The 222,635-nt window shown below is 68.9% G+C and carries 224 protein-coding genes, 1 tRNA gene and 1 pseudogene (1 of these 226 running past the window's edge); 89 read left to right on the forward strand and 137 right to left on the reverse strand.

The genetic code is table 11. The features are described 5' to 3' along the window. A partial coding sequence (gene groEL / locus MKK75_RS32400) for a chaperonin GroEL (protein ID WP_244046579.1) occupies positions 1-819 on the forward strand: 819 nt, incomplete at its 5' end. Between the two features lie 442 nt (positions 820-1,261). Beyond that, complete coding sequence (locus MKK75_RS32405; protein ID WP_244046580.1) at positions 1,262-1,915, forward strand: S1C family serine protease; 654 nt, start codon at positions 1,262-1,264, stop codon at positions 1,913-1,915. Positions 1,916-2,638: 723 nt separating this feature from the next. Here the strand turns inward: MKK75_RS32405 and fae are convergent. The 7 genes from fae to MKK75_RS32440 form a co-directional block, all read right to left on the reverse strand. After that, positions 2,639-3,151, reverse strand: a complete 513-nt coding sequence (fae, locus tag MKK75_RS32410; RefSeq protein WP_091713492.1) for a 5,6,7,8-tetrahydromethanopterin hydro-lyase — start codon at positions 3,149-3,151, stop codon at positions 2,639-2,641. 237 nt (positions 3,152-3,388) lie between these two features. Then, entirely contained in the window at positions 3,389-4,222 is an 834-nt protein-coding gene (locus MKK75_RS32415) for a triphosphoribosyl-dephospho-CoA synthase (RefSeq protein WP_244046581.1), read from the reverse strand. After that, positions 4,219-5,127, reverse strand: a complete 909-nt coding sequence (locus MKK75_RS32420; protein WP_244046582.1) for a RimK family alpha-L-glutamate ligase — start codon at positions 5,125-5,127, stop codon at positions 4,219-4,221. Before MKK75_RS32420 ends, MKK75_RS32415 begins: the two co-directional genes overlap by 4 nt. 34 nt (positions 5,128-5,161) lie before the next feature. Continuing rightward, a complete protein-coding gene (gene mch / locus MKK75_RS32425; protein ID WP_244046583.1) occupies positions 5,162-6,136 on the reverse strand; it encodes a methenyltetrahydromethanopterin cyclohydrolase in 975 nt (324 codons plus the stop codon). Beyond that, positions 6,133-7,284, reverse strand: coding sequence for an ATP-grasp domain-containing protein (locus tag MKK75_RS32430; RefSeq protein ID WP_244046584.1), 1,152 nt, complete (start codon positions 7,282-7,284; stop codon positions 6,133-6,135). The genes mch and MKK75_RS32430 overlap by 4 nt, the downstream gene beginning before the upstream one ends. A gap of 21 nt (positions 7,285-7,305) precedes the next feature. After that, complete coding sequence (locus tag MKK75_RS32435; protein ID WP_244046585.1) at positions 7,306-8,199, reverse strand: NAD(P)-dependent methylenetetrahydromethanopterin dehydrogenase; 894 nt, start codon at positions 8,197-8,199, stop codon at positions 7,306-7,308. Between the two features lie 86 nt (positions 8,200-8,285). After that, complete coding sequence (locus MKK75_RS32440) at positions 8,286-9,263, reverse strand: beta-ribofuranosylaminobenzene 5'-phosphate synthase family protein (RefSeq protein WP_244046586.1); 978 nt, start codon at positions 9,261-9,263, stop codon at positions 8,286-8,288. 544 nt (positions 9,264-9,807) lie between these two features. On the opposite strand from MKK75_RS32440, the gene MKK75_RS32445 reads away from it, so the two are divergent. The 16 genes from MKK75_RS32445 to folK all read left to right on the forward strand — a co-directional run bounded on the left by MKK75_RS32445 (position 9,808) and on the right by folK (position 23,720). Then, complete coding sequence (locus tag MKK75_RS32445) at positions 9,808-10,878, forward strand: formyltransferase (protein ID WP_244046587.1); 1,071 nt, start codon at positions 9,808-9,810, stop codon at positions 10,876-10,878. Further along, complete coding sequence (locus MKK75_RS32450; protein ID WP_244046588.1) at positions 10,872-12,518, forward strand: formylmethanofuran dehydrogenase subunit A; 1,647 nt, start codon at positions 10,872-10,874, stop codon at positions 12,516-12,518. Before MKK75_RS32445 ends, MKK75_RS32450 begins: the two co-directional genes overlap by 7 nt. 204 nt (positions 12,519-12,722) lie before the next feature. Continuing rightward, complete coding sequence (gene fhcD, locus MKK75_RS32455) at positions 12,723-13,670, forward strand: formylmethanofuran--tetrahydromethanopterin N-formyltransferase (RefSeq protein WP_244046589.1); 948 nt, start codon at positions 12,723-12,725, stop codon at positions 13,668-13,670. Positions 13,671-13,673: 3 nt separating this feature from the next. Then, the gene (locus tag MKK75_RS32460) at positions 13,674-14,468 is read left to right on the forward strand and encodes a formylmethanofuran dehydrogenase subunit C (protein WP_244046590.1); all 795 of its coding nucleotides are present in this window, start codon (positions 13,674-13,676) and stop codon (positions 14,466-14,468) included. 84 nt (positions 14,469-14,552) lie between these two features. Then, a complete protein-coding gene (locus tag MKK75_RS32465) occupies positions 14,553-14,759 on the forward strand; it encodes a hypothetical protein (protein ID WP_244046591.1) in 207 nt (68 codons plus the stop codon). Between the two features lie 60 nt (positions 14,760-14,819). Beyond that, complete coding sequence (locus MKK75_RS32470) at positions 14,820-16,448, forward strand: sensor histidine kinase (RefSeq protein WP_244046592.1); 1,629 nt, start codon at positions 14,820-14,822, stop codon at positions 16,446-16,448. Next, positions 16,445-17,149, forward strand: a complete 705-nt coding sequence (locus tag MKK75_RS32475) for a response regulator transcription factor (RefSeq protein ID WP_244046593.1) — start codon at positions 16,445-16,447, stop codon at positions 17,147-17,149. The genes MKK75_RS32470 and MKK75_RS32475 overlap by 4 nt, the downstream gene beginning before the upstream one ends. 223 nt (positions 17,150-17,372) lie before the next feature. After that, positions 17,373-17,462, forward strand: coding sequence for a pyrroloquinoline quinone precursor peptide PqqA (gene pqqA, locus MKK75_RS32480; RefSeq protein ID WP_012317526.1), 90 nt, complete (start codon positions 17,373-17,375; stop codon positions 17,460-17,462). Positions 17,463-17,495: 33 nt separating this feature from the next. Further along, positions 17,496-18,395, forward strand: a complete 900-nt coding sequence (gene pqqB, locus MKK75_RS32485) for a pyrroloquinoline quinone biosynthesis protein PqqB (RefSeq protein WP_244046594.1) — start codon at positions 17,496-17,498, stop codon at positions 18,393-18,395. Between the two features lie 282 nt (positions 18,396-18,677). Then, positions 18,678-19,763: a pyrroloquinoline-quinone synthase PqqC gene (gene pqqC, locus MKK75_RS32490; protein ID WP_244046595.1), complete on the forward strand. Its 1,086-nt coding sequence runs from the start codon at positions 18,678-18,680 to the stop codon at positions 19,761-19,763. Next, a complete protein-coding gene (gene pqqE, locus MKK75_RS32495; protein WP_244046596.1) occupies positions 19,760-20,905 on the forward strand; it encodes a pyrroloquinoline quinone biosynthesis protein PqqE in 1,146 nt (381 codons plus the stop codon). Before pqqC ends, pqqE begins: the two co-directional genes overlap by 4 nt. Continuing rightward, positions 20,902-21,612, forward strand: a complete 711-nt coding sequence (locus MKK75_RS32500) for a hypothetical protein (RefSeq protein WP_244046597.1) — start codon at positions 20,902-20,904, stop codon at positions 21,610-21,612. The genes pqqE and MKK75_RS32500 overlap by 4 nt, the downstream gene beginning before the upstream one ends. Further along, positions 21,593-21,955 (forward strand): hypothetical protein, encoded by a 363-nt coding sequence (locus MKK75_RS32505; RefSeq protein ID WP_244046598.1) that lies wholly within the window; start codon positions 21,593-21,595, stop codon positions 21,953-21,955. Before MKK75_RS32500 ends, MKK75_RS32505 begins: the two co-directional genes overlap by 20 nt. Before the next feature lie 81 nt (positions 21,956-22,036). Next, entirely contained in the window at positions 22,037-22,873 is an 837-nt protein-coding gene (gene folP / locus MKK75_RS32510) for a dihydropteroate synthase (protein ID WP_244046599.1), read from the forward strand. A 2-nt stretch (positions 22,874-22,875) separates the two neighbouring features. After that, positions 22,876-23,253, forward strand: a complete 378-nt coding sequence (folB, locus tag MKK75_RS32515; protein WP_244046600.1) for a dihydroneopterin aldolase — start codon at positions 22,876-22,878, stop codon at positions 23,251-23,253. Then, positions 23,250-23,720, forward strand: a complete 471-nt coding sequence (gene folK / locus MKK75_RS32520) for a 2-amino-4-hydroxy-6-hydroxymethyldihydropteridine diphosphokinase (RefSeq protein ID WP_244046601.1) — start codon at positions 23,250-23,252, stop codon at positions 23,718-23,720. Before folB ends, folK begins: the two co-directional genes overlap by 4 nt. Before the next feature lie 6 nt (positions 23,721-23,726). On the opposite strand, the gene xoxJ is transcribed toward folK, so the two are convergent. The 6 genes from xoxJ to MKK75_RS32550 form a co-directional block, all read right to left on the reverse strand. Then, positions 23,727-24,572, reverse strand: a complete 846-nt coding sequence (gene xoxJ / locus MKK75_RS32525; RefSeq protein ID WP_244046602.1) for a rare earth element methanol dehydrogenase accessory protein XoxJ — start codon at positions 24,570-24,572, stop codon at positions 23,727-23,729. Beyond that, positions 24,572-25,186 (reverse strand): c-type cytochrome, methanol metabolism-related, encoded by a 615-nt coding sequence (locus MKK75_RS32530; RefSeq protein WP_244046603.1) that lies wholly within the window; start codon positions 25,184-25,186, stop codon positions 24,572-24,574. The genes xoxJ and MKK75_RS32530 overlap by 1 nt, the downstream gene beginning before the upstream one ends. A 132-nt stretch (positions 25,187-25,318) precedes the next feature. After that, a complete protein-coding gene (gene xoxF1 / locus MKK75_RS32535) occupies positions 25,319-27,124 on the reverse strand; it encodes a lanthanide-dependent methanol dehydrogenase XoxF1 (protein ID WP_244046604.1) in 1,806 nt (601 codons plus the stop codon). Between the two features lie 703 nt (positions 27,125-27,827). Next, positions 27,828-28,115: a hypothetical protein gene (locus MKK75_RS32540; RefSeq protein WP_244046605.1), complete on the reverse strand. Its 288-nt coding sequence runs from the start codon at positions 28,113-28,115 to the stop codon at positions 27,828-27,830. A 114-nt stretch (positions 28,116-28,229) separates the two neighbouring features. After that, on the reverse strand, positions 28,230-29,417 hold the full coding sequence (rnd, locus tag MKK75_RS32545; RefSeq protein ID WP_244046606.1) for a ribonuclease D: 1,188 nt from the start codon (positions 29,415-29,417) through the stop codon (positions 28,230-28,232). A 76-nt stretch (positions 29,418-29,493) separates the two neighbouring features. Continuing rightward, positions 29,494-29,901, reverse strand: a complete 408-nt coding sequence (locus MKK75_RS32550; protein WP_244046607.1) for a hypothetical protein — start codon at positions 29,899-29,901, stop codon at positions 29,494-29,496. A gap of 144 nt (positions 29,902-30,045) precedes the next feature. Here MKK75_RS32550 and aspS point away from each other — a divergent pair, with 144 nt between their 5' ends. The 4 genes from aspS to MKK75_RS32570 are packed head-to-tail and all read left to right on the forward strand — an operon-like array spanning position 30,046 to position 34,178. After that, on the forward strand, positions 30,046-31,890 hold the full coding sequence (gene aspS, locus MKK75_RS32555) for an aspartate--tRNA ligase (RefSeq protein WP_244046608.1): 1,845 nt from the start codon (positions 30,046-30,048) through the stop codon (positions 31,888-31,890). Positions 31,891-31,903: 13 nt separating this feature from the next. Then, positions 31,904-32,776 (forward strand): glycosyltransferase family 2 protein, encoded by an 873-nt coding sequence (locus MKK75_RS32560; RefSeq protein WP_244046609.1) that lies wholly within the window; start codon positions 31,904-31,906, stop codon positions 32,774-32,776. After that, complete coding sequence (locus tag MKK75_RS32565) at positions 32,773-33,849, forward strand: acyltransferase family protein (RefSeq protein ID WP_244046610.1); 1,077 nt, start codon at positions 32,773-32,775, stop codon at positions 33,847-33,849. Before MKK75_RS32560 ends, MKK75_RS32565 begins: the two co-directional genes overlap by 4 nt. After that, positions 33,846-34,178, forward strand: coding sequence for a hypothetical protein (locus MKK75_RS32570; RefSeq protein WP_244046611.1), 333 nt, complete (start codon positions 33,846-33,848; stop codon positions 34,176-34,178). The genes MKK75_RS32565 and MKK75_RS32570 overlap by 4 nt, the downstream gene beginning before the upstream one ends. On the opposite strand, the gene MKK75_RS32575 is transcribed toward MKK75_RS32570, so the two are convergent. Both MKK75_RS32575 and MKK75_RS32580 read right to left on the reverse strand, forming a co-directional pair. After that, complete coding sequence (locus MKK75_RS32575; RefSeq protein WP_244046612.1) at positions 34,148-34,402, reverse strand: DUF3297 family protein; 255 nt, start codon at positions 34,400-34,402, stop codon at positions 34,148-34,150. The two genes, MKK75_RS32570 and MKK75_RS32575, sit on opposite strands and share 31 nt — an antisense overlap. 45 nt (positions 34,403-34,447) lie before the next feature. After that, on the reverse strand, positions 34,448-35,065 hold the full coding sequence (locus MKK75_RS32580) for a CatB-related O-acetyltransferase (protein WP_279594289.1): 618 nt from the start codon (positions 35,063-35,065) through the stop codon (positions 34,448-34,450). 78 nt (positions 35,066-35,143) lie between these two features. Between MKK75_RS32580 and MKK75_RS32585 the strand changes: the two genes are divergently transcribed. Together MKK75_RS32585 and MKK75_RS32590 are read left to right on the forward strand one after the other, a co-directional pair. Continuing rightward, positions 35,144-37,474, forward strand: a complete 2,331-nt coding sequence (locus MKK75_RS32585) for an NADP-dependent malic enzyme (RefSeq protein WP_279594274.1) — start codon at positions 35,144-35,146, stop codon at positions 37,472-37,474. Positions 37,475-37,556: 82 nt separating this feature from the next. Beyond that, positions 37,557-39,002, forward strand: coding sequence for an acetamidase/formamidase family protein (locus MKK75_RS32590; RefSeq protein ID WP_244046613.1), 1,446 nt, complete (start codon positions 37,557-37,559; stop codon positions 39,000-39,002). Positions 39,003-39,011: 9 nt separating this feature from the next. Here MKK75_RS32590 and ppx read toward each other — a convergent pair whose 3' ends face one another. The 3 genes from ppx to MKK75_RS32605 form a co-directional block, all read right to left on the reverse strand. After that, positions 39,012-40,553 (reverse strand): exopolyphosphatase, encoded by a 1,542-nt coding sequence (gene ppx / locus MKK75_RS32595; RefSeq protein WP_244046614.1) that lies wholly within the window; start codon positions 40,551-40,553, stop codon positions 39,012-39,014. 269 nt (positions 40,554-40,822) lie between these two features. Continuing rightward, positions 40,823-43,318, reverse strand: a complete 2,496-nt coding sequence (locus MKK75_RS32600) for an RNA degradosome polyphosphate kinase (RefSeq protein WP_244046615.1) — start codon at positions 43,316-43,318, stop codon at positions 40,823-40,825. Positions 43,319-43,419: 101 nt separating this feature from the next. Beyond that, the gene (locus MKK75_RS32605; RefSeq protein ID WP_244046616.1) at positions 43,420-44,130 is read right to left on the reverse strand and encodes a hypothetical protein; all 711 of its coding nucleotides are present in this window, start codon (positions 44,128-44,130) and stop codon (positions 43,420-43,422) included. Between the two features lie 151 nt (positions 44,131-44,281). On the opposite strand from MKK75_RS32605, the gene purM reads away from it, so the two are divergent. Together purM and purN are read left to right on the forward strand one after the other, a co-directional pair. Beyond that, entirely contained in the window at positions 44,282-45,361 is a 1,080-nt protein-coding gene (gene purM / locus MKK75_RS32610; protein ID WP_244046617.1) for a phosphoribosylformylglycinamidine cyclo-ligase, read from the forward strand. Then, positions 45,361-46,011 (forward strand): phosphoribosylglycinamide formyltransferase, encoded by a 651-nt coding sequence (purN, locus tag MKK75_RS32615; protein ID WP_244046618.1) that lies wholly within the window; start codon positions 45,361-45,363, stop codon positions 46,009-46,011. Before purM ends, purN begins: the two co-directional genes overlap by 1 nt. A 59-nt stretch (positions 46,012-46,070) precedes the next feature. Here purN and MKK75_RS32620 read toward each other — a convergent pair whose 3' ends face one another. Both MKK75_RS32620 and ndk read right to left on the reverse strand, forming a co-directional pair. Further along, positions 46,071-46,436, reverse strand: a complete 366-nt coding sequence (locus MKK75_RS32620) for a hypothetical protein (RefSeq protein WP_244046619.1) — start codon at positions 46,434-46,436, stop codon at positions 46,071-46,073. A gap of 165 nt (positions 46,437-46,601) precedes the next feature. Next, positions 46,602-47,024 (reverse strand): nucleoside-diphosphate kinase, encoded by a 423-nt coding sequence (gene ndk, locus MKK75_RS32625; protein ID WP_244046620.1) that lies wholly within the window; start codon positions 47,022-47,024, stop codon positions 46,602-46,604. A 268-nt stretch (positions 47,025-47,292) separates the two neighbouring features. Between ndk and MKK75_RS32630 the strand changes: the two genes are divergently transcribed. Further along, complete coding sequence (locus MKK75_RS32630) at positions 47,293-47,757, forward strand: DUF2147 domain-containing protein (RefSeq protein WP_244046621.1); 465 nt, start codon at positions 47,293-47,295, stop codon at positions 47,755-47,757. A gap of 40 nt (positions 47,758-47,797) precedes the next feature. On the opposite strand, the gene MKK75_RS32635 is transcribed toward MKK75_RS32630, so the two are convergent. Continuing rightward, entirely contained in the window at positions 47,798-48,433 is a 636-nt protein-coding gene (locus MKK75_RS32635; protein WP_244046622.1) for a glutathione S-transferase N-terminal domain-containing protein, read from the reverse strand. Positions 48,434-48,682: 249 nt separating this feature from the next. On the opposite strand from MKK75_RS32635, the gene MKK75_RS32640 reads away from it, so the two are divergent. The 5 genes from MKK75_RS32640 (at position 48,683) to MKK75_RS32660 (ending at position 52,828) form a co-directional block, all read left to right on the forward strand. Then, positions 48,683-48,982 carry a hypothetical protein gene (locus tag MKK75_RS32640; protein WP_244046623.1) on the forward strand — a complete coding sequence of 100 codons (300 nt, stop codon included), beginning with the start codon at positions 48,683-48,685 and terminating at the stop codon, positions 48,980-48,982. A gap of 128 nt (positions 48,983-49,110) precedes the next feature. Beyond that, entirely contained in the window at positions 49,111-51,147 is a 2,037-nt protein-coding gene (locus tag MKK75_RS32645) for an FUSC family protein (RefSeq protein WP_244046624.1), read from the forward strand. Between the two features lie 32 nt (positions 51,148-51,179). Next, positions 51,180-51,374 carry a DUF1656 domain-containing protein gene (locus MKK75_RS32650; RefSeq protein WP_244046625.1) on the forward strand — a complete coding sequence of 65 codons (195 nt, stop codon included), beginning with the start codon at positions 51,180-51,182 and terminating at the stop codon, positions 51,372-51,374. Continuing rightward, a complete protein-coding gene (locus MKK75_RS32655; protein ID WP_244046626.1) occupies positions 51,374-52,420 on the forward strand; it encodes an HlyD family secretion protein in 1,047 nt (348 codons plus the stop codon). The genes MKK75_RS32650 and MKK75_RS32655 overlap by 1 nt, the downstream gene beginning before the upstream one ends. 267 nt (positions 52,421-52,687) lie before the next feature. Beyond that, positions 52,688-52,828, forward strand: a complete 141-nt coding sequence (locus MKK75_RS32660; protein WP_244046627.1) for a hypothetical protein — start codon at positions 52,688-52,690, stop codon at positions 52,826-52,828. A gap of 681 nt (positions 52,829-53,509) precedes the next feature. On the opposite strand, the gene gatB is transcribed toward MKK75_RS32660, so the two are convergent. From gatB to MKK75_RS32685, 5 genes are all read right to left on the reverse strand, one after another. Then, positions 53,510-54,982 carry an Asp-tRNA(Asn)/Glu-tRNA(Gln) amidotransferase subunit GatB gene (gatB, locus tag MKK75_RS32665; protein ID WP_244046628.1) on the reverse strand — a complete coding sequence of 491 codons (1,473 nt, stop codon included), beginning with the start codon at positions 54,980-54,982 and terminating at the stop codon, positions 53,510-53,512. 214 nt (positions 54,983-55,196) lie between these two features. Then, a complete protein-coding gene (locus MKK75_RS32670; protein ID WP_244046629.1) occupies positions 55,197-55,496 on the reverse strand; it encodes a hypothetical protein in 300 nt (99 codons plus the stop codon). Continuing rightward, complete coding sequence (gene gatA, locus MKK75_RS32675; protein WP_244046630.1) at positions 55,493-56,971, reverse strand: Asp-tRNA(Asn)/Glu-tRNA(Gln) amidotransferase subunit GatA; 1,479 nt, start codon at positions 56,969-56,971, stop codon at positions 55,493-55,495. The genes MKK75_RS32670 and gatA overlap by 4 nt, the downstream gene beginning before the upstream one ends. A gap of 72 nt (positions 56,972-57,043) precedes the next feature. Continuing rightward, the gene (gatC, locus tag MKK75_RS32680) at positions 57,044-57,331 is read right to left on the reverse strand and encodes an Asp-tRNA(Asn)/Glu-tRNA(Gln) amidotransferase subunit GatC (RefSeq protein ID WP_244046631.1); all 288 of its coding nucleotides are present in this window, start codon (positions 57,329-57,331) and stop codon (positions 57,044-57,046) included. 102 nt (positions 57,332-57,433) lie between these two features. Beyond that, positions 57,434-57,613 carry a hypothetical protein gene (locus MKK75_RS32685; protein ID WP_244046632.1) on the reverse strand — a complete coding sequence of 60 codons (180 nt, stop codon included), beginning with the start codon at positions 57,611-57,613 and terminating at the stop codon, positions 57,434-57,436. Positions 57,614-57,731: 118 nt separating this feature from the next. Between MKK75_RS32685 and MKK75_RS32690 the strand changes: the two genes are divergently transcribed. Together MKK75_RS32690 and ruvX are read left to right on the forward strand one after the other, a co-directional pair. After that, on the forward strand, positions 57,732-58,301 hold the full coding sequence (locus tag MKK75_RS32690; protein ID WP_244046859.1) for an SMI1/KNR4 family protein: 570 nt from the start codon (positions 57,732-57,734) through the stop codon (positions 58,299-58,301). Further along, positions 58,298-58,801, forward strand: coding sequence for a Holliday junction resolvase RuvX (ruvX, locus tag MKK75_RS32695; protein ID WP_244046633.1), 504 nt, complete (start codon positions 58,298-58,300; stop codon positions 58,799-58,801). The genes MKK75_RS32690 and ruvX overlap by 4 nt, the downstream gene beginning before the upstream one ends. On the opposite strand, the gene dprA is transcribed toward ruvX, so the two are convergent. The 23 genes from dprA to MKK75_RS32810 form a co-directional block, all read right to left on the reverse strand. Continuing rightward, positions 58,791-60,002, reverse strand: a complete 1,212-nt coding sequence (dprA, locus tag MKK75_RS32700) for a DNA-processing protein DprA (RefSeq protein ID WP_244046634.1) — start codon at positions 60,000-60,002, stop codon at positions 58,791-58,793. The genes ruvX and dprA overlap by 11 nt on opposite strands. Positions 60,003-60,039: 37 nt before the next feature. Continuing rightward, a complete protein-coding gene (gene plsY / locus MKK75_RS32705) occupies positions 60,040-60,642 on the reverse strand; it encodes a glycerol-3-phosphate 1-O-acyltransferase PlsY (protein ID WP_244046635.1) in 603 nt (200 codons plus the stop codon). Next, positions 60,642-61,946 carry a dihydroorotase gene (locus tag MKK75_RS32710; RefSeq protein ID WP_244046636.1) on the reverse strand — a complete coding sequence of 435 codons (1,305 nt, stop codon included), beginning with the start codon at positions 61,944-61,946 and terminating at the stop codon, positions 60,642-60,644. Before MKK75_RS32710 ends, plsY begins: the two co-directional genes overlap by 1 nt. Next, a complete protein-coding gene (gene hisF / locus MKK75_RS32715) occupies positions 61,943-62,746 on the reverse strand; it encodes an imidazole glycerol phosphate synthase subunit HisF (protein ID WP_244046637.1) in 804 nt (267 codons plus the stop codon). The genes MKK75_RS32710 and hisF overlap by 4 nt, the downstream gene beginning before the upstream one ends. A gap of 10 nt (positions 62,747-62,756) precedes the next feature. Then, complete coding sequence (locus MKK75_RS32720) at positions 62,757-63,236, reverse strand: DUF29 domain-containing protein (RefSeq protein ID WP_244046638.1); 480 nt, start codon at positions 63,234-63,236, stop codon at positions 62,757-62,759. Between the two features lie 40 nt (positions 63,237-63,276). Continuing rightward, positions 63,277-64,020 (reverse strand): 1-(5-phosphoribosyl)-5-[(5-phosphoribosylamino)methylideneamino]imidazole-4-carboxamide isomerase, encoded by a 744-nt coding sequence (gene hisA, locus MKK75_RS32725; protein ID WP_244046639.1) that lies wholly within the window; start codon positions 64,018-64,020, stop codon positions 63,277-63,279. Between the two features lie 31 nt (positions 64,021-64,051). Beyond that, positions 64,052-64,711 (reverse strand): imidazole glycerol phosphate synthase subunit HisH, encoded by a 660-nt coding sequence (gene hisH / locus MKK75_RS32730; protein ID WP_244046640.1) that lies wholly within the window; start codon positions 64,709-64,711, stop codon positions 64,052-64,054. Positions 64,712-64,730: 19 nt separating this feature from the next. Further along, positions 64,731-65,216, reverse strand: a complete 486-nt coding sequence (locus MKK75_RS32735) for a DUF2628 domain-containing protein (RefSeq protein WP_244046641.1) — start codon at positions 65,214-65,216, stop codon at positions 64,731-64,733. A gap of 68 nt (positions 65,217-65,284) precedes the next feature. Further along, entirely contained in the window at positions 65,285-65,872 is a 588-nt protein-coding gene (gene hisB, locus MKK75_RS32740; protein WP_244046642.1) for an imidazoleglycerol-phosphate dehydratase HisB, read from the reverse strand. Between the two features lie 82 nt (positions 65,873-65,954). Beyond that, positions 65,955-66,830: an S-methyl-5'-thioadenosine phosphorylase gene (locus MKK75_RS32745; RefSeq protein ID WP_244046643.1), complete on the reverse strand. Its 876-nt coding sequence runs from the start codon at positions 66,828-66,830 to the stop codon at positions 65,955-65,957. A 293-nt stretch (positions 66,831-67,123) separates the two neighbouring features. Next, a complete protein-coding gene (locus MKK75_RS32750) occupies positions 67,124-68,026 on the reverse strand; it encodes a cytochrome c1 (RefSeq protein ID WP_244046644.1) in 903 nt (300 codons plus the stop codon). A gap of 18 nt (positions 68,027-68,044) precedes the next feature. Further along, a complete protein-coding gene (locus MKK75_RS32755) occupies positions 68,045-69,331 on the reverse strand; it encodes a cytochrome b (RefSeq protein WP_244046645.1) in 1,287 nt (428 codons plus the stop codon). A 13-nt stretch (positions 69,332-69,344) separates the two neighbouring features. Then, the gene (gene petA / locus MKK75_RS32760) at positions 69,345-69,929 is read right to left on the reverse strand and encodes a ubiquinol-cytochrome c reductase iron-sulfur subunit (RefSeq protein WP_244046646.1); all 585 of its coding nucleotides are present in this window, start codon (positions 69,927-69,929) and stop codon (positions 69,345-69,347) included. 283 nt (positions 69,930-70,212) lie between these two features. Beyond that, positions 70,213-71,607 (reverse strand): MATE family efflux transporter, encoded by a 1,395-nt coding sequence (locus MKK75_RS32765; RefSeq protein WP_244046647.1) that lies wholly within the window; start codon positions 71,605-71,607, stop codon positions 70,213-70,215. A gap of 78 nt (positions 71,608-71,685) precedes the next feature. After that, entirely contained in the window at positions 71,686-73,599 is a 1,914-nt protein-coding gene (locus tag MKK75_RS32770; RefSeq protein WP_244046648.1) for an ABC transporter ATP-binding protein, read from the reverse strand. An 87-nt stretch (positions 73,600-73,686) separates the two neighbouring features. Continuing rightward, positions 73,687-74,268, reverse strand: a complete 582-nt coding sequence (locus MKK75_RS32775) for an AprI/Inh family metalloprotease inhibitor (RefSeq protein ID WP_244046860.1) — start codon at positions 74,266-74,268, stop codon at positions 73,687-73,689. A gap of 255 nt (positions 74,269-74,523) precedes the next feature. Then, positions 74,524-75,348: a succinate dehydrogenase iron-sulfur subunit gene (locus tag MKK75_RS32780; RefSeq protein ID WP_244046649.1), complete on the reverse strand. Its 825-nt coding sequence runs from the start codon at positions 75,346-75,348 to the stop codon at positions 74,524-74,526. An 83-nt stretch (positions 75,349-75,431) separates the two neighbouring features. Further along, entirely contained in the window at positions 75,432-77,249 is a 1,818-nt protein-coding gene (gene sdhA / locus MKK75_RS32785) for a succinate dehydrogenase flavoprotein subunit (protein ID WP_244046650.1), read from the reverse strand. Positions 77,250-77,281: 32 nt separating this feature from the next. Continuing rightward, positions 77,282-77,701, reverse strand: a complete 420-nt coding sequence (gene sdhD, locus MKK75_RS32790; RefSeq protein WP_244046651.1) for a succinate dehydrogenase, hydrophobic membrane anchor protein — start codon at positions 77,699-77,701, stop codon at positions 77,282-77,284. Between the two features lie 10 nt (positions 77,702-77,711). After that, on the reverse strand, positions 77,712-78,113 hold the full coding sequence (sdhC, locus tag MKK75_RS32795) for a succinate dehydrogenase, cytochrome b556 subunit (protein WP_244046652.1): 402 nt from the start codon (positions 78,111-78,113) through the stop codon (positions 77,712-77,714). 129 nt (positions 78,114-78,242) lie between these two features. Then, complete coding sequence (locus MKK75_RS32800; RefSeq protein WP_244046653.1) at positions 78,243-79,544, reverse strand: SLC13 family permease; 1,302 nt, start codon at positions 79,542-79,544, stop codon at positions 78,243-78,245. A 214-nt stretch (positions 79,545-79,758) separates the two neighbouring features. Further along, the gene (locus tag MKK75_RS32805; protein ID WP_244046654.1) at positions 79,759-80,274 is read right to left on the reverse strand and encodes a hypothetical protein; all 516 of its coding nucleotides are present in this window, start codon (positions 80,272-80,274) and stop codon (positions 79,759-79,761) included. 159 nt (positions 80,275-80,433) lie between these two features. Then, positions 80,434-81,927 (reverse strand): AMP nucleosidase, encoded by a 1,494-nt coding sequence (locus MKK75_RS32810; protein ID WP_244046655.1) that lies wholly within the window; start codon positions 81,925-81,927, stop codon positions 80,434-80,436. A 124-nt stretch (positions 81,928-82,051) separates the two neighbouring features. Between MKK75_RS32810 and tsaA the strand changes: the two genes are divergently transcribed. Beyond that, positions 82,052-82,549, forward strand: a complete 498-nt coding sequence (tsaA, locus tag MKK75_RS32815) for a tRNA (N6-threonylcarbamoyladenosine(37)-N6)-methyltransferase TrmO (protein WP_244046656.1) — start codon at positions 82,052-82,054, stop codon at positions 82,547-82,549. Further along, a complete protein-coding gene (locus tag MKK75_RS32820; protein WP_244046657.1) occupies positions 82,546-83,238 on the forward strand; it encodes an SGNH/GDSL hydrolase family protein in 693 nt (230 codons plus the stop codon). Before tsaA ends, MKK75_RS32820 begins: the two co-directional genes overlap by 4 nt. Positions 83,239-83,242: 4 nt before the next feature. Here MKK75_RS32820 and guaA read toward each other — a convergent pair whose 3' ends face one another. Then, positions 83,243-84,799, reverse strand: coding sequence for a glutamine-hydrolyzing GMP synthase (guaA, locus tag MKK75_RS32825; protein ID WP_244046658.1), 1,557 nt, complete (start codon positions 84,797-84,799; stop codon positions 83,243-83,245). Between guaA and MKK75_RS32830 the strand changes: the two genes are divergently transcribed. Further along, entirely contained in the window at positions 84,792-85,022 is a 231-nt protein-coding gene (locus tag MKK75_RS32830; protein ID WP_244046659.1) for a hypothetical protein, read from the forward strand. The genes guaA and MKK75_RS32830 overlap by 8 nt on opposite strands. 319 nt (positions 85,023-85,341) lie before the next feature. Here MKK75_RS32830 and MKK75_RS32835 read toward each other — a convergent pair whose 3' ends face one another. From MKK75_RS32835 to MKK75_RS32860, 6 genes are all read right to left on the reverse strand, one after another. Beyond that, the gene (locus MKK75_RS32835) at positions 85,342-85,761 is read right to left on the reverse strand and encodes a hypothetical protein (protein ID WP_244046660.1); all 420 of its coding nucleotides are present in this window, start codon (positions 85,759-85,761) and stop codon (positions 85,342-85,344) included. Between the two features lie 658 nt (positions 85,762-86,419). Then, entirely contained in the window at positions 86,420-87,787 is a 1,368-nt protein-coding gene (locus MKK75_RS32840) for an NTP/NDP exchange transporter (RefSeq protein WP_244046661.1), read from the reverse strand. A 42-nt stretch (positions 87,788-87,829) separates the two neighbouring features. After that, positions 87,830-88,573: an NADPH-dependent F420 reductase gene (locus MKK75_RS32845; protein WP_244046662.1), complete on the reverse strand. Its 744-nt coding sequence runs from the start codon at positions 88,571-88,573 to the stop codon at positions 87,830-87,832. Next, positions 88,563-89,468, reverse strand: a complete 906-nt coding sequence (locus tag MKK75_RS32850) for an aldo/keto reductase (protein WP_244046663.1) — start codon at positions 89,466-89,468, stop codon at positions 88,563-88,565. The genes MKK75_RS32845 and MKK75_RS32850 overlap by 11 nt, the downstream gene beginning before the upstream one ends. Before the next feature lie 112 nt (positions 89,469-89,580). Beyond that, the gene (locus MKK75_RS32855) at positions 89,581-89,919 is read right to left on the reverse strand and encodes a hypothetical protein (RefSeq protein WP_244046664.1); all 339 of its coding nucleotides are present in this window, start codon (positions 89,917-89,919) and stop codon (positions 89,581-89,583) included. Between the two features lie 72 nt (positions 89,920-89,991). Further along, entirely contained in the window at positions 89,992-90,426 is a 435-nt protein-coding gene (locus tag MKK75_RS32860; protein WP_409567646.1) for a CHRD domain-containing protein, read from the reverse strand. 251 nt (positions 90,427-90,677) lie between these two features. Between MKK75_RS32860 and MKK75_RS32865 the strand changes: the two genes are divergently transcribed. After that, positions 90,678-90,754 (forward strand) — tRNA-Met (locus MKK75_RS32865). 239 nt (positions 90,755-90,993) lie between these two features. Beyond that, entirely contained in the window at positions 90,994-91,251 is a 258-nt protein-coding gene (locus MKK75_RS32870; protein WP_244046665.1) for a hypothetical protein, read from the forward strand. Positions 91,252-91,474: 223 nt separating this feature from the next. Here MKK75_RS32870 and MKK75_RS32875 read toward each other — a convergent pair whose 3' ends face one another. After that, a complete protein-coding gene (locus MKK75_RS32875) occupies positions 91,475-92,149 on the reverse strand; it encodes a Crp/Fnr family transcriptional regulator (RefSeq protein ID WP_244046666.1) in 675 nt (224 codons plus the stop codon). A gap of 239 nt (positions 92,150-92,388) precedes the next feature. Here MKK75_RS32875 and MKK75_RS32880 point away from each other — a divergent pair, with 239 nt between their 5' ends. Continuing rightward, complete coding sequence (locus tag MKK75_RS32880; protein WP_244046667.1) at positions 92,389-92,820, forward strand: pentapeptide repeat-containing protein; 432 nt, start codon at positions 92,389-92,391, stop codon at positions 92,818-92,820. A gap of 262 nt (positions 92,821-93,082) precedes the next feature. Here MKK75_RS32880 and MKK75_RS32885 read toward each other — a convergent pair whose 3' ends face one another. Then, positions 93,083-93,457, reverse strand: a complete 375-nt coding sequence (locus MKK75_RS32885) for a hypothetical protein (protein ID WP_244046668.1) — start codon at positions 93,455-93,457, stop codon at positions 93,083-93,085. Between the two features lie 389 nt (positions 93,458-93,846). Between MKK75_RS32885 and MKK75_RS32890 the strand changes: the two genes are divergently transcribed. The 3 genes from MKK75_RS32890 (at position 93,847) to MKK75_RS32900 (ending at position 97,597) form a co-directional block, all read left to right on the forward strand. Then, the gene (locus tag MKK75_RS32890) at positions 93,847-95,829 is read left to right on the forward strand and encodes an acyl CoA:acetate/3-ketoacid CoA transferase (RefSeq protein WP_244046669.1); all 1,983 of its coding nucleotides are present in this window, start codon (positions 93,847-93,849) and stop codon (positions 95,827-95,829) included. Between the two features lie 114 nt (positions 95,830-95,943). Continuing rightward, positions 95,944-96,771 carry a triphosphoribosyl-dephospho-CoA synthase MdcB gene (gene mdcB, locus MKK75_RS32895; protein ID WP_313901915.1) on the forward strand — a complete coding sequence of 276 codons (828 nt, stop codon included), beginning with the start codon at positions 95,944-95,946 and terminating at the stop codon, positions 96,769-96,771. A gap of 91 nt (positions 96,772-96,862) precedes the next feature. Further along, complete coding sequence (locus tag MKK75_RS32900; protein ID WP_244046670.1) at positions 96,863-97,597, forward strand: DUF3750 domain-containing protein; 735 nt, start codon at positions 96,863-96,865, stop codon at positions 97,595-97,597. A 164-nt stretch (positions 97,598-97,761) separates the two neighbouring features. Here MKK75_RS32900 and MKK75_RS32905 read toward each other — a convergent pair whose 3' ends face one another. Together MKK75_RS32905 and MKK75_RS32910 are read right to left on the reverse strand one after the other, a co-directional pair. Beyond that, complete coding sequence (locus MKK75_RS32905; protein WP_244046671.1) at positions 97,762-98,886, reverse strand: DUF2778 domain-containing protein; 1,125 nt, start codon at positions 98,884-98,886, stop codon at positions 97,762-97,764. 739 nt (positions 98,887-99,625) lie between these two features. Further along, entirely contained in the window at positions 99,626-100,411 is a 786-nt protein-coding gene (locus MKK75_RS32910) for a lytic transglycosylase domain-containing protein (RefSeq protein WP_244046672.1), read from the reverse strand. 898 nt (positions 100,412-101,309) lie between these two features. Between MKK75_RS32910 and MKK75_RS32915 the strand changes: the two genes are divergently transcribed. Then, entirely contained in the window at positions 101,310-101,882 is a 573-nt protein-coding gene (locus MKK75_RS32915) for a class I SAM-dependent methyltransferase (protein WP_244046673.1), read from the forward strand. Positions 101,883-101,932: 50 nt separating this feature from the next. After that, the gene (locus tag MKK75_RS32920) at positions 101,933-102,544 is read left to right on the forward strand and encodes a hypothetical protein (protein WP_244046674.1); all 612 of its coding nucleotides are present in this window, start codon (positions 101,933-101,935) and stop codon (positions 102,542-102,544) included. A gap of 212 nt (positions 102,545-102,756) precedes the next feature. Here MKK75_RS32920 and MKK75_RS32925 read toward each other — a convergent pair whose 3' ends face one another. Then, positions 102,757-104,442, reverse strand: a complete 1,686-nt coding sequence (locus MKK75_RS32925; protein ID WP_244046675.1) for an aminotransferase class III-fold pyridoxal phosphate-dependent enzyme — start codon at positions 104,440-104,442, stop codon at positions 102,757-102,759. Positions 104,443-104,474: 32 nt separating this feature from the next. On the opposite strand from MKK75_RS32925, the gene asd reads away from it, so the two are divergent. Next, complete coding sequence (gene asd / locus MKK75_RS32930) at positions 104,475-105,386, forward strand: archaetidylserine decarboxylase (protein WP_244046676.1); 912 nt, start codon at positions 104,475-104,477, stop codon at positions 105,384-105,386. Between the two features lie 7 nt (positions 105,387-105,393). Here the strand turns inward: asd and MKK75_RS32935 are convergent, their stop codons facing one another. From MKK75_RS32935 to MKK75_RS32975, 9 genes are all read right to left on the reverse strand, one after another. Further along, positions 105,394-105,636, reverse strand: coding sequence for a hypothetical protein (locus MKK75_RS32935; protein WP_244046677.1), 243 nt, complete (start codon positions 105,634-105,636; stop codon positions 105,394-105,396). 39 nt (positions 105,637-105,675) lie between these two features. Then, on the reverse strand, positions 105,676-107,061 hold the full coding sequence (locus MKK75_RS32940; protein WP_313901912.1) for a methyl-accepting chemotaxis protein: 1,386 nt from the start codon (positions 107,059-107,061) through the stop codon (positions 105,676-105,678). 374 nt (positions 107,062-107,435) lie between these two features. Then, positions 107,436-109,880, reverse strand: coding sequence for a DNA topoisomerase (ATP-hydrolyzing) subunit B (gene gyrB, locus MKK75_RS32945; RefSeq protein ID WP_244046678.1), 2,445 nt, complete (start codon positions 109,878-109,880; stop codon positions 107,436-107,438). A gap of 178 nt (positions 109,881-110,058) precedes the next feature. Beyond that, the gene (locus tag MKK75_RS32950) at positions 110,059-111,021 is read right to left on the reverse strand and encodes an aldo/keto reductase (protein ID WP_244046679.1); all 963 of its coding nucleotides are present in this window, start codon (positions 111,019-111,021) and stop codon (positions 110,059-110,061) included. Between the two features lie 5 nt (positions 111,022-111,026). Further along, positions 111,027-111,671 (reverse strand): MBL fold metallo-hydrolase, encoded by a 645-nt coding sequence (locus tag MKK75_RS32955; RefSeq protein ID WP_244046680.1) that lies wholly within the window; start codon positions 111,669-111,671, stop codon positions 111,027-111,029. A gap of 89 nt (positions 111,672-111,760) precedes the next feature. Beyond that, positions 111,761-112,144 carry a hypothetical protein gene (locus MKK75_RS32960; protein WP_244046681.1) on the reverse strand — a complete coding sequence of 128 codons (384 nt, stop codon included), beginning with the start codon at positions 112,142-112,144 and terminating at the stop codon, positions 111,761-111,763. A gap of 67 nt (positions 112,145-112,211) precedes the next feature. After that, positions 112,212-113,879 (reverse strand): alpha-amylase family protein, encoded by a 1,668-nt coding sequence (locus tag MKK75_RS32965; RefSeq protein WP_244046682.1) that lies wholly within the window; start codon positions 113,877-113,879, stop codon positions 112,212-112,214. 107 nt (positions 113,880-113,986) lie between these two features. Continuing rightward, on the reverse strand, positions 113,987-114,256 hold the full coding sequence (locus MKK75_RS32970) for a BrnA antitoxin family protein (RefSeq protein WP_244046683.1): 270 nt from the start codon (positions 114,254-114,256) through the stop codon (positions 113,987-113,989). After that, positions 114,249-114,536, reverse strand: coding sequence for a BrnT family toxin (locus MKK75_RS32975; RefSeq protein ID WP_244046684.1), 288 nt, complete (start codon positions 114,534-114,536; stop codon positions 114,249-114,251). The genes MKK75_RS32970 and MKK75_RS32975 overlap by 8 nt, the downstream gene beginning before the upstream one ends. 172 nt (positions 114,537-114,708) lie before the next feature. On the opposite strand from MKK75_RS32975, the gene MKK75_RS32980 reads away from it, so the two are divergent. Beyond that, a complete protein-coding gene (locus MKK75_RS32980; protein ID WP_244046685.1) occupies positions 114,709-117,741 on the forward strand; it encodes a penicillin-binding protein 1A in 3,033 nt (1,010 codons plus the stop codon). Positions 117,742-117,769: 28 nt separating this feature from the next. Beyond that, entirely contained in the window at positions 117,770-118,822 is a 1,053-nt protein-coding gene (locus MKK75_RS32985; RefSeq protein ID WP_244046686.1) for a hypothetical protein, read from the forward strand. A gap of 10 nt (positions 118,823-118,832) precedes the next feature. Here MKK75_RS32985 and MKK75_RS32990 read toward each other — a convergent pair whose 3' ends face one another. Next, positions 118,833-119,048 (reverse strand): hypothetical protein, encoded by a 216-nt coding sequence (locus tag MKK75_RS32990; RefSeq protein WP_244046687.1) that lies wholly within the window; start codon positions 119,046-119,048, stop codon positions 118,833-118,835. A 229-nt stretch (positions 119,049-119,277) separates the two neighbouring features. Here MKK75_RS32990 and MKK75_RS32995 point away from each other — a divergent pair, with 229 nt between their 5' ends. Next, entirely contained in the window at positions 119,278-119,526 is a 249-nt protein-coding gene (locus MKK75_RS32995) for a hypothetical protein (RefSeq protein ID WP_244046688.1), read from the forward strand. A 202-nt stretch (positions 119,527-119,728) separates the two neighbouring features. Further along, a complete protein-coding gene (locus MKK75_RS33000) occupies positions 119,729-120,334 on the forward strand; it encodes a hypothetical protein (RefSeq protein ID WP_244046689.1) in 606 nt (201 codons plus the stop codon). Between the two features lie 360 nt (positions 120,335-120,694). Here MKK75_RS33000 and MKK75_RS33005 read toward each other — a convergent pair whose 3' ends face one another. Beyond that, entirely contained in the window at positions 120,695-121,276 is a 582-nt protein-coding gene (locus tag MKK75_RS33005) for a polysaccharide biosynthesis/export family protein (RefSeq protein ID WP_244046864.1), read from the reverse strand. Positions 121,277-121,461: 185 nt separating this feature from the next. On the opposite strand from MKK75_RS33005, the gene MKK75_RS33010 reads away from it, so the two are divergent. Then, the gene (locus MKK75_RS33010) at positions 121,462-123,660 is read left to right on the forward strand and encodes a GumC family protein (protein WP_244046690.1); all 2,199 of its coding nucleotides are present in this window, start codon (positions 121,462-121,464) and stop codon (positions 123,658-123,660) included. Here MKK75_RS33010 and MKK75_RS33015 read toward each other — a convergent pair whose 3' ends face one another. Beyond that, a complete protein-coding gene (locus MKK75_RS33015; protein WP_244046691.1) occupies positions 123,661-124,848 on the reverse strand; it encodes a GNAT family N-acetyltransferase in 1,188 nt (395 codons plus the stop codon). It abuts the gene before it with no gap. A gap of 248 nt (positions 124,849-125,096) precedes the next feature. On the opposite strand from MKK75_RS33015, the gene MKK75_RS33020 reads away from it, so the two are divergent. Continuing rightward, complete coding sequence (locus MKK75_RS33020) at positions 125,097-126,158, forward strand: polysaccharide deacetylase family protein (RefSeq protein ID WP_244046692.1); 1,062 nt, start codon at positions 125,097-125,099, stop codon at positions 126,156-126,158. Between the two features lie 6 nt (positions 126,159-126,164). Here the strand turns inward: MKK75_RS33020 and MKK75_RS33025 are convergent, their stop codons facing one another. Both MKK75_RS33025 and MKK75_RS33030 read right to left on the reverse strand, forming a co-directional pair. Further along, positions 126,165-126,503: a hypothetical protein gene (locus tag MKK75_RS33025; protein WP_244046693.1), complete on the reverse strand. Its 339-nt coding sequence runs from the start codon at positions 126,501-126,503 to the stop codon at positions 126,165-126,167. An 83-nt stretch (positions 126,504-126,586) separates the two neighbouring features. Next, a complete protein-coding gene (locus tag MKK75_RS33030; protein WP_244046694.1) occupies positions 126,587-126,793 on the reverse strand; it encodes a DUF2842 domain-containing protein in 207 nt (68 codons plus the stop codon). 177 nt (positions 126,794-126,970) lie between these two features. Here MKK75_RS33030 and MKK75_RS33035 point away from each other — a divergent pair, with 177 nt between their 5' ends. From MKK75_RS33035 to MKK75_RS33050, 4 genes are all read left to right on the forward strand, one after another. Further along, positions 126,971-128,086, forward strand: coding sequence for a COX15/CtaA family protein (locus tag MKK75_RS33035; protein WP_244046695.1), 1,116 nt, complete (start codon positions 126,971-126,973; stop codon positions 128,084-128,086). 149 nt (positions 128,087-128,235) lie between these two features. Next, complete coding sequence (gene trhA / locus MKK75_RS33040; RefSeq protein ID WP_244046696.1) at positions 128,236-128,919, forward strand: PAQR family membrane homeostasis protein TrhA; 684 nt, start codon at positions 128,236-128,238, stop codon at positions 128,917-128,919. 131 nt (positions 128,920-129,050) lie between these two features. Beyond that, a complete protein-coding gene (locus MKK75_RS33045; RefSeq protein ID WP_244046697.1) occupies positions 129,051-130,250 on the forward strand; it encodes a glycosyltransferase family 4 protein in 1,200 nt (399 codons plus the stop codon). 145 nt (positions 130,251-130,395) lie between these two features. After that, positions 130,396-131,916: an undecaprenyl-phosphate glucose phosphotransferase gene (locus MKK75_RS33050; protein ID WP_244046698.1), complete on the forward strand. Its 1,521-nt coding sequence runs from the start codon at positions 130,396-130,398 to the stop codon at positions 131,914-131,916. Between the two features lie 51 nt (positions 131,917-131,967). Here the strand turns inward: MKK75_RS33050 and MKK75_RS33055 are convergent, their stop codons facing one another. The 9 genes from MKK75_RS33055 to MKK75_RS33095 form a co-directional block, all read right to left on the reverse strand. Then, positions 131,968-132,321, reverse strand: a complete 354-nt coding sequence (locus MKK75_RS33055) for a hypothetical protein (RefSeq protein ID WP_244046699.1) — start codon at positions 132,319-132,321, stop codon at positions 131,968-131,970. Between the two features lie 197 nt (positions 132,322-132,518). Next, positions 132,519-135,089 carry a TonB-dependent receptor gene (locus MKK75_RS33060; protein WP_244046700.1) on the reverse strand — a complete coding sequence of 857 codons (2,571 nt, stop codon included), beginning with the start codon at positions 135,087-135,089 and terminating at the stop codon, positions 132,519-132,521. Positions 135,090-135,346: 257 nt separating this feature from the next. Next, entirely contained in the window at positions 135,347-135,985 is a 639-nt protein-coding gene (locus tag MKK75_RS33065) for a hypothetical protein (RefSeq protein ID WP_244046701.1), read from the reverse strand. Between the two features lie 14 nt (positions 135,986-135,999). Beyond that, complete coding sequence (locus MKK75_RS33070; protein ID WP_244046702.1) at positions 136,000-136,893, reverse strand: ABC transporter permease; 894 nt, start codon at positions 136,891-136,893, stop codon at positions 136,000-136,002. Between the two features lie 43 nt (positions 136,894-136,936). Then, complete coding sequence (locus MKK75_RS33075; RefSeq protein WP_244046703.1) at positions 136,937-137,680, reverse strand: ABC transporter ATP-binding protein; 744 nt, start codon at positions 137,678-137,680, stop codon at positions 136,937-136,939. Next, positions 137,677-137,919, reverse strand: a complete 243-nt coding sequence (locus MKK75_RS33080; RefSeq protein ID WP_244046704.1) for a hypothetical protein — start codon at positions 137,917-137,919, stop codon at positions 137,677-137,679. Before MKK75_RS33080 ends, MKK75_RS33075 begins: the two co-directional genes overlap by 4 nt. Beyond that, the gene (locus tag MKK75_RS33085) at positions 137,919-138,344 is read right to left on the reverse strand and encodes a hypothetical protein (RefSeq protein WP_244046865.1); all 426 of its coding nucleotides are present in this window, start codon (positions 138,342-138,344) and stop codon (positions 137,919-137,921) included. The genes MKK75_RS33080 and MKK75_RS33085 overlap by 1 nt, the downstream gene beginning before the upstream one ends. A gap of 64 nt (positions 138,345-138,408) precedes the next feature. Next, complete coding sequence (locus MKK75_RS33090; RefSeq protein WP_244046705.1) at positions 138,409-139,392, reverse strand: YVTN family beta-propeller repeat protein; 984 nt, start codon at positions 139,390-139,392, stop codon at positions 138,409-138,411. Positions 139,393-139,527: 135 nt separating this feature from the next. Beyond that, positions 139,528-140,679, reverse strand: a complete 1,152-nt coding sequence (locus MKK75_RS33095) for an ABC transporter substrate-binding protein (protein ID WP_409567648.1) — start codon at positions 140,677-140,679, stop codon at positions 139,528-139,530. Positions 140,680-140,972: 293 nt separating this feature from the next. Between MKK75_RS33095 and MKK75_RS33100 the strand changes: the two genes are divergently transcribed. The 7 genes from MKK75_RS33100 to MKK75_RS33130 are packed head-to-tail and all read left to right on the forward strand — an operon-like array spanning position 140,973 to position 146,458. Continuing rightward, on the forward strand, positions 140,973-141,500 hold the full coding sequence (locus tag MKK75_RS33100; RefSeq protein WP_244046707.1) for a DUF3280 domain-containing protein: 528 nt from the start codon (positions 140,973-140,975) through the stop codon (positions 141,498-141,500). Positions 141,501-141,528: 28 nt separating this feature from the next. Continuing rightward, positions 141,529-142,230 (forward strand): (5-formylfuran-3-yl)methyl phosphate synthase, encoded by a 702-nt coding sequence (locus MKK75_RS33105; RefSeq protein ID WP_244046708.1) that lies wholly within the window; start codon positions 141,529-141,531, stop codon positions 142,228-142,230. Then, a complete protein-coding gene (locus tag MKK75_RS33110; RefSeq protein WP_244046709.1) occupies positions 142,227-142,802 on the forward strand; it encodes a uridylate kinase in 576 nt (191 codons plus the stop codon). The genes MKK75_RS33105 and MKK75_RS33110 overlap by 4 nt, the downstream gene beginning before the upstream one ends. Continuing rightward, positions 142,799-144,361, forward strand: a complete 1,563-nt coding sequence (locus MKK75_RS33115) for a DUF6513 domain-containing protein (RefSeq protein WP_244046710.1) — start codon at positions 142,799-142,801, stop codon at positions 144,359-144,361. Before MKK75_RS33110 ends, MKK75_RS33115 begins: the two co-directional genes overlap by 4 nt. A gap of 4 nt (positions 144,362-144,365) precedes the next feature. Further along, positions 144,366-144,956, forward strand: a complete 591-nt coding sequence (locus tag MKK75_RS33120; RefSeq protein WP_244046711.1) for a DUF447 domain-containing protein — start codon at positions 144,366-144,368, stop codon at positions 144,954-144,956. Positions 144,957-144,977: 21 nt separating this feature from the next. Next, positions 144,978-145,511 carry an SRPBCC family protein gene (locus MKK75_RS33125; RefSeq protein WP_244046712.1) on the forward strand — a complete coding sequence of 178 codons (534 nt, stop codon included), beginning with the start codon at positions 144,978-144,980 and terminating at the stop codon, positions 145,509-145,511. Further along, the gene (locus tag MKK75_RS33130) at positions 145,508-146,458 is read left to right on the forward strand and encodes a YncE family protein (RefSeq protein WP_244046713.1); all 951 of its coding nucleotides are present in this window, start codon (positions 145,508-145,510) and stop codon (positions 146,456-146,458) included. Before MKK75_RS33125 ends, MKK75_RS33130 begins: the two co-directional genes overlap by 4 nt. A 21-nt stretch (positions 146,459-146,479) precedes the next feature. Here MKK75_RS33130 and MKK75_RS33135 read toward each other — a convergent pair whose 3' ends face one another. The 8 genes from MKK75_RS33135 to MKK75_RS33170 form a co-directional block, all read right to left on the reverse strand. Continuing rightward, positions 146,480-146,680 carry a hypothetical protein gene (locus MKK75_RS33135; protein ID WP_244046714.1) on the reverse strand — a complete coding sequence of 67 codons (201 nt, stop codon included), beginning with the start codon at positions 146,678-146,680 and terminating at the stop codon, positions 146,480-146,482. Between the two features lie 68 nt (positions 146,681-146,748). After that, positions 146,749-147,933, reverse strand: coding sequence for a chlorophyllase/cutinase-like alpha/beta fold protein (locus tag MKK75_RS33140; RefSeq protein WP_244046715.1), 1,185 nt, complete (start codon positions 147,931-147,933; stop codon positions 146,749-146,751). A gap of 316 nt (positions 147,934-148,249) precedes the next feature. Next, complete coding sequence (locus tag MKK75_RS33145; protein WP_244046716.1) at positions 148,250-148,453, reverse strand: hypothetical protein; 204 nt, start codon at positions 148,451-148,453, stop codon at positions 148,250-148,252. Between the two features lie 76 nt (positions 148,454-148,529). After that, positions 148,530-148,985, reverse strand: a complete 456-nt coding sequence (locus MKK75_RS33150; protein ID WP_244046717.1) for a response regulator — start codon at positions 148,983-148,985, stop codon at positions 148,530-148,532. A 282-nt stretch (positions 148,986-149,267) separates the two neighbouring features. Then, positions 149,268-150,152, reverse strand: coding sequence for a dienelactone hydrolase family protein (locus MKK75_RS33155; protein ID WP_244046718.1), 885 nt, complete (start codon positions 150,150-150,152; stop codon positions 149,268-149,270). 98 nt (positions 150,153-150,250) lie between these two features. Beyond that, the gene (locus MKK75_RS33160) at positions 150,251-150,655 is read right to left on the reverse strand and encodes a hypothetical protein (RefSeq protein ID WP_244046719.1); all 405 of its coding nucleotides are present in this window, start codon (positions 150,653-150,655) and stop codon (positions 150,251-150,253) included. Positions 150,656-150,771: 116 nt separating this feature from the next. Then, on the reverse strand, positions 150,772-151,260 hold the full coding sequence (locus MKK75_RS33165; protein ID WP_409567647.1) for a DUF192 domain-containing protein: 489 nt from the start codon (positions 151,258-151,260) through the stop codon (positions 150,772-150,774). 156 nt (positions 151,261-151,416) lie between these two features. Beyond that, positions 151,417-152,019: a cold-shock protein gene (locus MKK75_RS33170; protein ID WP_244046720.1), complete on the reverse strand. Its 603-nt coding sequence runs from the start codon at positions 152,017-152,019 to the stop codon at positions 151,417-151,419. Between MKK75_RS33170 and MKK75_RS33175 the strand changes: the two genes are divergently transcribed. Further along, positions 152,018-152,368: a hypothetical protein gene (locus MKK75_RS33175; protein WP_244046721.1), complete on the forward strand. Its 351-nt coding sequence runs from the start codon at positions 152,018-152,020 to the stop codon at positions 152,366-152,368. The genes MKK75_RS33170 and MKK75_RS33175 overlap by 2 nt on opposite strands. A gap of 10 nt (positions 152,369-152,378) precedes the next feature. After that, positions 152,379-153,392, forward strand: coding sequence for a heparan-alpha-glucosaminide N-acetyltransferase (locus MKK75_RS33180; RefSeq protein WP_244046867.1), 1,014 nt, complete (start codon positions 152,379-152,381; stop codon positions 153,390-153,392). A 36-nt stretch (positions 153,393-153,428) separates the two neighbouring features. Here the strand turns inward: MKK75_RS33180 and efp are convergent, their stop codons facing one another. Then, positions 153,429-154,052 (reverse strand): elongation factor P, encoded by a 624-nt coding sequence (gene efp, locus MKK75_RS33185; protein WP_244046722.1) that lies wholly within the window; start codon positions 154,050-154,052, stop codon positions 153,429-153,431. Positions 154,053-154,177: 125 nt separating this feature from the next. Between efp and epmA the strand changes: the two genes are divergently transcribed. The 5 genes from epmA (at position 154,178) to MKK75_RS33210 (ending at position 158,476) form a co-directional block, all read left to right on the forward strand. Continuing rightward, complete coding sequence (epmA, locus tag MKK75_RS33190) at positions 154,178-155,236, forward strand: EF-P lysine aminoacylase EpmA (protein ID WP_244046868.1); 1,059 nt, start codon at positions 154,178-154,180, stop codon at positions 155,234-155,236. Beyond that, positions 155,233-156,288, forward strand: a complete 1,056-nt coding sequence (locus tag MKK75_RS33195; RefSeq protein WP_244046723.1) for a lysine-2,3-aminomutase-like protein — start codon at positions 155,233-155,235, stop codon at positions 156,286-156,288. Before epmA ends, MKK75_RS33195 begins: the two co-directional genes overlap by 4 nt. 2 nt (positions 156,289-156,290) lie before the next feature. Then, a complete protein-coding gene (locus tag MKK75_RS33200; RefSeq protein ID WP_244046869.1) occupies positions 156,291-156,902 on the forward strand; it encodes a glutathione S-transferase family protein in 612 nt (203 codons plus the stop codon). 99 nt (positions 156,903-157,001) lie between these two features. Further along, positions 157,002-157,649, forward strand: coding sequence for a dimethylmenaquinone methyltransferase (locus MKK75_RS33205; RefSeq protein WP_244046724.1), 648 nt, complete (start codon positions 157,002-157,004; stop codon positions 157,647-157,649). A 5-nt stretch (positions 157,650-157,654) separates the two neighbouring features. After that, a complete protein-coding gene (locus tag MKK75_RS33210; protein ID WP_244046870.1) occupies positions 157,655-158,476 on the forward strand; it encodes a YdcF family protein in 822 nt (273 codons plus the stop codon). Here the strand turns inward: MKK75_RS33210 and MKK75_RS33215 are convergent. The 9 genes from MKK75_RS33215 to MKK75_RS33250 form a co-directional block, all read right to left on the reverse strand. After that, positions 158,419-158,721: a DUF3253 domain-containing protein gene (locus MKK75_RS33215; protein ID WP_244046725.1), complete on the reverse strand. Its 303-nt coding sequence runs from the start codon at positions 158,719-158,721 to the stop codon at positions 158,419-158,421. The two genes, MKK75_RS33210 and MKK75_RS33215, sit on opposite strands and share 58 nt — an antisense overlap. Further along, on the reverse strand, positions 158,718-159,479 hold the full coding sequence (locus MKK75_RS33220; protein WP_244046726.1) for a DUF599 domain-containing protein: 762 nt from the start codon (positions 159,477-159,479) through the stop codon (positions 158,718-158,720). The genes MKK75_RS33215 and MKK75_RS33220 overlap by 4 nt, the downstream gene beginning before the upstream one ends. 94 nt (positions 159,480-159,573) lie before the next feature. Next, positions 159,574-159,858: an acylphosphatase gene (locus MKK75_RS33225; RefSeq protein ID WP_244046727.1), complete on the reverse strand. Its 285-nt coding sequence runs from the start codon at positions 159,856-159,858 to the stop codon at positions 159,574-159,576. 54 nt (positions 159,859-159,912) lie between these two features. Next, a complete protein-coding gene (locus tag MKK75_RS33230) occupies positions 159,913-160,761 on the reverse strand; it encodes a formate/nitrite transporter family protein (RefSeq protein ID WP_244046728.1) in 849 nt (282 codons plus the stop codon). Positions 160,762-160,907: 146 nt separating this feature from the next. Further along, positions 160,908-161,339 carry a gamma-glutamylcyclotransferase family protein gene (locus tag MKK75_RS33235; protein ID WP_244046729.1) on the reverse strand — a complete coding sequence of 144 codons (432 nt, stop codon included), beginning with the start codon at positions 161,337-161,339 and terminating at the stop codon, positions 160,908-160,910. Between the two features lie 19 nt (positions 161,340-161,358). After that, the gene (locus MKK75_RS35970; RefSeq protein ID WP_279594275.1) at positions 161,359-161,481 is read right to left on the reverse strand and encodes a hypothetical protein; all 123 of its coding nucleotides are present in this window, start codon (positions 161,479-161,481) and stop codon (positions 161,359-161,361) included. 244 nt (positions 161,482-161,725) lie between these two features. Beyond that, complete coding sequence (locus MKK75_RS33240) at positions 161,726-163,729, reverse strand: acetyl/propionyl/methylcrotonyl-CoA carboxylase subunit alpha (RefSeq protein WP_244046730.1); 2,004 nt, start codon at positions 163,727-163,729, stop codon at positions 161,726-161,728. Between the two features lie 100 nt (positions 163,730-163,829). Further along, on the reverse strand, positions 163,830-164,270 hold the full coding sequence (locus MKK75_RS33245) for a hypothetical protein (protein ID WP_244046731.1): 441 nt from the start codon (positions 164,268-164,270) through the stop codon (positions 163,830-163,832). Between the two features lie 162 nt (positions 164,271-164,432). Beyond that, positions 164,433-165,011 carry a L,D-transpeptidase gene (locus MKK75_RS33250; protein ID WP_244046732.1) on the reverse strand — a complete coding sequence of 193 codons (579 nt, stop codon included), beginning with the start codon at positions 165,009-165,011 and terminating at the stop codon, positions 164,433-164,435. Between the two features lie 181 nt (positions 165,012-165,192). Between MKK75_RS33250 and MKK75_RS33255 the strand changes: the two genes are divergently transcribed. Together MKK75_RS33255 and MKK75_RS33260 are read left to right on the forward strand one after the other, a co-directional pair. Continuing rightward, positions 165,193-166,122, forward strand: coding sequence for a histone deacetylase family protein (locus tag MKK75_RS33255; RefSeq protein WP_244046733.1), 930 nt, complete (start codon positions 165,193-165,195; stop codon positions 166,120-166,122). A gap of 130 nt (positions 166,123-166,252) precedes the next feature. Next, on the forward strand, positions 166,253-166,870 hold the full coding sequence (locus MKK75_RS33260; RefSeq protein ID WP_244046734.1) for a LysE family translocator: 618 nt from the start codon (positions 166,253-166,255) through the stop codon (positions 166,868-166,870). 8 nt (positions 166,871-166,878) lie between these two features. Here MKK75_RS33260 and ribB read toward each other — a convergent pair whose 3' ends face one another. From ribB to MKK75_RS33290, 6 genes are read right to left on the reverse strand one after another with little or no spacing between them, the layout of a single operon-like run. Beyond that, positions 166,879-167,955, reverse strand: a complete 1,077-nt coding sequence (ribB, locus tag MKK75_RS33265) for a 3,4-dihydroxy-2-butanone-4-phosphate synthase (RefSeq protein ID WP_244046735.1) — start codon at positions 167,953-167,955, stop codon at positions 166,879-166,881. Between the two features lie 34 nt (positions 167,956-167,989). Continuing rightward, entirely contained in the window at positions 167,990-169,090 is a 1,101-nt protein-coding gene (gene aroC, locus MKK75_RS33270) for a chorismate synthase (RefSeq protein ID WP_244046736.1), read from the reverse strand. Between the two features lie 60 nt (positions 169,091-169,150). After that, on the reverse strand, positions 169,151-169,453 hold the full coding sequence (locus MKK75_RS33275) for an addiction module antidote protein (RefSeq protein ID WP_244046737.1): 303 nt from the start codon (positions 169,451-169,453) through the stop codon (positions 169,151-169,153). Beyond that, a complete protein-coding gene (locus MKK75_RS33280) occupies positions 169,450-169,749 on the reverse strand; it encodes a type II toxin-antitoxin system RelE/ParE family toxin (protein WP_244046738.1) in 300 nt (99 codons plus the stop codon). Before MKK75_RS33280 ends, MKK75_RS33275 begins: the two co-directional genes overlap by 4 nt. A 30-nt stretch (positions 169,750-169,779) precedes the next feature. Next, on the reverse strand, positions 169,780-170,388 hold the full coding sequence (locus MKK75_RS33285; RefSeq protein WP_244046739.1) for a DUF3578 domain-containing protein: 609 nt from the start codon (positions 170,386-170,388) through the stop codon (positions 169,780-169,782). After that, on the reverse strand, positions 170,385-171,518 hold the full coding sequence (locus tag MKK75_RS33290) for an anhydro-N-acetylmuramic acid kinase (protein WP_244046740.1): 1,134 nt from the start codon (positions 171,516-171,518) through the stop codon (positions 170,385-170,387). The genes MKK75_RS33285 and MKK75_RS33290 overlap by 4 nt, the downstream gene beginning before the upstream one ends. Before the next feature lie 123 nt (positions 171,519-171,641). Here MKK75_RS33290 and tyrS point away from each other — a divergent pair, with 123 nt between their 5' ends. Further along, entirely contained in the window at positions 171,642-172,913 is a 1,272-nt protein-coding gene (gene tyrS / locus MKK75_RS33295) for a tyrosine--tRNA ligase (protein ID WP_244046741.1), read from the forward strand. Further along, positions 172,910-173,596 (forward strand): response regulator, encoded by a 687-nt coding sequence (locus MKK75_RS33300; RefSeq protein ID WP_244046742.1) that lies wholly within the window; start codon positions 172,910-172,912, stop codon positions 173,594-173,596. The genes tyrS and MKK75_RS33300 overlap by 4 nt, the downstream gene beginning before the upstream one ends. A gap of 12 nt (positions 173,597-173,608) precedes the next feature. Here MKK75_RS33300 and tatC read toward each other — a convergent pair whose 3' ends face one another. From tatC to argS, 6 genes are all read right to left on the reverse strand, one after another. After that, positions 173,609-174,409 (reverse strand): twin-arginine translocase subunit TatC, encoded by an 801-nt coding sequence (gene tatC / locus MKK75_RS33305; protein WP_244046743.1) that lies wholly within the window; start codon positions 174,407-174,409, stop codon positions 173,609-173,611. Next, a complete protein-coding gene (gene tatB, locus MKK75_RS33310; protein WP_244046744.1) occupies positions 174,406-174,969 on the reverse strand; it encodes a Sec-independent protein translocase protein TatB in 564 nt (187 codons plus the stop codon). Before tatB ends, tatC begins: the two co-directional genes overlap by 4 nt. A gap of 87 nt (positions 174,970-175,056) precedes the next feature. Then, entirely contained in the window at positions 175,057-175,329 is a 273-nt protein-coding gene (locus tag MKK75_RS33315) for a twin-arginine translocase TatA/TatE family subunit (RefSeq protein ID WP_244046745.1), read from the reverse strand. A gap of 122 nt (positions 175,330-175,451) precedes the next feature. Further along, on the reverse strand, positions 175,452-176,456 hold the full coding sequence (gene nagZ / locus MKK75_RS33320) for a beta-N-acetylhexosaminidase (RefSeq protein ID WP_244046746.1): 1,005 nt from the start codon (positions 176,454-176,456) through the stop codon (positions 175,452-175,454). A gap of 312 nt (positions 176,457-176,768) precedes the next feature. Beyond that, positions 176,769-178,139: an SPOR domain-containing protein gene (locus MKK75_RS33325; RefSeq protein ID WP_244046747.1), complete on the reverse strand. Its 1,371-nt coding sequence runs from the start codon at positions 178,137-178,139 to the stop codon at positions 176,769-176,771. A gap of 49 nt (positions 178,140-178,188) precedes the next feature. Further along, positions 178,189-179,940 (reverse strand): arginine--tRNA ligase, encoded by a 1,752-nt coding sequence (gene argS / locus MKK75_RS33330; RefSeq protein WP_244046748.1) that lies wholly within the window; start codon positions 179,938-179,940, stop codon positions 178,189-178,191. Positions 179,941-180,206: 266 nt separating this feature from the next. Between argS and MKK75_RS33335 the strand changes: the two genes are divergently transcribed. Beyond that, complete coding sequence (locus MKK75_RS33335; protein ID WP_244046749.1) at positions 180,207-180,638, forward strand: hypothetical protein; 432 nt, start codon at positions 180,207-180,209, stop codon at positions 180,636-180,638. Between the two features lie 86 nt (positions 180,639-180,724). Here MKK75_RS33335 and MKK75_RS33340 read toward each other — a convergent pair whose 3' ends face one another. Beyond that, positions 180,725-181,972, reverse strand: coding sequence for a deoxyguanosinetriphosphate triphosphohydrolase (locus tag MKK75_RS33340; protein ID WP_244046750.1), 1,248 nt, complete (start codon positions 181,970-181,972; stop codon positions 180,725-180,727). 154 nt (positions 181,973-182,126) lie between these two features. Between MKK75_RS33340 and MKK75_RS33345 the strand changes: the two genes are divergently transcribed. Both MKK75_RS33345 and MKK75_RS33350 read left to right on the forward strand, forming a co-directional pair. Beyond that, positions 182,127-182,453 carry a HesB/IscA family protein gene (locus MKK75_RS33345; RefSeq protein WP_244046751.1) on the forward strand — a complete coding sequence of 109 codons (327 nt, stop codon included), beginning with the start codon at positions 182,127-182,129 and terminating at the stop codon, positions 182,451-182,453. A 148-nt stretch (positions 182,454-182,601) separates the two neighbouring features. After that, positions 182,602-184,521: a hypothetical protein gene (locus tag MKK75_RS33350; protein WP_244046752.1), complete on the forward strand. Its 1,920-nt coding sequence runs from the start codon at positions 182,602-182,604 to the stop codon at positions 184,519-184,521. 11 nt (positions 184,522-184,532) lie between these two features. On the opposite strand, the gene MKK75_RS33355 is transcribed toward MKK75_RS33350, so the two are convergent. The 3 genes from MKK75_RS33355 to MKK75_RS33365 are packed head-to-tail and all read right to left on the reverse strand — an operon-like array spanning position 184,533 to position 187,020. Beyond that, the gene (locus MKK75_RS33355) at positions 184,533-185,267 is read right to left on the reverse strand and encodes an ABC transporter ATP-binding protein (protein WP_244046753.1); all 735 of its coding nucleotides are present in this window, start codon (positions 185,265-185,267) and stop codon (positions 184,533-184,535) included. Further along, the gene (locus MKK75_RS33360; protein ID WP_244046754.1) at positions 185,248-185,985 is read right to left on the reverse strand and encodes an ABC transporter permease; all 738 of its coding nucleotides are present in this window, start codon (positions 185,983-185,985) and stop codon (positions 185,248-185,250) included. The genes MKK75_RS33355 and MKK75_RS33360 overlap by 20 nt, the downstream gene beginning before the upstream one ends. A 51-nt stretch (positions 185,986-186,036) precedes the next feature. Next, positions 186,037-187,020, reverse strand: coding sequence for an ABC transporter substrate-binding protein (locus tag MKK75_RS33365; RefSeq protein ID WP_244046755.1), 984 nt, complete (start codon positions 187,018-187,020; stop codon positions 186,037-186,039). A gap of 183 nt (positions 187,021-187,203) precedes the next feature. Between MKK75_RS33365 and MKK75_RS33370 the strand changes: the two genes are divergently transcribed. Next, positions 187,204-187,581 (forward strand): 4a-hydroxytetrahydrobiopterin dehydratase, encoded by a 378-nt coding sequence (locus MKK75_RS33370; RefSeq protein ID WP_244046756.1) that lies wholly within the window; start codon positions 187,204-187,206, stop codon positions 187,579-187,581. A 7-nt stretch (positions 187,582-187,588) separates the two neighbouring features. Here the strand turns inward: MKK75_RS33370 and MKK75_RS33375 are convergent, their stop codons facing one another. The 4 genes from MKK75_RS33375 to MKK75_RS33390 all read right to left on the reverse strand — a co-directional run bounded on the left by MKK75_RS33375 (position 187,589) and on the right by MKK75_RS33390 (position 193,278). Then, on the reverse strand, positions 187,589-187,810 hold the full coding sequence (locus tag MKK75_RS33375; RefSeq protein ID WP_244046757.1) for a hypothetical protein: 222 nt from the start codon (positions 187,808-187,810) through the stop codon (positions 187,589-187,591). Between the two features lie 94 nt (positions 187,811-187,904). After that, on the reverse strand, positions 187,905-190,964 hold the full coding sequence (locus tag MKK75_RS33380; RefSeq protein ID WP_313901913.1) for an efflux RND transporter permease subunit: 3,060 nt from the start codon (positions 190,962-190,964) through the stop codon (positions 187,905-187,907). Positions 190,965-191,086: 122 nt separating this feature from the next. Further along, positions 191,087-192,178 (reverse strand): efflux RND transporter periplasmic adaptor subunit, encoded by a 1,092-nt coding sequence (locus tag MKK75_RS33385; protein WP_244046872.1) that lies wholly within the window; start codon positions 192,176-192,178, stop codon positions 191,087-191,089. Beyond that, positions 192,178-193,278 carry an efflux RND transporter periplasmic adaptor subunit gene (locus MKK75_RS33390; RefSeq protein WP_244046758.1) on the reverse strand — a complete coding sequence of 367 codons (1,101 nt, stop codon included), beginning with the start codon at positions 193,276-193,278 and terminating at the stop codon, positions 192,178-192,180. Before MKK75_RS33390 ends, MKK75_RS33385 begins: the two co-directional genes overlap by 1 nt. A 98-nt stretch (positions 193,279-193,376) precedes the next feature. Between MKK75_RS33390 and MKK75_RS33395 the strand changes: the two genes are divergently transcribed. Beyond that, positions 193,377-193,940, forward strand: a complete 564-nt coding sequence (locus MKK75_RS33395; protein WP_244046759.1) for a TetR/AcrR family transcriptional regulator — start codon at positions 193,377-193,379, stop codon at positions 193,938-193,940. A gap of 8 nt (positions 193,941-193,948) precedes the next feature. Here MKK75_RS33395 and MKK75_RS33400 read toward each other — a convergent pair whose 3' ends face one another. Genes MKK75_RS33400 through MKK75_RS33410 form a run of 3 tightly spaced genes read right to left on the reverse strand, consistent with a single transcriptional unit; the run spans position 193,949 to position 197,342 of the window. Beyond that, positions 193,949-195,013: a sensor histidine kinase gene (locus MKK75_RS33400; protein ID WP_244046760.1), complete on the reverse strand. Its 1,065-nt coding sequence runs from the start codon at positions 195,011-195,013 to the stop codon at positions 193,949-193,951. Next, positions 195,010-195,462: a response regulator gene (locus MKK75_RS33405; protein ID WP_244046761.1), complete on the reverse strand. Its 453-nt coding sequence runs from the start codon at positions 195,460-195,462 to the stop codon at positions 195,010-195,012. Before MKK75_RS33405 ends, MKK75_RS33400 begins: the two co-directional genes overlap by 4 nt. After that, entirely contained in the window at positions 195,459-197,342 is a 1,884-nt protein-coding gene (locus tag MKK75_RS33410) for an MHYT domain-containing protein (RefSeq protein WP_244046762.1), read from the reverse strand. The genes MKK75_RS33405 and MKK75_RS33410 overlap by 4 nt, the downstream gene beginning before the upstream one ends. A gap of 441 nt (positions 197,343-197,783) precedes the next feature. Between MKK75_RS33410 and MKK75_RS33415 the strand changes: the two genes are divergently transcribed. Continuing rightward, positions 197,784-198,485, forward strand: coding sequence for a hypothetical protein (locus MKK75_RS33415; RefSeq protein ID WP_244046763.1), 702 nt, complete (start codon positions 197,784-197,786; stop codon positions 198,483-198,485). Between the two features lie 273 nt (positions 198,486-198,758). Here MKK75_RS33415 and MKK75_RS33420 read toward each other — a convergent pair whose 3' ends face one another. Next, positions 198,759-199,043 carry a hypothetical protein gene (locus MKK75_RS33420; protein ID WP_244046764.1) on the reverse strand — a complete coding sequence of 95 codons (285 nt, stop codon included), beginning with the start codon at positions 199,041-199,043 and terminating at the stop codon, positions 198,759-198,761. A gap of 447 nt (positions 199,044-199,490) precedes the next feature. Here MKK75_RS33420 and frc point away from each other — a divergent pair, with 447 nt between their 5' ends. After that, positions 199,491-200,768 carry a formyl-CoA transferase gene (gene frc / locus MKK75_RS33425; protein ID WP_244046765.1) on the forward strand — a complete coding sequence of 426 codons (1,278 nt, stop codon included), beginning with the start codon at positions 199,491-199,493 and terminating at the stop codon, positions 200,766-200,768. A 122-nt stretch (positions 200,769-200,890) separates the two neighbouring features. Next, positions 200,891-201,823 carry a methionyl-tRNA formyltransferase gene (locus MKK75_RS33430; RefSeq protein WP_244046766.1) on the forward strand — a complete coding sequence of 311 codons (933 nt, stop codon included), beginning with the start codon at positions 200,891-200,893 and terminating at the stop codon, positions 201,821-201,823. Between the two features lie 16 nt (positions 201,824-201,839). On the opposite strand, the gene MKK75_RS33435 is transcribed toward MKK75_RS33430, so the two are convergent. Together MKK75_RS33435 and oxlT are read right to left on the reverse strand one after the other, a co-directional pair. Then, complete coding sequence (locus MKK75_RS33435) at positions 201,840-202,508, reverse strand: class II aldolase/adducin family protein (RefSeq protein ID WP_244046767.1); 669 nt, start codon at positions 202,506-202,508, stop codon at positions 201,840-201,842. 86 nt (positions 202,509-202,594) lie between these two features. Next, entirely contained in the window at positions 202,595-203,872 is a 1,278-nt protein-coding gene (oxlT, locus tag MKK75_RS33440) for an oxalate/formate MFS antiporter (protein WP_244046768.1), read from the reverse strand. Positions 203,873-204,327: 455 nt separating this feature from the next. Between oxlT and MKK75_RS33445 the strand changes: the two genes are divergently transcribed. From MKK75_RS33445 to MKK75_RS33460, 4 genes are all read left to right on the forward strand, one after another. Then, on the forward strand, positions 204,328-205,020 hold the full coding sequence (locus MKK75_RS33445; RefSeq protein ID WP_244046769.1) for a GntR family transcriptional regulator: 693 nt from the start codon (positions 204,328-204,330) through the stop codon (positions 205,018-205,020). Between the two features lie 187 nt (positions 205,021-205,207). Continuing rightward, the gene (locus tag MKK75_RS33450; RefSeq protein WP_244046770.1) at positions 205,208-205,741 is read left to right on the forward strand and encodes a hypothetical protein; all 534 of its coding nucleotides are present in this window, start codon (positions 205,208-205,210) and stop codon (positions 205,739-205,741) included. A gap of 103 nt (positions 205,742-205,844) precedes the next feature. Then, a complete protein-coding gene (locus tag MKK75_RS33455; RefSeq protein WP_244046771.1) occupies positions 205,845-206,924 on the forward strand; it encodes an HD-GYP domain-containing protein in 1,080 nt (359 codons plus the stop codon). A 120-nt stretch (positions 206,925-207,044) separates the two neighbouring features. Next, a complete protein-coding gene (locus tag MKK75_RS33460) occupies positions 207,045-207,539 on the forward strand; it encodes a CAP domain-containing protein (protein ID WP_244046772.1) in 495 nt (164 codons plus the stop codon). Between the two features lie 10 nt (positions 207,540-207,549). Here the strand turns inward: MKK75_RS33460 and recJ are convergent, their stop codons facing one another. The 9 genes and pseudogenes from recJ to MKK75_RS33505 all read right to left on the reverse strand — a co-directional run bounded on the left by recJ (position 207,550) and on the right by MKK75_RS33505 (position 217,450). Beyond that, complete coding sequence (gene recJ, locus MKK75_RS33465) at positions 207,550-209,367, reverse strand: single-stranded-DNA-specific exonuclease RecJ (RefSeq protein ID WP_244046773.1); 1,818 nt, start codon at positions 209,365-209,367, stop codon at positions 207,550-207,552. 130 nt (positions 209,368-209,497) lie between these two features. After that, the gene (locus MKK75_RS33470; RefSeq protein WP_244046774.1) at positions 209,498-210,898 is read right to left on the reverse strand and encodes an NAD(P)(+) transhydrogenase (Re/Si-specific) subunit beta; all 1,401 of its coding nucleotides are present in this window, start codon (positions 210,896-210,898) and stop codon (positions 209,498-209,500) included. Between the two features lie 4 nt (positions 210,899-210,902). After that, a complete protein-coding gene (locus MKK75_RS33475; protein ID WP_244046775.1) occupies positions 210,903-211,358 on the reverse strand; it encodes an NAD(P) transhydrogenase subunit alpha in 456 nt (151 codons plus the stop codon). A gap of 24 nt (positions 211,359-211,382) precedes the next feature. After that, positions 211,383-212,606 carry a Re/Si-specific NAD(P)(+) transhydrogenase subunit alpha gene (locus MKK75_RS33480; RefSeq protein WP_244046776.1) on the reverse strand — a complete coding sequence of 408 codons (1,224 nt, stop codon included), beginning with the start codon at positions 212,604-212,606 and terminating at the stop codon, positions 211,383-211,385. Positions 212,607-212,813: 207 nt separating this feature from the next. Then, positions 212,814-213,107, reverse strand: coding sequence for an aa3-type cytochrome c oxidase subunit IV (locus MKK75_RS33485; RefSeq protein WP_244046777.1), 294 nt, complete (start codon positions 213,105-213,107; stop codon positions 212,814-212,816). A 122-nt stretch (positions 213,108-213,229) separates the two neighbouring features. Further along, the gene (locus MKK75_RS33490; protein WP_244046778.1) at positions 213,230-214,591 is read right to left on the reverse strand and encodes an ABC1 kinase family protein; all 1,362 of its coding nucleotides are present in this window, start codon (positions 214,589-214,591) and stop codon (positions 213,230-213,232) included. Positions 214,592-214,676: 85 nt separating this feature from the next. Further along, positions 214,677-215,076, reverse strand: a pseudogene (locus MKK75_RS33495) (type II toxin-antitoxin system death-on-curing family toxin). Further along, positions 215,040-215,279: a hypothetical protein gene (locus MKK75_RS33500; RefSeq protein ID WP_244046779.1), complete on the reverse strand. Its 240-nt coding sequence runs from the start codon at positions 215,277-215,279 to the stop codon at positions 215,040-215,042. The pseudogene MKK75_RS33495 and the gene MKK75_RS33500 overlap by 37 nt, the downstream one beginning before the upstream one ends. Positions 215,280-215,584: 305 nt before the next feature. Further along, the gene (locus MKK75_RS33505) at positions 215,585-217,450 is read right to left on the reverse strand and encodes a M3 family oligoendopeptidase (protein ID WP_244046780.1); all 1,866 of its coding nucleotides are present in this window, start codon (positions 217,448-217,450) and stop codon (positions 215,585-215,587) included. 248 nt (positions 217,451-217,698) lie between these two features. Between MKK75_RS33505 and MKK75_RS33510 the strand changes: the two genes are divergently transcribed. From MKK75_RS33510 to MKK75_RS33520, 3 genes are all read left to right on the forward strand, one after another. Then, a complete protein-coding gene (locus MKK75_RS33510) occupies positions 217,699-219,183 on the forward strand; it encodes a sigma-54-dependent transcriptional regulator (RefSeq protein WP_244046781.1) in 1,485 nt (494 codons plus the stop codon). Between the two features lie 244 nt (positions 219,184-219,427). Continuing rightward, complete coding sequence (locus MKK75_RS33515; RefSeq protein WP_244046782.1) at positions 219,428-221,401, forward strand: murein L,D-transpeptidase; 1,974 nt, start codon at positions 219,428-219,430, stop codon at positions 221,399-221,401. A gap of 151 nt (positions 221,402-221,552) precedes the next feature. Beyond that, a protein-coding gene (locus MKK75_RS33520; protein ID WP_244046783.1) for a DUF882 domain-containing protein crosses the window boundary here: on the forward strand, positions 221,553-222,635 show its 5' portion. It continues 414 nt past the right edge of the window; 1,083 of the gene's 1,497 nt are visible here — the first part of the coding sequence; it begins with the start codon at positions 221,553-221,555; the stop codon falls past the right edge of the window.

Consider the following 222,635-nt stretch of genomic DNA (forward strand, 5'->3'; position numbering starts at 1 on the left):
GTCAAGGCGCCGGGCTTCGGTGATCGCCGCAAGGCGATGCTGGAGGACATCGCGATCCTGACCAAGGGCCAGATGATCGCCGAGGATCTGGGCATCAAGCTCGAGAACGTGACGCTGCCCATGCTCGGCCGCGCCAAGCGCGTGCGCATCGAGAAGGAGAACACCACGATCATCGACGGCGTCGGCGAGAAGTCGGACATCGAGGGGCGGATCTCGCAGATCAAGGCGCAGATCGAGGAGACGACCTCGGACTACGACCGCGAGAAGCTTCAGGAGCGCTTGGCCAAGCTCGCGGGCGGCGTCGCGGTGATCCGGGTCGGCGGTGCGACCGAGGTCGAGGTGAAAGAGAAGAAGGACCGGGTCGACGACGCGCTGAACGCCACCCGCGCGGCGGTCGAGGAGGGCATCGTCCCGGGCGGCGGCACCGCACTGCTGCGCGCCAAGAAGGCGGTGGCCGAGCTGAAGTCCGAGATCCCGGATGTTCAGGCCGGCATCAAGATCGTCCTTAAGGCCCTTGAGGCGCCGCTGCGCCAGATCGCCCAGAACGCGGGCGTCGAGGGCTCGATCGTGGTCGGCAAGATCACCGACAACACGGGCTCCGAGACCTTCGGCTTCAACGCCCAGACCGAAGAGTACGTCGACATGATCCAGGCCGGCATCGTCGACCCGGCCAAGGTCGTGCGCACCGCCCTGCAGGATGCGGCGTCCGTGGCCGGCCTGCTGGTCACCACCGAGGCGATGGTCGCCGACGCGCCCAAGAAGGACAGCGGCGCCCCCCCGATGCCCGGCGGCGGCGGCATGGGCGGCATGGACTTCTAAGTCCAAGCCACCTGACGGGACGAAGGAAGGGGGTCGCCGAGAGGCGGCCCCTTTTTCTTGGGCGCTCTGTTCCGGTCCACCGCTGGACGACGCCCCTCCTCGGTGGCGCGCCGGCGGCGGGCATGCTTCCTGGAACCTCGACCACGGAGCGACTTGACGTAACCCTCCATCGATCATGTCCGAAATCAGATACCTTCCAATGTGTAGAATGACGTGTGCGCAGCGGGAAAAATTGACTGTCCAAGCTGAGTCGAGCCGAAACGCTGCTTCCAGTATTCGATGATTTCAGTATCTGTCTTGGAGAGGGATGGATCAAGAGAGAACGCCTAGTCGGTATGGCGTGCGCCATTGGTGCGATGCTTGTCTTCGGCTTGGCGCCGGCTCCTGCGCAGGCGCAAAGTGCTGGTGCCCTCTTTGGCGGACTGGCGGACTGGCGGGCGGCGTGCTCGGCGGGGTGATCGCCGGCTCGATCGCCGCACCGGCGGCGCGGGAACGCCCGGTGGTCGTCTACGTCTCGGAGCGCGGGCACATCCTGACGAACAACCACGTGGTCGAGGGATGCTCGGAGTATCTCGTGCGGCAGCCGGGCCGCGGCGTCGTGAAGGCACGCTACGTCGCCAGCGACGCGACCAACGATCTCGCGGTCCTCACGACCGACGCGCCGCAGGCAACGGTGCCGCCCCTGTCGGTCCGGGCGCGGCTGGGTGAAAACGTCTCCGTCTCCGGGTATCCGCAGAGCGACGTCCTGGCCTCGACCGGGAACTTCACCATCGGCAACGTGACGGCGACCGCCGGCTCCGGAGACGACACGCGCAAGATCCAGATCTCCGTGCCGGTCCATCAGGGCAACAGCGGAGGTCCCGCGCTGGACCAGTACGGGAACGTCATCGGGGTGATCCAGTCCAAGCAGATTGCCTTCGCCTCCGGCGACGTACCGCAGAACGTGAATTTCGCGATCAAGTCGATGATCGCCCTGAACTTCCTCGAGGCGAACGGCGTCGAGCCGCCGATCACCGTTCGCACGACCGATCCCATGGACGGCGCGGCCATCGCCGAGAAGGCGAGGGATATTACCGTTCAGATCGCTTGTCATTGAGGGGTTCGGCTGCGGAATTCATACGTCTTGATCTCGGAAACCACGCGGCCACGACACCGCGCTCGCTCAACGCTGTCGGCGAGCTGAACCGCGCATCTATGCCACGATAATATTCCTATTTGTGCGCGTGAGCCGCTGCCTGTCCGTGGAACTGCCGGGCTGCCGCTCGGGGTGATCCGGCGGCATCCCGCAGACCCTCACCGTGGCTGACCGGGCGGGTCTGCGGACGGGGCGGTGTTCGCGTCGGTGACTCTCGGCCACCATCGCCCTGGGCGGCGGACCGATGCCGGGCATGTCTAGGATGCGGGCGTGAGAAACAAGGGGCCACCCCGGCGAGGGAGGAATTGACCCCCGCGTCGACCCGCTTCCGGGCCGACCCTGAATATTCCGCGGACCCGTCCACGATGAGGCGGAGACGGGCTGGAAGGCCACGATCCTTTGCGGGTTCCGGAGGTGCTCGGCGCCTCGTCCGAGACAGTCTTCCGGGATGTCGCAGGATCGGGATCGCCGAAGCCATCGCGACGAGAAAGACGGCAGGGACCGGGGACCATGCCCGGCCGATGTTCCAGCCGAGCACGCGCGAGCAGCGGCTGAACGAAAAACGGGACGGCTTGCGCCGTCCCGTCCGGGGCCACCCTATCGGCCTAAGAAGATCGAAGCCAGTCGCTGGAGCAGGCCCCGCGGTGCGGGCGGAGGCTCACTCTGCCCAGGACCGTCCCCGATCTAAGCGTTGGCGGCGAAGGGGTGCTGCGCCGAGTTGCGCTGCTCGGTGACGGTCGAAGCCTTCGGCTCACCGTTGACGGCGCGCTGGATCGACAGCTTGGTCGCCTCGTAGTTGTACTTCTGGATCTTGGCGTCGTCGGCCGCCTCCCAGTGGATGAACACGCCGACCAGGATGAACAGGTCGTCGGCCTCGTCCGCCGGGATGATGCCCTCGGCCACCGCGTCCTGCACGGCCTTGGCAACGCCGTGCTGGGCCGGGCCGAACATCTGGACGGCCTGACGGGCGTCGTTGATGGTGACCTTGTTGAACATCAGCGTGTTGGGCTTGCACGGCAGGTTCGGCGCGATGACCGCGAGCAGGCTGGTGAAGCCGTGCTTGTTGTTCACGAGGCCGTTGCAGAAAGCCGTCTCGGCCGGCGAACCGCGCGGTCCGATGATGAGATCGATGTGGGCGACCTCGTTGCCGTCGCCGACGAGGGCTTCGCCGACCTGAACCTTGGTGATCTTCGCCATTCGGTGTCTCTCCCTGGATTCCGAACTAATGCCGCAGCGCCGGGCAAGTGCCGCGGCCGGGAAGCCATCCTTGTTATCGGCGCCCGACCACCGGCCGAGCCGGACGGGTCGAGCCGGTTGGGCCGGACAGCGCGGCGGACCCTACAGCGGGCCCCTGCGGCTCACAACCCGCGCAAGGCCCTGCCGCGACCGAATTTTTTTTGCCTTCGCCCCAGGGAACACGGGAACTTGCGCGGCTCAGGCCAGCGCGGTGCCAGCCCCCGCCAGCGTGTCCCAGAACAGGGTCGCGACGGTGAAATCCGCGCTCGTGCCCGGGTTGAGGCCGCGCGCCTTCAGCGCCGCGTCGAGAGACAGCAGCGGCTCGACCGGCCGCGCTGCGAGATCCAGCCCCGCCAGGGTTTGTTCAACCTCCCGGCGAAGATCCTCGGCGATGGCGCGGCCGTGCTTCCGGGCGACGTGGCTGTCCGGGACCGATCGCAGATAGGCGAGGTGCACGGCGGTGGTGCACCAAGATGGGTCGAGCCCCCGCGCCCGGGCCTCGGCGAGGGCCGGGAGGCCGATCGCCGTCACGTCGGTGAAGCCGGTGCCGTAGGCGCGGGCGATGCGGTCGCGGTCGGCGGCCTCCGCCATCGCGTCGCGCAGCGAGTCGGGGGCCGCGGCGGCGACATCGTGTCGGTCGGCCCGGCCGAGGCCGCCGGGATTGGCCAGCCGGATCGCCGCGAAGACCGCCTCGGCATCCGCGCGGTCGAGGGTATCGAGCACCGCCGCGACGCTCACCCCCCACTCGGCCGCGGCGGCGAGGGGGGCGCAGAGGAGCAGGATGCCGAGATTGGTGTTCTGACCCACCGCCGCCATGGTGGCGGCAACCCCATCGCGGATGCGCGCGCCGATGCCTCCACCGGTTCGCGCCAGGGCCGGCGCCGAGACCTCGGCGCTGGTGACAAAATCGGCCACCACCATACGATGGCCGGGGGCGAAGGCGTGGACGTTGCCGGGCTTCAGGGCGTCGAGCTCCGCGAGGCAGGCGGCTTTGTACAGCGTGCCGATCAGCCCCGGGTCGAGCCCGCTCATGCCACCACGAGCCGCGGCCGGCTCGCGCCCCGCACCGCGGCGAGGAAGCCGCGGACCACCGTGGCCGCGATGTCGGTCTCGCAGACGGTCTGGAGCCCCGACCAGGCCGGCATGGAATTGACCTCCAGGATGGAGAAGCCGCCCTCCCCGTCCTCGACCAGATCGACGCCGGAATAATCGACGCCGATCGCGTGCGCCGCGGCCTCGGCAAGGTCCGCGGCGGCGCGCGGCATCGCCCAGGGCAGCGGCCGTCCGCCCCGGTGGACGTTGGTGATCCAGCCGTCGCCCTCCCGGATCATGCCGGCGATCGCCCGCCCGTCGCAGACGAACACCCGGTAGTCGCGCCAGAGCCCGTCGCGGCGGGGGACGTAGCGCTGGAGGTAGTACACCCGGGCCACCGCCTCCTCGTCGGGCAGATCCTCCGGGCGCTCGATCAGGGCGAGCCCCTCCCCCTGCGAGCCGAACAGCGGCTTGAGCACCAGCGGCGCCCCGGGCCGGGCCTCGACCGCCACCAGGGCGGCCGCAGCCTCGCGCCTGGAGAAGACCCAGGTCGCCGGGGTCGGCAGGCCGGCCCGGGCGATGCGCAGCGAGGTGGCGGCCTTGTCGACCGAGCGTTCGGTCGCGGTCGGGCTGTTCCACACGGTGACGCCCGCAGCCACCAGGGCGTGCAGCACCCCGAGCCGCATCGTGGTGGCCTCGAAGGTGCCGCCCGCGATCGTGCGCATCAGGACGCCGTCCGGCAGCGCCTCCGGGAAGCCCGGGACGCGCAGGGGCTCGCCGCCGCCCGTGACCACGGCGACGTCGGCGAGCGAGAACAGCACCGGCTCGACACCCTGCGCCCGGAGGGCCGTCAGCAGCCGGTTCTTGTGCCAATTGCCGTTATCGGCGGCGAGCCCGATGCGCATGGGGGTCTCGATCGTCTCAGCGAAGGCCGACCCCTCAGGCGAAGGACGCGTCCACCAGCGACGGCTCCAGGCGGCCGCCGCGGTAGGTGGCGCCAGAGCGCACCGAGGTCACGATCGCCTCCGCCGGGGAGAACAGCGCCCCGTCGATCTTGTAGAAGTCACCGTTCACCCGGGAGAAAATCTCGGCGAAGGGCGCGCCGTGATCGCTCGACGTGGCCGAGGGCAGTTGCTCGGCGAGATTCTTGGCGTCCGCATCGTCGGCATCCACGAAGAGCTGGACCCGGCCGCCGTAGATGATCGCGTCGTTGGTCCGGCCCATCGCCTTGATGAAGTCCGGGTGCGGCGGCGACAGCGGGGCCGAGCCGATCCCGTCCACGATGGCGTGCAGGTCGAAGCCGACCGTGTGGGCTTTGTGCAGGGCGACCTCCAGCACGCGGGCCACCACCTGCGTGGAGCCGGCGAGGCTCTGGGTCGGGGCGAAGATGAAGGTCAGGTCCTCGGGCCGCACGCCGGTGGCCTCGGCCACCTTGGCAACGACGCTGTCGGGCGGGCCGCCGGCGGCTTCGAGCACCAGCGCGGTGCTGGAGGCCGAGTCGCGGTAGCCGAGTTCCTGGTACAGATCCTCGACCACCGCCACCGCGCGGCCCGGACCCGAACCGAGGGCGAAGAAGCCGGAGTCGCCGGTCTCGTCCGCGAGGCTCCAGCCGGCATACTGGCTGCCCAGGCAGGCGAGCACCGGATCGGCGGCGTGGACCGTCACCGAGTAAGGCCAGGACGCGATCGGGCCGCTCGGCGCGATGGTGACGGTGCCGAGGCCGCCGAGACAGATCTCCGCGATGCGCCGCCCGGCCTCGATCGACCCCTTCGCCTGCGCCCCGGCATCGACCATCCGGGCGCCGCCGGCCGCCTGGGACACGGAGAGCCGCAGGGTCGCGGCCTCGGCCACGAGCCGCTCGATCAGCGGCGCCGAGAGGGCGTTGACGCTGGGGTAGGATGGGCTGGCACTCATCGGGGGCTTCCTCGAACTAACGTTTTCTTCGCTGCGAGGACGGCCCGCAGGCGCGCCGTCCGGCTCTCCAGAAGGGCGAGCGCCCCCGCCCGGTCGGCGCCTTCGGCCAGCACCGTGCAGAGGGGCGCGTCGCGGCGGACCACCGAGCCGGGGCGCGGGCGGTCGTGCACGTGGGCCGGCCAGTCGAGACCCGGGACCGGTGCATACGCCTGGTCGGCGTAACAGATCTGCGCGGCCGCCGCACCCACCGGGGCCGGGCCGAGCTCCGGTATCGTGCCCTGGCAGGCGGCAATATGGGCTTCGAGCATCGGGACCGCGCGCCGGTCGAGGATATCCAGCGTCGCGCCGGGGCGGGGGTTGATCTCCATCAGCCACCAGTCGGTGCCGTCGACCAGGATGTCCGCGCTGGCGAGACCCGACAATCCGGTCGCGGCCACGATCCGGGCGGCGGCGTCGGCGACCGCCGCGACGACGCTCCCGGGCACGGCCCCCGGCTCGGCGGCGCCGCGGACCAGCGCCCCGGCATAGCGGAAGGGCCGGCTCGGCGTCGGCGCGCACCATTGCTCGGTGACGGCCAGGATCTCGATCGCGCGGCCGTTGGCGAGAACGTTCAGGGCATGCGGCCGCCCGGGGACGCGGACCTGGAGATAATGGCCCGGCGGTGGCGGCGAGCGCGTGGCTGCACGGATGTGGGAGCCGCCGCTGCCGCCGATCCGCTTGAGCAGCCAATGCGACGGCTCGTCCGGCGGATCCACCGTGACCGCGGGGTGCGGAACGCGGAGCTGCGCGCAGAGGGTCGCGAAAGCCATGGGATCCTTGAGGCGCACGATCGTCTCGGCGGACGCACCCAGCAGCCGGTGCCGGCGCGCGAGATGCGCGACGAGGTCGGGCGCGTCCTCGAAACCACTGCCCAGGACGAGGCCGATCGGGTGTCCGGCCGCGTCCGCAAGGTCGTCGAGCGCCGCCAGCGTCTCGGCGGCGCACGGTGCCGTGCCGAAGCGGCCCGGCAGGGCCCGGTACGCCTCGGCTGCCTCGAGCGTGTCGGCATCGCCGAACAGATCGGCCACGTAAGGCCGCAAGCCCGCGCGCCGCGCCGCCTCCGCGAGGGCACGCCCCGCCTGGGTGGCGATCAGGATCGAATCCACCATCCCGGGCGGGCTCGGACCGGCTCAGCCGGCGATCTCGACCGCCAGGGTGTAGGCGTCGCGGAAATCGAGGCAGAGCGGGATGTCGGAGGCGAGCATCCGGTCGAACAGGCGGCGCTGCGTCTGGTACTTCACGTTCCCGACCGCCAGCGCGCCGATGCCGACGCCCTTGCCTGTCGGCAGCGGCACGTCCACGGCGTTCACGTCGATTCCCGCGATGCCGGCCGGCGGCACGGCATTGACGTCCGAGGCGACGAGCAGCTTCGGCGCCGATTCCAGATCCTCGGCCGTGAGGATCGGGATGCCGGCGGGGCCCGCCGAGAGGATCACGTCGGCGTCCCGGATGGCGATGCGGCGATCCGCCGGCGTGGTGCCGTCGACCGCGCCGACCTCGATGCCGAAACGCCATTTCATGGTGAAGGCGATCTTGGAAACGCGCTCCTCGCCGTCGTGGCCGACCAGAACCGTGGTGGCGCCCTGCAGCGCGCCGATCACCGCCGCCACGTAGGCGACGACGCCGGCCCCGCCGAAGATCACGATGCGCTTGCCCTGAAGATCCGTGTTGAATGTCTGCCGGAGCGCCCGGGAGACCTGCGCCACCATCGCGGCACCGGTCGTGAAGGAGCCCGCCGGATCGGCGAAGACGTGGTTCATGAAGGGCGGCACGAAGGCCTTCTTGGCGCGGTCGACCATGTCGAGGGCGTCCTCGGCGTTCTTGCCGCCGATGAAGATGCCGGTCCGCGTCCCATCGGCCGGTGCACGCGAAAAGATCGAATCCTGGGTCAGCGACACCACGTCGGCGAGGCTGACCTCGGTGTAGGTCACCACCGTCTCGAAGCCGGCATCCACGGCCATGTTCACGTCGAACGGGCTCATGTGCCGGAGCGGCGTCAGCATATGGAGGATCGAGCGGGCCATGGCTTCCCCGTGCGGTGCGCGACCGATGCGCCCTGGCATCGTCCAAACCCGGAGCGGCGTTCCGGGTCAAGTCAGGGACGGGCTGCTCAGGTCGGACCGGTTACCGAAGCGCCACCGTTTCGGCCGCGGGCGATGATGAAGCGGAGCGGGCCGCCGCGGTCGAGATCGGCCACCAGGGCGCGGGCCTCGGATTCCGAGGGCATCAGCACGAACCCGGTCGGCCCCCAGGAGGACTGGCCATAGCCCGGCACGCCCCGCGCGGCGACGTTCGCCAGCACGTCCGCCACCGCCGCGCTGGCGTAGCGGCCGCCCTGGTGGGGCGCGAAATGATCGCCGATCAGGTCCTGGATGCGGGTGATCCCGGCGCCGAAGCCTTGCGGCTCCGCGAGGGCGGCGGCGGGCAGAACCTGCATCAGCGTGATACGGCAGATCTCCGCCGCCTGCGCTTCGGGGAAGCGCGGCAGTTCGCGGAACGCCTCGACCTCGCGCGCACCGTGGACGCCGGCCGTCTCGGGATCGATGATCAGGACGATGCGCCATTCTTCCGGATACGGCAGGTGCGCGATGACCGGCGGTGGTCCGCCCTCGGGCCCTCGCCCGCCATCGACGATCAGGCCGCCCTGCGTGAAGGCGCAGAGGCCGACGCCCGAGCGGTTGCCGCGATCGAGCGAGGCGGCGAAGGCCTCGGCGGCGAAGGGCGCCCCGTTCAGACGGGCCATCGCGGCCGCGGCCGCCAGACCGAGCTGCGTGCCGGAGCCGAAGCCGGCATGGGCCGGGATCGCCCGCTCCACCGTGATCGCCACATCCGCCCCGCAGCCGAGATGGGCGGCGGCGGCCTCGGCGTAGCCACGCACCCGGTCCGCCTCCGGACCCGTGACGGAGGGGCGTGCCGAACGCCGCACCGTGAGCGCTAGGGACGGTTCGTCGATGGCGAGTCCGATGCTGCCGAAGCGTCGGCCGAGTCCTCCGTGCAGGTCCAGGAAGCCGAAATGCAGCCGCGCGGGCGCCTCGACCCGCACGGTGCCCTCCGCAGCCGCTTCATTCCGCTCGGGGACCTCGGCCACCAGAAACCCCTCGAATCCCGCCTGCCCGGCGCGCTTTTCACACGTGGTCCGGGACCGGGGCAACGGCGACGACGGAGTTCGGGTCCGTCTCGCCCGGATGTCGAACTCGCGGCGCCGCTTGCGCGGCTTGCCGTCCTGCTCTTTCCCGGATCGCGTTCCGCTGACGCTCCACCTGTCCGGGACCGGGCGGTTCAGAATGGAGCACCACGTCTGTTCCCGGGCGCATGCAGCGCCGGCGGTGTGAGACCCGCGACCCGCTGCATGACTGCGCGAAGTGCCCGACCGAAACCGCTGCCATCACCGAACGGGCTGCCCGCTGCCCGTTTCCAACCCCGCATTCCCGCATGACCCCCTTGCCGCGATGGGCGGATGAATGCAAACCTGGGCCTCGCGACGGCGTGCCGAGTTTGCCGTCTGCCCGGAACTTGACGGGCGGGCGTGCCATTCCGACACTGCGGGAACCCTGTTTCGGGGTGGTCCGCTTCGTCCGGTCTTACGGCCGTCGCCCGCTCCGAAATAAGACAAGACCGGTGCGAGAGGGAGCATGGCAGCCTGGGTGAAGGGTGACGCGACGGACGCGGGCACCGCCATCGTGGCGGCCGCATCGCTGCTCGCCGCCGCGCGCGCGCCGGTGATCGCCGGCCTCAGCGCCGACGTTGCGGCGATCCGCGCGGCCTACGATCTCGCGGGGCGCATCGGCGCCTCCGTCGATACCGCCGGCGCGGCCGGGACCTACGCGGAACTCGGCGCGCTCAGCCGGGTCGGCGCCCTGACCTCGACGCCCGCCGAGGCGGTCGGACGCGCCGATGCGGTGCTGGTGGTGGGCGCCGCCCCCTGGCAGGCGCCGCTGATGAAGCGTTTCATCGACACGAAGCCGACCCGCGGCCGCGCGGCCGGGTCCGACCGGGCCCTGCTGGCGGTCGGCGCCAACGCCACCGCATCGCTGGCGTGGCCGGCCGCGGGCGGTCTCGCCGAGGCCGTCGGCGTGCTGCGCGCCTATGCCCGCGGCCATCTCGCCGGGGACGCTCTCCCCGGGCAGATCGTTGCCCGGCTCGCCTCCGCCCAGTATGGCGTCCTCCTGTACGACCCGGCCGAGCTCGGCGAGGCCGGCGTGGAGATGCTTCAGGGCCTCGCCATGGAGCTGAGCGAGACGACGCGCTGCTTCACCCTCGCCACCGGCGGCGTCGGGCAGGATCGGGCCGTGGTGCCGGTCTCGGCCTGGATGACCGGTCAGGCCCCGCGCAGCGGCTTCGGGCGCCGCGTGCCCGAGCACGATCCCTGGCGCTTCGACGCCGCCCGGCAGGTGGCCGCCGGCGAGGCCGATGCCGTGCTCTGGCTCGCCTCCGTGCCGGTGGCACGTCCCGATTGGCTGTCCGCAATCCCATCCGTGGCGCTGGTCGCGGATGGCGAGGCGGCCGCCGCCGAGGTGGTGATCGCGGTCGGCCAGCCCGGCCGCGACCATGGCGGCGTCCTGTGGAACGAGCCGCGGGCCACGCTGACCTACCGGCCGGCCTCGGCGCCCACGGATCTGCCGTCGGCCGCGTCGATCCTCGGTGCCCTGAAGGAGCGCCTGATCACCGGCCAAGCCGCGTCGAGGAGTGAACCCGCATGCTGAGCGTAATCCGGGGCGGGCGCGTCGTCGATCCGACCGCGGCCCGCGATGCTGTCGGGGATGTCTGGATCGAGGACGGCCGGGTGATCGATCCGCCGGGCCGCGCGGCCGACAACGTCGTCGAGGCGGCGGGCTGCGTGGTGATGGCCGGCGGCGTCGAGGTGCATTCGCATATCGCCGGCGGCAACGTGATCACCTCGCGGCTGCTCCTGCCCGACCTCTACGTGAGCGAGGCGGCACCCGAGGGCCATCCCTTCGCGCATGCCGGCGGGGCCGCGGCCTGGATCGGTTCGACCTATGCGCGGATGGGCTACACGACCGCGGTCGAGCCCGCGATGCCGCCGACCCATGCGCTCGCCACGCAGCTCGAACTCGCCGACATCCCGCTGCTCGACCGCGGCGCGCTCACCGTGATGGGCAACGACGATCAGCTCCTGCAGCTGCTGCGCGAGCGCCAGGGCGGCAACGCCGTGCGCGACCTCGTCAGCCTGTCGGTGGCGCAGTCGCGTGGGCTCGGCGTGAAATGCATCAACGCGGGCGGCGCCTCGGCCTTCAAGGATGGGGCCCTGCGCCTGTCCCTCGACGACGAGATCCCCTGCTACGGGCTCTCGACCCGGCAGATCATGGGCTCGCTGCTCGACGCGGTCGAGGAGATCGGCGTCCCGCACCCGCTGCACGTCCACTGCAACAACCTGGGCCTGCCCGGAGCGGACGACAGCTTCATCGCGACGCTCGAGGCGGCCGAGGGCCGGCGCATCCACTTCGCCCACGCCCAGTTCTACGCCTACGGCGCGGTCGATCCGGCCAACCCAGGCACCGGCGGCTTCCGCTCGGCGGCCGAGCGGATCGCGCAGGCGATCACCGACAATCCGAACGCCACGCTCGATATCGGGCAGGTGGTGTTCGGCCAGACCGTGACGGTCTCCCTGGATATCCTCCGGCAGTTCGCCGGGCGGAAGGGCGCCAATCCCAAGAAGTGGGTGCTGAACGCGGGTGACGCCGAGGGCGGCGGCGTGGTGCCGTTCCTGTACCGGCCGCGGGGCCCGACCAGTTCGCTGCAATGGGCGATCGGCCTGGAGATCATGCTGCTCTCCACCGATCCCGAGCGGACGATCCTGACCACGGACCACCCGAACGGCGGCCCGTTCACCCAGTACCCGCGCATCATCCACCTGCTGATGGACAAGGGCGAGCGCGACCGCGAGATCGCGACGCTGCCCAAGATCGTGGGCGAGCGCTCGGGCCTGCCGGGGCTGGAGCGCGAGTACACGCTGTCGGAGATCGCGCAGCTCACCCGCTCCGGGCCGGCCAAGCTCCTGGGGCTTGCGGATCGCGGCCACCTGCGGGCCGGGGCGCGGGCGGATGTGGCGGTCTACCGCGACGATGCCAACCGCACCGCGATGTTCACCGCGGCGAAGCTCGTTCTCAAGGACGGCGTGCCGATCGTGGAAGAGGGCGAAGTGGTGGAATGGCGCTCCGGGCGCACGCTGTCGCTCACCGTCGAGGCCGACAAGGGCATGGCGAAGCGCGCCGATATCTACCTGACGGAGCGGTTCGGCGAGGGGCTCGACAGCTTCGCCGTGCCTGATGCCGCGTTCGGTGAAGGTACGGAGAACTTCGAGGCGGTGCCATGTCGGGTATAACGCACGCCGCCGTCCCTCCCCCCTCTGCGGGGGAGGGTACCCTGCGCAGCAGGGGGGGAGAGGGGCAGCGCGACGATGCGGGTTTCAGCATCCGGCGCGACTTCTCCGGCACAGGCGCTCCCCTCTCCCGACCCCTGCTGACGCAGGGGCCACCCTCCCCCGCAAAGGGGAGAGGGATTCGGCCGTCGCGGAAGTCCCCAGAACATGTCTGACCTCTCCCTCAACGGCATCCCGGTCATCGACACCTTCGCGGAGGCGTTCGACGTCGCCGGCACCGCCATCGTCGTCACGAACGACACCGCCAAGTGGGCGATGATCGCCGCGACCACCATGACGGGGTTCGCCACCTCGGTGATCGGCTGCGGCGCCGAGGCCGGGATCGACGCCGAGCTGTCGCCCGAGGAGACTCCGGACGGCCGCCCGGGCGTTCGGATCCTCCTGTTCGGCTTCGAGCCGAACGGCCTCAAGGAGCAGCTGATCAAGCGGGTCGGCCAGTGCATCCTCACCTGCCCGGGCACCGCCTGCTACGCGGGTGTCGAGGGGCCGACCAAGATCAAGCTCGGCGGCGCGATCCGCTATTTCGGCGACGGTTTCGCCGTGGCCAAGCGCCTGCCCGACGCCTCCGGCAAGGCGCGGCGCTACTGGCGCATTCCGGTGATGGACGGCGAGTTCCTGTGTGAGGATTCGGTCCGGGCGGTCGACGGCGCGGTCGGCGGCGGCAACCTGCTGTTCCTCGGCCGGACCCATGCCGAGACGCTGAAGGTCGCCGAGGCCGCCGTGGAGGCCGCCAGGGCGGTGCCGGGCGCGATCCTGCCCTTCCCGGGCGGCATCGTCCGCTCCGGCTCGAAGGTCGGCGGGCGGACCAAGGGCATGATGGCTTCGACCAACGACGCCTACTGCCCGACGCTCAAGGGGCGCGCCGGCTCGGCGCTGCCGGCGGAATGCGGGGTGGTGCTGGAGATCGTGATCGACGCCCTGACCTCGCAGGGCGTATCCGACTCGATGCGCGCCGGCTTGCACGCGGCCACCGAAATCGGTGGGCGGCACGGGCTGATCGCCGTGACGGCCGGGAATTACGGCGGCAATCTCGGCCGCCATCACTACCATCTGCGCGACCTGATCGCGCGCGACGAATCCAAGCCGGAGGGCTGAGCCGTGAGCACCCTCACCCTGCGCGCGGCCCCGCCCGAGCGGCTGGATTTCTTGAACATCACCCCCTTGGCGCTGAAGGGCCTTTCTCCGGGCGAGGCCGAGCGCCTGGAGGTCGGCACGACCCGGACGGGCGTGCGCCTCGGCGACTGTTTTTCCGTGTCCCTCGACGGGTCCGACACGCTGACCATCGAGGGCGGCCACGAGCGCCTGGATCGGGTCGGCGCGTCCCTGTCGGAGGGCACGATCCGGGTGACCGGCGATGTCGGCCAGCGCCTCGGTGCCGGCATGGCGGGCGGCGTCTTGACGGTCACCGGCAATGCCGGACCCTACGCGGCCTCCGGCGCCACCGGCGGCACGATCACGATCGCGGGCGATGCCGGCGATCATGCCGGCGGCGCGGTCTACGCCGCCAAGGTGGGGCTCGACGGGGCGACGCTGATCATCCGCGGCACGGCGGGCGCCCATCTCGGCGACCGGATGCGGCGCGGGACGATCCTGGCCGGCCGCGCGGGGGCCTTCGCGGGCGCGCGCATGATCGCCGGCACCCTGGCGGCCCTCGCGGTCGGCGATCATCCGGGCCTCGGCATGCGGCGCGGGACGCTGCTTCTCGGCGCGCATGGCCGGATGGCCGAGACCTTCGTGGAGACTGGTGCACACGATCTCGTGTTCCTGCGGCTACTGGCCAAGGCCCTGCGCGGCCTCAGCCCGGAGCATGCCGACCTCCTTGCCAAGCCCCTGCGCCGCTACTCGGGCGACCTCGCCACCATCGCCAAGGGCGAGATCTGGGTCGCGGCCTGACGCCGCCTGGGCAAGGGGCGTGGACGCGTCCTATGCTCCCGATCAAGCCGGCCCGCATGAGGCCGGTAGCCCGGGAACGCGCCCATGCTGCTCTTGCTGTCGGTCTGCCTCGTCGCCCAGCCCTCGACCTGCCGCGAGGACCGGATCGAGATGTCCTTCCAGGCGTCGAGCCCCTTCGTCTGCCTGCGCAATTCCCAGAGCGCGCTGGCGACGTGGCAGGCCTCCCATCCCGAATGGCACGTCGAGCGCTGGCGCTGTGCCGCCAAGGGCAGCCTGCCGAAGGATCTGTGACTGCGCCTTGGTTGTTCGGGCGCGAAGTGCCATGCTGAGCCCCGCATCGAGGGCGGCACCATGCGCTCGCTGAAGACCCGCTTCGCGCTGCTCCTGGGCGGCACCGCCATCGTGGTGATGCTCGCCGCCGTTGCCGCATTGGCGGCGATCGGCGCCGCGGAGCGGACGGTCGATCGGACGCTGGCAGCCCAACGACGCCTGGAACTGCTCGCCGAGCTGTCCGGCCGCCTCACGCAGTTCGGCCTCGCGGCCGTGGAGACGGTGGGCAATCCGGACGGCCAGCCCGAGGCGATGGCGATCGCCCGCGACAACGCCGACCGCGCTTTGACGACCGTCGACGAGGCTCTCGCCAGGAGTTTTCCGCCGAGCGACGATCCGGCCGACCGGATGCAGTACGCCGCGCGGACGCGCCCGATGGCACAACTGCGCGCAGCCCGCGCCGTCCTCGACCGGCAGGTATCGCTGATCAGCCGCCAGTCCGACTCCGAGAAGCGCCAGGATTCGATCAAGGGCGCGCTCAATGGCTTCGGCGCCATGACGGGCCAGCCGCTCTCGTTCCTGATCGAGGCCGAGCGGCGCAGCATGGCGCTCGGCTCCGAGCAGGCCCGGGCCCTCTCGGAGCGCCTGCGTTGGGCCGCCGCCGCGGCGGTGACCGCGGCCCTGGTTCTGCTGGCGATCCTGTATCGCGGCGGCACTCGGCCGACGCTGGCGCGCATCGAGGAGGTGCGCCGCGCGGCGAGCGCCATCGGCCACGGCGCCCTCGACACGCGCCTCTCCGTGGCCACCCGGGACGAGCTCGGCCTGCTCATGACCAACGTCAACCGTATGGCCGCCCGCCTCGCCCGCCGGGAATCGCGGGTCGCGGCCGACCGGGCGGCGCTGGAGGATACCGTCGCGACCCGGACGGCGGATCTGCGCGCTGCCAACGTCCGCCTCGAATCGGCGGACCAGTCGCGGCGGCGCTTCTTCGCCGATGTCAGCCACGAGCTGCGCACGCCGCTCACCGTGATTCTGGGCGAGTGCGACCTCGCCCTGCGCGGCGCATCCCGCGGCGGCGATCCCGGGCCGATCTTTGCGACGATCCGGAAGCGGGCGCAGCGGCTGAAGCTGCGCGTCGAGGACCTGCTCAGGGTCGCCCGGTCGGAGACCGGCGAGATCGCGTTCGACAAGCGCCCGCTCGGACTCGCCCTGGTCTTGTCGGAGGCGGTGGACAACATGGCCTCGGAGGCCGCCCGCCGCCGGGTCGCCCTCACCCTCGATCCGGGCAGCCAGGACGTGGAATGTGTCGCCGACCGCGAGTGGATCCGGCAGACCGTCGAGAGCCTCGTGGACAACGCCCTGCGCCACGCCACCGGTCTCACCCGGGTGGAGGTCGCGCTGTCGGCCGTCCCCGGCCCCGCAGGTCGGATCACCGTGACGGATGACGGGCCGGGCTTCACCGCCTCCGAGGCCGCGCTGTTCGAGCGCTTCAAGCGGGGTCCGGGTCCCGACGAGACCGGGTTCGGCATCGGCCTCGCCCTGGCGCGCTGGATCGTCGAGCAGCACGGCGGCACCATCTGCCTGGGTGCCGGACCGGAGGGGCGCGGCGCGCGCGTCAGCCTGGACATTCCGGCCCTCGATCCGGCATGGGTTGCGGGCACGGCCGGCGACGCGGCCGGCGCCGCACAGGTGAGGGAGCCGGCCGCATGACGCGGATCCTGATCGTCGAGGACGATATCGACATCCGCGGCCTCCTGGCCCGCGGCCTGGAGGCGGAGGGGTTCGAGGTCGGCACCGCGGCCTGCGTGGACGAAGCCTTGAAGGCGGCGCATGATCCCGCGCCCGGCGCCGTGCTGCTCGACATCAACCTGCCGGACGGGTCCGGCCACGATGTCTGCCGGTCCCTGCGGGAGGGCGGGTTCCCCGGCGCGATCCTGTTCCTCTCGGCGCGCGACGAGATCCGCGACCGGGCCGAGGGTCTGGCGCTCGGCGCCGACGACTACATCGTCAAGCCGTTCGAATTCGACGAACTGGTCGCGCGCCTGCGCACGCACCTGATGCGGCGGGAGCAGGCCGAGGCGCCGCGTTCGCGGATCACCGTGGGTCGGCTGATCCTCGATCTCGACACCCGACAGGCGAGCTGCGGCGAGGCCAGCGCCCGACTCACCCCCCGCGAAGCCGATCTGCTGTCCATGCTGATGGAGAGCATCGGCAAGCCGGTCTCCCGCGCCGACATCTTCGACCGGCTCTGGGCCAGCCAGGGCGGCCTCTCGCTCAACGTAGTCGACGTTTATATCGGCTATCTGCGCTCCAAGATGGCCGATTTCGTCCGCTACGGCGGCCCGGCCCTGACGACGGTGCGCGGCAAGGGCTTTATGCTGGAGTTGCGCGGCCCGGATTTTCGGCAGTGAGACGCTGTACTTAAGTCTAGGTGCTGACGTTTCCCGTTGGTTTCCGGATGTTTAGGAAGTGTCTCACGAAAAATTTGGGAGGATCCGGCAACTTAATGCTTGAAGCGCGCCCCTGAATCGTCGATACCGGTTCCGCGCTTAAAAACGAGAGCGCCATCAGTGTCTTAGGGTCTTCTTAAGATCCGCGTGACGCTCGGTGAGGATACCGCCAAGGAGAAACACCATGAAGTGGGCTGCCCCCATCGTGTCCGAGATCTGCGTCGGCATGGAAGTGACGAGCTACGAGTCGGCCGAGATCGACACCTTCAACTGAGTTTCACGGGCCGGGGATCTCGGGAGCCGCACCATGCGCGTCGTGATCCTCGGTTCCGCGGCCGGCGGCGGTCTTCCCCAGTGGAACTGCCGCTGCCCGATCTGCACGCTGGCGCGGTCCGAGCCGGACCGGGTGCAGCCCCGGACCCAGTCGAGCATCGCGGTTTCCGCTGACGGGTCGGATTGGCTGCTGATCAACGCCTCGCCGGATATACGGCAACAGCTTTTCGAAAATCGCACGATGCACCCGCGCGAGCGCCTGCGCCACTCGCCGATCCGCGCCGTGCTCCTGACCAACGGCGACGTCGATCATGTCGCGGGCCTCCTGACCCTGCGCGAGGGTCAACCCTACACGCTCTACAGCACGCGCGGCATCCTCGACTCGGTGAACGCCAACCGCGTGTTCGACGTGATGGCCGAGGGGGTCGTGGCTCGGGAGGCGATCGGGATGGACGCGCCGTTCGAGCCGTTGCCCGGCCTGTCGGTCACGCTCTTCCCCGTTCCCGGCAAGGTGCCGCTCTGGCTGGAGGACGAGACCATGGAGATCGGCGCCGAGACCGAGACCACGGTCGGCGCCTTGATCGAGGCCGGCGGTCGGCGCCTTGCCTATATCCCTGGCTGCGCCCGGGTAACGGATGGGTTGCGGGCGCGCATCGCCGGCGTGGACGCACTGCTGTTCGACGGCACCGTCCTGCACGATGACGACATGATACGCGCTGGCGTCGGGACGAAGACCGGCTGGCGCATGGGCCACGTGCCGATGCGCGGCGAGAACGGTTCTATCGACGCGCTGGCTGCGACCGAGATCGGGCGGCGGATCTTTGTGCACATCAACAACACCAACCCAGTGCTGATCGAGGGATCGCCGGAACGCGGGGATGTCGAGGCGGCTGGGTGGACGGTGGCGCATGACGGCCTGAGCCTGTCGCTTTAACAAGGTAAGTGTCCAACCCATCCACCTCATCCTGAGGTGACCGCGTCAGCGGGCCTCGACGGAGGCCTCCAGGGATCGCGCGGCTGGCTGGAGGGCTCCTTCGAGGCTTCCGCTGCGCTCCAGGACCTCAGGATGAGGGTGTGACTTGGAGACACCGGCGAAGTCGACGGTTGGGCCAATCGGTCGTCGGCACTATATCGTCCCTGAGTTCAGGAACACGCCCCGTTGCCGGGGGCGGGACGACACAGGAAACGCGACCCGAGGACGGACGCCGGACACGCCATGAACGCAGTCTTCCCGACCCCCGATACCGCCGAGAGCCAGCGTCTCCTGAGCCCCGAGGAGTTGGAGGCGGCGCTGCGCGACATCGGCGCGCGCCGCTATCACAACCTGCATCCGTTCCACCGGCTGCTGCATGACGGCAAGCTGTCGAAGGATCAGGTCCGGGCCTGGGCGCTGAACCGCTACTACTATCAGGCGATGATCCCGGTGAAGGACTCTGCCGTCCTCGCCCGGATGACCGACGCGTCTTTGCGGCGGATCTGGCGTCAGCGCATCGTCGATCACGACGGCGACCACGAGGGCGATGGCGGCATCGAGCGCTGGCTGAAGCTCGCCGAGGGCGTCGGCTTCGACCGGGATTACGTTCTCTCGACCCGCGGCATCCTCTCGGCGACCAAGTTCTCGGTTGAGGCCTACGTCCACTTCGTCTCCGAGAAGACGCTTCTGGAGGCGATCGCCTCGTCGCTGACCGAAATGTTCTCGCCGACGATCATCTCCGAGCGCGTCGCCGGGATGCTGAAGAACTACGATTTCATCACCAAGGACACGCTGGCCTATTTCGACAAGCGCCTCACCCAGGCGCCGCGGGATGCCGACTTCGCCCTCGATTACGTCACGCAGCACGCGACGACGCCGGAGCTGCAGCGCCAGGCGATGGCCGCGCTGACCTTCAAGTGCAACGTCCTCTGGACGCAGCTCGACGCTCTGTACTTCGCCTATGTCGCCCCCGGGATGATCCCGCCGGATGCCTGGCGACCGGGCGAAGGCCTCGTCGCCGAGACGGCGCCGATCCAGGCAGCGGGCGCCGGCCGCAAGATGGCAGCCGACGACCGTCCCCGCCTGCCCCGCGGCGTGCGGCTGCGCAACGACGAGACCCGCGGCAAGTACGTCCTCCTCGCCCCCGAGCGCACCTTCGACCTCGACGACAACGCCGTGGCGGTGCTCAAGCTGGTCGATGGCAACCGCAGCGTGGCGGCGATCGCCGACGAGCTGGGCCAGACCTACGCGGCCGATCCCCGCGCCATCGAGGCCGACATCCTCGTGATGCTCGATGGGCTGGCCGAGAAGCGGGTCCTGGAGCGATGAACGCCGTCACGCCGAACCGGCCAGAGGCGCCGGCGCCGGTGGGTCTGCTCGCCGAGCTGACGCATCGCTGCCCGCTGCGTTGCCCCTACTGCTCGAACCCGCTGGAACTCGATCGCCGCTCCGGCGAGCTCGATACGGCGACGTGGCAGCGCGTGCTCACCGAAGCGTCGGGTCTCGGGGTGCTTCACGTCCACCTGTCCGGCGGCGAGCCGACGGCGCGCAACGATATCGTCGAGATCACCAAGACCTGCGCGGATCTCGGACTCTACTCGAACCTGATCACGTCGGGCGTCGGCGGCGCGCTGAGCAAGCTTCAGGCGCTCTACGATGTCGGGCTCGACCACGTGCAACTCTCGGTGCAGGGCGTGGACGCGCAGAACGCCGAGAGGATCGGCGGCCTGAAGAACGCGCAGCCTCAGAAATTCGAATTCGCCGCCAAGGTGGTGGAGCTCGGGCTGCCGCTGACGCTGAATTCCGTGATCCACCGCGGCAACATCCATGAGGTTTCCGGCTTCATCGACCTTGCGGTGACGATGGGCGCCAAGCGGCTCGAAGTGGCGCACACGCAGTATTACGGCTGGGCCTACGTCAATCGCGCCGCGCTCATGCCCGATAAGGCGCAGGTGGACGAGTCGATCCGGATCGTCGAGGCGGCGCGAGAGCGGCTGAAGGGCCAGCTCGTGATCGACCTCGTGGTACCGGATTACTACGCCAAATACCCGAAGGCCTGCGCGGGCGGCTGGGGCCGCAAGCTCATGAACGTCACGCCGCAGGGCAAGGTCCTGCCCTGTCACGCCGCTGAGACGATCCCGGGGCTTGAATTCTGGAACGTCAACGAGCATTCGCTCGGCGAGATCTGGCGCGATTCTCCCGCCTTCACGGCCTATCGCGGCACCGACTGGATGAAGGAGCCGTGCCGCTCCTGCGACCGGCGCGAGAAGGATTGGGGCGGCTGCCGCTGCCAGGCGCTGGCGCTCGCCGGCGACGCTGCAGCGACCGATCCCGCCTGCTCGCTGTCGCCGCTCCACGCCAAGGTGCGGGCGCTCGCCGTCGAGGAGGCGGCCGACAACCCGCCCGATTACGTCTATCGGACGATCGGCAGCAACGTCCGGTCGCCGTTCAAGGAGGAAGTCCACTCGTGAGAGTTGTTGCCACGACCGCCCTGGTGCTGGTGCTGGCCGCGTTGCCCGCCTTCGCCGAGGACGCCCCGAAACCCGCCACCGTCACTCAGGCCAACGCCGCGGCGCCGCCCTCTGCGACCGATCTGCTGTTCGATCAGCCGCAGATGAAGAACACGACGCCGGGATCGACCCTCACCTACGATTACCTGCGCCGCTCCGGCATCTCGGGCGGCCCGTTCGGGGCGCCGCTTCAGGACACGCTGACCCTGAAGGTCGAGCCGGGCAAAACCCCCGATGCCCGGGACATCAACGTCACCATGTTCTCCGGCCTGAACCGCGTGCCGGCCGGACCGTTCGAGGACATGGTGGGCAATCCGGTCGTCTCGCTCTTCCTGGAAAACCACCTGCGGGGGCTGGCCAAGGTGCTGGAGGCGAATCCTCGCTACCTGAAGCTCGCGATCCGCAAGGGTCTGCGCGATAAGGCGGTCGTGACGCCCACCAAGGTCGATGTCGGCGGCAAGGCGGTCGACGGCTGGCAGGTCGTGACCAAGCCCTTCGCGGGCGACGCGTTGGCGCAGCGCATGCGCGGCATGGACGACATGACCTATACCTTCGTCACGGCCCCGTCGGTCCCCGGCGAGATCGTCTCGATCGAGGCGTCCTCGAAGAGCAAGGACGGCGGCGAGTTGCTGGAGGAGAAGCTGAACTATGACCAGAAGGCTGGCTAAAAGCGGCGCGCTGGCCGTCCTCGCCCTGACCCTGTCGGGGCTGGCCGGCTGGGCGGCCGAGGAGAACGATTATCCGACCGATGCCCGTGTCGATTACGTGTTCGGCTGCATGGCGGCCAACGGCCAGACCCGCGAGAGCCTGCAGAAATGCTCCTGCTCGCTGGACCAGCTCGCCGCGATCCTGCCCTACGACAAGTACGTTCAGGCGAGCACGGTCCTGTCGATGCGGCAGGGAGTCGGCAACCGCGCCAACGAGTTCAAGTCGACCAAGATCTTCGACGACAAGGTCGCAGAACTCCGTCGCGCCCAGGCCGAGGCCGAGATCCGCTGCTACCGCGGCTGAACGCATGGGGCCGGCGTTGCGCCGGCCCCGCGATTCGCGCACACCGGGCCCCGAACCGCGTACCTGAACGGGACCCGCACCGTGCCCCCCTCCTCCGGCCTGTCCGATCTGCTGCCCAACCTCGGCGGGCGCACGCTGGTGATGGGCATCCTCAACGTCACCCCCGATTCCTTCTCCGATGGCGGCCTGTTCGCCGGGGAGACCGAGGCCATCGCCCAGGCCGAGCGGCTGGTGGCGGAGGGGGCCGCGATCCTCGACATCGGCGGTGAATCCACCCGGCCCGGCCATGCCCCGGTATCGCCCGAGGAAGAACAGGCGCGCGTCCTGCCGGTGATCCGCGCCGTCGCACCGCGGCTGTCCGTGCCGATCTCCATCGACACCTACAAAGCCACCACCGCCAAGGTCGCGCTGGAGGCGGGGGCGCGGATCGTCAACGACGTCTGGGGTCTTCAGCGCGAGCCCGACATCGCCGCGGTCGCGGCCGCGCACGGGGCGCCGGTGATCGTCATGCACAACCGCGAGACGATCGAGGCCGATATCGACATCGTCGCCGACATGCTCGCCTTCTTCGAGCGCTCGCTCGGTATCGCACATCGCGCCGGCATCGACGATGCGAATATCGTGCTCGACCCCGGGGTCGGCTTCGGCAAAACCTGGGCGCAGCATCTCGAAGTCCTGCGGCGGCTGCCCGAGATCCGTGCCCTCGGCTTCCCGGTGCTGGTCGGCGTCTCCCGCAAATCGCTCCTGGGACGGCTGCATGACCGCGAGACCCGTCCGGCCGACCGCCTCACCGGTTCGCTCGCGGCCCATGCGGTCGCGGCGACGCTCGGGGCCGACATCGTGCGCGTCCACGACGTGGCGGCCCATGTCGAGGCCATGCGCGTGGTCGATGCGGTGATGCGGCTGGAGGCGCATTGACGATGGCGACCGATCTCATCCGCGTCACGCGGATCGCCGTCTTCGGCCGGCACGGCTTGCTGCCCGAGGAAGCGGTGCTCGGACAACGATTCTATATCTCGCTCGAAGCGCGGCTGGATCTCGCTGAGGCGGGGCGCTCCGACGATGTGGCCGGCACGGTGAGCTACGCGGATCTCACGCAGATCACCGTGGCGATCGCCACGGAGCGGCGCTTCAACCTGATCGAGGCGCTGGCTGAGACCATCGCGGCCGCGATCCTCGACCGTTTCGCCCGCGTGGAGGCGATCACCGTGCGGGTCGACAAGCCGAGCGCCCCGGTCCCGGCGATCCTCGATGGCGTCAGCATCGAGATCCTTCGCCGCCGCGGAACACAGGCATGAGGGCCTATCTCGGGATCGGCAGCAACATCGGCGACATGGCCGCGATGCTCGATCGCGCCGTGGAAGCCCTCACCGCGACGCCCGGAATCAGGATCCTCGACCGCTCGGCCGACTATCGAACGCCGCCTTGGGGCAAGACCGATCAGCCCTGGTTCCTCAACGGCGCGGTGGCGGTGGACACGGATCTCGATCCGCACGGGCTGCTCGATGCCTGCCTCAACGTCGAGCACGACCTCGGGCGCGTGCGCGAGGAGCGGTGGGGGCCGCGGATCATCGACATCGACGTTTTGGCCTATGAGGGCGCCGCCGTGGACGACGCGCGCCTCGTCCTGCCCCACCGCTACGTGCGCGAGCGGGCCTTCGTGCTCGTGCCGCTGGCCGAAATCGCGCCGGACCTGATCATCGGCGGTGAGCGCGTCGCGGATGCGCTGGAGCAACTCGACCGGACAGGGATCGAGCGGGCCTGAGCCCGCTCAGCGCTCGCCGGGCTGGGCCAGCTTGTTCTCTTCCTCGTCGAGCAGCGGCACGTCGTAGTCGCGCAAGACTTGGTCGATCTCAGCCTTGCGCTTGCGAAGGATTGTATTCAGCGTGCGCTTCCAGTCGTTTTCGCCGAGCCGCACGCCCATGGCGATCCGATACGCCATCGGCGGCCGCTCCGGCTCCTTGAGCAGCGGCACGACATTCATCGCCGTCCCCGACTGCTTGGCGAGCCAGCCCGCGGCCGGCCCCCACAGCACGGCCGCATCGATCTCCTTCGCGGCCAGCGCCGCGACGATCTCGGCCGCCACTGTCTGGTACTTGCGCGCCGGGTCCAGCTGGTACGGGGCGTAGGCCTTCATGCGCGACACCAAGCCGAGCTCGCCCATCCGGTTGACGGGGGGCGTGCCGGCGATGACGCCGATGCTCTTACCCTTGAGGCGCTGATCGTCGAGCCCCGTCACGCCGTCGAACTCGCCCGCCCGTGTGACCAGCGTGTAGGCGGACCGGTAATACGGATTGGTGGTCTGGACGAGGTCGCTGCCGAAGGCCTGGCCCATGATCAGGTCGCACAGGCCGGTTCCGAGCGTGTTGCGCACGAAACCGGGTCCCTGCGTCAGCCAATAATAGCGGACCTTGACCTTCAACTCGTCGGCGATGATCGCCGCGATCTTGTTCTCGAAGCCGTCCTCCTTGCGTTCGGAGAACGGCATGTTGCCCGGATCACCGCAGACGCGCAGCACGTCCGTGGTCACCGTGTCCGGCAGATGCTGGGCAAGCGCCCCCTGCGCCGTCGTCAAGGACAGGGCGCAGAGAGCGAAGATCCGGGCCAAGGACGCCATCAGAAGCCCATGCACTCCTTCTCGGCCTTCTTGGCCGCGTCGGGCTTATCTTCGTGTTCGGAGGGACGAATCCGTCCGATCGCTCCTGCGGCACGTGCCTTCAGGTAGACGTAGAGGTCGTCCGAGTAGCACATGACGTTCTTGTTGTCGCCGAAGGCTGGCATGACCTTCTGCTCGGCGGCATTCACGTCCTGCTTGCCGCCGACCAGGATGCCGATGAATTCCTCGTAGGAGAGGTGCTTCAGCGAGTCCTTCAGGGCCGGGGCGTAGGTCGAGCCCATGCCGTCGGGACCGTGGCAGACGTGGCATTCGGCGTGATAACGGCGGTAACCCGAGTAGGTGTACCAATCGAGCATCTTGCCGTCCTGGGTCACGTGGAAGGTAGGGTGACCATCGGCATCGATATACTTGCCGTCTTCGATCTTTACGGCAGCATCCCGCTTGAGCAACGTGGGATCCTGCTCTGCCGTCTTGTCGTTCGGGTTCAACGAGTCGGCGAGTTTGGGGTCGGCAGCGGGCTTGGCATCCTCAGCATGTACGGCAACCGCTGAAACGGTCGCTAGGGCGAGGGCGGCGATAACCGGCCGCGTTACGATCTTGCTGAGGTTAAGCAACGCATCTGTCTCCCTGATCCGAGGCCTTTCGTCTGCGAGTGACCGACAGCCCCTTGCGAGAAATTCTAATCAAAAGAGTGCCGGCGCGGAAGTCCGCGCCGGCACCGTTCTCAACGTGAACCCTGCGGCCGATTAGTTCGGCAGGGCGAAGACGGTGAGCTGACCGCCGAGGTTGGTGTACTGCGACAGAGCCGCGTAGCCACCCACCGCGCCGAGGCCGGCATTCGGGTCGGTCAGGCCGGCCGCGAGGCCGATACCCGCCCAGCCGCCGACGCCCGAGAGGACGCCCACGTACTGCTTGCCCTTGTGCTGGTAGGTCATCACGTTGCCGATGATGCCCGACGGGGTCTTGAACTTGAACAGCTCCTTGCCGGTCTTGTCGTCGACCGCCTTCAGGTAGCCCTCAAGCGTTCCGTAGAACACCACGTCGCCGGCGGTGGCCAGAGCACCGGACCACACCGAGAACTGCTCGGCGTCGGACCACTTGATCTTGCCGTTGACGCCATCCCACGCGATGAAGTTGCCCATGCCGCCGTGCGAGTTCGGGGCCGGGTACATCGAGAGGGTCGCACCGACGTAGGGCTGGCCCGGGGTGTAGGTCACCCGGAACGGCTCGTAGTCCATGCAGACGTGGTTGGTGGGCACGTAGAACAGGTTGGTCTTCGGCGAGAAGGCCGCGGGCTGCTGATCCTTCGACCCGAGGGCCGCCGGGCAGATGCCCTTGGAGTTGGTGTCCTCACCGTTCTGCTCGGTCGAGTACTTCGACACGACCAGCGGCCGGCCGTAGGTCTTCGAGCCCTTGTCCATATCGACCTTGGTCGCCCAGTTGACGGCCGGATCGTACTTCTCGGCGACCAGGAGGGCACCGTTCTCGCGGTTCAGCGTGTAGCCGAAGCCGTTGCGGTCGAAGTGGGTCAGGAGCGGCTGCTCCTTGCCGTCGATCTTCTGATCCGTGAGGATCATCTCGTTGATGCCGTCGTAGTCCCACTCGTCGTGGGGGGTCATCTGGTAGACCCACTTGGCGACGCCGGTATCCGGGTTACGCGCCCAGATGGTCATCGACCAGCGGTTGTCGCCCGGACGCTGCTTGGGGTTCCAGGTCGAGGGGTTGCCCGAGCCGTAGTACATCAGGTCGAGCTTGGGATCGTAGGAGAACCAGCCCCAGGTGCAGCCGCCGCCGGTCTTCCACTGATCGCCTTCCCAGGTCTTCAGCGAGGAGTCCTTGCCCACCGGCTTGCCGAGGTAGGTGGTCTTCTCCGGGTCGATCAGCATCTGATCGTCCGGACCCTCGGAGTAGCCGCGCCACACCTTCTTGCCGGTCTTCAGGTCGTAGGCGGTGACGTGGCACTGCACGCCGAACTCGCCGCCCGAGATGCCGACGATGAGCTTGTCCTTCACCGGCATGACCGTGGCGGTGTTGGTCTCGCCCTTCTTGGGATCGCCGTTCACGACCGACCAGTTGACCTTGCCGGTCTTGGCGTCGAGCGACACGACGGTGGTGTCGGCCTGGTGCAGGAAGATGGCGCCGTCGGCGTAGGCCAGACCACGGTTGACCGTGTCGCAGCACATGACCGGGATCACGGACGGATCCTGCTTCGGCTCGTACTTCCAGACGATCTTCGCCTCGTGGTCGAGGTCGAGGGCGTACACGATGTTCGGGAACGGCGTGTGCACGTACATCATGTTGCCGACGACGAGCGGGGAGCCCTCGTGGCCACGCAGGACGCCGGTCGAGAAGGTCCAGGCCACCTGGAGGTTCTTCACGTTCGACGCGTTGATCTGATCGAGCTTCGAATACCGGGTATTCGCGTAGTCAACCGTCTGAAGCACTTGCTCCGCCGGGTTGGCGATGCCCTTCAAGACGCTTTCGTTGGCCAGCGCCGGCGCGGCAACCGCCGCAACGCCCGCGCCGAGCGCGAGGAGATGCACAGCTCTCATGGGTTCCTCCGACAAGTCTTTGAGAATACGTACGGCACACTGAGAGAACGGTGTCGCGCGGACTCCGACCTGACTGTTTGCGACAGGGATGGACGCCTCGGTAGCGGGCTTCTTCGACTTACAGGGGACTCTCAGATCCCCTGGCCAGGAACCGCCATCCCTGAGGCGGCTCCCTCGAAACCGAGGCTTGCCCGGACCTTAAGAGATTTTTGAGCGCCGTCAACTCGCTGTTTCACGGTTGTCGACACCCGGTGAAAGCCGCTTTTTAAGTTACAAACGGCGGGTCGGCGTTATCGTCGCATGGAAAGAAATGCTGCGCTGCACAACGGCTTGAAGGTTCTTTGCGGTCCGTCTCACGGCAACGTGAGGACGTAGCATGCAGATCTTGCAATCAACGAAGCGTTGCTGGACGCTCTCATGCAGCGCTTGCGCCGACAGGGGCGGTATAGCCTGACGTCGATGCGGCATCGCGGGAGCGGTCGATTGCAATGCGTCATAGGCAGTCGGCAGCAGAGACGGTCGCGCGAGCCCACCTAGACTTGTGCGCTTAGTCGCCGCAGGCGCTCGCTGCCGAGATCCTTTTGCGTGTCCGCTTCATGGGCGCGACTATTTGCCGAATCGTCCCGGCTTCGAGGGGCCACCGGCGTTCGGCTGCGCGCCGAGGTTCCAAACGCGGCGGTCCGGATCGATCCGACCACAGCTCTCAGAGGGCGCCCACCGGGCCGGTGCACTCGAACTCCGCTGCGTCGCCCACCAAGTCAGTGATCGAGATGCTCAGCCGTCGACCATTGGCGAGGCGCAATTGCGCGTCCGGCTCAAGCCAGATCGGACGCAGATTGGCGTGGCTGCCGTACAGCATGCCGTACGCGGACACCCCGCCTTCCCGTCGCTCAACGACGACGCGGTAGCGAACCCGAACCGAACTGCATCCTTCCGCCGAAACGAGACCGCGGCCGGTCAGCGTCTTCAGGACTTCGTTCGGCTCGAACATACGCGTGACGCACGGGCGGGAATGAACGGCAATCTGATTGCCACTTAATCCCACCCAGCGGCTAAGTCACGCTTCGATGCCCGGCGCGGGTTACACGCAATCGTCCGCGATCGTTCAATCCTCGGTTCCGCAACCGGCGATCTGCGCTGGCGCGTCGAGATCTCGCACGACGATGCGGCCGTGCTCGACGGACAGGGCCAGCCGGCCCTGTTTCAGCGCCAGCGCCTTGTCGCCGAACAGCATCCGCCGCCAGCCTTCGAGGGCCGGCACCTCGGCCGCGTCGTCGTCGGCGATCGCTTCGAGATCATCGACGGTCGCGATGATCTTCGGGGCGACGCCCTCGGCCTCGCACACGGCCTTCAGCAGCACCTTCAGAAGTTCGACGATCGCCCCGTTGCCGCCGCTGCGGCGGAGCCGTTCCGGCATCCGGATCTCGGCCATATCGCGCGACAGGCCGCGCTCCACGGCCGCGAGAATGTCGCCGCCGGTGCGGGAACGCTCGAAGCCAGCCGGGATCGTGCGCAGGCGACCCAGGGCCTCGACGCTCCGGGGCGCGGCCGAGGCGATGTCGATCACCGCCTCGTCCTTCAGCACGCGCCCGCGCGGGACGTTGCGCGCCTGCGCCTCGCCCTCGCGCCACGCCGCGACTTCCATCAGTACGGCGATCTCCTTCGGCTTCCGCATCCGGCCCGAGAGGCGCCGCCACGCCTGGGACGGATCGGCCCGGTAGGTCTCCGGCGAGGTCAGCACCGCCATCTCCTCGTCGAGCCACGCGCCGCGGTCCGTGCGCAGGAGCTCGGCGACGAGGACTTCGTAGACCTTCACGAGATGCGTGACGTCCGACACGGCGTAGGTGAGCTGCGCGTCCGAAAGGGGCCGCCGCGACCAGTCGGTGAACCGGGACGACTTGTCGATCTTGGCCTTGGCGACGTCGTTGACGAGCTGCTCGTACGAGACGGAATCGCCGTAGCCGCACACCATGGCGGCGACCTGCGTGTCGAAGAACGGGTGCGGCAGGATCCCGCCCAGCATCCAGACGATCTCGAGATCCTGGCGGGCGGAATGGAAGACCTTCACGGTCCGCGTATCCGCCATCAGGTCGATGAACGGCTTCAGGTCGATCCCGGGGGCCAGGGGATCGACCAGCACGGCGGTCCCGTCCGGAGCCGCCATCTGGATCAGGCAGAGCTTGGGGTAATAGGTTGTCTCGCGCATGAACTCCGTGTCGACGGTCACGAAGGGTTGCGCGGCCAGACGCGTACAGATGTCCCGCAGCGTGTCGGTCGAAGAAATCAGATCCATGGACCGGCTATACGCAACCGGCGCGGCGCTGGGGAGGGAAACCCGCGTCGCGCCCCGGTTTTTCCCGCTTTCCCCGTCATGTGAAGGCCTCGATCGGCCGCGCGCCGGCCCTTCGCCGCGTCTGGGCCTGCCGCTTGATCCTGAGGATCCCGGCCCGGCGCTGCGCTTCGGCACGGCTTAGCAGCCGATCGAGGATGCCGGTCTCGATACGCTCACCGGTGGCCCCGTCGACCAGACGCCGGATCCGGTCGACGCGGAAGCCGCGATAGCCGCCCCGCCTCGCGTCGATGCCGCCGAGCAGCGTTCGGCCCGGCCCGAGCTTGAGTTCGCGCGCGTCGAGGGACCGGTTGCTCCAGGCGCCGGCCGCATCCTCGTAGACGAGGTCGAAATGACCGTCGAGCGGCAGGGTCCGCCACGCATTCGCCGGCGCATCACGGGGCACCGCCCGCTCGGCCGCCGATCGGAAAAAAGCGTTGTCGTTCATGGACATCATATGGGCATCACCGGGTTCATCCGGTAGTCCGGCAGCCACCGCGAAGACCGTTTCCGGCGGGGCGCGGCGCGAACCCTGCTTGACTTGGGGGGCCTCGCGTGAATGGTGCCGGCCTTCCCTTAGAAGAAGCCCGTCATGCACCGTTACCGTTCCCACACCTGCGGGGCGCTCCGCCCGTCCGATGTCGGGCAGTCCGTCCGCCTGTCAGGCTGGTGTCACCGCATCCGCGACCATGGCGGCGTGCTGTTCGTGGATCTACGGGACCATTACGGGCTCACGCAATGCGTGGTCGATTCCGACTCCCCGGCCTTCAAGGCCGCCGAGGGCGTGCGCTCGGAATGGGTCGTGCGGATCGACGGTCGTGTGCGTACCCGCCCGGCAGGCACCGAGAACCCCGAGCTCCCGACCGGCGCGGTCGAGGTCTACATCGATGACCTGGAGGTGCTGGGGCCGGCGGGCGAGCTGCCGCTGCCGGTCTTCGGCGATCTGGAATATCCGGAGGAAACGCGGCTGCGCTACCGCTTCCTCGACCTGCGCCGGGAGAAGCTGCACGCCAACATCATGAAGCGCGGCGCGATCATCGACTCGCTCCGCCGCCGGATGCGCGAGGGCGGCTTTTTTGAATTTCAGACGCCCATTCTCACCGCGTCGAGCCCGGAGGGTGCCCGCGACTACCTCGTGCCGTCGCGCGTCCATCCCGGCAAATTCTACGCGCTGCCGCAGGCGCCGCAGCAGTTCAAGCAGCTGACGATGATCGCGGGCTTCGACCGCTACTTTCAGATCGCGCCCTGCTTCCGCGACGAGGATGCCCGGGCCGACCGCTCGCCGGGCGAGTTCTACCAGCTCGACATCGAGATGAGTTTCGTCACCCAGGAGGACGTGTTCCAGGCGGTGGAGCCGGTGCTGCGCGGCGTGTTCGAGGAATTCGCCGAGGGCCGGCGCGTCACGAAGGAATTCCCGCGGATCACGTATGCCGACTCGATGCTGAAATACGGCGTCGACAAGCCGGACCTGCGCAATCCGCTGATCATCGCCGACGTGACCGACCTGTTCGCCCGCGAGGACGTGGCGTTCAAGGCGTTCAAGGGTGTGATCGCCGGGGGCGGCGTGGTGCGGGCGATCCCGGCGACCGGGGCGGCGGCGCAATCGCGCTCGTTCTTCGACAAGCTCAACGACTGGGCCCGCTCCGAGGGCGCGCCGGGGCTCGGCTACGTCGTGTTCGAGGAGGAGAACGGGCAGCTCACCGGCAAGGGGCCGATCGCCAAGTTCATCCCGGCCGAGGTGCAGGCGCTGATCGCCGCGCGGGCCGGGGCGAAGGCGGGCGACGCGGTGTTCTTCTCCGCCGGCGTCGAGGGCAAGGCGGCCGGGCTCGCCGGCAAGGCGCGCATCCGCATCGGCGACGAGCTGGGCCTGTGCGACAAGGACCAGTACGCCTTCTGCTGGATCACAGACTTCCCGATGTACGAGTGGAGCGAGGAGGAGAAGCGGATCGATTTTTCGCACAATCCGTTCTCGATGCCCAACATCGACCGCGAGGACTTTTTGGGACTCGACCTCGACGCTCTGTCTGCCGAGGACGAGAACGGCCCGAACACCAAGCGGATTCTGGACATCAAGGCGTTCCAGTACGACATCGTCTGCAACGGCGTGGAGCTGTCCTCCGGGGCGATCCGCAACCACCGTCCGGACGTGATGGAGAAGGCCTTCGCCATCGCGGGCTACGGCCACGAGGTGCTGGAGCAGAAGTTCGGCGGCATGCTCAACGCGCTGCGCATGGGCGCCCCGCCGCACGGCGGCATCGCGCCGGGGGTGGATCGCATCGTCATGCTCCTGTGCAACGAGCCGAACATCCGCGAGGTGGTGCTGTTCCCCATGAACCAGCGCGCCGAGGACCTGATGATGGGCGCGCCCTCCGAGGCGACGCCCAAGCAGCTGCGCGAGCTGCACATCCGGCTCAACCTGCCCGAGAAGAAGGCTTAAAGCCCGCCGCCCGGTGCCGCGCCTCGTCGCGATCGTCGTCGCGCACGACAGCGCCGCGGTGCTGCCCGCCTGCCTCGCGGCGCTCGCCGGGCAGCACGTGCCGGCGATCGTGGTCGACAACGCCAGCCGGGACGCCTCCGCGTCGATCGCGGAGGCGGCCGGCGCGCGCGTGATCCGCAACGCCCGCAACGAGGGCTATGGCCGCGCCAACAACCGGGGCGTCCGCGCCGCGGACACGGCGGAGCACGTGCTCATCGTCAACCCGGATATCATTCTGCGTCCGGGGGCGGTGGACGCGTTGCTGGCGGCGGCCCGGGCGTGGCCGGATGCGGGGCTGCTCGCGCCGCGGCTCGTCGAGCCCGACGGACGCTTCTTCTTCCAGGCCCGCTCGATGCTCGCGCCCTATCTGACCAATCCCGGCGGCCGCCTCGCGCCGCCGCAGGGCGATGCCTGCGCGCCGTTCCTCTCCGGGGCCTGCCTGATGATGCCGCGCCGCCTGTTCCTGGACCTCGGCGGCTTCGATGAGCGCATCTTCCTGTTCTACGAGGATGACGACCTGTGCCGGCGCGTCGCCGATGCGGGCCGCGCCCTCGTCCATGTCCACGGCGCGGAGGCGCTGCACGGCCGCGGCCGATCCTCGGCGCCGGAGCGGGGCCGCGTGTTCCGCACGCGCTGGCATCAGGCGTGGTCGCGGGCCTATGTCAGCCGCAAATACGGCCTGCCCGATCCGAGCCCCGCGACCCTGATGACCAACCTGCCGAAGGCGCTGCTCTCGGCCCTGGTCCTGCGCCGGGCCGGCGTCGAGCGCTACGGCGGCTCGGCGGCCGGCGCCCTCGCCTTCCTGCGCGGTCGGGACGCCCTGGCCCGCGAGGGCTTGCCCGGATGAGCGCCCCGACCATCGCGGAAGCCCTCGGTGCCGGCCGCAACGGCTTCACAGGCCTGCGGCTGGCCCTGGCGCTCGCCGTGGTGGTGTCCCACGCCTTCAGCGTCGCCACCGGCGCCGCAGGGGACGAGCCCCTCGCCCGGCTGACCGGCTACACCCTTGGCGAGCACGCGGTGAACGGCTTCTTCGCCGTGTCGGGCTTCCTCGTGACCATGAGCTGCGACCGGCGCGGGATCCGCGACTACGCGCTGGCCCGGGCGTTGCGGATCCTGCCCGGGCTGGTGGCTGCGACCCTCGTCGTGTCGCTGGGCCTCGGCGCGGTTCTGACCCGGCTTCCGGTCGCCGAGTATTGGCGCGATCCGGGCCTGTGGTCGTTCATCCGCGGGACGTTGACGACCTTCAAGAGCAACGCCGCCCTCCCCGGGGTGTTCGCGCACAACCCGTACCGGGCACCCCTCGGCACCGTCTGGACGCTGAAATACGAGGTGCTGTGTTATCTCGGGGTTCTCGTCGCCGCCCTGTGCGGTCTGCTCCGGCGGCGGTGGACGGCCCTGGCGATCGTCGCCGGGCTCGCGCTGGCGCTCTCCATCATGAGCGGCCTGCGGGGTTCCGATCTGCCCAAGGGCACCGAGACCGCCCTGCGCCTGCCCCTGATCTTCGCGGCGGGTGCGGGCCTCTATCTCTGGCGCGAGCGCCTGCGGACCTCTGGGGCCGCCCTCGCCTGCCTCGCCTTCGGGGCCTTCGTCCTGGCGCGGACGCCGGCCTATCCGGCCCTGCTGTTCCTCGCGGAGGCCTACGGCGTCGTCTGGCTCGCCCTCGGACCCTTGGCGCGGGGGCTGTTCGATCCGCCCGCGGACCTGTCCTACGGGGTCTATCTCTATGGCTGGCCGGTGCAGCAGACCCTGCACGCCCTGTGGCCGGAATTCTCCGGGGTCGCGCTGCTGGCCCCTGCCCTCGTGGTAACGCTGCCGGTGGCGGCCCTGTCCTGGTACGGGATCGAGCGGCCGGCTTTGGCGCTGAAGGCGCGGGCGCTCGGGCGACGGCGCATCGGCACGATCGAGCCGGCCGGGCCGTGAACGCTGACGGCCCGCTCCCGCCGCGTTCCGGGCTGGCCCTCGCCGCGCGGCTGCTGGAGGCGCACGGCTTCGCAGTGGTCGCGAGGAACGAGCGCGGCGACAGCCTCTACCTCAGGCCGGCCGATTGCCCGTGGCACCTGCGCCTGTCGAACCACGCCCGCACCGCCAAGCAGCGCGCCCGGCGCTCGGATATCCTGACGAGCCTCGTCATCGACGGGCCGCGCTCCCCGGATCGGGTCGAGGCTCTGGTCGCCGATGCGGTTCGCAACTTCCAGGCCTCGCTCGCCCGGAAAGCCGATCAGGCGTCCGACACGGGCTCGCGCAGATAGGGCTCCACCGGGCCCTTCAGCTTCACCGTCATCGGGTTGCCGGCGCGGTCCAGGGTCTTGCCAGCGGAGAGGCGCACCCAGCCCTCGCTGACGCAATACTCCTCGACGTTGGTCTTCTCGACACCCTTGAAGCGGATGCCGACGCCGCGCTCCAGCAGGGCCGCGTCGTAATACGGGCTGTCCGGGTTGACCGAGAGGCGGTCGGGCAGCGCAGGGTCGGACATGGTCGGGCTCCGGGTTCGGCGTGGGCGGCGAAGGTGGGCAGCGGATTACGCAATCCCCTGCCGGCCCGCAACGCCGCCCGCGGCCGCGATCAGGCCGGCCACGTCGCCGCTCTGCAGCAGCGGCACGAGCCGGGTCACCTCCGCGTGCGGCAGGTCCCACCACGCCGCCGCCAGCAGGGCCTCGACGGTCGCCGCGTCGAACCGGTGCCGCACCACCCGCGCCGGGTTGCCCGCCACCACCGCGTAGGGCGGCACGTCGCGGGTCACCACGGCACGGGCCGCCACCACGGCCCCGTGGCCGATCGTGACGCCCGAGAGAATCATGCAGCCCGATCCCAACCAGACATCGTGGCCGATCACCACGTCGCCCCGGGAGGCGTGGAAATCCTCCGGCGCCCGCGCGTCCGGGAACAGTCCGCGCATCGCGGCGAACGGGTAGGTCGAAACCCAGTCCAGCCGGTGGTCGCCGCCGAGCAGGATCTCGACCTTGTCGGCGATGGAACAATAGCGGCCGATCGTCAGCCGACGCCCGCTCTCGGGGAAGCGGACCTTTGGACGCCCGTACGAGTAGGCGCCTATGGAGAAGCCGTAGGCCCTCGCCAGCTTGGCGAGGTGGACCCGGGTCTCGTTGTGCGGGTTGCGCCCCCTGCGCAGCCGGTGCAACAGACCGGTCAAGACGCAGGCCCGCGCGATGCGCGACCGCGTCGTCCTCGGTGAAAAAGGTGAGCGGGAGCGTACGCGATGGCCGATAACATGTCCGAGGACCTCAAGGCCGGGGCGCTCGTCTACCACCGCCTGCCCAAGCCCGGAAAGCTCGAGATCCAGGCCACCAAGCCGCTGGGCAACCAGCGCGACCTCGCGCTCGCCTATTCCCCCGGCGTGGCCGCGGCCTGCATGGCGATCCACGACGACCCGCAGCAGGCCGCCGAACTCACGATTCGCCAGAACCTCGTGGCGGTGCTCACCAACGGCACGGCCGTGCTGGGGCTCGGCGATATCGGCCCGCTGGCCTCCAAGCCGGTGATGGAGGGCAAGGCCGTCCTGTTCAAGAAGTTCGCCGGCATCGACGTGTTCGACATCGAGGTCGACCAGAAGGACGTGTCCAAGCTCGTCGACGTGGTCTGCGCCCTGGAGCCGACCTTCGGCGGCATCAACCTGGAGGACATCAAGGCGCCGGAATGTTTTGAGGTCGAGGAGCAGTGCCGGGCTCGGATGAACATCCCGGTCTTCCACGACGACCAGCACGGCACCGCCATCATCGTGGCGGCGGCCGTCCTCAACGGCCTGGAACTCGCCGGCAAGCAGCTCTCCGACGTCCGGATCGTCACCTCGGGTGCGGGCGCTGCGGCGCTCGCCTGCCTCAACCTGCTCGTCTCGCTCGGCGCGACCCGCGAGAACATCACGGTCACCGACATCAAGGGCGTGGTCTACAAGGGCCGCCCGGAACTGATGGACCGCTGGAAGGACATCTACGCGCAGGAGACCGACAAGCGCACCCTCGCCGAGGTGATCCCGGGCGCCGACGTGTTCATCGGCCTCTCGGCCGGCGGCGTGCTGAAACCGGAATACCTGCGGGAGATGGCCGAGAAGCCGCTCATCATGGCGCTGGCCAACCCCTATCCGGAAATCATGCCCGATCTGGCGCAGACGGAGCGGCCGGACGCGATGATCTGCACGGGCCGGTCGGACTTCCCGAACCAGGTCAACAACGTCCTGTGCTTCCCCTACATCTTCCGCGGGGCGCTCGATGTCGGCGCCCACAAGATCAACGAGGAGATGAAGAAGGCCGCCGTGAAGGCGATCGCAGGGCTCGCCCACGAGACCACCTCCGACGTGGTCGCCCGGGCCTATGGCGGCGAGGCCCGGCCGTTCGGGCCGAAATCCCTGATCCCGAGCCCGTTCGACCCGCGCCTGATCCTGCGCATCGCCCCGGCGGTGGCCAAGGCGGCGATGGATTCGGGCGTCGCCGGCCGGCCGCTCGCCGACCTGGACGCCTATGTCGAGAGCCTCGACCGGTTCGTGCACCGGTCCGGCCTGATCATGAAGCCGCTGTTCTCGAAGGCGAAGGTCGAGCCCAAGCGGGTGATCTACGCCGAAGGCGAGGACGAGCGCGTGCTGCGCGCCGTGCAGGCGATCGTCGAGGACAAGGTGGCGCGGCCGATCCTGGTCGGCCGCCCGCGGGTGGTCGAGACCCGCCTGAAGCGCTTCGGCCTGTCGATCGAGCACGGCCGCGACTTCGAGCTGATCGACCCCGAGGACGATCCGCGCTACCGCGCCTACGTGCAGACCTACCTCGAGGTCGCCGGCCGGCGGGGCATCACGCCCGACGCGGCGCGCACGCTGGTGCGGACCAACAACACCGTGATCGGCGCCATCGCGGTGCGCCGCGGCGAGGCCGACGCCCTGATCTGCGGCCTGGAGGGCCGGTTCGAGACCCGGCTGCGTATCATCCGCGACGTGATCGGGCTCGCCCCCGGCGTGGAGCAATGCGCCGCGATGAGCCTCGTGGTGACCCATAACGGCGCCTACTTTCTGGCCGACACCCATGTCCGCCAGAATCCCACCGCCGAGGAGATCGCCGACGTGGCCCAGGCCTGCGCCAGCCATGTCAGCCGGTTCGGGATGACGCCGAAGATCGCGCTCCTCAGCCACTCGGATTTCGGCCAGTCGGACTCGCCCTCCGCGATGAAGATGCGCGAAGCCCTCGTGCTCTTGGAGAAGCGCGATCCGAACCTGATGGTCGACGGCGAGATGCAGGCGGATTCGGCGCTCTCCGAGATGGTCCGCGACCGCGTCCTGCCGGGCTCGCGCCTCAAGGGTGCGGCCAACGTGCTGATCTTCCCGAACCTCGACGCCGCCAACATCGCGTTTCAGTTCGCCAAGGTCCTGGCGGACGCCCTGCCGGTCGGCCCGCTGCTGATCGGGCCGGCCAAGCCCGCCCACATCCTCACCCCCTCGGTGACCGCCCGCGGCATCGTCAACGTGACGGCCGCCGCGGTGGTCGAGGCGCAGGCCGATGAGGCGTCGCCGCCGAGGCCCGAGGAGGCCGGGGTCGGGATGATCTCCGAGTGAGGGTCTCCGTCGACGGCCGTCAGCGTGGCCGTCGAATTGCTTCGCCGCTTCCGGGGAAACGAAACCACCGGAAGCGGACACCATGTGCCAGGGCGATGACCCGAACTGCCACGCCTTCGCGGAGCACCGGCGCCGGTTCCAGCAGGACTTGGAGCCGGAGCGGCGCGCCTTCCTGAAGAGCGGTTTTGCGGCGACGGGTGCCGCAGCGGCGGCCTTCGCGGCCGGCGGCCCGACGCTGGTGAGCCCGGCCCTGGCGCAGGCCTCGGGCGCCAAGATCGCCGCGACCGGGCATTACCATCTGCCGGCCAATGCCGAGACGGTGCATTGGGGCTTCTTCAGCCGCAGCCTCAAGCCGCAGGTCGAGATCGGCTCGGGCGATTTCGTCACCATCGAGACGCTGACCCACCAGGCGAGCGACGATGCCGAGCGGATGATCCAGGGTGATCCGGGCGCCGAGAGCGTCTACCTCTGGACCAAGGACAAGATGGGCGTCTCGCCCCGCGGCGCCGGGGCGATGGATGCCAAGATCGGCCCGGGCGGCGGCCTCGGCGTCCATATCTGCACCGGCCCGGTGGCGATCCGCGGCGCCGAGCCCGGCGACGTGCTGGAGGTCCGCATCCTCGACGTGGCGCCCCGTCCCAGCGCCAACCCGAAATACAAGGGGCTTTCCTTCGGCAGCAACGCGGCGGCCTGGTGGGGCTTCCACTACAAGGACCTGATCACCGGCGATAAGCCCCGCGAGGTCGTGACCATCTACGAGGTCGACGCCACCGGCGCCCGCGACTGGGCGCGGGCGGTCTACAGCTTCCGCTGGCCCGGCGTCACCGACCCGTTCGGGGTCGAGCACCCGACCATCGACTATCCCGGCCTGCCGGTGGACCACGCCAAGACCCAGAAGACGTTCGACGTGCTGAAGGGCATCCGGGTGCCGATTCGCCCGCATTTCGGCACGATCGGCGTGGCGCCCGCCGAGGCTGACCGGGTCAACACGATCCCGCCGAGCTACACCGGCGGCAACATCGACAATTGGCGGATCGGCAAGGGCGCGACGCTCTATTTCCCCGTCGCGGTGCCCGGAGCATTGTTCTCGGTGGGCGATCCCCACGCCAGCCAGGGCGATTCCGAATTGTGCGGCACCGCGATCGAGTGCTCGCTCACCGGCACCTTCCAGTTCGTCCTGCACAAGAAGGCCGACCTGCCTGGCTCGCCCCTCGAAGCCCTCGATTTTCCGATGATCGAGACCCGCGACGACTGGGTCCTGTCCGGTTTCAGCTACCCGAATTACCTGCGCGACCTCGGTCCAAACGCCCAGGCGGCGATCTTCGAAAAATCGTCGATCGATCTCGCCATGCGTGATGCCTTCCGCAAGATGCGCCAATTCCTGATGCACGCGAAGGGACTGACCGAGGATGAGGCGATCTCGCTGATGTCGGTGGCGGTCGATTTCGGGATCACGCAGGTCGTGGACGGCAACTGGGGCGTCCATGCCGTGGTCAAGAAGGCGATCTTCCCGGATCGGGGTGCCTGAGCCGCGCCGCTATCCGATCTCGATCCGCCCCTCGCGGCCCAGGACCCGGCCAAGACCGCGGACGCGGTTCAGCAGGCGGTCGCCGTTCAGGGCTTCCCAATCCCGCGGCAGCCGCAGGATGACGCGCCCGTCCTCGACGGTGAGCGGTGCCCGCCCGAGGGCGCCGTCCATCCCGGCCGAGATCGGGAAGGCGACCCGCAGCAGTCCGCCGAGGAGCCGCGCACGCTCGAACAGGCGGGCGCCGGCCACGCCGCGCAGGACCGAATTGGCCTTCTCCGGCGCGAGCCCGGTGTGCCGGAGCGAGACCGCCAGGGCGAGATACGCCCGGCCCGGGTGATCGACGCCCACGAAGGCGGCGTTCTGGATCGCCGCGATGCTCTGGGCGTCGCGGTAATCGGGATGGGCGCGCCAGCCGACATCCGAAAGGAGACAGCCCGCATGGCGCAGGCGCCGCTCGTCCGCGGTCTCGTGGCCGTCGAGGGTGGCCACGAACCGATCGGTCCAGGCGATCAGCTCCTCACCGTGCCGGGGCGCGCGGGAGCGGAGGGTGTTGAATTCCGCCGCGGAGGCGAGCAGCGGGTCGATCAGCCGGGTATCGCGGTCGAGCTGCTCGAACAGCAGGCCCTCGCGCACGCCGGAGGCCGAAATCGCGACCTCCCGCGGCCGGCCGACTCGGATGATCTCCTCCAAGACCGCCGCGCCGTAGGCGAGGAGCGGGCGGCGCGCCTCGGAGATCGCGTCGACGTCCTGAAGCAGGGCGACGTCGGTCTGCTCCACGATTTGCAGGAAGGTCAGCTCGTCGGTCGGCTCGACCGTGTAGCCGTGCATCACGTGGACCGGGTAGCCGCGGGCGGCCATGTGCAGTCGCGCGAGGGCGCGCCACGTGCCGCCGACCGCGTAGAAGGTCCGCCCGCGCAGGGTTTCGAGCTGCGGAACGGCCTTGCGCATGTGCTCGCGGACGATCTTGGCGGCCTTCTTGACCGAGCCGCCGGAGAGATCCTGGAGGGCGAGGCCGCCCAGCGGCATGGTCACGCCCTGGCCGACCACGGTGCCGCGGACATCGACGAGTTCCAGCGAACCGCCACCCATGTCGCCCACGACCCCGTCCGGCGCGTGGAAGCCGGAGATGACGCCCATCGCTGAGAGTTCCGCCTCGCGCCGGCCGGAGAGGAGCTGGATCTCCTGGCCGCAGGCGGCCTCCGCGGCGCGCAGGAAGTCGGGTCCGTTCTCGGCGTCGCGGGCTGCGGCTGTGGCCAGGACGAACACCCGTCCCACCCGCATCGTCTCGCACAGCACCCGGAACCGGGCGAGCGCGGCGAGCGCCCGAGCCACCGCCTCCTCGTTCAGCCGACCCGTGGTCAGGACGTTGCGTCCCAGGCCGCACAGGACTTTCTCGTTGTAAAGCGGTGTCGGCGCCCGGGTCAGGCCGTCATAGGCGACGAGCCGGACCGAGTTCGAGCCGATGTCGATGATGGCGACCGGAGATTGGACCGCCTGCACGGCCGGGTCCGCGGTGTGCGCGAGGATGAGATTGGCGCGAGGGCTGCCCAAACGTCCATGTCCTTGGTTGAGCGCGGCGGGCTCGACGGTCACACCGCCGGTGTGATCCGGGGCCGGGGCCGATATCGGCTCCCGGTCCGGGAGACCGCGGTCCGGCTGCCGGACGAGACACCATGTCGGCGGCTGAGAAACCGCACCGTGTTGCGGCGGCGGGCGGACGCTTCCTTTGCGCAGTTCTTTGATCGGACGCAAGTTCCTCATGCAGAACCGCAGGGCGTCCGTGCGAAATCTGTCGAGCCTCCGGCGCATGTGACGGACATCTAAGGGCGCTGCGCCCGCCGGCTCAGCGCGCGGGGGCTCGACTTCTTCGACGCCTTGCCACGGCCGGAAAGGCTGGGGTTCGTCATGAAGTACTTGTGCGCGTTGAACGGTTCCTCGCCGTCCGCCGGCTGGATCCGCTCGCACCCGCCGGAGGCGAGCAACCGCCAGCTCTGGCGGTTGTCGAGGAGGTTCGCCAGCATGATCTGATCGAGCACCTGCTGATGCACCGTCGGGTTGGTGATCGGCAGCAGCGCCTCGACGCGCCGGTCGAGATTCCGGCTCATCAGGTCGGCGGAGGAGATGTAGACCGTGGCCTTCGGATGCGGCAGCCCGACCCCGTTGCCGAAGGCGTAGATGCGCCCGTGCTCCAGGAAGCGCCCGACGATCGACTTCACCCGGATCGTCTCCGACAGGCCCGGGATGCCGGGCCGCAGGCAGCAGATGCCGCGCACCACGCAATCGATCTGCACGCCGGCCTCCGAGGCGTCGTAGAGCGCGTCGATGATCTGGGCATCCACCAGGGAGTTGCACTTGATCCAGATCGCCGCCGGGCGGCCCGCCTTCGCGTGGGCCACCTCCGCCTCGATGTGCTCGAGGAGCCGGTTCTTCGCGGTCAGCGGCGAGACCGCCATCCGCTCCAGCTCGGCGGGCTCGGCGTAGCCGGTGATGAAGTTGAAGATCCGCGACACGTCCCGGGCGATCGCCGGATCCGCCGTGAAGAAGGACAGGTCCGTGTAGATGCGCGCGGTGATCGGGTGATAATTGCCGGTACCGACGTGGCAGTAGGTGACGAGCCTGTCGCCCTCCCGCCGGACCACCAGCGACAGCTTGGCGTGGGTCTTCAGCTCGACGAAGCCGAACACCACCTGCGCGCCCGCCTTCTCCAGGTTGCGCGCCCAGCGGATATTCGCCTCCTCATCGAAGCGGGCCTTCAGCTCGACCAGGGCGGTGACCGACTTGCCGAGCTCCGCCGCCTCCGCCAGCGCCGCCACGATCGGCGAATTGGACGAGGTGCGGTAGAGCGTCTGCTTGATCGCCACCACGTTCGGGTCCCGGGCCGCCTGGGCCAGGAACTGCACCACCGAGTCGAAGGATTCGTAGGGGTGGTGGACGATGAAGTCCTTCTGGCGGATCGCCGCGAACACGTCGCCGCCGCTCTCGCGGATGCGCTCCGGGAAGCGCGGGTTGTAAGGCTTGAACTTCAGGTCCGGCCGGTCGATCCCGACCACCTGGGACAGCTCGTTGAGCGCCAGCATGCCCTCGACCAGGAACACCGCGTCCGGGGCGATCTCAAGTTCGTCCACCACGAAGCCGCGGAGGTCCTCGGTCATCCCCGCCTCGACTTCGAGGCGGATCACGACACCGCGGCGGCGCTGCTTGAGCGCGGTTTCGAAGTGGAGGACGAGATCCTCCGCCTCCTCCTCGATCTCGAGATCGGAATCGCGCACCACCCGGAACGCGCCGCTGCTCTTCACGAGGTAGCCCGGGAACAGGCGGCCGGTGAACATCCCGATCACCTGCTCGATCGGGATCAGGCGCGCCGCGGTCTCGCTGTCGCTGACCGGCAGGCGGACGAAGCGTTCGATGACCCCCGGCAGGCGGATCAGGGCGCGCAGGACCCGCCCGTCCTTCGGCCGCACCAGGGTCAGCGCGATCGTGGTGCCGAGGTTCGGGATGAACGGGAACGGGTGGGCCGGATCGATCGCCAGTGGCGTCAGCACCGGGAAGATGTGGGTAAGGAAGTAATCCTCCAGCCACGTCGCCTGCTCGGCGGTGAGCGCGGCGGGCTCGACGATGTCGATATCGGAGGCGTGCAGTTCCTCGCGCAGCTCGCGCCAGCGCGCCTGCTGGTCCGCGGCGAGGCGCGCGACCTCCGTCCCGATCCGCACCAGCTGCTCGGAGGGCGACAGCCCGTCCTGGGACGGGACCGTGAGGCCGGCGCGCACCTGATCGATCAGGCCCGCGACGCGGACCATGAAGAACTCGTCGAGGTTGTTGGCCGAGATCGACAGGAAACGGAGGCGCTCCAACAACGGGTGATTGGGGTTCGACGCCTCTTCGAGCACGCGCCGGTTGAACTGCAGCCAGGACAGCTCGCGGTTCACGAAACGCTCCGGCGAGTGCCGCAGGCCGCGCCCGGCTTCGAGGACCGTCTCCCGCGCCGCGTCCCGCCGGGGCTCCTCGGGCTCGGCGACGGCCGGCCATTCGTCGGTCGTGTCGGTGACGGCGGCCTTGGCCACCTGCGCGCCGGTCCCTGGCTGCAGCCCCTCGGTGCCGGCCGGCGTCGCTGGCCTTGCGGTCTGGAGCGATGCCGCGGTCCGGGCGCGGGTCGCGGTGGGCGCGGTCTGCGCAGCGGTCGCACCCGGCGGCGTGCTCGCCGCGGCACGCCGCGCGACCGGTGCGCGCCGAGGGGTCGGATTGGCCGCGGACCGCCGACGGGGCTCCGCGGCCTCGTCGGCGGCTTCGCGGTCCACGGGCTTCTGCGTCGAATCCATTCCAGGTCCCTGTTCCTCTTCACGGCGTTGGGCGGCGCGCGTTCTACAACGTCCGCCGCGGGCCATCACGACAGTTTCGTGACGGCGCCTGGATTCCGTGGTCAGCCGTCCGGGTCGGCGTCGTCATCGAGGCCCATCCGGCGCAGGACGGCGACGGCCAGCGGCCGGCTGATCCGACGCTGACGGCCCAGCGCGTCCCGGTCGAGCTCGGCCACCACGTCCCGGGCACGTCCCAGCGAGCGGTCAATCCTCAGTGCCAGGGAATCGATCACGCGCAAGTCGACGACGAGCTGGCGATCGACGAACAGTTTGACCAGTACGGCTCGCAGCAGGGCATCGTCCGGCTCGTCGATGGCGATCCGGGGCGCCAGACGCAGGCGCGAGCGCAGGTCGGGCGTGGCGAGGCCCAGGGCGTCGATGCCCGTGCCGCTCGTCAACAGCAGCGGGCAGCCGAGCTCGCGCGCCCGATTCAGCAGGTGGAACAGGGCCGCCTCGTCGCGGCTCTCGGCGCGGTCGATATCCTCGATCACCAGCGCCCCGTTCGACACGAGGTGCTGGACCGCGTCGGCGTTGATGTCGGCGGCCGGCACCGTCCAGGCATGAGCGCGCTCGGCCCAGATGGCTGCCAGGTGGCTCTTGCCGCTGCCGGACGGCCCCGTGAGCACCAGCACGCTGTCGGGCCAGTCCGGCCACGCCTCGATCAGCGCGTAGGCGGCCTCGTTCGCTGGACCCACGAGGAAGTCCTCGCGGCCGTAGCGCGGATCGAGCGGCAGGTCGAAGGCGAGCTGCCGGGGTGGTGCGGTCTCTGGCATGTGCGCCCAGGATCACCCCGCATCGGCGCAGGTCAAGGGCCGCTGCTCCGACCGGATCGGCAATCGAAGGGCTTGGCCGGCCCGGCGCCGACTCGCACAACGCGCGGTTAGCCGCTAGAGCGGGCCGAGCAATCAGCGAGGTGGCGCGGGCATGACGGCCAGGGACGGCAACGAGCCGACGACGGGGCTGACCTACGCGGCGGCGGGTGTCGACATCGACGCCGGCAACGCCATGGTCGAGACGATCAAGCCGCTGGTGCGCTCGACGCGGCGCCCCGGGGCCGACGCCGAGATCGGCGGGTTCGGCGGCCTGTTCGACCTGAAGGCCGCGGGGTTCCGCGATCCGATCCTGGTGGCGGCCAACGACGGCGTCGGCACCAAGGTCAAGATCGCGATCGAGACCGGGCGCCACGCCACGATCGGCATCGATCTCGTGGCGATGTGCGTGAACGACATCATCGTCCAGGGCGCCGAGCCGCTGTTCTTCCTCGACTACTACGCCACCGGCAAGCTGGTGCCGGGCGTCGGCGCCGACATCGTGCGCGGCATCGCCGAGGGCTGCCGTCAGGCCGGCTGCGCGCTGATCGGCGGCGAGACCGCCGAGATGCCGGGCCTCTACGACGGGTCGGATTACGATCTGGCCGGTTTCTCGGTCGGCGCCGCCGAGCGGGGCAGCCTGCTGCCGCGTCCGGGCATCCGGCCGGGCGACGTGGTGCTCGGCCTGCCCTCCTCCGGCGTGCATTCGAACGGCTTCTCGCTGGTCCGCCGCATCGTCGCGAAGACCGGCCTCGGCTGGGACGCGCCGGCCCCCTTCGCGCCGGAAACCAGCCTCGGCGAGGCGCTGCTGACGCCGACGCGGATCTACGTGAAGCCGCTGCTGGCGGCGCTCGGCGCCACGGACGGCATCCGGGCACTCGCCCACATCACCGGCGGCGGTTTTCCGGATAACCTGCCCCGGGTGCTGCCCGACGAGGTCGGCATTATCATCGACCTCGACGCCGTGGCCCCGCCGCCGGTGTTCGGCTGGCTCGCGCGGGAGGGCGGCGTCGCGGAGCCCGAGATGCTGCGGACGTTCAATTGCGGGATCGGCATGGTGGTGATCGCCGCCGCCGACGCGGTGGACGATGTCGACGAGGCGCTGACGCGGGCCGGCGAGACTCCGGTGCGGCTCGGGCGCATCACGCCGCGGGGGGCCGAACCCGTGACCTTCAGCGGGCGCCTCTCCCTCTGATGGCGGGCACGGGCAAGACGCGGGTCGCGATCCTGATTTCGGGACGCGGCTCGAACATGGTGGCGCTGATCGAGGCGGCGCGGGATCCGGCCTACCCGGCCGAGATCGTGCTGGTCCTGTCGAACCGGCCCGATGCGGCGGGCCTCGCCCGGGCCGCGCATGCCGGCATCCCAACGCGGATCATCGACCACACGGCTTTTCCGGACCGCGTCACCTTCGACGCCGCCCTCGACGCGGAGCTTCGGGCCGCTTCCGTCGCGCTCGTGTGTCTCGCGGGCTTCATGCGGATCCTGACGCCGGGTTTCGTGGCCGGTTGGGCGGGGCGGATGATCAATATCCACCCCTCGCTGCTGCCCCTGTTCAAGGGCACGCACACGCACCGGCAAGCGCTCGATGCGGGCGTGCGCCTGCACGGGTGCACCGTCCACTTCGTGGTGCCGGAACTCGATGCCGGCCCGATCGTCGCGCAGGCCGCGATCCCGGTCCGTCAGGACGACGATCCCGACAGCCTCGCGGATCGCGTGATCGTGCAGGAGCGGCGCCTCTACCCGGCCGTGCTCGCCCTGGTTGCGGGCGGGCGCGCGCGGCTCGAGGGCGAGCGCGTGGTCATGTCCGAGCAGGCGCCGGAAGGCGTCCTGTTCAGCGTGTAAGGGGGATCCCGAAGGGACGGGTCCCTTCGGCGGGGTCCGGGGCGGCGCCCCGGTTCTCCTCAGACCGGCCGCTGCAGCTTGCAGCTGTCCAGCGCCGAAAGGGCCTTCGCGCGGGCGGACTCGTTGAAGTATCCGGTCGCGCGGTAGGCTTCGATCTCGGCTTCGTCGAGGCTGCGCAGGGTCTGGCGGGCGTAGCAGCCGCAGGGGCGCTCCAGGGACGCCTCGGTGGCGCTGGTCATGCGGGCCTGGACGATCGTGCAGGCGTGGCGCACGCGGCCTTCCAGGTTCGCCTTGGTCGCGGTCTTGAGCGCCGGATCCGGCTCGTATTGCTGGAACGGGGCCGGGGATCCGCCCGCGAGGGCGGCGGTCGCGCCGAGGGCGAGGAGACCGGTCGCGATCAGCAGGGGCAGGCGGCGCATCGTCATCGGGGTCAAGGTCCGGGCTGAGTTGGCTAAGCTCGGCCTTTGGACTCCTTCGGGTTCCGCTCCGTCAATGGCGGGCCGGACACACAGGGCGGCATTCACCGCGCCCCAGAGCGCACGGCGGAACGATGGCGGACCGGTGTGCCTGGACCGCCACCGCTCTGAGCTTCAGCCGACGATATCGGAGTCCTGGAAGAATTGCGCGATCTCGATCTTCGCGTTGTCGGCGCTGTCCGAGCCGTGAACGGTGTTCTCGCCGACCGACTCGGCGAACTTCTTGCGGATCGTGCCCTCGGCGGCCTGTGCCGGATTCGTTGCGCCCATCACCTCACGGTACTTCGCCACGGCGTTCTCGCCCTCCAGAACCTGTACCACCACCGGGCCGGAGGTCATGAAGCTGACGAGCTCGCCGAAGAACGGGCGCTCCTTGTGAACCTCGTAGAATTTTTCAGCCTGCGTCTGGCTCATGCGGATGCGGCGCTGTCCGACGATGCGCAGGCCGGCCTCCTCGATCACCGCGTTGACGGCGCCCGTGAGGTTCCGCCGCGTCGCGTCGGGCTTGAGGATCGAGAAGGTGCGCTCGGTGGCCATGGTGCGTCCGGTCCGTCTGTGGAAAAAGTGTGCGGCGCTCCGAAATTCCAGGCGCGCCGCGTGAGCGAAAATTTCGCTTCGGCGCCGGGCTTATAGCGGTGGCACTACGGGGTCTCAAGCGGCCCGGAGCGATCCCCTGCGACAAGCGTAGCCGTTGCTCCGCCGCAACACGGCCGAAAATTCGCCCGATTGCGAAGGCTCACTCCCGCTCATCGACTTCGTCCATCCCCTCCGGGCGTCTGCGACGCCCCCATCTCGGAGACGAACCATGCGCATCGCCTTCAGCGCGGCCCTGCTGCTGGCCGGCCTCTCGGCCGCCGCTGCCGACACCGCCAAGGATCCTTCCGGCACTTGGTTGACCGGAGATGGCCGCGCCAAGATCCGGATCGATCGGTGCGGCCCCGGCCAGAAGCTCGTCTGCGGCAAGGTCGTATGGCTCAAGGTTCCGACCACCGACTCCGGCACGCCGCGTACGGATCTCAAGAATCCCGATCCGAAGAAGCGCAGCCGCCCCGTTATGGGCCTTCAACTGATCGACGGCCTGAAGCCCGATGAGGAAAAATACACGGGCGAGATCTACAATATCGAGGAAGGCAAGATCTACACGGTCAGCCTCGAGCGGGAGAACGAGGCCGAACTCAGCGTCTCCGGCTGCATGCTCCGGGTCCTGTGCGGCTCCCAGACCTGGACGCGGGTACCGGACGTGAACCAGCAAGCCGCCAACAGGAACTGACCTTTGGCGCATCGGACCGGCGACCGGACCGATGCGCCCCTCAGATCGCCGCGAGGCCGCGCTGGACCGCCGACCGCGCCAGGACGGATTCGAGCCAGCGCGCGACGTTCGGAAGGGTGCCGATCTCGACGCCCTGCTTGAAGTTGAGCTTGGCCCAGGTGAGCGTCGCGATGTCGGCGATCGAGTAATCGTCGGCGAGGAAGGCTCGGCCTTCGAGATGCCGCTCGAGAACTCCGTAGAGCCGCTTGGCCTCGGCGGTGAACCGCTCGATCGCGTAGGGCACCTTCTCGGGCGCGTAGATCTTGAAATGGTGGGTCTGGCCGAGCATCGGCCCGAAGCCGGCCACCTGCCAGAACAGCCACTGGTCCACAAGGACGCGGGCACGCTCGTCCGCCGGGTAGAACTGGCCGGTCTTGCGCCCGAGATATTGCAGGATCGCACCCGATTCGAACACCGATATCGGATCTCCGCCCGGCCCGTCAGGGTCGATGATGGCCGGGATCTTGTTGTTGGGTGAGATCGCGAGGAAATCCGGCGCGAATTGCTCGTTCTTGGCGATGTCGACGGGCACGATTCTGTAGGGGAGCCCGCACTCCTCCAGCATGATGGGAATCTTCCAGCCGTTCGGCGTGCTCCAGGTATGGACGTCGATCGGCCGCCCGGATACCGCTGCCATGCTCTGCCTGCTCCTCGACCGAACCGCCGGCGGCACAGCGCCCCTTCGCCGGGTTCGGACAATTCCGGCAGTGAAGACGATTTCCCGGTCGCGCTCAAGGGCTCGGGGGCGAGAGCCGCACGCGGCTCACGATCGCGGGATGGTCCGCACTCCCTGTTGGCAGCTTCCGGCTCGCCCTTGCCGAGGTCGTGTGGAAGCGGCGAGATTGGCGTCCGGGGGCGTCACCGAGACGCCGTGGGGACTGAGACGATGATCAGCCGATTCGTGAAGATCGCAAGTCTGGCCGTGCCGCTGCTCGCCGCGCAGCCGCTGCTCGCGAAGGACGCGCCCGCGAAGCCGCCCGCCGCCACCGAAGCGCCGGCCACGGCACCGAGCACCCCCACAGCGAAGGAACCGACTTCCGGCCAGACCGCCGCGCGCACCCGGCAAAAGACCTGTGGCGCCGAGTGGCGCGCGCTCACCGACACGCAGAAGGCCGCGCAGGGACCGAAATGGCCCCAGTACTGGAGCAAGTGCAACAAGCGCCTCAAAGGCGGTGACAAGGCCTGAGAGCTTCGCGAACTGCGAGACGTCTCATTCGTTCCCTTCGCCGGAGCTTTGGATCGTGGGGCTACGCGACATGACGGATCGATGGCGGCCCCAGCCGATGTCCAAGGGACGGCCCGGCCAGTCGCGGCATGGCTGAGGTCTCGGCTTCCGGCACGGGTCCGAAGTCGGATGCGTTCATCGATCGCCTGATCGCGGTCCTCGACGCCTGGGTGCCGAAGCCGGCCGCCTGGGCCTTCGCGTCGCGCATCTGGATCGCCATGATGCTGGCACTGGCGGCGGCCTTCTGGCTGCAGCTCGACAGCGCGTCTTCGGCCGCCACATGCGTGGCGATCCTCGCCCAGCCGAAGCGGGGGCAGGCCATTTCCAAGGCGGTGTATCGCCTGCTCGGCACGCTGATCGGCGCCGTGGTGTCGATCGTCGTCGTCGCCCTGTTCGGGCAGGACAGGGTCCTGCTGTTCGTGAGCGTCGCGGTCTGGCTCGGCCTGTGCGTGTTCGTGGCGCAGTACCTCCAGGATACCCGCGCCTACGGCGCGATGCTGTCGGGTTACACGGTGGCCATCATCGCCCTCGGACAGATCAGCGACCCCCAGGGCGTGTTCGACGCGGCCGTCTCCCGCGTGGCCGTGATCGTGCTCGGGATCGTGGCGATCACCTTCATCAACGACGCCCTCGCCTCCCCGAGCACGTGGCGGGCGCTGCTGCCGCAGCTTCGAAAGGCCTGGGATGGGACGCGCGCCTATGCCCACGAGTCCCTGGCCCAGGGCGATCTCGGCGCCGCGCGCACCGCCGCCCTGATCCGGACGATCGCGCCGATGCGGGCCGATGCCAGCGCCATCGCGGGCGAGCTCGACGACGGTCCCGCTCGCGCTGCGGGCGCGCGCAGTTGCATCGCGGCCCTCTACGTGATGGCGGCCTCGATCCGGACGGTGGCCGCCGCAGCCGCCTGCCTGCGCGATCCGAGCCCCGCGGTCGCCGAGGCGATGGCGATCTGCCGCCGTGTCGCCGACGCGCCCGATCCCGACAGCCTGGACCGGGACGACGAGCGCATGCGCGATCTGGTGGACGCCGCGATCCGTGATGGCCGAAGGCCGCTCGACGAGGTGGTGGTGCTCCAGCGCGCCCTCGATTTCGTCTGCGCGGCGACCTTCGCGCAGGATGGAATCAGGGCGGTGGCGGACGGCCATGAACCCCTGCGCGATGCCCGCCTGCCGACCCATCGCGATTTTCCGGTCGCCCTGCGCGGTGCCCTCCGGGTCGCCGTGGGTTTCGCCGCCACGGCCGCCACCTTCGTGGCGCTCGGTCTGCCGCAGGCCTCTTTCGCACTCGTCCAGGTGGCGGCGACCGCGGCCCTGTCTTCGGTGACGCCCGATCCGAAGAAATTCGCCAACGGCGTCGTGATCGGCATGATCCTCGCCGCGACCTTCGCCGGCGTCGCGCGCTTCGCCTTCCTCAACGGCGTCCAGGGGTTCCCGATGCTCGCCATGGTGATGGCGCCCGTGATCTTCCTCGGCTGTTTCCTGTCGCTGAACCCGAAGACTTTTGGCATCGGCTTCATCCTGATCGTGTTCTTTCCAGTGCTGCTCGGCCCCTCGAACCCACAGACCTACGACGCGCAGACCTTCCTGCTGAACGCGTTCCTGGTCGTGGTTGCCGCCATCATCCTGTCGATCGTCGTCCGCCTCGTGATCCCGGTAACGCCGGCCCAGCAGCGCGTGTTCGCCCTCGATTCCGCCCGACGGGCGCTGGCGGATGCCCTCGTCGGAGAGGGCGGCGATGCCACGACGCGCACGAGCCTGAACGCGGACCGCCTCTCTCAGTTCGCCGGTTACAGCTCGGGGAGCGGCGCGGTGCGGCGGGCAAGCCTCTCGCATGCCTTCGCGCTGGCCCGGCTGGAGGCGGCGGCGGCGCGCTCCCATGCGGAACTGCGCCGTCTCTGGTCGGTGACGGCGTTGCAGGATGCGATCCGACGCGCGCGGAGCGGACTCGCGGCGGCCGACGATCGGACCCTCGAAACGGCGGCCCGCGACCTGATCCGCGCCGCGTCCGGGCAGGGACGGAGCGTCCGCCTGACGACGGCGCGCGCCGCCAGCGACCTCATCACGGCAGCCCGGACGGTCGCCCGATACCGGAAATTCCTCCATCGTCTCGGCATCGCGGTGTTCTAATTAATGGGCACAGAGGATTTTTCGGCACGGCCATGTACGAGGACATTCACATCGGCGGGGTGCTGATCTCTTCGTTCGTCGCCTACGCGTTGGCGGCGTTCGTCATCCTCCTCATGCTGCGCTGGGTCTTCGCCCGCATTCGCCTCAGCCGCTACGTTGCCAACGCCCCGCTCGCCGAGGCCGGCATCTACGTCTGTGTTCTCGCTCTCCTCATCGCGTTGCTCTGATGCCCGAAACGACCGCCGACGAGGACGATCCCAAGCCGGCGACCCGTCCGGACACGGCAGATCACCGCGATCTCCTGCCGGTCGTCCCGCGCCGGGGCCGGGCTGCGAAGGTGTTTCGTCTGATCGCCACGGGCCTTGTGCTGCTCGTCGCCTTCGTGGCCGCCGCCTACGTCTGGGAGTTCTACGTGGCCGCACCCTGGACGCGCGACGGGACAGTGCGGGTGCAGGTCGCCAACATCGCACCGCAGGTCGCCGGCCAGATCGTGGAAGTGCGGGTTCACGACAACCAGAACGTGCGCAAGGGCGATGTGCTCTACGTGATCGATCCCGTCGATTTCGAAGTCTCGCTCACCTTGGCCGATGCCGAAGTGAAGAACCGCGAGGCCGATCTGCAGGTCAAGAACGCCCAGTCGGCCCGGCGGCAGGCGCTGACCACGGTCTCGACTTCAGTCGAGGAGAAGCAGCAATATGCTGGTACGGCGAAGATCGCCGCGGCCGCTTTGGAGAGCGCTCAGGCGCAACTGCGCCAGGCCAAGGTCAATCTCGAACGCACGCAGGTGAAGTCCACCGTCAACGGTCGCGTCACCAACCTTCTGATGCGGGTCGGCGACTACGCGCGGACCGGGACCTCGAACATCAGCGTGCTCGATACCGATTCGTATTGGATCGACGGCTATTTTGAGGAAACCAAGATGCCCAACATCCATGTTGGGGATCGCGCCGACGTGAAGCTGATGGGCTTCGATCCCCGCCTCACCGGAACCGTCGAAAGCATCACCCTCGGCATCTCGACGGCGAACGCAGCGGCCAGCACGCAGGGCCTGCCGGACGTCAACCCGGTCTATACCTGGGTGCGGCTGGCGCAGCGTGTCCCCGTCCGGATCCGGATCAATCGTGTTCCGCCGGAGATCCCGCTGATCGCCGGCATGACCGCGACCGTGGTGGTCAATGGCGGCCGCGCGCCGGCCCCGACCTGGTTCATGGACCTGCGCGACCGCGTCTCCGCCCTGATGCAGGCGCCCACCGTGGAGGCGGACCGGCGCTGACGCTATGCCGGATGTGACTTCGAACCGTTTCGTCGTGGCGTCTCCGCAGAAGCGACAGCCCGGCAGTTGCCCAGCATCCGGATCACAGCCGCCACGGCCGTTCTGCTGGCCGAGCGCCTGAAGGTGGCGATATTTGCTTTCGAGTTCTGGAACCTGTCGGCTGTCTCGACCGAGTCGGCCGACACCTTCGCAAGCTCTGTGCGGACGTGGCGATCACCGGTCAGGTCCGGAAGGTCTCGACCGCGATCCTCGACTTGAACCCTCGCCATGAAGCCGCTCTCCGGCCGAGCCGCCGCGCAGGCCGACGGCGTCGACCTGCGCGGCGACACGGACGAGTCCTTCGACCGGGGCAACCGCTTTCCGGTCGGGAACGATGTGGAAGCCGACAAATCATTGGGGCGTGACTGACGTTTCCGCACCGCCGCACGATCGATCCAAGTCGTTGCGCTGGCTCACCTTGCATTGCGTCGGGGACCCGGCATCGTCGAAAAAGCATTCCGCTGGCAAATTTGCGGTTGACCTGTCGGAATGACGGGCGCAGTCTCACAGTGTGCTTCGCGAATGCAGGCACAGATCGGCCGGAAACCTTGACGCGATCGGGCTTCGCAACGGTTACGATCGGCTGAAGCTGGAGGAGACAGGGATGACTCCACCGCAGCGAAACGCCGCCTAGACGGTTCCGGGACCAGTCCGGCCCGAGATTCAGCGGCACCACACGGACAGCCGGACGGAAGCGGCTCCAGGGGCGCAGAAGCGGCCGACACGGCACGCCTTCGAATGCGCGAAAGGCCCCGACTTGAGCCGTTCCGCCGCGGTTTCTTGTTTGAGGATTTGAATGCTCTCACCTGCCCGGCATGGCCGCGACGGGATTTCGTCGTGGCAGAAGGTTAGGAACGCTGCGCGTTGTCCCCCCAACGCGCGGGACCCGCGATCCAACCCGCACCCTCATCCTGAGGTGCCCGCGTCAGCGGGCTTCGAAGGAGGGATCCAGGGATCGCGAGACTTCTGGAGGGTCCTTCGAGGCCTACGCTCCGCTTCGGCACCTCAGGATGAGGGCACGGATGGGAAGACCGTCCGTGCTGAAACCGCTCACGCGATTCCGAGCTTGGCCTTCAGCAGCGCGTTCACCGCCGCCGGATTCGCCTTCCCGCCGGTCGCCTTCATGGTCTGACCGACGAACCAGCCGAGCAGCGTCGGCTTCTCCCGGGCCTGGGCGACCTTGTCGGGGTTGGCGGCGATGATCTGATCGATGGCCGCCTCGATGGCGCCGGTATCGGTCACCTGCTTCATGCCGCGGCTCTCGACCAGGGCGCGCGGATCGCCGCCCTCGGTCCAGACGATCTCGAACAGGTCCTTGGCGATCTTGCCCGAGATCACGCCCTCGCCGATCAGGTCGACGATGGCGCCGAGCTGGGCGGCCGAGACCGGGCTCACCTCGATCGACAGGCCCTCCTTGTTCAGGCGGCCGAACAGCTCGTTGATGACCCAGTTGGCCGCGGCCTTGCCGTCCCGGCCCTTGGCGACCGCCTCGTAGTAGTCGGCCGAGGCTCGCTCGGCGACGAGCACGCCGGCATCGTAGGGCGAGAGCCCGTAATTCGCCACGAACCGCGCCTTCTTGGCGTCCGGCAGCTCCGGCAGGCCCGCCGCGAGCGTATCGACAAAGGCCTGATCGAACTCGAGCGGCAGCAGGTCCGGATCGGGGAAGTAGCGGTAATCGTGCGCCTCCTCCTTGGAGCGCATCGAGCGCGTCTCGCCCTTGGCCGGGTCGAACAGGCGGGTTTCCTGATCGATCGTGCCGCCATCTTCGAGGATCGCGATCTGGCGGCGCGCCTCGGTCTCGATCGCCTGCCCGATGAAGCGGATCGAATTGACGTTCTTGATCTCGCAGCGGGTGCCGAGCGGCTCGCCGGGGCGGCGCACCGAGACGTTCACGTCGGCGCGCAGCGAGCCCTTCTCCATGTCGCCGTCGCAGGTGCCGAGATAGCGCAAAATCGTGCGCAGCTTGGTGACGTAGGCCTTCGCCTCCTCCGACGAGCGCAGGTCCGGCCGGGAGACGATCTCCATCAGCGCCACGCCCGAGCGGTTGAGATCGACGAAGCTGCGGGTCGGGTCCTGATCGTGCAGAGACTTGCCGGCATCCTGCTCCAGGTGCAGCCGCTCGATGCCCACCGTGATCGATGAGCCGTCAGCCATGTCGACCAGCACCTCGCCCTCGCCGACGATCGGGTCCTTGTACTGGGAGATCTGGTAACCCTGCGGCAGATCCGGATAGAAGTAGTTCTTCCGGTCGAACACCGAGCGCAGGTTGATCCGGGCCTTGAGGCCTAGTCCAGTCCGCACCGCCTGGGCGACGCATTCTTCGTTGATCACCGGCAGCATGCCCGGCATCGCCGCATCGACCAGCGAGACGTGGTCGTTCGGCTCGGCGCCGAACTCGGTGGAGGCGCCGGAGAACAGCTTGGCCTGACTCGAGACCTGGGCGTGAATCTCCATGCCGACGATCACCTCCCAATCGTGGAGGCCGCCCTTGATCAGCTTCTTGGGGTCGACGGGTGCGTTCATGGTCGTTGGGTCGAGAGAGGAGCGTGGCGGCGGTATCCTCCCACCCGCGACCTCATCCTGAGGTGCTGCGCAGCAGCCTCGAAGGAGGGCTCCAGGGATCGCGCGGCTGGCTGGAGGCCTCCTTCGAGGCCTCCGCTGCGCTCCGGCACCTCAGGATGAGGTCGCGAAGGGGATCAAGGTCGTGCGGTCACTTACGGGCCGCGGCGCGAAAAGATCAAGCGCGGCGTCCGACGGCGCGTCGCGCGCCGTAGCCGACGATCGCCCAGAGCAGAGCCGCGACGGCTCGCACCGGGAAGAAGGTCGGCCCATCATGGGTGACCGGCGCCGGCCAGGGGATGCCGGCGGCGCTCACCGCGTAGGAGAACAGCACCGAAAAGCCGAGCGCCGCGATCGCCGCGATGAACACCTTGCCGAACTGGCTCGCGGTCCAGCCGAGATAGACCGCCACCACGATCAGCGCCGGATCGAACCCGGCCCAGATCCAGACCGTCCAGGGATAGTAGGGGACGGTCATGCCCACCACGGCTCGGGCAGGTTGGTCCGCCCGGCCGAATCCTCGATCACCTGGGCCACCGCGAACAGCGTCTCCTCGTCGAAGGGCCGGCCAATCAGCTGGAGCCCCAGCGGCAGCCCCTGCCCGTCGAGCCCCGCCGGCACCGCGATGCCCGGGAGCCCCGCCATGTTCACCGTCACGGTGAACACGTCGTTGAGGTACATCTCCACTGGGTCGGCGGAGGCCTTCTCGCCGATGCCGAAAGCGGCCGACGGGGTGGCGGGGGTGAGGATCGCGTCGACACCGTCCGCGTAGGCGGCCTCGAAGTCGCGCTTGATCAGCGTGCGGATCTTCTGCGCCCGGACGTAATAGGCATCGTAGTAGCCCGCCGAGAGCACGTAGGTGCCGATCATGATCCGGCGCTTCACCTCGCGGCCGAAGCCGGCGGCGCGGGTATTCTCGTACATCCCGGCGATGTCCTTGCCGGGCATCCGCAGGCCGTAGCGGACGCCGTCGTAGCGGGCGAGGTTCGAGGAAGCCTCGGCCGGCGCCACGATGTAGTAGGCCGGCAGCGCGTAGGACGTGTGCGGCAGCGAGATTTCCTTGAGGGTCGCGCCGGCCGCCTTCAGCCACGCGGCGCCCGCGTCCCAGAGCTTCTGGATGTCGGCCGGCATGCCGTCGACCCGGTACTCCTTCGGGATGCCGATGGTCAGCCCCTTCACGCCGCGGGTCACAGCCGCCTCGAAATCGGGTACGGCGAGATCGGCGCAAGTGGTGTCGCGGGCATCCGCCCCGGCCATGGAGCCGAGCAGGATCGCGCAGTCGCGCACCGTGCGCGCGATCGGGCCAGCCTGGTCGAGGGAGGAGGCGAACGCCACCGTGCCCCAGCGCGAGCAGCGCCCGTAGGTCGGCTTGATCCCGACCGTGCCGGTGAAAGCGGCGGGCTGGCGGATCGAGCCGCCGGTGTCGGTGGCGGTGGCGCCGAGGCAGAGCCGTGCGGCGACCGCGGCGGCCGAGCCGCCGGAGGACCCGCCGGGCACGAGTCGCGCATCCGAGCCAGTGCGCCGCCAGGGCGAGACGACGTTGCCATAGGCGCTGGTCTCGTTCGAGGAGCCCATGGCGAATTCGTCGAGATTCAGTTTGCCGAGCATCACCGCGCCGTCGCGCCACAGGTTGGCCGAGACCGCCGATTCGTAGTGAGGCTCGAACGTCTCCAGGATCTTGGAGCCCGCCGTCGTGGTGACACCCTCGGTGCAGAACAGATCCTTGATGCCGAGCGGGATGCCCTCGAGCGGACGCGCCGCGCCGGCGGCGATCTTTGCGTCGGCGGCATCCGCCATCGCGAGGGCGCGGTCGGGCGTCTCCCGGAGGAACGCGTTCAGGAAGCGGGCCTTCTCGATCGCGTCGAGATGCGCCTGCGTCAGCTCGCGGGCCGAGAGCCGCTTCGCCTTGAGGGCGTCGCGCGCCTCGGCCAGGGTGAGTTCGTTCGGAGTCACGCTGTTCCCGTCCCCACGCGCCGCAGCGCGCCCGCTACACATCCGGTCCGCACGATTCGCGCCGAAACCGGCCTACTCGACCACCTTCGGAACCAGGAAGTAATTGTCCTCGGTCTCGGGCGCGTTGGCCACCACGTCGGCGGCGCGGCCGCCCTCGGTGACCACGTCCGCGCGCTTCTTCATCGCCATCGGCGTCACGGAGGTCATGGGCTCGACGCCGGACACGTCGACGGTGCCGAGCTGCTCCACGAAGGCCAGGATCGCGTTCAGCTCGCCCTGCAGCGGCCCGACCTCGTCGTTGGTGACTGCGATGCGCGCCAGATGCGCGATGCGCCGAACCGTCTTCTCGTCGACCGACATGCCGTCCCGTTCGTCCCTGTCCGGGAGCAGCCCCCCGGGATCGGCCGGGCTATAGCACCGGGTTCCGACGCGCCGCAACGCGCGGCGCGGTCCGTCCCGGATTCAGGTCACGACGTGATGCGGCGTCACCGACATCTCGATAATGATGCCGGGCCGGCGAACCGGTTGCATCACGGCCTGGGTAAACCCCAGAACCAGGATCTCGAAGGCGAGCAGAAGCATCAGGCGATGCCTGCGCGGCATGGGGGCCGCGGAACGGGTGGGCTGGCCGGTGGTCGACAAGGCGGGGACCCGAACGGTGGTTTAACGAAGCTTTAACCTACCTAAACGGGAACGGCGCCGCGTCCATCCGGGGCGATCTACGGAGGGCCGCAAGCCTGTGGATGAGAGAGCGGAATCGATGTGGGAGCGGATCTTCACCAGCCTGTCCCCGGGCTTCGCGTCGGATGAGGCGGGGCTCGACGGCGCCGCTGCGGAACTCGGCTTCGCGCTGCCCGAATCCTACCGCAGCTTCTGTCGAACCTGCGGCGTCGGGCTGGCCGGAGAGCAGTTCAGGATCGCGGTTCCGGGCCCCTACCCGGCGAGCGATCTCATCACGCAGGCGGGGGTCATCGCACACAGTGTCGGGTCCGCCATCGGGATGCTGGAGGACGGGGCCGAACCGCACCGGTTCGACGTCGAAGGCGGCGACCCGGGCGTGGTCGAGCGTGCCTGCTTCTTCGGACGCGGCGACGATGGCGGCCTGCTATTCTGGGACGTGACCGGCGGCGGCCCGGAATACGACATCTGGCTGCTCGCCCCCGATCTGGAGACGATCCGGTTCGGCGGCGAGAGCCTCACCGACTTCTTCGCGCGGGTCACCGGCCCCGCCGCCGCCCTCGTGCTCGGGCCGGGTTTCGAGCCCCTGCCCGCGCGGTTCGCGGGCGTCACGGAGGCCATCCTGATGCGCAGTATGCAGGCTGACTCATGAACCACGACGCGTTTCGCGCTTTTGCAGCCGCCTCACGCGGCGGGGCGCGGCTGATCGGCATCGATCTCGGCACCAAGACGATCGGCCTCGCCCTGTCGGATCTGGGCCGCCAGATCGCGACGCCGCTGGAGACGATCCGCCGGGTGAAGTTCACGCCGGACGCGCAGCGCCTCGCCGCCCTGTGCCGGCAGCACGCGGTCGGCGGCCTCGTGGTCGGCCTGCCACTCAACATGGACGGCAGCGAGGGGCCGCGGGTACAATCGACCCGCGCCTTCATGCGCAACCTCGCGCCGATCCTGCCCCTGCCCCACGTGTTCTTCGACGAGCGCCTGTCGACCGCGGTCGTGACCCGGGCGCTGATCGAGGCCGACGCCTCCCGGGCCCGGCGCGGCGAACTCGTGGACAAGCTCGCCGCCGCCTACATCCTCCAGGGTTGCCTGGACGTGATGCGCCACCTCGCCGACGAGGAGGAAGCCGACGCGGATCCGTTCAGCGGCTGAGCAGCGAGACCGCGCCGCTCCGGTGGCGCTCGATCCGCCCATCGAGTTCCAGTTCCAGCAGGACAGTCTGCACCACGCGGATGCCGACGCCGGCGGTGCGTGCGAGTTCGTCGGTGCCGACGGGGCTCGGCCCAAGCAGGGCGACGATGCGGGTGAGGTCGTCGGCCGGCTCCGGCGGATCGTCCGGGCGCTCGGCGAGACCGGGCATCGGCCGGTGGAACAGGCTTTGGCCCCCGGGCTCATCCGGATGCGGGGCGTCCAGGTCGATCTCGTCCCAGAAATCCGGCTGTTCCTTGAGGTCCAGCCGGTCCCGCGCCGGGGCCGCATCCGCGTCCGGGCCGCGCTCGATGATCGGGCCGAGCACGTCGAGGATGTGGGGCACGTCAGACACGAGCGTGGCGCCCTGACGGATCAGATCGTTGGTGCCCTCGGCCCTGGGATCCAACGGCGAGCCGGGGACCGCGAACACCTCTCGGTTCTGCTCCAGGGCGTAGCGCGCGGTGATCAGCGAGCCGGAGCGGCGCGCTGCCTCCACCACGACGGTGCCATACGACAGGCCGGAGATGATGCGGTTGCGCCGCGGGAAATCGCGCCCCCGCGGCACCCATCCGAAGGGCATCTCGGCGAGAACCGCCCCGCCCTCCCCCAGGATCGCCTCGACCAGCGCAGCGTGATTGTCCGGGTAGATCCGGTCCTGTCCGCCGGCCATCACCGCCACGGTGCCGGTCTGGAGACTGGCCTTGTGGGCGCGCGCGTCAATACCCCGGGCGAGGCCCGAAACCACCGTCAGGCCCGCCTCGCCGAGGCCCCGGGCCAGCCGCTCCGTGAAGGCGAGCCCGGCCGTCGAGGCGTTGCGCGAGCCGACGAGGGCCACCGCCGGACGATTCAGGATCGGAGCGCCCCGGAGCGCCAGGAGCGGCGGCGCCGCGTCGGTCTGCTGGAGGAGGCGCGGGTACTCCGCCTCGCCGATGGCGATCAGCCGGCCGCCGAGGCGCGCCAGGGCCGCGATCTCATCCTCGGCCTGCGCCCGGCTCGGCGGCTCCAGCCGCTTGCCCTGCCGTCGCGCCAGATCGGGCATGGCTTCCAGGGCGGCGGCCGCACCGCCGAAGCGGTTGATCAGCGTGCGGAAGCTGCGCGGGCCGACGCCCTCGGTGCGGATCAGGCGCAGCCAATCGAGACGCTGGGCATCGGTGAGCTGCATACGATCCCCCCAAGGACCGCGCATCCCATGCCTGCGCTCAGCCCTTCTGGCCGATGCGCCCCTCGGTGCCGGACGCGAGCCGGCGGATGTTGGGCGCATGCTTGCACCATAGCAGCACGCCCATCAGAAGGAACAGCACAGCTTGCGCCGGCGCGCCGAGGAGCCAGAGCGCCAGGGGCGTCGCCCCCGAGGCGACGAGCGCCGCCAGCGACGAGTATTTGAGCGTGAAGGCGAGGCCGAGCCAGATCAGCGCGAAGATCCCAAGCGCCGGCGGGGAGAAGGCGAGGAGCACGCCGATGAAGGTGGCCACGCCTTTGCCGCCCTTGAAGCCGAGCCAGACGGGGAAGCAATGACCGAGGAAGGCGCCCAGGCCGGCGGCCAGGGCCGGCCCCTCCCCCAGGTTCCGGGCCAGCAGGACTGCCGCGGTCCCCTTCAGCGCGTCGCCCAACAGCGTCGCGGCGGCGAGGCCCTTCCGGCCGGTCCGCAGCACGTTGGTGGCGCCGATATTGCCGGATCCGATCGCCCGCACGTCGCCGAGCCCGGCGAATCGCGTGAGGATCAGGCCGAACGGGATCGAGCCAAGGGCGTAGCCGAGGACGAGGCCGCCGAAGGTGGCCCAGGTCGCGAGGTCCGGGGGCATCACGCGGCCGCCGCCAGGTCGTCGGCCGCATGGACGACCGCGCCGCTGACCAGCGTCAGGACGGCGGCGCCCTGGAGGCGCGCCTCGTCGAAGGGCGAGTTCTTCGAGCGCGATTTCAGCCGGCGCTTGTCGAGCACATAGGGCAGATCAAGATCAATCAGCACCAGATCGGCCGGCGCGCCGACCGCGAGGCGGCCGGCCTCCCGTCCCAGGATCCGCGCGGGGTTCACCGTCAGCGCGGCGATGAGCTTCGGCAGCTCGAGATCCCCTGTGTGGACGAGCCGCAGGGCGGCGCCCAGCAGGGTCTCGACGCCGAGGGCGCCGTCCGCCGCCTCCGCGAAGGGCAGGCGCTTCGTCTCCACGTCCTGCGGGTTGTGATCGGACACGACCACGTCGATCACGCCCTCGCGCAGCGCCTGGACAACCGCCTGCCGGTCGGCCTCGTCGCGCAGGGGCGGCGAGAGCCGGCAGAAGGTGCGGTAGTGGCCGATGTCGTTCTCGTTCAGCACAAGGTTGTTGACCGACACGCCGCACGTCACCGGCAGCCCATCGTGCTTGGCCCGGCGGACGATCTCGACGGAATCCGCGCAGGAAATCATGGCGGCGTGGTAGCGGGCGCCGGTCAGCCGCACCAGGCGGATGTCGCGCTCCAACATCACGGTCTCGGCCTCGCGGGGGATGCCCATCAGACCCAGGCGCGTGGCAAGCTCGCCCTCGTTCATCACGCCCTCCGCGACGAGGTCGGCATCCTCGACATGCTGCATCACCAGCGCGTCGAAGTCCCGGGCGTAGGTCAGCGCGCGCCGCATCATTTGCGCGTTCCTGACGGCGTGGAGCCCGTCCGTGAAAGCCACGGCGCCGGCCTCCTTGAGAAGGCCGAATTCGGTCATCTCCTGTCCAGCGAGGCCCTTGGTGATGGCGGCGGCGGGCAGAATGGTGACACTCGCCGTGTCGCGCGCCCGGCGGAGCACGAAGTCGACGATGGCCGGCCCGTCGATCACCGGATTGGTGTCCGGCATGCAGACCAGGGTGGTCACGCCCCCCGCGGCGGCGGCCGCGCTCGCCGAGGCCAGGGTCTCGCGGTGCTCGGCCCCGGGTTCGCCCACGAAGGCGCGCATGTCGATGAGGCCGGGCGTCAGGACGCGGCCGGCACAGTCGATTCGTTTCGCGCCGTCCGGCGTGCCGGGGGCGGCACCGCCGACGATGTCGGCGATTCGGCCGTCCCGCACGAGGACCGCACCGGTGGTCTCGCGGCCGGTCGACGGGTCGAGGAGGCTGGCGTTGGATAGAAGATAGTCGCTCACAGGGGCGCCCTCGCGGAAGAGGCCGGGCCGTCGAGGCGCATGGCGAGGCCGGCCGCCGCCATATGGGCCTTGGCCTCGGCGACGCTCGCCTGCCCGAAATGGAAGATGGAAGCCGCCAGCACCGCGCTGGCCCCGCCCTCGGCCACGCCGGCCACGAGGTCGTCGAGGCCGCCGACCCCGCCGGAGGCGATCACCGGCACGGAGACGGCGTCGCTGATCGCCCGCGTCAGGGCGAGATCGTAGCCGGAGCGCGTGCCGTCCTTGTCCATGGAGGTGACGAGCAGTTCGCCCGCGCCCTTCTCGGCCACGAGCCGCGCGAAAGCCACGGCGTCGATCCCCGTCGGGTCACGGCCGCCATGCGTGAAAATCTCCCAGGCGGCGGGCGCACCGGGCGAAGAGACGCGCTTGGCGTCGATCGCCACCACGATGCACTGGGCACCGAACTTTTCCGCGGCGCGGGCGACGAGGTCTGGGTCCTTCACGGCCGCGGTGTTGATCGCGACCTTGTCGGCCCCGGCGAGCAGCAGCGCGCGGACGTCCTCGACGGCGCGCACGCCGCCGCCGACGGTGAGTGGCATGAAGCAGGCCTCGGCGGTCCGGCTGACGATGTCGAGCAGCGTGCCCCTTGCCTCGCGGCTCGCGGTGATGTCGAGGAAGCAGAGCTCGTCGGCGCCGGCCGCGTCGTAGACCTTGGCGGCCTCGACGGGGTCGCCGGCATCGCGCAGGCCCTCGAAGCGCACGCCTTTCACGACGCGCCCGTCCTTCACGTCGAGGCAGGGGATGATGCGGGTCTTGAGCACGGGCAGCTCTTCAGTCCGGAGTATCTTCTGGATCGGCGGAGAAAGACCGCGTCAGCAGTTCCTCCCATGTGTAGGGACATTCTTTCGGGAATAACCCCAACGGTAGACCCGTCTCGGCAGCCGCTTCTTCTCGCGCATCGCGATAAGCGCGCGACAAAGCTTGAGCAAGGCGGACCTTGAGACCTGGATTGTCTTCAAGCACGTCTGCCGCTCGATTTCGATGGGTCCGAATCGAGACCGTCCAGCTGCGGCTTCGGCGCTCCGGCTGATAATCGAACTTCAGCATGTGCAGCAATACGATGCGCCAAAAGCTCACCAGACTGTCGAACTGGCTCTTGCCCAAGCTCTCGATCTCCTCGGCGAGATTCTCGCGGTCGAGCCGCGAGAGGTCGCCAGCGCGCAGCCGGGCGCTCTGCTCCTGGGTCCAGGTGTAGAAATCGTCCGCGTAGGCCGTCTCGGCCGAGGCGGGCCGGGCCTTCACCGCCGTCATCAAGGCCTCCCGAGTCTGCGCGGCCACCGGGAAGGATCTATCACGAAGCCGGGCCGCGCGCCGCAGCGATCGCCGCCAGCGCAGCCTCCGGATCGATCCGGCCGTCGTAGAGCGCCCGCCCCGTGATGGCGCCGGCGATCAGCGCGCAATCCGGCTGGAGGAGGCGATGCACGTCGTCGATCGAAGCGAGGCCGCCCGAGGCGATCACCGGGATCCGTACGGCCTGCGCCAGCGCCAGGGTCATCTCCACGTTGAGGCCCTTCAGGATCCCGTCCCGGGCGATGTCGGTGTAGATGATTGCCGCGACGCCCGCGTCCTCGAAGCGGCGGCCGAGTTCTTCCGCCGTCATGCTGGAGGTCTGCGCCCAGCCCTCGACGGCGACCCGCCCGTCCTTGGCGTCGATGCCGACCGCGATCTTCCCCGGATGCTGGCGGGCGGCCTCGCGGACGAAGCCGGGATCGCGCACCGAGGCGGTGCCGATGATCACCCGGGCCACGCCCTTGCTGAGCCAGCCCTCCAGGGTCTTCATCTCGCGGATGCCGCCGCCGAGCTGTACCGGGATGGTCACGCGCTGCAAGATGGCGTCCACCGCCGCGGCATTGCGCGGGGCCCCCGCGAAGGCGCCGTCGAGATCGACCACGTGCAGCCAGGGGAAGCCCTGCCTCTCGAAGATCGCGGCCTGGGCGGCCGGATCGTCGCCGAACACCTTGGCCTGGGCCATGTCGCCCTGGATCAGGCGGACGCAGCGTCCCTCCTTGAGGTCGATCGCCGGGTAGAGGATCACGGGTGTGTCTGTCCTTCTCGTCGGGTTGCCGTCAGGGCCGCCAGCTCAGGAAATTCGCGATGAGCGCGAGGCCCAGCCGCTGGCTCTTCTCCGGGTGGAACTGCGTGCCGGCGACGTTGCCGCGGGCGACGAGGGCGGTGATCGGTCCGCCATAATCCGCGCGGGCGACCACGTCGTCGGGACTTTCGGCCGACAGCGCGTAGCTGTGCACGAAATACGCGTGCAGGCCGTCCTCCCCGGTGGGAATGCCGGCGAGCAGCGCGTGATCGCGGGCCGGCCGCAGGGTGTTCCAGCCCATATGGGGGACCTTGAGCGCCGGATCCGACGGCTTGATCGGGCCGACATCGCCCGGGATCCAGCCGAGGCCGGGCGTCACGGTGTATTCGAGCCCGCGGGTCGCCAGGAGCTGCATCCCGACGCAGATGCCGAGGAACGGCCGCCCGTCCCGGTGGGCGACCTGCGTCATCGCCTCGACCATGCCGGGCACGGCGACGAGCCCCCGGCGGCAATCCGCATAGGCGCCGACGCCGGGCAGGACGACGCGGTCGGCCTTGGCGACCACCTCCGGATCGGCGGTCAGGCAGATCCGCGCGTCGCGCCCGCTCTCCCGGGCGGCCCGCTCGAAGGCCTTGGCGGCGGAGTGGAGGTTGCCCGACCCGTAATCGATGATCGCGACCGTCTCGGTGCTCATGGGGGTGTCGTCCGGTCCATCACCGGGCGCCCTCATGGGCCGGGAACAGGCCGATCACCGGCTCGCCGCGGCGGCTGGGGCCGCTCGGGAACGGCGCACGCGGCGTTCCCGGGTTTGCGTCCAGCCAGCGGCTGAGCGCGCGGGCCTCGGCCTCCTCGGGACTGCCCGCGATCACGGCATCGCGCGCCGGCCAGCCCCGCCGGGCGAGGGTCCAGCGACGCAGGCTCGACGCCTCCAACCCGATCAGCCATCCGGCCAGCAGCGTGGCGATCACTCCGCCGCCGGTCGGCAGCCCGAGAAAGATCCCTGCGCCGGCCAGCGCGATCAGGCCGACCAGCACGATCAGCGCTGCGACCCAGAGGCGGTGATAGAGGAACCACAGCACCGAGAACGCGAAGGCCGACCACGAGAATCTATCCGGCACCAGCACGGCCCGATCGAGGCCGATCCCCTCACCGGGGCGGGCATCGGGGGACAGGTGGAGGGTGTAGCTGCGCATCCGCATCGCGGAACTCCAACAACGGCGCTCTCAGGCCACCCAGGAGTGGTCGGCGAGCGCGACGACACGATGCTCTACAGGGTGCCCTTCGTGGAGGGAACGCGCCCCTCCTCCCGGGGATCGATCGCCACCGCCTTCCGCAAGGCCCGAGCCAGCCCCTTGAAGCAGCTCTCCGCGATGTGGTGGGCGTTGTCGCCGTACAGGGTCTCGACGTGCAGGGTCAGGCCGGCATTCATCGCGAAGGCCTGGAACCACTCGCGCACCAGCTCGGTGTCGAACTGCCCGATCTTCTCCACGCGGAACGTCGTGCGGAACACGAGGAACGGGCGGCCCGAGATGTCGATGCAGACCCGCGTCAGCGCCTCGTCCATGGGCAGGTGGATGTCGGCGTAGCGCGTCACGCCGCGCTTGTCGCCGAGCGCCGTGGCGAAGGCCTGGCCGAGGGCGATGCCGCAATCCTCGGCGGAATGGTGCTGATCGATGTGCAGGTCGCCGTCGACCTTCACGTCGAGGTCGAACAGCGCGTGCCGCGCCAGCAGATCGAGCATGTGGTCGAGGAAGCCGATCCCGGTCGCGATGGTCGATCGGCCGGTCCCGTCGAGGGCGACGGTCACCGCGATGTCGGTCTCCGCGGTCTTCCGGGCGATGGTGGCGCTGCGCATGTGTCCGGGCTTTGCGTCGAGGGCGGCCGCTGCCGCCTGCGCCTTCTAGAGGGACTCTTTCGGAAAAGAAAAGGGTGGCTGCCTATCCGTTCAGCACCCGCCCGGCCACGGCGTCGAGCTTGGCGAGCAGCGCGGGGTCGCGGACGGCCGGCGCCGTCATGATCGCCCCGTCGAGCGCCCGGTGCGAACCGGCCGGACAGGGCTCGCGCTCGGCCGGGAAGTCATGGGCGAGCCGCGCCACCAGCCGGGCCGCCTTGTCGGCATTGGCCCGCGCCACCGCCACCACCGCGGCCACGTCCACGGCGTCGTGGCCGGGGTGCCAGCAATCGTAGTCTGTCACCATCGCGATGGTCGCGTAGGTGATCTCGGCCTCCCGGGCGAGCTTGACCTCGGGCATGTTGGTCATGCCGATCACGTCGAAGCCTTGCGCCTTGTAGGCCCGGGACTCGGCGAGGGAGGAGAATTGCGGCCCGTCCATGCAGACGTAGGTGCCGCCGCGATGGACCGCGATCTCCTCCGCCTTGGCGGCCGCCGCGATCCGCGCCTGGAGCCCCGGCCCGACCGGGTGCGCCAGCGAGACGTGGGCGACGCAGCCGTCGCCGAAGAACGAGGAGGCGCGCCCATGGGTGCGGTCGACGAACTGGTCGACCAGCACGAACAGGCCCGGCGGCAGCTCCTCGCGGAACGAGCCGCAGGCCGAGAGCGAGACGAGATCGGTGACCCCGGCACGCTTCATCGCGTCGATATTGGCGCGGTAGTTGATGCCGGCGGGCGAGTAGCGGTGGCCGCGCCCGTGGCGAGCCAGGAACACGATCTGGGTGTCGCCGATCCGGCCGATACGCAGGGCGTCCGAGGGTTCACCCCAGGGGGAGGCAACGTGCTCCTCGCGGACATCCGCGAGCCCCGGCAGGTCGTAGACGCCGGAGCCACCCATCACACCCAGGACCGCTGCCGTCATACCGGATTCCCTGTCGTGGCTCGGCGCTGGGGCCTGCCTGTCCCATCCGCTACCTCAACCCGAGGTGCCGGAGCGAAGAGGGAGGCCGCGAAGGCGGCCTCCAGTGAACGCGTTGTCTCTGGGCTCCTCCTTCGAGGCTGCTGCGCGGCACCTCAGGATGAGGTGGTGGGCGGGACAGGCGTCGTCGGAAGGCCGGTTCTCGCGGGGTCCGAGCGGTAGCACGGAGCCTCGGCCCAAAAAAGATGGGCCTCCGCGAGGGAGGCCCATCGAGGTCGTCGATCCGAGGCGTGGCCTCAATAGGCCTTGTGCAACTCCGGTTGGAGGCCGTGGACCTCACCGCCGACATCGGCCCAGACCTTCTTCTTCACGTAGTAGAGCAGCCCCGACAGGATGATCAGGAACAGGATCACCCGGAAGCCGAGGGCCTTGCGGTCCATCAGGTGCGGCTCGGCCGACCACATCAGGAAGGCCGCGACATCCTTGCCGTACTGGTCGGTGGTCTCGGGCACCACCGGCTGACCCTTGTCGTCCTTCGGATAGGTCACCTGCCCGTCGGAGATCGGCGGCGGCATCGCGATGATGTGGCCGGGATAGTACTTGTTGTAATGGCCGCCATCCGGCACCGCGAAATCCTTGGGCGGATCCTCGTAGCCGTTGATCAGCGCGTGGATGTAGTCGGGGCCCTGCTCGGAATAGCCGATCAGGGGCAGCCAGTCGGTGAGGAAGTAGAGCGAGCCGCGGGAGAACGTCCGCGCCTTGGCGATCACCGAGAAGTCCGGGGGCGCCTTGCCGCCGTTGGCCGCGGCGGCGGCCTGATCGTTCGGGAAGGGCGGCGGGAAGGTGTCGGCCGGGCGGCCGGGGCGGTCGAACATGTCGCCCGCATCGTTCGGCCCGTCTTTGACCTGATAGGTCGCGGCGAGCGCCTTGACCTGACCGGCGGAGAAGTCGGGACCGCCCTCCTGCGCGAGGTTGCGGAAGGAGACCAGCTTCATCGAATGGCAGGCCGAGCAGACTTCCTTGTAGACCTGGAAGCCCCGCTGCAACTGCGCGGTGTCGAAGCGGCCGAACGTGCCGGCGAAGCTCCAGTTCATGCGGGCCGGGATCGGCCCGCCATGGCCTTCCTGGGCGGCGGCCGGCACGGCGCCGAGCAGGAGTGCCGCGAGGGCGGCGGTCGAGAGGACGCGGGTCATCATCATGGTCCTGTCGTCAGCCCGTCAGCCCTTGGTGGTCGGTGCGGCGGCGGCGCCCGCCGGCATGCCGGATCCGCTCACCTGCTTGCCCGGCCCGGTCACGCTCTCGAGGATCGAGCCCGGCAACTTCTTGGGTGTCTCGAACAGGCCGCAGAGCGGCATGACGATCAGGAAGTGGGCGAAGTAGTAGGCGGTGCAGACCTGGGAGGCGATGACGTAGCCGCCCTCCGGGGGCTGCGAGCCGAGCCAGCCGAGCAGCAGCGTCACGCCGATGAACACCCAGAAGAACTGGCGGTAGATCGGCCGGTAGTTGCACGAGCGGATCCGCGACGTGTCGAGCCAGGGCGCGAAGGCCAGGATGATCACAGCCGAGAACATCAGGATGACGCCGCCGAGCTTGCTCGGGATGGCCCGCAGGATCGCGTAGAACGGCAAGAAGTACCATTCGGGCACGATGTGCGCGGGTGTCACGGCCGGGTTCGCCGGGATGTAGTTGTCGGCGTGGCCGAGGAAGTTCGGCTGGAAGAACAGGAACCACGCGAACAGGATCATGAACACGCAGGTCGCGAACACGTCCTTTATGGTCGCGTAGGGCGTGAACGGAACCGCGTCCTTGCCCGACTTGATCGGGATGCCGGCCGGGTTGTTCTGACCGGTCACGTGCAGCGCCCAGACGTGCAGGACGACCACGCCGGCGATCATCCACGGCAGCAGGTAGTGCAGCGAGAAGAAGCGGTTCACCGTCGGGTTGCCGACCGAGTAGCCGCCCCAGAGCAGGGTCTGGATCGTGTCGCCGACCACGGGGATCGCCGCCAGGATGTTGGTGATGACGGTGGCTCCCCAGAAGCTCATCTGGCCCCAGGGCAGCGTGTAGCCCAGGAAGGCGGTGGCCATCATCAGCAGGTAGATCACGACGCCGAGGATGTAGAGCACCTCGCGCGGGGCCTTGTACGACCCGTAATAGAGCGCGCGGAACATGTGGACGTAGACCGCCACGAAGAACATCGACGCGCCGTTGGCGTGCGCGTAGCGCAGCAGCCAGCCGTAATTCACGTCGCGCATGATCTTCTCGACGGAGTTGAAGGCGCCCGTCGCCGAAGGCTCGTAGTGCATCGCCAGCCAGACGCCGGTGATGATCTGGATGCCCAGGAAGGCCGCGAGGATCGCGCCGAAGGTCCAGAAGTAGTTGAGGTTCCGCGGGACCGGGTAGGCGATGAAGGACGAGTGCACCAGCCCGGCAATGGGCAGGCGCGCCTCGAACCATTTCGCCACGCGGCTCTTGGGGACGTAGGTGCTGGCCGTTCCGCTCATGCTTCCGTCCTCCTCAGGCCGCTTCCTTGCCGCCTTCGCCGATCCGGATCTTGGCATCCGTCTGGAAGGCGTAGGGCGGGATCGGCAGGTTGATCGGCGCCGGTCCGTGGCGCACGCGGCCCACCGCGTCGAATTGCGAGCCGTGGCACGGGCAGGCCCAGCCCTCGAAATTGCCCTGGTGACCGATCGGCACGCAGCCGAGATGCGTGCAGTTGCCGTAGACGATCAGCCACTGGTCGTGGCCGTTCTTCACGCGGGTCGTGAACGCCGCCGGGTCGATCATCGCCGAGAGCGGGACCGCCTTCATGTCGCCCACCTCCTTGGCGGTGAGCTTGCGCACGAAGATCAGCTTGCCGCGCCAGAAGACGTTGACGATCTGACCGTCCTGGATCGGCGACAGGTCGACCTCGATCGGCGCCCCGGCCGCGATCGTGTCGGCATCGGGCGCCATGGAGGAGATCAGCGGCCAGGCCGCCGCCCCGGCGCCGACGGCGAGCGCGGCTCCGGTGGCCAGAAACAGGAAATCGCGTCGGCTGCCCTCATGCCCATGGGTGTCATGTCCCTGGGCCGCGGGAGCGGCGGCAGATGTGTTCGCCAAGGTCTCGAACCTCCAGAGAGCGGGTCCTCACCGTGTCGGACGAGGGAGATGCCCGCCAGGCGTGCGGGTTTGTCGGCTCGGCCGAACCACAGCACTTTAATTCTAAACTGTGCAATGCGACCGCCCGTCGCCCGGAGTCAAGCCAACGGCCAAACCGCCCGCGCATCTCGCACGGGAAGCGGGGCTGTATGTTACTGCCGTGCGGCGGATTGGGCACGCTCGCGCACGGCCGCGGCCCGGTCGATGCGGGGTTGCCCGGCTCCGTCGTCGTGCCGCTCCCGCCTCATGGGGCGCGGGTGAGTCGGCGCCAGCGCAGGACCAGCAGGCTCGCCACCGCGAACAGGCCCGCGCAGAAGCCGATCCAGATGCCGTAGCCCGCGAAGCCGGCACCCCAGGCCAGAGCAGCGCCCAGCGGCACGCCGAGGCCCCAGTAGCCGCCGATCGCGATCCACATCGGAACCTGCGTGTCCTGCAGGCCGCGCAGCATCCCGAGCGCCACCGACTGGACGCCGTCGGCCACCGCGAAGAGCGCCGCAAAGCCGATGAAGGCGACCGCGATCGGCAGGATCGCGGCGTTGGCCGGATCGCCGAGGTTCAGGAACAGGCCGGTCAGCCGCTCCGGCACGGCGAGCTGTGTGAGCGCGCAGACGCTCATGAACGCCAGGGCGAGCCCGAGGGCGACCGCACCGGACCGGCGCACGCCGGACCCGTCCCGGCGCCCGAAAGCGAGCCCGACCCGCACGGTCGCGGCCTGGGCGACGCCGTTGGGCACCATGAAGCAGACGGCCGCGATCTGGATCGCCACCGCGTGGGCGGCGAGCTGGCTCGCCCCGAACAGGCCCATGCCGAGGGCGGCCGCCTCGAACAATCCCGCTTCGGCGAGGCCGGTCGCGGCCATCGGCAGTCCGAGGCGGAACACGGCGGCCAGCTCGGCCTGGTCGAACCGCCAGAACCCCTGGAGCAGGCGGTAGCCCCGGAGCCGCGGATCGCGCAACACCACGGTGACGAGAAGGGCGAAGCTGAACGCGGCCGAGCCAAGCGTGGCGGCGGCGACCCCCGCCATGCCGAGGTCGAGGCCCGCGGGAAAGGCGAGCCAGAGCCCGAGGGTGACGTTCACGGGCAGTGCGGAGAGGCTTGCTGTCAGCGCCCAGCCCGGCCGTTCCACGGCGGCGAGCGCCCCCCGCAGGGCCATGAACAGCAGGGCCGGCCACATCGCCCATTGCAGGACGCGCATGTAGGCGCCCGCGGCCTCGGCGAGCGCCGGCGGCTCGCCGATCGCGGCGAGGAGGGAGCCTGTGTGCCAGAGGAGCACCATCACGGGCGCGGCCACCAGGCTGGCGGCCCAGAAGCCCGCCCGCAGGGTCCGGCGCGCGGCGTCGGTCGCCCCGGGATCGCGCCCGAGCGCCGCGGCGATCAGCGGTGACACCGTCCCGGTCAGGCCAAGGCCGCCGATGAACAGGATGAAGTAGAGTCCGTGCGCCAGGGTCGCCGCAGCCAGGGCTTCGGCGCCGAGGCGGCCGAGCATGACGACATCGGCCATGATCAGGCCGTGCTGGGCGAGGTTGATGAGCACGAGCGGCCCGGCCAGCGCGAGCGTCGCGCGCAGCTCGCGGAGCCAGGGGCGGTGCAACGGGGCCCCGTCCCGCGCGGGAAGGCCCGCGAGGTCGAGTGCCGGCATGAAAAGCTCTTGGTGTGTCAGGGATCTGGGCGGAACGGCCGCGTTCGCGCGCCGGCCACCGTCTTCCGGGATCGTATCCTACCCGCGCAATGCGTCGGAAACCTGTCGCGTGCGCCGGTCCGCCGGATGTTCGGCCGCGGGCGGCTCCACCGTCGTCCGATCGGCCAGGAAACCGCCCGACTGGCGCGACCACAGGCCGGCATAGACGCCGCCGCGTCCGACGAGCTCCGCGTGCGTCCCCTCCTCGACGATCCGCCCGCGCTCGATCACCACGAGCCGGTCGAGCGCTGCGATGGTGGAGAGCCGATGGGCGATGGCCAGCACGGTCTTGCCGGCCATCAGCGTGTCTAGGGAGTCCTGGATCGCCGCCTCGACCTGGCTGTCCAGGGCCGAGGTCGCCTCGTCGAGGATCAGGATCGGCGCGTCCTTCAGGATCACCCGCGCGATGGCGATCCGCTGGCGCTGGCCGCCCGAGAGCTTTACGCCGCGCTCGCCGACCTGGGCGTCGAATCCGCGCCGGCCCTTGTGGTCGACGAGATCGGCGATGAACTCGTCCGCATGGGCGAGCCGGGCGGCCTGCGCGATCTCCGCCTCGGAGGCGCCCGGGCGGCCGTAGGCGATGTTGTCGCGGATCGAGCGATGCAGCAGCGACGTGTCCTGGCTGACCATCGCGATGGCTTCGCGCAGCGATTGCTGCGTCACCTCAGCGATGTCCTGGCCGTCGACGCGGATGCGCCCGCTCTCGACGTCGTAGAGGCGCAACAGCAGGCTCGCAAGGGTCGATTTGCCCGCGCCGCTGACGCCGACGAGTCCGACCTTCTCACCGGGGCGGATCACCAGCGAGAAGTCCTCGATCACCGTGGCGTCGCCGCGGCCGTAATGGAAGCCGACCGTCTCGAACCGGATCTCGCCGCCGGTGACGACGAGCTCACGCGCGTCCGGCGCGTCCAAAAGCGCGTGCGGCCGCGCCATGGTCTGCATGCTCTCCTGGACCACGCCGACATTCTCGAACACGCCGCGCACGGTCTGCATGACCCAGCCCGACATGGCGATGAGCCGCAGCACCAGAGCGAGCCCCGCTGAGGCCTCGCCGGTGGTCATGCCGCCGTCGCGCCAGAGGACGAGGCAGGCCGCGCCCGTGGCGATCAGCAGGGCGCTGTTGAGCAGGCCGAGCAGGCTGGTCGTCAGCGTCACCAGCCGGAACTGGTGCAAGTAGGCTTCGGTATGGACCTCGACGGCGTCGCGGACGGCGGCCCGCTCCTCCCGATCCCGGGCGAACAGCTTCACGGTCAGGATGTTGGTGTAGCTGTCGACGATGCGGCCGATCAGCGTCGAGCGCGTATCGGCGGTCTTGTGCGAGCGGACCCGCGCCCTGGGCACGAACCACGTGGTGAGCCACGTATAGGCGCCGATCCAGAGCAGCACCGGCAAGACCAGCCACGGCGAGATCGAGCTGAACAGCCCGACCGCGGTCACCGCGTAGATCGCGACGTAGAGCAGCGTATCGATGAACACGACGGCGAGTTCACGCACCGCCGGTCCCACCTGCACGACGCGGTTGGCCAGGCGCCCGGAGAAATCGCCCTGGAAGTACGAGAGCGCGTGTCCGAGGGTGTAGAGATGCGCCCGCCAGCGGATCTGGCTGGTCGATTGCGGCACGATGAGCTGGTTGGACAGCACCTCATGCGCCCAGATGGAGGCCGGTCGGATGACCGCGATCAGGATCACCGAAAGCTCGAGGCCGGTCGCGTGATCCGACAGCACCGTGGCGCGATCGGCCGAACCGAGCAGATCGATGAACCACCGCATCACGAGGTAGAGCGAAGCCTCGATCGTGCCGGCGACGACCGCGATCACGAACAGGGCCGCCAGGGCAGCACGGATCGGGCGGAGATAGAACCACGCGAAGCCGAGCACCGAGCGCGGCGGCATCAGCGGCTCGTCGAAGGGCGCGAACGGGTCGACGCGGCGCTCGAGCCAATCGAGAAACATGAAGCCTTGGGCGTGACGCTACGGGGACCCTTCATGTAAGCGCACCGCGCGCTGCGCCAACCGCGCGCGGAGGTCGCGCCACTCGGCTCAGCGGTTCAGCGCGAGGGCGGCGCCCGACTTGGTCAGCGCGCCTTCCAGACCGCCACCGCCCTGACGCAGGCGCGCCGCCACGCTGCCGCCCGGCTGGTAGAGGTAGACCTCGCCGTCCCGGAAATCCCAGGCCGAGACCTTGGCCAGATCCTTGTTCGGGCAGGCGGCGGCGGACGCCTTGTAGAGATCCAGCGCCGGGGCGCTCGAGAGCGTGACCTTGCAGTTCGCGCCGGTCGCGTCCCGGGCATCCCAGCTTCCGACCACGGCGGCGCGCCCGGTGGCGATGACCGGCGGCGGCGGGGGCGGGGGGGCGACCGGCTCGGGGATCACCGTCGGCGCGGCGGGCGACAGCGCCGCCTGCGGGCCGGGGGGCGGAGGCGGTGCGTCGGGGCTCGCTGCGACGCCCGGCGGGGGGGCGAGCGGAGCCGCCGTCACCGTCCCGGATGGGACGGCCTGGACCGCGTCGAGGCCGGGCTGGGGCGCCCGGGTACGCGGCCCGTCGAGCCTGCTCGACGCGCAGGCCCCGAGGCTGGCGGCGAGGCAGAGAACGGCGAACGTCGACAGGCTCGGGCGCAGCATCGGTCCACTTGGGTCAGGTATGAGGAGGCGCGCTTTCACGCTTCCCTCCTGACTCGGCGGCAAATGCGCTGACCGCAAGGCGCCCCTCGCGACGGTCGCGGAGTCCGCCGCGCAAACGGCGTCTTTTCGAGCTGGTGTGTCTGTCAGGCCTCAAGTCCGGAGCCGGCCCCGATCGCGACCGGCTTCAGCTTTCTCGCGTGACACGCTTTCCGGGGCCGAACTGGTATCCATTTCGGCCCGTCGCGCTGTGCGTCGTCAGAGCGCGCGCTCGACCATCATCTTCTTGATCTCGGCGATCGCCTTCGCGGGATTGAGGCTCTTCGGGCAGGTATTGGCGCAGTTCATGATCGTGTGGCAGCGATAGAGCCGGAACGGGTCGTGCAGGTTGTCGAGCCGGTCGCCGGTATTTTCGTCGCGCGAGTCGATCAGCCAGCGATAGGCCTGAAGCAGAGCCGCCGGGCCCAGGAACTTGTCGCCGTTCCACCAGTAGCTCGGGCAGGACGTGCTGCAGCACGCGCATAGGATGCATTCGTAGAGCCCGTCGAGCCGCGAACGGTCCTCGGGGGTCTGCCGCCACTCCTTCTCGGGGGCCGGAGTCTCGGTCTGCAGCCACGGCTCGATCGCCGCGTGCTGGGCGTAGAAGTTGGTGAGATCCGGCACGAGGTCCTTCAGGACCGGCATATGCGGCAGCGGATAGATCCGGATTGCCCCGTCCTTGTCCTTCCGGGTCATCACCGGCAGGGCGTTGTCGGGTTTCTTGCACTCATCGATACCCATCGTGCAGGCGAGCGCGTTCTGCCCCTCGATGTTCATGGCGCACGATCCGCAGATGCCCTCGCGGCAGGAGCGGCGGAAGACAAGGGTCGAATCGACCTTGTTCTTGATCCACAGCAGGGCGTCGAGGACCATCGGGCCGCAATCCTCGCGATCGACCTGATAGGTGTCGATCCGCGGGTTGGCCCCGTCATCCGGGTTCCAGCGATAGACCTTAAAGGTCTGCAGGCTCTTGGCGCCCGGAGGGGCCGGCCAGGCCTTGCCCTGCGTGATCTGGGAGTTCTTCGGGAGGTTGAACTGAGCCATGTGTCTCGACGGCTTCCGCTAGAGCAGAGCGCGACGGCCTCGGATCTGAGGCCGTGCCGCCGCGCAGGATGCAAAATTTCGGATCAGTACACCCGCGCCTTCGGCTCGATGTACTGAATCTCGTTCGACATCGTGTAGGTGTGCACCGGCCGATAATCGATGTTCACCTGATGCCGCCCCTCGTCGAGCCAGGACAGGGTGTGCTTCATCCAATCCTTGTCGTCGCGGTCCGGAAAATCCTCGCGGGCGTGGGCGCCGCGGGATTCGGTGCGGTTGGCGGCCGATTCCATCGTCACGACCGCCTGACCGATCAGGTTGTCGAACTCCAGGGTCTCGAGCAGGTCCGTGTTCCAGATCAGCGACCGGTCGGTGATCTTCACGTCGGCGGCGGCGTTCCAGACCTTGTGGATCAGGCCCTTGCCCTCCTGCAGCACCTCGCCGGTGCGGAACACCGCGCAGTTGTTCTGCATCGTCTTCTGCATCTCGGCGCGCAGCTCAGCGGTCGGCGTCGAGCCGTTGGCGTGGCGGAAGCGGTCGAGGCGTTCCAGCGCCTTGTCGGTAGCGCCCTTCGGCAACTCCATCGCGCGGCCGTTCGGCTCGACGATCTCGGCGCAGCGCTTGCCGGCGGCGCGGCCGAACACGACGAGGTCGATCAACGAGTTCGAGCCGAGGCGGTTGGCGCCGTGCACGGAGACGCAGGCCGCCTCGCCGATCGCCATCAGGCCGGGCACCACCGTGTCGGGGTTGCCATCGCGGAGCGTCAGCACCTCGCCGTGATAGTTCGTGGGGATGCCGCCCATGTTGTAGTGCACGGTCGGAAGGACCGGGATCGGCTCCTTGGTGACATCGACACCCGCGAAGATCTTCGCCGATTCCGAGATGCCGGGCAGGCGCTCGTGCAGGATCTTCGGGTCGAGATGGTCGAGGTGCAGGTAGATGTGATCCTTGTTCTTGCCGACGCCCCGGCCGTCTCGGATCTCCATGGTCATGGAGCGCGAGACCACGTCGCGCGAGGCGAGGTCCTTGGCCGACGGCGCGTAGCGCTCCATGAAGCGCTCGCCCTCGGAATTCGTCAGGTAGCCGCCCTCGCCGCGGGAGCCCTCGGTGATCAGGCAGCCCGCGCCGTAGATACCGGTCGGGTGGAATTGCACGAACTCCATGTCCTGCAGCGGCAGGCCGGCGCGCAGCACCATGGCGTTGCCGTCGCCCGTGCAGGTATGGGCGGAAGTCGCCGAGAAGTAGGCACGCCCGTAGCCGCCGGTCGCCAGGATGGTCGTCTGGGCGCGGAAGCGGTGGATCTCGCCGGTCGCCTGATCGAGGGCGATGACGCCGCGGCAGCGGCCATCCTCGTCCATGATCAGGTCGAGTGCGAAGTACTCGATGAAGAAATCGGTCTGGTTCTTCACCGCCTGCCCGTAGAGGGTGTGCAGCATGGCGTGTCCGGTGCGGTCGGCCGCCGCGCAGGTGCGCTGGGCGGTGCCCTTGCCGTAATCGGTGGTCATGCCGCCGAACGGGCGCTGGTAGATCTTACCCTCCTCCGTCCGCGAGAAGGGCACGCCCCAATGCTCCAGCTCGTAGACCGCCGCGGGGGCGTTGCGCACGAGGTACTCGATGGCGTCCTGGTCGCCGAGCCAGTCCGACCCCTTCACGGTGTCGTACATGTGCCAGCGCCAGTCGTCCGGGCCCATATTCCCCAGCGAGGCGGAGATGCCGCCCTGCGCCGCCACCGTGTGCGAGCGCGTCGGGAACACCTTCGTGATGCAGGCGGTGCGCAGACCGGCTTCCGAGCAGCCGACGGTCGCCCGCAGGCCCGCGCCGCCCGCGCCGACGATCACCACGTCGAAGGCGTGATCGTGGATGGTATAGGCAGGCCCGCTGCCGTTTGTGCCGTTGGCGGCCATGTTCGGCTCCTCGAATCTGGTGATGGCGGGGTTCAGGCCGGCTGTCCGAAGCCGATCCGCAGGACCGCGTAGAGGCAGGCGACGGCCACGAGGACCGCGTAGACGTTGTTGGCGAACACAGCGGCGATCTTCGTCGCCTGCGCGTGGACGTAATCCTCGATGACCACCTGCATGCCGAGACGCATGTGGAGGGTCACCGACAGGAGTGCCAGAATGAGGATGATCGAGACGAAAGGATTCGCGACAATATGCACCGCTTCCGCATAGTTGCGGCCGGCCATGTTGGCGATGATGACCACGAAGGCCAGCATCAGCACCGTGTTGGTGACTGCGGTGATCCGCTGGAGCCACCAGTGACCGACGCCGTGGTGGGCGACGCCGAGGCCGCGGACGCGAGCCCGCGGGGTGCGGATCGAGACGCGGGTGTCCTGGCGGATCTGTTCCTGTGCCATCGCGGCCTCCTCAGCGGACCAGAAGGGCGACCGCCCAGATGACGAGAGTGAGCGCGACCGACCCGATCAGGGTCAGGCGGGACATGGCCAGACGCTTCTCCCGATCGAACCCCACGCCGAAATCCCACGCGAAGTGGCGCAGGCCGCCCAGCATGTGGTGCATCAGGATCCACGTGTAGGCGAACAGGATCAGGCGCCCGATCACCGAGCCGAAGAACCCCGCGACGTAAGAATACGCCACCGGTCCGGATGCCAGGGCCAGCAGCCAGATCGCGACGAGGGCAGTCCCGCCGTAGAGCGCCGTGCCGGTGATGCGGTGGAACACCGACATCGCCATGGTCCAGGTCCAGCGATAGATCTGGAGATGCGGCGAAAGCGGCTGTGCCACTGTCGGGCGTGCGGTGGGTGCCATCGGGATGAAGCCTCGCAGCTGCGAAATGGACCGTCTCTAATCTGGTAGCGCTAGTGCCTGTGCGGGCAAGCCGCAATCCGTCATGGTGCGACGCAATGTGCCCGCCCGGGCAACACAAATCGATTTCTGTCACTTCAGCACGCCGAGCAGCCGCCACCACGCGAAGTCGAGGGGGCCGGCCACGACGAGCCCGATCAGGCCGAAGCGCATGGTCAGTCGCGTCGCATCCCGGAGGCGCACGCCGCCGAGCTCGACGGCGAACACGATGGGCGGTGCTTGGTACGGGAAGAAGACCGTCGCGTAACCGATGACCTGCAGCGAGACGACCGCCATCGGTGACAGCCCGCTGGCCTGAGTCATCTCGCCCGCCAACGCGGTGTACAGGGCAGGCGCGCCATTGGCGGTGACGAGCAGCGTCAGCAGCGCGCTGATGCCGACGAGCACGGCGAAGTTCTGCGCCGGCGCGTCCCGTGTCAGCGGCGATACGGTCAGCAGCAGGTGGCCGAGGCGCTCGCCGAGCCCCGTCTCGTTGACGAGCGCCACTAGGCCGAGCAGGGCCGCGATGTAGAAGCAGGTCCGCAGGTTGACCTGCTGAAAGGCCTCGGGCGGCAGCACGCCGATGCGCGGCAGCAGACACACCACCGCCGCCGCCAGACCGACCCAGGCCGGTGCAAGCCCGTGCAGGCTGTCGGTCATCCAGAGTGCGAGCGTGCAGGCGAGGATCGTCGCGAGGCGCCGCTCGGCCTCCGAGATCGGCGGCAGCCGCTTCGGGGCCGGCGCGCCCGCGGCCAGGCGATCCGGGAAGAGCCGCACGATCAGGGCTGTCAGGATCGCGCCCTTGACCACTGCCAAGACCGGAGCGTGCAGGAGGAGGTACGACAGGTAGGAGAAATGCAGGCCGAGCAGACGCTCCGCGGAGCCGGCCATCACGAGATTCGGCACGTTCGCGGGCAGGATCGCCGCCGACAGGATCGGGGTCGCAACGCCCACCGCCAGGACCGCGCCGGTTCGCCCGGGGCGGCCCGGGCTGAGCCCGAAGGTATCGCAGAGCGCCAGCGTCACCGGGATCATCAGGGCTATCCGGCCGAGATTCGACGGCATCACGAAGGCGATGAGGAAACTCAGGGCCACGAGGCCGGCGATGAACTGCGGGTAGGAGCCAGAGAGGCGCAGGGCGAGCGTCCGGGCCATGCGGTCGCCGAGCCCCGTGCGGGTCATGCCCTGTCCAACCACCATCCCGGACAGGACGAGCCAGAAGGCCGAAGCCGAGAAGCCGGAGAAGACCGTGCCGGCGCTGCCGAGTCCGAAGAGCATCGCCAAGCCGAAGAAGGCGAGCGCGGTCACAACCTCGGGGAGCAGTGCGGTCGCCCATAGGCTCATGCACAGGACGAGCAAGCCAGCCGTGGCCGGAACTGTCGCAACGCCACTCACACGATCCTCCGCGGCGGCCCAATCGCCGCGTCATCCTCGCCGGTTTGGAACGGTTCGCAATTCGGCACTTCTTGACGGAGCCTTCGCGACAGACGAAGGCCGGGAGGTGCTTCCGGGAATGGCGCGCCATCGATCGACGGCTGATCCAAGCAAAAAGCCCGGCCGCTGGGCAGCCGGGCTTCCGGGTTGAAGGCGGATCTTCGGACGGCTGGGCTCAGTAGCCGTAGCCGTAATAGCCGCACGAGGCCGGATCGTAGGCACCGTAGCCGTAATCGTAGCTGCAAGAGTCGTAACCGTAACCGCCGAGCCCGTAGCCGACGCCAAGGCCGAGCCCGAGACCCGCGAGGCCGTAGCCGACGCCGCGTGCATAGCCGTGCCCATAGCGGCGGCCGGCGAAACCCCGTCCGGCCAAGCCTCGGGTTCCGACGACACCCGGGTTCCCGATGGCACCGCGCGTCCCCAGTGCGCCGACACGGCCGGGCGTGCCAAATCCGCCGGGCCGCAGGCCGCCGACGCCGGCACCCGTTACCCCGGTGCCGCCGAAACCGGCGCCGCGGACGCCGCCGCCTATCCCGCCCGCACGGGCACCGGCGAATCCGCCGCCGTGGAAGCCGCCCCCGAATCCGCCGCCGTGGAACCCCCCGCCGCCGAAGCCGCGCGCGTCGGCGCCAACCGGATAAAAAGCCACCGCTGCAAGCAGGGCGGTCGAAGTCAATGCCAGACGCTTCATCGGACAATCCAACGTGTCATGTAATCGCTGATTGTCCAACAACGCTGCACTCGCATGTATCCAAGCTAAGGCATCGACCCATGCGTGTCTTTCAGTCGCTGGGATTGATTCCAAGCGTGACTGTTCCGAAGCTTGGCCAGTTCGGGCCGTGCTGGTGGATCACCGGAACGGTGGCTCGTCGAAGCTCCGCAGCTTGCGCGAATGCAGGCCATGCCGGTCGGCGCGCAGGACGTCGAGCGCCGCCAGACCGACCTGCAGATGCTCCGAGACCGCCCGATCGTAGAACGCGTTGGCCGCGCCCGGCAGCTTGATCTCGCCGTGCAGCGGCTTGTCCGACACGCAAAGCAGCGCGCCGTAGGGGACGCGCAGGCGATATCCCTGCGCGGCGATGGTGCCGCTCTCCATGTCCACGGCCACCGCCCGCGACTGGTTGATCCGGCGCCGCTCCTGGCTGAACCGCAACTCCCAATTGCGGTCGTCATAGGTGACGACCGTGCCGGTGCGCAGCCGACGTTTGAGGGCCTCGGCCTGCTCGCCCGTGACGGCGGCGGCTGCGTTCTGGAGCGCGACCTGCACCTCGGCGAGCGCCGGGACCGGGACGTCCGGCGGCACGAGCTCGTCGAGGATCCGGTCGCGGCGGAAGTAGGCGTGCGCCAGGACGTAATCGCCGATCGTCTGCGACTGCCGCAGGCCGCCGCAATGGCCGACCATCAGCCAGCAATCCGGCCGCAGCACCGCGAGGTGATCGGTGATCGTCTTCGCGTTCGAGGGGCCGACGCCGATATTGACCAGGGTCGTGCCCTGATGCGTGCCGTCGGCGCCCCGCGCGACGAGGTGGTAGGCCGGCATCTGGTGCCGGTGCCAGGGCGAGGCCGCGATCACCGCCGCCGGGTCGGCCTGCGCGGCCTCGGCGCGGGATACGGACACGCCCCCCGGCAGAACCAGACGTTCGAAGCCCTCCGCCCCCGAGGCCAGCCGCTCCAGGCCGTGCCGGACGAACTGATCGACGTAGCGGTGATAGTTGGTCAGCAGGATCCAGGGCTGGACCTCGCGCCAGTCGCATCCGGTGTAGTGGACGAGCCGCCGCAGCGAGTAATCGACCCGCACCGCGTCGAACAGCGCCAGCGGCAGCGGCTCGCCCGCCGCGGGCTCGAAGGTGCCGTCCGCGATCTCGTCGCCGACGAGCGACAGGAGCGGCACCGGGAAGTAGGTGGCGAGGTCCGCGCCGTCCACGGCGCGCCCGCGTGTGTCGAGACCCGCCTCCAGCACGTAGGGATACGGGATCTCCTGCGCGCTCAAGCCCACTTCGAGGGTGATTCCGTAATCGGCGATCAGCGGCTCCAATTGGCGGGTCAGGTAGTGGCGGAAGAAGGCGGGGTGCGTGACCGTGGTCGCGTAGGTGCCGGCCGCCTGGAGCTTCGCGGTGGCGCGCCGCACCCGGGGCAGCGGTCCGTCCGGGCGGTAGCTGATCCGCAGTTCGGGATAGCGGAAGGCGAGGCGCTCGGTGGCGTCCGGAGGCGGGCCGCCGGCGAGGTAGCGCTCGAGGGCCTCCCGCAGCGCGCCGACCGCGCCGTCGTAGAGCTCGACCAGGCGGTCGATCGCAGTTCCGGCATCCGCCATCGCCTGCATCGGCCGCAATTCCCGCTCGATCATGTCGCCTCCGGTCCAGGGGCCGGCTCTACACCGCCGGAGACGGGCGCGCGAGATCCGGGCTTGCCGGCGGCGGGGGCTTGGCCGAGAAGCCCCCGAGGCAGAGCGCAGTCGCAAGCGAGGTCGGATGAGCGCGGAGGAGTTCGGGGTCCGTCCTGGCGAAGAGCGGGCGAGCCTGCCCGCGACGTTCGATGCGGGTCTGCATTTCATCGGCCGGCTGCGCACGCCCTGGCAGACGCGCGCCGATTGCCCGAAGAACGGGTTGCAGACCGACGCAATCTGCACCGTGGAGGTCGACGCGCCCTATGTCCCGGGCCTGCGCACCATCACGGGCTGCACGCACCTGATCCTGCTCTACTGGATGGATCGGGCGACCCGAGGCCTCGTGGTCCAGCAGCCGCGACACGCGGACGGGCCGCGCGGCACCTTCTCGCTGCGCTCGCCGGCCCGGCCCAATCCGATCGCGCTCTCGGTGGTCGAGCTGATCGGCCGCCACGATGGCCTGCTGCGCGTCCGCGGCCTCGACTGCATCGACGGCACGCCGCTCCTCGACATCAAGCCCTACTATGCCTCCACGGATTCTCGACCGGATGCGCAGGTCGACCGTGCCGGCGCCGCGCCGTGAGGCGTCTGGCCGTCCTGATCGTCGGCGGAATCGGGCTGCTCGCCATCGGCGGGCTTGCGGGCTGGCGGCTGCACAAACCGGCCGCCGATGCACGCGCCTACGCGGTCATGCGGATCATCGCCGTTCAGGTCAGCCTCGACGAGGCGCCCGCGGACTACGTGTTCTACGGCGGTGACTCGCAGGTCGAGCTGCACCCCGGCGGACAGGAGGTCTGCGGGTTGCCGCTGGTCAATGGCGGCGTCAGCGGCTCGACGGCGGCGGCCTACGCGGATCACCTGGCCCAGCTGAGCTTCAAGGCCCATCCCCGGGTCGCCGCGCTGACGATCGGGACGAACGACATCCTGATGAAGAACAAACCGCGCTCCGCCGAGCCGGCCGCGCGGTTCGAGGCTGCCGCGGAGATCATCGTGCGGCGCCTGCAGGGCCTCGCGCCACGGGTGGTGGTCACCGCCCTCCCCCCGGTCGGCCACGAACTCGGGTCGCTCGTCGATGCCGCGGCGGTCGCGGATTACTCGCAGCGGTTGCGTAATCTATGCGGGCGGATGGGCTGCGCCTTCGCGGATCCGTTCGCGGATCTGCGCGACGGCGACACTGGTTTTGCCAAGCCCGGCGCTCTGCGCGACGGGCTGCACCTCGCCGCCTACCGACCCGCCCTGAAGGCGCTGGCGCCGGTCCTGTGCGGACCGTGACGCCTTATTCCCACTCGATCGTCCCGGGCGGCTTCGAGGTGATGTCGTAGGTCACCCGGTTGATCCCCTTCACCTCGTTGATGATCCGGGTCGCGACCCGGCCGAGGAACGCCATGTCGAACGGGTAGAAATCGGCCGTCATGCCGTCGACCGAAGTCACGGCGCGCAGCGCGCAGACATGGTCGTAGGTGCGGCCGTCGCCCATCACACCGACCGTCTTGACCGGCAGGATCACCGCGAAGGCCTGCCAGATCGTGTCGTAGAGGCCCGCCTGCCGGATCTCGTCGAGGTAGATCGCGTCGGCCTTGCGCAGGGCCTCCAGCTTTTCGGTCGTGATCGGACCGGGGCAGCGGATCGCCAGCCCCGGGCCCGGGAACGGGTGGCGTCCGACGAAGGCCTCGGGCAGGCCGAGGTCCTTGCCGAGCACGCGGACCTCGTCCTTGAACAGCTCGCGCAGCGGCTCCACGAGCTTCATGTCCATGCGCTCGGGCAGGCCGCCGACGTTGTGGTGGCTCTTGATCGTCACCGAGGGGCCGCCAGTGAACGACACGCTCTCGATCACGTCCGGGTAGAGCGTGCCCTGCGCCAGGAACTTGGCGCCGCCGATCTTCTTCGATTCGGCCTCGAATACGTCGATGAACAGGCGGCCGATCGTCTTGCGCTTCACCTCCGGGTCGGAGACGCCTTCGAGCGCCGCCAAAAACATCCCGGATGCCTCCACGTGGACCAGCGGGATGTTGTAGTGATCGCGGAACAGGGCCACCACCTGCTCGGCCTCGCCCAGGCGCAGGAGGCCGTGGTCGACGAACACGCAGCTGAGCTGGTCGCCGATCGCCTCGTGGATCAGCACGGCGGCCACCGCGGAATCGACGCCGCCCGACAGGCCGCAGATCACCTTCTCCGAGCCGACCTGCGCGCGGATCCTGGCGATGGCCTCCTCCCGGTAGGCCCCCATGGTCCAGTCGCCCGAGCAGCCCGCGATGTCGCGCACGAAGTTGCGGATGAGCAGGGCGCCGTGGGGCGTGTGCGCCACCTCGGGATGGAACTGCACCGCGTAGTAGTTGCGCGCCTCGTCGGCCACGGCCGCGAAGGGGGCGTTCTTCGAGATCGCCACGGTGGTGAAGCCGTCCGGCAGCTTGGTGACGCGGTCGCCGTGGCTCATCCAGACCGGGTATCTCTCACCCGTGTGCCAGACGCCGTTGAACAGCGGGCAATCGGCCAGGATCTCGACCTCGGCCCGGCCGAACTCCGCGTGGTGCCCGCCCTCGACCGCGCCGCCGAGCTGGGCCGCCATGGTCTGCTGGCCGTAGCAGATGCCGAAGATCGGGACGCCCGAGTCGAACACCGATTGCGGCGCCCGGGGCGAGGCCTCGATGGTGACCGATTCGGGGCCGCCGGAGAGGATCACCCCCTTCGGCTTGTGCGCGCGAAACGCGGCCTCGGCCTTCGTGAAGGGCACGATCTCGCAGTAGACGCCCTCCTCCCGCACCCGGCGGGCGATGAGCTGCGTCACCTGAGAGCCGAAATCGACGATCAGGATCTTGTCGTGGTCGGTGTTCATCGCGGGCGATTATCCGAAGCGCGGGGCGCGCGCAACGCGCATCCCGGCCGCGGCCTGGGGATCGCCGCGCGCGGCGCGCCGGACGGCACGCCCGCTTGCGCCGGCCGATACCGGTCGATGCGATCGGCTGCGGCGTCTTCGCGAGCGGCGCGAAGCGATCCAGGGCAGCGCCGCGCTCGCGAAGATTGCGCTGGCCCGGACCGCTGCGCCGCGAGCGTCATGACGAGCGCGATAGCGCGGCTTCGCCGTGCTCGAACCGCCTGGGGCCGCCCCCCGCGACACGCGCACGATCCTCCCCACCCGCCAAACGGCGCCGGGGGCATGGCCCAAGAGACGACCACCAGGGACGCGGGACTCCGCGAGCAACCCAGGTGTCTGCCGAGTGACGCGCGGGATCCGATCCCCGCGGCAGGGGCCGAGGATGGTCCCCGGCCCCTGACGTCTGTCTCGTCGCGGTAGCTTTCGGTGCTCCCGATCCTGCGACATCCCGGAAGACGGTCTCGGACGAGGCACCGGGACCGAAACGCTCGGGCGGATCCCCGTCAGTCGAAGTTGCGCACCTTGGCCGAGCCGCCGAGGCTGATCGCGGGCTTCGCGGCCGCACCGGCGAGGCTGACCTTCTTCTGGCCGGGCGGGGTCTTGGCGCGGAGCTGCGGCGCAGCCTCCGGCGCCGGCCGGGTCGGCTTCAGGTGCGCCTGCCCGTGGATCACCGAGCCGATCTCGCCCGCGACCTTGACCAGATCGTCGCGCTCGCAGGACCGGGCGACCTTGAGGCCGAGCTTGTGCATGTGGCTCTTGCCGTAGAGGTAGGTGGCGAGCTGGGCGCGCTTCAGCGGCGGGATCTCCTCCAGGATCAGCGGCAGGTCGAACTCGTCAGCGCGGTACACGGAGCCCAGGACTTCGAGGCTCACCGGGCAATCGACTTCGGGCTCGGCGCCGCTGGTCGGATGCGCTTGCGTCATGGGTGCTTCTCGGAGGCTGGTGGATCGGGGTCGTCGGATGCAACGGCGCCGGGGTCGGTTTCAACCCCTATCCGGACCGTAAGGTCCGCCACCCTATCCGGCGCATGCATGGGTGGCGCGGCCGGCGCCGGCTCGACCGCCGGCGTCCAGGCACCGAGGCATCCGGTACAGACGGATTCGATGACCGCCCAAGCATGGGCTTGGCGGCGCGCCCACAGCGCCTCCCGGGCGACGCGTGCGGCCTCGGCGTCCGAGATGGGCCGGATGCGGAGGAACAGCGGCTCTTGGGCGGTCGCCGCCGAGGGCGTCAGGGCGAACGGGATCAAGACGGCCAGAATGCGGCAGTCGAGACCGCGCGATCGTCCCGGTACAGGCAGCGCAAATCTCGACACGCATCCCTCCCCAGCCGGACCGGGTTCGATCCGTCGCGCGGTCCGGTAAACCAAAGCTTAACATGGCGGCCCGACCGGCGGGGCGGCTGCGATCGCTGCGCGGCCGGACCATCGACCGGCGGCCTCGGCAGGAAACGGGCCGGACCGAACGCAGGATCAGCCCGAGTGTTGGATGGTCGATTCGTTCCTCGTCGCGATCACGATCCAGCGTCCGGCCGTCCCGGTTCGGAATCGGATGAAGCGCCGGGGCGCGCGCGATCCGGCCCCTACGCGGACGGGGCTGCCCGGCTGAGGGGCGTCGACGGTGCGGTCGCTTCGGCATCCTCCGATCCCTCCGCATTCCTGCGCTTGTCCTGAGCGTGCCCGAGCCAAAGGCTGTTCAGGAGCCAGGCGGCAGAGAGCGGGATCGCGGCCCCGGCGATCCCGGTGCTGCCCAGGCCCAGTCCCTCGATGCCGGTGAAGGACCACGCACCAACCTGGTCGCCCAGGCGATACACCACCGTGTCGATGAAGCTCTTGGCCTTGTAGCGGTCCTCCCGCGGGACGACCGTGAACAGCACCTCCCGGATCGGCCGGGCGATGGCGAAATTGCCAGCCCGGCGCAGGACCTGGAAGGCCACGATCACGCCGATCGTCGGCCAAATCGCCAGCGCCGCGAAGCCGAGGATGCTGAAGGCCGGCAGGATCGCGAGCGTCAGCGCGACGCCCAGCCGGTTGACGAGCCGGCCGGTGAGGAAGAGCTGAACCCCGAGCGTGAGCATGTTCACCGCGAGATCGACGCTGGCGAAGAAGGCGGTCTGCGCGCCGCGATCCGGGAAGCTGCGCTTGGCGATGCCGGCCTGCTCGAAATACAGGAAGGTCGAGGTCACCGAGAACAGCAGCAGGAACAGCGAGATGTTGAGCAGGTAGGGGGACGCGAAGGTCCGGGTCACGCCGGCCAGGACACTGCCGCCGATCGTCCGATCCGGATCGCCCGTCTGGGCGGTGCCGCTGCCCGGCACCTCGTGCAGCCGGGTCGACAGGGCCGCCAGACCGCGCATGCAGAAGACGGCGACTTCGAGGAGCACCACCGCGCAGAGCATCAGGCCCCAGGTCGGGACGTTCTTGGCCAGGATCGCCGTGGTCGCCGAGCCCGCGATGGCGCCGAGCGTCGCGCCGGCTGCGATGAAGCCGAACAGGCGCCGGCCCTGCGCATTGGAAAACACGTCGACGATCGTCGCCCAGAAGATCGAGACGACGAAGAGATTGAAGATCGACAGCCAGACGAAGAAGACCCGCCCGATCCAGATGGTCCAGTCCGCCGGTGCGAGATAGAGCGTCAGCGCGAAGACGAGGATGTTGGCCGCGAAGAACCGGTAGGTGATCGGCACGAACCGCGCCCGCGGCATCCGCTTCACCAGGTAGGCGAAGGGCAGGTTCAGGCTCAGCATGCCGAGCAGGGTCGCGGTGAACAGCCAGGGCAGGTTCTCGATGCCGCCGGCCACGCCCATCTGGTCGCGGATCGGGCGCAGGACGTAGTAGGCGGCCAGGATCGAGAAGATGTAGGCCCAGGCCCAGGCGAGCGCCCGGCCCTCGCCGGGCTGGATGTCGATCAGTCGCGCGAGCGGGCCGCGGGGCGGGACGGGATCAGGCATGGGGGTGCCCCGCCGGGACCATTCCGCCGCGTGGCCGGCGGCTCACTTGGCGAGTCCGAGCTTCTCCCGCAATTCCGGCGCGGTGACGTCGTGGCCGAAGCCCGGCGAGCCCATCGCGAACGTGTCGGCCGCCTTGAGCGGCCCGACCACCACCGGATCGAAGCCCGCGTCGCGGACGAGCCCCTCGGCAACCTTCAGGGCCTCCGGATCGTCCCCGGCGATCGGGATCGCCATGCGGCCGCCCGAGCGATCCTTGCCGCCATCGGCGCCCTCCTTGGCGAAGACCTTGTAGTTCGCCGCATTGAAGGCCCGCACCAGTTTCGCGCCCGGGAAATACTTGGCCGAGGTCGCGCCGATGCCGTTCGCCTGAACCTCGTCGTAGAGCGCGCCGTCCCGCTTCTGCGTGGCGTTGCCGGCGTCGAGCACGATCTTGCCCTTGAGGGCCGGGCCGATCTCCTTCGCGAGGTCCGGATAGGCCTTGTAGGGCACGGCGATGAAGACGGCATCGCCGAATTTGATCGCCTCCTCCGGGGTGCCGGCCTTGGCCTTGGGACCGAGTTCCGAGACCATGGAGGCCAGAGTCTCCGGGTGACGCGAGGCGAACATCACCTCATGGCCGTCCTTGACCCAGAGGCCCCCGATGGTGCCTCCAATATTGCCGGCGCCGATCACGCCGATCCGGATCTTTCCGGCTCCGTCCTGCGCGAGGGCCGGGATCGCAACCGACAGGGAGAGCGCGGTCGCCAAGGCGAGCGCCGCGCGGCGCGTGAAATTATCAGACCGCATCGATGAAGGTCTCCATCTGCTTGCGCTGCGCCGCATCCGGGAGCTTCCCGCGGGCGGCGCCGAGGTTGTCCTCGACATAGGCGGCCTTCGCCATGCCGGGAATCGGGCAGGTCACGGCCGGGTTGCCGAGCACGTACTTGAGGAAGAACTGCGGCCAGCTCGCGCAGCCGACATCCTTGGCCACGGACGGCAGTTCCTTGCCCTGCACCGCCTTGAACAGGCGGTCGCGGCCGAAGGGCACGTTGGTCATCACCGCCATGCCGCGGTCGGCCGCCAGCGGGATCACCCGCTCGGCGGCGGCCCGGTTGTCGATGGCGTAGTTCACTTGGATGAAGTCGAGGGTCTCGCGCTTCATCACGGCTTCGAGGGCCTCGAGCTGATTGTCGCGCCAGACCGTCACGCCGAGGTAGCGGATCCGCTTCGCGGCCTTCAGATCACGCAGAATCGCGAGGTTCTCGGCGACGTCGATCAGGTTGTGGACCGCCACGAGATCGAGCGTATCGACCCTCATCCGCTTCAGCGACCGCTCGAACTCCGCGCGGGTCTCGTCGCGGCCGGACGTATCGACCTTGCTGGCCAAGAAGACTTTCGACCGCAATCCGGTCTCCGCCAAGATGACGCCCAGCACGTCCTCGGCGGTGCCGTAGCTCGGGGCTGTGTCGATCACCGTTCCGCCGAGGGACACGAAGGTCTGCACCGCATCCCTGAGCGGTGCGATCTTGTCGGCGGTCGGTTCGACTTCGTAGCGGCGGGACGTGCCGATCCCGATCGCCGGCAGCATCTCGCCACTGGACGGAATCGCCCGGCGGATCAGCGGATCGGCCGCAAAGGCGACGCGAGACGCGAGCGGCGCCAGGGCTGCGGCGGCGATGACGGCGCGGCGGGATACGGGCATGACCGATCTCCGAGGAAGCCAGGACGCACGATCGACATAGGGCGCCGGCGGGCAAAAGTGTATTCGTTATTCTCACGGCTGCGCGAGCCCGGCTCCTCGAAGCGCGCGGCCGCTAATCCTCCTCGGGCGGATCCTCGAACTCGGCGCCCTCGGTATCGGGCGCGATCCGGAACCGGTATTCGTCGATGGCCAGGAAGGCGCGATGGGCTGTCTGCGGATCGATGCCGTCACGCACGACGAGGGTCTGGAAATCGATGAATAGGCGGGCGATGCGGGCCTCGTCGGACAATGCCGCCAGCGCGGACGAGCTGGCGCCGGCGCGCATCATGTAGCGCTTGGCCACCCCCTCCGCGTCGGGGGCGGGCAGCACGACCACCTGCCCGGCGGTTTCGGGTTTCAATGCGGCCCAGCGGACGGGCGTCCAGGCGATGATGGCCTCAATCTGCTTCATCGGGAACTCCGGCAGGGGATGTCTCCGCCTACCGGGGCTGCGGACGCGCGTCGAGGTGGCGGTTCCGGTCGATCAGTGCGCGTGCATCACCTGACCGCGGATCTCGCCCTTCGGGTTCGCCGCCGTGTGCAGGTTGAAATAGACGCGGCCGGCTTCGAGATCCGCGGCCTTGGTATCGTCGAGCGTCGCCTCGCCCGTGAAGGGGCTGGCCGAGGCGGTCACCGGCACCAGCACGCCGGCATTCTCCCCCGGCTTGGCCGGGCCGTGGAAATGGGCCGCCGTCACGGGGCCGGTGAGATTGCTGTAGCTGCCTTTCCAGCTCAGGCGCTTGGTGGCCGGATCGAACGTCGCGGTGACCTCGCCGGTCCCCTTGGATTGCGTGGCCGGTACCTCGCTGGCCGCGTCCAGGGCCGCCCGATAGGTGGCACCCTCCCCGGCGGCAATGGCGGCGGGCGTTCCCATCAGGGCAAGCAGAAGGGCAAGACGTGTGCAGGCGTGGCGTGTCATCGAACGCTCCGGGCAGGTCGGCGGCTGCGTGAGCCGAACCCGCACCATAGGGCCGCGCGCCGATCGGCACAGGGGCTGGCGGCGCGCCGCGTGCGCTGCTTCGTGACGGCGGCCCGTTTTGGTCTCACGCCCGCCCGACGATGCTGGCCTCTGCAAAGCCGCGCGATTTGCCCGCGCGAAGCCGTTGACACCGTGCGGCGGCTCTCCCTATACCGCCAGCGCCGACTGTCCGCAGGACGGTTTCGGCGTGGGGCGGGGTAGCTCAGTTGGTTAGAGCAGAGGAATCATAATCCTTGTGTCGGGGGTTCAAATCCCTCCCTCGCTACCAACGTATCTCATAGACCAGCCCCAGCGGATTCCGCGAAGTTCAGCTCATTCTGCGCCCGACGGGCATATGGATCGCGAACGGAACGGTTGATCGATGGATCTCAGTTCCCCCTGACATCGGCCTATCGATGCTGTCGGCCCTGGACGGGAAGCAGACGGGTTCCCGCCCGCTGCGCGAGCGACACACGCGCCAAGGGCATCGGGATCACCGCGACCGGCCCTGAGGCGTTCGGGGGTGCCATGCTCCGCGTGATCGAAGTCCAGCGCCGCATCTTCGGCGACGAGGGCAATCCTGGCGGTATTCGGCCCGCGAGAACGCGGGAATTGGCCATCGGAGAGATCTCCAGCATCACATCCGTCCGGCGACGCGCCCAGGTCGCCGCCACCGCGATCATCATCCGGGATGGTTCGAGTTCAACAGGGGTGGCACCGCGCGACCGAAGCGCCCTTGCGGCTATCGGGGCCCGCGATCACCAGATGGTCGATACGACGCCGTGATCGGCGTTCCCTGGGAGATCTACTCTCTCGGTGGAGCGCCCGACGGTTTCCGCTCGCGCACGACCTGTCGCGCCGTGGGCGCGAGAAGATTCTGACGATCCCGGGCCCGAGGTTTTCCACCCGAAACCTGACTCGCGGGAGTCCGGCAAACCGGCGGCGGAAACACCCTGACCGGTCGAACGCGACCTCTCTGCCGCCGAAGTGAATGTCGAACGATCGCCCGTCACGGCCGACCGGCCGCGGCCAAGCAGGCGCGATCGACGATCTCGATGGCACCTCGGCGAAGTTCGACGAGGCCCGACTCGGCCCATTGCGCCAGGATGCGGCTCACGACTTCGCGCACACTGCCGAGATCGTCAGCGAGCGTCTGATGGGTCACCGCTGCGATGCCCCGCGGATCGGCCTCGGCGAGAAGGCGTTGGGCGAGACGTTGCTTCAAGGGGGCGAACGCAACCGCGTCGATCAGCGTGAAGAGGCCCGTCATCAATCGCGTATAATCGTCCATGACGAAGCTGCGGAAGGCGGCGCTGTCGCCCATCAGGTGCTGGAACGTGCTCGCCGGCAGGGCCGCCAGCTCGGTCCGCTGCTCGGCCACGCTCCGTGCCGGGAACGTGCCGCCGGACAGGAGACACTGCGTGGTCAGCGCGCAGGTGCCGCCCGGGCCCACCTTGTAGATCAGGACCTCGCGCCCACCCTCCGACATGCGGAAGATGCGCGTCCGACCCTCCAGGCACATCAGGTAGTTGGCGCACGCCCCATTCAGTTCGTAGGCGATGGCCCCCGCGTCCAGAACCGGAAAATGAACGGTTCCCCGGGCGATCTGAAGATGAGCCGGATCGAGAGCTTGGAGGAGCGGAAACCGGTCGATCCAGCGCTCGACCTTCTGAGCGTCCGTCATGTCTCGCTTTGTCCTCCGGGCGCGATGACGGGCTGATCGTCCGGCTCGCGTTGCGTTTTTCTCCCGCCCCGCCGGACTTATGTGACCCGGGGTCACCGATCGCGTGAGGTGGCTCGACATAGCATCGCGGACCAGGGAACACGATACGGGCATCCGCCGCGTGCGGCGCCCCGGGGCGCGAACCGACGGGCCGCCTCGCCCTCATTGTGCTTTGCGTTGTCCTCACGGCCGGCCCCGCCATGGCCGAGCAGGATTTGCGGCTCGGGGCCGACATGTCCTCGCCCGCCATGACGAAGGCCGAGATGAGCCGCGCCGACGTCGAGGCGATGATCGCGGCCGCGAACGGCAGGCCCATCGACCTGCACGATGAGGCGCTGTCCGGCCTCGATCTCTCAGGGCTGAACCTCCGGGGTGCCAACCTGCGGACGGCCCGCCTGAACACCGCCAACCTGCGCGGTACGGACCTCGGCGGGGCGAATCTTGAACAGGCGTGGTTCCTGAAGGCCGACCTGTCCGGTGCGGATCTGACGGGTTCCGCCGTGGCGGGGGCGGATTTCAGGAACGTCGATGTCAGCGGCGTCCGGCCCATCGACCTCAAGGGTCAGGCCGAGGTCCGCAACTGGGCCGAGCGGATGAATGCCGACCGTCCCGTCACCCAGGCATCCAACTGAGCCGCTCAGTCCCGCGGACTTGTCGTCGCCAAGAACGCGATCCGCGACCACCCTGCCGCCGCATGCCGAGATGGACGATGCGAGGCGCGATGAAGCCGCTGCCGCATAGGGCGGGCCTGTCTGCTCGACCGATTGCCAGGGTGAACGACACAAGACAGGGACGCCTCGGAGCGGTTCTTTCACGCAAACCCCTCATCCTGAGACGCCGGAGCGCAGCGCAGGCCTCGCGGGAGTCCTCCAGAGGCCCGCTGCCGCGGGCACATCAGCGGTCTTGGGCGTCGCGCAGAACGACCTGGACCTGCCCGGCCGCGACGGCGAGATCAACCGCTCGCGCGACCGCGTCCGGTTCGGTCCGCGCCAGAGCGCCGCGTCTGTCGGCGGTGCGATGCTCGACCGCTTGCAGCAATGCGCGGGCCGGCTCGGCCTCAATGCAACGCAGCGTAGGTGCGAGATCGAGACATGCGCTCCGCAGGAGGCTGAACGCAAAGCGTGTCGCGGCGTCATCCGCGCTCGGTGCCAAGTTGGTCGTGGCGTGCTCCGTGATGAACACGCTCCCCATTGCGATGATCCCCGATCCGTTTCCGTAAGACTCACAGAACTTCAAATCTATAATCGGAAACAGCGACGTCTGCCTCACAAAAGCAGTCCATGATCCAGCCGATGACAGTCGGCCCCGGCGGTGGTGACTGCGAGCGCGGCGAGGCCGGTGTCGTGCGGGACGGAGCCGAGCGGTCCGGCCCTCGGCATGACGATGCCGCACGGCCGCATGCAATTTTTCTGACTTCGCGCCGAAGAGTTTTTCAGAAGCAACCGGGTGCGATAAGAGATTACCATGATGTCGGAGACAAGCGGCCTGTCGCGACGCCGCATTTATTGACGCGCTGCAATATAAAGACGGTCAAGAACTCGGTTCATCCGCGGCCCGGAGGCATCCGCCTCGGGCAGGATCGATGGGCAACGACGGGAAAAGGCGGTCCGTGACGCGCGCGGTCGTGCGGCCGGAAACCTGGGAGGATCACGGGCTCCATGAGGAAGAACAAGGTCATCTCGGCCCAGGAGGCGATCGCGCTGATCCGCGAGAACGACGTCCTCACCACCACGGGGTTCGTCCAGAGCTGCATTCCGGAATCGCTGCACGCGGCGCTGGAGAAGCGCTTCGTCGAGACCGGCTCGCCGCGGGGTTTGACCCTGATCATGACGGCGGGAGCGGGCGACAGCAAAGGTCTCGGCACCGGGCGCCTGCACCACGATGGCCTGCTGTCGCGGGTCATCGCGGCCAATTTCGGCCGCATGCCGAAAGTGGCGAAGGCCGCGCAGGACAATCTGATCCGCGGCTACAACATGCCGCAGGGGGTGATCTCGCAGCTCTACCGCGCCTGCGCGGCCGGCCAGCCCGGCCTGTTCTCGAAGGTGGGCCTCAAGACCTATGTCGACCCGCGCCACGGCGGCGCCAAGGTCAACGAATTGACCACCGAGGACATCGTCAAGCTGGTCGAGGTCGATGGCGAGGAGTGGCTGTTCTACACCGCCACCAAGATCGACGTGGCCTTCATCCGCGCCACCTCGGCGGACCCGTCCGGCAACCTCTCCTACGAGAAGGAGGCGCTCACCCTCGATTGCCTCGCCCAGGCCATGGCGGCGCGCAACAACGGCGGCATCGTCATCGCCCAGGTCGAGCGCATCGTCGATGACGGCTACCTGCTGCCCAAGGACGTGCGGGTGCCCGGCATTCTGGTCGACTGCGTGGTGGTGGCCGAGCCCGAGATGCACCGGATGAATTACGGCGTGATGCACGACGCGGCGCTCGCCGGGGAGATCCGCGTGCCGGTCACCGGCATCAAGCGGATGGCGCTGAACGAGCGCAAGATCATCGCCCGCCGCGCCGCCTTCGAGCTGCCGCCGAACGGCGTGGTGAATCTCGGCGTCGGCGCGCCGGAGGGCATCGCGTCGGTGGCCAACGAGGAGAAGATCACCCCCTACATCACCCTCACCACCGAGGCCGGGGCGGTGGGCGGCGTGCTGGCCTCCGGCTCGAGCTTCGGCGCGGCCACCAATGCCGACTGCATCATCGATCAGAACCAGATGTTCGACTTCTACGACGGCGGCGGCCTCGACATGACCTGCCTCGGCATGGCCGAGTGCGACGCCGCCGGCAACGTCAACACCTCGCGGTTCGGCGGCAAGCTGAACGGCTGCGGCGGCTTCATCAACATCTCGCAGAACGCCCGGACGGTCGTGTTCGCCGGCACCTTCACGGCCGGCGGGCTGGAGATCGCCGTCAATGACGGGCAGGTTCGGATCGTCAGCGAGGGCAAGGCGCGAAAGTTCGTCGCCAACGTCCAGCAGAACACCTTCTCGGGGCCCTACGCCGTCGAGCGCTCGCAGCCGGTCCTCTACGTCACCGAGCGTTGCGTCTTCCAATTGACGCCCGGGGGCCTGGAACTGATCGAGGTGGCACCGGGGATCGACATCGAGCGGGACATCCTCGCCCACATGGATTTCGCGCCCGTGGTGCGGAATCCCGTGCCGATGGATCCACGCATCTTCCGCGACGAGCCGATGGAGCTGATGTCGGATCTGCTCAACCTCGATCTGAAGTCCCGCGTCAGCTACGACGCCGAGCGCAATATTCTCTTCATCAACCTGGAGGGCTGGTACTGCCGGGTGAAGGGCGACATGGACGAGCTGCGCATGACCATCGTCGAGGCTTGCCGCCGGGCCGGCCAGCGGGTCAACGCCGTTATCAACCACGACGGCTTCCGGCTGAACGAGAACCTCGTCGACGATTACGCCGGGGTGCTCCAGTATCTCCAGGCGAATTACTACGCCACCACGACGCGCTACGCGACCAGCGCCTTCCTGCGCCTGAAGATGGAGGAGGCGCTGACGAAGCGCGGGGTCGCGCCCCACGTGTTCGAGCGCAAGGAGGAGGCCCAGGCGTTCCTGAGCAGCACCGAGGACAAGAAGGCGCGCAAGCGGATCTCCCCGGCCGTGGCGTCGGCGGCATGACGACGGCAGCGGATTTGCACGCTTCCGCCGCGGCGGCGTTCTGATACACGCGCCGGACCAACCCCGTCACGGGCATCGCCGGGAGCCGCGAAGCTGCGCCAGTCCGATCACCGCATCGCGCCGCGGCCTGAGCACGTCGCGGCCCTCGCGCATGCCGCGCTGATCGACGAGCTGGAGACCTTTCCGAAGCCCGGCCTCGTCAGCCCGGTCGATTCGGGCAGTCACGACGACATGGATGCCGACACCCTCCGTCGCAGCGCGGCGGCGCTCCGACCGTTCTTCGCGGAACTCGTCGAGGCTGGCGCGCACGGCGTCGCGATGGCGGACCTCCGCGCGATCGGGATCCGGGCCGAGGTCGCCATGATGAGCGCGACCGGCGGGATCAACGCGCATCGCGGTGCCATCTTCTCGCTGGGCCTGATCTGCGCGGCGGCGGGCGCGATCGGCGGGTCGGCCGTCCCCGCGGAGTCCTACGCGGAGGCGGTGGGACGGCGCTGGGGTGCGGAGATCGCGCGTGTGCCGGTCTCTCCCTTGAGCCACGGGGGCCGGGCGATCCGGCGTTACGGCGTCGGCGGTGCCAGCGCCCAGGCGGCGGCGGGCTTTCCCACGCTCCGCGCGGTCGGCTTGCCGGCCCTCCGCCTCGGGCGCGCGCAGGCGCCCGACGACCCGGAAGCCGCGCGCGTCGCGTGCTTCTTCGCCCTGCTCGCCGTAGTCGACGATACGAACCTCCTCCATCGCGGTGGCGCAGATGGGCTGACGGCGGCGCGGGCGCAGGCGGCGGCGTTCCGGGAGGCCGGCGGCATCACCGAGCCGGGCTGGCGTGACCGGGGCGCCGCGGTGCATCGCGCCTTCGTGGCCGCGCGGCTTAGCCCCGGCGGATGCGCCGATCTTCTTGCCGCGACCCTCCTGCTCGATGCGCTCGGCGCGACGCAGCATTGTTGAGACGGCGTGCCGCTTGCCGCTTCGGTCGCATTCCACCGGCGCCTGGCGATACCCAGATCGGTGTTCCCGCCCTCCCCACGCCGGCCTCCCCGTGACCGTCATCCGGATCGCGCTTCTGGCGCTCGCAGCCCTCTTCGTCGTCCCCGTCGCGATCTCTGCCACGCTGTACTGGCTGCGAGCCAGCGGAGATTGGCGGCTGGCCGACCGCTCCAGCGCGGGGCTGCTCCCGCCCGCCGAGACTGAGCCGCGGGCGATCGTGCGGATCTTCTCCGCGCGCACGGTGAGCTGGCGCGGGATCGTCGCGACGCACAGTTGGATCGTCATCAAGGGACAGGGCGCGCGCGCCTATCGGCGCTTCGACTATACCGCCTGGGGGCAGCCGATCTGGATCGACCGCTTCGTGCCGGATGGGCGGTGGTTCGGAAATCCACCCGAGACCGTCTTCGCGGCGGATGGCCCGACGGCCGAGGCCATGCTGCCCCGGATCCGAAAGGCCGTGGCCGAATACCGTTATGCCCGTCCCGGCGACTACGTGGTCTGGCCCGGGCCGAACTCCAACACCTTCGTAGCCGCCGTCATGGCGGCGGTGCCGGAGATCCGCGCCGGCCTGCCGACCACTGCGATCGGCAAGGATTTCCCCTACGATGGTCGCTGGCTCGGCTGGACGCCCTCCGGAACGGGCATCCGGGTCAATCTCGGCGGCTATGCCGGGTTGACGATCGGCTGGGTCGAGGGAATCGAGCTGAACCTGCTCGGCGGCGTTGCCGGGATCGACCTGCGGCGGCCTGGAATCAAGTTGCCGGCCCTGGGCCGCGTCGGCGTTTAGGCCGGCTTCGGTGCCGCCCGGTCGATCCTCGGGAGTGCCGGCAGCTTGAGCGCGGCGCTCGCGGCGGCCCATTGCTGCGCGAGGCCATCCGGCCTCCCGGATCGTGTCCGGGGGAGCTTCGCGCCACCCCCGGGCACGTCCGCGCCAGCCTGCGAGAGCTCGGCTCAGCCGCCGTTACGGGCGATGCGGGTGCGCCCGCCATCCGCCACCGCGGGCAGGGGATCCTGCGTGCCGGTGACCACGACGAGGCGCTGGACCTCGCCTCGGAGATAGGCCTGCAGGAACCGATCATAGTCGCGGAACGAGACGCAGCCGTTCGAATCGCCGCGCGGTCCCAGCATGAACGTGTGGGCCAGCAGTCCGACGCGACCGTAGACGGCCTCGCTGCCACCCACGGGCGTCAGGCGGATGGCCCGCACGCCGTGGAACAATTGCTCGCGCTCCGTCAGGTCGTAGGTGCCGGGCGGCGTAGGACCCCGCATCCGCACATTGACGAGACGCGGGTCGTCCAAACCCTCGCCGAGGCCCGAATGGGCTTCGAGACGCTCGCCGCTGGGCAGCGTCACGGTCCGGGTGGCGATGTTGTAGATGGCAACGCCGGTGGTCGGACTCAGCTCGCGCGACAGGGCGAGTGGCGGCGAGATCCGCCGCTGCGGTACGACCTCGACCGGCTTGCTCTCCAGTGCCGCATAGGCCAGCGCGGGGGCCTGCTCGATCCCGAACAGTTTTTCGAGGAACGAGCGCTCGTCCGACGGCGGTGCGGTCGGCTGGGCCGGAGGAGCGTCGCGCCGGGCCATGCGCCGCTCGGTCCGCCGGGCGAGCGCGGCCGCACCCGGGCCGCGGAATTCAGGCGGGCGTGGAACAGGAAGTGGCACGGTCATGGCTGTGCGCGGCGGCTCAGCGGTCCCGCCGTCGAGGGGCCGTTCCGGATTCGGAAGCGGGCTGACCGGCGCCAGCTCCATCCACCCCCAATGTGCCGGCAGTCCCTCCCCGGCCTCGCGGTTCGCGTCGGCGGATGCGATCCCGTTCGTGCTCGGCTCCGACGGCGACGTCTGGCTGACCGAGGCCTCGGCCGTCTCAGGCCCGCGGGCCGGTTGGTTCGCGGCGTCCGGCAGGACGCGCTGGCCCGGCGCCGCCCCATGCATCGCAGAGAGCGGAGCGCGATCCAGGCTGCCGGACGCGACGAGCGCCATGGCCAGAGCGCCGGTGAAAACCGTCAGCGGCGCGAGGCAGGACCGTCGCGACCGTCGGCTGTCGAGGCCGTCCTGCGGCACGGAGTCGATCACCATGCAGATGCCCATGCTCCTCGTCGGGCGGGAGCGGTCCGGTCGACGAACATGACGCCTCGGCGTCGGCGTTCGGCAGACCAGCTCCGCACGGTGCGAAACAGCGGGGCCGAACGGGCTTTTCTGCGGCGAGTCCATGGTCGATCTTGGATCGATCGGGACCATTTTCGGGCGCGAGGACAGCTTTCCCTCAAGTCTTTGGCAGATCGGCCCTGCCGCCGACATCTGTCTTCGCCGTTGTATCGATGGCGGAGGATTGCAGCACCGGCGCGCTTGCCGGCAACACGGCAGCGTCCCTAAGTGATCACCACCGAAGTAATTATCCCTTCGGCACCGGAGCATGCGTCGGGGGGAGGATCGAGATCCATGACCGGCTGGCAGACGGCCGGACATAGGTCCGGTCAGGGGGCTACAGCCGTGCCCGATCGCGATGCCCGCGGTACACGAGACAGGACAGGGATGCCCTGGTGTGGCTTATCCAACCCTCCCCTCATCCCGAGGTGCCGGAGCGGAGCGCAGGCCTCGAAGGAGCCTTCCAGGGATCGCGCGGCTGGCTGGAGCCCTCCTTCGAGGCCCGCTGACGCGGGCATCTCAGGATGAGGGGGGCGGGTGGGATCACCCGATGGCTCCAACCACAAGTCGCTGCCGGGGACCGTGCGCGTTGCCATCGCGCGCGGCTCTCAGCCTGTGTCGTAACATGCTCTCTCGCGCCGAACCGGTCGCCGCTTCGGCGAAGAGCGCTCTAGTCGTTGTCGATCTGGCGCCCGAGGAGCGCGATGGCCCGCTCGTAGACGGGCGCGGCGTTCCAGCCCTGGATCGCGGCGAAGTTCGGCTCGCCGGGCTGGTAGCCCGCGCCGGCGCGCCATCCATGCGCCTTGAGGAAGTTGGCGGTGGACGACAGGGCCGCGCCGACGTTGTTGAGGTCGCCGGTGCCGTAGGCGAGTACGTTCTTCGGCAGGAACTGCGTGTGGCCGACCTCCCCGTGTGCGGCCCCGCGGGTGCTCGGGGACAGCAGGCCGCGATCGACCAGCGTCAGAGCCGCGTAGAGCTGATCCGTGAAATACTCGGAGCGGCGGCAATCGTAGGCGAGCGTCGCCACCGCCGAGAGCGTGTTGACGTTGCCGCGCACCGCGCCGAACCCGGTCTCCATCCCCCAGATTGCCAGGAGCGGCCCGGGCGGAACCCCGTAGCGCTGCTCGATCGAATCGAACAAGGCTGCGTTCTGCCGCTTCAGCACCCGCCCCCGGGAGACGATCGCCGGACCGCCCCGCTTGGCCAGGAACTGGTCGAGCGACAGCTTGAAGCTGTGTTGACCGCGGTCGGCCGAGATCGTGGCGGTCGAGTAGGTCGTGTTCTGAAGGGCGGCCAGGCTCGCGGCGCTGGCCCGGCCCCGCGCCTCTTCGACGAATTCCCGCTTCCATGCCTCGAAGCCGGCAGCGGTGTTGCCGCATTGCGCGGCGCTCGCCTGCCCGGCGCTCAAGGCGAGCCCGGCGATTGCCGCCACCGCCAGGGTTTGACGCCGCATCATGTCGATCACCCGAAACACTCCTTCGGCGCTTCATCGCGCCTCAACCGCTTGGCGATACCTCGCGAGATCTCGGCGATATCACGGCGAGAAGATGTCGAAGACGCGAACTTCGAACTCCCGGCTTCACATCCTTGCGTATTCGCGTGAAGGCGTGCCCGATCGCGTTGCCGTCGGGCACGGGTTCAGACCTTTGCTGTGACGCGATCTCGGCCCAGCCGGCGTCCAGTTCGGCCGGGTGTACTCTGGTGACCGCTGCATGCGGCGGCCGTTCGCCTCGACGGCGCCGGGACGCCCGGTGGCGGCCGCGACCGGCGGACAGCCCCTCTGATGGCAAGATCATCGCGCGATGGTGAGCCTTCAAAGCAGCTTCCGGTTTCTGATGCGTGTTCGGGCAATTGATTTGCCGACGAATTGAACCCGATTTTAACGGTTCTTGCATCCGTCACAACGTTGTCAAACGACGGACATAGCTTTGCCGGCGGAAAAAGGCCTCCGGAGAAGTGGTGTGGGGTTTATGAAGAACTGGGCCGTTCGACGCCCGCCGCTGTTACACGCGTCCTGATCCGCATTCGACGGACCGCGATGGCAACGATTCTCACGGCGACCAACCGATCCTCGACCCGCGCTGCTGCGGTGCCGCCGCGCTCCCCCGGACCACGGTCCGCGCGATTGCGCGGGCGGGCCTGAACCGAGGCGAGCCCACGGCAACACCGGCCGCGGACGCTTCGACCGAGCGACCTCCAATCCAACAGCCTTCGACCTGGCAGACAGCGAGACCGAACACCCATGGCTATCGGAATGCACGGCACCGGCTCATCGCGCGGGCGCGCTCGGCCCCGATCTTGACCGCGATGGCGTCGCCAAGGCGTATGGGCGCTGGGCGCCGGTCTACGATCTGGTGTTCGGGCCGGTCTTCGCCCAGGGGCGGACCCTGGCGGCGGCCGCGGCTGAGCGGGTCGGCGGCCACATCCTCGAAGTCGGGGTCGGGACCGGGTTGTCCCTGCCGGCCTATCGCCGGGCGCGCAGCATCGTGGGCATCGATATCTCGGCGCCGATGCTTGAGAAGGCGCGCCAGCGCGTGGCGCGGCTCGGCCTGCGCAACGTCGAGCGCCTCGCCGTGATGGATGCCGAGCACCTCGACTTCCCGGACGCGTCCTTCGACGTGATCGTTGCGCAGTACGTGGTTACGGCGGTGCCGAACCCGGAGGCGGCGCTGGATGAGTTCGCGCGGGTGCTCCGCCCCGGCGGCGAGATCGTCATCACCACCCGCATCGGTGCCGAGGATGGCCTGCGCCGCGCCGTCGAGCACGCGCTGGCCCCGATCACGAGCCGCCTCGGCTGGCGGACCGAGTTCGCCTGGAACCGCTACACCGCCTGGGCAGCCGGGGCTCCGGTCGAGATTGTCGAGCGCCGGGCGCTGCCCCCGCTCGGGCATTTCTCCCTGGTCCGCCTGCGCAAGCACGACGCTTGAGATCCCGCGAAGTCTCTCCCACCCACCATCGTTCGACGAGGAAGCACACCATGGCGAGCTTTCTGGAAGCTCTGCGCGTCCAGCGCTGGGACGATCACCGGTACTACCACCACAATCGCGTCAACCAGAGCCTGCACGTGGTCAGCGCGATCAGCTTCCTGGTGGCCTATGCCCTGGCGTTCAAGGATCCGGCGACGGCCGCGCTCATCGGCTGGCTCATCGCGATGACCTCCCGGCAGGCCGGCCACCTGTTCTTCGAGCCGAAGGGCTACGACCACGTCAACGACGCCAGCCACGAGCTCAAGGAAGAGATCAAGGTCGGCTACAACCTGCAGCGCAAGATCGTGCTCCTGGCGATCTGGGCCCTGTCGCCGCTGCCGCTCTACTTCGATCCGAGCCTGTTCGGGCTGATCTCGCCGCACCAGACGACGGCGGACCTGATCCGCAACATCGGCTGGATCTGGCTTTGGCTGGCGCTGGCGGGGCTGCTGTTCCGGATGGTGCAGCTGTTCGTCCTGCGCGACGTGCAGACCGGGATCGTCTGGGTGACCAAGATCCTCACGGACCCGTTCCACGACATCAAGCTCTATCACAAGGCACCGCTCGCACTGTTGCACGGCGAGCTGGTGGAGGAGCACGAGCCGCACGAGCATGGCGCCTGAATCCGGGTCGGGCGCCGGGTGGAGACCCGCCCGGCGCTTCTGCCTGAGCCGTAAGTTCGGGCTTCCAGAGGGTTTAGCCCTTTGGCGGGGTATCGGGGCGGACCCCTGATGGGATCGGGTAATGCCCGAAAGCAGGGCTCTGCCCTGCCACCGCAAAAGGGCTCGCCCTTTTGAATCCCTGACATGCACAGATGATGTGCGTCGAGGGTGCTCTAGTCCGGCACGCGCAACCCGAACCGGGCGCCGAACTTGCCCAGGCGCACGGCGGCGACCTCCCGCAGGATCGCGCGGCGGATCGCCTTGTCGCTCGGCGCCGTCGCATCCCACCAGCCGTCGGCCCGCATGGCCTCGGCCGCTGCCACGAACCGCGCCGCCACCGCCTCGAAGGCCGCGTCGTCGTAGGCGAGGCTGAAGATCAGGCGGCCGGTTCCGACCCAGGACAGGGCCAGACCCTCCGCGCGCAGGTAGAATTGCAGCATCCAGTTGTAGCGCGACGGCCTGGTGTACAGGACTGTCCAGACCGTGGACATGGTGGCCACCCGCACCGGCAGGTCGGCCTCCGCCAGCAGGGCGTTGAGGCGGGCCGCGCGGCCGTCCCAGGTCGCGTCGAGATCGGCGTAGAGCGCGGCCACCTCCGGCGTGTCGAGCCGGTCGAGGAACGCGCTCATGGCGCCCATCACGTAGGGGTGGGCGTTGAAGGTCCCGCGGGCGAAGCAGATGTCGACCGGCCGGTCGTCCCGGTAGCGCCGCATCAGGTCGGCGCGTCCGCACAGGACGCCGACCGGCAGGCCGCCGCCCAGCGTCTTGCCGTAGGTGACCATGTCGGCGCGCAGGCCGAAATAGTCTTGTGCGCCGCCGCGGGCGAGGCGGAAGCCGAGGAACACCTCGTCGAGGATCAGCACGATGCCCCGCTCGGTACAGACCGCCCGCAGGTCGTGGAGCCACTTCGCGTAGGCGGCCCGGTCGAAGGCGGCCTTGCGGGCGCTATCGACCAGCGCGGAGTCGGATGGCGCCCCGGCATTGGGGTGCATCGCCTGGAGCGGATTGACCAGCACGCAGGCGACATCCCGGCGGGATGCGAGGACGCGCAGCGTCCGCTCCGACATGTCGGCCAGGGTGAGCGTGTCGCGGGTCGGGACCGGATTGCCGATGCCGGGCTGCACCTCGCCCCACCAGCCGTGATAGGCGCCGCAGAAGCGCACGATCCGGCGGCGGCCGGTGTGGTAACGGGCGAGGCGCACCGCCTGCATCACCGCCTCGGTGCCGGACATGTGGAACGAGACCTCATCGAGGCCGGACAGGGCCTTCAACCGCGCGACGTTGCCGGTGACCACCGGGTGCAGCGGGCCGAGCACCGGACCGAGGGCGGAGACGCGCGCCGCCCCCTCCTCCAGGCAGGCCCGGTAGAAGTCGACGCCGAACAGGTTCACTCCGTAGGAGCCGGCGAGGTCGTAGACGACGTTGCCGTCGAGATCCGTGAGGGTCACGCCCGCGGAGGCGGCCGCGAACGCGCCGGTCCCGAGATGCGCGCGGACGTGCTTAGCGTACTGGAACGGCACCCGGTAGAGGCCGGTGAACTGCAGGTCCGACAGGCCGTCGCGCACGGAATCGGTCTCGGCGCGGGTGCGCGCGTAGCGCGTCCGGAACAGCGCGGAGAGCCGGGCGAAGCCGTCCTCGCGCCGCAGCGCCACCGCCTCGTCGGGATTGTCGGAGCGGAAGAACGCGCGCTCGGAATAGGCGTAGTGCGGGATCAGCCCGGCGACGCGCCGGGCCATCCGGGCATGGCCGGTGAGCGAGGGATGTTTCGCCCGGGACAATTGCAGGCGCTGCGCGGCGCGCGGGAAAGCCAGGACCGCGGCGGCGGCGGTGGCGGACAGGGTGACGAGCAGCGGGGACATCGCCCCGCGCCGTATCGGAGGCAATTCACGGCATGATGACGGTTTCCGGATCGCCGCTGCGGCGGGCGCTGGCGCGGGTCGGCGCCCAGGAGGATCTGAACTTCCTCATCACCAACCGCCTGCCGCGCCGGCTCGCGACGCGGTTCATGGGCTGGTTCAGCCGGATCGAGCAGCCGCTCGTCCGCGACCTCTCGATCGCCACATGGCGCCTGTTCTGCGATGTCGACCTCGGCGACGCGCGGGAGACGCGCTTCCCGAGCCTGCACGCCGCCTTCATCCGGGCGCTCCGGCCCGGCGCGCGGCCCCTCGCGGCCGATCCCGCGATCCTGACGAGCCCGAGCGACGCGATCCTCGGGGCGCATGGCCGGATCGAGGCGGGCCGCCTGTTCCAGATCAAGGGGCTGTCCTACCGGCTCGCCGACCTGCTCGGCGGCGACGAGGCTCTTGCGCGGGTGCACGAGGGCGGCGCCTACGCCACCCTCCGGCTGACCGCCGGGATGTACCATCGGTTCCACGCACCCCACGATCTGCGCGTCGAATCGGTGCGGCACATCTGGGGCGACACCTGGAACGTGAACCCGATCGCCCTGAAGCGGATCGAAGCCCTGTTCTGCCGCAACGAGCGCGCGGTCCTGCGCCTCCGGCTCGCCGAAGGCGGCCACGTGCTGACCCTGGTGCCGGTGGCGGCGATCCTGGTGGCGGGCCTGCGCCTCGGCTTCCTGCCCGAGGGGACGGACCTGCGCCGGACCGGGGGGCGGACGCTGCCCTGCGCGGCCCGTCTCGCCAAGGGCGACGAGATGGGGTGGTTCGAGCACGGCTCCACCATCGTGGTGCTGGCGCCCCCGGGCTTCGCGCCGTGGCCGAGCCTCCAGGAGGGCGCGCGGCTGCGCATGGGCGAGCCGCTGATGCGCCTGCCGATGCCGCCGGAACCGCCGGGCCGCTGAGCGCGGGTCAGGCAGCCTGGACGGTCGCGAGATAGTCGCTCACCGCTGCATTCAGCGCTTCGGACTGGCGCGCCAGGTCCGTGGCGGCCTGCAGGACCTGGGTCGCGACATTGCCGGTCTCCCCGGCAACCTGCGTGACGGCGCCGATATTGACCGTGACCGCCTGCGTTCCGTCGGCCGCCTGGCTGACGTTGCGCACGATCTCCTGGGTGACGGCGCCCTGCTGCTCCATCGAGGCCGCGACGCCCACCGCGATGGTGCGCAGTTCGAGGACGGTCGTCGCGATGGCCTAAATGGCGTCAACGGCGCGGTTCGTCTCCCCCTGGATCGCGCTCACCTGCGCGGCAATGGTCTCCGTCGCCTTGGCGGTCTGCGCGGCCAGTTCCTTGACCTCGCTGGCGACCACCGCGAAACCGCGGCCGGCCTCGCCGGCGCGGGCGGCCTCGATCGTGGCGTTGAGGGCGAGGAGGTTGGTCTGCTCGGCGATCCCGGAGATCAGGCTGATCACGGTTCCGATCTGCTGCGCGCCTTCGGCCAAGCCCATCACCAGGGCGTTGGTCTCCGTCGCGGAGGCGGCGGCGCGTTCCGCCATGTCGGAGGAGTGGGCGATCTGCGCGTTGATCCCGGTGATCGAGGTCGCGAGTTCCTCGCTGGCCGCGGCGACGGTCTGCACGTTGGCCGAGGTCTGCTCGGCGGCCGACGCGACGGTGGCCGATTGAACCGCGGTCTGGTCGGCATTGCGGCTCATCAGCCGCGCGGCCGCCTCCATCTCGGTCGCCGCGCTCGCCAGCGTCCGCATCATGCGTTCGGTCTGGCCCCGGAAGTCCTGCGTGGCCGTTTCGAGCGTCTCCGCGCGGCGGATCTTCACGGCCTGTTCCACGGCGGCCGCCGCGTCCGCTTCGCGCTTGGCGACGAGCGCCTCCCTGAAGACCCGGAGCGCCTTGACCATGGCGCCGATCTCATCCCGCCTGTCCGCGCCGCCGACATCCGCGTCGAGGTCCCCGGCGGCGAGCCGGCCCATTGCGGCGGTCGTCGTGCCGAGCGGGCGCGCCACCTGGACGAGGATGACGTAGAGGCCGTAGGCGACCGCCAGGGCGGCGAGAACCAGTGAACCGAGGTTGAGGTTGCGCAGCCGAACCGCAGTCGCGTCGGCCTTCTCGTACTCGTTGTGGGCCTCCCGGATCTGCAGGTCCGTAAGCTGGGCGAGGTCATCGTTCGTCGCGCGCATCTCCTCGGCCAGCTTCAGCCGCGCGGCGGGGAGGGCAGCAGTTTCGCCGCGATCCAGCGCGCGCGAAACATCTTCAACGATCGCGTCATTCCGCGTCAGATGCGTTTGGAGGTTGGCTGCGAGCACCTTCTCCTCGGGCGTGAGGTAAGTCGCGAAATAAGCGGCCCGCGTCACCTTCGTGCGTGCGAGTTCCTTGTCGAGGGTCGCGGCCGCCGCGCGCGCGTCGACATTGCCGCCGATGACCTTCTGCAAGGCCGTGAGGATTGCGTCGTAGGCGTCGCGGAGGCTGCTGAACTGCCCCAAGCAGACAACCCTGTCGGCATACATTGTCTGAAGGTTTTGATGGGTGCTCTGAAGAGCGTAATGACTGAACGTCGAAGACCCAAATAAAATAAATCCCAACACACTTAGAAGAATGATGAGGCGTGTTTTGAGGGACATGTCCATGACCGAGGAGTTCCGGATCCACGAAATTGGATCACTCCGTCACGCTATCGCAGGTCCAAGCATACGTAAACGATTTTTAGCGAACGGAAAAATATTACCGTGTCGGGAAAAATATTACAACTGATTTTCTCATATGAAAGAGTCTGACGACTTACTTAAGTCTTGGTCGGTCGCGAGTGAAAGCGGTATTCACGTGTCGCTTCTTGCAAACCGAGGGGAATCAGGCCTGTCTGAGTGTCAGCTGGCGCCGACCGGCTTCGGTCGGGCGGGACCGGGAGCCTCATGCCGGAAATCCGTCCCTGCACGAGGCTCCCGGTTTTTGTTTCCGCATCTTCGTTTTCCGAAAGCTGGTGAAAGCCTTTCGGGATGATGCGCTAAACATCCAGGTTGGCCACGCTCAGTGCATTCTCTTGGATGAACTCGCGCCGCGGCTCCACGACGTCACCCATCAATTTCACGAACAGGTCGTCGGCATCGGTAACATCCTTCACCTTGACCTGCAGCAGCGAGCGCACGTCGCGGTCGAGGGTCGTCTCCCAGAGCTGCTGGGCGGTCATCTCGCCGAGGCCCTTGTAGCGCTGGAGCTGGAGGCCCTTGCGGCCGAAGGCCATCACGGCCTCGAACAGGGCGACGGGACCGTGCAGAACGGTCTCGTCGGACTTGCGCATCAGCGTGGCGGGCTCACCGTAGATCTCGCGGAAGGCGTCGGCTCGCTCGGACAGGCGGCGGGCCTCCTGCGAGGCGATCAGGCCGGCATCGAGGGTTGCCAACTGCCGCACGCCGCGCAGCGTCCGGCCCAGGCGGTAGCCGCCCTCGAAGGCCTCGCCCTGCCAGCCCTGCTCGATCTCGTCGGCGATGGCGTCGAGGCGGCGGGCCGTCATGTCGGCCAGGACCTCGGCCTCGCCGGGACGGGAGGCCGCCTCGGGATCGAACGCGCCGGCCAGCACCGCCTGCTCGATCACGGATCGGTCGTAGCGCGTGTGCAGCCCCTGCAGGATGCTCCGGAAGGTCCGCGCTTCCTCGACGAGGCTCTTGAGCTGCGGGCCGGCGAACTCCGCGCCGGTTGAGAGTCGCAGGATCGCGCCGTCCGTGCCCTGGTCGATCAGGTAGTCTTCGAGGGCGCGCTCGTCTTTCAGATAGATCGCCCGGCGGCCGCGCTCGGCTTTGTAGAGCGGCGGCTGCGCGATGTAGAGGTGGCCGCGATCGATCAGCTCCGGCATCTGCCGGAAGAAGAAGGTCAGGAGCAGCGTCCGGATGTGCGAGCCGTCCACATCCGCGTCGGTCATGATGATGATGCGGTGGTAGCGCAGCTTCTCCGGATTGAAGCCCTCGCGGTCGGTGGAGGAGCGGCCGATGCCGGCGCCGAGCGCCGTGATCAGGGTGCCGATCTCCGCAGAGGACAGCATCCGATCGGCGCGCACGCGCTCGACGTTCAGGATCTTGCCGCGCAGCGGCAGCACCGCCTGGAAGGTCCGGTCGCGGCCCTGCTTGGCCGAGCCGCCAGCAGAATCACCCTCCACCAGCAGGATCTCGCACTTGGTCGGGTCGCGCTCCTGGCAGTCGGCGAGCTTGCCGGGCAGCGAAGCGATATCGAGCGCGCCCTTGCGGGTCACGGTCTCGCGCGCTTTCCGGGCCGCTTCGCGGGCCGAGGCCGCCAGCACCACCTTGCCCATCACCGAGCGGGCCTGCGAGGGGTTCTCCTCCAGCCAAGTCGACAGGCCCTCGCCGAGGACGTTCTCGACCGCGGGCCGGACTTCGGACGAGACGAGCTTGTCCTTGGTCTGAGAGGAGAATTTCGGATCCGGCACCTGCACGGAGATGACCGCGGTCAGCCCCTCGCGGCAATCCTCGCCGGTGAGCGAGACCTTCTCGCGCTTGGCCACGCCCGAGGACTCGGCGTAGCCGGTGATCTGGCGGGTCAGGGCGGACCGGAAGCCCGCCATGTGGGTGCCGCCGTCCCGCTGCGGGATGTTGTTGGTGAAGGGCAGGACCGTCTCGTTGAACGAGTCGTTCCACCACAGCGCGACCTCGACCCGGATCCCGTCGCGCTCGGCACGGACGACAACCGGGCTGGTCATGCCCTCGATCGGCTTGCGGGAGCGGTCGAGGTAGCGCACGAACGCCTCGATCCCGCCCTCGTAGTAGAGCTCCTCGCGCTTCTTCTCGGCATGGCGCGCATCGGTCAGCACGATGCGCACGCCGGAATTGAGGAAGGCGAGCTCGCGCAGGCGCTTCTCCAGCGTCCCGTAATCGAACTCGATCATCGTGAAGGTGTCGGTCGAGGGCAGGAACGTCACCTCCGTCCCGCGCCGGCCGTTGCCGGGGCCGACGACTTCAAGCGGCGCCACGGCATCGCCGTGGCGGAACTCCATCGCGTGCTCCTTGTCGTTGCGCCAGACGCGCAGCTTCAGCCAGGCCGAGAGCGCGTTCACCACGGAGACGCCGACGCCGTGCAGGCCGCCGGAGACCTTGTAGGAGTTCTGGTCGAACTTCCCGCCCGCGTGCAGCTGGGTCATGATGACCTCGGCCGCCGAGACGCCCTCCTCCTTGTGGATGTCCACCGGGATGCCGCGGCCGTTGTCGGAAACCGTGCAGGACCCGTCCGCGTTGAGGGTGACGGTAACGAGGTCGGCGTGGCCGGCCAGGGCCTCGTCGATCGCGTTATCCACGACCTCGTACACCATGTGGTGGAGGCCGGAGCCGTCATCAGTATCGCCGATATACATGCCGGGCCGCTTGCGGACGGCATCGAGGCCCTTCAGCACGCGGATCGATTCCGCGCCGTATTCGGCGTGCTCGCTCTGGGGGGTGTCGGCCATGAACTTCCTCGGGCAGGCGGGCCTTTACGCGACGGAGGGACTCGCGCCGTCAGGCGCCCACGCCTGAACTCTCACTCGGTCTGCCTGATATAGGGGTTCCACCTTGAGTTTGCACGATTTTTGCGCGCCCCCGGTGGCCCCGACGCTGCTTTTCTGACGCTGCCAGCTTAACGCCGCGTTAGCCCTCGATCCCGCCGGCACTGGCCGCGTCCAGGCGGGTGATCGCTTCCGCCGACAGGCTCAGCCGGGCCGCGCCGAGCAGCTCGTCGAGCTGCGCCACCGAAGTGGCGCTCGCGATCGGCGCGGTGATTCCGGGCCGGGCGATGATCCAGGCGAGGGCCACCTGCGCCGGGCTCGCGCCGTGCGCGACGGCGACGGCATCGAGCGAGTCGAGCAGGGCGAGGCCGCGCGGATTGAGATACTTGGCGACGCGGTTCTCCCGCGCCCGGCCGGCGGCGTCCGCGGCGGAGCGATACTTGCCCGTGAGGAAGCCCGCCGCCAGCGAGAAGTACCCGATCACGCCGACCTGCTCGGCCCGGCAGAGCGGCTCCAGCTCGGCCTCGTAGCCGCGCTCGGCGAGGCTGTAATCCGGTTGCAGGCACTCGTAGCGGGGCAGGCCCGCGGAGGCCGAGAGTGCCAGGGCCTCCTTGAGCCGTCCCGCCCCGTAATTTGACGCGCCGATGGCCCGGACCTTGCCGGCCGTGATCAGGCGCTCGTAGGCGCGCAGGGTCTCGTCCAGCGGCACATCCGAATCATCGGTATGCGACTGGTACAGGTCGATTCGGTCTGTCTGAAGCCGCCGCAGCGAGGCCTCGCAGGCCTGCTCGATGTGCTGCGCGGACAGGCCCTTGCCGGCCTCGCCCATGTCCATGCCGACCTTGGTGGCGAGCACGACCCGATCGCGGGCGCCCGGACGGGCCGCGAACCAGCGGCCGATCACCGTCTCGGACTCGCCCCCCGCATGGCCCGGCGCCCAGCGCGAGTAGACGTCGGCCGTGTCGATGAAGTCGAAGCCGCTCTCCACGAAGCGGTCGAGGATCGCGAAGGAGGTCGCCTCGTCGGCGGTCCAGCCGAAGACGTTGCCGCCCAGGCAGAAGGGCGCGACCGTGAGGTCCGAGCGGCCGATGTGGCGCTTGTCCATGGGCTTCAATCCTGCAGGAAGGGATTCGAGACGCGCTCCTCGCCGAGCGTGCCGGTCGGCCCGTGGCCCGGGATGAACGCGATGTCGTCGCCGAGCGGCAGGACCTTCTCCTTGATGGCGCGGATCAGCTGATCGTGGTTGCCGCCGGGCAGGTCGGTGCGGCCGACCGAGCCCTTGAACACCACGTCGCCCACCAGGGCGAAGCGCGCATCCCGGCTCACGAACACGACGCTGCCGGGGGAATGGCCCGGGCAGTGCAGGATGTCGAAGCCGAGGCCGCCCACCGTCACCGCGTCGCCCTCGTCGAGCCAGCGGTCCGGCGTCACGGCCCGGGCCTCGCCGAGCCCGTAATTGGCGGCGGTCTCGGGAAGCGAGTCGAGCAGGAACTTGTCGGCGCGGTGCGGACCCTCGACCGGTACGCCCAGGCGCTCGCGCAGCTCGTCGGCGCCCGCGGCGTGATCGACATGGCCGTGGGTCAGCAGGATCTTCTCCACCGTCACGCCGTGCTCGCGGATCGCCGCCTCGATCCGGTCGAGATCCCCACCGGGATCGACCACGGCGCCGACCTTGGTGGCCTCGTCCCAGATCAGGGTGCAGTTCTGCTGGAAGGGCGTGACCGGGATGATCCCGGCGCGTGGCGTACCTGGCATGTCGTTCCGCGGGTTGGCAGCGCCGCTCGTGACGCTCTCGATCGGATTCTAACGCAGAACGCGGGCGGGCGGCACCCTGCGCGCTCGGCTCAGGCCGCGTCGCCCCTGGGGCGGCGCAGTCCTTCGTGGAGCGTCAGCATCTCGGCCATGCCGAGCGAACGCGTGCTCCAGCGGGTCTCCGCGGTGTTCACCTGCGTGAACCGGTCGTGGGACCGTCCGCCATAGGCGCCGAACAGAGCGCGGCCCGCCTCGACAATTCCGTCACCCACCGCCGTCTCGTCCGGCCGGTCGATCCGGTAGGACGGCGTCGGCGATCGGCCGGTGACGCCGATGCGAACCCAGGCGTCGCCGTAATGCTTCTGGCATATCCGCATGGTGACCAGAACCTGGCGCAGATAGGCCGCCCCGTCGGCGAGGTCCGGGAGGATGTCGGCGATCGTCGCATCCGGGGGATAATGCTTCGTCCGGGCCATGTCCCACCTCGCTCCGGCGTGTCCTATCGGTTCGGCCGGATGAGCGCGAGCCGTGATCGGGCGCTCCTCATGCCGGGCGCCGCTTGAGCAGCGCGTCGAGGCCGCCGACACGGAACCAGTGGTAGCCGTAACCCTCCAGGAACAGGCAGTGCGTGCCATCCTCTCGCACGTCGCTGCGTGATCCGGTGAGCAGGTCGACCAGCACGTCGTGCTCCGGATCCGGATTGCCGGACTCGAGGGCGATTTCCACTGGCTCCGCCGCCAAGTTGTGAACGCACAGAACGGCGTTGCCGCGCCATGCGTAGCGCAGGGCCAGCACGGAGCTGCGGCCGGTCGGCACCGCCTCGACATCGCCCCAGCCGATCTCCGGGGTCTCCTTGCGCTGCCGGATGATGCTTTGCATCCAGTTGAGCAGCGAGTCCCGCTCGTGGCGCTGGTCGGCGACGTTGACGTGCGCGTAGCCGTAGGGCCCGTGATCGAGCACCGGGAGGACGGTGGTGTCGGCCTGCGAGAAGCCGCCCTGGTGCTCGCCGGTCCACTGCATCGGCGTGCGGGCGCAGTCCCGCTCCTTCAGCGCGAGATCGTCGCCCATGCCGATCTCGTCGCCGTAGCGCAGCACCGGCGTGCCGGGCAGGGTGAACATCAGCGAGTAGGCGAGCCGGATACGCCGCGGGTCGCCGGACAGCATCGGGGCGAAGCGGCGGCGGATGCCCCGGTCGTAGAGCTGCATGCGCTTCTCCGGGCCGAACTGCGTGAACACCGCCTGCCGCTGCGCCTCGGTGAGCCGCCCGAGATCCAATTCGTCGTGGTTCCGCAGGAAGATGCCCCATTGGCAGGAGAGCGGGCGCGGCTTCGTCTTCTCGATCGCCTTCACCAGGGGCCGGGCGTCATGCGCCGCAAGCGCGTAGAAGGTCGCCTGATTGACCTGGAAGTTGAACATCATGTGCATGCGGTCGGCGTCGTCGCCGAAATAGTCGAAGTCCTGGTTCGGCAGGATGTTGGCCTCGGCCAGGATGATGGCGTCGCCCTGGCGCCATTGCAGGAACTCGCGGAAGTCGCGCAGCATGTCGAACTGCTCGCGCGGCTTGCCGCCGACATCCGCACCCTTCTCGGCGATGACGAAGGGCACCGCATCCATCCGGAAGCCCGAGACGCCAAGCTGGATCCAGAACCCCATGATCTTCAGGATCTCGGCCAGCACCGCAGGGTTGGCGGTGTTCAGGTCCGGCTGGAAGCTGAAGAAGCGGTGGAAGTACCAGGCCTTGGCTTTCGAGTCGTAGGTCCAGGTGGTGTCCTGCACGCCCGGAAAGACCATGCCCTCGTCGGCGGTGGCGGGCCGCGTGTCCGACCAGACGTACCAGTCCCGGTAGGGCGAGTTCGGGTCGGAGCGGGCGGCCTGGAACCAGGGATGCTGGTCGGAGGTGTGGTTGACCACGAGGTCGATAAGCACCCGCAGGCCCCGCTGCTTGGCCGCGTGCGTGAAGGCCACGAAGTCGCCGAGCGAGCCGTAGGCGGGATCGACGCCGTAATAATCGGCGATGTCGTAGCCGCCGTCCTTCTTGGGCGAGGGCTGGAACGGCATCAGCCAGACGGCCGTGGCGCCGAGCCCTTGGATGTAGTCGAGCCGGCGCTCCAACCCGGCGAAGTCACCGACGCCGTCGCCGTTGGCATCCATGAAGGTGCCGACCGACAGGCAGTAGATGACGGCGTTCTTGTACCACAGGTCGGTGATCATGCCGGCGCCCTCAAGACCTCATGGAACACCATTCCGTCTTGAAGACCGGCTGCGCCCGCGCAGATACGGGCGCCCGGCAGGTTCGGTTCCACACGATCGATCAAGCGCTACCGCTGCACATGGTCCATATAGGCCCTCAAGACGGCATTGATCTTCGTCTGGTAGCCGCGCCCCTGCGCCCGAAAGAACGCCAGAATATCTGGATCGAGGCGGATGGTGATCGCTGTCTTGCGCGTGTCTGGCTGCAGGACGGCCTTGCTCCAGTCGATCTCCCACTCCGCCGTATCCGGATCTCCCGCTGCCGCGGCTTCGACCTCTGCGTCGCTTATTGCCCTGAGGGCGTCCCAATCCGTCTCGCTCCGGCCCTGTTCAACCATCGCGGTCATCTCGGCCGGCACAAAGCTGACGATACGCTCGCTTTTCGGCATCTCGTGCCCTCCGGAAAGAGATCAGCCGTCTGGCCTGACCGCGCCAAATCCAGATCAGCGTGACGACCAGTCCGCCCAACACCGCCACCGTGAAAACGCGCGCATCGCCGCGGAAAATCGCCGGACCATCGATCCGGGGTCGCCCGTCGAACAAGGCCGCCGCATCCAGGACGTCGAGCCGGTGCTTGGACAGGTTGCTCAGCCGTTTGGCTTCATCCCGCTCGAACATGGTCGGTCCGGACGCCACGTCAATACGAATTGTGTGTACGCAGACGCGATGGTCGCCGCGCGGCGCAGCATGGCGCAAGGGCCGTCCTTAAATCAGCCGCGTTGTGCACGCCCTGTTCAGGCGCGCGTCCGGACGATCCGGTCCGCCCGTCGCGTCCCCGAACCCGGCCCGCATGAACGCCATCCTGATCAAGCTGTTCGCGACCGCCCTGACGCTGAGCCAGGTCACCACCCGGCCGGATGCGGTGCGCACCCGATTCGATCCGGAGACCGACGGGCCGGAGATCGTGCGGCTGCTGCGCGACGGCTGCGCCCACATGCGCAAGAGCTTTGACATCGAGGACATCAACCTCGACGACCTGATCTCGACCGCCATGGAGGATCCGACCACGGTGGCCGGTCCCTCGGCGCCGAAGATCCTGCACGGGCTCGACATCAACGAGCTGAACGTCAGCTACAAGCAGTTCTGCAAGGGCGAGAACCCGCCGAACTCCCCGTTCGACGCGAAGGCGGTGATCGAGTTCTACGACAACGCCACCAAGGACCTGCCGAGCGCCGAGGCCCTGCGCGACAAGGCGCTGCCCGGCATGACCCGGATCCTCGACGGCGCGGGCAAGCCCTTCGCCGAAGCCTCCGAGCCGAACGGGCGGCGGATCGTGGTGCCGATCTCGGCGGTGCCGCCGCTGGTGCAGAAAGCGTTCATCGCCGCCGAGGACAAGCGCTTCGAGAGCCACCACGGCATCGACGAGCGCGGGGTGATCCGCGCCTTCATCGGCAACCTCGCCTCGCCGGGGCGGCCCGCCGGGGGCTCGACCATCACCCAGCAGGTGGTCAAGAACCTCTCGGTCGGCGACGACGTCACCTACGAGCGCAAGATCCGCGAGATGATCGTGGCCTCGCGGCTCGAGCGGATCCTCGGCAAGCCGCAGATCCTCGGCCTCTACCTCAACGGCATCTATCTCGGCCGCGGCGCGTACGGGATCGAGATGGCGGCGGAGAGCTATTTCGGGAAGCCGGTCGGCCAGCTCACCCTGCCGGAGGCGGCGCTCCTCGCCGGCATGCCCAAGGGCCCGAACTTCTACAGTCCCGACAAGTACCCGGACCGGGCGCGCGAGCGGCGCGCCTACGTGCTGTCCCGCCTGAAGGAGGATGGCACGATCACCGAGGCCGAGATGAACGCGGCGATCAAGTCGGATCTCGGCCTGAAGCCGATCGAGACGGCGCGGCGCGATTCCGGGTTCTACGCGGTCGACTTCCTCAACCGGGAGGCGCGGACCTTCGCGGGTGTCGATTCGCTGACCTCCGGCTCGTTCACCGTGCGCGCGACGATCAATGCCGGGCTCCAGCGGGGCGTCGAGGAGGCGCTGCAGGACGGGCTCGCGAACTACGAGCGCTCCACCGGGCGCCAGACCTTCAACGGACCGGAACTCAACCTCGCCGACAGCATCCGCCGGATCCAGGCCGCGACGCCGGCCCCCGAGGCGTCGCCGCAGGCGGCCCCGTCCGTCACGGGTGCCCGGCCGGACGCCGTCAAGCTGGACGTCAAGCCAGACGCCAAGACGCTGCGAGCCTCGAAGGCCGCCCCGACGCCCCAGCGCAAGCCCGCTTGGCTGCGGGCGCTCGAGAGCGCGCGCCCGGTGCTCTACGATGTCCGGTGGCCGATCGCGGTCGTGCTGGAGACCGGACGGGGCGGTATCCGGATCGGACTCGCGGATGGACGCATCGCCTCGCTCGATACCGGGATCGCGCGCGGCAGACTCCAGCCCTACGACGTGGTGCGGGTGAAGGTCACTCAGGGTAGGGGCGGCCCGCACGCGCAGCTCCGCGTCAAGCCGACCGTACAGGGTGCGGCGCTCGTCCTCGAGAATCAGACCGGCCGGATCCTCGCCATGGCGGGGGGCTTCTCCTATCCGCTGAGCCAGCTCAACCGCGTCACGCAGACGGTGCGCCAGCCGGGCTCGACCCTGAAGCCGCTCACCTATCTCGCGGCCCTCAACGCCGGCCTGCAGCCGAACACGCTGGTTCTGGACTCTCCTGTCACCCTGCCGCCGATCAACGGCACCGGCGATTCCTGGTCGCCGAAGAACTACGAGGGCCGCGGCTCGGGACCCACGACCCTTCGCCGCGGCCTCGAATTCTCGAAGAACCTCGTCACCGCCCGCTTGCTCCAGGGCGGCATCGCCCCGAAGGCGCCCGCGAGCCTCAAGCGCGTCTGCGACATCGCCCTCGAAGCGCAGATCTACGCGGAGTGCGAACCCTACTATCCGTTCGTTCTGGGCGCCCAGCCTGTGCGGATGCTCGACCTCGCGGCCTTCTACGCGGCGGTCGCCAACGAGGGCGCGCGGCCCGCGCCCTACGCTCTCGAATCCGTCGAGCGGGACGGGAAATCGCTCTATACGCATGCGGCCCGGGAGCCGGTCCGGATCGGCTCGGCCGACCGGGTGGCGTTCTACCAGCTCAAGACCATGCTCCAGGGCGTGACCCAGCACGGCACCGCCGCCGCGCTGGCTCGGGTCTCGGCCTACGTGGCCGGCAAGACCGGCACGTCCGAGAACGAGAACGACGCGTGGTTCGCGGGGTTCACCAACGAGATCACCGTGGTGGTCTGGGTCGGCTACGACAATGCCGATGGCAGCCGGAAGACGCTGGGCCGCGGCCAGACCGGCGGCCACGTCTCGGTTCCGATCGCCTCGGCGATCCTGCAGGCGGCCTGGGCCAACGGCGTGCCGAAGACGCCGCTCAAGGGCCCCTCCCCCGAGGCGCGGCCGTTCATCGCCGATCTGGCCGTCGATCCGCGGAGCGGAGTCCGGATGGCAGGCGGTGGCTTCATCGAGCACTTCCGCACGAGCGGCGACGGCAAGATGGCCGACACCCAGTATCGCCTCGTGCCCCGCGAGACGCTCTACGCGATGCGGCCGGACGCCCAGGACGGCGATCTCGGCAATGCCGACGACGGCGCGAGCGTCGCGGGCGACTACGACGGCACCATGACCGGCGAGCGCCCGCCTGCGGATCCGCTCGATCCGTTCGGGGATCGTCCGCCGCCGCGCAGCCGCCGTGCGCAGGGAGAACTGGATCCCTACGGCCAGGACCCGTACAGGCCATGGCCGGGCCAGTCCGCGCGCTCGCCGTTCGGGGATGACGGCGTGCGCAGGCCGCGCCGCCGTGACCCGGACTACCTGTTCGGCGAAGAATCCGGCTTCTGACCGCCCTCCCCGAGAGATGAGACTCCCGTTGCGTACGCAGCTCCCCGCCGCCCTCGGTCTCGCGCTGCTGGCCGCGCTTCCGGCCTCCGCCCAGACGCCCGCCGCCAACACCGCCCCGGCCCCCGCGGCCGACCGGATCAAGGAGGTGCCCTCGGTCACGGCCGTCGATCCGGCCACGATCAAGCCGGGGCAGATCCTGTTCACCGACCATCGCGACAAGCCGACGATCCCGGAGAACGGCCTGATCCCATATCTCGACTGGCAGAAGGTGCGCCCGGCCGAGGCCGCAACGCTCGCCCCCTATCCCGGCTACAAGGAGCCCGACTACACCGTCACGGTGAACGGCGTGACCAAGCCGCGGCACGAGACCCTCAAGGTCTATGTCGCCGAGGGGCGCTTCGTCGTGCCGCGTCCCCCTGAATCGATCGACATCGCGTCCTACGCCAATCTCGCCTTCGTCCAGAAGATGGATCCGGCGATCAAGCACCGCGCCGTCGGAGCCACCGAGGTGACGCCCAACAAGGACCCGGCCGCCGCCTTCGCCAAGCGGCCGGACCGGCCCTGGTGCGAGGGCGCCGGCGCCTGCATCGAGTCGCGCTACGATCTCGAAGGCAAGCTGCCGCTCGGCGTCAAGCTCGCCAACAAGCTGGAGGAAGGCTCGGCCAAGAAGATCGCCGAGTTCGTCTCGTTCCAGAGCGAGCTGCGGGTGCTGGGGCTTGACCAGGACGGGCCGCTCAGGGCGCTCACCAAGCTCGACACGCCTGTGGCCGGCGGGCTGGAGCAGACGATCTTCTGGGTCAACCAGATCTTGCGCTTCGGCAAGTTCCTGGCGGTATTCCAGCCGATGCCGAACGACCCGGGCAAGACGGTCGTCACCACCTACATGGCGCTCGCCATCAAGGGCGACGTGCTCGACAGGAAGGCCGAATACGCCCGGGTGCCGGTGCTGAGGAACCTGCTGCCCGCGCAGGTGCTGATGGGCAATTCGAGCTTCAACACCGGCACGTCGATCAGCGCCGGCCTGCCGGTCTACGCCCGGAACCGGATCACCACCTTCGCGGACGCGCTGGCGAAGCGCTGAGGGGGCCCGCTTACATGCCGCGGTTGCCGATCGTCGGAAGGGTCGGCTGCGTGTAGGCGCGGTTCACGTCCCGCCGGGTCTGTGTGCCGTTGGTGTTGCTGGACGCGCGATAATTATCGAGGTTGAAGCTCTCGGCGAGACCGCTGCGGGAGTCGGGTCCATCGGTGGCGCAGGCACACAGGCCGCCGACCGTCAGCGCGGAGAAGACCAGAAGGAAGAGACGCATGAGGAGTCCTGACGGGTTCGGCCGGTGATCGGCCCTGATCGAGGGTCGGGCAGTCGCACCATCGTCAGGGCCGGGAGGACCCCGTCAAGGGCGACCGCGAACCGTGAATCGGTTCTGGCGCCTCCGATGCGCAGCGGCCACGGAAAATCCACCACGCCTCGCGTTTGCGGCGGATAGGGGCCGGGACCCCCTGGCGGATCCGGGGCTTTTCGGGCGACAACCGTCGGCGATGAGCAATGTCTTGCCCTTCCGTCCCCGCCCGAGCGTCGCGCGCCTCGCGCGCTGCGAGGTTGTCACCGTCGCGGGCGACCTTCTCGAGCTCCTCGAACGGCTCGAGGACGTGAGCGCGCGCGCCGCCGCCATGGGGCGTCCGGCGCGTGAGGTCGAACGCACGGTCCAGCACCTTCTGGACGCGGTGAGCGCGGTGGAACGCGCGCTTGATTGTATCGGCGAGGGCGAGCAGTCCGCACCGGCCTGAGCCTTGTCGCCATCGATTCGGCAACGCCGTTCGGCGAATCAATAGCCTTCTTCAGCGCTTCGAATACCGCATATCCCCCATCATCGCTGAATGACTCTGCGAAGAGCGACTTTACCGGAACCCAATCGCACAGCTTGCGGTTGAGGGTCGGATGCTCACGTCGAGTATCGTTCCGGAGGACGCTATGACGCTTCGCACGGGTTTGCTGCTGGCCGTCGTGGCGACCGTGGGACTGGTCGCCGGAAGCGGGACCCGCGCGGAGGCGGCCGAGCCGGGCTTCCTCGAAATGCTGTTCGGCGCCCATCCGGCGCCGCAGCCGGTTCAGCCGGCGCCATCCTTTGAGCCAACGGTGGCTCACCGGGCCGCTCCGCGGCTCGGCGCGGCCCGGCGGCGTTTGCAGACGCGCTATACCGCCCTGCCGGTCAAGATCCGCGTGAAGGAAGCGGATATCTCGCCCCGCCAGACGCCAATCGATATGAAGGCGGGGGCGACGGCGGCCTTTCTCAAGGACGAGACGCTCCAGCCCGGTGACATCGTCGTCCTGGCTACGGGGGCCCGGGTCTTCACAGGCAATCCCGACAAACGCCACGCGGTCCGGGATTTCGAGCCGGCGCAGGGCTCCCGGTTCGTCAGCAAGGGAACACGCAAGGTTCTGGCCGGGCTCTTCACGCCTGTGGGTGCGCTACCCGCTCAGGAGGCGCGCCGCATGATGGCCCGGGCCAGCACCACGGTTTCGCCGGTCGCCACGCCGATCCCGGCGCAGAAGACCGCCATGCGCATCATCAATCCGTGGCGGAGCGGGCAGTGATCCGCGGTCCATTGCCTGGGGCGGGGTCGTGGAGTGCACCCCGCTGCAGTCGATGCCGGTTCGACGTCAGAGTGCGCGTCACCACAACGGCTTAGGGTTGCGCAGACGATCAGCGCGCAGGGTCCACGACACGGGACTGGGAAGCCGCAAGACGGCCATCCCATCGACGCCCCTCATCCGGAAATGCTGGAGCGCAGCGCGGGCCGCGAAGCTGTCTTCCAGGAGTCGCACGTCTGGCCAAAGCCCTCCTTTGGGGCCCGTTTCGCGGGCACCTCAGGACGAGGAGGTCGGTTCGGACCGCCCGATCACGCTACCGCAGCATGCTGTCGGGTACCGTGACCAGTGCGACTGGCCACCGTCCTAGAAGAACCGTTCCTTGACGACGATCGTGTCGCCCGGCCGGACCGAGTAGGTCATCGGCACGATGCCGGAGACCAACTTACCGCCGCCGGTATCGCGGGTGAGTACCGCGTAGTCGCGGGCGGCGCGCGGACCGAAACCCGCGGCGATCGCCACCGCGGTCTCGACGGTCATACCGTTCACGAATGGGTACTGACCGGAGGTCGTCACCTCGCCGAGGATATAGAACGGCCGGTAGGCGTCGACCTCGACCGTCACGTGCGGCTCGCGCACGAAGCCGGATGCGAGCTTGGCTTCGATCGATCGGGCCGCTTGGCCGGTCGTCTGCCCGCCCACTTGGACGACACCGATCAGCGGCATCGCGATCCGCCCCGCCCCGTCGACCGCATAAATATTCGACAGATTATCCTGGCCGAAGACGATCACCCGGAGCTTGTCGCCCGCCGATAAGGTGTATCGCGCCGCGATCGACCCGGTGCCGGTGGCATCGAGCTGATCGGTGCGGAAGGTCGGACGCAGGCATCCGCCGAGCGCCAGGGTCGTGCCGAGAGAGAGGAGAAGCGCGCGCCGGTTCATCACCATCGCCATCTTGGATGCGGTAGCGCAGACCACTAGGCTGTTAAGGTTAACGAAGTCTGATCATCGGTGGCGTTCTGCGTCTTGCCAAGGAAGCGTCGGCTTTAACTCTTGAGCAACCTTAATATCCGCTAATAGCAGACGGGCGGCTTTACGTGCTGCCTGTCTGCCCCCGCGCCCAGAGCGTCCGCATGTCTCGTATTCGTCAACGCTCGATCGAAGCCCTGCCGGGCTCGCCGTCCGAAGCTCAGGACGGCCTCGGCCTCGCTCAGGTGCCGCGCGTCCTGCGCCGCTCGCTCGGCTGGATCGTCGGACCGACGCTCGTGGTCGCCCTGGGGGCCACGGTCTTCGTCAACGTCGTGAGCCCCCGCTACACGGGCGAAGCGAAGCTCCTCCTCGAAAGCCGGGACCCGGCCTTCGCCCGCACCGCGCAGGAACGCGGCGACCAGCTCGCGCCGATCGATGAGCAGGCCGTGGCGAGCCAGGTCCAGGTCGTCATGTCACGCGATCTCGCCCGCGAGGCGATCCGCCGTCTCAAACTGGTCGGCAACCCGGAATTCGATCCGGGCGCGGGCAGCATCGGACCCGTACAGCGGGTGTTGATGATGCTGGGCCTCGGCGCCAACCCCCTCGACCGTCCGGCCGAGGATCGGGTGCTCGACGCCTATTTCGAGCATCTGCTCGTCTATCCGGCCGGCAAGTCGCGCATCCTCACCATCGAGTTCCGCGCCAAGGACGCGGCGCTGGCCGCCGAGGCCGCCAACACCATCGCGAAGCTCTACATCTCGTCGCTCGAAGCCGACAAGGTCGACACCGCGCGCTACGCCTCGACCTGGCTCGGCGGCAACATCGACGGGCTGCGCAAGCGCGTGGCGGAGGCTGAGGCGAAGGTCGAGGCGTTCCGGGCGAAGAACGGCCTCGTCGGCAGCGCCGCCGGCCGGCCGCTGACCGCGCAGCAGCTCGGCGAACTTTCCAGCCAGCTCTCCGCGGCCCGGATCCTCAAGGCGGATCTGACCGGCCGGCTGAAGGCCATCAAGGACCTGATCAAGGACGGACGGGCCTTCGAGATCCCGGACGTCGCCAACAACGAGGTCGTCCGGCGCATCGTCGAGAACCGCATCGCGGTGCGGGCGCAGCTCGCCCTCGAATCGCGCACCCTCCTCCCGGCCCACCCGCGCATCAAGGAGCTGAAGGCGCAACTCGAGGATCTCGACGCCCAGATCAAGGCCTCCGCGGAGCGGATCGTCCGCACCATGGAGAACGACGCCAAGATCGCAGACGCCCGGGTGGACAGCCTTCAGGCGGCCGTGGACGGGCAGCAGGACGTCGTCGTCCGCGGCAATTCCAGCGAGATCCAGCTCCGCGCGCTGGAGCGCGAGGCCAAGGCGCAGCGCGAGCAGCTCGAATCCTATCTATCGCGCTACCGCGAGGCGGCGGCCCGCGACGGCGAGGCCGCGACCCCGGCCGATGCCCGCATCGTATCCCGCGCGGTCACGCCGGAGGTGCCGTCCTTCCCGAAGAAGCTGCCGATCGTCGCGTTCGCGACGCTGATCACGCTGCTTCTGTCCGTCGGTGCCGTCATCGCCCGCGCCCTGCTGGCAGATGCCGCGCGGAATGCGGCGGCTCGGGGCGATGCCTTCGATCCGGCCGAGGATCGTCAGCGTCGCGAGCCGGTTCTCGAACGGCCGCTCTTCGCCTTCCCGGAGGCCATGCCACCGGCCGGATGGTCAAAGGCGTCCGAGCCCCCGGCCACGCCTCCTGAGCCGGAGCCCGCGACCGCCGCGGATGCCTTCGATCTCGCCCCGCTGATCGCGCGGATCGCCGCCGCGCCGCGCGGCGACGACGCACCCGCCGGCCGCCGCGTCCTGATCGTTGAGACCGGCCAGACAATCGGCGTCGCGGGACTGTCCAGCGCCCTGCCGCGGGCGATCGGCGCCGCCGGAACCCTCGTCGCCGTCGCGCTGAACGGCGGAAATGCGGATGGAAAGCTCGGCTTCACCGATCTGGTTGCCGGCGAGGCAGCCTTCCTCGACGTGATCCAGGCCGACCGCGCCAGCGGGCTGCACAGGATCGAAGCCGGTCGCCACGCGACATCGGCGCTGTTCGATGCGCCCGATGCCCTGACCTTGACCTTCGAGGCGATGGCGGAGGCGTATGATTGGGTCGTCTGCTGCCTTCAGGCCGCCCCGGACGCCGACGACATCCTCGATCTCGTCGGCGGCTACATGGATACGGTGGTGATCGCCTCGAACGCCGCGGCGGACGATCCGGCGCTCGCCGATCTCTACGCCGCCGCGCAGGAGGCGGGTGCCGGACAGATCCTGGTCGCCCAGGACCGGCTGGCGACCGGCACCGCGGTCGATGCCGGGCTTCGCCTCAGCGCGGCGTGATCATCCGGCGCGGCGCAATCGCCGCAGCCGCTGAACGGCCGCGTACAGGCGCGGGTCACGCTTGACCCCGCGCTTGGCGCGCACGAGGGACTGCCGGAGCGCGCCATAGGTGCGTCCCGCAAGCGTCACCGGGATGATGGACTCGACGAGTTCGATGGTCTCGTCGCAGATGCTGGCCTTGTAGCGCGCCTCGCCGACACCGAGATCGAAGCCGAGCCTCCCCCGTGTCGCCTGTTCGCGCACGAGGTGCTGGAGGAGCAGATCCCCGGGGCTGTACCGAGCGATCTCCGGATCCGGATCGAACGCGGTCATCATCCCGCTGTACCGTCGTCCGGTGACCGCCCCGCCGAAGGTCGCGAGCACCCGTCCGCTTTCCGCGAGGCAGAGTGCGTGGATCTCAACCGCTGGATCCGGACCGGTCGCCGCCGCCGTCAGGAAGGCGCGGATCGACGGATCCGCATAGGGATCGGTGATGCCCATTCCGGCAAAGCGCGTGGATTTGTGATCATAGAAAGCCGCCAGAAACCGCGCCACGTCCTCATCCGTCTCGGCGCGGCGATAGGCGACCGGCCCGTGCGCCTCGATCAGACGCTTCTCCTTCGAGCGCAGCTTCTTCCGGGCATCGGCGCTGAAGACCCGACGCAACGTGGCCTCGGGGTCCGAACCGAGGGTCAGCCCGTAACCGTTGCTGGCCTCCGGCTCGCCGGACGCCGCGAACGGATTCGCCGATCCATCCCAGAACCGGGGCTGATGGTGCAGCGCGTAGACGTCGATGCCGGCTGACCGCCCGGCGCGCGTCAGGGCCGCGGTGACGTCATCCGCACGCATCGCCGCCGCGTCGCGGCTCGCGAACAGGGGCAGGTGATAATTCGCGTGGGTGTCGCCCACGGTCCGGGCGATGCGCAGGCCGAACCGTCGCTCCAGGATCAGCGGCAGGAGCATCCGGGCGCGACCCTCACCGTCCCGCAGGAGAAGGATCCGGGTATCGTCCACCTGCCCGCAAGCGCGCAGATAGGCCATCGTCCAGTCGAATCGCTGATAGGGCGTCTGATGGCTCTCGGGATCGCTCTCGATCCGGCGCCAGACCGCCTCGGCGGCGTCCGGGTCAGCGATGATGTCCGCCACGAGTGCGCCGCCCGCCGGAGCATCGATCATGTCCGTACCCGAGACCTGAAGGCCGACCGCCATTGTCCCTGACCTCCTCTGGACCGCGAACGGTCAACTATTGCCCGTCGATTATCGTCGTCGGCCACTGAACAAGCGGTGGAGTTCAACACCCGAGCAAACACTTCTGCCGCCATCACGACGCTCAAAACGCGCGCGTGGCTAATAGGTCGTTGCTCGCACATCGACCGACATCTGATCTTTCGAGTTTGTTTACCGCGATGCGCCCAGGGTGCCGTCCGTGGGCCGGGCGGCCCGATCGGTCAGGGGCCATGCTGTCTTCGCGCACCAAGCATCGGGTCTTCGCGACCGGATTTCGCGCGATCCAGGCCGTCGGGGCGGATCGGTGGCTCGCGCCGGCCTCCCGCGGGCTCGGGGTCATCCTCACCTTTCATCATGTCAGTCCGGACCCGCTGCCGGCCTTCGCGCCGAACCGTCTCCTATCCATCACGCCGGACTTCCTCGACCAGACCCTGCGGGAACTCGATGCCCGCGGCTTCGAGGTGATCGACCTCGACGCCGTGCCGGAACGCCTTGCCGAACCGGATTACGGCCCACCCTTCGCGGTCCTGACCTTCGATGACGGCTATCGCGACAACGTCGCACACGCGCGGCCTGTCCTAGCGCGCCACGGTGTCCCCTGGACGCTGTTCGTCACCAGCGCCTTCGCGGACCAGACCGGCCGGCTGTGGTGGATCGAACTGGAACGCGCCATCGAACGGCTCGACCGGGTCCGGATCGACATCGGCGCACGCAGCGTCGATCTGCCGGCGCGCAGCCCCGGGGAAAAGGCAATCGCCTTCGACGCGGTCTATCGTGACCTGCGCGGCGGCAGCGAGACGGACCTTCTCGCCCGGATCGCGGGCCTCTGTCGTCAGGCCGGATTCGCGCCCGGACAGATCGCGTCCGAACTGTGCCTGTCCTGGGCGGAACTCCGCGATCTCGCGACGGATCCCGCCGTCACCATCGGGGCGCACACGGTGAGCCACCCGATGCTGGCGAAGCATCCGGAGGCGTTCGTCGCTCGGGAGATCGCCGAGGGACGGGCGCGGATCGAGTCGGCGCTCGATCGGCCCGTCCGGCACCTCTCGTATCCGGTCGGCGATCCGGGCTCGGCGGGGCCGCGGGAATTCGGGATGGCCCGCAGCCTGGGCTTCGCCACCGGTGTGACGACCCGACCCGGCCACCTCTTCGGCGGCCATGCCGGCCACCTTCACGCCCTGCCCCGGGTCTCGGTCAACGGCTGCCATCAGTCGCGGGCGGCCCTGGGCAGCCTGCTCTCCGGCGTGCCGTTCCTCGCCTGGAACCGGGGTCGGCGTCTGAACGTGGCGTAACCGGCGCTATCGCCGCCGCCGATGCCGATAGCCGGTCGAGAACGAGGCGTATTGCCGGCCGCGATGCCCGCGGTAGCGCCGGCGGCTGCCCGTGACGGGCTCCGCCGCCTCCTCGACCTGCGGGATGGCCTCCGCCATGGCGGCAGCGGGCGTCGACCCGGTGTCGGCCGAAGCGTAGCCGCCGGCCACGTTCTTGGCCGCGGGACCGAACATCGCCAGACACTGATTGTAGGCGAGATCGTTCTTCAGCCGCTCGCATTCACCGATCGATCGCGGCGTGCCCTGGGCCTGGGCCGGCAGGGGTGCGAGCAGCACGGCGAGGGCTGCGAGAGGCGTGAGGCGCATGGAGAAACGGAGCACGACGCAGCTAACTCGGGAGCGGAGGGGCCGCTTGTGATCCCGGAGTGCGGCGAAATCGAGGGTTCGCGTCAGCGGTCCGGCCGTTCCATCCATCGGATCAGCGGCATCAGCGGGAAGATCCAGGCGATGCCGAGGATCGAGTACAGCACGGCCTGCACCGCCGCCGGCGTCTCCGAGATGCGGCTGTCCGCCAGGCTCATCGCCAGGGGGCCATAGAGGCAGACGAAGGCCAGGATCGACAGGGTGCCGATCAGGGTTCGGGTGCGACGGCGCATGACGTCTCGTGCTGGTTCTACGATGAGCCTCTGCAGGAGGGCTATCGTCCGGTCTCGCGCTTGGCAACGCGCAGCCTGCCGCGGGCTGCGGCGCCGCCAACATTGCTGCGCTGCCGCGGATACCCTAACCCCGGCGCGGGGATCGGCGCATCCCGGTCCCGGACGAAGGGACGTCGTATGCTTACACGAGATGCCGGCGCGCGCCGATCGGGCGCGGTGCGGGCTTGGCTCTACGGGATCGCCGCCCTGGTGGTCGCCATGGTGGCGGTCGGCGGGGCGACGCGGCTCACGGGATCCGGCCTGTCCATCACCGAGTGGCGACCGGTGACCGGTGTCATCCCGCCCCTCTCCAACGCGGACTGGATCGCGGAATTCGCGAAGTACAAGGATACGCCGCAATATAGCATTCTCAACCAGGGGATGGGCCTGTCCGCCTTCAAGGTCCTGTACGGCTGGGAATGGGGCCATCGCCTGCTCGGCCGGCTGATCGGGCTCGTGTTTTTCCTGCCGCTGGTCGTGTTCTGGTGGCAGGGACGGATCAGCCGCAAGCTCGGGCTCGGCCTCCTCGGCCTGGGCGTGCTGGGCGGCCTTCAGGGCGCCATCGGCTGGGTCATGGTGGCCTCGGGCCTCCAGCCCGGCATGACCGCAGTGGCGCCGCTCAAGCTCGCGCTTCACCTGACGACGGCGAGCCTCATTCTGGCGGGGCTGGTCTGGCTGGCGGCGGGCGAGCGCGGCCGTGCCCTGGAGCCGGTCTCGACGCGGCTGCGCGCGACCGCGGTGATGCTGCCCGTGCTGATCCTGCTGCAGATCTTCCTCGGCGGGCTCGTCGCGGGCTCGCACGCGGGTCTGGTCTACAACACGTGGCCCACGATGGACGGTGCGCTGGTGCCCGCGGCCGACACCCTCTTCGCGATCCGCCCCTGGATCGAGAACTTCGTGGACAATCACGCCCTCGTCCAGTTCGACCACCGGATGACGGCCTACCTCGTGATCCTCGTGGCGATCCTGCACGCCGTCGATGCCAGAGTGACGGGACCGGCCGGCGCGGCGGGGCGCGCGACCGGGGTGGCCGTGCTGGCGCTGGCCCAGGCCATGCTTGGAATCGCGACGCTGCTCCTCGCCATTCCGCTCTGGGCGGCGTTGGCCCATCAGGTCGTGGCGATGGCGGTCCTGACCATGGCGACGGCCCACGCCCGACTTAGCCGCGGTGTGGAAGAGGAGACCGGGCGCGTGCGGTTCGCGCAGGCGGACCCACCCATCGGCTTCGAAGGGCTCGCCGGCCGCGGCGCCTAGACTTCCTGCGATGCGGCAAGTTCGCCGCACCGCAGGAGAGCTATAACGGCGCGTGGGAATCCTTGGGATAACTCGGGCTCAGCATTCTGCACAGGGAACGATCAAGAACTCTCAAGCTTTAGTCTGCACGCGTTGCAGGAGGCTTCAGGATGTCTCTCGCGGAGGATGGTCGCCCGCTCTCGCTGACGTGGCATTACACGCCCCGGGAGATCGTCGCCGACGGTGTGATACATGGGCTCGGGGTCGTCCTGGGCCTCGCCGGTGCCGTGGCACTGGTGGCGGTGGCGCTGACGGCGCATCTCGGTCTGGGCGAGCGGGTCGCGGTCGCCGTCTACGCGACCGCCCTGGTGCTGATGCTCGGCGTCTCGGCCCTGTACAACCTGTACCCGGTCAGCCCGCGCAAATGGCTGCTGCGCCGGGCGGACCATGCCCTGATCTACCTGATGATCGCCGGCACCTACACGCCCCTGGTCGCTCTCGTCGGGTCTGGGCCGCGCGCCTATCTTTTGCTGGCCATGATCTGGGCGGTCGCGCTGGTCGGGATCGCCGTCAAGCTGTTCCTGCCCGGGCGGTTCGACCGGCTTTCCATCGGTCTCTACCTCATGCTCGGCTGGAGCGGCCTGTTCGCATATGAATCCGTGATCGCGAGCCTTCAGCCGACGGCCCTGTGGCTCCTAGCGATCGGCGGCGCGCTCTACTCGATCGGTGTGGTGTTTCACATCTGGCGCACCCTGCCCTTCCAGAACGCGATCTGGCACGGCTTCGTGCTCGCGGCGACCGCCTGCCATTACGGGACCATCTGGGCCAGTCTGAACGGGCTGCCGCTGACGTGACTTGTTTTGGAGGCAGTAAAACTCCAGTTACCTTCTCGATGAAAAGCTTGCGGCGACCGAGCTGCCTTTAAGAGCCTCACGACCATCGGCGCTCCATAAATCCCGGGACAGTTTTCACCGGGAGCGATACCGTGGTCGCCAAGTCGAACGACGCTCGATCCGCCGAGCGTTACCGGATCCTGCACATCTTCCGGGCCCCCGTCGGGGGGCTCTTCCGCCACGTCATGGATCTGGCCCGCCTTCAGGCTGCGGCGGGACACGCGGTCGGCATCGTCTGCGACTCGACGACAGGCGGCGAGCGTGGCGAACAGGCGCTCGCCGACCTTCTGCCCAGCCTCGAACTCGGCCTCGTCCGGATCCCGATGCGGCGCAATCCGGATCGATCGGACTGGACGTGCCTGAAGGCGGTCGGCCGGCGGGCCGCCTTGGTCGGGGCCGATGTCCTCCACGGCCACGGCGCAAAGGGCGGTGCCTACGCGCGGCTCGCCCGGGGAAGCGCGGCGATCCGCAGCTACACCCCGCATGGCGGCAGCTACAATTATCGACCCGGCAGTGCGCTGCATCGCCTCTACATGGGCGCCGAGGCTATTCTCGCCCGCCGGACAGACGCGTTCCTGTTCGAGAGCGAGTATGTCGCCGGGCGGCACCGAAGCTTCGTCGGCGGACCGGAGCAGGTCACCCGCATCGTCCACAACGGCCTCGCCGACGCGGAATTCTCTCCGGTCGACCGCGTCCCTGATCCGTTCGACCTGCTCTATGTCGGCGAATTGCGGGAGGCCAAGGGCCTGCCGTACCTGCTTGAAGCCCTCGTCCGGCTCCGGGCGGAAGGACGGGCGCTGCGGCTGCTGTTGGTCGGCTCGGGGCCGGACGCCGAGATCCTGCGGGAGACCGTCGACCGCCTCGGGCTCGGCGGCGCCGTCTCCTTCGAGCCCCCGCAGGCGATCCGATCCGTCCTGGCGCGCGGCCGGATCCTGGTGGTTCCGTCCCTTGCGGAATCGCTGCCCTACGTGGTCCTCGAGGCCGCGGCCGCGGGGCAGCCGCTGGTGGCGACCCGGGTCGGCGGCATCCCTGAGATCTTCGGACAGGCCGCGGACGATCTCATCCCCGCTCGGGACCCCGCGGCCCTCGCCTCCGGTATCCGGCGCGTCCTCGATGAGGCGCCCGAGGTGCTCGCCGCCCAGGTGCGGGCGCTCAGCGCTTCGGTCCATGAGCGCTTCTCCCTGGACCGCATGGGCGGCGAAGTGATCTCGGGCTACGCCGCCGCGTTCCAGGCCCGTGCCGACCGTCGTGCCGTCAAGGTGCCGGAGATCGCCGGGGCGCGGACCGCCTGATCCTCACCACCGGAACGTGATGACAAGCCGCCCGCCCGCAGCGATCGAGATCGTCGCGGGCGGCTCGCTCTTAAGTCTTCCGACAATGCCCCATGCCAAGCTGCGCGTGCGGAAGCCGCCAACGGGCGTGGAAGAGGGCCGTTCGATGAGTGCGTTCGACATCCGCGATCTCCTGGAGGCAGCCACACCGCTCGATACGCAATCCGCGCATCGTGCCGACCACGCGGTTCCGCTGGCCGAGACGTCCCTGCCCCGCGCGACCGCGATTTCCCCGGTCGTGGTGGCAGGGCTGGTTCGTGCTTTAGAATGCACTCTGATCTTCGGCCTCGGCGCGCTCCTGCACTTTCTGATGCTGCGCGGGCTTGTCCCGTTCGGCCTGACCTATGCCGGCGCGATCGGGCTGATCGCGGTGATCACGGTGGCGCTCATCCAAACGGCGGGCTGTTACCGCATCGCCGCGTTCCGTGCCGTCTTGAAATCCGCGTTTCGGCTCATCACCGCGTGGTCACTGACCTTCCTGATGGTTGCCGCCGGGTTGGTCTTGGCCAAGGTCGCCGATCACTATTCCCGGCTGTGGCTCGCGACCTTCTACGGCACGGGCCTCGCCATGCTGCTCATCGGCCGCTTCGTTCTCTACCGGGTGGTCGACGCCCAGACCCGGGCCGGCCGATTCGACCGGCGCACCGCGATCGTCGGCGGAGGAAAGCCGGCCGAGGATCTGATCGCCGCTCTGGAGACGCAGAGCGACAGCGGCATCCGCATCGTCGGCGTCTTCGACGACCGCAACACCGACCGTTCCTCGGATGTGGTGGCGGGGCATCCGAAGCTCGGCAACGTCGACGATCTCGTGGCCTATGCCCGGAATGCGCGGCTCGATCTGATCGTCTTCACCATCCCGATCACCGCCGAGGCGCGCATCCTGCAGATGCTCGCCAAGCTGTGGGTTCTGCCGATCGACATCCGGCTCTCGGCTCACGCGGCCAAGCTGCGCCTGCGTCCCCGCAGCTACTCCTATCTCGGCTCGGTGCCGGTGCTCGACGTGTTCGACAAGCCGATCGCCGACTGGGATGTGGTGGTGAAGGCGCTGTTCGACCGTTGCGTCGGCTTGTTGATGCTGCTCGCCCTGTCGCCGATCATGCTGGCCGTGGCTCTCGCCGTGCGCCTGACCTCCCGCGGACCGGTGCTGTTCCGTCAGAAGCGGCATGGCTTCAACAACGAACTGATCGAGGTCTTCAAATTCCGCTCGATGTATGTCGATCAATGCGACGCCGGGGCGGCCAGGATGGTGACCCGCGGCGACCCGCGGGTGACGCCGGTCGGCCGGTTCATCCGCAAGACCTCGCTCGACGAATTGCCGCAGCTCTTCAACGTGCTGAAGGGCGACCTCTCGCTCGTTGGCCCGCGGCCGCACGCGCTGCAGGCCAAGGCCGCCAACACCCTGTACGATCAAGTGGTCGACGGTTACTTCGCCCGGCATAAGGTGAAGCCCGGCATCACCGGCTGGGCTCAGATCAACGGCTGGCGCGGCGAGACCGACACGTCGGAGAAGCTGCAGCGCCGGGTCGAGCACGACCTCCACTACATAGAGAACTGGTCGGTTCTCCTCGATCTGCAGATCCTGGCGACGACGCCGTTCGCTCTGCTCAAGACCGAGAACGCCTACTGACCGCGCCGGCGCGGCCCCGATCGGATCCCGATCGGGGCGACGTCGTGCCCGCTACGGCAGCGCGCCAGCCTTCTCCTTGGCCTTCATGATCGTGTCGCGGCAGCCCTGGGCGTCGCCGGCCTTGTCTTGCTGACCGGCTTTCGCGACCAGCTTCTTGGCCTCCTCGACGCCCGCGGCGGTCGGTTTGACGCTGGCATCCCCCTCGGTGAGGGCTGGCGGCTTGTCGAGCGCCTTGGGCGAATCGGAAGAGGTCGGACCGCCGGGCGGCGTCTTGCCCGTCACCGCGACAGCCCCGGCGCTGTCGAGTCGCCGCTGCAGGGTACTGACCTCGTCGGCGCACGGTGTCGCGAGGGCGGGCGTGGCTGCGGCGAGCGTGAGCGCTGCGACGGCAAAACGGAACATCATGAAGTCAGGTCTCCAGGCGGTAGGGCGCATCCGGCGCGCGAACCCCGACGGGGCGGCGGGCGCGACTCACCGAGGAGACGCCGGGCGCACAGGCGCGTTCCCGAGACAGGAGGCCGCATGGCAGAGCCCAAAAACGCGGCCGGGCGCCCCGTGCGGCCCGAAGACCGCCGGGGCGCCCGGCCGCGTTGCCTGCGGCGTCAGTACTTGCGGATGATCGGCTCCGGCGCCATCGGCACCGGGTCGGGGCCGAAGCGGTAGGTCAGGCCGGCATAGACCGAGAGTGGCTGCGCCAGGGTCGTCGTCCGCGGATCGTTGATCGACAGGTTGCCGGCGACCGCACCCGTCTCGGCGAAGGTGCCGAATGTCGCGTAGCGGTTGTTGGTCAGGTTGGTGATCAGCCCGAAGATCTCCAGGTTCTTGGTTACCTGGTACTTCGTCGTGAAATTCATCACGTAGTAGGCCGGCAGCTTGCGGTTCAGGTTCGAATCGTCCCCCCGGAAGTAGGACGACGAGAATGCCGAGACGTTGAGGCCGAAGCGCCATTTCGGGGTGATGTTGTACTCGAATCCCGCCTTGATCTGGTGATCCGGGATCAGCGGGATCTTGTTGCCCTTCTTGACGAAGATCGCGCCGTCGTCGGACAAGGGGTTATTCGGCGACGATAGCGTGTCGTTGAACTGGTAGGTCGCATCGATCAGGGCGTAGTTGGCGTAGACCAGCAGATCCGGGTTGACGACGTATTCGGCGCTGACCTCGATGCCCTGGCGGCGAGTCGCCGGCACGTTGGTGTAGTAGGCGCGCGCGGCGTTGCCCGCGACCGCGATCTGGATGATGTCGTTCTTGAGGTCGGTGCGGAAGACGCCGGCCTTGTAGGTCAGGTTGCCGCCCGAGAGGAAGTTCGGGATCACGCCCCGGAAACCGACTTCGTAGGTTTGGCCGGTCACCTGCTTCAGCGGCGGATCGGCGACCAGCGAATTCGGCAGTAGGCACGGCTGGTTCGGGTTCGCGCAGGCGAGTTCCAGCGGCGTCGGCGCACGGTTCGATTCCGAGTAGCTCCCGTAGAGGTTGAGTGCCGGGTCGAACTGATAGGTCAGGCCCGCCAGCGGATTGACCTTGAGGTACTCGTTCGTGGCGTTCACGTCCGGCGAGAAGCCGGTGAGGTCGCGCGTCTGGATGTGCGCGTAGTTGAGCCGGAAGCCGGCGGTGAGCGACAGCCGGTCGGTCACGTCGAGCGTGTCGGTCGCGTAGAGGCCGAGATAGAGGTTCGAGCCCTGGACGGAGGTCGGCGCGATGCCGATCGCGGCGAGCGACCGGATCATCTCGGTGCCCAGGCCAGGGATGGTTCCGTAATACGGGTTGTTCGGGTCGACGGTGATCGACAGGTTCGGGTTGATGACGCCGAGCTGGCTTTGCGACTTGAACGAGAAGTCGGCCGCGTCGACGCTGCCGCCGATCACGAAGGTGTTTGGCAGGCCGAAGATCCGATCGCGGTTGGCCGCTTGGAGCGAGCCGCCGTAGCCGGTCGCCTGTGTCTGCGTGGTGTCGATCGTCCCGTAGGGAATGTTGGCTCGGTATGGGATCCGCTGGTTCTGTTGGCCGAGGATCAGGAACTGGTTGCGGAAGGCCAACTGCGACTGGCCGGCCGACGGGCTGAAGCCGTCATCCTGATAACAGAGGAAGCCGCGGAAGCTTGACCGCGAGCTGCACTGCTCGAAGTTGCCATCGTTGCCGTCCACGTAGGACTCGCTGAACCGGCGGAAGTATGCGTTGCCGGCGAGGTCCCAGGTGGGGGAGATGTCGACCCGGCCGGTGAGCTGGATCGTGCCGACCTGCGTGGTCTGGGTCTGCGGGTAGGTGAAGATCGCCCGGGGATCGACATGAGTGAAATCCACCGGGGTCGCGGCGGCGGCTCCGTAGAAGCTGCGCGCGGCCAGCCCGATCAGGTGGAACTCCGAGTCCTGCGAGCGGTAGCCGAGATCGGCGTAGAGGCGGCCGATCGTGCTCGGATTCTCATAGCGCCAGCCGCGGTCGTTCAGGCCGTCGCCGGTGAAGTAGAAGCTCCAGTTATCGGAGATTTTACCGTACTGGAGATTGCCGGCCACGCGCCCATCGGACCCGCCGAAGGCGGTGATTTCGGTACCCTGCCAAGTGAAGCCGTTCTTCATCTGGATGTTGACCGCACCGCCGATGGCGTTGAGGCCGAAGGCCGGGTTTCCGGTGACCACATCGATGCGCTGAACGGCCTGTGGCGGGATCAGGTCGAAGTTGACGACGTCGCCGAACGCCTCGTTGATGCGGATGCCGTTCTGGTAGACCGCCAGACCCTGCGGAACGCCCTGCACCGAAGACGCGGTGAAACCACGATAGGTGACGTCGACCCGGTTCGAGTTGCCCTGAGAGTCGGACAGGTTGATGCCGGGGGTTTCCCGGGCGAACGTCGCGATGATGTTGTCGGTGCCACGGTCGACGTCGATCTGCCGGGGCGTGATGGTCTCGACCGTGCTGGGGATCTTGTTGAGCGGCTGCTCCGAGCCGCGCAGGCGCACGCTGCCGGGGGCGACGGGGACGGTCGGGGCGATCCGCGCAGCCTGATCGAGGTTCAGCGCGCCGCTCGAATTGCCGCCGCCGGCACCGACGGGCGACGTTGAAACGACGCTGATCTCGCCCAAGGTCACCGATTGCTGGGCCTTTACTGTGCCCGGAGCGACCGTGATCGCAAAGACTGAAGCAGACGCGAGCAAGCCGCTCCGAAGCGCCCGACGTGACATTCCGATTCCCCTGCCTTGAGACCCGCATCCGGTTGTTCCGGGCTTGGCGGTACTCTTGGCCGGTATAGTGAAGGTTCACAATCGGACGCAGCGGACGCGACGAGCTTTTGGACGCCCTTTCTGTCTACGAATGCCCAAACTCTCGGCCGCGTGGCCGGACCGCAACAGTTTGTACTGCAAAAACAACGACTTGCGGAGTATTCGGCAAGGGGTTCCGGGATAATTAGGCAAGTCGTGATCGACGCGTTTGCGGGCGATCACAGATGGGTCTGAATCATCCGGGCGATCTCGCCGAGCCGCTGTTCGAGGAGCTGCGGCACCTCGCAGACATAGGTGAGCGATTGGCTGCGCTCCTGGAAGATGCGGCGGTCCCAGGCGAACTTCGTTTCCAGGTCGGTCTGGTCCTTGGGCAGCTCCGTGGCGTCCGTCGCGCTCGGCGCATCCTTGGTCTGGCTGACCTTGTCGGCCTCGTCGCGGATGCGCTCCGCCATGCGGCGCTGGCCCTGGGCGTAGCGGGCGATGCCGCCCACCACCTTGTCGCGCTCGCCGTTGATGACCTCGAAGACGCCCGCGTAGACCCGGGTCAGGGCCTTGTCCTTGGCGTCCTTGTCGGTGCCGAACTTGCCCGCGAAGGCGTCCAGCAGCGGGTCGACCTGCGACAGGTCGGTGCGCCGCGAGGCGATCTTCTGCGCCAGCACGGCGGCGTCGTTGTCGCTGCCCCAGTCTCCCGCCGCCGCGATGTCCGGTCCGGTCCAGAACTGGCCGGGACTCAAGGTCGCGATCTTGCGCTGGACGCAGGGCCAGTCCGGATCGGGCTTGGGTTGCGCCAGGGCCGGGCCGGCCAGGAGGGCCAGCCCGAAGGCGCTGCCCAGGAGGGGGGAGATGAGACGGGTCATCGAAACGGGCTCCATCAGGGGGTCTCGCCGGCCGGGCCGCCGCGCCGGGCCATGATGCCGCGGCCGGGATCGTAGGCGACCACCGCCATGCCGAAGAAGGCGAGCGTCACGCCCACCACGACGGCGCAGGCCACGGGCTCGAACTGGACGTAGAGGGCGTAGCGGACGAGCTGGACCGCGTGGCTGAACGGGTTCAGCTCGCAGATCCAGTAGAGCGTCTCGGAGGATTCCCGGATCCGCCACAGGGGGTAGAGGGCCGAGGAGGCGAAGAACATCGGAAAGATCACGAAGTTCATCACGCTGGCGAAGTTCTCCAGCTGGCGCACCAGCGAGGACAGGAACAGGCCGATCGCCCCGAGCATCAGCCCCGAAGCCAGGAAGGCCGGGAGTGCCGTCAGGTAGCCGAGCGGCGGGATGTCGGTCTCCCAGAAATACGCCACCGCCAGGAAGGCGTAGGCCTGCACGATCGACACCGAGACGCCCGCGATCAGCTTGGCCAGCAGCAGCAGCCACCGGGGATAGGGCGAGGTCAGTAGCACCTTCATCGAGCCGACCTCGCGGTCATAGACCATCGAGAGCGACGATTGCATGCCGTTGAACAGCTGGATCATCACGGCGAGGCCGGGCACCACGTAGACCTCGTAGAGCACGTAGGTCTGGTAGGGCGGTTCGATCGAGACGCCGAGGGTGTTGCGGAACCCCGCCGCGAAGATGAACAGCCAGACCAGCGGCCGGACGAGGGCCGAGAAGAATCGCTCCTTTTGATTGAAGAACCGCAGCAATTCGCGTCGGACGATGCCCCCGAGGCAGATCAGGTAGCCGACCGTGTCGAGACGGCCGATCCGGTCCGGTGCGGTGCGAGGGGCTACCGCCGTGACCGGTGTGGAGACATGCGTCGGCGCAGTCATTCCTGCTTCCCTCGGTCCTGCGATGTGCCGCCCGTTCGCACCGTCATGCCGCCGCCCTCCCCGGTTCCGAGATGATACGGCGGAATGCGTCGGCGAGAGCCTCGTCGGGCGCGCCGATATCGCCGGCCCGCCCCCGGGCGACGATCCGGCCGCGATGGAGCACGATCGCGTCGTCCTCGGGTGAAATCTCCTCGAAGATGTGGGTCGCCCAGAGGACCGACAGGCCCTCCTCGCGGACCAGGGCCCGCACGATCGCGACGATGTCGGTCCGCGATTCGAGATCGAGGCCCACCGTCGGTTCGTCGAGGAGCAGCAGATCCGGCCGGTGGATCAGCGAGCGCGCGATCTCGATACGGCGCGACTGGCCCCCCGAGAGCGTCCGCACCTTGTCGTGGCGTCGGTCGGAAAGTCCGACCCGGTCGAGGAGCACCCCCACGCGCTCCTTGCCGGCGCTGCGTGTGATGCCGTGCAGGCTCGCGTGGTACAGGAGGTTCTGTTCGACGGTCAGGTCGGTATCGAGGGTGCGTGCCTGGAACACCACGCCGAGCCGGGCAAGCGCCCGCGAGGGCTCGCGATTGAGCGCGTGGCCGAAGATCGAGACCTGCCCGGTCTGGTTATTGTAGAGGCGAGTGATCACCGAGAACAAGGTCGTCTTGCCGGCGCCGTTCGGCCCGAGCAGGGCCGCGAAGCGCCCGCGCCCCACGTCGAGCGAGACGTCGTCGAGGGCGGCCCGGGCGCCGAAGCGGTGGCCGACATGCGCGACCCGAAGCGCCGCCTCGCCGCTCATCGGCCGAGCACCAATCGGGCATCGGCGACGGCGTCGAGGCACTCGTCGAACTCGCCCTCCTTCTGCTCCCGTTCGGCGACGCGCAGGGCCTTGCGGAGCTTGGGCAACGAAGCCTCGGGCGGATTGAGCGCCAGGGCGTCGCGGATCATCGTGATGCCCTCGGCGCAGGCCGACGCATCGTCGGCGGCGAGCGCCGGTCCGGCGCACAGGAGAGCCGAGGCGAGGAGGATCGTGCGCATCACTTCACCGTCAGCGTACCGGTCATGCCCTTGGCCTCCAGGCCGTGCGCCGCCCAGGTGTAGGTGCCCGGTTTGATCGCCACGAACTCGATGGCGATCTCGCCCGGGTCGTCGAACTCCAGATGGTCGGGCGGCCCGCCACCGTGGATCTCCTTGTGCTCGATCACGATCTGATTGAACCAGATGTACCGGAAGAACTCCGGAGCATAGAATTTGTATTCCTGATGCCCCTTGGCGACGATGCGCAGCCGGTAGGCCTTGCCGGATTCGAGGGTGATGTCCTTGTTCTCGACCGTGAAATCGTTGCCCTGGTCGTCGCCGAGGACGAGGTCGGGCAGGTTCTCCCGCTTCTTGGTGAGGTCGAGCGCCAAGGCCGGACCGGCCGCGAGCAGCCCCGCGCAGGCGAGCGCCGCCAATCGAACCATTCGCATCGTGTCGCTTCCCACCCTGTGCCGCCGGTGAGGCGGTCTTGATTGCTGCAGCTCCGGATCAATTCGGCGAGATCGCCACGCCCCAGGGCAGCAGGCCCACCGGGATGCTCTTGATCACCTTCTCGGAGGCCACGTCGATCACCGAGACATCGTTGGACGTGCCGTTCGTGGTGAAGAGCTGCTTCTGATCCGGCGTGAAGGCGAGCTGCCAGACGCGCTGACCCACGGGCAGGTACTTCTCGACCGCGTAGGTCTTGGCGTCGACGACCGCGACGCGGTTGGCGGGACCGAGTGCCACGAAGGCCTTGGTCCCGTCCTTGGTGATCCGGATGCCGACGGGTTGGATCGCCTCGTCGTTGACGCTCGGGATCTTGAAGGTGATTTTCTTGATGACCCGGCGCTGTGCCACATCGATTACGCTCACCGTGCCGCCGACCTCAGCCGAGACCCAGAGGAACTTGCCGTCGGCGGTGAACTCGGCGAAGCGCGGCCGTGCATCCACCAGCACATTGTCGATGACCTGAAACGTCTTGGTGTCGATGAAATGGGCCATGTTGGTGGTCTCGGAGGTGTTGACCAGGACCTTCCCGTCCGGCGAAAGGCCCATCCCCTCCGGCTCGACACCGACCGGCACCTCGGCCAGGACCTTGTTCTTCTCGATGTCGATGATCGTGACCTGGCTATCGTCCTCGTTGGCGACGTAGAGCGGGTTGCCCGAGGCATCGAGGATGAACTGCTCCGGATCCGGCCCGGAGCGGAGCGAGCGGACCACCTTGCCGGAACTGGTGTCGAGCACGTCGATCCGATCATCGTCGCTCGCGCAGACGAACAGCTCCTTGCCGTCCTTGGACAGGGTCACGCCCCGTGGGCGCCGGCCGACCTTCCACGTGGCGGTCACCGCCATGGTGTTGGAGTCGATCACGCTGACCGAATTGCCCTTCTCGTTGGTGACGTAGGCGGTGAAGGCGGCAGCCGGACCGCAAAGAGCGACCCACGTACCGAGGGCGACAACGCTCAGTCCTGCCTCGATGCGGCGGCTCATGCCATTCCCTTCCCTTGCGTCTTCCGGGCGTCCCGCGTGGCCGTTCTCCCCGGGGACGTTCTCGCGGGCCGATTGTAGTGCGATATCCGCGCGTTGCGAGGGCATGGGCCGCTCGTCAACGCCGCAGGGTTCCGATCACTTGAACTTGCAGGTCGTCTCCGGGAGATCCACCCCCAACGTGTCGAGCGGCGTGCGCTGGTGCAGGAACCCCTGCTCCGGCGCCACCGACACCAGCGCCTTGGGCTGAACCACGATGATCGCCTGTCGCAGCTGGTGATCCCAGGGGCGGAAGCTCAGCGGCACGCCCTTGTAGGCCGGCAGGGTGAAGGCCGGCTCGGCCAGGAACGGGGCGATCACCGCAGGATCGTTGGTCTTCTTGGCAGTCACCGCCTCGCCCACCGTCCGCACCGCGGCCCAGACCTGATAGTCGAGCGGCCGCATCAGCCGGCCGGCGAGGCGGCGGAACCGGTTCTGCGCCTGCGCGGCGCCCCAGGTCTCCAGCACGGGGGACCACGTGGTCGGGGTCAGCGCCTGCGTGCCGCCGACCGGCCGGGGATCGACCGTGCGGTACGGGACGTAATCCCCCCAGTCGCCCTCCTCGTCGGCCACGATCGCCATGTCGTAGTCGAGCCCCCGGGTGAAGACCATCGCCTCCGCGCGGGTCGGCGTGTCGCCGCGCGCCTTGGCCAGGGGTCCGAAGGTCCACGGCTTTTCCGCCGTGATCTTGAGCGCGAATTTCCGCGCGGAGTTGCGGACCGCGTCGGCGTAGGCCTTGTCGGCGTCGGTTGGGCCGACGATCAGAAAAATCTTCCGCCAGCGCATGACCGTCAGGTACTGCGCCAGGGCGTCGGTGAGCATCGCCCGGGATGGCAGGATGTGGAACACGTTGGCCCGGCACTCGGCCCCGCGCAGCCGGTCGTCCGGCGCGCCGGCATTGAGGACCACGGCGCCCGTATCCTTCACCGCGTCCGAAACGGCCAGAACGGCATCGGCGGGGAGCGCCAGGACCAGATAGCGGATGCCCTTGCCGACGAGTTCCTTGGCGGCGGCGACCGGATCCGGCTTGTCGTCGGTCAGCGCCACGTCGTCGAGCGCGTAGGTCTGCTTGGTGAAGCGGCCGGTCGTGTTGTTGTCGGCGATGCCCATCTTGGCGCCGGCGAGTCCCTCGTCCTCGGGGGCGGCCTCGGCGTCGTAGGAGGACGGGGCGGGCTGGGGCCGGTAGATCAATCCGACGTGAGTTTCGATCGATGCCGGTGCCGGCTGCTGCGCCTGCGCGGCGAGCGGCATCAGCGCCACGAGGGCGAGGCCTGTCCGAATCCGCCGCCGCAACGGCCGACGGACGCGTATCTCGGCTGCAGGATTGTGCATAGGCACGGCCTCTACCAGTTTCCGTCCCGACGGCTCAATCGCGGTCTGTCGTTGCGCCGTTCACATCCCGACGAGCGCGTGAGCGACCGTGCGTAAGCCCCTCGTGGATCAGGCCGACCGGGAAGTACATTGCCAAAGTGTCCCGTCGCCCGACCTATGCTCCGATCGAGGCCGTCCGAAGCGGCCGGATCGTCGAGAGGAACGCCCCGCCCATGCGTCACCTGTCCCTTCGCGCTGCCACTGCCTGCGGTCTCCTCGCCCTCGGGGGTGTCCTGCCCAGCGCCGCGCAGGCTGCCGAGAAAGCCGCCGTATTCCCGGTGGAGCTGTTCGAGCCGGGCGCCTCCTACGGTGCCAGGGCGCGGCCGGCCGACACCCGGAAGCTGACCCTCGTGACCGACGAGTTGCGCAAGGCGCTGCACGATCAGGCTGGGCTGGAGATCGTCGACACGGCACCGAAGGCCGACACCGTGGCCAAGGAAGGGCCGCTCTACAAGTGCGACGGCTGCGCGGCCGACATAGGCAAGAGCCTGGGTGCGGACCTCGTCGTGACGGGTTATGTGGATAAGGGGTCGGGCCAGATCTTCAACCTGAACGTCACCATCGCCGATGCCGAGACCGGCAAGGTGGTGCGCGGCGGGCAGGTCACGATCCGGGCCGACACCGACGATACCTGGGCCCACGCGATGCGCTGGGTGGTGAAGAACCGCCTGCTCGCCGAGCCGCTGCCCGGGAAGTCCTGACGCCGTCCGCAACCACCCTGAGCCATCCGTGCCCGCGTCCGACGCCCATTGCACTCCCCTGCCCCGCCTGCTCGTCAGCGTCCGCGATCCGGCCGAAGCCGAGGCCGCCCGGCTCGCGGGCGCTGACCTGATCGACGCCAAGGACCCCGAACGCGGGGCGCTGGGCGCCCTCTGTCCGGACGCCGTGCGCGAGATCGTGGCGCGCGTCGCCAGCGAGGCGGTGACCAGCGCGGTGGCTGATCCGGCACCGGGTTCGATCGCCGCCATGGCGTCCACCGGGGTCGATTGGGTGAAGTGCGGCCTCGATGCCGATCGCCGGTGCGAGCCCGCGGCCTTCGCGGACTTGGCGGCGGCGGCGCCGAAACGCCTGATCGCCGTCCTGTTCGCAGAAGACGGACCGGCTGCCTCTCTGATCCCGGCTTTGGCGCTAGCGGGCTTCGCGGGTGCGATGATCGATACGGCGGCCAAGCACGGCGCCCGCCTGACCGACCTCGCGGCGCCGGCCGATCTCGCGGCCTTCACGCGGGCCTGTCGCGCGCACGGCCTGATGAGTGGGCTTGCGGGGTCGCTGCGCGTCATCGACATCGCTCCCCTCGCCGAACACGGACCGGACTATCTGGGGTTCCGCGGCGGTCTCTGCCGCGACTTCGACCGCTGCAACGGAATCGACCCGCTGCGGATCGCCGAGGCGCTGCGGGCGCTCCGACCCAACCAGCGGGACGCCGCGTGATCTCGGTCATCAAGATCGGCGGCAGTCTGGAGGCGGATCCGCATCGGCGACGCGCCCTCTTGGCCGACATCGCCGACGGCGCCTTCGGGCGGTGCATCGTGGTGCCGGGCGGCGGCACCTTCGCGGGCCTCGTGCGGGCCGCGCAGGCGCGGGAGGGCTTCAGCGACGCCGAGGCCCATCGCCGGGCACTGGACGCCATGAGCGACGCAGCCGGCATCTTCCGCGGGATCGAGCCGCGTCTGGTCCAGAGTCTGGAACCCTGGGCGGAATCCGCATCCGCCACGGCGCGCGTCTGGAATCCGCGCCTCCTGCGCGCCGGCCACCGCGACATCCCCGAGACCTGGGATGTCACATCCGACAGCCTCGCCCTCTGGCTGGCCGAACGGGTTTCCGCAAAGCGCTGCGTGCTGGTCAAGTCCGTCGATGCGCCGACGGGGGAGGACGTCGCCGCCCTTTCCGACGGCGGCCTCGTGGACGCGGCCTTCCCGGCCTTCGCGGCCCGCTACGCTGGCCCGATCGAGATCTGGGGACCGAGCCGCCGGGTCGCCGTCGCGCCGCGGGATGCGGCATGAGCGCCCCCGAGCACATCGTGTTCGTCACCGGCCGCCTCGCCCGGGCGCGGCTGGAGAAGGTCGCGGCCGGCCTCACCGACAGGTTCCGGTGGAGCATCGCGGATGCCGGCGTGAAGGTCGCCGCGCTGATGACCGAGGAGATCATCCGCCGCCGGATCGTGCTGCCTGAGGGCGCGACGCGGGTGATCCTGCCGGGCCGCTGCCGGGCGAACCCCGAGCACCTCGCCGCCCATTTCGGCGTGCCGGTCGAACGGGGGCCCGACGAGGTGGTCGATCTCCCGGCCTGGCTCGGGCTCGCGGCCCGGAAGGTCGATCTCTCCCGTCACGATCTGCGAATATTTTCCGAGATCGTCGATGCCTCGAAGATGAGCGTCGCGGAGATCCTGGCCAAGGGGCAAGACCTCGCCCGGAGGGGGGCGGACGTGATCGACCTCGGCGGCCTGCCCGACACGCCGTTCCCGCATCTGGAGGAGTCCGTACGCGCGCTGAAGGAGGCCGGGCTGACGGTCAGCGTCGATTCCTTCTCCCGCGAAGAGCTGGCCCGGGGCGCGGGGGCCGGGGCCGACTTCCTGCTGAGTCTCAACGAGGACACCCTCGACCTCGCCTTCGAGACCGATGCGGTGCCCGTGCTGGTGCCGACGCGTCCCGACGACCTGCCCTCCCTCGACCGGGCGATCGAGCGGATGCTCAAAGCCGGGCGGCCCTTCCTGGCCGATCCGATCCTGGAGCCGATCCATCACGGCTTCGTCGATTCGATCGCGCGGTATCGCGAGATCCGCGCCCGCTGGCCCGACATCGCCATGATGATGGGCACCGGCAACCTCACGGAGCTGACCGAGGCGGATTCGCTCGGCGTCACCGCGCTCCTCGTCGGCATGTGCTCGGAGCTGACGATCGGGAACGCGCTGATCGTGCAGGTCTCGAACCACACGCGCCGCACGGTCGAGGAGCACGATGCGGCCCGGCGGGTGATGTACGCCGCCAAGGCGGATTCGGCGCTGCCGAAGGGCTACGGCCGGGCGCTGCTGGCGCTCCACGACAAGCGGCCCTTCGTGCAGACCTCCGAGGAGATCACCCAGGCCGCCGCGGAGGTTCGCGATCCGAACTATCGGATCGCGGTCGCGGAGGACGGCATTCACGTCTACAACCGCGACATCCACAGGGTCGGTACCGACGCGATGGCGTTCTTCCCCGAACTCGATGTCGCGAGCGACGGTGCCCACGCGTTCTATCTGGGCGCGGAGCTCGCCAAGGCCGAGACCGCGTGGCGGCTCGGCAAACGCTACGTGCAGGACGAGCCGCTGGATTGGGGCTGCGCCGCCGACGCGGAGGTCGAGGACGCCACCGCCTTCAAGAAGGCCGGCCACACGCGGCATTCCGGCCCGGACGCGCCGCCCCCCGGCACCCGGGACGCGCGGTACGCGACGCCCGAGGCCGATGCGAAGCCGCCCGAGACCGTTCCGGATGAGGCGGCCCACGCCGGGGCGTTGCCGGAGCGCCCGCAAACACCGGAGACGAAGCTGGTCTGCGGCCGGCTGGTGCCGGCCGATCAGGCGTGAGCCGATGCCGCTTATCCTGGAAACCATCGTCACGACACTCTCGCCTGCGGGCGAACTGCACCTCGTGCCCTTCGGGCTGATCGGCGAGGCGGACGGCTACGTGCTGGCACCGTTCCGGCCCTCGCCGACCATCGTCAATCTGGAGGTGAACCCCTGCTTCACGGCTTCCAGCCCCCGCGACATCCGAGTGATCGCCGGGGCGGTCACAGGCCGGCGCGACTGGCCAACCGTGGCCTGCGCGGCCATCGCGGGTCGGCGCCTTGCCGACAGCTTCGGCCACGCCGAGTTCGAGGTCGCCTCGGTCGAGGACCACGAGACCCGGCCGCGCTTCCGTGGTCGCATGGTTCACAGCGCCGCGCATGCGCCGTTCATCGGCTATAACCGCGCGCAGGCGGCGGTCTTGGAGGCTGCTATCCTGTCCACCCGGCTCCACATGCTGGAACCCGAGAAGGTGTTGACGGAGATGGCCTATCTCGCCATCGCCGTGGGCAAGACCGCCGGGCCCCGCGAGCGCGAGGCCTGGGGCTGGATCGAGGACAAGGTCGCGGCGGCCCTCGGCCCCGAGGCACGCGTTCGCGATCGTGACGACCGCTGAGGGCGGGAGGAGAAGGACAAGATGAAGAAAATCACCCTGGCTTTGGCGGCCACCGCGGCGCTCGTCGCCGCGACCGCGCAGGCCCACGGCCCGACCCGACGCAAGATCCAAGAATCGATCGAGATCAACGCGCCGGCCGACAAGGTCTGGGCGGTGGTCGGCGACCTGAAGAACGCCGACTGGATGCAGAACGTCACCAAGACCGAGCTGAACGGCGACCCGGCCGGAAAGTTCAAGCGGGTGCTGACGCTCAAGAACGGCGATCAGATCCAGGAGACCAGCAACAAGTTCAAGCCCGACGACAAAATTTTCTCGTACTACATCGACAAGGTCGACGTGAAAGACCTACCGGCCAACGATTATTCGGCGACGATCACGGTCGAGCCGGAGGGCGACGCTAAGTCGAAGGTCGAGTGGAAGGCCGCCTTCTATCGCGGCTACATGAACAACGATCCGCCGCCCGATCTGAACGACGAGGCTTCCGAGAAGGGCGTAGGCGACTGGATCAAGGCGAGCCTCGCCAACCTGAAGGCCAAGGTCGAGAAGGGCTCGTGAGGCTCAGCCGGGCGGCGCTCGCCGCCGCCCTCGCCCTTTCGGGCAGCGTCGCCCGCGCCGAGCCGGCGCGGGAGGCGATCGTCACCGCGCAACTCGGCGGCGCGGTCGAGGTGGTGGATCTCGCCGCCGGCAAAGTCGTGCGACGCATCCCCGTCGATGGGGCGCCGGCCGGTATCGCCCTCTCGGCGGATCACAGGCGCGCCTACGTGACCCGTCCCGAGGGCCATGGCCTCGCGGTGGTCGATCTCGACGCCGGCCGGATCCTGTCCGAGGTCCCGCTGCCCGGCGGGCCGCTCGGCATCGCGGCGGACCCGCGCGGCGGCCGGGTCTACGTGGCCGACTGGTACGGACACCGCCTGTTCGTCCTCGATGAGCGAGACGGCACCTTGGTCCCGGACGGCGAGATCGCGGTCGGGGCCTCGCCCTCGGGGATCGCGGTGAGCCCAGACGGGGCGACGCTCTACGTCGCCAACCGCGAGGCCGGTACGGTCTCGGTCGTGGACGCGGCGGCACGCCGCGAGACCAGGACCATCCCGGTGGGCCAGCACCCGTTCGGCATCACCCTCGATGCCGCGGCGGGGCGCGCCTACACGGCCAATGTCACCGGCGACGACGTGTCGGTGATCGATCTCGCGGCGGGCCGCGAGATCGGGCGGGTCCCGACCGGCCGGCGGCCCTACGTGATCGCACTCAGCCAGGGGCGCGGCTTCGTCACGGACCAATATGCCGGCAGCGTCACCGTCTTCGATCTCGCCACTCTCAAGCCGATCGCCGACATCGACGTAGGCGATCATCCGGAGGGCATCGGCGCCGACGCGGATGGCCACCTCTATGTCGCCAACTGGGGCGACAACACCTTGAGCATCCTGGATGCCGCCACGCTGAGGGTGACCCGGACGATCCCGACGGGCGATGGACCGCGCTCGTTCGGCGAATTTCTGCGGTGAGGGTTCCCGGCCCGGTGTCCTTCACAGCGACTCGCGGCGCGGCCCCCGCCGATAGGCGACGCGCGCGGCGACAAGGGCACCGCCCACCTGCAGCAAACCTGTCTCCCCTAGATCCGTGGGGCTGAGATGGGCCTGGATCAGCACCCGTGTCAGCGCGTTCAGGGCAAGCAGCGTCAGGCAGAAGGCCGCTGCGGCGAGCAGGCCGCCGACGAACTCGGGCATGGATTCGCTCCCGTTTGGAACGGGATCAACCTAGCAAGCCGCGCGCCAACGCCAAGCTGCCCGACCTGTCAGCGGCGCCGGGGCGCCGCGACGGGCCTGGCCTCGGCGGCGGGCTTGACCTGCGCCGCCGGGGCCGGCCGCGGCGTCTCGACCACGAGGCGTTTCACCGGCCAACCATCGCTCCAGCGCTCCATGTCGGCGAGCCGCGGGTTGTTCTTGAGTGCCGTGGCGTCCGAACCGGCGAAGGCCGTCATCGCGGCAAGATCGAAGACCTTCCAGAAGCCGAGATAGTCGAGGGCGTCCACCCGCGCGAGATTGACCTGCGACACGAGCGTCTGCTGCTCGCCCGTGAGCGCCATGTCGGGCGACCAGCGGAAGGGCGGCGGCTTCGGATTGTCCTTCGGCGCGTCCTTGGCCTCCGGCGCTGGCTTGATGGCGCCGCCGTCAAAGGCCGTATCCAGGCCGGCGGGTGCGGCGAGCGTCGCGGTAAGCGCCGGAAAGCCGTGATCGTCCGAAAGGATGCGCACGAACAGCTTGCGATCCGGGGGTACGGAACTCGTCTCGCGCAGCAGCCGTTTGGCGGCGAGATCGGCGGCTCGGGTATCCTTGTCGCCCACCATGGTGACGATGATCGTCGCGGGGTCGATTGCCGAGAGGTCGCCGAGCGTGATGCCCCGCGATTTCGGTCCGCTGGCGATACCGCCGGGCGTCGCCGCGAAGATCAGTTTCGGCACCGGCAGGCCCCGCGTCTTGGCATCCGCCGCGAGATCCAGCGCCAGCGGTGCGCCGGCCAGATGGCCGATCATCGCGACGCGTTCAGGGTCGGGCTTGGCCTCGCTGTCCCCGGCGAGATCCGCCAGGGCTGCCTTCACCAGCGACTCGGCGTTGGCCGGCGCGTCGGCCGGACGCGTCCGGTTCACCTCCTGGAAGCGTGGCACGATCACGAGCCAGCCCTGGCGGGCCAGATGGTCGATCCAGGCCCCGTAGCTCTGGGGGTTAACGATGCCCCACCCATGCAGAAACACGGCGACGGGTCGACCCGTCTCCGGCGCAGCGCCCGCCGTGTAGAAGGCGTAGCTGCCCGCCGCGCCGCGGCCGAGAAGGCGTTTCACGACGGTGGTCTTCCGATCCCCGACGCTGCCCGGACCCTCCGCCGGCTGAGGCGGCGGTGTCGCCGCCTGCGCCGATACCGCACCGGTCAGGATCGTGATCGCGACCGCGGCGAGCGATCCGCGGAAGGCGGTGGGACGCATGGAGGGCTCGATTGCGTAAACGCCTGCGCCTGCAGGATTGGAGGCGGTGAATAGCAGATTCTCGGGCCATGGCGAGCGAGCGCCGATCTGATCGGCTGTTCCCTGGATCGAAGGCTGCTTCGTTTAGCCGGGGTGCGGAAACGAGGTCCGATCGAACGGCCCAGGATGATCCATCGACCTCCGCGCGTGTTCTCGCGGCCCCACGCGACACGGACCGAGCAGGATGACACAGGGTCGATCCAGATCAGGCTTGCCGATGATGGCATCGCGTGTCCGGCAGACGCAATCCCGGAACGAGGTGTCGGCGGCTCCGATATCAAGCCCGGAGCGTGGACCGCAGTGAAGTCGCATGATCGACTTGCTGCGCCAAAACCGCGAGCGTGAGCGGGACCGCATCGTCCAGCTCGCCGTAGAGTGTGCGCAGCTCGTCGCGAACCGAGTCGAGAATGGCCAGCTCCGCGGATTCCGGCTCGCCGGGTCGGCGCAGGGAATCGGCGTGGTTGGCAGCAACGATCTTCATGGCGACGCCTGCGATCCCTTGATATGTGCGAAGTCCGGCGCCGCGCTCCGGAGTGCCGTACAACGACGCCGCCGCTTCAAGTTTCCAAGCCCGGGCTGATTATCTTGCCGCCCGTTCCGATGATCGCAGGTCCGGTCTCGCCGGAGGGACGCCCCGCCGCCTGCTCGACCCAGGCCAGGATGTCTTCGGCGCGCCAGGGCTTCGGGATGAAGGTCGCCGACACGCGCAGGTCGCTCGGCTGATCACCCGCATCGCCGGAGGTCAGGAGAACCCGCACCCGCGGCCACGTCACGCCGATGATCCGCGCCAGCTCGAAGCCGCCAATCGGACCGGGCGTGCGCACGTCCGAAAACACGACGCTGACCTCCCCCGCCCGATCGTTCAGGATCGCCAGCGCCCGGTCGGCGGTCTCGGCCTCGATCACGGTGAAGCCCGTATCCTCCAGCAACGTAGCCGCGAGGAAGCGCTCGTCGGGCTGGTCCTCCACGACGAGGATCACGGGCTTCCGGCCGGTCTGTACCGAGTCGCTCATGGGCCAGGACACTCTACAGGGGCTGAACGGCGGCCGCCGCAATCGGTTCAACGCTTTATCGCGGCGGTGGGCCGGACCCGCGCAGGCACGGAGCCTCCTGTGATCCTTGCATAATAAAGAAGTGGTGTTTGTGTCCTCAGTAACACAGCTATTCAGGAATGCCCGGATACGCGCCCAAGCGCGGCAACCTGGGCTCGCCCCGGTCCGGCGACGGGCCGGTTCGCAAACCGCGCGCGGCGTCCCGCCCGCCGATCGAAGGCGGCCACGCGGCGCGAAGCGGTCTCAGCTGACGTCGTGGGCCTTCAGGAATGCCAACGCGCGCGCCCACCCGTCCTCAGCGGCTTCGCGCCGGTAACTCGGCCGGTAATCCGCATGGAAGCCGTGCGGCGCATCCGGGTAGACCACCAGCTCGACGCTCTTCCCCGCCGCCTTCGCCCGATCGCGCGCCTGTTCGACGGACGCGACCGGAATGCCGGTATCGGCCCCCCCGTAGAGGGCAAGCAGCGGCGCATTGATCTCGGCCGCCACATCGCCGGCCGTCCGCGGCTGGATCTCGGTCCGCTCGCCGCCCACCGGCCCGTACCACGCGATCGCGGCCTTCAGGTCGCGGCGATGCGCCGCGTAGAGCCACACGTCGCGTCCGCCGCGGCACCAGCCCATCACGGCCAGCCGATGCGCGTCGCCTTTCGCGGCCGAGGCGGCCCAGGCCGCGGTCGCGTCGAGATCGCCGATCCACTGCGCGTCCGGCGTCTTCGAGATGACATCCCGGATGATGATCTTGGGATCCGTCATGGTCGAGAGATCGCCTTGCCGGGCATAAAGCTCCGGTGCGACGGCGCAGTATCCGGCCTTGGCGAGGCGCCGGCAGATGTCCTTGATGTACTCGTGGACGCCGAAGATCTCCTCGATCACCAGCACGATCGGGAACGGGCCCGCCCCCTGCGGAACCGCACGGTAGGCCGGCATCGGGCCGTCCGCAGCCGGGATCGTCACCTCACCGGCCTCGATGCCGGCGGCGTCGGTATGGATCACCTGTGCCTCGACCCGGGTCGTGGCGAGCGTCAGGCCGCTCATCAGGCTGGTCATGACGAACCCGCGTCGCGAGAGCGGTGGGCTGATCAGGCCCTCAAGCTCTTCTGCACCGCTGGCCGTGTCCTGTTCCGCCATGCCGACGTCTCCCTGGCTGTTCCGGACAGGGGTACCGTGTTTGGCGGCGATCGTCTCCCCGGGGGCGACAGGATCGCGCGTCCTTCAGCAGCGTGGCGTCACGCGCCGGCGGCCGCCCACGCGCGCACGGCCGAGCGAGCGGAGACCCGAACCCTCGCCGGCGCTTCGCGCGGCTGAAGCATCTCGGCCAACGTCACGACGGTCTCGGCGGCCGGCGACACGACCGCGCGGATGCCATAGCCAAGGGCGAATGAGCGGATCAGTTCGGCGTCGCGCGCGATGCCGAACCGGTCGAGCGCGGCCAGGAACGCCTCGCGGAACAGGCTGGGACGGCACCAGCGCTTCTCGGCCATCTGCAGCGGCCAGTCCCACAGACCCTCCGCGCGCCGCGCCGCCAGCGCGTCGCGGGCGATGAAATATCCGGTATCCCGGTGCTCGATCCCGTCGGGCTGCACCGACCACTCATCGTTGCCGAACAGCTCGGCATCGGCCACATCGCTCATCGGATCCTCCGCGCCGTCCCGGCGTCCCGAAGCATCGGAACATTGCCGGAACACTGGCCCGGATGCAGGCGTTGGTCAAGGCAGATGTTCCCGGTGCGTTCGCTCCACCGGGGCGCCTAGCGTTTCCGGAACATCGGGTGCTCGATCCGATCCCCCGGTTGGATCCCGAGCTTGGCGGCCGTGCCGGCATTGAGTTCCAGCACCGCCACGACCGGGCTTCCGGACGGAATGATGGCGGTGGAGAGCGGCTCCGTGTCGGCCGCGATGCGGCTGATGGTGCCGTCCGGCCGGATGAAGACCATGTCGAGCGGAAGATAGGTGTTCTTCATCCACATCGTGACGGGTTCGTCCCGCTCGAAATCGAACAGCATCCCGTGATCGGCCGGCATGTGCCGGCGGAACATCAAGCCGCGAGACCGGCCGGCATCGTCGCGCATCACCTCGACGTCGAAGCGCTTCGGACCGGATTTCGTCGCGATCGTCAGCGGCTCAGCCCTGGCCGTCGCTGCCTCGGCGGCCGACTGCGCGGGCGCGACCGGACCTAGGATGACGGATGTCAGGCCGAGACCGATCGCGGCTGCCGCGAGGCGGGACAGGAAACTCACAGGCTGAAGCCTCTCGTAAGATGATGCTCGGACCCGACATAGGCCAACACGGCGCGCGTGGGAATCCGGGGTCGCTCGACCGCCGCTCGCCGGCCGTGCCTGTGTTGTGACGCGCGCCCTTGCGCCGAACCGGCGTCCACTCCGGCGGAGAGCGCTCTAATGCGAGGCCGGGAGTGTCCCGTCGATCAGACGGACCTCGGCGGCCATGACACCCTTCGAGCCGTCGCCGTAGCGTACCAGGACCGCTTCGCCGGGCTTCAACTCCGCGATGCCGTACCGGCGCAGCGTCTCCATATGGACGAAAATATCCGGCGTGCCGTCGCCCCGGGTCAGGAAGCCGAAGCCCCGAAGGCGGTTGAACCACTTCACCACCGCGGTCTCGAGACCGCTCGTCGGGGTTACGGTGACGTGCGTTCGCGGCAGTGGCATCTCCGAGGGATGCACGGCCGACGTCTGGTCGAGGGAGATCACCCGGAAGGCCTGCCAGCCGCGCGGCCGTTCCACCGCCTCCACGATGATGCGCGCGCCCTCGCTGGCGGCCTGATAACCGTCGCGCCGCAGGCAGGTGACGTGCAGGAGGACGTCCGGCGCGCCGTCGTCCGGCACGATGAAGCCGAATCCCTTCGCGACGTCGAACCATTTGATGTGGCCCGCAACCTCGATGAGATCGAGACCCTCCTCGTCGCGCTGGCTCGTCTCGTCGATGCGAGCCGAAGCCCGCTCGGAGTTCTCCGGCCCGGATCCGCGTTCGTCAGACATGGCCGAGAAACCTACCCTGAATCACGCCGCGCACTTTCCCGGCAAGATTAACGAAGTCCTGACTCGCGGGAAGCCCGTTTCGCCGACCAATGAGCGCGGCCCAGTTGCAATCTCGGGGCTTGTATGCGCGGCGGCAACAGTCGATGCGGCACCCGTATCGATACTCAAGCACCGGGGCCGGGAAGCGAAACTGGTCGACGGCTGCCGTCGCCACGGCCTGAAGGATTGGTCGCCCACCACTTTCACGTTTCCGAGAGTGATCGAGCGTCGTGAGTGGTCGGGCGTGGTGGATCGCGTCCCGATGCCGACGGGAGAAACCCTTGGCATCGGTCGCGGTCCCGTGGTTTGAGGGCGCCGCCATGCTCGCCGATGCCGCCATCGATCCCGACCCGACCGCGTCGACCGCCGAAGCGGAAAGGGGCCGCCTGCCGGTGATCGATGCGACGCGGGCGACAGCCCTCGCCGCCATGGCCGGCTATCACACGCTCTGGGATCTGGGCTACCTTCGGCTGACCGACGAGAACTATGCGCTGACGCCGCTCGCGCACCGCGTCGCCGAGACGATCGCGGGCAGCTTCCTGCTCCTGGTCGGTGTCGGGCTCGTGCTGATGAACGGGCGGGGCATCCGGACGAGGGCCACGCTGATCCGCCTCGGGCGTGTCGGCGGCGCCGCCCTGCTCGTCACGCTCGGAACCTGGATCGCTTTTCCGGATGCCTTCGTGTTCTTCGGCATCCTGCACTGCATCGCCGTCGCGAGCGTGCTGGGTCTGCCCTTCCTGTACGTGCCGGTGTCGGCCACCGCGCTTGCCGCCGTCCTGGTCTTGGCCGCGCCGTTCATCGTGCACGCGCCGTTCCTCGATGCCCCGGCGCTGTTCTTCCTGGGCCTTGGTGCGGTGATGCCACGGACCAACGACTACGTGCCGCTGTTCCCCTGGTTCGGGCTGGTGCTCGCGGGGATCGTGCTCGGGCGGATCGGCTTGCCGCGGCTTGCCCGCTCCCGCCTCGGGGCATGGGAGCCGCGCTCGCGCTTCGGCCGCGGCGCCACCTTCGCGGGACGCCACAGCCTCGCCGTCTACCTGATCCACCAGCCGGCGCTGCTCGGAGCGCTGGCCGGCGTCGTGACGGTGATCGGCGCCAACCCGCGGGCCGGCCTCCGGGCATTCCGGGCCGATTACATGACGATCTGCACGCGCACCGGCGGCGAGGCGCCGCTCTGCCGGATCGCGGCCCGCTGCACGTCGGACGCCCTGCTGCGCGCGGATCTCTTCCGGGAGGACGGACGGCCGTTCAGCCCGCAGGAGCGGCTTCAGGCCCAGGCGCTGTCGCAGGGCTGCTACGCCACCCTTGAGAACGCCGCGCGCGCACCGCGCTGACACCGGCCGCGCCGTTGCGCGGCCGGACCCGCTCGCTCAGTCCTTGGCACGCTCGACGTAGGCCCCGTCGGCGGTCATGACCACGACCCGCGTCCCGGCCGCGATGTGCGGCGGCACCGTCGTGCGCACGCCGTTCGACAGCGTCGCGGGCTTGTAGGACGACGAGGCGGTCTGCCCCTTCAGGACCGGCTCGGTCTCGGCGACCTCCAGGGTCACGCGCTGCGGCAACTCGATCGTCAGCGGCACGGAGTTGTGGATCGAGAGCATGACCGCCATGCCCTCCTGGAGATACGGGGCGGCGTCGCCGACCACATCCTCCGGAACCGCGACCTGCTCGTAATTCTCGGGGTTCATGAAGTGGAACCCCTCGCCGTCGCTGTACAGGAAGGTGTGCTCCCGGTCTTCCACGAAGGCGCGCTCGACCTGCTCGGTGGTCCGGTAGCGCTCCGAGACCTTCACGCCATCGGTGATGCGGCGCATGTCGAGCTGGGTCACCGGCGTGCCCTTGCCGGGATGGATGTTCTCGGCGAACAGGATCACGTAAAGCCGGCCGTCCTTCTCGACGACGTTGCCCTTGCGGAGCGTTGAGGCGATCACCTTCACGGAATTGCGTCCTGCATTGACATGGGGGGCGGCACGCGCCAAGCGCGGGCGCTGCATCTCGGACCTCGCCACTATCGCATCTGCGTCCCGGTTGCCAGCGGCGGCCGATCTGTCGTCGTGAGCCGGCGACGGAGCGAGTTGCGTCGGGGCCGAGCTTGGGAATGGGCCGGACCGACACGATCATGACAGGCGCATCGCCTTCGCCCTGGTGGGCCGCCGATCGCCATGCCGATCGCCGCCCGGCGCTGATCCAGCGCAACCGGCTCACCGCGGCATTCCGGGCTTGGTTCGCCGAGCGGGATTTCGTCGAGGTGGAGGCGGCCTGCCTGCAGGTCTCGCCGGGCAACGAGGCGCATCTGTCCGCTTTCGCCACCGAAGCCGTTGGTCCGAGCGGTGCGCGCACGCCGCTCTACCTGCACACCTCACCGGAATTCGCCTGCAAGAAGCTGCTGGCAGCCGGCGAGGCGCGGCTGTTCAGCCTTGCCCGGGTGTTTCGAAATCGCGAGCGGGGACCGCTGCACCACCCCGAATTCACGATGCTCGAATGGTATCGGGCCGGGGCGCCCTACACGGCGCTCATGACGGATTGCGTCGACCTGCTCAGACTGGCTGCCACCACGGCAGGCCAACGCCGCTTCACGTATCGCGGCCGTGACGCGGACCCCTTCGCGGATCCCGAACGGCTCACGCTGGCCGAGGCGTTCGATCGGTTCGCGGGGATCGACCTCCTCGCCACCGTGATAGGGAAGGGCGAGACGGATCGGGATGCGCTGGCCCGCGCCGTCGCCGCCGCCGATCTGCGTGTGGCGCCGGACGACACCTGGGCCGACCTGTTCTCGCGGGTCCTGGTCGCGCGGATCGAGCCGCATCTCGGCGTCGGACAGCCGACGATCCTGTGCGAGTATCCGGTGAGCGAAGCGGCCCTCGCGCGGCCGGCCCCCCAGGACGGCCGCGTCGCCGAGCGCTTCGAACTCTATGTCTGCGGGGTCGAGCTCGCCAACGCGTTCGGCGAGTTGACCGAACCGGAGGAGCAGCGCCGCCGCTTCGAGGGCGAGATGGCGGAGAAGCTGCGCGTGTACGGCGAGCGTTACCCGATCGACGAGGATTTTCTCGCGGCCCTCGCCGTTATGCCGGACTCGTCGGGGATCGCCCTCGGCTTCGACCGGTTGGCGATGCTGGCCTGCGGTGCCGGCCGCATCGAGGACGTCATCTGGACACCTGTCGCGGAGACCCAGGCGTGACCAAGGCCCTGCATAGCACCGACGATCTCGCCGCCGCCGGCCTGATCTCCGGCGTGGAAGCCGACGTGCTGCGCGCCGTGCTGGCCCGCTACGCGGTCTCGCTGACCCCCGACATGGCCGAGCTGATCGAGCCGTCGGACCCCGATGACCCGATCGCACGGCAGTTCGTGCCCTCGATCGAGGAATGCCGGGTCGAGCCCGAGGAACGCGTCGACCCGATCGGCGACGCCGCCCACGCGCCCGTCGCGGGGATCGTCCATCGCTATCCGGACCGGGTGCTGCTGAAACCGCTGCACGTCTGCCCCGTCTATTGCCGCTTCTGCTTCCGCCGGGAGATGGTCGGACCGAACGGACACGGGACGTTGAGCGAGGCCGAGTTGGAAACCGCGTTCGGGTATATCGCCCGGGATTCGCGGATCTGGGAGGTCGTGCTGACGGGCGGCGACCCGTTCGCGCTCTCGGCGCGGCGCCTCGGCCGCATCGCGGAGCGGCTGTCGGCGATCGAGCATGTCCGGGTGCTCCGGATCCACACCCGCGTGCCCGTCGTCGATCCCAACAGCGTGACCGACGGTCTGGTGCTGGCCCTGCGCCGCTTCGGCCGCGCGGTCTTCGTCGCCCTACACGCGAACCATCCGCGGGAATTCACGTCCGGCGCGCGCGCCGCCTGCGCCCGGCTGATCGATGCCGGGATCCCGATGGTGAGCCAGACCGTGCTGCTGCGCGGCGTCAACGATGAGGCCGCGACGCTGGACGCGCTGATGCGCAGCTTCGTCGAGAACCGGATCAAGCCCTACTATCTGCACCACGGCGATCTCGCGCCCGGCACCAGCCACTTGCGCACCGGCCTTGCCGAGGGACAGGCGCTGATGCGTGCCCTGCGCGGACGGCTCTCCGGCCTCGCGCAGCCGACCTACGTGCTCGACATTCCCGGCGGCCACGGCAAGGTGCCGGTGGGGCCCGGCTACCTGCGCGAAACCGCGGACGGGCAGCGCGTGACCGATCCGGACGGGCACGAACATGCCTATCCGCCGCGGTGTGAGAAAAAGGCGTGACGATGCGCAGGCTCTGGGGACGGCTGACCTCGGTGAACGTACAGAAGGCGGTCTGGGGGCTCGACGAAGCCGGACTCGCCTATGAACGGATCGACGCTGGCGGCGCCTTCGGCGTCGTCTCCGATCCGGCCTACCGGGCCCTCAATCCGAACGGACTTGTGCCGACGCTGGAGGAGGACGGTTTCGTCCTCTGGGAGTCGAACGCCATCCTCCGGTATCTGGCCGCGCGCTGCCCGGCGCTGGCGCTGCCGGAGGATCCCAGGGCCCGGGCCCATGTCGATCAATGGCTCGACTGGCAGGCGACGAGCTTCACGCCGGCCATGCGCGACGCCTTCTGGCAGCTCTTCCGGTCATCCGATCCCGACCGCGCCCTCGTCGCCGGTTCGCTGAGGAAGACGGAAGCCCTGGCGGCGGTCCTCGACACGCATCTGGCGGATCGGGATTACGTGGTGGGCGACAGGTTCAGCATCGCGGATATCGCCCTGGGTTGCGCCGTGCACCGCTGGCTGAACCTGCCGGCCGAACGCACCGAGCGCCCGGCGCTGAACCGGTGGTACGCGCGCCTTGCCAACCGAGCGGGCTCCGCTCGTGCCCTCGGCGAACCGATCGGATGAGCCTTTCGGCGGTCTTGCCGTCGGACGCGAAAAATCCACTTGGCTGAGCACCGACGTGACAGAGCCGGCGGCGCACCTCGCCGCCCCAAGGAATCTTCGATGGCGATCGACCCGACCCTGCGCGACGCGCTCTCTGCCGTGACGCCAGCAAGCCTGGCCCGCGCGCTGACGCGGGCTGACGTCAAGGCGTTCAGTCCGCTGGGTCTGACCGCGCGCGGCGGCACCGCGATCGGGACCGCCTACACGCTGCGGATGATCCCGGCCCGCGACGATGCCGCCGGCGACATCGCCGCCGCAATCGACGCCGTCCCTGAGGGATCGGTCGTGGTGATCGACGCCGCCGGAACCGGCTTCACCCTGCCGTTCGGCGCGATCCTCGCGGCCCGGCTCGTCCGGCGCGGCGCGGTGGGCCTAATCACCGATGCCGCACTCCCGGAGGAGATCGGCCTGCCGCACGGAAGTGCGCCGCCGGGCGGTTCCGGCGTGCTCGCCCTGGTCGGCACGCAGCAGCCCGTCGCCTGCGCCGGGGCCGCGATCCATCCGGGCGACATCGTGGTCTGTTCGGACGCGGGGATCATCGCCCTGCCCGCCGGTATCGCCGAACGGATCGCCCTGGAAGCCGTGGAGCAACAGCGACTCGATCTCTGGATCCAGCGCGAGGTCGAACGGGGCGAGAGCCTCGCCAGCCTCCTGCCGCCGGATGCAGCCGCTCTGGCGCGGTTCCAGGCCGAGACGAAGCCGGCGTGAACACGGTGTTCTTCCCGTTGTCGAAGGTGGTCTATTTCCTGATCACCCCGTCGAACGTCCTGATCGTCTCCGTTTTGATCGGAGTGCTTCTCCTCGCGGTGGCGCGGCTGCGCAGGACCGGGACGGCCCTGGCGCTGCTCGGCGCCGTCGGGCTGGCCGTCTGCGGGCTGGGGCCCCTGTCGGAGATCATCCTGCTGCCGCTCGAACAGCGCTTTCCGCCGTTCCCGGCGGACGGACCGCCGCCCGCAGGCATCATCGTGCTCGGCGGCGGGATCGAGGCGGGCCTGTCCGAGGCGCGGGCGCAGGTCATCGTCAACGATGCCGGCGAGCGGCCGATCTATCTCGCCGACCTGGCTCGGCGCTTCCCCGCGGCGCGGCTGGTGTTCTCGGGCGGCAGCGGCTTCATCGGCGGCGGGATCGCGGAGGCCGACATCGTCAGCCGGCAGGCGGACACGATCGGCGTGCCCCGCACGCGCCTGATCCTGGAGAACCGCTCGCGCAACACCCGTGAGAACGCGCTGTTCACGGCGGCGCTCGTGCAACCGAAGCCCGGCGAGCGCTGGCTGCTCGTGACCTCGGCCTGGCACATGCCCCGGGCGGTCGGCTGCTTCCGGCAGGCCGGGTTCACGGTCGATGCCTTCCCGGTCGATTACCGGACGCGTGGCTGGGGCGATGTCGCCCGCTTCAATGGCTTCGCCTCGGACGGGCTGCTCCAGCTCGATCTGGGCGTGAAGGAGTGGATCGGCCTCGCGGTCTACCGGTGGGCGGGCTACACGCCGGACTGGTTCCCGGGGCCGGAGGCGCCCGAGGGCAGCGCCAGCCGGTAGATGCCGCGGAAATCATCCGGATCCACCGGCTTGCCCTTGCGCAGGATCGCGATGCGGCCCGCATGGGCGAGGCGCACGGCGACCCGGCGAACGGGCTGCATCAGCGGACCCCAGCCGTCTGGATGCGGGCCGCCCAGCGCCCGGGCGACCTCGGAGGGACAGACCGTCTTCTGCGCCCCGCGCGCCGCGACGAGGCCGAGCATGGTCTCCTCGATCGCCGCGTCGTCCGGTCTCGAATCGGTCATGTCCGTGCCTCTTCCAGGGGGGACAGGAGCGGTCCCTCGTGGGGGCCCTCGCCGGCCTCGAGCAGCGCCGAGCGGATCTCGGAGGCGAATTGCCGTCGCCACATGATGACGACCACCGCCGATGTCGAGACGAACAGCACGTAGGGGCTGATGAACCAGCCGAGATACGCCAGCGCGAAGAAGAAGGCCCGCTGCCCGCGCGCGAAATGCCGGCCGGCGCTGACGTTCATTGCGGCGAGCCGACGGACTGCGCGCAGCATCTCGGTCTCGCTCGCCCCCGATCCCCTCGGCGGCACCGCACCGAGCAGGATCGCCGCATAATTGAACAGCCGATAGGCCCAGGCGAATTTGAAGAAGGCGTAGACGAAGACCAGCGCGAGGCCTGCGACCTTCAGCTCCCAGGTCAGGCGGCTCGCCACCATGCCGAACGGCAGCGTGGCGAACAGGTTCAGCACGTCGTCGCCGGAGCGCGACAGGGTCAGCACCGATCCAAGGGCGATCAGCGAGGTCGAAGCGAAGAAGGCGGTGCCGTTCTGCAATGAGGCGTTGATCTGCGTGTCGACAACCCGGTTGTCGCGGCCGATCACCTGCCGCGCCCAGTTGGAGCGGTGGCCGTTCATGATCTGACTGAGGGACACCATCCGGCCCCGAAGCCGGCCGACCGAGAGCCCGTACGCCACCCAGGCGAGGATGAAGTATAGGACCGCTCCGAGATCCAGGGGCGAGAATGCAGGCTGGCCGGTGGATAGGGCGGTCATGATCCTCGGATAGCGTGTTCACAGTGGCCCCGACGCCATAACAGCGGAGACGCTGACGCAGAAGCCACCTGTGCGCCCGAACGGCGTCCGGGGCTCAGCCGCTCAGGATTTCGAAGCCGCTCACGCCCGGCGGATCCTCCAACTCACGCACGGCGACCCCGGTCACCCGGGCGCCCGGCGGTCCAGAACGGCAAAGCGTCAGCATCTCGGCCACTGCGTCAGCAGCGCCGCTGAACAGCGCTTCCACCGAGCCGTCGTCGCGGTTGCGCACGGTGCCGGTCAGGCCGCGGGCGCGAGCCTCGCCCCGGGTCCAGGCCCGATACGACACCCCCTGGACCTGCCCCTCTATGACGACGGAGACCGTTCGCGTCTCACGCATGCCGAACCACACCCGCCGGTGGGACTCGCGCGTGAAACGCGGGCCCGGATCGCCTCACTCGGCCGCGATGGGGCGACGCACGGTGGCGTCGATGACCGACGACCGCGTCGCGCCCGTGCGGACGTGGGTCGAGTAGAGCATCAGGCCGGTAAAGGCGAGGCCGCCGACGATGTTGCCGATCAGCGTCGGGATCTCGTTCCACAGCAGGTAGTCCATGATCGTCAGGTGGCCGCCCATGAGGATCGCCGATGGGAACAGGAACATGTTCACCACCGAGTGCTCGAAGGTCATGAAGAAGAACACCGTGATCGGCATCCACATGGCGATCACCTTGCCGGGCACCGAGGTGGACAGCATCGCGCCGATCACGCCGGTCGAAACCATCCAGTTGCACATCATCGCGCGGACGAAGAGCGTTAGCATGCCGGAGGCGCCATACTTCTCGTAGCCGAGGGTCCGCGCCTCGCCGATGCCGGCGATCAGCTTGCCGACGGCGTTCGGCTCGGTGGCGAAGCCGAAGGTGAACACGATCGACATCATCACCGCGGTGGTGAGCGCGCCCGCGAAGTTGCCGACGAAGACAAGCGCCCAGTTGCGCGCGACGCCCGCCACGGTGACGCCGGGCCGCTTGTCGATCAGGGCCAGCGGCGTGAGCACGCAGACGCCGGTGAAGAGATCGTAGCCCAGCAGGTACAGCATCGAGAAGCCGACCGGGAACAGGAGCGCGCCGACGAGCGGCTGGCCGGTGGTCTGGTTGATGGTGACCGCGAAGGCGGCGGCGAGCGCCAGGATCGCACCGGCCATATAGGCCCGGATGAAGGTGTCCTTGGTGGCCATGAAGACCTTCGACTCACCCGAATCGACGGCCTTCTTCACGAAATCGGCGGGCGCCAGATACGACATGCAGAACTCTCCCTCGCAGGCGGCCGGCAATCGCCGCTGACCGACGGGCGCCCTGCGCAATCACGAATGGCTGAACGGGCGCGGTGCTGCCCCTCGCCCGCCAGCTCGATCGTGGGCAAGCATGTCGCGTACCAGTTGCGAGGGCTTCAGGCCGGAAGACCGTGCGACCAACTGTCGAGCTCGCGGATGTAGGCGGGCGGCAGTTGCGCCGCGCGCGCCGCCGCCAGGACGGCATCAAGGTATCCGGGCCGCGGGCGGCCGGGGGCGGTGGAGCAGCCGAGATAGATCAGGGCGCGCTTGACGCCGCCCGGGGTCCGGACCGGCAGGGTAGCCTTCGTGTAGAGGCCGCCCGCCACGCCCTCGTAGCGATCGAGGGCCGGGATATCGTCGCTCGCAAGTTCCCAGATCACGCCCCAGACGGTGCGGGTGGAATTGCGCACGACCGAGGCATAGCCCTCGCGCATGATGATGAAGCGATACCCCTCAAGGCGCCCGCCGCCGATCAGCCGCGAGACCGGGCAGCGCAGGGCCATCGCGGCGGCATCCATATTGGCGCCGTAGGCAAAATAGAGGGGCATGCGGCGGAGGTGAAGGTGCCTATTCGCCTGCCGGAGGATCGAGGCGTCGCGCTGCGCGCTCGTTCGCGCGCACGGCAGTATAGGCGATCGCCAAGGTGATTGCCGGAAAGCCGAACGTGACGAAGAGCCAATCGTAATTCACGGCTTCATGCTCCGAAGGGCACGCCTCGCGCCGTAATGGAGTGCACAACCCGTGCATAGACGAACGACCGTGAAGACCGCATTCTCGACATGCATGGATGGTGCGGTGGCTATACCGAAGCTTGCGGCCGTCATCGGTGTCACGAAGCCGATGACGACATATGCGACAGCGATGTTGTTCAACGTCGTCGCCAGCAGCTTCGTCTGCTCGTTGTGAACCGCACTCACGACGAACGCGACTCGGCTCAGGCGAATTCCAGGATCACCGCGTCGACCGCGAGGCTGTCGCCCTCCTTGGCGTGGATCTTACCTACGGTCGCGTCGCGTTCGGCGCGGAGCACGTTCTCCATCTTCATGGCCTCGACGACTGCGATCGGCTCACCGTTCTTCACCTCCTGGCCCTCGGCCACAAGGATCTGCTTCACGAGGCCCGGCATCGGGCAGAGCACCTGCTTGCCCGAGCCCGCCTGCTCCTTGACCGGCATCAGCGCGGCCAGTTCGGCCTCGCGGCGGGTGTAGACCCGGGCCTCGGCGGCCGCGCCCGCGTGCTGCAGGAACACGCCGTTGAGCAGGCTGCGCACCTGGATCGCCACCCGCTCGGAGCCGATCGTACCGATCCAGACCGGCTCGCCCGGGCGCCACGCGCTCGCCACCGTCAGGGACTTGCCGTCCTCCTGCGCGACCAGCAGATCCTCGCCCTCGGGCGTCACCGTGACGGGGTAGGATCGGCCGGCCAGGATTACCACCCGTTCCCGCTCGAAAGCGAACAGCCCCGGCGCGCGCATCTGCCCGGAAATGCCGCGCTTTCGCTGGTTCAGCTTGTGGTCGATCGCCGCCGCGGCAGCCATCATGCGCAGCGCGACCGGCCCGTCGGGCTCCGGCGCGATGAAGCCGTTGGGAAACTCCTCGGCGATGAAGCCGGTGGAGAGGCGGCCCTCCTGCCAGCGCGGATGCGCCATCAGGGCCGACAGGAACGGGATGTTGTGGCGGATGCCGTCGATCGCGAAGGCGTCCAGCGCCTCGCCCTGCGCGGCGATCGCCTCGGCCCGGCTCGGCGCCCAGGTCACCAGCTTGGCGATCATCGGGTCGTAGTGGATGGCGATCTCACCGCCTTCCTCCACGCCGGTATCGTTGCGCACGATCGCCTTACCCTGCTGTCCCTCCTCCGGCGGCCGGTAGGTCGTCAGCCGGCCGATCGAGGGCAGGAAGTTGCGGGTCGGATCCTCGGCGTAGACGCGGCTTTCCACCGCCCAGCCGTTCAGCTTCACGTCGTCCTGGGTGATCGGCAGCTTCTCGCCGGCCGCGACGCGGATCATCAGCTCGACGAGATCGAGGCCGGTGATCATCTCGGTCACCGGGTGCTCGACCTGGAGACGGGTGTTCATCTCGAGGAAGTAGAAGGACTTGTCCTGCCCGGCCACGAACTCGACCGTCCCGGCCGAATCGTAGTTCACCGCCTTGGCGAGCGCGACCGCCTGCTCGCCCATCTTGCGGCGAGTCTTCTTGTCGAGGAGCGGCGACGGCGCCTCCTCGATCACTTTCTGGTTGCGGCGCTGGATCGAGCACTCGCGCTCGCCGAGGTAGACGACGTTGCCGTGCTTGTCGCCGATGAGCTGGATCTCGATGTGGCGCGGGTCGGTGATGAACTTCTCGATGAAGACGCGGTCGTCGCCGAAGGAGGAGGCCGCCTCCGACTTGGCGCGGGCGAAGCCCTCGGCCACCTCGTCGGCCGAGTAGGCAATGCGCATGCCTTTGCCGCCGCCGCCCGCGGAGGCCTTGATCATCACGGGGTAGCCGATCTCGTCGGCGATCTGCTTGGCCTGATCGGGCGACTCGATCACACCGAGGTAGCCGGGGACAGTGGAGACCTCGGCGGCGGCTGCCGCCTTCTTGGATTCGATCTTGTCGCCCATGGCCGCGATGGCGGCCGGGTTCGGCCCGATGAACACGATACCGGCGGCTTCGAGCGCCTTCGGGAAAGCCTCGCGCTCGGAGAGGAAGCCGTAGCCGGGATGCACGGCCTGGGCGCCGGTCTGCTTGCAGGCCTCGACGATCTTGTCGATGACCAGATAGGATTCCGCCGCTGCGGCCGGGCCGATATGCACCGCCTCGTCGGCCATGGCGACGTGCACGGCATCGCGATCGGCATCCGAGTAGACCGCTACGGTCCTGATGCCCATCTTCCGGGCGGTCTTGATGACCCGGCAGGCGATCTCGCCCCGGTTGGCAATCAGGATCTTGTCGAACATCGCTGGCGCACTTCTTCCGAGACTGCCGGACTGCGCACCGGCTTGACTGTCCCGATAGATCAGTTGCGCGACAGACGGAAGCTGCGCCTTTGTCGAACGTTCAGGCCGCCAGCGCGAAGCTCATGCGGGCAGGCTGGGCCGCGTCATGCGTCCGGCGATTGGCCTCCAGGGCAAAGGCGATCAGCGACTCGGCGCTGCCCTGGGCTTCCCGGACGATCTCTACGGCGATCCGCGCACCGACCGGGCTCGGGCCCTCCCGGCCGCTCAGCGAAGCGGCGAGCCAGCTGGCCACGTCGCGGTCGATATAGCCCGTGGGCCGGGTGCCCCACACGGCGAAGTCGACGACGGAGGCCACGAGGAAGTCGGCGAAGGCGTCGGAGCCGATCACCGCGCGCTCCAGGGCGATCAGCAGGTCGGCCTCTTCGCGTGTCATCAGACCGTCCGGAAGGACCTCGCGCTTGAGGACGAGCAGATCCTCGTCGCTGATCGCGCCGGTTGAAACGGCATGGTTGCAGAACTGTTGAACGGAAATCATGGTCATGGTCGCCTGCCTCCCCGACCTTTGCTGCGGTCGGCGCTAGTCCCTGTGTGTCTTCAACCTACGGGACGGCTTCCCAGCCAGACGTTAATGGGCAGATCTGAACGGAAGTTCAGGTAAACACCTCCCAAGCAAGCAGGCTTATTGGGACGTTGACCGGTTGCGTTACCGGACGATGACCGTCGCACCGACAGGGACGCGATTGAAGAGGTCGACCACGTCGATGTTGCGCATGCGGATGCAGCCGGAGGAGACCGCCTGCCCGATCTTCTCCGGCTCGTTGGTGCCGTGGATCCGGTAAAGCGTGTCCTTGCCGTTCTCCGACAGGTAGAGGGCGCGGGCGCCGAGCGGGTTCATCGGGCCGCCCTGCATGGCGTGGACGTGCGGCCAGCGCTTGATCATCTCGGCCGGCGGGTTCCAGGCGGGCCATTCCGCCTTGCGGTCGACGGTGGCTTTGCCGGTCCAGCCATAGGCCTCGTCGCCGACTGAGACGCCGTAGCGCAGCGCCTTCCCGCCGGGCTGGACGAGGTAAAGCTGACGCTCCCTGGTCTCGACCACGATGGTGCCGGGCGGCTCGCGGGTCGGATCGTTCATCTCGTACCGGGCGAAATGCGGATCGAACTCGGCATCCGGCACCAGGGCCATGAACTCCGCGTCGCGGGCCGAGAGGGTGGGATCGGGCACGCCCTTGAAGGAACAGCCAGCCAGAAGACTCGCACAGACGATGATCGGGACGATGCGCATGGTGCCGGTCTCGACGTTCGATCCCGCGCCGAAGACGGTTCGGTGACCGGGAAAAGCTGAAGACAATCGGGACAAGCCTAATCGCGGCGGGCACGCGGCCGTAGTCCACGCGTTGCGCCCGTGGCACATTGCCGGCTGCTGTTGCAGGCGCGCGACAGGCTTGGACCCGGGAGCGACCGTCGTGACCACTCTCTACGTGAGCCATCCCGCCAGCTTCGATCATGTCGTGCCGGAGGGGCACCCGGAGCGGCCGGCCCGGATGCGGGCCGTCGAGCGCGCGCTGGAGGACGAGCGCTTCGCCGGCCTCGTCCGGGCCTCAGCGCCCCGGGCGGAGATCGAGACCGCGACGCTCGCCCATCCCCGCAGCTATGTCGACGCGCTGGTCGCGGCGGTGCCGGAGCACGGCATGGTCGGGATCGACTCGGATACGGTCCTGTCCGCCGGCAGCCTGGAGGCGACGCTGCGGGCGATCGGCGGTGCGACGCACGCCATCGACGCCGTCGTCGCGGGCGAGTGCCGCAACGCCTTCGTGGCCATGCGGCCACCGGGCCATCACGCGGAGCGGACCCGTTCGATGGGGTTCTGCCTGTTCAATCACGCCGCCATCGCGGCACGCTACGCCCGGACGAAGCACGGGGCGGAGCGCGTGGCGCTCGTCGATTGGGACGTGCATCACGGCAACGGCAGCCAGGACATCTTCTGGGACGATGGCTCCGTCCTGTACTGCTCGACGCATCAGATACCGCTCTATCCCGGCACCGGCGCAGCCTCGGAGCGAGGCGACAAGGATACGATCGTCAACGTGCCGCTGCGGCCGAACGACGACGGCGCGGTGTTTCGTGAGGCGTTCGAGACCGGCATCCTGTCGCGCCTCGATGCCTTCCGGCCGGACGTGATCGTGATCTCGGCGGGATTCGATGCCCATCGCCTCGATCCGCTGGCCAACCTGCAGCTCGAGGCTGAGGATTTCGCCTGGGCGACGCGCAAGCTGATGGAGGTGGCGGAAGGCTGCGCGGGCGGCCGTATCGTCTCGGTGCTGGAGGGCGGCTACAGTCTCGAAGGTCTCGCCAAGTCGACCGCCGCGCATGTCGACGCGCTGATGGGGCGGTAGGACCGACCGAACCATTGCGCGCGCGGCTGATCCCACCATAGCCTCAGCTTTTCGGGGGCATCAGAATCATGGAAACGCCAACACGCCCGGCGGCGCCGGTCGCCAGCCCTCGCCGGCCGGGGATCGCGCGGTGACGACCGCCGGGTTCCTCGCCTACGCGCTGGCGCTGGGCGTCGCGGCCGCGATCCCGGGCCCCGGCGTCGTGGCCCTGGTCGCCCGGGCTCTGGCTTCGGGCTTCTGGGCCGGCATGGCGTTCGCCGCGGGCCTGATGCTGGGCGATCTGACCTTTCTCGCCGCCGCGGTGTTTGGGCTGACCCGCGTGGCCGAGGCGCTCGGTGACGTCTTCGTCGTGGTCCGGATCGGCGCCGGACTCTACCTCGGCTTTCTTGCGATCCAGCTCTGGCGCGCCGCGGCGCGCGTGCAGCCCGTGGCGGGCCGCGGCGCCGACCGCCCCTTCGCGAGCTTCTTCGCCGGGCTCACCGTCACGCTCGCCAACCCCAAGACGATCGTCTTCTATCTCGCGGTGCTGCCGACCCTTTTGGATCTCGGAGCCGTCACGCGCAGCGACTTCGCCCTGCTCGTGGCCGTCACGGCCCTCGTCCTGATCGCGGTGATGACGCCCTACGCCGCCCTGGCGTCGCGGGCACGGCACGCCCTGCAGACCGCGGCATTCCACCGACGGCTGAATCGCAGCGCCGCCGCCATCATGGCGGGCGCCGCGATCTGGACGGTCGCGCGTCGCGCCTGACAGGCCGGTTACGCCTCCAGCGGCTCGTCGCCGAGGTGCTCGATGCCGAAGCCCGACAAGCCGACATAGGCGCGCGACGAGGTCGCGAGGTTGCGGAACGAGATGACGCCGAGATCGCGCAGAATCTGCGCGCCGAGGCCTACCTCACGCCACTGCCGTGCGCGCAGGGCTTCCGTGCCCTCGTCTGTGGCGCTCTTCACCGGAACACCCGCAGTCCCGTCGCGGAGGTATACCAGAACCCCGCGCCCGGCCGCCGCGAAGCGCCGCAGCACCGCGTCGATCTGCCGGCCGCCGCCGATCACGTCGGCGGCGACGTTCGAGCGGTGGAGGCGGACCAGCACATCGCGCCCGTCGCCGATCTCGCCCATCACGAAGGCGAATTGCTGGATTGTCTCGAACGGCGTCGAGAACACGTAGGCGGTCATGTCGCCGTGGTTCGATCGGACCGGGAAATGCCCGACCCGCTCCACCAGCCGGTCCCGGGCCTGCCGGTAGGCGATGAGATCCGCCACCGAGACCTGCTTCAGCCCATGCTTCGAGGCGAAGGCCTCGATTTGCGGCCCCTTCATCACGGTGCCGTCGTCGTTGGCGAGTTCGCAGATCACGCCGACCGGCGGCAACTCGGCCAGCTTGCACAGATCGACCGCGGCCTCGGTATGGCCCGATCGCATGAGCACCCCGCCGTCCCGGGCGATCAGCGGGAACACGTGGCCGGGGCGGACGAAGTCGCCTGCGCCCATGTTGCCGTTGGCCAGCGCCCGGACGGTGTTGCAGCGCTGTTCCGCCGAGATGCCCGTGGTCAGCCCGTGTTTCACGTCCACCGTGACCGTGAACGCGGTGCCCAGCGGCGCGTCGTTCGAGGCGACCATCGGGGCGAGGTGCAGGCGACGCGCCTCGCCCTGCGTGAGCGGCGCGCAGACGATGCCGCAGGTATTGCGGATGATGAACGCCATCTTCTCCGGCGTGCAGAGCGAGGCCGCGACGACGAGGTCGCCCTCGTTCTCGCGGTCGTCGTCGTCGGTGACGACCACGATCTCGCCCTTGGCGAAGGCCGCGATGGCTTCGGTGACGGTGCAATGGGGCACGGGCATTCTCGAACGGGTGGGACCGCGACCGGGATCAGGGCTGCTGCCCGACCTGTCCGCGGTGGCGCAGATAATGATCGGCGAGCACGCAGGCCATCATGGCCTCCGCCACCGGGACCGCGCGGATGCCCACGCAGGGATCGTGGCGGCCCTTGGTGACGAGGTCCACCTCGGCGCCGTCCCGGGTGACGGAGCGCCGCGCCGTCAGGATCGAAGAAGTCGGCTTCACGGCGAAGCGCACCACCACCGGCTCGCCGCTGGAGATGCCGCCGAGGATCCCGCCCGCGTGGTTGGCCAGGAAACGAGGGCGCCCGTCGTTGCCGGCGCGCATCTCGTCGGCGTTGTCCTCGCCGCGCAGGGCCGCCGCCGCGAAGCCGTCGCCGATCTCGACGCCCTTCACGGCGTTGATCGACATCATGGCGGCGGCGAGATCGGCGTCGAGCTTGCCGTAGACCGGCGCGCCGAGGCCCGGCGGAACGCCCTCGGCCACCACTTCGATGATGGCGCCGACCGACGAGCCGTCCTTCCGGATCGCGTCGAGGTAGCTCTCGTAGAAGGTCGCGGTCTCGGCATCGGGGCAGAAGAACGGATTGTTGCCGACCTCGGCCCAGTCCCAGCGGGACCGGTCGATGGCGTGCGGCCCCATCTGCACGAGGGCCGCCCGGATGGTGATGCCCGGGATGACCTTCCGGGCTACGGCGCCGGCGGCCACGCGCGCGGCGGTCTCCCGGGCGGAGGAGCGCCCCCCGCCGCGATAGTCGCGGATGCCGTACTTGGCGTCGTAGGTGTAGTCGGCGTGGCCGGGCCGGTAGCTGTCGCGGATCTCGGAATAGTCCTTCGAGCGCTGGTCCGTGTTTTCGATCATCAGCGCGATCGGCGTGCCGGTGGTGAATTGGCGTCCGCCGGTGCGGTCGTCGGCGAAGACGCCGGACACGATCTTGACCTGATCGGGCTCGCGGCGCTGCGTGGTGAAGCGCGATTGGCCGGGCTTGCGCCTGTCGAGCTCCGCCTGGATCTCCTCGGCCTCCAGCGGCAGGCCGGGCGGACAGCCATCGACCACGCAGCCCAGCGCGATCCCGTGGCTCTCGCCGAAGGTCGTGACGCGGAACAGGTGGCCGAAGGTGTTGTGCGACATGGCGCGGCTGCCTTAGCGCGGGAGCGGCGGGGGCACAAACGATGGTGCGGGCTTCCGGCGCTACGCCGGCTTCGACTCGGCGATCGGTTGGACGCTGAGCCGGAGGCCAATCGCCTTGAGGACGCTCACCAGCGTATCGAGTTGCGGATTGCCCTTCTCGGACAGGGCGCGATACAGACTCTCGCGGGATCTTCCCGTCTCGGCCGCGATCTGGCTCATCCCGCGTGCCCGCGCCACATCGCCGATTGCCGCGGAAATGAGCGCGGGGTCACCATCCTCCAGCACGGCGTCGATATAGGCCGCGATGCGCTCGGGCGTGTCGAGATGTTCCACGACGTCCCACGCACGGGTATCGATGGTCATCGGCCCTGCTCCTGCCGGTTGATACGTTGTGCCTCGCGAATGTCCCGATCCTGCGTTCGCTTGTCGCCCCCGCACAGAAGCAGGATAAACGCCTCGCCGCGTTGTGCGAAGTCAACGCGGTAGCCCGGCCCATAATCGACATGCAGTTCACTCACCCCCGAACCGACGGGTCTGACATCGCCCGGATTTCCGAGTGCGAGGCGCTTGATCCGAACGTTGATCCGGGCCCGCGCCTGCTCGTCGCGTAATGCGGCAAACCAAGCCGCGAACATTTCGGTCTGACGAATTGCCGGCATCGCAGCGCGCGTAGCTTATACGCTACAGAATTAGACGGAACGCGCTAGACTATCAAGGCCGCCCCGCGCCTTAAGAGCCCGATAGGCTGCCACGGCCACCGCGAGATCGGCCCGTAGCCGCCGCTCATCTCCAAGCGCGTCGCGTTCGTAGGTGAGCCCCAGGATATGCGACGCCTCGTAGCCCTCCGGCAATTCGCCCGCGGTGCCGAGGCTGATTGTTTCATTCGGAAGCCGGTCGGCGAAGTCGGCGAGGCGCGCCCGAAGCATCGCCCCGCTCGTCCGGAGATGATCGCCCGCGCCGAACCCGTATTCGCGGATCGCCGCCACCGTTCCCTGCGCCAGCGATAGGTACACCGTCTCGCGGTGCGTCGGGAAGAGGTAGACGAGATAGTAGCCCCGGGTCGCGCTCGTGGTGATCGCGGGATCGAAGATCGCGAGCCACGGCACGGCGGCCCACTTGCTGCCCCGGCCCGGGCTGCCCTTCACGAGGAATGGGCCGTCGATCGCAGCCAATGCGCCGCGAAGCTCGTCCGGCGCGCCTTTTCGGATGACCGCGGCGAGCGGATGCCCGGCCGGCGGGTCGAGGCGCGCGAGCGGGTATTCCTCGATGATTCGCCGGAGCGCGTAGCCGAGGCTCAAGGTTGGGCCAGAACTCCACCGGTCATGGCCTCGCGGACCCCGGTCGTCGATGGGAAGGTGATGGGCAATCCCTGCAGCGAGCGCACCGCGAGGTAGGCGAAGGCCTGTGCCTCCAGATAGGCCGACGACCAGCCGATCGCGTCCGCGGTCGTGATCTCGGCGCGCAGGTGATAGTTCAACAGCCGCACCAGCTCGCCGTTGCGGGCACCGCCGCCGGCCACGATCCACCGCGTCGGGACCTCGGGGGCGTGATCCAGCGCCCGTGCCACCGCCCGAGCCGTGAAGGCGGTCAGCGTCGCGGCGCCGTCCTCAGTCGAGAGCTGGCCCGCCAACTTGTGCGAGAACCAGTTCCGATCGAGGGATTTCGGCGGCTTGCGGAAGAAGAACGGATGCGTCAGCAGCCAGGCGAGCAGTTGCTCGTCGGGCCGGCCGCGGGCGGCGGTGCGGCCGCCGTCGTCGAGGTTCTTGCCCTCGCGCTCCTGCATCCATTCGTCGATCAGCGCATTGCCGGGGCCGGTGTCGAAGGCGATCACGCCGCCCCTGGAGTCGATCAGCGTCGCGTTGGCGACGCCGCCGATATTGAGGATGCCGAACGGCCCGTCGAAGCCCGACGCGGCGGCGAGCGCCTTGTGGAACACCGGCACCAGCGGCGCCCCCTGCCCGCCCGCCTCGATATCGGCGCGGCGCAGGTCGGAGACCACCGGGATCCCGAGGCGCGTCGCCAGCGCCTGCCCGTCGCCGATCTGGATCGAGAGGCGCTGGTCCGGCCGGTGGATGACGGTCTGGCCGTGGAAGCCGATGACGTCGATCGCCGAAGCGGTCAGGCCGTTCTCCTGAAGAAAGCGCTCCACGGCCTCGGCATGGGCCTTCGTGACGAAGGTTTCCGCCTCCGGCAGACGGCCGGGCCGGTCGCCGGGATGAAGGACGGATTCCGCATCCTTGGTGGCTCCGCGCAGGAGCGCCTTCTCGTCGTCCGCATAACCGCGATATCCGGTCGGTCCCAGCGGCTCCAAGAAGTTGTTGTGGCCCTTCACCACGTGGACCCGCTCGCCATCGGTCTCGATCAGCGCGATGTCGACGCCGTCCAGCGAGGTGCCGCTCATCAGCCCGATCGCGCGCATCATCGCCATGCCGTCCCGCCCCGTGCCTTTCCGCAAACGCCCTGCTAAGAGCGCGCCATATCCTGAACCCAGCGCGAGCTAGCATGCGGGGCCTCGGCCTGTCGCGCCAGCACGCGGCCCGAGATTGTATCCATGACCGCCGAGAGCTTCGCGCCGAAATCCGACTTCCTCCGGATCCTGACCGAGCGCGGATACATCCACCAGACCTCGGACCTCGCCGGGATCGACACGGCGGCGCTCGACGGCCGTCTCACCACCTATGTCGGCTACGATTGCACGGCGCCCTCGCTCCATGTCGGGCATCTGCTCTCGATCATGATGCTGCACTGGCTGCAGGCCACCGGGGGCAAACCCATCGCCCTGATGGGCGGCGGCACCACCCGGGTCGGCGACCCCTCCGGGCGCGACGAGACGCGAAAAATCCTCACCGTGGAGCAGATCGACGCCAACAAGGCGGAGATCCGCAAAACCTTCGACCGGTTCCTGCGCTTCGGCGATGCGGCCGGCGACGCCGTGATGGTCGACAACGCCGCGTGGCTGACCAAGCTCAACTACATCGAGATGCTGCGCGACGTGGGTCGCCATTTCTCTGTGAACCGCATGCTGTCGATGGACAGCGTACGCTTGCGCCTGGAGCGCGACCAGGAACTCTCGTTCCTCGAATTCAACTACATGATCCTGCAATCCTACGACTTCGTGGAGCTGAACCGCCGCTACGGCTGCGTGATGCAGATGGGCGGCTCGGACCAGTGGGGCAACATCGTCAACGGCATCGATCTCGGCCGCCGCATGGGCACGCCGCAGCTCTACGCCCTGACCTGCCCGCTCCTGACCACATCCTCGGGCGCCAAGATGGGCAAGACCGCCGCCGGCGCCGTCTGGCTCAACCCGGACATGCTGAAGCCCTACGACTACTGGCAGTTCTGGCGGAACACCGAGGACGCGGACGTGACCCGCTTCCTCAAGCTGTTCACGCTGCTGCCGATGGACGAGATCATGCGGCTCGCGGCGCTCGCAGGATCCGAGATCAACGCCGCCAAGATGGTGCTCGCCACGGAGGCGACGGCGCTGATGCACGGCCGCGACGTCGCGGAGGCAGCGGCCGAGACAGCGCGCAAGACTTTCGTGGAGGGTACGCTCGCGGCCGACCTGCCGAGCGTCGCGGTGCCGGCCGCCGCGCTAGAGGCTGGACTCGGTGTGCTGACGGCGTTCGGGCCCGACATCGCCAAGCTCGTGCCCTCGACCAGCGAGGCGCGGCGCCAGATCAAGGGTGGCGGCCTGCGCGTCAACGATGTGCCGGTGACGGACGAGAAGGCCGTGCTCGGCCAGGGGGATCTGACGGGCGACGGTGTCATCAAGCTCTCCTTCGGCAAGAAGCGGCACGTGTTGCTGCGGGTGGAATGAGCGCTTCGGCCAACATCCTAGTCATCGACGACGAGCCGCCGATCCGGCGTCTGCTCCGGACCGGGCTCGGAACGCAGGGCTACGCGATCGTCGAGGCTGGCGATGCGGCGGCGGCGCTCGCATGTCTGGAAGCCGGGGGGCTCGACCTCGCCATCCTCGATCTCGGCCTGCCCGATATGCCCGGCCACGTGGTGCTCGGGATGATCCGCGAGCGCTGGCCCGACCTGCCAGTCCTTGTCCTCTCGAGCCGCGACGACGAGCGGGGGAAGGTCGAGGCCCTGGATCTCGGGGCGGATGACTACGTGACCAAACCGTTCGGCATGAACGAGTTGCTCGCTCGCATCCGCGCCGCACTCCGGCACCGGCTGGCCATGCAGGGTGAGCGGCCGGTCTTCAGGGTCGATGAGTTGTCGGTCGATCTTGTGCGCCGAATCGTTCGGGTCGGCGAGCGGGAGGTGAAGCTGTCGCCGCGGGAATACGACTTCCTGCGCGTGCTGGTGCAGCATGCCGGCAAGGTGCTGACTCATGCCCAGCTCATGCGCCATGCGCCGGCCTCGTCGGACCCGCAATACCTGCGCGTCTATATCCGGCAGTTGCGGCAGAAGCTGGAACCCGACCCGGAGCGCCCACGCTACCTGCTCACCGAAACCGGCGTCGGCTACCGCCTGCGCACGCCGGACTGAGGGTCCCGCCCGCTACGGGTCGAGCCCGCCTTCGACGCGCCGCGCGGCCCGAAGCTTCTCGACGCGGGCCACCGAGAACACCGATGCCTCGTAGAGCAGCAGCATCGGCAGGGCGAGCGAGAGCTGGGAGATCACGTCGGGCGGCGTCAGTACGGCGGCGGCGACGAAGACCAGCACGATCGCGTAGCGCCGCTTTGCACGCAGGAACGCCGCGTCGATGATGCCGATCTGGCCCAGCAGCGTGAGGATCACCGGGAGCTGGAACGCGATGCCGAAGGCGAAGATCAGCGTCATGATCAGCGACAGGTATTCGTCGACCTTGGGCATCAGCTTGATCGTCGGCTCGCCCGCCACGCCCACCTGCTGAAGCGAGACCGAGAACTTGATCAGCAGCGGCATCGCCAGGAAGAACACCACCAGCGCACCGAGAACAAAGAAGATCGGCGTCGCCACGAGGTAGGGCAGGAACGCCTTGCGCTCGTTCCGATAGAGCCCCGGCGCCACGAAGGCGTAGATCTGCGTGGCGATCACCGGAAAAGCCAGGAAGGCCGCGCCGAAGACGCTCAGCTTGATGTTGGTGAAGACCTGTTCGAGGAAGTGGGTCGCGATCAGCTCGGCGTTCTCGGTGCCCACTACCGACGTGTAGGGGTAGACCAGCACGTTGTAGATGTGGCGCGAGAAGAAGAAGCAACCGAAGAACATCACCACGAAGGCGGCAAGCGACTTGATCAAACGCGCTCGCAGCTCGATCAGGTGCTCGAGCAGCGGAGCCCGGGAGGCTTCGATCTCGGCCTCATCGGCGTCGGTGATCATCGGACAGCGGCGCCGTTCTTCGGATCGAGAGGGACCGCGCGGGCGTCCGGTTCCGCGGGCGGTCCGAACGGGTCATCGGCGGAGCCCGGCACGGGGAGCGGTGCCTCCGCACCGGCCTGCTGCGGGGCGGGATGCAGCTCGGCGGACGTCAGCTCCGATGCAGGCGGCAGGGCTTCCTGCTCGGCCTTCAACTGCGCCGTCGCCTCGGCGAGGGAGCGTGTCTCGGCGGCGGGCGGCGGGGGCCCCAGCTTCTCCGGCCCGACCTTGGTCCGGCCCTCGACGGCGCCCTTCAGCTCGTCGCGGATCGTCTGGACGGGGTTGAAGGTCGAGCCCACGCCGCGCACGGTATTGCGGATGCCGTCCACCTCGCGCCGGACTTCATCGAGTTCGGCCTCGCGGATCGCCTCGTTGAACTGCATCTGAAATTCGCCGGCCATGCGGCGCAGCTTGGATGTGATCTGCCCGACGGTGCGCAGCGCCTTCGGCAGGTCCTTCGGCCCGATGACGATGAGGGCGACGCCGCCGATCAGCATCACCTCGCCCCAGCTCATGTCCAGCATGTCGTCGACGGTCCTGCTGCCCTGGGAACCAAGCCGAAGCCCTGTCCCCGTCAGGCTCTACACCAGCGCACGTCCCGTGACAGTCCCCTAGACCGGCTTGCGTTCGCCGCCGGGGATGTGGCTCGCCGGGATGGCGGTGCCGGGGCTGGTCTCGGCGGTATGCGGGATCGTGCGGACGGGCTCACTCGGCGTCACCACGGTCGGGCTCGCCGGGGGCGTCTCGTCCTCGGCCATGCCCTTCTTGAACGCCTTGATGCCCTTGGCAACGTCGCCCATCAGGTCGGAGACCTTGCCGCGCCCGAAGAGCAGCATCACGATGACCGCGACGATGACCCAGTGCCAGATACTCATGCTGCCCATGGCAACCTCCTGCGTGCGCCCCGGGAAAGCGGGAGCGGGACGCCACGTCCGGTTGAGGATTTCCGAGCGAACCTAGGGATCGCGCTGCCCGAACACAAGCACGGGCGGTGGAAGGCCGCGGGTCAGGCGGCTGCCAGGGCCGCCGCGAACTGCGCCCGCGCCTCGGGCACGTCCAGGCTGTCGTCGGCGGGATCGAGGTGCGCCAGCGCGGCGTTTGCCCGCTCCGCAGCGCGTCCCGCAAGCAGAGGGGCCGTCTCGGCCACCGCCCTCATCTCGTCCATGGCCCCGTTGCAGTGAAGCGCGACATCGATGCCCGCCGCGAAGGCGCGCTCCGCCCGCTCGCGGAACGTCCCGGTCAGGGCGTGCATCGACAGGTCGTCGGTCATCAGTAGGCCGTCGAAACCGATCGCGCCCCGGATCACCTCCCGGATCACCGCCGCGGATTGCGTGGCCGGGCGCTCCGGGTCGATGGCGGTGAAGACCACATGGGCGCTCATCGCCATCGGCAGGTCGGCGAGCGCCTGAAACGGGCGAAAGTCCTGCGCCGCGAGGGTCTCACGGCTGGCCTCCACGATGGGCAGTCCGTGGTGGCTGTCGCAGGCGGCGCGCCCGTGCCCCGGGATGTGCTTCATCACCGGCAGGACTCCGCCGGCCATCAGGCCCTCGGCCATCGCCCGGCCGATCGCGGCGACGGAATTCGGGTTCGTCCCGTAGGCCCGGTCGCCGATGATATCGTGGGATCCCGGAGCCGGGACGTCGAGGACGGGGGCGCAGTCCACATTGATGCCGACCTCGGCGAGATCGTGCGCCATCAGGCGTGCGCCGAGGCGCGCGATCGTCGCGGCGCTTCCGTTCAGCCGCCCGTAGCGGCCGCCCGCCGGATAGGCCGGCCAGTGCGGAGGTCCCATGCGCTGGACCCGGCCGCCCTCCTGGTCGATCAGGATCGGCGCGGTCTCACGTCCGATGCAGTTGCGCAGGCTGTCCGTCAGGGCGCGCACCTCGTCGGGGGTGCCGATGTTGCGCTTGAACAGGATGAAGCCCCAGGGCCGCGCGTCGCGAAAGAAGGCGGCCTCCTCGGCGGAGAGCGACTTGCCGGCGCAGCCGAGAATCAGGGCACGGGAGGTCATCGGAACGTCTCGGAAACTCGGTGGGTGCGCGACACGAAGGAGTCCTCGGTCGGGCCTGAATCGATGCGGTGAGAGTCGGGCGGGAACGGGGAGCCGGCAAGACGAATCGGCGGCGCGGCGCGACGAATGGAGAAGTGAGCGGGAAGTGTTGCCGCCGGGACTCGGATCCGGCATCGCACGACAACACCACCCTGTCCGAGCCCGCGGGATCGATCCCGCCTTGGGCTTTGGAACGGCGCGGATCACGCCGTCTCCCCGACCGAATAGCCGCTCGAAAAGTCCTGCCGCGGCCCGATCACGAGCTGCTGTGCGTCAGTTCTTCGCGACGAAGCACTGGCCGCCGGCGCTTTGGAGGGCGCTGCACAAGCTGGATGCCTCGGCCTTCTCCAGCGGTCCGACGCGCACGCGGAAGATGGTCTTGCCGTTGACCTCGGCCTGGCGGATGAGTTCCGGCTTGCCTGCGAGCTGGCTGTACTTGCCCTGCATCTGATGCAGAGCGGCCCGCGCCTCCGCCGCCGAGCCGCGGACGCCGAGCTGAACCGCGAATCCGCCGACGGGGCCGGTCCGAAGCGCCGTGTCATCGGAGGCGGTGGTGCTGGCGGTCGTGTCCGGGATCGAGGCCGGGGCCGCCGTGGCGACGCGTTGCGCAGCCTTCGGCGGGGGCTTCACGGCCATCGGCTTCGGCGGTGGCGCCTCAACGGGGGTGGGGGCCGGCGGTGCCTCGACCGGGACCGGCATGGCCTGCGGCACGCTGGCCGCGGCCTGCCGGGCCGGCTTGGATCTCGGCGCGGACGGCGGGGGGGCCGGCTCATCGCCGGGCAACACCATGGTGGGGATCGGCGACGGACCAGCCTCGGCCTGCGCCTCCCGAGCCGGCGGCGTCGGGGGCGCCTCGGGCTTCACCGCGACGGTCCGGACCCGGCGGGGCTCACCGAACGCCTCGAACGGGCTGCTGCCCGGCGTCGTTCCACCCTGACCGGACGCGGCGGCCGTCGGACCCTGCGCGGCGCGCGCGGCCTCGGCCACGTCGAGCGGCTGCTCCTCGCGGTTCACGATCTTGATCTGGCCGTCCTTCTTGCCCTTGGGATCGTAGATCTGCCTGTTCTGATCGGGAATCTCGACACCGTCGGCAACCTTGGGGGCGACCTTGAGGGGTGTCGAATCGGCCTGGACCACCGGCACGCCGCCGTGGCTGCCGCTGTTCAAGCCCTTGTAGGTCAGCGCCCCCGTGACGGCGACCGCAACTACGGCGATGCCGGCGCCTACGGAGACGAGCCGACGTCGTGGATTGACACGCCGCAGGGGACGGTCTTCCGCATAGGAGTCGTCGCGGGCATCCGGAGCCGCGGCGCTTTCGGCCGAATAGGGTGATTCCTGATGCGTGTCGCGCTCGACGGAGGCGAGGTACTGATCGAACGCGTCGGCCGGCGTCGCCTTCGCGGTCTCGGGTGCGAAGCTCGGCTCGATCCGCCCGTTCCAGCCGGTCTGCGATTCGGTGGGCGCAACCGCGCGCATCTGGTCGCGCGCCGCGAGCAAGGCCCGGAACGGATCGTCCTGCCCGACGATCCGCGCCAACTCGGCCAGGGGATCCGCCTTGCCGGTGCCCTGCCCTCGGGCGGCTTCATGACCCAAATCGCGCGCGAGGGCGTCCAGATCGATCTGAGCGCGCGAAGCGTTCGTCATGGCAGCATCCTCACATCAGCGCCGGTCTGAAGGCCCGTGGGAAACGGGCCTACCGCATCTCGTCCGGCGCGGTCACACCGAGCACCGCGAGGCCCGCGGCGAGCGTGCTCCGAAGCGCTTCGGCGAGCGCCAGCCGGGCCCAGGTCGACTTTCGATCGGTTGCATTAACAAATCGTAATTGCGGCAAGTCTTTGCCCTTGTTCCAGAAACTATGCAGAGCCGAAGCCATTTCATACAGATGGAACGCGATTCGATGTGGTTCGTGGGCAACGGCCGCCGATTCGATGACGCGCGGGTACTGCGCGATGAGCCGCATCATCCCGGCTTCCCCGGGGTCGGTGAGCAGGCCGAAATCCGCTTCCGCGACAAGCTTGGCGGGCGAGAGGTCGGCTTCGGGAAACGCCTCCCGCGCCTGCCGCTGGACCGAGCGCACCCGGGCGTGGGCGTACTGAACGTAGAAGACCGGATTGTCCTTCGACTGCTCGACCACCTTGGCGAGGTCGAAATCCAGGGTCGCGTCGTTCTTGCGGTAGAGCATCATGAAGCGGATCGCGTCGCGTCCGACCTCGTCGATGACGTCGCGCAGGGTGACGAACTCGCCCGCGCGCTTCGACATCTTCACCGGCTCGCCTGCGCGCAACAGCCGCACGAGCTGGCAGAGCTTCACGTCGAGGGTCGCCTTGCCGTCGCTGACGGCCTTCACGGCGGCCTGCATGCGCTTCACGTAGCCGCCATGATCGGCGCCGAGCACGTCGATGAGTTCGGTGGCGCCCGCGCGGTACTTCGCCCGGTGATAGGCGATGTCGGAGGCGAAGTAGGTGTAGGACCCGTCGGATTTCAGCAGCGGCCGATCGCTGTCGTCGCCGAACTCCTTCGTGTGGAACAGCGTCTGCTCGCGGTCCTCCCAGTCCTCGGGGAGCTGGCCCTTCGGCGGCGGCAGGCGGCCCTCGTAGACCAGCCCGCGCTCGCGCAGCTCCTGGAGAAGCGCCTTCACGGCACCGCTCTCCTGAAGCGTCTTCTCGGAGGAGAACACGTCGTGCCGGATACCGATCGCCTCGAGATCGGCCCGGATCATGGCCATCATCATGTCGAGCGCGGTCTCGCGGACCACCGGCAGCCATTCCGACTCGGATTGATCGAGGAGCGCGCGCCCGTGGGTCTCGGCGAGCTTGGCGCCGACCGGCTTCAGGTAATCGCCCGGGTACAGGCCTTCCCCGATCACGAAGGGCTCGCCCAGGGCCTCGCGGTAGCGCTGGAAGGCCGAGCGGGCCAGCACGTCGACCTGCGCGCCCGCGTCGTTGATGTAGTATTCCCGCGTCACCGTCCGGCCGGCGGCGATCAGCAGGTTGCATAGGGCGTCGCCGAACACCGCGCCCCGGCCGTGGCCGACATGCATCGGGCCGGTGGGGTTGGCCGAGACGTACTCGACGTTGATCGGCCCCCCGGGCATCTGCGCCCGGCCGAACGCCTCCGGCGCCGTGAGCGCGCTGCGCAGCACGGCGTGAAAGATCGCGGGATCGAGCCGCAGGTTGATGAAGCCGGGGCCTGCGACGCTCGCCTCGACGATTCGCGGATCGGTCCGCAGCTCCGCGGCCAGCGCCTCGCCCAGGGCCTTCGGGTTGGCCCGCGCCTCCTTGGCGAGCACCAGGGCGGCGTTGGTGGCGAGATCACCGTGGGTGGAATCGCGCGGCGGCTCGACCACCACGCGGCCGAGATCCAGCCCCTCCGGCAGCTGGCCGGAGCGGATCAGCGCCTCCACGGCCTCGCGCACGCGCGCCTCGAACAGGGCGAAGATGTTCATCGGTCTCGGTCTCGGTCTCGCTCGCGGGGAACCTGCCGCCCGGCTGGATCGGGCTGCGCCCACCCCGGCCGTCTAGCAAGGGGGCGGGAGGGTGTCACGGCGCGGGTGCGGGCCGTCGCGCCGGCGGGATCGCGCCTGGCAGGCGGTACGATCGGGTCGACCCTCCCACGCGATGACTACCGAAGCGGCCGGTATAGACTTGTCTTGTCCGATTCAAGACGATGTCGTCTGCACCGGTCGTGAATCCCTCGATCGCGGAGACACCAATGAAGACTTTGACGATTGCCGGCTCTGCGCTGTGCGCCCTTCTGCTGGCCGCACCGACCGCGGAAGCGGGCGGGTTCCGGGGCGGCTTCCATGGCGGACACTACGGCGGCTATGGCGGATACCGCGCCGGCGGCTACGGCTATCGCGGCGGCTTCTACGGTCGGGGCTACGGCCGGGGCTACGGGTATGGGCGCGGCCTCGGCTACGGACTGGCGGGTGCGGGCCTCGGCCTCGGATTGGTCGCCGGCAGCCTCTACGGCGGCTACGGCTACGGCGGCTACGGCGGCTACGGCGGCTACGGCGGCTACGGCTACGGCGGCTACGGGTATGGCGGCTACGGCTACGGCTATCCTGCAGCCTACGGCGGCTACGGATATGGGTACGGCTACCCGGTCAGCTACGGCGGTTACGGTTACGGCTGCGGCTGCTGATCGCGAGCGCCGCCATATCCGCGGCGGTCGACGGCACCGGGATGCGGCCGGGACACGATGGTTCCCCGGCCGCATCCCGGCGCTCCTCAGGGCTCCGCCAGCGGCAATCCTCGGCTTGGCAACTCCCAGTGCAGATCCGGTGTCGCGTCGTACAGCTTGCGGTGAGCTAGCACCGCGTAGGTGTCGGTCATGCCGGCGATGTAGTCGGCGACCCGGCGGGCGATCCGGGCCGGTGCGGCACCATCGAGCCCGGCGCTCCATTCTTCGGGCATGCGCGTGGGGTCGGCGGTGAACGCGTCGAACAGATCCCGGACGATGGCGTCGGCCTTCTTGCGCACCGCGACGACGCCCGGATGCCGGTACATCCGCTCCCACAGGAAGCGCATGATGGCGGCGTCGGCGGCGGCGACCTCCGCTGAGAACGCGATGACCGGATCGGGCGCCCCGCGAATATCCTCGACGCTCCGCGGGTCCAAAGCCGCGATCCGCCGGCCGCCCACTCGGATCACATCCTCCACGAAGCGCGTGATCACCCGCCGCGCCAGCTCGTGGATCTTGCGGGAGGGCTCCAGGCCCGGGTGCAGCCCGTCGATCTCGTCCAGCAGCCCCGCCAGAAACGGGACGGCGCGCAGCTCCGGGATCTCGAACAGGCCGGCGCGCAGGCCGTCATCGAGGTCGTGCGCCGCGTAGGCGATGTCGTCGGCGAGCGAGGCGGCTTGCGCCTCCGGGCCGGCCTGGCTCCACAGCTCGAGCGGGTTCAGCGCGTCGTATTCCAGGATGGCGGCGGGGATCCCGCGCTCGACGTAGCGCGACGTCGGCCGCCCCCCCGCGTCGAGCAGCGGTCCATTGTGCTTGACCAGCCCCTCCAGCGTCTCCCAGGCGAGGTTGAGCCCGTCGAACCCGGCGTAGCGCCGCTCCAGCCGCGTCACGATCCGCAGGGCCTGCGCGTTGTGGTCGAACCCGCCATGCGCGGCCATGCAGGCGTCGAGCGCATCCTCGCCGGTATGGCCGAAGCAGGTGTGGCCGAGGTCGTGGCTCAGCGCCAGCGCCTCCGCGAGATCCTCATCGAGCCCCAGCGCCCGGGCCAGCGCCCGGCCGATCTGGCTCACCTCCAGGGTATGAGTCAGCCGGGTCCGGTAATGGTCGCCCTCGTGATGCACGAAGACCTGCGTCTTGTGCTTCAGCCGCCGGAAGGCGGTCGAGTGGATGATCCGGTCGCGGTCGCGCTGGAAGTCGCTGCGGGTCGGCGAGCCGGCCTCCGAGATGAGCCGGCCGCGGGTTCGAGCCGGATCCGTGGCGTAGCGCGCCCGCCAGCGCTCGCCGTTAGGCCGCACGGTATCCGTCCGCTGTCGCGCGCACACTGATCATGACCCCTCCTCGTCCGACGCGTTGCGGCGCAGGCCCAGGATCCATATCTTGTCGGTCATGACGCCCGGGACAACGGTCCGGCGGCGGCGTCCACCGAACGAATGCGTGGCCTAGAGACAGATGGCTGACATCACCCTGACCGATCGCGCGGCCAAGCGCATCAACGAGATCATGGTCGCCGAGCCCGCCGGCTCGTCGCTGCGGATCAGCGTCAACGGCGGCGGCTGCTCGGGCTTCTCCTACGCCTTCGACATCGTCCGGAGCCGCGAGGCGCAGGACATCGCGATCGAGCGCGACGGCGCCACCGTGGTGGTCGATCCGGTCTCGCTCGAATACATGAGCGGTTCGACCATCGATTTCGTGAACGACCTGATCGGTCAGTCCTTCAAGATCGAGAATCCGCTCGCCACGGCCTCCTGCGGCTGCGGCACCTCCTTCTCGCTGTAAGGACGCCGGCCCGGGGACGTGGCGTCCGTTGCCGGCTTGCGACACAGGTCCTGGCTCGACGGGGTGATCGGGCGGGCGCGATTGCCACGCCCGGTAAAACGCGGCACGCCTGTCGGACTCGCGTGATCGCTCTGGTTCGGACCCTGCCATGATCCATCCGAAGGCCCGCCTCCGCCGCCGGTCGGCCTTGGTGGCGGCCGGGGCGACGGCTTTGCTCGGCCTCGCCGTCCTCCCCGCGCCGATCGCCGCGCAGGAGGGCGCCGCCGCGGTTCAGGACGTGACGGTCACCGACGTGGTGCTGCCGCTGGGCGGCACGCTCCTCAAGGCGCCGAAACTGACGGCGAGCGGGACGCGCCTCTCGAAGGACGACCTCGCCGCGATCCTGCGCCCGAATTCGGCGGTTCCCTGGAACGAGCGGCTGGCGCGGCTCGATGCCGGCAGCCTGACGGTCCCCGTCCTCACCTCCGAGAATGCCGGGCCGGGCGACAATCGCCAGACCGTCACCTATCGCGACGTCGTCGCCCGGGACGTCCGGGCCGGCCGCGTCGGCGAACTCACTGCCGCCGGTGCGACGGTGGACGTGGTGGCGGGGCCGAACGGCGGCTCGGGGACCTACGGTCAGGTGCGGGCGACGGATCTCGACCTCGCGGCGCTCAGCCGGCTCTACACCGTCCCGGGCGACGGCAAGGGGCCGGTCCAGCGGGTCTACGGGACGATCCAGGTTTCGGACGTAACCTATGCGGATGCCCGCGGGACCACGGTGAAGATGGCGAGCCTGAACGGGCGCGACCTCGGCGGCCGGCAGATACCCGATGGCTGGAACGGGGCCTTCGCTATCGTGGCCGGCGGTTTCCAGGAAGGGTCCGATCGCCGCGTCTTCGCAGCTGCGGCGGCCGACCTGATCGATGCGACCACAGTGGGAAGCCTGGAGCTGACGGGTCTGAGCGTCAGCGACGCCGATCCGAAGGGTCCGCTGCTGTTCGAGATCCGCCGGATCGCCTACGCGTCCGCGGGGCCGGAAGCCGGCACGCGGCTGGAAAATCTCTCGCTGTCGCGGGGCGGCTTGCGCACGCAGCTCGGCCGTCTCACCCTGACCGGCGCGTCGCTCGCACCGACGGTTGCGGCCCTGCAGGGTATCGCCGCGGAGCCGGCGGCCGGGATCGGCTTCTCCGACGCCGAGATGCGCCGCCTCACGCCGCAGATCGGCAATCTGACCCTGAACGATCTCGCCATCGCGCTCCCCCCGGAGGCCGTACCTGAACGGCCGCCCGCCCGCGAGGCCCGCACCCCGGCGCGCGGGTCGGTTCCCGAGGCGGCCCGTCCCGGTGCCGGGCGACCTGCCGATCCGAAAGCGGCGGGCGACCCCCTCGCGGTCACGGTCACGCCGCAGCCGGAACGCCGGATCGCGCTACGCGAGGCCGCCCTCGCCTTCGGCCCGCCCAGCGACGGCGTGCCGAGGAGCAGCCGCCTCACCCTGTCGGGCCTGAGCCTGCCCGCCGATCTGCTGGCCGGCCAGCCCATCATCGGGATGCTGCCCGCCTACGGCTACCGCACCCTCGACCTGGACGTGGCGGCGGATGCGGCCTTCGACGAGAAGGCGCGCGACCTGACCGTGCGCGACGTCACGGTCTCAGGCCGCGACATCGGCACCGTCCACCTGTCCGGGACGCTGGGGGGGATCGGGCCGGAACTCCTGTCCGGCACTCTTCCGGCCGCCACGCTGCTGATGTTCTCCGGCAGCGCCAAGAGCCTCGATCTCACGGTCGAGAATGCCGGCCTGTTCGAGCGCTTCCTTGCCGCGCAGGCTAAGGATCTCAGCCTCAAGCCGGACGAGCTGCGCAAGGAATACGTCACCGCGAGCCTGCTCGGCGTTCCGATCATCCTGGGCAGCGGCCCCGCCGCCAAGGCGATCGGTGCGGCGATGGGGCAGTTCGTGATGAAGCCCGGCAAGCTTGTGCTGCACGCCAAGTCCAAGGAGCCGGCCGGTATCGGCTTCATCGAGCTCGGCGCGGCGCGCTCGCCCGCCACCGTGCTCGATCGGCTGGACGTGGACGCCAAGGCGAACTGAGGATCACGCGCTCAGTGCGCGATGATCTCCGGATGCCTTGCCGCGAGCGACGCCCGGGTCGCCTCCGACCAGGCTCGATCACGCGCGTGGCGCGGCCGGTCGAGGGGCACGTCGGCGATCAGGCTCGCCGGGCGGCGCGAGACGAGGAGCAGGCGGTCCGCGATCCCGATCGCCTCGGCGACGTTGTGGGTCACCATCAGGACACTCATGCCGGCCTGGTCGACTGTATCCACCACGAGGCCGCGCAGCTCGGCGGCGGCGGCATCGTCGAGGGAGACGAAGGGCTCGTCGAGCACCAGCACACGCGGCCCGTCGGCGAGCGCCCGGGCGAGGGCTACGCGCCGCTGCATGCCGAGCGAGAGCGCCTTCGGATAGCGCGTCCGCCACGGAGTCAGACCCAGTTGCGCGAACAGCCCGTCGAGGTCCCGGCCCCGCCGGGCCCGGGGCAGACCGAGGCGGACGTTGTGTTCGACGCTGCGCCAGGGCAGCAGCCGCGGCTCCTGGAACACGATCCCGGCCTGCTCGGCTCCCGAGACGTGGCCCTCGAACGCAGCGTCGAGCCCGAGGAGGATCCGCAGCGTCGTGGTCTTGCCGGCGCCCGAGGGGCCGATCAGGCAGACGATCTCGCCCGCCGCGATGCCGAAGGCGAGGTTGCGGACCGCCTCGACGGGCTCGGCGCCCGGTGGACGATACCATTTCGAGTCGATCGCGACCCGCAGGACGGCTTCAGCGCCAGCGGCGGACATAGGCTTCGAGCCGCTGCAGGAGGAGGACATCGATGCCGATCATCACGGCCATGAAGACGAGGCTGTAGCCGATGATCGCGGCCACGTCGGTGCTCTGGACGAAGTAGTAGTTGATCGCGAAGCCGACACCGTCGGGCCGGCCAAGCAGCTCGACGACGAGCACGATTTTCCAGGCGAGCGACAGGCCCGAGCGCGCGGCGGTGACCATGTAGGGCTGGAGCTGCGGGATCAGGACGTCGCGCGCCCAGGTCCGCCGGTCGAGCCGGTAGGCCCGGGCCATCTCGTCGAGTCCGGGATCGAGGTTGCGGGCGCCCTCGCGCACGATCACCGCGACGTTCGGCAGCTTGTTGAGCACCACCGCCAGGATGGCGGCCGTCTCGGTCAGGCCGACCCAGACATAGGCCAGAACCGTGATGACCAGGGCCGGCGTGTTGAGGAGCACGAGGAGCGGCGTGTCGAGGGCGAGGTCGGCGGCCTTCGAGCGGCCGAGCGCCACGCCGAGGGCGACGCCGAGCACCATTGCGATCGCGAAGGAGATCGCCACCCGCAGCAGGGTGACGCCGATGTTGTGGGCGAGATCGCCCCGGGCCGCCTCCTGGGCGATGAAGCTCAGCACCGCGAGCGGCGCCGGCAACAGGCGCGAATGCGCTTCGAGCGCGGCCGCCTGCCACGCGCCGATCAGCACCGCCAGGGACGCGATCCGGGTCAGCGCGCCCATGCGGTCCCGGTGATCCGGAAGCCCACGGCCGATCGGCGGCGGACGGACGCCTCAGCCATTGCGGCCGTTGTCGTAGTAGAGATCGGGCGGCAGGCTGCTCCCCTTGCCGACGAGGCGCGACCCGCCGAGCCGCGCCATCACGGCGTAGAGTTTCTCCGCATCGGCGCGCTCCTCCGCCACGGGGCGGCGCGGGATGCCGGCGAGGAAATCGCGCTTCAGCGCCTCGAAGGTGGCTTCGTCCTCCGCGGCCATCAGCGGACGCACGATCTGCCACGTGGACGGATCCTGGGCCAGCATGTCCTTGGCGGCGCGGGACGCGCGGTAGAAGCCCGCGACCGCCTCGGGCTTCTCCTTCACGGTAGCGTCCTGAAAGAGATAGCCGATCAGCGCCACATCCCCCGGGACTCCGAGCGCGTGCATGATGTCCTCGACACTGATCAGCCGCCGGAACTTCTTGGCTTGCAGGCGTGCGCCATAGGTCCAGTAGGTCAGCGCCGCGTCCAGCGCCCCCTGTTCCAACTTCAGGGTGATGAGCGGGGGAGCGCCGTAGGCGATCTCGGCGGCGTGCTCCAGATCGATCCCCGCAACATCCCTGGCCTGCGCCCTAAGGAGCAGCCAACTCTTGTCCAGGGGACCGCCCGCCACGCCGAAGCGTTTGCCATCGAGATCCTTCAGGCTCTGGATCGGGCTGTCGGCCGGCACCATCACGGCGCCCTCCGAGGTGGAATACGGGATGAAGCGGACGGCCTGCCCGTCATTGCCCAGGCGTGCCGCCCAGAGCAGGTCGCCGACGATCGTGTCGACCTGGCCGCCGATGAAGCCGATCCGCGCGGCATCGTTCCCGGCGAGCTTGACGGCGTCGAGCTGGAAGCCGTTGGCCGTATCGAGGCCGCGGGCCTTGATCACCGCCGCCTCCCAGGTCGAGGTTCCGAACGGCAGGCTCCCGAGGCGGACGACCGGCGTGTCGGCCCGCGCCGACCGGAGGCCGAGGCCGCCGAGCAGGCCCGCGGCGAGCATCGCGCGCCGTGACAGCATCACGCCTTCTCCCATGGTGTTTTGCAGTCTTCAGGCGTGGCAGACTGGATTGCGGACGTGCTCCGACGCCATTGGAAAATGGTCATAGGGCCCGCACGCCGCCGCGTCCACCGCGCGGGATACGCTTGCGCCGGACAGGCCGCAGCGGCACGCTGATCGCGGGACCAAAATGGGAGAGCGGACATGGGCGAGCGGCGTGAGGGCGTGCTGGACGACGCGATTGTGGAGGCGCGGCTCAAGGCGGAACTGCCCGCGTGGCGGCTGGAGGACGGGTGGATCCGCCGCACCTACAAGACGTCGGGCTGGAAGAGCACCCTCATGGTGATCAACACGGTGGGCCACCTCGCGGAAGCCGCCTGGCACCATCCGGATCTGACGGCCTCCTATGCCTGGGTCGAGGTGCGGCTGATGAACCACGCCGCCAAGGGCATCACCGACAGGGATTTCGCCCTGGCGAGGAAGATCGAGGAGGTCGTGTCCTGGCAACCGGGCCTGGAGGGCCAGGGGCTCGAGGGGACGCCGACCGATCCGCGCTTCGCCTACATCAAGTACGAGAAGTAGCGGACGATCACTGCGGCGCCTTCACGCGGCGGCACTCGGTCTTGAGGTAGGCGCTCTTGCCGATCTCGTCGCGCCGCTCGGTGCGGGCGATGATCTCCTGCCAGCCGGTGGCGCAGCCGAGCTCGTTGGCGACGCGGATCTTGCGCACCTCCAGCGCGCGATCGTCCGTGCAGGCATCCTGGGCGATGCCGTTGGCACAGACCAGGACGACGGCGATGAAGGCGTTCATGCTGACGGGACTCCGCGTTCCACCCGACCTTATGCACAGCGCGCCGAATGGTTGCCGTTCCGATCGGCCGAGGCAATAAAAACCAGGGTCAAGCTCAGGCGGCGCGCTGGGCGCCGTCGCTTCCCGGCCGGATGCGGTAGCAGCCGACGTACAGCGCGGGGAGGAAAAGGAGCGTCAGAACGGTCGCGGCCAGGATGCCGCCGATCATCGCGTAGGCCATCGGCCCCCAAAAAACCTCGCGGGCGATCGGGATCAGGCCGAGGCTCGCCGCGGCAGCGGTCAGCAGGATCGGCCGCATCCGGTGGCGGGTCGCCTCGAAGACGGCATCCCACGGCGCCATGCCCTCGTCCCGGAACTCCTCGATCTGGCTCACCAGGATGACGGCGTTGCGGATGATGATCCCGACCAGCGCCAGGATTCCCAGGATGGCGACGAAGCCCATCGGCTTGTCGAACAGCAGCAGCGCCGGCACCACGCCGATCAGCCCGAGGGGCGCCACCGTGAAGACGAGCAGCATCCGCCCAACGCTCTGGAGCTGGATCATCAGCAGCAGCGCCATCGCGAGCAGCATGACCGGGACGACCGCAGCGATCGGACCCTGGCCCTTGGCGGATTCCTCGACGGCGCCGCCGGTCTGCAGGACGTAGCCCTCGGGCAACGCCTCGACGAAGGCGTCGATGCCCGGCTTCAGGGCGGCCACGATGGTGGCGGGCTGCGTCGCGCCGTCGATCGTGGCGCGCACCGTCACGGTGGGGAGACGGTCGCGGCGCCAAACGATCGGCTGTTCGAGGTCGTAGCCGATCCGCGCGAAGGCGAGGAGCGGCACCACGGACCCGTTGGACAGCCCGACCTGCAGCGCTTCCAGGGTATCGAGGGAGGACCGCTCGGCGGCGCGCGCCCGGCCGACGACGTTCACGAGGTAGATCGAGTCGCGCACCTGCGTGATCGCCTGTCCGCCCTCGATGCCGTTCAGGATGCCGGCGACGTCCTGGCTCGACACGCCGAGCTGGCGCGCCTTGTCCTGCAGGATCTCGATCCGCAGGACCTTGCCGGGCTCGTTCCAGTCGAAGGTCGGCACGTTGAGACGCCTGTCGGCCGCGACCACGTTGGCGAGGTCGAGGGCGAGATGGCGGACCTTCTCGATGTCCGGCCCGCTGAGCCGATACTGGACCGGCCGCCCCACGGGCGGACCGAGGCTGAGCGGCTGCACGAGAACGTCGGTTCCCACGAAGTCGCGCCGGGCGATGTCCTGCAGGCGCGCCATCACGCGGTCGCGGACATCCAGAGACTGTGTGACGATGACGATCTGCCCGAAGAACGCGTTGGCGAGTTGCTGGTCGAGGGGCAGATAGAAGCGCACGGCGCCCTGCCCGACATAGGACGACCAGCTCGTCACATCCGGATCGTCCTTCAGCGTCGCCTCGAAGCGGTCCATCTGCGCCCGGGTCTCGGCGATCGTCGCGTTCTGCGGCAACGTCATGTCGACCAGCAGTTCCGACCGGTCCGAGGACGGGAAGAACTGCTGCTGGACGTGGCCCATCCCGACGATGGCCACCCCCATCACGGCGAGGCAGGCCACGACCGTGGTCCAGTGCCGGCGCATCGCCACGCGCAAAGCCGCCGTGAACAATCGGGTGAACAGCCCGCTCGTCTCGCTGTGATGCTTCATCGTCTTGGGCAGGAGCGTCACGCCGATCAGCGGCGCGAACAGCACCGCGACCACCCATGAGACCAGCAATGCCGCCGCGATCACCACGAACAGCGAGTAGGTGTACTCGCCGGCCCCCGAGCCGTTGAAGCCGATCGGCAGGAAGCCCGCCACCGTGACGAGCGTCCCGGTGAGCATCGGGAAGGCCGTGGAGGTGTAGGCGAAGGTCGCGGCCCTTCGAAGTGTGTCGCCCCGCTCCAGGCGCGCGACCATCATCTCCACGGTGATCATGGCGTCGTCGACCAGGAGGCCGAGCGCGATGATCAGGGCGCCGAGGGAGATGCGCTGCAGCGTCACATCCATGATCTGCATGACCACGAAGACGATCGCCAGGACGAGGGGGATCGACACGGAAACCACGAGGCCAGCCCGCACGCCGAGGCTGACGAAGCTCACCGCGAGCACGATGACGATGGCCTCGACCAGGGCCTCGGTGAAGCCGCCGACCGCGTGCTCGACCTGGCGGGGCTGATCCGACACGAGATGGACGCCCACGCCCACCGGCAGCTTGGCCTCGATCAGGCGCATCCGCTCCTTCAGCGCATCGCCGAAATGGAGCAGGTTGGCGCCGGGCCGCATGGCGATGGCGAGCCCGATCGCAGGCTTGCCGTCGACCCGGAACAGGGCGGCGGGCGGGTCCTCGTAGCCGCGGCTGATCTCGGCGATGTCGGCGAGCCGGAAGAAGCGGTCGTTCACCCGCAGATTGAAGTCCTGAAGCGCGGCCTCCGACGCGAAGGAACCGCTGACCCGCAGCGACACGCGCTCCGGACCGGCCTGGACCACGCCCGATGCCGAGACCGCGTTCTGCGCCTGGAGCGCCTTGATGAGGGCCGAAAAGTCGATGCCGTAGCCGGCGAGCTTGCGGGTCGCGAAATCGAGGTAGATCGTCTCGGCTTGGGCGCCGATGAGCTGCGTCTTACCGATATCGGGCACCCGCAGCACCTCGGTGCGCACGCCCTCGACGTAGTCGCGCAACTGCCGGTAGGTCAGCTCGTCCGCCGTGAAGGCGTAGATGTTGCCGTAGACGTCGCCGAACTCGTCGTTGAAGAACGGCCCCTGCACCCCCTCGGGGAACTGCCCCTTGATGTCGCCCAGGCGCTTCCGGACCTGATAGAAAGCCGGCTGAATCTCGCTCTTTTTCAGCGTGTCGCGGAACTGTACGAACACCGTGGACGCGCCCGGCGTCGTGTAGCTGCGGACGTAATCCAGCCCATTGAGCTGTTGCAGTTCCTTCTCGACCCGGTCGGTGACCTGATCGAGGGTCTCCTTGATGGTCGCGCCCGGCCACGTTGTCTGCACCACCATGGTCTTGATCGTGAAAGGCGGGTCCTCCTCGCGGCCGAGGCGGGAATACGCCATCACGCCCGCGATCAGCGCCAGGAGCATCAGGAACCACACGAACGAGCGGTGCCTGAGCGCCCAATCGGAGAGATTGAAGCTTTTCACGCGAAACCCCGTGGCGCCAGCGGGCGCGGTTCCTGTTCGTGGCGGATCGGGAACCGCCCTCGATTATCGTTGTGAGGCGCTCTCTTGCGCCGCACCGGTATCCGCTCCGGCGGTGAGCGCTCTCAGACGGCGTCGTCCGTCAGCCGCACCGGCTGGCCGTCCTTCAGCGAGTGGACCCCCGCGACCACCACCCGGTCGCCGGCCTGCAGACCGTCGATGACGGCGACACGACCGAACTCCGCCCGATCGCGATCGTCCGCCACGGTCACGTCCCGCCGCGTCACCGACTTGCCGTCCGGCGCGACCACCCAGACCGAGCGTCGGCCGCCCTCCTCCAGCAGCGCCGAGGGCGGCAGCAGGAAGCGGCACGGGACCTTGCTGGTGAGCGTGACGTCGATGGTCGCGCCCAGCCGGAAGGCGGGGCCGGGATCGTCCAGCGCGATGCGGATCCGCTTCGAGCGCGTGCCCGCGTCGGCGAGCGGTGCGATCTCGCGCACCCGGCCGTGGGTGGTCAGCGTCGGAGCGCTCTGGAGCGCGACGGTGAAGCGGCCGTCCGGCGGCAATGCGCCGACATAGGCCTCCGGAATGTCGACCACGGCCTCGCGCACGTCAGGCCGGGCGACCGTGACCACCCCCTGGCCGGCGCTCAGAACCTGCCCGATCTCGGCGAGGCGCTGCGTGACGACGCCGTCGAACTCCGCCTTGAGCTCGGTGTAGCCCATCTGGTCGCGGGCCTTCTGAAGGCTGGCCTGCGCCTGATCGACCCGCGCCCGCGCCGTATCCCGCCGGGCGACCGCCTGATCGAGGGTCGCCTGCGCGACGCTGTTGCCGGTCATCAGGTGGCGCGTGCGCCCCTCGGCGGCCTCCGCGTTCTCGGCCTGGGCGCGGGCGTCGGCAAGGTCGGCTTCGGCGCGGGTCAGGTCGAAGCGGGTGACGATGATATCGAGGGCAGCCAGGCGCTGCCCCTTCTTGACGATGTCGCCGACCGTGACGTCGCGCGCCACCATACGGCCCGGGATCTGGAAGCCGAGCTGGGCCTGATAGCGAGGCTGGATCGTCCCCGCGAAGGGTCCGAGGGTGGCCGTGTCGCTCGGCTCGGCGACCTGGGTCAGCACCGGCCGGACGGGGGCCGCGGCCGCGGCCCTGTCGCCGCGATCGGTGCAGCCGCCCAGCCCGGCGATAGCCCCGACGAGCAGGAAGGTACGCGCGCTCATCATCGGTCTGCGATGTCGGCGGCAGCCACGCTCTGGCCCGGCCGCAGGAACTGGATGCCCGCCACCACGACGCGCTCACCCGGCTCGACCCCGCGCCTCAGCGTGATGATGTCCGACGCGAAACGGTCGATCTCGACGGCGCGAATCGAGACCGTCCGCGTGTCCGGGTCGAAGATCCACACGGCGGGGCGTCCGTCGTAGCGGTAGAGCGCCGACCAGGGCAGCACGACCGACTTATGCAGGGCGAACCGGCCGTGGCCGACTACGACGGCACCGAGCCCCATGGCAGACGGCGTCGCCTGCAGGCCGATCTTGACTCGGACCGTCCCGGTCGCGGCATCGACCGTCGGCGAGACCTCGCGCACCGTACCGGTCGCCGTCACGGCCGGGTCGGATTGCAGCGCCACCGCGATCGTGCCGCCGGCCGGCGGCTGTGCGAGAAGGGATTCGTAGACGTTGAACACCGCGTCCCGCGGCCCGTCCTGCGCCAGCACCAGGACGGTCTGGCCCGACTGCACGACCTGACCGACCTCGAAGCTGCGGCTGGTCACGATCCCGGCGACGCCGGCGCGCAGCTCCGTGTATGAGAACTGCTCCTGCGCGGTGCCGAGGGCTGCCCGCGCCGAGTCGACCGAGGCCTGGGTGGTGCGCAGCTCCTGCTCGGCGTTGTCGTAGGTGGAGCGCGTGGTGAAGCCGCCCGCCAGAAGCTGCTTCTGCCGTTCGAACGACATCTTGGCCTGGGTCAGCAACGCCTCGGCCGAGGCGAGGGCCGCCCTGGCGGTGTCGAGATTCGCCTTCTGGGTCAGGGGTTCGAGGACGGCCAGCACCTGATCGGCCTCGACGTGATCGCCGATTTCGACCCGCCGCTCGGCGATCTTCCCGTTCGTGCGGAACGCGACGTTGACCTGCGCCTGGGGCTGGATGTCGCCGGTCAGCGCGACCTCCGAGGCGATCGGCGTCCTGTGGGCCGCGACGATCCTGACGCGCGCCAGCGCCGGGTCGCCGGTCGCCGCAGGGCCCGCCTGAGCGGACCCGATGGCGCCGAAGGCGCTTATGACCAAGAGAGGCCGGATTGCGGCGCAGGCGATGGAGCGTGTCATGCGGACGATTGGCCCTGCCGGACGCGGGAAAACCCGGTGGCGCGTTCCTAGCCGACTCGTTACTTACCGTCCAGTCGGTTTTTAATCGCAGGTGTCATATGCAGGGCAAGCGCAAGCGACTGGCGGATCGGCCCGAGATCATCCTCGACGCGGCAGCCGGCGTCCTCCTGAAGGCTGGGGCGCGGGCACTGACCATCGAGGCCGTCGCGGCCGAGGCGGGCCTGAGCAAGGGCGGCGTGCTGCACCATTATACCTCGAAGGACGCGCTGATCTCCGCGCTCGTCGCCCGGGAACTGGCACGGCTCCGGGAGGAGATCGCCGCCTGCGAGGCCGCGATCCCGCCGGGTCCGTCGCAGCTTCCGAAGGCGATGGTCGCGCATGTGCGCGGGCATTACTGCGCGGACGATGAATCATCCCGCGCGCTGCTGCTGGCCTCCCTCGACTCGTCGGAGGCGCTGAAGGATTACCGGGCCTTCGTGGCGGATCAGCTCGGCCGCCTCAGCCGGATCGAAGGCCCGTGCCCGGGCGAGGGCTCCGTGCTGTTCTTCGCGATCCTGGGGCTGTTCATCGGACGGGCGCTGGGGTTTCATCAGCTCGGGGAGGCGGAGCTTCAGCCGATGCTCGCCGCCCTGGAGCGCATCGCCGGCCGGTCGGAGGCCTGAGCCTTGATTCACGCCCGGAACGCCAGCACCGCGCGGGTGCCCGTCCCGCCCGGAACATAGGCGAGCGCCGAACGCAGGTTCGTCGCCATGGCGCGCACGATGCGCGACCCGAGTCCGGTGCCGCGGATCTCGCCCTCGCCGGTCCAGCCGATCCCGTCATCCTCGACCGCGAGCCGCACCATGTCGATGCCGTCCCGATCCACCGCGACCCGTATCTCGCCGGACGTGCCCAGCGGATAGGCGTACTTGTAGGCATTGGTGACGAGTTCGGTCACCACGACGCCGACCGAGACCGCCTTGTCGGGGGTGAGATGCACCGGCTCGGCGTGCAGCCGGATCGCGTGGTCCCGCCCGCTCGCCCGCATGGCGGCCTGCAATTCCTCGATCAGGCTGCCGAGATAGGCGTCCAGCGCCACGGACTCGACGTCGTCCGAGGTGTAGAGCCGCCGGTGGATGCCGGCGATGGCCGAGATCCGCGCTTGCATCTCGTCGAGCGCAGCCTTGGCGGCCGGGTCGGTCACGGCGTTGCGCTGCATGTGCGCCAGGGCCGCCACCAGGGCCAGCGAGTTGGCGACCCGGTGATTGACCTCACGCAGCAGCAGCTCGGCCCGGTCGCGCGCCTCGCGCATCTCGGCCTCGGCCCGCTCCTTGTCGCGCCGGAGCGCCTCCTGCCGGAGTGCGGTGTCGACGGCCTCGCACAACAGCTCGCGGAACTGACCCTGCACATCCTTCCAGACGTAATCCACGGCGCCCGCCTTCAAGGCGGCCACGGCGACGCGCGAATCCTCGGAGCCGGTCACGTAGATCACCGGCGGCGCGTGTGGCAGCGCCCGGATTTCCGGCAGCAGGTCGAGGCCGGTCTGGCCGGGCATGTGATGGTCGAGCGCCACCGCGTCGATCCCGCCCTGCGCCAGCCGGTCCAGCCCCTCGGTGCCGCCCGCGCACAGCTCCACCGCGTAGCCGCGCGCCTCCAGCGACCGCCTAACCAGGCGGCCGAGGCCAGGATCGTCGTCGATATAGAGGATCCGCGCCGCCGGAGCGGCGCCGTCCGCGCCGGCCTGCTCCGCGGTCATGGGTTCTGGGGAACCTCCATCACCGAGAAGAACAGACCGAGCTGGCGGATCGCGTTGGAGAAGCCCTCGTAGTTCACCGGCTTCGTGATGTAGACGTTGGCGCCGAGATCGTAGCAGCGCTGGATCTCGCGGCTGTCGTCGGTCGTGGTGAGCACCACCACCGGGGAGCGGAGCGTGTGCGGGTTCGCCTTCACCTTTTCCAGGATGTCGAGCCCGGTCATGTCGGGCAGGTTGAGGTCGAGGAGGACGAGGAGATGGCGCCGGGCGCTGGCCTCGCCGGACCCGTCCGGCCCGAGCAGGTAGGCGAGTGCCGAGGTCCCGTCCTGGAACGCCACGATCTCGTTGTTGACGCCCGCGCGCCGGATGTTGCGCTCGATCAGGCGCGCATGCCCCTCGTCGTCCTCGATCATCACGATGGTGACGGGATGCACGGGTCGCTCCACGCTCATGCGGCGGCACGCGGCGCCGGTTCGGGATCCGCGCCCAAAGCTGTAGACGCGCCGCGCGGCAAGGTCACGTTGAACGTCGTGCCCTCGCCGAGTTGCGAACGGATCTCGATCCGGCCGCCGAAACTGCGAACGAGCGCCTTCACATGCGCGAGGCCGATGCCCTCACCGGGACGATCCTGCGTGCCTGAGCGGCGGAACAGCTCGAAGACGCGCGCATGATCCCGCTCCGCGATACCGCGGCCGTTGTCGGTGACCGAGAAGCAGATGCCCCGCGGGCCGGCCGACCGGGCCGTGACCGCGATCCGACCGGGCCGGGACGGATCGAGATACTTGATGGCGTTGTCGAGCAGGTTGCCGAATATCTGCTCGATGGCGAGCCGGTCGGCGACGATCGGGGGCAAGTCCGGCGCGATCGTCACCACCGCGCGGGCCGCCTCGGCCTGGTGCCGGTTCGCATCCGCGAGGCCCTGGAGCAGGGCCGTCATGTCGAGGCGTTCCGGCCGGAACTGCCGCCGGCCCTCGCGGGACAGCTTGAGGATCGCGGCGATCAGACCCTCCATGCGGTTGACCGCGGCCTTGATGAAGCCGAGCGCCTCCTCGAAATCCGTATCGATCCGCTCGGCCTGCGGATGCCCGTCGAGCGCCGCCCGCATGTCGAGCCGCGTCGCCTCCAGCTCGCTGGTGAAGCCCATGACGTTGACGAGGGGCGCCCGCAGATCGTGGCTGACGATATAGGCGTAGCGCTGGATCTCCTCGTTCGATTCCCGGAGTTCGGCCTCGGCCTCCCGCTGCTCGGTGATGTCGGTGTGGACGCCGACCCATTCCCGGATGTCGCCGTTCTCCGTAAGCACCGGAATGGCGCGGATCGCGAAGTGCCGCCACGTCCCATCCACCGTGCGCACGCGGTGCTCGTGGATGAAGGTGCGTCGGGTCCGGACCGTCTCGTTCCAGGCATCCACCGTCGCCTGCGCATCCTCCGGATGCACCACCTCGGCCCAGCCGTAGCCCTGGTATTCGTCCCGGGTCTGACCCGTCATGGCGCTCCACCCGGGCTGCTCGCCGAGCATCCGGCCGGACGCATCATTGGTCCAGAGCACGCCACGCACCGCCTGGACCGCCGCCCGGAACCGCGCCTCGCTGGCCTGGAGGTCGCGCTGGACCCGCTGCTGATCCAGCGACGAACCCAGCATCGCCAGGAACAGGATGAAGAACGTCGCCCCCGCTACGTAGAGCGCGAGATTCTGCTGATCCGGCGCCAGCATCTCGGCATGGGCGTGGGGGGAGCCTGCCGCTTCCGCCGTGAAGGTCGCCGCCGCCATTCCGGTGTAGTGCATCCCGGAGACGGCGAGCCCCATGATCCCAGCCGCCAGCAGCTTGCGCCCGACGCCGTGATCCCGGACCGCGAGCCACAGGGCGGCGGTCGCGGCGCTCACCGCGATGGCGACCGAGACCGCGACGATGGCCGGATCGTAGGCGAGATCGCCGGGGATCCGAAGCGCCGCCATGCCGGTATAGTGCATCGCGGCCACGCCGAGCCCCATAAGCGGCCCCGCCACGAGGATCGCGGTCACGCCCTCGCCCTTGTAGGCGACCCAGGTGAAGGCCAGACCGGTCACCGCAACGGCGATGACGAGCGAGAGCGCCGTCAGGCCGATGTCGTAGGCGGCGGCCATGCCCATGTCGAAGGCCAGCATCCCGACGAAGTGCATCGCCCAGATGCCGCCGCCCATCGACAGAGCCGATCCCGCGATCCACGGCCAGCGGGGACCGGGCGAGGGCCGACGGATTCGCCCACCGAGATCGAGGGCGGTGTAGGACGCGAAGACCGCGAGGCCGATCGACAGGGCGACGAGCGCCGGGTTGTAGCCCGTATGGATCATGGATGCATCGACGCGCCACAGGTGCACGGTCCGATGTAGCCCGCAGCGGCGCTGTGCGCCACAAGCTCCGACGTGGCTTGATCGACCGCCCCTTGAAGGCATGGGCCATCGTCGGGCGGCGGAGCCGCGCCGCACACCGCCCCGTTCGCGCCGAGTCGTGAACTGATGCCTCCGTGGCAAGAACGAATATCGTTCTTCAATACTTTAATTCGAGATCCTGAAGTCCTGCACAGGCATCCAGGTTACAATCCATCGTCAAGTTGAATGGCTAAGTTTCCGACCAATACGGGAGCGATCCCGGAAGAACGGCGCATCTTACGCACGGCGCCTCGAAGTCATGACGTGCCGAAGAAAAATTTACGCCCTCAAGCCTCCGAGGGTCTCTTCCATCAAGGAGCCGCGTTGTAGGTTGAGACGATCGCCCATCGCGAATGCAGGTCCATGAACGAACACGCGACGGTGCCGTTTCCGGACGACCTGCGCAGTGCCCTGGCGCGCGCCCTGTACGAATGCGACCGCGCCGACCGGCCCGGCCTTGCGGACTGGGACGACGCAGCCCTCGATGTTGATCATCCGGGTCTGCGCGCGCGCTATCTTCGGCACATCGATGCCCTGGCGGCCGGCCCCCTCGCCCCGGTTCTCGCGGATGCGGGGGAGCGATTGGCCGCCGACGAGGAGCTGCGCGTGCTGCGGCGTCAGCGGATGGCACCGGAACGCGAGCGGGAATTGCTGACGGCCAACAACCGGTTGCTCGAGCGCGCCGAGACGGCCGAAGCCGCGCGCCAGGCCGCGGAGGCGGCGCTCGCGCGGATGCAGCGCGAGCGCGACGTGGCGCGCGAGGCGGAGAGTTTCTGGCAGCACTTCGCGTTCGATGCGGACGATCTCGCGACCCACCGTCTGATCGAGCAGTCGGAGGCCCGGGCCGCCGCGGAGCGGGCGGCGATCCGCGAGCGCTGCCGGCGCGAGCGGGCCGAGAGCGCCCTGCGCCTCTTCGCCGACCGGGCCGACGTCATGCCCAAGGAGGGCTGGGCCTCGGATCTGACTCAGGCCAACCGCGACATCCCGCTCTGGTGGTTCCACGCCGCGCGTGTGGCCCTGACGCCGCCGGAGGTTCCCGGCGATCCGGCGGAGGAGGCGTCCTGAGGACGCCCTCGGGGTGTTCGATCGGGGATCCGACGCTATCGGAGCGAGCCGGTTTCGAGGCGAACCGTTATCCGGGCGCATGAGGCGCCGGCGGGACGCGATTCGAGAGCTGGTACTCGAAGCCGTGAAGCGTCCTCCGCAACGAAATGTGCCGCTGCGCGTCTCAGCTCGGTCCCGGATCCGGTTCCGCGAACGCTCCACCTGTCCGGGAGGCGCGTGTGCCGATCCCGTGCCCGAACGGTCAGGTACTCCAGGTGCCGTTCCTGACGGGTCTCAGGCCGCCGCCGGCCGATCCAGCGTCGCCGGGGGCTCGCGGAACAGGGCCGTGCAGCCTGAGCCGCGATGCATGCTGAGGATCGACGCGCGGTCGATGTCCGGATGAGCCTTGAGCACCTTCTGCACGCAGCCCAGGACGCGCTCATACTGCGCGGCGTCGAAGTTCGGCTCCAGCGGGCTCACCGCGATGTAGGTTTCCACCACGAGAACGCGCTCCGCCCGGTCGCGGGCGACATCCACCGCGATCCAAGACGATTTGATCAAGCTGGTGCTGGCGAGCATGGGCGTCCCTCCTGCAGCGTTGCGTTCCTCGGCTGGTCTGCCGGCCGCCGGTTTTGACGAAATCATGAACCGCATTCGGACGGATGCCAAGGGGCGCAGGCCGCAGTCTGGATTTCATGCACGGCAACGCGTTGAGCCGAGGGCCAGTACGGCTTACGGTGCGTAGCCCGCCACGGCACCACCCGTTCAGAGGGGTCTCGCATCAGACGAATGGCATGTGGTATACAGATCTTCGGACCCTGACCGGGCTCCGCATGACGGTTTCGCAAGACGACGAGACCGCGCTTTGGGAGGGCATGCAGACATGATTCGTTCGAGGACGGGGCCAGGCAGCCCCGTAAGACCGGGCCGAGCCCCGCGGACCGAGGCTGACCGCCTCTTGTCTGCCCGGTCGGCCTGATCCGGCTTCCGCAACCCCGACGATTGCCCCCAGCTCCGAGACCGATCATGACCAAGGCCCTCGAAGGCGTCCGCATCCTGGATTTCACCCACGTTCAATCCGGCCCGACCTGCACGCAGCTCCTCGCGTGGTTCGGCGCCGACGTGATCAAAGTCGAGCGGCCGGGCGTCGGCGATGCCACCCGGCAGCAACTCCAGGACATTCCGGACGTGGACAGCCTCTATTTCACGATGCTGAACCACAACAAGCGCTCGATCACCCTCGATTCGAAGAACCCGAAGGGCAAGGAGGTGCTCTGGCGCCTGATCAAGGAGTGCGACGTCCTCGTCGAGAATTTCGCCCCCGGCGCGCTCGCCCGGATGGGTCTGACATGGGAGAAGATCCACGAGGCCAACCCGCGGATGATCCTGGCCTCGGTCAAGGGTTTCGGGCCCGGCCGCTACGAGGATTGCAAGGTCTACGAGAACGTCGCGCAGTGCGCGGGCGGCTCAGCCTCCACCACCGGTTTCCGCGACGGTATCCCGATGGTGACCGGCGCGCAGATCGGCGATTCGGGCACCGGGCTGCACCTCGCGCTGGGCATCGTCACGGCGCTCTTCCACCGCACCCACAGCGGCCTCGGCCAGAAGGTCGACTGCGCCATGCAGGACGGCGTGCTCAACCTGTGCCGGGTGAAGCTGCGCGACCAGCAGCGCCTGCAGCACGGGCCGCTCAAGGAATACAGCCAGTTCGGCGAGGGCATCCCGTTCGGTGAGGCGACCCCGCGGGCGGGCAACGATTCCGGCGGCGGCCAGCCGGGGCGCATCCTGCGCTGCAAGGGGTGGGAGCAGGATCCGAACGCCTACATCTACGTCATCACCCAGGCCGCGGTGTGGGATCCGATCTGCGACATCATCGGCGAGCCCGACTGGAAGGCCGACCCGAACTACGCGACCCCGAAGGCTCGCCTGCCGCACCTCAACGGGATCTTCACGCGCATCGAGGCGTGGACGATGAAAGTGTCGAAGTTCGAGGCGATGGACACCCTGAACAAGCACGACATTCCCTGCGGCCCGATCCTGTCGATGAAGGAGATCGCCGAGGACGAGGCCCTGCGGCAGACCGGCACCATCGTGGAGGTCGATCATCCGACCCGCGGCAAATACCTGACGGTCGGCAACCCCATCAAGCTCTCGGCAAGCCCGAGCGAGGTGGCGCGCTCTCCGCTGCTCGGCGAGCACACGGACGAGATTTTGCGCAGCGTGCTTGGCTACTCCGAGGCGGAGGTCGGTGAGATCGCCAATTCCGGGGCGATCGGCGCGATCCAGAAGATCGCCGCCGAGTGACCTGATCGGCTGTCAAACGCGGGCGGTCCGCCGCTCGCCGCCGATCTGCGGGCCACGCACAGGCCCCCGCGATTCCCCTCCCCTGTCCCGCCCCGCGGGCGGGACGACGCCCTGGAGATTGCATGCGCATCGCCTTCATCGGTCAGCAGGATTTCGGAAAGGCCGTGCTGGAGGCGTTCCTCCAGCGGGGCGACACGGTGGCCGGCGTGTTCTGCGCGCCGGAGAAGCCGGGCGCCAAGCCGGACGTTCTGAAGACCGCAGCTGAGGAGAAGGGGCTTCCGGTCTTCCAGTTCCCGAGCCTGAAGACTCCGGAGGCCGAGAACGCCATGCGCGGACTCGACGCCGATATCGGCGTCATGGCCTACGTGCTGCAATTCGCGCCGCAGAGCTTCGTCATGATCCCGAAGCACGGCACCATCCAGTATCATCCCAGCCTGTTGCCCCGGTATCGCGGACCGTCCTCGATCAATTGGCCGATCGCGCGGGGCGAACTCCAGACCGGGCTCACGATCTTCCGGCCGACCGATGGCCTCGATGAGGGTCCGGTCATTCTCCAGAAGACCTGTCCGATCGGCGCGAACGCCACGCTTGGGGACGTCTATTTCGACAACCTCTTCCCCATGGGCGTCGACGCGATGCTGGAGGCGGCCGATCTGGTGGTGGCTGGCCGGCACGTCGAGATCGATCAGGACGAGGATGCGGCGACCTACGAGGGCTGGTTCCGCGCCGCGGAGGCCGAGATCCGCTGGTCGGCCCATGCCGAGCAGATCTACAACCTGATTCGCGCGGCGAACCCCGCCCCCGGCGCATGGACGACCCGGGACGGCCAGAAGCTCCAGATCTTCGATTCCTGCCTGTACCCGGTCCGGCGCCTGAGTGACGTGAAGGGCAAGCCCGGCGAGGTGATCGCGATCGACGAGGATGGCTTCAGCGTCTGCGCGCAGGGCGGCCGGATCGAGATCCGCAAGGTCAAGCCCGAAGGCGGCAAGAAGGTCGCGGCCGCCGAGTATGCCCGGGAGACCGGGCTGGCAGTCGGTCAAGCACTGGGCCGCTGACGCCCGGACCGGAGCCTCACTGGGGCTTCAAATCCTTGCCCGCGACGTTCAACCCGTAACCGCGGAAGCGCTCCACAGTCGTGCCGATCTCATGATCGGACAGGACGGCCGGCGTGCCCACCTGGAGCGCCACCGCGTATTGCTGGCACAGCGTTTCCAGCTCGACGGCGAGCCAGAGGGCCTTCTCCAGGCTCGCCCCGGCGGCGATCATGCCGTGATTGGCGAGCAGGCAGACGTTGCGGTCGACGAGCGCCGCCAAAGCCAGCTCCGAGAGCGCGGCAGTGCCGTAGGGCGCGTACGGCGCGCAGCGCACGGTCGGCCCGCCGAAGGCCGCGATCATGTAATGGACGGCCGGGATCTCCTTCCGGCACAGCGCGAAGGCTGTGCAGTAGACCGGGTGCGCGTGGACGACGGCGCCGCAATCCGAGCGGGAGGCGAGGATATCGCGGTGGAAGCGCCATTCCGATGACGGTTTCTGGTTCGGCGGGTGCGTGCCGTCGAACCCCAGGGGCACGACATCCTCGGGCCGCATCCCGGCTGTCGGCAGGCCGGACGGGGTGATCAGCAACCCCTCGCGAAAACGCACCGAGACGTTGCCCGAGGTGCCGCGGTTGAGGCCCTGCGCGTCGAGCGCCCGCGCGGCCGCCACAACGCTCTCCCGCGCGATGCGCTCGTCCTTATCCATGCCCGGCCTCCGAAAGATTCCGGTCCGGGTATGCAGAAAGCCCGGCGCGGTAAAGCGCCGGGCTTCATTCGGGTTCGTGGCCGGGTCTATTGCGCCAATGCCGGGGCGAGGCCCGTTTCGGGCTTCTTGGTGTAGGCTGCGCGCATCGGCTTCAGCACGAAGAGCGCCAGCAGGGCCGCCAGAATGTTGAGGGCCGCCGCCGCCAGGAACACCGCGTGCCAGCTCCCGGTCATGGTGGTGAGCACGCTGGTGTAGGGTACGATGAGCGCCGCCGTCCCCTTGGCGGTGTAGAGCAGGCCGGCATTCGTGGCCGCATATTTCGAGCCGAACGTGTCACCGCAGGTCGCCGGGAACAGGGAGTAGATCTCGCCCCAGGCGAAGAACACGAGGCCGGTGAGCAGCACGAAGGCGATCGGGTTTTGGCCGAGCTGGCTCAGGGCATAGATGCCGAGCCCCTCGATCGCGAACGAGATGAACATCGTGTTCTCGCGGCCGATATGGTCGGAGACCCAGCCGAAGAACGGTCGCGTCACGCCGTTGAGCACCCGGTCGAGGGTGGCCGCGAAGGTCAGGGCCGGCAGTGTGATGCCCAGGAGCGAGACCGGCACGTCCGCGATCTTGAAGTCCTTCGCGATCGGGCCGAGCTGCGCGGTCGCCATCAGGCCGCCCGCGGCCATCATGACGAACATCGCGTACATCACCCAAAAGATCGGGGTTCGGACCATCTCGGCCGGCCTGTAGTCGCGCTTCGACTGGCTCACCCGGGCGACCTCGGGCACCTGGCCCTTGGCGGGCGCGCGCAGGAACAGGGCGATCAGCATCACGATGACGCCCTGCCCGATGCCGAAGTAGAAGAACGCCGCTTCGTAGCCCTGCGCCTTGATCAGCGCCTGGATCGGCACGACCGTGAGGGCCGAGCCCGCGCCGAAGCCCATCGCGGTGATGCCGGCGGCGAGGCCGCGGCGGTCTGGGAACCACTTCAGCGAATTGCCCACGCAGGTGCCGTAGACCGCGCCGGCCCCGGTCCCGCCGATCGCGGCGGCGACGTAGAGCATCGTGAGCGACTCGGCGTAGGAGTTCATCACCCAGGCGATGGCGCAGAGCAGGCCGCCGAACAGGGTCACGATGCGCGGGCCGTATTTGTCGACGAACCAGCCTTCGATCGGCACCAACCAGGTCTCGGTGACGACGAACAGCGTGAACGCCACCTGGATCGCGGCCCGGTCCCAGCCGTGGCGTTCCTGCATCGGGTTCACGAAGAACGTCCAGCCGTACTGCATGTTGGCGATCATGCACATGCAGATGACGCCGAAGGCGAGCTGCAGCCATCGGCCGCTACCCCCGGATGCGCGGATCTCGGACATTCGCGTTCCTCCTACCAGTTTTTCTTAGGGATCAGTTCAATACTGTCCTTATGCCCTGTCAGGCCATCGTATGGTCGAACAAAGCGACAGTCGTACCGCAAAAAATTCTTGGGGCTCGGTCAAACATAGTCAGCCGCGTTGATCCTCAACGCAAATCGATACGGTACCGACTGTGGTCGACGGTATTCCAGCAGGATGGTGCTTAAAATGTGCTTGCCTGTCAATCAAACGTGCAGAAAAATACATGTTTGACGGCGGGGATTAAGGCGGGCAGACCGGACGTGTGAAACCGGGAATCGGGCGTCTCGGTGCGGCGGTTCACGCGTTCTCGTCACAGGTCTGTGGGACCGGTCTGTGATCGACTAGGATCCGGATAAGGTTTGGGTTAGTCCGATTGGAAGCGCACGACTGAGAATGCGTGCGGTACATCATGCGTGTGAGCCGCCGGACCAGGGATGTCGAACTCCGAACCGTTGAGCGTGAAGCCGATTGTCGCCAGCTCAAGTCTGCGGACCTTGGCCTACGAGGCGCTGAAAACGGCCATCACCAACATGGACATCTATGGACGTCCGGACGAGGTGCGGCTCGACGAGCGCAAGCTCTCGCAGGATCTGGGTGTGAGTCGCACCCCGGTGCGCGAGGCGCTGACGGTCCTTGAGCAGGAGGGCTTCGTGCGCTCGGAGGCGCGGCGCGGTGTTTTCGTGATCAAGAAAAACAAGCGTGAGATCGTGGCCATGATCCACGCGTGGACGGCGCTGGAGAGCATGGCGGCGCGCCTCGCTTGCACGCGCGCGTCCGATGCACAATTGCGGTCCCTGCGCGATGCGTTTCCGGAATTCTACGAAGGTCAGCCGTCCGAACATATCGATGAGTATTCGGACGCCAACATCCGCTTCCACCAGCGGATCATCGCGCTCGGTCATTGCGAAGCGATCGCGGACCTGACGAGCAATCTGCTGATGCATGTCCGCGGAATTCGCAGCACGGCTTTGCGTCAGGGGGATCGGGCCGAGCGCTCGATCCGCGAGCACGTCGCCATCATCGCCGCGTTGGAGGCGCGTGACGCCGATCTCGCGGAGCGCTTGGTGCGCGAACACGGTCTCGGCTTGGCCCGGCATGTCGACACGTATGGCGATTACCTCGACTGATCGAGGCTCGATTTCGCCGTTCTGAGGCTACCTTCGCGATGACCGGACCACTGGGAGTGGCGTAGCCCTCGCTCCGCTCCGCCGCTCGATGTTCGGCACGTCGGCCGACGACGCGATGCGTGCGGCACAGGTCCTCGACGGGGCGACAGACGGCCGTGACCGGACGTAGACTCGAGGTCGCAACCCGGTGAGCAGACGCGGGCGCGTCGGGCGCCTTCGTCGTCAGGGCCGCAGCTTCGGAAAGAAACGCTCCCTGCTCGATGCGAACCTTGGGTCCGGGGCCTGCGATCGCGCTGAAGCTGCGCTGTTCCACGGACAACTTGGCCATGGGCATCGCGCAGATTCGCAATCCGATCGGCTGCACCGCACCATCGCCGGTTTCGCCGAGGCGCTGATCTGCCTGTTCGCTGGCCGCATGCGACTGGCCGCCCGCGCCGGGGCAGACGGCCAGAGGCGCATCCCATGCATGAGAAGCATGTTTGATATTCCGTATCTGGCATACCAGTTTGCGGAGCGGCATGACATCTACCGCATCGCAACATGCCGCTGCCAAGCCGAACGGAGCCAGATTATGATCGCCAGCTTCGCCCTGATCTTCGTCGCGTTCGCGGCCTGCCAGGCTGCTCTGACCGTCAAGTTCGCCGACTTCCTCAGCCCGGCCGCCGATAAGGGCCGCACCATCGGCTCGGCCCGCAACGTCGGCGCTGCCAAGCTCGCCTGAAAACGAATTGCTCGCAGCGCGATGACTGCGTAGGGTTTACACTTTCCTCGTAACTTCCCGTTAGGGTCAACGCTTGGTTGATCTGATGGGCGAGGGAGCAACCGTGTTAGCCCCCGGCGCAGCAGCGCGAAACGCCGACCAGCCGTTCGTCCTGCTGATCTCCGATCGGCCGGCGGAACGCATGGCTTTGGAACGGGCGATCGGTCTGGTGATGGATTGCTGCGCGGTCGAACCCGGCGCCATCCTGCCATCGGCTCGGCCGCATCTCGTCATCCTGGATGCGCCGCCGGATCGCGTCGCAACGGTCAACATCGCTGTCGGTACGCCGACGCGGCCGGTACCCTGCCTGCTTCTCGCCCGTGGCGGCCCGGTGCCCGTGCCGGGCGCCCATGTGCGCCAGCTTCCGGCCACCGCGCCGCGCCAAGCCGTCCTGGCCAGCGCCTTCGCGATGATCGAGGACGCGACCCGGTCGGCCGAGACGCGCAGGCGCCGGCTCGTCGAGCACGTCTCCGGCGCCACTGCGATCGTCGCCGACCTGTTCGACAGTGCCGCCCTGGGTGCCGGGCTTCGGCGGATCGATATTGACCGGGGCACGGAGCTGGTGCTCGATGCGGTTTCCGAGGTCGGCATCGGTGCATGGCTCGAGGCGGTCTGGCGCCACGATATCGGGGTCTATCAGCACACGCTCGGCGTTGCCGGCCATGCAGCCACGTTCGGGTCGAAGATCGGCCTGGGCCGCGGTGATCGCGGTCGCCTCGTGCGCGCCGCCCTGCTCCACGATATCGGCAAGTCCCGAATCCCGGTCGAGATCCTGAACAAGCCCGGTCCGCTGACGCCGGAGGAATTCCGGCTGATGCAGCGGCACCCCGATATCGGCGCCTCGCTGCTGACCGCGCAGGGGGCGTTCGAGCCGGAGGTGATCGACGTCGTGCGCCACCACCATGAGCGGCTCGATGGCCGCGGCTATCCAGATCGGCTCGCTGGCGCCGCCATCAGCGATCTGGTCCGGATCGTCAGCATCTGCGACGTGTTCTCGGCTCTCACGGAGCGGCGGACCTATCGGCAGCCGGCCAGCGGGCCGGAAGCGCTGGCGATCATGGTCGAATCCGAGGGCCACCTCGATCCGGACCTTCTGCGCACATTCGCACCGGTCGTGCTCGGGAACGACACCCTGGCGGCCTGATTGACGTGGCGCCACTGCCACGTCCCGAGGAAACAGGCCGCGACGTTCCGCGGCTGCCGCGCTTTCGCCGCACAACGGCCGGAGGGAGGCGCCCGATCCCCACAACCCGCCGTCCGGACCGTGCCGAACCTCATCCGCCCCCTCGCCGCTGCGCTGCTGCTCGCTCTGACCGGTTGCGGCGGGCTGACCCTCTCACCCGAACCGACGGTCGGGAACGCGACGCACGATACGGTGCTCGACGAGGTGGCGGCCGCAGCGGCGATCTCAGCCTATCGCGTTCAGAACGGGCTGAGCCCGGTCGTGGTCGATCCGGTTCTGGTGAAGGCCGCGGCGTTCCAGGCGGGCAACAACGCGCGTCATGGGCAGCTCAGCCACGAGATCGGCGGCAGCTTCACCGCGCGCATGGCCTCGGCCGGGCTGGCGAAGTCCTGGGCGGCCGAGAACCTGAGCGCCGGCTCCGAGACCCTGGAGCAGGTGCTCGCCCGCTGGAAGGCCAGCCCCGAGCACAACAAGAACATGCTGCTTCCGCAGATCCGGCGGATCGGCATCGCCCGGGTGGACGCACCCGATACGCGCTACAAGCGCTTCTGGGCTCTGGTGATGGCGGGCGGCTGACGTGCCGCCATCAGGGATCGGCGGGCGCGGCGTCCACGATGCGTAACTGCGCCCGCTCGGCGCCGCGCCAGCGGTCGCACGACAGGGTGCCGGCCACGTGCATCTCGCGGCCGATCCCGTTGAGCAGGGCGAGGCCGAGGGGTCGCTCCGCCGCCCGGAAACAGATCGCCCCCACAGCCTGACCGTCGCGGCTGCGCAGCCGCGCCCGGACATGGCCCGAGCCGACCACGCCCGCATCCACGAGCCGATGGCGTCCCAGCGCAAAGATCGGCTCCGGCGCGCCCTGGCCGAACGGCCCGGCCGTCTGGAGGAGCCGCACCGTCTCGGCCGTGGCTCCCCCGGCACTGAGGCTGCCGTCGATCAGCAAGGCGTCGGCCGATCGAGCCAGAGCGACGCTCGACCCGAGGAGCGTGGCGAGATGTGCCTCGAAGCGCGGGATGTCGTCGGCGCGAAGCGTCACGCCGGCCGCCATGGCGTGACCGCCCCCCTTTGTGGCGATCCCAGCCTCCACGCAGGCGCGCACCGCCAGCCCGAGATCGGCCCCGGGGATCGAGCGGCCCGAGCCGGTGGCGCTGCCGTCCGGGCGGAGCGCGAAAGCGAAGGCCGGGCGGTTGAACCGCTCCTTCAGCCGCGCGGCGATCAACCCGACCACGCCCGGATGCCATGCGGCGCTCGCCGCAACCAGCACGGCGCGGGCGGGATCGCGGGTCACGGCGCGATCCATCTCGGCCTCGGCCTCCATCACGGCCTGCGCCTCGATGGCCTGCCGCTCGCGGTTCAGGTGATCGAGCTCGGCGGCGATGCGCAGGGCCTCCTCGGGATCCGCCGTCGTGAGCAGTCTTGCGCCGAGTCCCGAATCGCCGATGCGTCCACCCGCGTTGATGCGCGGCCCGAGCACGTAGCCGAGATGCCACGCCTCCGGCGGTTCGCTGAGCGAGGCGGCATCGAGCAGCGCCGCGAGCCCGGTGCGGCCGCGATGGCGCATCACCGTCAGCCCCTGGGTCACGAAGGCTCGGTTCAGGCCGGTGAGCGGTACCACGTCGGCCACGGTCGCCAGCGCCACGAGGTCGAGGGCGTCGGTGAGGACGGGCTCCGGCCGGTTCGGTCCGAAGACGTTCTCGCGGCGCAGGGCGCGGTTCAGGGCGACCAGCGTGAGAAACACCACGCCGGCTGCGCAGAGATGGCCGAGCCCTGACAGGTCATCGAGGCGGTTTGGGTTCACCACGGCGCGGGCCGGCGGCAGCACTTCGGCGGCGGCGTGGTGATCGAGCACGATGACGTCGAGACCGGATTTCTCCGCCTCTTCCAGCGGGGCGTGGCCACTCGTCCCGCAATCGACGCAGACGAGAAGGGTGGCTCCGTCCGCCGCCAGGGCGGTGATCGCCCCGACATTGGGGCCGTAACCCTCGGTGATCCGGTCCGGGATATGGATCGGCGCCCGGATGCCCAGGCCGCGCAGATAGCCGGCCAACAGGGCGGCGCTCGCGGCACCGTCGACATCGTAATCGCCGAAGACCGCGACGGTCTCGCCCCGGCGGACAGCGCGCACGAGGCGGCGGACGGCCGCGTCCATGTCGAGCAGCGTATCGGGATCCGGCATCAGGTCGCGCAGGCGCGGGGCGAGGTGGCGGCCCGCCTCCTCCGGGGTGACGCCACGGCCGGCCAGGACGCGAGCCAACAATTCGGGCAGCCCGTGCGCCTGCACCATCTTGGCGATCTGGTTCTGGACAGCCGCGCTGCCGCACCGCTCCTGCCAGCGCCGGCCGGTCACGGAGGCGGCGACACCCAGGAAGGCTGGCGGATCGGCGAGGAACAGAGCGGACGACACAGGCTGCAACCTACACCGGCCGCGCCGCAAAATCCCGGGCGCCGCCGCAACAGCCCGCCGCTCGCGCGGCCGAAACGAAACGAGGCGGGCATCGCTGCCCGCCCCGAAACTTCGCACCGATCCTGGCGTGTCACATCGCCTTGAGGATCTGGTCGACGACTTTCTTGGCGTCGCCGAACAGCATCATGGTGTTGTCGCGGAAGAACACCTCGTTCTCCACGCCCGCGTAGCCCGAGCCCATGCCGCGCTTGATGAACAGCACGGTCTTGGCTCTCTCGACGTCGAGAATCGGCATGCCGTAGATCGGCGAAGCCTTGTCGGTCTTGGCAGCCGGGTTGGTGACGTCGTTGGCGCCGATCACGAAGGCGACGTCCGCCTGCGGGAACTCGCCGTTGATGTCCTCCAGCTCGAAGACCTCGTCATAGGGCACGTTGGCTTCGGCCAGCAGCACGTTCATGTGGCCCGGCATGCGGCCCGCCACCGGGTGGATGGCGTACTTCACGTCAACGCCCTCCTTCTTCAACATATCGGCCATCTCACGGAGCGAGTGCTGCGCCTGGGCAACCGCCATGCCGTAGCCCGGGACGATGATGACCCGCTCGGCGTTCTTCATGATGTAGGCCGCATCGTCCGACGAGCCCTGCTTGACCGGCCGGGTCTCGACCTGCCCGCCGCCGGCCGCCGCGGCGGAATCGCCGCCGAAGCCGCCGAGGATCACCGAGATGAACGACCGGTTCATCGCGTGGCACATGATGTAGGACAGAATCGCGCCCGACGAGCCGACCAGCGATCCGGTGATGATCAGCGCGAGATTACCCAGGGTGAAGCCGATGCCGGCAGCCGCCCAGCCCGAGTAGGAGTTGAGCATCGACACGACCACCGGCATGTCGGCGCCGCCGATCGGGATGATAAGCAGGCCGCCCAGCGCGAAGGACAGCAGGACGATCAGCCAGAAGACCGCCTTGCTCTCGTTGCCGATGAACAGCGCGATCAGCAGCACCAGCGCGACCGCGATGCCGATGTTGATGAGGTGCCGCTGCGGCAGCATGATCGGCTTGCCCGACATCCGCCCGTCGAGCTTGGCGAACGCGATCACCGAGCCGGTGAAGGTGATCGCGCCGATGGCCGCGCCCAGCGCCATTTCGAACAGCGACTGCTTGTGGATGTGGCCGTTCTCAAGGATGCCCACCGCCTGCGGAGCGTAGAGCGTCGCCGCGGCGCCCGCCACGGCCGCGAGGCCGACCAGCGAGTGGAACGCGGCCACGAGCTGCGGCATCGCCGTCATCGGCACGCGCTTGGCGATGACCGCGCCGGCCCCGCCGCCGATGCCGATGCCGAGGATCACGAGGATCCAGGCGCCGAACCCGGCGGGCGGATGGCCGACCAGGGTGGTGAGCACAGCCAGCGCCATGCCGATCATGCCGTAGAGGTTGCCCTGCCGCGAAGTGGTCGGGTGCGAGAGCCCCCGCAACGCCATGATGAACAGGACGCCGGCGACGATGTAGAGAAGGGCGGAGACGTTCTGGGACATCGTCTCAGGCCTTCTTCTTGTACATGCCGAGCATGCGCTGCGTGACGAGGAAGCCCCCGAAGATGTTCACGCTGGCGAGCACGATGCCGATGAAGCCAAAGGCGCGGGCCCAGCCGGTGCCCTTTTCCAGGAGGGGCACGCCCGCCGCCAGGAGTGCCCCGACGATGATCACCGAGGAGATTGCGTTGGTTACCGACATCAGCGGCGTGTGCAGCGCCGGGGTGACCGACCAGACCACGTAATAGCCGACGAAGATCGCCAGCACGAAGATCGCGAGCTGGAACACAGTCGGGTCGACGGCGCCGCCGGTGGCGGCACTGAGGCCGTGGCCCATGCCGTTCGCGATGGCCTGGGCCTGATCGGCTGCGTTGCGCGCCACGTCGGCGGCGGCACGGGCGGCGTCGGCCAGCACGCGGGCCTGATCGGTCGCCTGATCGGGAGGGATGATGACGGTTGCCATTCTGCTACTCCTCTCGACGGGATCTTATTGCGCGGCCGAGGCGGCGGCGGAGCCCTTGCCGGCCTCAGACTTCGCCAGCCCGACGGACGCCGCTTCTGAGGCAGGTCCATCCGTCTTGGACTGGAAGGATGCGTGGACTACCGAGCCGCCGCGGGTGAGGTTCGTGGCCTTCACCAGCTCGTCGTCCCAGTTGATGTTCAGCGCCTTCGACTCCTTGTCGATCAGCGTCTCGACGAAGGCGTAGAGATTACGCGCGTAGAGGCTCGACGAGGTCGCGGCCAGCCGGCCCGGGACGTTGAGATGGCCGACGATCTTGACGCCGCGCTCCGTGGCGACGACCTCGCCGGCCTTGGCACCCGCGACGTTGCCGCCGCGCTCGACCGCGAGATCGACCAGGACCGAGCCCGGCTTCATCGAGGCGACCATCTCCTCGGAGACGAGCTTGGGCGCCGGGCGGCCGGGGATCAGCGCGGTGGTGATGACGATGTCCTGCTTGGCGATGTGGCCCTTGACCAGCTCCGCCTGCTTCTTCTGGTATTCGGCCGACATCTCCTTGGCGTAGCCGCCCGCGGTCTCGGCCTGCTTGAACTCGTCATCCTCCACGGCCACGAACTTCGCGCCGAGGGATTCGACCTGCTCCTTGGTGGCCGGGCGCACGTCGGTCGCCGTCACGACCGCACCGAGGCGCCGGGCCGTGGCGATGGCTTGAAGGCCCGCGACGCCGACGCCCATCACGAAGACACGGGCGGCCGGCACGGTGCCGGCGGCGGTCATCATCATCGGCATGGCGCGGCCGTACTCGGCGGCGCCGTCCACCACCGCCCGGTAGCCCGCGAGGTTCGCCTGCGAGGACAGCACGTCCATCACCTGCGCGCGGGTGATGCGCGGCATGAGCTCCATGGAGAAGGCTGCCAAACCCGCATCCGCGATCGCCTTGAGGGCGTTTTCGTTGCCGTAGGGGTCCATGATCGCGACCACGGCCGCGTCGCGCTTGAAGTGCGGCAGCTCCTCGGCGCTCGGTCGGCGGACCTTCAGGACGAGATCGGCGTCCCGCGCGGCATCGGCGGCATTCGCGGCGACGGTAGCTCCGGCAGCCTCATACTCGTCGTCCAGGATGCCGGCCTTCTTGCCGGCGCCGGACTGCACAACGACGTCGGCACCGAGGGCCTTGAATTTCTTGACGGTCTCGGGAACCGCAGCGACGCGCGGTTCCGCGGAGTCCGTCTCGGACAGCACAGCAATACGCATGCGCGGATTCCCCTGATCAAGCTCTGCGTCCCGAATGCGCGAAGCTAAGCCGCTTTGCGAGGTGCAGACCTAAGAGACTGTGATAAAACGGTATCGAATGTAACTTGTGCCCAATTCAATCGCAGGCCGTGCATAAATATTCCGCTCGCGGGCCAGGAACGGATTAACGGCGCGTCATGGTCTGTCTCGGGGACCGACCGGATGATGTCAGGCGAAGAAGAGGTAGAGCAACAGCAGGATAGCGACCACGAGCGGGCCGCGCCAGCCGACCACGGGGGCCAGGGCGCCGACCGCGCCCGCCGCGCCGGACACGATCACGCCGACGATCGCCAGAAGCCACGCCTCACGGATGCCGCCGATCGCCAGCGCCAGCACCCAGCAGATCACGACGCCGGTCGCGATCTCGACGAAGCGGACGAAGCCGCGATAGGTCTGCTCGTGCGTCTTCGCGTCCATCGCCGGGCTGTAGGTGTGTCCGGCCACCGTGTCACTCTCAGCCATCGTGCGCTCATTTCCCTAAGACGCGACTTCTTGCGGTCACGGTGGGATGTAGCTCAAGCGTTTATCTGCCGCAATCGGACGCACGCAATTGATCACCGCCGCAATCGAGGTCGTGCGCGCGCTCAGGCCGGCCTCGGCAGTCCCACGTCGGCCAGAGCGCGGCCTTGACGCTCGGCGAGTTCAGCCAGCGAGAAATGCTCAATTTCCGCCTCGAACAGCCGGTGATAGTTGAGTTCCGACTTCAGGTGCAGGAAGACAGCGCCGAGGCCCACCGCGGCCCGGTCCATGAAAACGAATTCCTGCGGGACGGTGACGGGGCCGCGCTCCTTGAGGGCCTGATGCACCTCGAAGGCTTGGCGGCGGCCGTACTCGCCGGGCTTCACGCCGTCGGCAACGGTGCGGGTACGGTCCTCCAGAAGCGGCCCGTAGATGAACCGCGCCCAGATGTTCAGGATCTCGATCTTCTCCTTGTCGAGATCCTTGAAACCCCAGACCTCATAGGCGTGGACGACGCGCGCCGTGTCGTCCTCCAGGAGACCTCGGTAGAGATCCACGACGCCGCCGACGAAACGGGGATGGAAGATCCGCACGCAGCCATAATCGAGGAGGTTGATGCCCGCGGCCTCTCCGCCCTCGGAGAAGACCGTATAGTTGCCCAGATGCGGATCGCCGTGGATCACCGCGGCCCGGCTGAACGGGTGCCACCAGGCCTTGAACATCGCCTGGGCGATGCGGTTTCGAATGTCGACCGGCTCGTCGGCGAAACCCAGGATCTTGTCGCCGTCGAGCCAGCCGAGCGTCAGCAGGCGCTTGGTCGAGAGCTCCGGGAAAACCGCCGGCACACGCACGGCGTCAATATCCTTGAGCACCGCGCCGTAGAGGGCCGCGTGCTTGGCTTCGCGCTCGTAATCCAGCTCCTCACGCACGCGCGCGCCGATCTCCTTGGCGATCTCTCGCGTGTCGAGCCAGGAATTCATCCGGCGATGCAGCGCGAACGCGACCTCGAGCTGCTTGAGATCGGCCTCGACGGCCGATTGCATGTCCGGATACTGGAGCTTGCAGGCGAGCTGCTCGCCATCCTTGGCGGTTGCGCGATGGACCTGGCCCAGGGACGCGGCGGCGGCCGGCTTCAGATCGAAGCTGCCGAATCGGTCCTGCCATCCGGCGCCCAACTCGGACTGCATCCGGCGCCGGACGAAGGCGGCGCCCATCGGCGGGGCGTCGGCCTGGAGTTTCTGAAGTTCGGCGGCGTATTCCGGCGGCAGCAGGTCCGGCACGGTGGCCAGCAGCTGCGCCACCTTCATGATCGGCCCCTTCAAACCGCCGAGCGCCTGGGCGAGCGCGGCCGCGTTCGTGGTCCCTTCCTTCCCGAAGAGCCGAGACATGGCCATGCGGGCCGCGACGCCGCCGACGTTGGCGCCGACGCTGGCGTAGCGTCCCGCGCGGGCGGAGAAGCGATTGGCTTCGCGGTCGATCTCGGCCATGTCTCGCTCGAACTGTCTGCTGCAACGGTGCAGATATGTGCCGCCGGGACCGACACCAGGGGCGTGGGGCCCTGCGCCGCGGGGCTCAGGCCGACCCGTTGTCCCGGATCCAGCGGGTGAGGCCGGACGCGTCGATCGCGCCGGCGACGAGGCCTAAGATCATGGCCGTTGCCTGCGCCTGATCCGGTGCGAACGGTACACCGTACAGGATCAGGAAGCCCAGCATGGCCATGAATCCGGCCCGCTTGTTCTCCACCCGTGAACGGATGGTCCCGCACTGTGCCGAAAGCGTATGCGGCTGCGAGTTCGGGACGTTCAGCCTCTTCATAGCGCCATCGATTGATTGGACGGCCCAGCGCCGATTCGAGCGCGCCGGAATCGCGGATACCGGGCGCTCCACCGAATACGCGAAGTTGCCGCGCGTGCGCATCAATGACGTCTGTGACACTCAGCCATTCGGGCTCGATCCCCGATGGGAGATCGATCGTTTCGCCAACTCGGCAAGCGTGTTCCGATAGCGATCCATGATGTCTTCCATGATCGCCGCAACCTTCGCCGCATGACCATCGATCGGTTCCACGGGGCGTTCCCAGATCGTTCCGGACTTCACGAACGTCGCTTTCCGCATACGACCACGACGCTTCTCGCCCCGTGCGTCACGGGCGATCCGGAAGCCACGCGCGATCATCAAATCCCCTATCAGCGCGCCGTCGATTGGATCGCGTGATTACGCGTCGCCCGATCGAATCATTTAATGAGGGGTTCGATTTCCCGAACGACTGCTTGTACGGCGGGGATGCCCAGCCTGCTCAGCAACGCGTATCGCGGGATCTTCTGGTGCCTCGTCACGATCTCCCTTGCAGGCGCGACCGCAGGACGATCGAAAAGAGCAGCGTGGCTCGCATTCTCGGCATCTTCCTGATCCCAACCGAATGCGCGCGCACGCGCAATTTTTTCCAACGAAGCGCTGCGTTACGTCGCGACCGATCCGCCTTACCCCTCCATCCCCTCCAGCTCCACGATCATCCCCTCGATCATCCCGAGGCCGATCTGCCAGAAGGCCGGATCCTTCGCGTCGAGGCCGAAGGGCGCGAGCAGCTCGCCGTAGGGTTTGGAGCCGCCGGCCGCGAGCAGCGCGAAGTACCGGTCCACGAAGCCCTCCTCGGCCCGGGCGTAGACCCCGTAGAGCGAGTTCACGAGACAATCGCCGAACGCGTAGGCGTAGACGTAGAACGGCGAGTGGATGAAGTGCGGAATGTAGGCCCAGAAGGGCTCGTAGCCTGCATCCAGCGTGATCGCCGGCCCCAATGATTCCGCCTGCACCGACAGCCACAGGGCATTGATCTGGTCGGTCGTCAGCTCGCCCTTGGCGCGGGCGAGGTGCACCTTCCGCTCGAACGAGTAGAAGGCGATCTGCCGGACCACCGTGTTGATCATGTCCTCGACCTTGGCGGCGAGCATGGCCCGGCGCTGGGTCGTGTCGGTGGTGGCGGCGAGCAGCTTGCGGAAGGTCAGCATCTCGCCGAACACGCTCGCGGTCTCGGCCAGCGTCAGCGGAGTCGGCGCCATCAAAGCGCCGTTCGGGCCGGCAAGCACCTGATGGACGCCGTGGCCGAGTTCGTGGGCGAGCGTCATCACGTCCCGCGGCTTGCCCTGGTAGTTCACCAGCACGTAGGGGTGGACCGAGGGTACGGTCGGGTGCGCGAAGGCGCCGGGGGCCTTGCCGGGACGGGTCGGCGCGTCGATCCAGCGGTCATCGAAGAAGCGCTTCGCGATGCTGGCCATCTTCGGCGAGAAGGCGTCGTAGGCCGACAGAACCGTGTCGCGCGCTTCGATCCAGGGGATCGTGCGCTGCTCAACCTTCGGCAGTGGTGCGTTGCGGTCCCAATAGGGCAGCGTCTCCCGCCCGAACCATCGGGCTTTCAATTTGTAATAGCGGTGCGACAACCGCGGATAGGCCGTCCGCACGGCATCGACCAGCGCCTCGACGACCTCCGGCTCGACGCGGTTGGCGAGGTGGCGAGCGTCCGCCACATCCTTGAAGCCGCGCCAGCGGTCGGAGATTTCCTTGTCCTTGGCGAGCGTGTTGGTGATCAGCGTGAACACCCGAAGATGCCCGCGCAAAACCGTGCTGAGCGCGCCCGCAGCCTCCTTGCGGACCGCACCGTCGGCGTCCTGGAGCTTGTTGAGGGTCGACTCCAGCGGCATCTCCTCGCCCTGCACGGTGAAGCGCAGCGACGCGATGGTCTCGTTGAACAGCCGGTCCCAGGCCGCGTTCGCGGTTACGGATTTCTCAAGGAAGAGTTTCTCGGTCCGGTCGTCGAGTTGGTGCGGCTTCTCGCGGCGCAGGTCCTCGATCCACGGCGCGTAAGGGGCGAGCGGCCCAGCCGACATCGCGGCATCCAACACCGGATCCTCGACCCGGTTCAGTTCGAGGGCGAAGAACAGCAGGTCGGTCGATGCATTGGTGAGGCGCTCGCGGGTATCGCCGTAGAACTTGGCCCGGGCCTCGTCGGTCGTGTCGCCGGAATAGACCAAGCCGGCGAAGGACATCAGCTTGCCGAGCAGATCCTCGATCGCCTCGTAGGCCCGCACCGCCTCGGCGAGCCTCGCGGAGGCATCCGGGCCGGCGGCCATCTCGGCGATGCGCCCGGCATAGGTCTCGGAGAAGCGGCGGCACTCCTCCTCGGCCCGGGTCATGTCGGCGGCGTAGTTGGGGTCGTCGAGACCCGCATAGAGGTCGGTCAGGTCCCATTCCGGGAGAACACCGAGGTCGGCAGCCTTCGCGGCGGCGCGCGCGGCGCTCACGCCCTCGGGCAGGCGGACGGTCACCGGCAACGCGGTGTGGCTCGGCATCATGTCGTGCGTTCCTTCAACGGGGTGGCGCTTCCGTACCCTGATATCGAATGGGCCGCCACGCGTTCAACGCGACGGGTTGGCGAGGTCGGCGGCTGGAAACCAACCGGACCGTGCAAACGTCGTTAAGCGCCACTTTACGTCTCTGGTTCACTCTCCGGCTCGAAACGAAACAGCTGCCGAATCGGAACCGGCGACCGGGATCGCTCCCGCGCCACCGGCCTGATCCGCGCGCCGGTCAGGGAGCCGCCATGTCCACCACCGTGCTCATCGTGGACGACGACCCGGTCCAGCGGCGCCTCGCCGAAGCGGCCGTGCGCCGGTTCGGCTTCGAGGCCCGCGTGGTCGAGAACGGCGCCGACGCGCTCGTTGTGCTGAAGTCCGAGGGCGCCGATGTGGTGCTTCTCGACCTCGTCATGCCGGGCCTTGATGGGCTCGGCGTGCTCGCCGAGATGCGCAAGGGCGGCCTCGCGACGCCGGTTATCGTGCAGACCTCCAACGGATCGATCGATGCGGTCGTCTCGGCCATGCGGGCCGGCGCGGTCGATTTCGTGGTCAAGCCCGCGGGCGCCGAGCGGCTGCAGGTCTCGATCAAGAACGCCCTGCGGGTCGATACCCTGGAGGAGGAGGTGCGCCGCATGCGCCGCCGGGCCTCCGGCGCCCTGACCTTCAAGGATCTGGCCTCGAAGAGTCCCGACATGGAGCGGGTTATCCGCCTCGCCGAGCGGGCCGCGAAGTCAAACATCCCGGTGCTGATCGAGGGCGAATCGGGTGTCGGCAAGGAGGTGCTGGCCCGGGCGATCCAGGGGTCGGGCGACCGCCGCGGAAAGCCGTTCGTGACCGTGAATTGCGGGGCGATCCCCGAGAACCTCGTCGAATCGACCCTGTTCGGCCACGAGAAGGGCGCGTTCACCGGCGCCACCGAGAAGCATGCCGGCAAATTCGTGGAGGCCTCGGGCGGCACCCTGTTCCTCGACGAGATCGGCGAGTTGCCCCTCGATGCGCAGGTGAAGCTGCTGCGCGCGCTTCAGGAGGGCGAGGTCGATCCGGTCGGCGGGAAACGCCCGGTGCGGGTCGACATCCGCCTCGTCTCGGCGACCAACCGCTCGCTCCTCGACCTCGTGAAGCAGGGCAAGTTCCGCGAGGATCTCTACTACCGGCTCAACGTCTTCCCCATGACCCTGCCGCCGCTCCGGGCGCGCCGGGAGGATATTCCCGACCTCGTCCGCTCGTTCTGCGCCCGCTTCTCCGCCGAGGAGGGCAAGCGCGTGCGGGCGATCACCCCGGAGGCGATGGCGCTGCTGACCCGCTATCCCTGGCCCGGCAACGTGCGCCAACTCGAGAACGCCTTGTTCCGGGCGGTGGTGCTCGCCGATGGCGACGAGCTGACCGTCGCCGAATTTCCCCAGATCGCTGCACAGGTCGAGGGCTTCGACGTTCGCATCCCGGCGCTCCCAAGCCAGCCCACGATGCCGGCCTACGCGCCGGAGCCGGTCCGCGAGATTGTCCGCGTCGAGGTGCGTGATCCGCACACGATGTCGCTGGTCGCCGAGGAGACCGGCGAGATGAAGCCGATGGACGTGCTGGAAGCCGAGATCATCCGGTACGCGCTGCAGTTCTATCGTCAGCGTATGTCGGAAGTCTCGCGCCGCCTTGGGATCGGTCGATCGACCCTGTACCGCAAGTTGAAGGATCTCGGCTTGGAAGGGGATGCGAAGGGCGAGGACGCGGCCTGACCACGCGCCGCGTGCGCTAGCGCACGGAGCGAAACCGCCACCTTCGGTCGCGAACGAATTCGGAAACTGCGGCGCGGTACCGGTTCATCACGCATCGGGCAGAGGCCTGTTCAGCATTGATAAACAACCAGCTGCAGCTTTTCGTAATCTCTACTTGGATCGACTGCGGTTGCTGAATGCCACGCTTGCGCGGATAATCACAATCTGCGCGTGCGGTCCTGTCGCCGCTCCCCGGGAGATCACGATGCGCGTCCCGCGCTCAAGCCTCATGGCGCTCGCCGCCTTCCTGACCGGAACGGTGGCCGCGGCCGCGCTCGGGTCCGAGACGGCAACGCTCGATCAGCCGGCCGCCGCGCCGGTTGCGGTCTCGCCCGCGCCGACCCCACCACCGGCTCCGGATACCTTCCCGGACTACAAGCCCGAGGTCCCGGCCGCCGAGCCGGCGCCGGCGGCCTCCGCCCCCGTCGCCCCGACCGATCCGCTCGGAGCGGCAGTGCTCGCCCGCCTTGCCGATCCGGCGCCGCTCCTGCTGCGGCTGAGCACCAAGGACCGCGACGCGATCCGCGCGTTCTACGAGGCGCGTGCCGACAAGCCCCTCTGGATTGCCGACGGCGCCTGGACCGAAGCCGCCAAGGCCGTCTCGGCCCGGCTGGTGGCGGCGGCGGAGGACGGCCTCGACGCCCATGCCTACAGCATCCCGAACCTACCCGAGAAGCCGGACGAGAAAGCGATTGCGGACGCCGATCTGCGCCTGTCCGCGGCGGCCGTGCTCTACGCCCGTGATGCCCGTGGCGGCCGGGTCAACCTCGCGTCGATCTCGCGGCTCATCACCCCGCATCTCGATCTGCCCGCGGGCAACGCCGTGCTGACCAAGCTCAGCGACGCCGGCGCGAAAGCCGGCGAGGCGCTTCAGTCCTACAATCCGGCCTCGCCGGGCTACCTCGCCCTCAGGGCTCGGCTCGCCGCCCTGCGCGGCCCTGCGCCAACTGCCGCCAAGCCGCTGCGGCTGCCGTCCGGCCCGGCCCTGCGGGTCGGCATGCGCGACGCCCGCGTGCCGCTGCTGCGCGCGCATTTCGATCTGGAGACGCGCCCGGCCGGGACGTTCGATCAGGGTCCGGGCGAGCCCGAGATCTACGACTCCGCGGTCGCCGAGGCCGTGACGAAGTTTCAGCGTGGCCGCGGGCTCCCGGCAACCGGCATCCTGAACGTCCAGACCGTGCTGGCGCTCGCCGATGCCGGCCGCGCCGGACGCCCAACCGGCAGCGAAGCAGAACTGATCGTCAACATGGAGCGGTGGCGCTGGCTGCCGGGGGATCTCGGATCCGACTACATCTTGGTCAACGTGCCCGAATATCGCCTGCGCGCCTATCGCGGCGGCGTTCTGCGCGACGAGGCTCGGGTGATCGTCGGCAAGCCGGACTCGCGCACGCCGCTGTTTTCCGGGCTGATGGAATACGCGGTCGTCAACCCGTCCTGGTACGTGCCGCCCTCGATCCTGAAGACGATGGCGCCGAAGCTCGCGGGCTATGGCGGCAAGACCTGGGGCGGCTACGAGGTCGTCCGCCGCGGCGGACACATCTCGCTACGCCAGCCGCCGGGTGAACGCAACGCGCTCGGATTCATCAAGTTCATGTTCCCGAACGAGCACGCGGTCTACCTGCACGACACGCCGAACCGTTCGCTGTTCTCCGCAGCAAAACGCGACTTCAGCCACGGCTGCGTGCGCGTCGACGATCCGTTCCGCCTCGCCGACGTGGTGCTGCCGGATTGGTCAGCCGACCGGCTCAAAAAGCTGATCGGCAAGGGCGAGCGCACGATCCGGCTGCCCGAGAAGCTGCCGGTCCACCTCGCCTACTTCACGGCTTACGTGGACGATGGCGGCACCTACCGGACCCTGCCCGACCTCTACGGCTACGACGCCCCGATGCGCGCCGCCCTGGGTCTGCCTGGCGGAGGCGGCCCGGCGATCGCGCGGCTGCCGGACGAGGCGCCCCGGCGCAAGGCCGATGCGGCTGCGACGCCGAAGGCTCACAGCGCCCAGCGCCATCCGACCCATCGCCATGTGGCGGATGAATGGCCGACCGGACGCTACGAGGACGTGGAACCGCCGCGGCGCCACCTGCGCCGGGCCGCGCGGTCTGACGATGCGCCGGAATACGGCGAGCCCGGTCTGTGGACCCCGGCGCCACAGCAGGCCACGCCGCGGAGCTACTGGTAGGCGCCGCGCAGTCGACGGCCGAACTCGCAACTCTTACGTGCGCGGCCGCACATCAGGGCACGATTTCGCCACGGTCCAGCCTTAGCGGTTTCCACCGACAGCGCGGCGCGCTCCGCGCCCTCGCAGCGGACGGGAGAGGATCAGGACCATCGTGCCGAGCCTGCTCACCCTCCGAAAGCTCGCGCTCGCCCTCTCGGGCATCGCGCTGGGGATCCTGGCCGGGACAGCCGAGACCGAGGACGCGGTCGCCAACGGCGACACCCGCACGCTGACGATCTACCACACGCACACGCAGGAGAGCGCGACCATCACGTTCAAGCGGGATGGGCGCTACGACCGCGCGGCGCTCGACCAGCTCAACTGGCTTCTGCGCGACTGGCGCATCAACGAGCCGATCAAGATGGATCCGCGCCTGTTCGATACGGTGTGGGAGGCCTACCGACAGGTCGGCTCGGGCCAGGCGATCCACATCGTCTCCGCCTACCGCTCCCCCGGCACCAACGCGATGCTGCGCCGCCGCTCGAAGATGGTGGCCGAATACAGCCAGCACATGCTCGGCAAGGCGATGGATTTCTACCTGCCGGACGTGTCGATCGACCGGATCCGGGAGGTCGGGCTGCAGATGCAGCGCGGCGGCGTCGGCTGGTATCCGCATGCGGGCACACCCTTCATCCACCTCGACGTCGGCTCGGTGCGGATGTGGCCGCGCATGACCCACGACCAGCTCGCGCGCCTGTTCCCGGACGGCAAGACGGTGCTGCTGCCGAGCGACAACCGCCCCTTCCCGCGCTACGAGGAAGCCAAGGCCGAGATCCTGGCCCGCGGCGGCACCGTGGCGGGGATCACCACACAGATGGCCAGCGGCGAGGAGGAGGACGGTCCGGGTCTGTTCGGCTTCCTGGCGAGCCTCTTCGGGGGCGGCAAGTCCGAGCCGGCTCCCGCGCCGACGCCGGTCCCGATGGCGACGAAGACGCGCCGCGCCCCCGTCATCGCCGTGGCGAGCGCCGATCCTCAGGATCCGATCGGGACCCGCACAGCACTCGCCTACGCGGCGCCCGCCGCCGACGACACCCTGCGCGGCTCCCTCATCCAGCGCGAGACCGCGAAGGGGTTGGACGCCAAGGGTACGGACGCGAAGGCGCTGCTGACCGCCGCTCCCCCGGGCGCGAAGGCCGACGAGGCCATCGCCGTCGTGATGGCACCGCTCCCGCCGCGCCGCCCGTCCGACCTTGCC

The organism is Methylobacterium sp. J-030, assembly GCF_022829545.1.
Lineage (GTDB): Bacteria > Pseudomonadota > Alphaproteobacteria > Rhizobiales > Beijerinckiaceae > Methylobacterium.

Bases quoted from the DNA above. Each gene is read 5' to 3' on its own strand.
- MKK75_RS33010 (WP_244046690.1), top strand. From the start codon at position 121,462: ATGTCTCGTATTCGTCAACGCTCGATCGAAGCCCTGCCGGGCTCGCCG.
- MKK75_RS32805 (WP_244046654.1), bottom strand. From the start codon at position 80,274: ATGAAGCGTCTGGCATTGACTTCGACCGCCCTGCTTGCAGCGGTGGCT.
- MKK75_RS32540 (WP_244046605.1), bottom strand. From the start codon at position 28,115: ATGTTCGAGCCGAACGAAGTCCTGAAGACGCTGACCGGCCGCGGTCTC.
- trhA (WP_244046696.1), top strand. From the start codon at position 128,236: ATGTCTCTCGCGGAGGATGGTCGCCCGCTCTCGCTGACGTGGCATTAC.
- MKK75_RS33385 (WP_244046872.1), bottom strand. From the start codon at position 192,178: ATGAGCGCGCGTACCTTCCTGCTCGTCGGGGCTATCGCCGGGCTGGGC.
- folK (WP_244046601.1), top strand. From the start codon at position 23,250: ATGAGGGCCTATCTCGGGATCGGCAGCAACATCGGCGACATGGCCGCG.
- MKK75_RS33375 (WP_244046757.1), bottom strand. From the start codon at position 187,810: ATGAACGCCTTCATCGCCGTCGTCCTGGTCTGTGCCAACGGCATCGCC.
- MKK75_RS33490 (WP_244046778.1), bottom strand. From the start codon at position 214,591: ATGGCCGAGATCGACCGCGAAGCCAATCGCTTCTCCGCCCGCGCGGGA.
- MKK75_RS33470 (WP_244046774.1), bottom strand. From the start codon at position 210,898: ATGTCCCAGAACGTCTCCGCCCTTCTCTACATCGTCGCCGGCGTCCTG.
- plsY (WP_244046635.1), bottom strand. From the start codon at position 60,642: ATGCCCCCGGACCTCGCGACCTGGGCCACCTTCGGCGGCCTCGTCCTC.
- MKK75_RS33030 (WP_244046694.1), bottom strand. From the start codon at position 126,793: ATGCGCCGTCGCACCCGAACCCTGATCGGCACCCTGTCGATCCTGGCC.
- purN (WP_244046618.1), top strand. From the start codon at position 45,361: ATGGCGGGCACGGGCAAGACGCGGGTCGCGATCCTGATTTCGGGACGC.
- MKK75_RS32995 (WP_244046688.1), top strand. From the start codon at position 119,278: ATGAGCAATGTCTTGCCCTTCCGTCCCCGCCCGAGCGTCGCGCGCCTC.
- MKK75_RS32590 (WP_244046613.1), top strand. From the start codon at position 37,557: ATGTGCCAGGGCGATGACCCGAACTGCCACGCCTTCGCGGAGCACCGG.
- MKK75_RS33245 (WP_244046731.1), bottom strand. From the start codon at position 164,270: ATGACCATGATTTCCGTTCAACAGTTCTGCAACCATGCCGTTTCAACC.
- MKK75_RS33025 (WP_244046693.1), bottom strand. From the start codon at position 126,503: ATGCGCCTCACGCCTCTCGCAGCCCTCGCCGTGCTGCTCGCACCCCTG.
- MKK75_RS33135 (WP_244046714.1), bottom strand. From the start codon at position 146,680: ATGCCCGAGTTCGTCGGCGGCCTGCTCGCCGCAGCGGCCTTCTGCCTG.
- MKK75_RS32905 (WP_244046671.1), bottom strand. From the start codon at position 98,886: ATGGTGATCGACTCCGTGCCGCAGGACGGCCTCGACAGCCGACGGTCG.
- MKK75_RS33350 (WP_244046752.1), top strand. From the start codon at position 182,602: ATGATCCATCCGAAGGCCCGCCTCCGCCGCCGGTCGGCCTTGGTGGCG.
- fhcD (WP_244046589.1), top strand. From the start codon at position 12,723: ATGTCTGACCTCTCCCTCAACGGCATCCCGGTCATCGACACCTTCGCG.
- pqqE (WP_244046596.1), top strand. From the start codon at position 19,760: ATGAACGCCGTCACGCCGAACCGGCCAGAGGCGCCGGCGCCGGTGGGT.
- sdhC (WP_244046652.1), bottom strand. From the start codon at position 78,113: ATGGCACCCACCGCACGCCCGACAGTGGCACAGCCGCTTTCGCCGCAT.
- MKK75_RS33400 (WP_244046760.1), bottom strand. From the start codon at position 195,013: ATGACCGCGGAGCAGGCCGGCGCGGACGGCGCCGCTCCGGCGGCGCGG.
- MKK75_RS32735 (WP_244046641.1), bottom strand. From the start codon at position 65,216: ATGCGGATGCGCAGCTACACCCTCCACCTGTCCCCCGATGCCCGCCCC.
- MKK75_RS33430 (WP_244046766.1), top strand. From the start codon at position 200,891: ATGCGCATCGCCTTCATCGGTCAGCAGGATTTCGGAAAGGCCGTGCTG.
- MKK75_RS33065 (WP_244046701.1), bottom strand. From the start codon at position 135,985: ATGACCCGTCTCATCTCCCCCCTCCTGGGCAGCGCCTTCGGGCTGGCC.
- MKK75_RS32850 (WP_244046663.1), bottom strand. From the start codon at position 89,468: ATGCCCGTATCCCGCCGCGCCGTCATCGCCGCCGCAGCCCTGGCGCCG.
- MKK75_RS32645 (WP_244046624.1), top strand. From the start codon at position 49,111: ATGGCTGAGGTCTCGGCTTCCGGCACGGGTCCGAAGTCGGATGCGTTC.
- MKK75_RS33205 (WP_244046724.1), top strand. From the start codon at position 157,002: ATGGCGATCGACCCGACCCTGCGCGACGCGCTCTCTGCCGTGACGCCA.
- MKK75_RS33445 (WP_244046769.1), top strand. From the start codon at position 204,328: ATGTCGAACTCCGAACCGTTGAGCGTGAAGCCGATTGTCGCCAGCTCA.
- asd (WP_244046676.1), top strand. From the start codon at position 104,475: ATGATGACGGTTTCCGGATCGCCGCTGCGGCGGGCGCTGGCGCGGGTC.
- MKK75_RS33420 (WP_244046764.1), bottom strand. From the start codon at position 199,043: ATGCTCGCCAGCACCAGCTTGATCAAATCGTCTTGGATCGCGGTGGAT.
- MKK75_RS33075 (WP_244046703.1), bottom strand. From the start codon at position 137,680: ATGAGCGGCGAGGCGGCGCTTCGGGTCGCGCATGTCGGCCACCGCTTC.
- MKK75_RS32720 (WP_244046638.1), bottom strand. From the start codon at position 63,236: ATGACGGCGGTGAAGGCCCGGCCCGCCTCGGCCGAGACGGCCTACGCG.
- mch (WP_244046583.1), bottom strand. From the start codon at position 6,136: ATGAGTGCCAGCCCATCCTACCCCAGCGTCAACGCCCTCTCGGCGCCG.
- MKK75_RS33435 (WP_244046767.1), bottom strand. From the start codon at position 202,508: ATGGATAAGGACGAGCGCATCGCGCGGGAGAGCGTTGTGGCGGCCGCG.
- MKK75_RS32620 (WP_244046619.1), bottom strand. From the start codon at position 46,436: ATGACGATGCGCCGCCTGCCCCTGCTGATCGCGACCGGTCTCCTCGCC.
- MKK75_RS33100 (WP_244046707.1), top strand. From the start codon at position 140,973: ATGCGTCACCTGTCCCTTCGCGCTGCCACTGCCTGCGGTCTCCTCGCC.
- MKK75_RS33300 (WP_244046742.1), top strand. From the start codon at position 172,910: ATGAGCGCTTCGGCCAACATCCTAGTCATCGACGACGAGCCGCCGATC.
- MKK75_RS32635 (WP_244046622.1), bottom strand. From the start codon at position 48,433: ATGGCAGCGGTATCCGGGCGGCCGATCGACGTCCATACCTGGAGCACG.
- MKK75_RS33145 (WP_244046716.1), bottom strand. From the start codon at position 148,453: ATGAAGATCGTTGCTGCCAACCACGCCGATTCCCTGCGCCGACCCGGC.
- MKK75_RS33415 (WP_244046763.1), top strand. From the start codon at position 197,784: ATGAACGAACACGCGACGGTGCCGTTTCCGGACGACCTGCGCAGTGCC.
- MKK75_RS33360 (WP_244046754.1), bottom strand. From the start codon at position 185,985: ATGGGCGCGCTGACCCGGATCGCGTCCCTGGCGGTGCTGATCGGCGCG.
- sdhD (WP_244046651.1), bottom strand. From the start codon at position 77,701: ATGGCACAGGAACAGATCCGCCAGGACACCCGCGTCTCGATCCGCACC.
- MKK75_RS32980 (WP_244046685.1), top strand. From the start codon at position 114,709: ATGAACGCCATCCTGATCAAGCTGTTCGCGACCGCCCTGACGCTGAGC.
- MKK75_RS33395 (WP_244046759.1), top strand. From the start codon at position 193,377: ATGCAGGGCAAGCGCAAGCGACTGGCGGATCGGCCCGAGATCATCCTC.
- MKK75_RS32890 (WP_244046669.1), top strand. From the start codon at position 93,847: ATGAGGAAGAACAAGGTCATCTCGGCCCAGGAGGCGATCGCGCTGATC.
- MKK75_RS32415 (WP_244046581.1), bottom strand. From the start codon at position 4,222: ATGAGCGGGCTCGACCCGGGGCTGATCGGCACGCTGTACAAAGCCGCC.
- guaA (WP_244046658.1), bottom strand. From the start codon at position 84,799: ATGAACACCGACCACGACAAGATCCTGATCGTCGATTTCGGCTCTCAG.
- MKK75_RS33200 (WP_244046869.1), top strand. From the start codon at position 156,291: ATGCGCAGGCTCTGGGGACGGCTGACCTCGGTGAACGTACAGAAGGCG.
- MKK75_RS32690 (WP_244046859.1), top strand. From the start codon at position 57,732: ATGTGGGAGCGGATCTTCACCAGCCTGTCCCCGGGCTTCGCGTCGGAT.
- MKK75_RS32875 (WP_244046666.1), bottom strand. From the start codon at position 92,149: ATGACGGACGCTCAGAAGGTCGAGCGCTGGATCGACCGGTTTCCGCTC.
- MKK75_RS33170 (WP_244046720.1), bottom strand. From the start codon at position 152,019: ATGTCTGACGAACGCGGATCCGGGCCGGAGAACTCCGAGCGGGCTTCG.
- MKK75_RS32970 (WP_244046683.1), bottom strand. From the start codon at position 114,256: ATGGTTGAACAGGGCCGGAGCGAGACGGATTGGGACGCCCTCAGGGCA.
- MKK75_RS33325 (WP_244046747.1), bottom strand. From the start codon at position 178,139: ATGACGAACGCTTCGCGCGCTCAGATCGATCTGGACGCCCTCGCGCGC.
- MKK75_RS33015 (WP_244046691.1), bottom strand. From the start codon at position 124,848: ATGGCGGTCGGCCTTCAGGTCTCGGGTACGGACATGATCGATGCTCCG.
- MKK75_RS32565 (WP_244046610.1), top strand. From the start codon at position 32,773: ATGAGCGCCCCGACCATCGCGGAAGCCCTCGGTGCCGGCCGCAACGGC.
- MKK75_RS33390 (WP_244046758.1), bottom strand. From the start codon at position 193,278: ATGACACGCTCCATCGCCTGCGCCGCAATCCGGCCTCTCTTGGTCATA.
- MKK75_RS33290 (WP_244046740.1), bottom strand. From the start codon at position 171,518: ATGGCGATGATGCGCGCGATCGGGCTGATGAGCGGCACCTCGCTGGAC.
- MKK75_RS33225 (WP_244046727.1), bottom strand. From the start codon at position 159,858: ATGCGTGAGACGCGAACGGTCTCCGTCGTCATAGAGGGGCAGGTCCAG.
- MKK75_RS32470 (WP_244046592.1), top strand. From the start codon at position 14,820: ATGCGCTCGCTGAAGACCCGCTTCGCGCTGCTCCTGGGCGGCACCGCC.
- MKK75_RS33240 (WP_244046730.1), bottom strand. From the start codon at position 163,729: ATGTTCGACAAGATCCTGATTGCCAACCGGGGCGAGATCGCCTGCCGG.
- pqqC (WP_244046595.1), top strand. From the start codon at position 18,678: ATGAACGCAGTCTTCCCGACCCCCGATACCGCCGAGAGCCAGCGTCTC.
- MKK75_RS32940 (WP_313901912.1), bottom strand. From the start codon at position 107,061: ATGGACATGTCCCTCAAAACACGCCTCATCATTCTTCTAAGTGTGTTG.
- MKK75_RS33215 (WP_244046725.1), bottom strand. From the start codon at position 158,721: ATGACCGATTCGAGACCGGACGACGCGGCGATCGAGGAGACCATGCTC.
- MKK75_RS32880 (WP_244046667.1), top strand. From the start codon at position 92,389: ATGGCCGAGCAGGATTTGCGGCTCGGGGCCGACATGTCCTCGCCCGCC.
- oxlT (WP_244046768.1), bottom strand. From the start codon at position 203,872: ATGTCCGAGATCCGCGCATCCGGGGGTAGCGGCCGATGGCTGCAGCTC.
- pqqB (WP_244046594.1), top strand. From the start codon at position 17,496: ATGCGCGTCGTGATCCTCGGTTCCGCGGCCGGCGGCGGTCTTCCCCAG.
- ruvX (WP_244046633.1), top strand. From the start codon at position 58,298: ATGAACCACGACGCGTTTCGCGCTTTTGCAGCCGCCTCACGCGGCGGG.
- MKK75_RS33275 (WP_244046737.1), bottom strand. From the start codon at position 169,453: ATGACCATCGATACCCGTGCGTGGGACGTCGTGGAACATCTCGACACG.
- MKK75_RS33505 (WP_244046780.1), bottom strand. From the start codon at position 217,450: ATGATGCCGAGCCACACCGCGTTGCCGGTGACCGTCCGCCTGCCCGAG.
- hisB (WP_244046642.1), bottom strand. From the start codon at position 65,872: ATGCGCAGCGCCACCATCGCCCGGAAGACCGCGGAGACCGACATCGCG.
- MKK75_RS32755 (WP_244046645.1), bottom strand. From the start codon at position 69,331: ATGAGCGGAACGGCCAGCACCTACGTCCCCAAGAGCCGCGTGGCGAAA.
- MKK75_RS33365 (WP_244046755.1), bottom strand. From the start codon at position 187,020: ATGCTGTCACGGCGCGCGATGCTCGCCGCGGGCCTGCTCGGCGGCCTC.
- efp (WP_244046722.1), bottom strand. From the start codon at position 154,052: ATGCAGCGCCCGCGCTTGGCGCGTGCCGCCCCCCATGTCAATGCAGGA.
- sdhA (WP_244046650.1), bottom strand. From the start codon at position 77,249: ATGGCCGCCAACGGCACAAACGGCAGCGGGCCTGCCTATACCATCCAC.
- MKK75_RS32550 (WP_244046607.1), bottom strand. From the start codon at position 29,901: ATGAACGACAACGCTTTTTTCCGATCGGCGGCCGAGCGGGCGGTGCCC.
- epmA (WP_244046868.1), top strand. From the start codon at position 154,178: ATGACAGGCGCATCGCCTTCGCCCTGGTGGGCCGCCGATCGCCATGCC.
- MKK75_RS33180 (WP_244046867.1), top strand. From the start codon at position 152,379: ATGCTCGCCGATGCCGCCATCGATCCCGACCCGACCGCGTCGACCGCC.
- MKK75_RS33140 (WP_244046715.1), bottom strand. From the start codon at position 147,933: ATGCGTCCCACCGCCTTCCGCGGATCGCTCGCCGCGGTCGCGATCACG.
- ndk (WP_244046620.1), bottom strand. From the start codon at position 47,024: ATGGCCACCGAGCGCACCTTCTCGATCCTCAAGCCCGACGCGACGCGG.
- MKK75_RS33405 (WP_244046761.1), bottom strand. From the start codon at position 195,462: ATGAGCGTGGAGCGACCCGTGCATCCCGTCACCATCGTGATGATCGAG.
- MKK75_RS33510 (WP_244046781.1), top strand. From the start codon at position 217,699: ATGTCCACCACCGTGCTCATCGTGGACGACGACCCGGTCCAGCGGCGC.
- MKK75_RS32870 (WP_244046665.1), top strand. From the start codon at position 90,994: ATGCTCCGCGTGATCGAAGTCCAGCGCCGCATCTTCGGCGACGAGGGC.
- MKK75_RS33155 (WP_244046718.1), bottom strand. From the start codon at position 150,152: ATGGCGGAACAGGACACGGCCAGCGGTGCAGAAGAGCTTGAGGGCCTG.
- rnd (WP_244046606.1), bottom strand. From the start codon at position 29,417: ATGGATCTGATTTCTTCGACCGACACGCTGCGGGACATCTGTACGCGT.
- MKK75_RS33085 (WP_244046865.1), bottom strand. From the start codon at position 138,344: ATGGTTCGATTGGCGGCGCTCGCCTGCGCGGGGCTGCTCGCGGCCGGT.
- frc (WP_244046765.1), top strand. From the start codon at position 199,491: ATGACCAAGGCCCTCGAAGGCGTCCGCATCCTGGATTTCACCCACGTT.
- MKK75_RS33150 (WP_244046717.1), bottom strand. From the start codon at position 148,985: ATGAGCGACTCGGTACAGACCGGCCGGAAGCCCGTGATCCTCGTCGTG.
- MKK75_RS33070 (WP_244046702.1), bottom strand. From the start codon at position 136,893: ATGACTGCGCCGACGCATGTCTCCACACCGGTCACGGCGGTAGCCCCT.
- MKK75_RS33160 (WP_244046719.1), bottom strand. From the start codon at position 150,655: ATGAGCGATGTGGCCGATGCCGAGCTGTTCGGCAACGATGAGTGGTCG.
- tyrS (WP_244046741.1), top strand. From the start codon at position 171,642: ATGACCGCCGAGAGCTTCGCGCCGAAATCCGACTTCCTCCGGATCCTG.
- MKK75_RS32860 (WP_409567646.1), bottom strand. From the start codon at position 90,426: ATGACACGCCACGCCTGCACACGTCTTGCCCTTCTGCTTGCCCTGATG.
- MKK75_RS33335 (WP_244046749.1), top strand. From the start codon at position 180,207: ATGAAGACTTTGACGATTGCCGGCTCTGCGCTGTGCGCCCTTCTGCTG.
- MKK75_RS33175 (WP_244046721.1), top strand. From the start codon at position 152,018: ATGGCCGAGAAACCTACCCTGAATCACGCCGCGCACTTTCCCGGCAAG.
- pqqA (WP_012317526.1), top strand. From the start codon at position 17,373: ATGAAGTGGGCTGCCCCCATCGTGTCCGAGATCTGCGTCGGCATGGAA.
- dprA (WP_244046634.1), bottom strand. From the start codon at position 60,002: ATGCAGCTCACCGATGCCCAGCGTCTCGATTGGCTGCGCCTGATCCGC.
- MKK75_RS32950 (WP_244046679.1), bottom strand. From the start codon at position 111,021: ATGGACAAGCGCCACATCGGCCGCTCGGACCTCACGGTCGCGCCCTTC.
- MKK75_RS32575 (WP_244046612.1), bottom strand. From the start codon at position 34,402: ATGTCCGACCCTGCGCTGCCCGACCGCCTCTCGGTCAACCCGGACAGC.
- MKK75_RS33480 (WP_244046776.1), bottom strand. From the start codon at position 212,606: ATGCGTATTGCTGTGCTGTCCGAGACGGACTCCGCGGAACCGCGCGTC.
- MKK75_RS33355 (WP_244046753.1), bottom strand. From the start codon at position 185,267: ATGTCCGCCGCTGGCGCTGAAGCCGTCCTGCGGGTCGCGATCGACTCG.
- MKK75_RS32765 (WP_244046647.1), bottom strand. From the start codon at position 71,607: ATGCCGGCACTCGACCTCGCGGGCCTTCCCGCGCGGGACGGGGCCCCG.
- nagZ (WP_244046746.1), bottom strand. From the start codon at position 176,456: ATGACCTCCCGTGCCCTGATTCTCGGCTGCGCCGGCAAGTCGCTCTCC.
- MKK75_RS33235 (WP_244046729.1), bottom strand. From the start codon at position 161,339: ATGCCCCTCTATTTTGCCTACGGCGCCAATATGGATGCCGCCGCGATG.
- folB (WP_244046600.1), top strand. From the start codon at position 22,876: ATGGCGACCGATCTCATCCGCGTCACGCGGATCGCCGTCTTCGGCCGG.
- MKK75_RS32845 (WP_244046662.1), bottom strand. From the start codon at position 88,573: ATGCGGTCTGATAATTTCACGCGCCGCGCGGCGCTCGCCTTGGCGACC.
- argS (WP_244046748.1), bottom strand. From the start codon at position 179,940: ATGAACATCTTCGCCCTGTTCGAGGCGCGCGTGCGCGAGGCCGTGGAG.
- MKK75_RS33315 (WP_244046745.1), bottom strand. From the start codon at position 175,329: ATGGGCAGCATGAGTATCTGGCACTGGGTCATCGTCGCGGTCATCGTG.
- MKK75_RS32855 (WP_244046664.1), bottom strand. From the start codon at position 89,919: ATGAAGCAGATTGAGGCCATCATCGCCTGGACGCCCGTCCGCTGGGCC.
- MKK75_RS33080 (WP_244046704.1), bottom strand. From the start codon at position 137,919: ATGCGCACGATCCTCCTCGCCTCGGCTCTCCTGTGCGCCGGACCGGCG.
- MKK75_RS33280 (WP_244046738.1), bottom strand. From the start codon at position 169,749: ATGCCGGCAATTCGTCAGACCGAAATGTTCGCGGCTTGGTTTGCCGCA.
- MKK75_RS33090 (WP_244046705.1), bottom strand. From the start codon at position 139,392: ATGAGCCGCCGCATCGAGGCAGGACTGAGCGTTGTCGCCCTCGGTACG.
- MKK75_RS32435 (WP_244046585.1), bottom strand. From the start codon at position 8,199: ATGGCCCGCTCGATCCTCCATATGCTGACGCCGCTCCGGCACATGAGC.
- MKK75_RS32965 (WP_244046682.1), bottom strand. From the start codon at position 113,879: ATGATCACCGACCTGTGGTACAAGAACGCCGTCATCTACTGCCTGTCG.
- MKK75_RS33250 (WP_244046732.1), bottom strand. From the start codon at position 165,011: ATGCGCATCGTCCCGATCATCGTCTGTGCGAGTCTTCTGGCTGGCTGT.
- MKK75_RS33475 (WP_244046775.1), bottom strand. From the start codon at position 211,358: ATGGCAACCGTCATCATCCCTCCCGATCAGGCGACCGATCAGGCCCGC.
- MKK75_RS33125 (WP_244046712.1), top strand. From the start codon at position 144,978: ATGAAGAAAATCACCCTGGCTTTGGCGGCCACCGCGGCGCTCGTCGCC.
- MKK75_RS32990 (WP_244046687.1), bottom strand. From the start codon at position 119,048: ATGCGTCTCTTCCTTCTGGTCTTCTCCGCGCTGACGGTCGGCGGCCTG.
- MKK75_RS32975 (WP_244046684.1), bottom strand. From the start codon at position 114,536: ATGTTCGAGCGGGATGAAGCCAAACGGCTGAGCAACCTGTCCAAGCAC.
- MKK75_RS32465 (WP_244046591.1), top strand. From the start codon at position 14,553: ATGCTGCTCTTGCTGTCGGTCTGCCTCGTCGCCCAGCCCTCGACCTGC.
- MKK75_RS32450 (WP_244046588.1), top strand. From the start codon at position 10,872: ATGCTGAGCGTAATCCGGGGCGGGCGCGTCGTCGATCCGACCGCGGCC.
- MKK75_RS32655 (WP_244046626.1), top strand. From the start codon at position 51,374: ATGCCCGAAACGACCGCCGACGAGGACGATCCCAAGCCGGCGACCCGT.
- MKK75_RS32775 (WP_244046860.1), bottom strand. From the start codon at position 74,268: ATGCTGCGCCCGAGCCTGTCGACGTTCGCCGTTCTCTGCCTCGCCGCC.
- gyrB (WP_244046678.1), bottom strand. From the start codon at position 109,880: ATGGCCGACACCCCCCAGAGCGAGCACGCCGAATACGGCGCGGAATCG.
- MKK75_RS32605 (WP_244046616.1), bottom strand. From the start codon at position 44,130: ATGCCAGAGACCGCACCACCCCGGCAGCTCGCCTTCGACCTGCCGCTC.
- xoxF1 (WP_244046604.1), bottom strand. From the start codon at position 27,124: ATGAGAGCTGTGCATCTCCTCGCGCTCGGCGCGGGCGTTGCGGCGGTT.
- MKK75_RS33050 (WP_244046698.1), top strand. From the start codon at position 130,396: ATGAGTGCGTTCGACATCCGCGATCTCCTGGAGGCAGCCACACCGCTC.
- MKK75_RS33035 (WP_244046695.1), top strand. From the start codon at position 126,971: ATGCTTACACGAGATGCCGGCGCGCGCCGATCGGGCGCGGTGCGGGCT.
- MKK75_RS32750 (WP_244046644.1), bottom strand. From the start codon at position 68,026: ATGATGATGACCCGCGTCCTCTCGACCGCCGCCCTCGCGGCACTCCTG.
- hisH (WP_244046640.1), bottom strand. From the start codon at position 64,711: ATGAGCACCGAGACGGTCGCGATCATCGATTACGGGTCGGGCAACCTC.
- MKK75_RS33060 (WP_244046700.1), bottom strand. From the start codon at position 135,089: ATGTCACGTCGGGCGCTTCGGAGCGGCTTGCTCGCGTCTGCTTCAGTC.
- MKK75_RS32650 (WP_244046625.1), top strand. From the start codon at position 51,180: ATGTACGAGGACATTCACATCGGCGGGGTGCTGATCTCTTCGTTCGTC.
- MKK75_RS32840 (WP_244046661.1), bottom strand. From the start codon at position 87,787: ATGCCTGATCCCGTCCCGCCCCGCGGCCCGCTCGCGCGACTGATCGAC.
- aroC (WP_244046736.1), bottom strand. From the start codon at position 169,090: ATGTCGCACAACACCTTCGGCCACCTGTTCCGCGTCACGACCTTCGGC.
- MKK75_RS33410 (WP_244046762.1), bottom strand. From the start codon at position 197,342: ATGATCCATACGGGCTACAACCCGGCGCTCGTCGCCCTGTCGATCGGC.
- MKK75_RS33230 (WP_244046728.1), bottom strand. From the start codon at position 160,761: ATGTCGTATCTGGCGCCCGCCGATTTCGTGAAGAAGGCCGTCGATTCG.
- aspS (WP_244046608.1), top strand. From the start codon at position 30,046: ATGCACCGTTACCGTTCCCACACCTGCGGGGCGCTCCGCCCGTCCGAT.
- MKK75_RS33515 (WP_244046782.1), top strand. From the start codon at position 219,428: ATGCGCGTCCCGCGCTCAAGCCTCATGGCGCTCGCCGCCTTCCTGACC.
- gatC (WP_244046631.1), bottom strand. From the start codon at position 57,331: ATGTCGGTCGACGAGAAGACGGTTCGGCGCATCGCGCATCTGGCGCGC.
- MKK75_RS33500 (WP_244046779.1), bottom strand. From the start codon at position 215,279: ATGATCGCGCGTGGCTTCCGGATCGCCCGTGACGCACGGGGCGAGAAG.
- MKK75_RS33055 (WP_244046699.1), bottom strand. From the start codon at position 132,321: ATGATGTTCCGTTTTGCCGTCGCAGCGCTCACGCTCGCCGCAGCCACG.
- MKK75_RS32910 (WP_244046672.1), bottom strand. From the start codon at position 100,411: ATGATGCGGCGTCAAACCCTGGCGGTGGCGGCAATCGCCGGGCTCGCC.
- MKK75_RS32920 (WP_244046674.1), top strand. From the start codon at position 101,933: ATGGCGAGCTTTCTGGAAGCTCTGCGCGTCCAGCGCTGGGACGATCAC.
- MKK75_RS32630 (WP_244046621.1), top strand. From the start codon at position 47,293: ATGCGCATCGCCTTCAGCGCGGCCCTGCTGCTGGCCGGCCTCTCGGCC.
- MKK75_RS32600 (WP_244046615.1), bottom strand. From the start codon at position 43,318: ATGGATTCGACGCAGAAGCCCGTGGACCGCGAAGCCGCCGACGAGGCC.
- fae (WP_091713492.1), bottom strand. From the start codon at position 3,151: ATGGCGAAGATCACCAAGGTTCAGGTCGGCGAAGCCCTCGTCGGCGAC.
- MKK75_RS32835 (WP_244046660.1), bottom strand. From the start codon at position 85,761: ATGACGCAAGCGCATCCGACCAGCGGCGCCGAGCCCGAAGTCGATTGC.
- gatB (WP_244046628.1), bottom strand. From the start codon at position 54,982: ATGAACGCACCCGTCGACCCCAAGAAGCTGATCAAGGGCGGCCTCCAC.
- MKK75_RS32505 (WP_244046598.1), top strand. From the start codon at position 21,593: ATGACCAGAAGGCTGGCTAAAAGCGGCGCGCTGGCCGTCCTCGCCCTG.
- MKK75_RS33020 (WP_244046692.1), top strand. From the start codon at position 125,097: ATGCTGTCTTCGCGCACCAAGCATCGGGTCTTCGCGACCGGATTTCGC.
- MKK75_RS32420 (WP_244046582.1), bottom strand. From the start codon at position 5,127: ATGCGCATCGGGCTCGCCGCCGATAACGGCAATTGGCACAAGAACCGG.
- MKK75_RS33005 (WP_244046864.1), bottom strand. From the start codon at position 121,276: ATGGTGATGAACCGGCGCGCGCTTCTCCTCTCTCTCGGCACGACCCTG.
- MKK75_RS33485 (WP_244046777.1), bottom strand. From the start codon at position 213,107: ATGGCTGAGAGTGACACGGTGGCCGGACACACCTACAGCCCGGCGATG.
- MKK75_RS32585 (WP_279594274.1), top strand. From the start codon at position 35,144: ATGGCCGATAACATGTCCGAGGACCTCAAGGCCGGGGCGCTCGTCTAC.
- MKK75_RS32955 (WP_244046680.1), bottom strand. From the start codon at position 111,671: ATGCCAGGTACGCCACGCGCCGGGATCATCCCGGTCACGCCCTTCCAG.
- MKK75_RS32745 (WP_244046643.1), bottom strand. From the start codon at position 66,830: ATGACGGCAGCGGTCCTGGGTGTGATGGGTGGCTCCGGCGTCTACGAC.
- MKK75_RS32430 (WP_244046584.1), bottom strand. From the start codon at position 7,284: ATGGTGGATTCGATCCTGATCGCCACCCAGGCGGGGCGTGCCCTCGCG.
- MKK75_RS33345 (WP_244046751.1), top strand. From the start codon at position 182,127: ATGGCTGACATCACCCTGACCGATCGCGCGGCCAAGCGCATCAACGAG.
- MKK75_RS32960 (WP_244046681.1), bottom strand. From the start codon at position 112,144: ATGGCCCGGACGAAGCATTATCCCCCGGATGCGACGATCGCCGACATC.
- MKK75_RS32810 (WP_244046655.1), bottom strand. From the start codon at position 81,927: ATGATCGAGCGGGAATTGCGGCCGATGCAGGCGATGGCGGATGCCGGA.
- tatB (WP_244046744.1), bottom strand. From the start codon at position 174,969: ATGCTGGACATGAGCTGGGGCGAGGTGATGCTGATCGGCGGCGTCGCC.
- xoxJ (WP_244046602.1), bottom strand. From the start codon at position 24,572: ATGGCGTCCTTGGCCCGGATCTTCGCTCTCTGCGCCCTGTCCTTGACG.
- tsaA (WP_244046656.1), top strand. From the start codon at position 82,052: ATGAGCGCGGAGGAGTTCGGGGTCCGTCCTGGCGAAGAGCGGGCGAGC.
- MKK75_RS32925 (WP_244046675.1), bottom strand. From the start codon at position 104,442: ATGTCCCCGCTGCTCGTCACCCTGTCCGCCACCGCCGCCGCCGCGGTC.
- MKK75_RS32770 (WP_244046648.1), bottom strand. From the start codon at position 73,599: ATGTTTCTCGATTGGCTCGAGCGCCGCGTCGACCCGTTCGCGCCCTTC.
- MKK75_RS32670 (WP_244046629.1), bottom strand. From the start codon at position 55,496: ATGACCGTCCCCTACTATCCCTGGACGGTCTGGATCTGGGCCGGGTTC.
- purM (WP_244046617.1), top strand. From the start codon at position 44,282: ATGACGGCCAGGGACGGCAACGAGCCGACGACGGGGCTGACCTACGCG.
- MKK75_RS32660 (WP_244046627.1), top strand. From the start codon at position 52,688: ATGAAGCCGCTCTCCGGCCGAGCCGCCGCGCAGGCCGACGGCGTCGAC.
- MKK75_RS32640 (WP_244046623.1), top strand. From the start codon at position 48,683: ATGATCAGCCGATTCGTGAAGATCGCAAGTCTGGCCGTGCCGCTGCTC.
- tatC (WP_244046743.1), bottom strand. From the start codon at position 174,409: ATGATCACCGACGCCGATGAGGCCGAGATCGAAGCCTCCCGGGCTCCG.
- MKK75_RS32780 (WP_244046649.1), bottom strand. From the start codon at position 75,348: ATGGCTCAGTTCAACCTCCCGAAGAACTCCCAGATCACGCAGGGCAAG.
- MKK75_RS33095 (WP_409567648.1), bottom strand. From the start codon at position 140,679: ATGCCGCTCGCCGCGCAGGCGCAGCAGCCGGCACCGGCATCGATCGAA.
- MKK75_RS32445 (WP_244046587.1), top strand. From the start codon at position 9,808: ATGGCAGCCTGGGTGAAGGGTGACGCGACGGACGCGGGCACCGCCATC.
- MKK75_RS33370 (WP_244046756.1), top strand. From the start codon at position 187,204: ATGGGCGAGCGGCGTGAGGGCGTGCTGGACGACGCGATTGTGGAGGCG.
- MKK75_RS32475 (WP_244046593.1), top strand. From the start codon at position 16,445: ATGACGCGGATCCTGATCGTCGAGGACGATATCGACATCCGCGGCCTC.
- MKK75_RS33120 (WP_244046711.1), top strand. From the start codon at position 144,366: ATGCCGCTTATCCTGGAAACCATCGTCACGACACTCTCGCCTGCGGGC.
- MKK75_RS33220 (WP_244046726.1), bottom strand. From the start codon at position 159,479: ATGACCGCCCTATCCACCGGCCAGCCTGCATTCTCGCCCCTGGATCTC.
- MKK75_RS33115 (WP_244046710.1), top strand. From the start codon at position 142,799: ATGAGCGCCCCCGAGCACATCGTGTTCGTCACCGGCCGCCTCGCCCGG.